Source organism: Gracilimonas sediminicola, from assembly GCF_024320785.1.
GTDB lineage: Bacteria > Bacteroidota > Rhodothermia > Balneolales > Balneolaceae > Gracilimonas > Gracilimonas sediminicola.
In genome coordinates, this window is sequence record NZ_JANDBC010000001.1 from 1,632,901 (window position 1) to 1,863,586 (window position 230,686).

General features: G+C 44.7%; 193 protein-coding genes, 4 tRNA genes, 1 pseudogene and 2 riboswitches (2 of these 200 running past the window's edge). Of the genes and pseudogenes, 105 read left to right on the top strand and 93 right to left on the bottom strand.

The window, feature by feature from the left end; all coding sequences use genetic code 11:
* Positions 1-102: the start of a restriction endonuclease gene (locus NM125_RS07440; RefSeq protein WP_255134277.1), read on the bottom strand. Its footprint begins 741 nt before the window's first position; the window shows 102 of its 843 coding nt (coding positions 1-102); it begins with the start codon at positions 100-102; the stop codon falls past the left edge of the window.
* Positions 103-234: 132 nt separating this feature from the next.
* Here NM125_RS07440 and NM125_RS07445 point away from each other — a divergent pair, with 132 nt between their 5' ends.
* From NM125_RS07445 to NM125_RS07455, 3 genes are all read left to right on the top strand, one after another.
* Positions 235-588, top strand: coding sequence for a VOC family protein (locus NM125_RS07445; RefSeq protein WP_255134278.1), 354 nt, complete (start codon positions 235-237; stop codon positions 586-588).
* A gap of 93 nt (positions 589-681) precedes the next feature.
* Positions 682-1,254, top strand: a complete 573-nt coding sequence (locus NM125_RS07450) for an AraC family transcriptional regulator (protein ID WP_255134279.1) — start codon at positions 682-684, stop codon at positions 1,252-1,254.
* A 7-nt stretch (positions 1,255-1,261) separates the two neighbouring features.
* Positions 1,262-1,723, top strand: a complete 462-nt coding sequence (locus tag NM125_RS07455; RefSeq protein WP_255134280.1) for a methyltransferase family protein — start codon at positions 1,262-1,264, stop codon at positions 1,721-1,723.
* Between the two features lie 136 nt (positions 1,724-1,859).
* Here the strand turns inward: NM125_RS07455 and NM125_RS07460 are convergent, their stop codons facing one another.
* The 4 genes from NM125_RS07460 to NM125_RS07475 all read right to left on the bottom strand — a co-directional run bounded on the left by NM125_RS07460 (position 1,860) and on the right by NM125_RS07475 (position 7,337).
* Complete coding sequence (locus NM125_RS07460) at positions 1,860-3,809, bottom strand: heavy metal translocating P-type ATPase (protein ID WP_255134281.1); 1,950 nt, start codon at positions 3,807-3,809, stop codon at positions 1,860-1,862.
* Positions 3,810-3,893: 84 nt separating this feature from the next.
* On the bottom strand, positions 3,894-4,460 hold the full coding sequence (locus NM125_RS07465; RefSeq protein WP_255134282.1) for an AraC family transcriptional regulator: 567 nt from the start codon (positions 4,458-4,460) through the stop codon (positions 3,894-3,896).
* Between the two features lie 72 nt (positions 4,461-4,532).
* The gene (locus tag NM125_RS07470; RefSeq protein ID WP_255134283.1) at positions 4,533-6,740 is read right to left on the bottom strand and encodes a serine/threonine-protein kinase; all 2,208 of its coding nucleotides are present in this window, start codon (positions 6,738-6,740) and stop codon (positions 4,533-4,535) included.
* Between the two features lie 33 nt (positions 6,741-6,773).
* Positions 6,774-7,337, bottom strand: coding sequence for an ECF-type sigma factor (locus NM125_RS07475; RefSeq protein ID WP_255134284.1), 564 nt, complete (start codon positions 7,335-7,337; stop codon positions 6,774-6,776).
* Positions 7,338-7,442: 105 nt separating this feature from the next.
* Between NM125_RS07475 and NM125_RS07480 the strand changes: the two genes are divergently transcribed.
* The 3 genes from NM125_RS07480 (at position 7,443) to NM125_RS07490 (ending at position 12,866) form a co-directional block, all read left to right on the top strand.
* Positions 7,443-11,684, top strand: a complete 4,242-nt coding sequence (locus NM125_RS07480) for a T9SS type A sorting domain-containing protein (RefSeq protein ID WP_255134285.1) — start codon at positions 7,443-7,445, stop codon at positions 11,682-11,684.
* A gap of 126 nt (positions 11,685-11,810) precedes the next feature.
* Positions 11,811-12,299, top strand: a complete 489-nt coding sequence (locus tag NM125_RS07485; RefSeq protein WP_255134286.1) for a metallophosphoesterase — start codon at positions 11,811-11,813, stop codon at positions 12,297-12,299.
* Positions 12,300-12,443: 144 nt separating this feature from the next.
* Complete coding sequence (locus NM125_RS07490) at positions 12,444-12,866, top strand: hypothetical protein (RefSeq protein WP_255134287.1); 423 nt, start codon at positions 12,444-12,446, stop codon at positions 12,864-12,866.
* 87 nt (positions 12,867-12,953) lie between these two features.
* On the opposite strand, the gene NM125_RS07495 is transcribed toward NM125_RS07490, so the two are convergent.
* The 4 genes from NM125_RS07495 to NM125_RS07510 all read right to left on the bottom strand — a co-directional run bounded on the left by NM125_RS07495 (position 12,954) and on the right by NM125_RS07510 (position 16,225).
* A complete protein-coding gene (locus tag NM125_RS07495; RefSeq protein ID WP_255134288.1) occupies positions 12,954-13,769 on the bottom strand; it encodes an NYN domain-containing protein in 816 nt (271 codons plus the stop codon).
* A 132-nt stretch (positions 13,770-13,901) separates the two neighbouring features.
* On the bottom strand, positions 13,902-15,365 hold the full coding sequence (locus tag NM125_RS07500; RefSeq protein WP_255134289.1) for a lipopolysaccharide biosynthesis protein: 1,464 nt from the start codon (positions 15,363-15,365) through the stop codon (positions 13,902-13,904).
* A 36-nt stretch (positions 15,366-15,401) separates the two neighbouring features.
* Positions 15,402-15,830, bottom strand: coding sequence for a type II 3-dehydroquinate dehydratase (gene aroQ, locus NM125_RS07505; protein ID WP_255134290.1), 429 nt, complete (start codon positions 15,828-15,830; stop codon positions 15,402-15,404).
* Positions 15,827-16,225, bottom strand: a complete 399-nt coding sequence (locus tag NM125_RS07510) for an HIT family protein (RefSeq protein ID WP_255134291.1) — start codon at positions 16,223-16,225, stop codon at positions 15,827-15,829. Before NM125_RS07510 ends, aroQ begins: the two co-directional genes overlap by 4 nt.
* Positions 16,226-16,233: 8 nt before the next feature.
* Here NM125_RS07510 and NM125_RS07515 point away from each other — a divergent pair, with 8 nt between their 5' ends.
* Both NM125_RS07515 and NM125_RS07520 read left to right on the top strand, forming a co-directional pair.
* Entirely contained in the window at positions 16,234-16,788 is a 555-nt protein-coding gene (locus NM125_RS07515) for a thioredoxin domain-containing protein (RefSeq protein ID WP_255134292.1), read from the top strand.
* A gap of 60 nt (positions 16,789-16,848) precedes the next feature.
* Positions 16,849-16,921, top strand: a tRNA-Lys gene (locus tag NM125_RS07520).
* Positions 16,922-17,313: 392 nt separating this feature from the next.
* Here NM125_RS07520 and NM125_RS07525 read toward each other — a convergent pair.
* Positions 17,314-19,239 carry a phospholipase D-like domain-containing protein gene (locus NM125_RS07525; RefSeq protein ID WP_255134293.1) on the bottom strand — a complete coding sequence of 642 codons (1,926 nt, stop codon included), beginning with the start codon at positions 19,237-19,239 and terminating at the stop codon, positions 17,314-17,316.
* A gap of 79 nt (positions 19,240-19,318) precedes the next feature.
* Here NM125_RS07525 and NM125_RS07530 point away from each other — a divergent pair, with 79 nt between their 5' ends.
* From NM125_RS07530 to NM125_RS07540, 3 genes are all read left to right on the top strand, one after another.
* The gene (locus NM125_RS07530) at positions 19,319-19,624 is read left to right on the top strand and encodes an FtsB family cell division protein (protein WP_255134294.1); all 306 of its coding nucleotides are present in this window, start codon (positions 19,319-19,321) and stop codon (positions 19,622-19,624) included.
* A 75-nt stretch (positions 19,625-19,699) separates the two neighbouring features.
* Entirely contained in the window at positions 19,700-20,644 is a 945-nt protein-coding gene (locus NM125_RS07535) for an ROK family protein (RefSeq protein WP_255134295.1), read from the top strand.
* 12 nt (positions 20,645-20,656) lie between these two features.
* A complete protein-coding gene (locus NM125_RS07540) occupies positions 20,657-23,329 on the top strand; it encodes a putative LPS assembly protein LptD (RefSeq protein WP_255134296.1) in 2,673 nt (890 codons plus the stop codon).
* Here the strand turns inward: NM125_RS07540 and NM125_RS07545 are convergent.
* From NM125_RS07545 to NM125_RS07570, 6 genes are all read right to left on the bottom strand, one after another.
* On the bottom strand, positions 23,326-23,931 hold the full coding sequence (locus NM125_RS07545) for a riboflavin synthase (RefSeq protein WP_255134297.1): 606 nt from the start codon (positions 23,929-23,931) through the stop codon (positions 23,326-23,328). The genes NM125_RS07540 and NM125_RS07545 overlap by 4 nt on opposite strands.
* Positions 23,932-23,935: 4 nt before the next feature.
* Complete coding sequence (ribD, locus tag NM125_RS07550) at positions 23,936-25,063, bottom strand: bifunctional diaminohydroxyphosphoribosylaminopyrimidine deaminase/5-amino-6-(5-phosphoribosylamino)uracil reductase RibD (RefSeq protein WP_255134298.1); 1,128 nt, start codon at positions 25,061-25,063, stop codon at positions 23,936-23,938.
* 96 nt (positions 25,064-25,159) lie between these two features.
* The gene (locus tag NM125_RS07555) at positions 25,160-26,917 is read right to left on the bottom strand and encodes a SurA N-terminal domain-containing protein (RefSeq protein WP_255134299.1); all 1,758 of its coding nucleotides are present in this window, start codon (positions 26,915-26,917) and stop codon (positions 25,160-25,162) included.
* Between the two features lie 154 nt (positions 26,918-27,071).
* On the bottom strand, positions 27,072-27,995 hold the full coding sequence (locus NM125_RS07560) for an MlaD family protein (protein WP_255134729.1): 924 nt from the start codon (positions 27,993-27,995) through the stop codon (positions 27,072-27,074).
* Between the two features lie 20 nt (positions 27,996-28,015).
* A complete protein-coding gene (locus tag NM125_RS07565; protein WP_255134300.1) occupies positions 28,016-28,765 on the bottom strand; it encodes an ABC transporter ATP-binding protein in 750 nt (249 codons plus the stop codon).
* 3 nt (positions 28,766-28,768) lie between these two features.
* Complete coding sequence (locus tag NM125_RS07570) at positions 28,769-29,527, bottom strand: MlaE family ABC transporter permease (protein WP_255134301.1); 759 nt, start codon at positions 29,525-29,527, stop codon at positions 28,769-28,771.
* A gap of 91 nt (positions 29,528-29,618) precedes the next feature.
* On the opposite strand from NM125_RS07570, the gene porQ reads away from it, so the two are divergent.
* The 7 genes from porQ to NM125_RS07605 all read left to right on the top strand — a co-directional run bounded on the left by porQ (position 29,619) and on the right by NM125_RS07605 (position 35,623).
* Positions 29,619-30,596: a type IX secretion system protein PorQ gene (gene porQ, locus NM125_RS07575; RefSeq protein ID WP_255134302.1), complete on the top strand. Its 978-nt coding sequence runs from the start codon at positions 29,619-29,621 to the stop codon at positions 30,594-30,596.
* A 7-nt stretch (positions 30,597-30,603) separates the two neighbouring features.
* On the top strand, positions 30,604-31,662 hold the full coding sequence (locus tag NM125_RS07580) for a potassium channel family protein (protein ID WP_255134303.1): 1,059 nt from the start codon (positions 30,604-30,606) through the stop codon (positions 31,660-31,662).
* A 17-nt stretch (positions 31,663-31,679) separates the two neighbouring features.
* Positions 31,680-32,861, top strand: a complete 1,182-nt coding sequence (gene aroC, locus NM125_RS07585) for a chorismate synthase (RefSeq protein WP_349294183.1) — start codon at positions 31,680-31,682, stop codon at positions 32,859-32,861.
* Positions 32,858-33,190 carry a tetratricopeptide repeat protein gene (locus NM125_RS07590; protein WP_255134305.1) on the top strand — a complete coding sequence of 111 codons (333 nt, stop codon included), beginning with the start codon at positions 32,858-32,860 and terminating at the stop codon, positions 33,188-33,190. The genes aroC and NM125_RS07590 overlap by 4 nt, the downstream gene beginning before the upstream one ends.
* A complete protein-coding gene (locus NM125_RS07595) occupies positions 33,187-34,182 on the top strand; it encodes a LysM peptidoglycan-binding domain-containing protein (RefSeq protein WP_255134306.1) in 996 nt (331 codons plus the stop codon). The genes NM125_RS07590 and NM125_RS07595 overlap by 4 nt, the downstream gene beginning before the upstream one ends.
* Positions 34,175-34,900: a CPBP family intramembrane glutamic endopeptidase gene (locus NM125_RS07600; RefSeq protein ID WP_255134307.1), complete on the top strand. Its 726-nt coding sequence runs from the start codon at positions 34,175-34,177 to the stop codon at positions 34,898-34,900. The genes NM125_RS07595 and NM125_RS07600 overlap by 8 nt, the downstream gene beginning before the upstream one ends.
* Before the next feature lie 147 nt (positions 34,901-35,047).
* Positions 35,048-35,623, top strand: coding sequence for a sigma-70 family RNA polymerase sigma factor (locus NM125_RS07605; protein WP_255134308.1), 576 nt, complete (start codon positions 35,048-35,050; stop codon positions 35,621-35,623).
* Here NM125_RS07605 and NM125_RS07610 read toward each other — a convergent pair.
* The 5 genes from NM125_RS07610 to NM125_RS07630 form a co-directional block, all read right to left on the bottom strand.
* Positions 35,608-36,945, bottom strand: coding sequence for a sensor histidine kinase (locus tag NM125_RS07610; RefSeq protein ID WP_255134309.1), 1,338 nt, complete (start codon positions 36,943-36,945; stop codon positions 35,608-35,610). The two genes, NM125_RS07605 and NM125_RS07610, sit on opposite strands and share 16 nt — an antisense overlap.
* A 78-nt stretch (positions 36,946-37,023) precedes the next feature.
* A complete protein-coding gene (gene clpX, locus NM125_RS07615) occupies positions 37,024-38,277 on the bottom strand; it encodes an ATP-dependent Clp protease ATP-binding subunit ClpX (RefSeq protein ID WP_255134310.1) in 1,254 nt (417 codons plus the stop codon).
* A 28-nt stretch (positions 38,278-38,305) separates the two neighbouring features.
* Positions 38,306-38,959, bottom strand: a complete 654-nt coding sequence (gene clpP / locus NM125_RS07620; protein WP_255134311.1) for an ATP-dependent Clp endopeptidase proteolytic subunit ClpP — start codon at positions 38,957-38,959, stop codon at positions 38,306-38,308.
* A gap of 18 nt (positions 38,960-38,977) precedes the next feature.
* Positions 38,978-40,261 (bottom strand): trigger factor, encoded by a 1,284-nt coding sequence (tig, locus tag NM125_RS07625; protein ID WP_255134312.1) that lies wholly within the window; start codon positions 40,259-40,261, stop codon positions 38,978-38,980.
* A 67-nt stretch (positions 40,262-40,328) separates the two neighbouring features.
* Positions 40,329-40,412: transfer RNA gene (locus tag NM125_RS07630), tRNA-Leu, on the bottom strand.
* 154 nt (positions 40,413-40,566) lie between these two features.
* Here NM125_RS07630 and cutA point away from each other — a divergent pair.
* Positions 40,567-40,908, top strand: coding sequence for a divalent-cation tolerance protein CutA (cutA, locus tag NM125_RS07635; protein ID WP_255134313.1), 342 nt, complete (start codon positions 40,567-40,569; stop codon positions 40,906-40,908).
* A 21-nt stretch (positions 40,909-40,929) separates the two neighbouring features.
* On the opposite strand, the gene NM125_RS07640 is transcribed toward cutA, so the two are convergent.
* Both NM125_RS07640 and NM125_RS07645 read right to left on the bottom strand, forming a co-directional pair.
* Positions 40,930-43,116 carry a T9SS type A sorting domain-containing protein gene (locus NM125_RS07640; RefSeq protein WP_255134314.1) on the bottom strand — a complete coding sequence of 729 codons (2,187 nt, stop codon included), beginning with the start codon at positions 43,114-43,116 and terminating at the stop codon, positions 40,930-40,932.
* A gap of 80 nt (positions 43,117-43,196) precedes the next feature.
* Positions 43,197-43,856 carry a phosphoadenylyl-sulfate reductase gene (locus tag NM125_RS07645; RefSeq protein ID WP_255134315.1) on the bottom strand — a complete coding sequence of 220 codons (660 nt, stop codon included), beginning with the start codon at positions 43,854-43,856 and terminating at the stop codon, positions 43,197-43,199.
* A 174-nt stretch (positions 43,857-44,030) separates the two neighbouring features.
* Between NM125_RS07645 and NM125_RS07650 the strand changes: the two genes are divergently transcribed.
* The 3 genes from NM125_RS07650 to NM125_RS07660 all read left to right on the top strand — a co-directional run bounded on the left by NM125_RS07650 (position 44,031) and on the right by NM125_RS07660 (position 46,555).
* On the top strand, positions 44,031-44,792 hold the full coding sequence (locus tag NM125_RS07650; protein WP_255134316.1) for an enoyl-CoA hydratase/isomerase family protein: 762 nt from the start codon (positions 44,031-44,033) through the stop codon (positions 44,790-44,792).
* 16 nt (positions 44,793-44,808) lie between these two features.
* Positions 44,809-45,174, top strand: a complete 366-nt coding sequence (locus tag NM125_RS07655) for a DUF2784 domain-containing protein (protein WP_255134317.1) — start codon at positions 44,809-44,811, stop codon at positions 45,172-45,174.
* A 145-nt stretch (positions 45,175-45,319) separates the two neighbouring features.
* Entirely contained in the window at positions 45,320-46,555 is a 1,236-nt protein-coding gene (locus NM125_RS07660; RefSeq protein WP_255134318.1) for a sensor histidine kinase, read from the top strand.
* Between the two features lie 94 nt (positions 46,556-46,649).
* On the opposite strand, the gene NM125_RS07665 is transcribed toward NM125_RS07660, so the two are convergent.
* The 6 genes from NM125_RS07665 to NM125_RS07690 form a co-directional block, all read right to left on the bottom strand.
* The gene (locus tag NM125_RS07665; RefSeq protein ID WP_255134319.1) at positions 46,650-47,786 is read right to left on the bottom strand and encodes a DUF2911 domain-containing protein; all 1,137 of its coding nucleotides are present in this window, start codon (positions 47,784-47,786) and stop codon (positions 46,650-46,652) included.
* A 177-nt stretch (positions 47,787-47,963) separates the two neighbouring features.
* Positions 47,964-48,602 (bottom strand): DsbA family oxidoreductase, encoded by a 639-nt coding sequence (locus tag NM125_RS07670; protein WP_255134320.1) that lies wholly within the window; start codon positions 48,600-48,602, stop codon positions 47,964-47,966.
* Between the two features lie 116 nt (positions 48,603-48,718).
* Entirely contained in the window at positions 48,719-49,117 is a 399-nt protein-coding gene (locus tag NM125_RS07675) for a response regulator (RefSeq protein ID WP_255134321.1), read from the bottom strand.
* Positions 49,114-51,357 (bottom strand): PAS domain-containing protein, encoded by a 2,244-nt coding sequence (locus NM125_RS07680; protein ID WP_255134322.1) that lies wholly within the window; start codon positions 51,355-51,357, stop codon positions 49,114-49,116. Before NM125_RS07680 ends, NM125_RS07675 begins: the two co-directional genes overlap by 4 nt.
* 225 nt (positions 51,358-51,582) lie before the next feature.
* Positions 51,583-53,238, bottom strand: a complete 1,656-nt coding sequence (locus tag NM125_RS07685) for a M28 family peptidase (RefSeq protein ID WP_255134323.1) — start codon at positions 53,236-53,238, stop codon at positions 51,583-51,585.
* A gap of 133 nt (positions 53,239-53,371) precedes the next feature.
* Positions 53,372-54,454, bottom strand: a complete 1,083-nt coding sequence (locus NM125_RS07690; RefSeq protein WP_255134324.1) for a Kelch repeat-containing protein — start codon at positions 54,452-54,454, stop codon at positions 53,372-53,374.
* Between the two features lie 117 nt (positions 54,455-54,571).
* Between NM125_RS07690 and NM125_RS07695 the strand changes: the two genes are divergently transcribed.
* Genes NM125_RS07695 through NM125_RS07705 form a run of 3 tightly spaced genes read left to right on the top strand, consistent with a single transcriptional unit; the run spans position 54,572 to position 57,764 of the window.
* Positions 54,572-55,393: an SDR family oxidoreductase gene (locus NM125_RS07695; RefSeq protein WP_255134325.1), complete on the top strand. Its 822-nt coding sequence runs from the start codon at positions 54,572-54,574 to the stop codon at positions 55,391-55,393.
* Positions 55,393-56,760 (top strand): aldehyde dehydrogenase, encoded by a 1,368-nt coding sequence (locus NM125_RS07700; RefSeq protein WP_255134326.1) that lies wholly within the window; start codon positions 55,393-55,395, stop codon positions 56,758-56,760. Before NM125_RS07695 ends, NM125_RS07700 begins: the two co-directional genes overlap by 1 nt.
* A complete protein-coding gene (locus NM125_RS07705) occupies positions 56,757-57,764 on the top strand; it encodes a YhdH/YhfP family quinone oxidoreductase (protein WP_255134327.1) in 1,008 nt (335 codons plus the stop codon). Before NM125_RS07700 ends, NM125_RS07705 begins: the two co-directional genes overlap by 4 nt.
* 102 nt (positions 57,765-57,866) lie before the next feature.
* On the opposite strand, the gene NM125_RS07710 is transcribed toward NM125_RS07705, so the two are convergent.
* A complete protein-coding gene (locus NM125_RS07710; protein WP_255134328.1) occupies positions 57,867-58,247 on the bottom strand; it encodes a response regulator in 381 nt (126 codons plus the stop codon).
* A gap of 168 nt (positions 58,248-58,415) precedes the next feature.
* On the opposite strand from NM125_RS07710, the gene NM125_RS07715 reads away from it, so the two are divergent.
* Positions 58,416-58,685, top strand: coding sequence for a hypothetical protein (locus NM125_RS07715; protein WP_255134329.1), 270 nt, complete (start codon positions 58,416-58,418; stop codon positions 58,683-58,685).
* Positions 58,686-58,699: 14 nt separating this feature from the next.
* Here NM125_RS07715 and NM125_RS07720 read toward each other — a convergent pair whose 3' ends face one another.
* From NM125_RS07720 to NM125_RS07740, 5 genes are read right to left on the bottom strand one after another with little or no spacing between them, the layout of a single operon-like run.
* Positions 58,700-59,080, bottom strand: coding sequence for a DUF1801 domain-containing protein (locus tag NM125_RS07720; protein ID WP_255134330.1), 381 nt, complete (start codon positions 59,078-59,080; stop codon positions 58,700-58,702).
* Positions 59,077-59,991 carry a carboxylesterase family protein gene (locus tag NM125_RS07725; protein WP_255134331.1) on the bottom strand — a complete coding sequence of 305 codons (915 nt, stop codon included), beginning with the start codon at positions 59,989-59,991 and terminating at the stop codon, positions 59,077-59,079. The genes NM125_RS07720 and NM125_RS07725 overlap by 4 nt, the downstream gene beginning before the upstream one ends.
* A 41-nt stretch (positions 59,992-60,032) precedes the next feature.
* Positions 60,033-60,773, bottom strand: a complete 741-nt coding sequence (locus NM125_RS07730; RefSeq protein WP_255134332.1) for a helical backbone metal receptor — start codon at positions 60,771-60,773, stop codon at positions 60,033-60,035.
* The gene (locus NM125_RS07735; RefSeq protein ID WP_255134333.1) at positions 60,766-61,620 is read right to left on the bottom strand and encodes a fructosamine kinase family protein; all 855 of its coding nucleotides are present in this window, start codon (positions 61,618-61,620) and stop codon (positions 60,766-60,768) included. The genes NM125_RS07730 and NM125_RS07735 overlap by 8 nt, the downstream gene beginning before the upstream one ends.
* Before the next feature lie 3 nt (positions 61,621-61,623).
* Positions 61,624-62,139 carry a low molecular weight protein-tyrosine-phosphatase gene (locus NM125_RS07740; protein WP_255134334.1) on the bottom strand — a complete coding sequence of 172 codons (516 nt, stop codon included), beginning with the start codon at positions 62,137-62,139 and terminating at the stop codon, positions 61,624-61,626.
* A 194-nt stretch (positions 62,140-62,333) separates the two neighbouring features.
* Between NM125_RS07740 and ileS the strand changes: the two genes are divergently transcribed.
* Genes ileS through NM125_RS07755 form a run of 3 tightly spaced genes read left to right on the top strand, consistent with a single transcriptional unit; the run spans position 62,334 to position 66,505 of the window.
* A complete protein-coding gene (gene ileS, locus NM125_RS07745; protein ID WP_255134335.1) occupies positions 62,334-65,492 on the top strand; it encodes an isoleucine--tRNA ligase in 3,159 nt (1,052 codons plus the stop codon).
* A gap of 10 nt (positions 65,493-65,502) precedes the next feature.
* Positions 65,503-65,904, top strand: coding sequence for a TraR/DksA family transcriptional regulator (locus NM125_RS07750; protein WP_255134336.1), 402 nt, complete (start codon positions 65,503-65,505; stop codon positions 65,902-65,904).
* Between the two features lie 10 nt (positions 65,905-65,914).
* A complete protein-coding gene (locus tag NM125_RS07755) occupies positions 65,915-66,505 on the top strand; it encodes a signal peptidase II (protein ID WP_255134337.1) in 591 nt (196 codons plus the stop codon).
* Positions 66,506-66,640: 135 nt separating this feature from the next.
* On the opposite strand, the gene NM125_RS07760 is transcribed toward NM125_RS07755, so the two are convergent.
* From NM125_RS07760 to NM125_RS07785, 6 genes are all read right to left on the bottom strand, one after another.
* Positions 66,641-67,216: a hypothetical protein gene (locus NM125_RS07760; protein ID WP_255134338.1), complete on the bottom strand. Its 576-nt coding sequence runs from the start codon at positions 67,214-67,216 to the stop codon at positions 66,641-66,643.
* A gap of 234 nt (positions 67,217-67,450) precedes the next feature.
* Positions 67,451-68,578, bottom strand: a complete 1,128-nt coding sequence (locus NM125_RS07765; RefSeq protein WP_255134339.1) for a M23 family metallopeptidase — start codon at positions 68,576-68,578, stop codon at positions 67,451-67,453.
* A gap of 336 nt (positions 68,579-68,914) precedes the next feature.
* Positions 68,915-70,114 (bottom strand): 3,4-dihydroxy-2-butanone-4-phosphate synthase, encoded by a 1,200-nt coding sequence (gene ribB / locus NM125_RS07770; RefSeq protein ID WP_255134340.1) that lies wholly within the window; start codon positions 70,112-70,114, stop codon positions 68,915-68,917.
* Between the two features lie 248 nt (positions 70,115-70,362).
* Entirely contained in the window at positions 70,363-70,683 is a 321-nt protein-coding gene (gene yajC / locus NM125_RS07775; RefSeq protein WP_255134341.1) for a preprotein translocase subunit YajC, read from the bottom strand.
* A 344-nt stretch (positions 70,684-71,027) separates the two neighbouring features.
* The gene (locus tag NM125_RS07780; protein WP_255134342.1) at positions 71,028-71,939 is read right to left on the bottom strand and encodes a universal stress protein; all 912 of its coding nucleotides are present in this window, start codon (positions 71,937-71,939) and stop codon (positions 71,028-71,030) included.
* A 12-nt stretch (positions 71,940-71,951) separates the two neighbouring features.
* Positions 71,952-73,571, bottom strand: a complete 1,620-nt coding sequence (locus tag NM125_RS07785) for a BCCT family transporter (RefSeq protein WP_255134343.1) — start codon at positions 73,569-73,571, stop codon at positions 71,952-71,954.
* 417 nt (positions 73,572-73,988) lie between these two features.
* Between NM125_RS07785 and NM125_RS07790 the strand changes: the two genes are divergently transcribed.
* The 6 genes from NM125_RS07790 (at position 73,989) to NM125_RS07815 (ending at position 88,934) form a co-directional block, all read left to right on the top strand.
* A complete protein-coding gene (locus NM125_RS07790) occupies positions 73,989-75,008 on the top strand; it encodes a hypothetical protein (protein ID WP_255134344.1) in 1,020 nt (339 codons plus the stop codon).
* Positions 75,009-75,055: 47 nt separating this feature from the next.
* A complete protein-coding gene (locus NM125_RS07795; RefSeq protein ID WP_255134345.1) occupies positions 75,056-75,820 on the top strand; it encodes a hypothetical protein in 765 nt (254 codons plus the stop codon).
* A gap of 559 nt (positions 75,821-76,379) precedes the next feature.
* A complete protein-coding gene (locus NM125_RS07800) occupies positions 76,380-78,572 on the top strand; it encodes a hypothetical protein (RefSeq protein ID WP_255134346.1) in 2,193 nt (730 codons plus the stop codon).
* A 16-nt stretch (positions 78,573-78,588) separates the two neighbouring features.
* Positions 78,589-81,498 (top strand): YCF48-related protein, encoded by a 2,910-nt coding sequence (locus tag NM125_RS07805; RefSeq protein WP_255134347.1) that lies wholly within the window; start codon positions 78,589-78,591, stop codon positions 81,496-81,498.
* Positions 81,499-81,505: 7 nt separating this feature from the next.
* Entirely contained in the window at positions 81,506-86,446 is a 4,941-nt protein-coding gene (locus NM125_RS07810; protein ID WP_255134348.1) for a T9SS type A sorting domain-containing protein, read from the top strand.
* A gap of 10 nt (positions 86,447-86,456) precedes the next feature.
* Complete coding sequence (locus NM125_RS07815) at positions 86,457-88,934, top strand: fibronectin type III domain-containing protein (protein WP_255134349.1); 2,478 nt, start codon at positions 86,457-86,459, stop codon at positions 88,932-88,934.
* A gap of 140 nt (positions 88,935-89,074) precedes the next feature.
* Here the strand turns inward: NM125_RS07815 and fadJ are convergent, their stop codons facing one another.
* The 3 genes from fadJ to NM125_RS07830 form a co-directional block, all read right to left on the bottom strand.
* Positions 89,075-91,192 carry a fatty acid oxidation complex subunit alpha FadJ gene (gene fadJ / locus NM125_RS07820; protein ID WP_255134350.1) on the bottom strand — a complete coding sequence of 706 codons (2,118 nt, stop codon included), beginning with the start codon at positions 91,190-91,192 and terminating at the stop codon, positions 89,075-89,077.
* 338 nt (positions 91,193-91,530) lie between these two features.
* On the bottom strand, positions 91,531-91,893 hold the full coding sequence (locus tag NM125_RS07825) for an endonuclease domain-containing protein (RefSeq protein ID WP_255134351.1): 363 nt from the start codon (positions 91,891-91,893) through the stop codon (positions 91,531-91,533).
* 650 nt (positions 91,894-92,543) lie between these two features.
* Positions 92,544-93,848 carry an acetyl-CoA C-acyltransferase gene (locus NM125_RS07830; protein ID WP_255134352.1) on the bottom strand — a complete coding sequence of 435 codons (1,305 nt, stop codon included), beginning with the start codon at positions 93,846-93,848 and terminating at the stop codon, positions 92,544-92,546.
* Between the two features lie 120 nt (positions 93,849-93,968).
* On the opposite strand from NM125_RS07830, the gene NM125_RS07835 reads away from it, so the two are divergent.
* From NM125_RS07835 to egtD, 5 genes are all read left to right on the top strand, one after another.
* Positions 93,969-94,043, top strand: a tRNA-Val gene (locus NM125_RS07835).
* A gap of 267 nt (positions 94,044-94,310) precedes the next feature.
* Positions 94,311-95,303: a hypothetical protein gene (locus NM125_RS07840; RefSeq protein ID WP_255134353.1), complete on the top strand. Its 993-nt coding sequence runs from the start codon at positions 94,311-94,313 to the stop codon at positions 95,301-95,303.
* Between the two features lie 268 nt (positions 95,304-95,571).
* A complete protein-coding gene (locus tag NM125_RS07845; protein ID WP_255134354.1) occupies positions 95,572-95,823 on the top strand; it encodes a hypothetical protein in 252 nt (83 codons plus the stop codon).
* Positions 95,824-95,893: 70 nt separating this feature from the next.
* The gene (gene egtB / locus NM125_RS07850; protein WP_255134355.1) at positions 95,894-97,186 is read left to right on the top strand and encodes an ergothioneine biosynthesis protein EgtB; all 1,293 of its coding nucleotides are present in this window, start codon (positions 95,894-95,896) and stop codon (positions 97,184-97,186) included.
* A gap of 73 nt (positions 97,187-97,259) precedes the next feature.
* Positions 97,260-98,195 (top strand): L-histidine N(alpha)-methyltransferase, encoded by a 936-nt coding sequence (gene egtD / locus NM125_RS07855; RefSeq protein ID WP_255134356.1) that lies wholly within the window; start codon positions 97,260-97,262, stop codon positions 98,193-98,195.
* On the opposite strand, the gene NM125_RS07860 is transcribed toward egtD, so the two are convergent.
* Positions 98,196-98,939 carry a lysophospholipid acyltransferase family protein gene (locus NM125_RS07860; protein ID WP_255134357.1) on the bottom strand — a complete coding sequence of 248 codons (744 nt, stop codon included), beginning with the start codon at positions 98,937-98,939 and terminating at the stop codon, positions 98,196-98,198.
* 104 nt (positions 98,940-99,043) lie between these two features.
* Here NM125_RS07860 and NM125_RS07865 point away from each other — a divergent pair, with 104 nt between their 5' ends.
* Positions 99,044-99,997 (top strand): YheT family hydrolase, encoded by a 954-nt coding sequence (locus NM125_RS07865; RefSeq protein WP_255134358.1) that lies wholly within the window; start codon positions 99,044-99,046, stop codon positions 99,995-99,997.
* Positions 99,998-100,522: 525 nt separating this feature from the next.
* Here NM125_RS07865 and NM125_RS07870 read toward each other — a convergent pair.
* The gene (locus tag NM125_RS07870; protein ID WP_255134359.1) at positions 100,523-101,296 is read right to left on the bottom strand and encodes a DUF481 domain-containing protein; all 774 of its coding nucleotides are present in this window, start codon (positions 101,294-101,296) and stop codon (positions 100,523-100,525) included.
* 171 nt (positions 101,297-101,467) lie between these two features.
* On the opposite strand from NM125_RS07870, the gene NM125_RS07875 reads away from it, so the two are divergent.
* Positions 101,468-102,421 carry a YpdA family putative bacillithiol disulfide reductase gene (locus NM125_RS07875; protein ID WP_255134360.1) on the top strand — a complete coding sequence of 318 codons (954 nt, stop codon included), beginning with the start codon at positions 101,468-101,470 and terminating at the stop codon, positions 102,419-102,421.
* Positions 102,422-102,482: 61 nt separating this feature from the next.
* Here the strand turns inward: NM125_RS07875 and NM125_RS07880 are convergent, their stop codons facing one another.
* From NM125_RS07880 to NM125_RS07895, 4 genes are all read right to left on the bottom strand, one after another.
* A complete protein-coding gene (locus tag NM125_RS07880; protein ID WP_255134361.1) occupies positions 102,483-103,727 on the bottom strand; it encodes a S8 family serine peptidase in 1,245 nt (414 codons plus the stop codon).
* Between the two features lie 195 nt (positions 103,728-103,922).
* Positions 103,923-105,245, bottom strand: a complete 1,323-nt coding sequence (locus tag NM125_RS07885; protein WP_255134362.1) for a TlpA family protein disulfide reductase — start codon at positions 105,243-105,245, stop codon at positions 103,923-103,925.
* Between the two features lie 112 nt (positions 105,246-105,357).
* A complete protein-coding gene (locus NM125_RS07890) occupies positions 105,358-105,849 on the bottom strand; it encodes a GNAT family N-acetyltransferase (protein WP_255134363.1) in 492 nt (163 codons plus the stop codon).
* 213 nt (positions 105,850-106,062) lie between these two features.
* Positions 106,063-107,355, bottom strand: coding sequence for a dipeptidase (locus NM125_RS07895; RefSeq protein ID WP_255134364.1), 1,293 nt, complete (start codon positions 107,353-107,355; stop codon positions 106,063-106,065).
* A 129-nt stretch (positions 107,356-107,484) separates the two neighbouring features.
* Here NM125_RS07895 and NM125_RS07900 point away from each other — a divergent pair, with 129 nt between their 5' ends.
* From NM125_RS07900 to NM125_RS07920, 5 genes are all read left to right on the top strand, one after another.
* Positions 107,485-107,751: a GlsB/YeaQ/YmgE family stress response membrane protein gene (locus NM125_RS07900; RefSeq protein ID WP_255134365.1), complete on the top strand. Its 267-nt coding sequence runs from the start codon at positions 107,485-107,487 to the stop codon at positions 107,749-107,751.
* A 92-nt stretch (positions 107,752-107,843) separates the two neighbouring features.
* Positions 107,844-108,242: a hypothetical protein gene (locus NM125_RS07905; protein ID WP_255134366.1), complete on the top strand. Its 399-nt coding sequence runs from the start codon at positions 107,844-107,846 to the stop codon at positions 108,240-108,242.
* A 30-nt stretch (positions 108,243-108,272) separates the two neighbouring features.
* On the top strand, positions 108,273-109,004 hold the full coding sequence (locus NM125_RS07910) for a hypothetical protein (protein ID WP_255134367.1): 732 nt from the start codon (positions 108,273-108,275) through the stop codon (positions 109,002-109,004).
* A 77-nt stretch (positions 109,005-109,081) separates the two neighbouring features.
* On the top strand, positions 109,082-110,488 hold the full coding sequence (locus tag NM125_RS07915) for a Glu/Leu/Phe/Val family dehydrogenase (RefSeq protein WP_255134368.1): 1,407 nt from the start codon (positions 109,082-109,084) through the stop codon (positions 110,486-110,488).
* A gap of 11 nt (positions 110,489-110,499) precedes the next feature.
* Complete coding sequence (locus NM125_RS07920) at positions 110,500-112,008, top strand: sodium/proline symporter (RefSeq protein ID WP_255134369.1); 1,509 nt, start codon at positions 110,500-110,502, stop codon at positions 112,006-112,008.
* 143 nt (positions 112,009-112,151) lie between these two features.
* On the opposite strand, the gene NM125_RS07925 is transcribed toward NM125_RS07920, so the two are convergent.
* The gene (locus NM125_RS07925; RefSeq protein WP_255134370.1) at positions 112,152-112,760 is read right to left on the bottom strand and encodes a trimeric intracellular cation channel family protein; all 609 of its coding nucleotides are present in this window, start codon (positions 112,758-112,760) and stop codon (positions 112,152-112,154) included.
* Between the two features lie 218 nt (positions 112,761-112,978).
* Between NM125_RS07925 and NM125_RS07930 the strand changes: the two genes are divergently transcribed.
* Positions 112,979-113,500, top strand: a complete 522-nt coding sequence (locus tag NM125_RS07930; protein ID WP_255134371.1) for a hypothetical protein — start codon at positions 112,979-112,981, stop codon at positions 113,498-113,500.
* Here NM125_RS07930 and NM125_RS07935 read toward each other — a convergent pair.
* Positions 113,497-114,621 (bottom strand): Mrp/NBP35 family ATP-binding protein, encoded by a 1,125-nt coding sequence (locus NM125_RS07935; protein WP_284700152.1) that lies wholly within the window; start codon positions 114,619-114,621, stop codon positions 113,497-113,499. The two genes, NM125_RS07930 and NM125_RS07935, sit on opposite strands and share 4 nt — an antisense overlap.
* 300 nt (positions 114,622-114,921) lie before the next feature.
* Between NM125_RS07935 and gcvT the strand changes: the two genes are divergently transcribed.
* The 5 genes from gcvT (at position 114,922) to NM125_RS07965 (ending at position 121,057) form a co-directional block, all read left to right on the top strand.
* Positions 114,922-116,022, top strand: coding sequence for a glycine cleavage system aminomethyltransferase GcvT (gcvT, locus tag NM125_RS07945; RefSeq protein WP_255134372.1), 1,101 nt, complete (start codon positions 114,922-114,924; stop codon positions 116,020-116,022).
* 12 nt (positions 116,023-116,034) lie between these two features.
* Complete coding sequence (locus NM125_RS07950) at positions 116,035-116,772, top strand: 2-phosphosulfolactate phosphatase (RefSeq protein WP_255134373.1); 738 nt, start codon at positions 116,035-116,037, stop codon at positions 116,770-116,772.
* Positions 116,765-119,314, top strand: coding sequence for a DNA translocase FtsK (locus NM125_RS07955; RefSeq protein WP_255134374.1), 2,550 nt, complete (start codon positions 116,765-116,767; stop codon positions 119,312-119,314). Before NM125_RS07950 ends, NM125_RS07955 begins: the two co-directional genes overlap by 8 nt.
* Positions 119,315-119,390: 76 nt before the next feature.
* Positions 119,391-120,029, top strand: a complete 639-nt coding sequence (locus NM125_RS07960) for a LolA family protein (RefSeq protein WP_255134375.1) — start codon at positions 119,391-119,393, stop codon at positions 120,027-120,029.
* On the top strand, positions 120,029-121,057 hold the full coding sequence (locus NM125_RS07965) for a lysylphosphatidylglycerol synthase transmembrane domain-containing protein (RefSeq protein WP_255134376.1): 1,029 nt from the start codon (positions 120,029-120,031) through the stop codon (positions 121,055-121,057). The genes NM125_RS07960 and NM125_RS07965 overlap by 1 nt, the downstream gene beginning before the upstream one ends.
* Positions 121,058-121,217: 160 nt before the next feature.
* Here NM125_RS07965 and NM125_RS07970 read toward each other — a convergent pair whose 3' ends face one another.
* Positions 121,218-123,641 carry a penicillin acylase family protein gene (locus tag NM125_RS07970; RefSeq protein ID WP_255134377.1) on the bottom strand — a complete coding sequence of 808 codons (2,424 nt, stop codon included), beginning with the start codon at positions 123,639-123,641 and terminating at the stop codon, positions 121,218-121,220.
* Positions 123,642-123,718: 77 nt separating this feature from the next.
* Positions 123,719-124,615 (bottom strand): dimethylarginine dimethylaminohydrolase family protein, encoded by an 897-nt coding sequence (locus NM125_RS07975; RefSeq protein ID WP_255134378.1) that lies wholly within the window; start codon positions 124,613-124,615, stop codon positions 123,719-123,721.
* Between the two features lie 216 nt (positions 124,616-124,831).
* Between NM125_RS07975 and NM125_RS07980 the strand changes: the two genes are divergently transcribed.
* The 7 genes from NM125_RS07980 (at position 124,832) to NM125_RS08010 (ending at position 132,165) form a co-directional block, all read left to right on the top strand.
* Positions 124,832-126,025, top strand: coding sequence for a D-alanine--D-alanine ligase family protein (locus NM125_RS07980; RefSeq protein ID WP_255134379.1), 1,194 nt, complete (start codon positions 124,832-124,834; stop codon positions 126,023-126,025).
* Positions 126,026-126,098: 73 nt separating this feature from the next.
* Entirely contained in the window at positions 126,099-127,535 is a 1,437-nt protein-coding gene (locus tag NM125_RS07985) for an ABC transporter substrate-binding protein (RefSeq protein WP_255134380.1), read from the top strand.
* Entirely contained in the window at positions 127,532-128,401 is an 870-nt protein-coding gene (locus tag NM125_RS07990) for an NAD(+)/NADH kinase (RefSeq protein ID WP_255134381.1), read from the top strand. Before NM125_RS07985 ends, NM125_RS07990 begins: the two co-directional genes overlap by 4 nt.
* Before the next feature lie 130 nt (positions 128,402-128,531).
* The gene (mdh, locus tag NM125_RS07995; protein WP_255134382.1) at positions 128,532-129,488 is read left to right on the top strand and encodes a malate dehydrogenase; all 957 of its coding nucleotides are present in this window, start codon (positions 128,532-128,534) and stop codon (positions 129,486-129,488) included.
* 116 nt (positions 129,489-129,604) lie between these two features.
* A complete protein-coding gene (locus NM125_RS08000; protein WP_255134383.1) occupies positions 129,605-129,997 on the top strand; it encodes a type II toxin-antitoxin system VapC family toxin in 393 nt (130 codons plus the stop codon).
* 2 nt (positions 129,998-129,999) lie between these two features.
* Entirely contained in the window at positions 130,000-130,233 is a 234-nt protein-coding gene (locus NM125_RS08005) for a type II toxin-antitoxin system Phd/YefM family antitoxin (protein ID WP_255134384.1), read from the top strand.
* A gap of 78 nt (positions 130,234-130,311) precedes the next feature.
* Positions 130,312-132,165 carry a Xaa-Pro dipeptidyl-peptidase gene (locus NM125_RS08010; RefSeq protein WP_255134385.1) on the top strand — a complete coding sequence of 618 codons (1,854 nt, stop codon included), beginning with the start codon at positions 130,312-130,314 and terminating at the stop codon, positions 132,163-132,165.
* Positions 132,166-132,227: 62 nt separating this feature from the next.
* Here NM125_RS08010 and NM125_RS08015 read toward each other — a convergent pair whose 3' ends face one another.
* The gene (locus NM125_RS08015) at positions 132,228-133,496 is read right to left on the bottom strand and encodes a M28 family peptidase (protein ID WP_255134386.1); all 1,269 of its coding nucleotides are present in this window, start codon (positions 133,494-133,496) and stop codon (positions 132,228-132,230) included.
* 165 nt (positions 133,497-133,661) lie between these two features.
* A riboswitch (TPP riboswitch) is annotated at positions 133,662-133,755 on the top strand.
* Between the two features lie 52 nt (positions 133,756-133,807).
* Here NM125_RS08015 and NM125_RS08020 point away from each other — a divergent pair.
* The gene (locus NM125_RS08020) at positions 133,808-136,315 is read left to right on the top strand and encodes a TonB-dependent receptor (RefSeq protein WP_255134387.1); all 2,508 of its coding nucleotides are present in this window, start codon (positions 133,808-133,810) and stop codon (positions 136,313-136,315) included.
* 81 nt (positions 136,316-136,396) lie between these two features.
* Here the strand turns inward: NM125_RS08020 and NM125_RS08025 are convergent, their stop codons facing one another.
* A complete protein-coding gene (locus NM125_RS08025; protein WP_255134388.1) occupies positions 136,397-137,170 on the bottom strand; it encodes a lytic murein transglycosylase in 774 nt (257 codons plus the stop codon).
* Between the two features lie 251 nt (positions 137,171-137,421).
* On the opposite strand from NM125_RS08025, the gene lpdA reads away from it, so the two are divergent.
* The 7 genes from lpdA to NM125_RS08060 all read left to right on the top strand — a co-directional run bounded on the left by lpdA (position 137,422) and on the right by NM125_RS08060 (position 143,798).
* Positions 137,422-138,843 (top strand): dihydrolipoyl dehydrogenase, encoded by a 1,422-nt coding sequence (lpdA, locus tag NM125_RS08030; protein WP_255134389.1) that lies wholly within the window; start codon positions 137,422-137,424, stop codon positions 138,841-138,843.
* Between the two features lie 89 nt (positions 138,844-138,932).
* The gene (lipB, locus tag NM125_RS08035) at positions 138,933-139,655 is read left to right on the top strand and encodes a lipoyl(octanoyl) transferase LipB (protein ID WP_255134390.1); all 723 of its coding nucleotides are present in this window, start codon (positions 138,933-138,935) and stop codon (positions 139,653-139,655) included.
* Between the two features lie 213 nt (positions 139,656-139,868).
* Positions 139,869-140,747, top strand: coding sequence for a lipoyl synthase (gene lipA, locus NM125_RS08040; protein ID WP_284700193.1), 879 nt, complete (start codon positions 139,869-139,871; stop codon positions 140,745-140,747).
* A gap of 105 nt (positions 140,748-140,852) precedes the next feature.
* Complete coding sequence (gene plsY, locus NM125_RS08045) at positions 140,853-141,563, top strand: glycerol-3-phosphate 1-O-acyltransferase PlsY (RefSeq protein WP_255134392.1); 711 nt, start codon at positions 140,853-140,855, stop codon at positions 141,561-141,563.
* Positions 141,560-142,576 (top strand): NAD(P)H-dependent glycerol-3-phosphate dehydrogenase, encoded by a 1,017-nt coding sequence (locus NM125_RS08050; protein ID WP_255134393.1) that lies wholly within the window; start codon positions 141,560-141,562, stop codon positions 142,574-142,576. The genes plsY and NM125_RS08050 overlap by 4 nt, the downstream gene beginning before the upstream one ends.
* A gap of 40 nt (positions 142,577-142,616) precedes the next feature.
* Positions 142,617-143,315 carry an AlbA family DNA-binding domain-containing protein gene (locus tag NM125_RS08055; RefSeq protein WP_255134394.1) on the top strand — a complete coding sequence of 233 codons (699 nt, stop codon included), beginning with the start codon at positions 142,617-142,619 and terminating at the stop codon, positions 143,313-143,315.
* 30 nt (positions 143,316-143,345) lie between these two features.
* A complete protein-coding gene (locus NM125_RS08060; protein ID WP_255134395.1) occupies positions 143,346-143,798 on the top strand; it encodes a HesB/IscA family protein in 453 nt (150 codons plus the stop codon).
* A 102-nt stretch (positions 143,799-143,900) separates the two neighbouring features.
* Here the strand turns inward: NM125_RS08060 and NM125_RS08065 are convergent, their stop codons facing one another.
* The 6 genes from NM125_RS08065 to hslO form a co-directional block, all read right to left on the bottom strand.
* Positions 143,901-146,240, bottom strand: coding sequence for an amino acid permease (locus tag NM125_RS08065; RefSeq protein WP_255134396.1), 2,340 nt, complete (start codon positions 146,238-146,240; stop codon positions 143,901-143,903).
* An 80-nt stretch (positions 146,241-146,320) separates the two neighbouring features.
* Positions 146,321-146,698 (bottom strand): type II toxin-antitoxin system VapC family toxin, encoded by a 378-nt coding sequence (locus tag NM125_RS08070; RefSeq protein WP_255134397.1) that lies wholly within the window; start codon positions 146,696-146,698, stop codon positions 146,321-146,323.
* Positions 146,676-146,948 (bottom strand): ribbon-helix-helix domain-containing protein, encoded by a 273-nt coding sequence (locus NM125_RS08075; RefSeq protein ID WP_255134398.1) that lies wholly within the window; start codon positions 146,946-146,948, stop codon positions 146,676-146,678. Before NM125_RS08075 ends, NM125_RS08070 begins: the two co-directional genes overlap by 23 nt.
* Before the next feature lie 67 nt (positions 146,949-147,015).
* A complete protein-coding gene (locus tag NM125_RS08080; protein WP_255134399.1) occupies positions 147,016-148,260 on the bottom strand; it encodes an NAD(P)/FAD-dependent oxidoreductase in 1,245 nt (414 codons plus the stop codon).
* Between the two features lie 24 nt (positions 148,261-148,284).
* A complete protein-coding gene (locus tag NM125_RS08085; RefSeq protein WP_255134400.1) occupies positions 148,285-149,118 on the bottom strand; it encodes a TMEM14 family protein in 834 nt (277 codons plus the stop codon).
* A 13-nt stretch (positions 149,119-149,131) separates the two neighbouring features.
* Positions 149,132-150,034: an Hsp33 family molecular chaperone HslO gene (hslO, locus tag NM125_RS08090; RefSeq protein WP_255134401.1), complete on the bottom strand. Its 903-nt coding sequence runs from the start codon at positions 150,032-150,034 to the stop codon at positions 149,132-149,134.
* A gap of 349 nt (positions 150,035-150,383) precedes the next feature.
* On the opposite strand from hslO, the gene NM125_RS08095 reads away from it, so the two are divergent.
* Positions 150,384-150,755: an endonuclease domain-containing protein gene (locus NM125_RS08095; RefSeq protein ID WP_255134402.1), complete on the top strand. Its 372-nt coding sequence runs from the start codon at positions 150,384-150,386 to the stop codon at positions 150,753-150,755.
* A gap of 296 nt (positions 150,756-151,051) precedes the next feature.
* Here NM125_RS08095 and NM125_RS08100 read toward each other — a convergent pair whose 3' ends face one another.
* Complete coding sequence (locus tag NM125_RS08100) at positions 151,052-152,227, bottom strand: Glu/Leu/Phe/Val family dehydrogenase (protein WP_255134731.1); 1,176 nt, start codon at positions 152,225-152,227, stop codon at positions 151,052-151,054.
* A 297-nt stretch (positions 152,228-152,524) separates the two neighbouring features.
* Here NM125_RS08100 and recJ point away from each other — a divergent pair, with 297 nt between their 5' ends.
* From recJ to NM125_RS08120, 4 genes are all read left to right on the top strand, one after another.
* Positions 152,525-154,234, top strand: coding sequence for a single-stranded-DNA-specific exonuclease RecJ (gene recJ / locus NM125_RS08105; protein ID WP_255134403.1), 1,710 nt, complete (start codon positions 152,525-152,527; stop codon positions 154,232-154,234).
* 222 nt (positions 154,235-154,456) lie between these two features.
* Positions 154,457-154,529: transfer RNA gene (locus tag NM125_RS08110), tRNA-Phe, on the top strand.
* Positions 154,530-154,756: 227 nt separating this feature from the next.
* The gene (locus NM125_RS08115) at positions 154,757-155,959 is read left to right on the top strand and encodes a CynX/NimT family MFS transporter (protein WP_255134404.1); all 1,203 of its coding nucleotides are present in this window, start codon (positions 154,757-154,759) and stop codon (positions 155,957-155,959) included.
* An 83-nt stretch (positions 155,960-156,042) separates the two neighbouring features.
* Entirely contained in the window at positions 156,043-156,414 is a 372-nt protein-coding gene (locus NM125_RS08120) for a DoxX family protein (RefSeq protein WP_255134405.1), read from the top strand.
* Here NM125_RS08120 and NM125_RS08125 read toward each other — a convergent pair.
* Positions 156,409-156,771: a DoxX family protein gene (locus tag NM125_RS08125; RefSeq protein ID WP_255134406.1), complete on the bottom strand. Its 363-nt coding sequence runs from the start codon at positions 156,769-156,771 to the stop codon at positions 156,409-156,411. The two genes, NM125_RS08120 and NM125_RS08125, sit on opposite strands and share 6 nt — an antisense overlap.
* Before the next feature lie 282 nt (positions 156,772-157,053).
* On the opposite strand from NM125_RS08125, the gene NM125_RS08130 reads away from it, so the two are divergent.
* On the top strand, positions 157,054-157,389 hold the full coding sequence (locus tag NM125_RS08130) for a cupin domain-containing protein (RefSeq protein ID WP_255134407.1): 336 nt from the start codon (positions 157,054-157,056) through the stop codon (positions 157,387-157,389).
* Between the two features lie 129 nt (positions 157,390-157,518).
* On the opposite strand, the gene NM125_RS08135 is transcribed toward NM125_RS08130, so the two are convergent.
* Both NM125_RS08135 and NM125_RS08140 read right to left on the bottom strand, forming a co-directional pair.
* Complete coding sequence (locus NM125_RS08135) at positions 157,519-160,761, bottom strand: lamin tail domain-containing protein (protein ID WP_255134408.1); 3,243 nt, start codon at positions 160,759-160,761, stop codon at positions 157,519-157,521.
* A gap of 21 nt (positions 160,762-160,782) precedes the next feature.
* Positions 160,783-160,886: riboswitch (purine riboswitch) on the bottom strand.
* Positions 160,887-161,065: 179 nt separating this feature from the next.
* Complete coding sequence (locus NM125_RS08140) at positions 161,066-162,022, bottom strand: NADP-dependent oxidoreductase (RefSeq protein WP_255134409.1); 957 nt, start codon at positions 162,020-162,022, stop codon at positions 161,066-161,068.
* A 159-nt stretch (positions 162,023-162,181) separates the two neighbouring features.
* Between NM125_RS08140 and NM125_RS08145 the strand changes: the two genes are divergently transcribed.
* Positions 162,182-163,720 carry an aryl-sulfate sulfotransferase gene (locus tag NM125_RS08145; protein WP_255134410.1) on the top strand — a complete coding sequence of 513 codons (1,539 nt, stop codon included), beginning with the start codon at positions 162,182-162,184 and terminating at the stop codon, positions 163,718-163,720.
* Between the two features lie 30 nt (positions 163,721-163,750).
* Here the strand turns inward: NM125_RS08145 and NM125_RS08150 are convergent, their stop codons facing one another.
* The 10 genes from NM125_RS08150 to NM125_RS08195 form a co-directional block, all read right to left on the bottom strand.
* A complete protein-coding gene (locus NM125_RS08150) occupies positions 163,751-164,290 on the bottom strand; it encodes a 2'-5' RNA ligase family protein (protein ID WP_255134411.1) in 540 nt (179 codons plus the stop codon).
* An 87-nt stretch (positions 164,291-164,377) separates the two neighbouring features.
* Entirely contained in the window at positions 164,378-165,673 is a 1,296-nt protein-coding gene (argH, locus tag NM125_RS08155; protein WP_255134412.1) for an argininosuccinate lyase, read from the bottom strand.
* Between the two features lie 127 nt (positions 165,674-165,800).
* Positions 165,801-166,868 carry a M20 family metallo-hydrolase gene (locus NM125_RS08160; RefSeq protein ID WP_255134413.1) on the bottom strand — a complete coding sequence of 356 codons (1,068 nt, stop codon included), beginning with the start codon at positions 166,866-166,868 and terminating at the stop codon, positions 165,801-165,803.
* A 413-nt stretch (positions 166,869-167,281) separates the two neighbouring features.
* A complete protein-coding gene (argB, locus tag NM125_RS08165) occupies positions 167,282-168,040 on the bottom strand; it encodes an acetylglutamate kinase (RefSeq protein ID WP_255134732.1) in 759 nt (252 codons plus the stop codon).
* Complete coding sequence (locus NM125_RS08170; protein ID WP_255134414.1) at positions 168,028-168,987, bottom strand: N-acetylornithine carbamoyltransferase; 960 nt, start codon at positions 168,985-168,987, stop codon at positions 168,028-168,030. Before NM125_RS08170 ends, argB begins: the two co-directional genes overlap by 13 nt.
* 238 nt (positions 168,988-169,225) lie before the next feature.
* Positions 169,226-170,353, bottom strand: coding sequence for an aspartate aminotransferase family protein (locus NM125_RS08175; protein ID WP_255134415.1), 1,128 nt, complete (start codon positions 170,351-170,353; stop codon positions 169,226-169,228).
* Positions 170,353-171,315 (bottom strand): N-acetyl-gamma-glutamyl-phosphate reductase, encoded by a 963-nt coding sequence (argC, locus tag NM125_RS08180; protein ID WP_255134416.1) that lies wholly within the window; start codon positions 171,313-171,315, stop codon positions 170,353-170,355. Before argC ends, NM125_RS08175 begins: the two co-directional genes overlap by 1 nt.
* Positions 171,308-172,504 (bottom strand): argininosuccinate synthase, encoded by a 1,197-nt coding sequence (gene argG / locus NM125_RS08185; RefSeq protein WP_255134417.1) that lies wholly within the window; start codon positions 172,502-172,504, stop codon positions 171,308-171,310. The genes argC and argG overlap by 8 nt, the downstream gene beginning before the upstream one ends.
* 192 nt (positions 172,505-172,696) lie before the next feature.
* Positions 172,697-173,344 carry a GNAT family N-acetyltransferase gene (locus NM125_RS08190; RefSeq protein ID WP_255134418.1) on the bottom strand — a complete coding sequence of 216 codons (648 nt, stop codon included), beginning with the start codon at positions 173,342-173,344 and terminating at the stop codon, positions 172,697-172,699.
* Positions 173,345-173,617: 273 nt separating this feature from the next.
* Positions 173,618-174,328, bottom strand: coding sequence for a spectrin repeat-containing protein (locus tag NM125_RS08195; protein ID WP_255134419.1), 711 nt, complete (start codon positions 174,326-174,328; stop codon positions 173,618-173,620).
* A 571-nt stretch (positions 174,329-174,899) separates the two neighbouring features.
* Here NM125_RS08195 and NM125_RS08200 point away from each other — a divergent pair.
* The 5 genes from NM125_RS08200 to NM125_RS08220 all read left to right on the top strand — a co-directional run bounded on the left by NM125_RS08200 (position 174,900) and on the right by NM125_RS08220 (position 180,636).
* Entirely contained in the window at positions 174,900-176,591 is a 1,692-nt protein-coding gene (locus NM125_RS08200) for a tetratricopeptide repeat protein (RefSeq protein WP_255134420.1), read from the top strand.
* A gap of 1 nt (position 176,592) precedes the next feature.
* Positions 176,593-177,354: a DUF4292 domain-containing protein gene (locus NM125_RS08205; protein WP_255134421.1), complete on the top strand. Its 762-nt coding sequence runs from the start codon at positions 176,593-176,595 to the stop codon at positions 177,352-177,354.
* Entirely contained in the window at positions 177,351-178,676 is a 1,326-nt protein-coding gene (locus NM125_RS08210) for a murein hydrolase activator EnvC family protein (RefSeq protein WP_255134422.1), read from the top strand. Before NM125_RS08205 ends, NM125_RS08210 begins: the two co-directional genes overlap by 4 nt.
* Before the next feature lie 114 nt (positions 178,677-178,790).
* The gene (locus NM125_RS08215; protein ID WP_255134423.1) at positions 178,791-179,258 is read left to right on the top strand and encodes a hypothetical protein; all 468 of its coding nucleotides are present in this window, start codon (positions 178,791-178,793) and stop codon (positions 179,256-179,258) included.
* 4 nt (positions 179,259-179,262) lie between these two features.
* Positions 179,263-180,636, top strand: a complete 1,374-nt coding sequence (locus NM125_RS08220; protein WP_255134424.1) for a M28 family metallopeptidase — start codon at positions 179,263-179,265, stop codon at positions 180,634-180,636.
* A 166-nt stretch (positions 180,637-180,802) separates the two neighbouring features.
* Here the strand turns inward: NM125_RS08220 and NM125_RS15975 are convergent, their stop codons facing one another.
* Positions 180,803-182,392 (bottom strand): Ppx/GppA phosphatase family protein, encoded by a 1,590-nt coding sequence (locus tag NM125_RS15975; RefSeq protein ID WP_255134425.1) that lies wholly within the window; start codon positions 182,390-182,392, stop codon positions 180,803-180,805.
* A gap of 325 nt (positions 182,393-182,717) precedes the next feature.
* Here NM125_RS15975 and NM125_RS08230 point away from each other — a divergent pair, with 325 nt between their 5' ends.
* The 4 genes from NM125_RS08230 to NM125_RS08245 all read left to right on the top strand — a co-directional run bounded on the left by NM125_RS08230 (position 182,718) and on the right by NM125_RS08245 (position 186,761).
* Positions 182,718-182,954 carry a helix-turn-helix domain-containing protein gene (locus NM125_RS08230; protein WP_255134426.1) on the top strand — a complete coding sequence of 79 codons (237 nt, stop codon included), beginning with the start codon at positions 182,718-182,720 and terminating at the stop codon, positions 182,952-182,954.
* On the top strand, positions 182,941-183,255 hold the full coding sequence (locus NM125_RS08235) for a HipA N-terminal domain-containing protein (protein ID WP_255134427.1): 315 nt from the start codon (positions 182,941-182,943) through the stop codon (positions 183,253-183,255). The genes NM125_RS08230 and NM125_RS08235 overlap by 14 nt, the downstream gene beginning before the upstream one ends.
* Positions 183,252-184,178 carry a HipA domain-containing protein gene (locus NM125_RS08240; RefSeq protein ID WP_255134428.1) on the top strand — a complete coding sequence of 309 codons (927 nt, stop codon included), beginning with the start codon at positions 183,252-183,254 and terminating at the stop codon, positions 184,176-184,178. Before NM125_RS08235 ends, NM125_RS08240 begins: the two co-directional genes overlap by 4 nt.
* An 81-nt stretch (positions 184,179-184,259) precedes the next feature.
* Complete coding sequence (locus NM125_RS08245; RefSeq protein ID WP_255134429.1) at positions 184,260-186,761, top strand: M14 family metallopeptidase; 2,502 nt, start codon at positions 184,260-184,262, stop codon at positions 186,759-186,761.
* A 96-nt stretch (positions 186,762-186,857) separates the two neighbouring features.
* Here the strand turns inward: NM125_RS08245 and NM125_RS08250 are convergent, their stop codons facing one another.
* The 5 genes from NM125_RS08250 to frr all read right to left on the bottom strand — a co-directional run bounded on the left by NM125_RS08250 (position 186,858) and on the right by frr (position 194,267).
* The gene (locus NM125_RS08250) at positions 186,858-188,567 is read right to left on the bottom strand and encodes an asparagine synthase-related protein (RefSeq protein WP_255134430.1); all 1,710 of its coding nucleotides are present in this window, start codon (positions 188,565-188,567) and stop codon (positions 186,858-186,860) included.
* On the bottom strand, positions 188,567-189,502 hold the full coding sequence (locus NM125_RS08255; protein WP_255134431.1) for a tetratricopeptide repeat protein: 936 nt from the start codon (positions 189,500-189,502) through the stop codon (positions 188,567-188,569). Before NM125_RS08255 ends, NM125_RS08250 begins: the two co-directional genes overlap by 1 nt.
* A gap of 218 nt (positions 189,503-189,720) precedes the next feature.
* Entirely contained in the window at positions 189,721-193,251 is a 3,531-nt protein-coding gene (gene smc, locus NM125_RS08260; protein WP_255134432.1) for a chromosome segregation protein SMC, read from the bottom strand.
* A gap of 44 nt (positions 193,252-193,295) precedes the next feature.
* Positions 193,296-193,661, bottom strand: coding sequence for a four helix bundle protein (locus NM125_RS08265; RefSeq protein ID WP_255134433.1), 366 nt, complete (start codon positions 193,659-193,661; stop codon positions 193,296-193,298).
* A 36-nt stretch (positions 193,662-193,697) separates the two neighbouring features.
* The gene (gene frr / locus NM125_RS08270) at positions 193,698-194,267 is read right to left on the bottom strand and encodes a ribosome recycling factor (RefSeq protein WP_255134434.1); all 570 of its coding nucleotides are present in this window, start codon (positions 194,265-194,267) and stop codon (positions 193,698-193,700) included.
* A gap of 226 nt (positions 194,268-194,493) precedes the next feature.
* Here frr and NM125_RS08275 point away from each other — a divergent pair, with 226 nt between their 5' ends.
* The 7 genes from NM125_RS08275 (at position 194,494) to NM125_RS08305 (ending at position 202,821) form a co-directional block, all read left to right on the top strand.
* Complete coding sequence (locus tag NM125_RS08275; protein ID WP_255134435.1) at positions 194,494-195,132, top strand: hypothetical protein; 639 nt, start codon at positions 194,494-194,496, stop codon at positions 195,130-195,132.
* 226 nt (positions 195,133-195,358) lie between these two features.
* Positions 195,359-197,128 carry a 2-oxoglutarate dehydrogenase, E2 component, dihydrolipoamide succinyltransferase gene (gene sucB / locus NM125_RS08280; protein ID WP_255134436.1) on the top strand — a complete coding sequence of 590 codons (1,770 nt, stop codon included), beginning with the start codon at positions 195,359-195,361 and terminating at the stop codon, positions 197,126-197,128.
* 63 nt (positions 197,129-197,191) lie between these two features.
* Positions 197,192-198,043, top strand: coding sequence for a pantoate--beta-alanine ligase (gene panC / locus NM125_RS08285; protein WP_255134437.1), 852 nt, complete (start codon positions 197,192-197,194; stop codon positions 198,041-198,043).
* A gap of 10 nt (positions 198,044-198,053) precedes the next feature.
* Entirely contained in the window at positions 198,054-198,479 is a 426-nt protein-coding gene (gene panD, locus NM125_RS08290; protein ID WP_255134438.1) for an aspartate 1-decarboxylase, read from the top strand.
* Positions 198,480-198,699: 220 nt separating this feature from the next.
* Positions 198,700-199,959 carry an efflux RND transporter periplasmic adaptor subunit gene (locus NM125_RS08295; RefSeq protein ID WP_255134439.1) on the top strand — a complete coding sequence of 420 codons (1,260 nt, stop codon included), beginning with the start codon at positions 198,700-198,702 and terminating at the stop codon, positions 199,957-199,959.
* 14 nt (positions 199,960-199,973) lie between these two features.
* Complete coding sequence (locus NM125_RS08300) at positions 199,974-201,344, top strand: ABC transporter permease (protein WP_255134440.1); 1,371 nt, start codon at positions 199,974-199,976, stop codon at positions 201,342-201,344.
* Positions 201,337-202,821, top strand: coding sequence for a TolC family protein (locus tag NM125_RS08305; protein ID WP_255134441.1), 1,485 nt, complete (start codon positions 201,337-201,339; stop codon positions 202,819-202,821). The genes NM125_RS08300 and NM125_RS08305 overlap by 8 nt, the downstream gene beginning before the upstream one ends.
* 496 nt (positions 202,822-203,317) lie before the next feature.
* Here the strand turns inward: NM125_RS08305 and NM125_RS08310 are convergent, their stop codons facing one another.
* From NM125_RS08310 to NM125_RS08335, 6 genes are all read right to left on the bottom strand, one after another.
* Positions 203,318-204,691: a dipeptidase gene (locus NM125_RS08310; protein WP_255134442.1), complete on the bottom strand. Its 1,374-nt coding sequence runs from the start codon at positions 204,689-204,691 to the stop codon at positions 203,318-203,320.
* Between the two features lie 103 nt (positions 204,692-204,794).
* Positions 204,795-205,562 (bottom strand): hypothetical protein, encoded by a 768-nt coding sequence (locus NM125_RS08315; RefSeq protein WP_255134443.1) that lies wholly within the window; start codon positions 205,560-205,562, stop codon positions 204,795-204,797.
* A complete protein-coding gene (locus NM125_RS08320; RefSeq protein ID WP_255134444.1) occupies positions 205,559-207,307 on the bottom strand; it encodes a BatD family protein in 1,749 nt (582 codons plus the stop codon). The genes NM125_RS08315 and NM125_RS08320 overlap by 4 nt, the downstream gene beginning before the upstream one ends.
* Positions 207,291-207,821, bottom strand: coding sequence for a hypothetical protein (locus NM125_RS08325; protein ID WP_255134445.1), 531 nt, complete (start codon positions 207,819-207,821; stop codon positions 207,291-207,293). The genes NM125_RS08320 and NM125_RS08325 overlap by 17 nt, the downstream gene beginning before the upstream one ends.
* A 2-nt stretch (positions 207,822-207,823) precedes the next feature.
* Complete coding sequence (locus NM125_RS08330; RefSeq protein ID WP_255134446.1) at positions 207,824-208,468, bottom strand: tetratricopeptide repeat protein; 645 nt, start codon at positions 208,466-208,468, stop codon at positions 207,824-207,826.
* A 6-nt stretch (positions 208,469-208,474) separates the two neighbouring features.
* A complete protein-coding gene (locus tag NM125_RS08335) occupies positions 208,475-209,230 on the bottom strand; it encodes a YebC/PmpR family DNA-binding transcriptional regulator (protein ID WP_255134447.1) in 756 nt (251 codons plus the stop codon).
* A 217-nt stretch (positions 209,231-209,447) separates the two neighbouring features.
* On the opposite strand from NM125_RS08335, the gene bshA reads away from it, so the two are divergent.
* Entirely contained in the window at positions 209,448-210,590 is a 1,143-nt protein-coding gene (gene bshA / locus NM125_RS08340; protein WP_255134448.1) for an N-acetyl-alpha-D-glucosaminyl L-malate synthase BshA, read from the top strand.
* 4 nt (positions 210,591-210,594) lie between these two features.
* Here bshA and NM125_RS08345 read toward each other — a convergent pair whose 3' ends face one another.
* Positions 210,595-210,966, bottom strand: coding sequence for a hypothetical protein (locus NM125_RS08345; RefSeq protein WP_255134449.1), 372 nt, complete (start codon positions 210,964-210,966; stop codon positions 210,595-210,597).
* 101 nt (positions 210,967-211,067) lie between these two features.
* The gene (gene sucC / locus NM125_RS08350) at positions 211,068-212,273 is read right to left on the bottom strand and encodes an ADP-forming succinate--CoA ligase subunit beta (RefSeq protein WP_255134450.1); all 1,206 of its coding nucleotides are present in this window, start codon (positions 212,271-212,273) and stop codon (positions 211,068-211,070) included.
* A 265-nt stretch (positions 212,274-212,538) separates the two neighbouring features.
* On the opposite strand from sucC, the gene pyrR reads away from it, so the two are divergent.
* From pyrR to NM125_RS08385, 7 genes and pseudogenes are all read left to right on the top strand, one after another.
* Positions 212,539-213,090, top strand: coding sequence for a bifunctional pyr operon transcriptional regulator/uracil phosphoribosyltransferase PyrR (pyrR, locus tag NM125_RS08355; RefSeq protein ID WP_255134451.1), 552 nt, complete (start codon positions 212,539-212,541; stop codon positions 213,088-213,090).
* Entirely contained in the window at positions 213,083-214,033 is a 951-nt protein-coding gene (locus NM125_RS08360) for an aspartate carbamoyltransferase catalytic subunit (protein ID WP_255134452.1), read from the top strand. Before pyrR ends, NM125_RS08360 begins: the two co-directional genes overlap by 8 nt.
* A 7-nt stretch (positions 214,034-214,040) precedes the next feature.
* The gene (locus NM125_RS08365; protein WP_255134453.1) at positions 214,041-215,249 is read left to right on the top strand and encodes a GNVR domain-containing protein; all 1,209 of its coding nucleotides are present in this window, start codon (positions 214,041-214,043) and stop codon (positions 215,247-215,249) included.
* The gene (locus NM125_RS08370; protein WP_255134454.1) at positions 215,236-216,519 is read left to right on the top strand and encodes an O-antigen ligase family protein; all 1,284 of its coding nucleotides are present in this window, start codon (positions 215,236-215,238) and stop codon (positions 216,517-216,519) included. Before NM125_RS08365 ends, NM125_RS08370 begins: the two co-directional genes overlap by 14 nt.
* A gap of 53 nt (positions 216,520-216,572) precedes the next feature.
* Entirely contained in the window at positions 216,573-217,628 is a 1,056-nt protein-coding gene (locus NM125_RS08375) for a glycosyltransferase family 2 protein (RefSeq protein WP_255134733.1), read from the top strand.
* A gap of 24 nt (positions 217,629-217,652) precedes the next feature.
* A pseudogene (locus NM125_RS08380) lies at positions 217,653-217,847 on the top strand (UDP-N-acetylglucosamine 2-epimerase); the annotation flags it as partial.
* A gap of 36 nt (positions 217,848-217,883) precedes the next feature.
* Positions 217,884-219,002, top strand: a complete 1,119-nt coding sequence (locus NM125_RS08385) for a glycosyltransferase family 4 protein (RefSeq protein WP_255134456.1) — start codon at positions 217,884-217,886, stop codon at positions 219,000-219,002.
* Here NM125_RS08385 and NM125_RS08390 read toward each other — a convergent pair.
* On the bottom strand, positions 218,991-220,163 hold the full coding sequence (locus NM125_RS08390) for a glycosyltransferase family 4 protein (RefSeq protein ID WP_255134457.1): 1,173 nt from the start codon (positions 220,161-220,163) through the stop codon (positions 218,991-218,993). The two genes, NM125_RS08385 and NM125_RS08390, sit on opposite strands and share 12 nt — an antisense overlap.
* A 75-nt stretch (positions 220,164-220,238) precedes the next feature.
* On the opposite strand from NM125_RS08390, the gene NM125_RS08395 reads away from it, so the two are divergent.
* Positions 220,239-221,510 carry a lipopolysaccharide biosynthesis protein gene (locus NM125_RS08395; protein ID WP_255134458.1) on the top strand — a complete coding sequence of 424 codons (1,272 nt, stop codon included), beginning with the start codon at positions 220,239-220,241 and terminating at the stop codon, positions 221,508-221,510.
* Between the two features lie 140 nt (positions 221,511-221,650).
* Positions 221,651-222,442: a D-glucuronyl C5-epimerase family protein gene (locus tag NM125_RS08400; RefSeq protein ID WP_255134459.1), complete on the top strand. Its 792-nt coding sequence runs from the start codon at positions 221,651-221,653 to the stop codon at positions 222,440-222,442.
* 35 nt (positions 222,443-222,477) lie between these two features.
* Here the strand turns inward: NM125_RS08400 and NM125_RS08405 are convergent, their stop codons facing one another.
* Together NM125_RS08405 and NM125_RS08410 are read right to left on the bottom strand one after the other, a co-directional pair.
* On the bottom strand, positions 222,478-224,202 hold the full coding sequence (locus tag NM125_RS08405; protein ID WP_255134460.1) for an SLBB domain-containing protein: 1,725 nt from the start codon (positions 224,200-224,202) through the stop codon (positions 222,478-222,480).
* Positions 224,203-224,210: 8 nt separating this feature from the next.
* Positions 224,211-225,122, bottom strand: coding sequence for a DMT family transporter (locus NM125_RS08410; RefSeq protein WP_255134461.1), 912 nt, complete (start codon positions 225,120-225,122; stop codon positions 224,211-224,213).
* A 207-nt stretch (positions 225,123-225,329) separates the two neighbouring features.
* Here NM125_RS08410 and NM125_RS08415 point away from each other — a divergent pair, with 207 nt between their 5' ends.
* The 4 genes from NM125_RS08415 to NM125_RS08430 form a co-directional block, all read left to right on the top strand.
* A complete protein-coding gene (locus tag NM125_RS08415; RefSeq protein WP_255134462.1) occupies positions 225,330-226,034 on the top strand; it encodes a TetR/AcrR family transcriptional regulator in 705 nt (234 codons plus the stop codon).
* Positions 226,035-226,138: 104 nt separating this feature from the next.
* The gene (locus NM125_RS08420; RefSeq protein WP_255134463.1) at positions 226,139-227,560 is read left to right on the top strand and encodes a TolC family protein; all 1,422 of its coding nucleotides are present in this window, start codon (positions 226,139-226,141) and stop codon (positions 227,558-227,560) included.
* Positions 227,561-227,592: 32 nt separating this feature from the next.
* Complete coding sequence (locus NM125_RS08425) at positions 227,593-228,675, top strand: efflux RND transporter periplasmic adaptor subunit (protein WP_255134464.1); 1,083 nt, start codon at positions 227,593-227,595, stop codon at positions 228,673-228,675.
* A 33-nt stretch (positions 228,676-228,708) separates the two neighbouring features.
* On the top strand, positions 228,709-230,686 hold the 5' portion of the coding sequence (locus NM125_RS08430; protein WP_255134465.1) for an efflux RND transporter permease subunit. It continues 1,520 nt past the right edge of the window; the window shows 1,978 of its 3,498 coding nt (coding positions 1-1,978); it begins with the start codon at positions 228,709-228,711; its stop codon lies off the right edge, out of view.

Genomic DNA, 230,686 nt, shown 5'->3' on the forward strand with positions numbered 1-230,686 from the left:
AACCGGCGGCTGAGCACCGGCGTTACCCAACGACTGCTTTAACTTGGACAACTTAAATTTTTCTCGCTCCCCGGTCGACTTTATAACATCAAATGATTTCATAGAAACAATTACTTAAGGTTTCTCTTTATTGTACCTAAAAAAAGCATCAATATTTGATACTTATCAGAGGTGGAATATATTAATGGAGACGGCTTAAATGCCCTCAACCACAATTGAATGAATCAAGATGATATGAGCAAACACGAGAAAATAGATTATGTAGAATTCCCATCAGCGGATCTTGAAGCTACTAAAACCTTTTTCAGGAATGCCTTTGGCTGGGAGTTCACGGATTATGGACCGGAGTACTGTGATTTTTCGAACGAGGGGATTAACGGAGGGTTTTATAAGTCAGAAATGAAATCAACAACCGAAACCGGCGCTGCCCTGGTTATTTTTTTCAGTGAGGATTTGGAAGCCACGTTGGAAAAAGTCAAAAATGCAGGAGCAGAAATTGTAAAAGACACCTTTTCCTTTCCCGGTGGCCGGCGCTTTCATTTCACCGAACCCAGTGGGAACGAATTTGCGGTGTGGTCAGATAAATAGGAATAATGACCTCGCACCAAATCTCAATGACCAATATCCTTGAGCTTGGAATTTGGTGCTTGGTACTTGAGGTTTTAAATTTACCTTGACGCTATGGAAAAAATGACGCTGCATATAAAAAACATGGTTTGCGACCGCTGCGAGATGGTCATAGAAACCGCGCTTACGGCGCTGGGGCTTAAAGTAGATCATGTTCAGCTTGGAAAGGCTGAAGTAACCCGCCAGGGGGATCATCCCACCCTTAAAGAGATTGAAAAAGAAATGGAGCGCTTCAACTTTGGGCTGATTAAGGATGAAGATTCTATTTTAGTGGAAAAGGTGAAAACAACACTGATTCAATGGGTAGATTCGGGAGAGCTGGAAACCGATGACACTTCCTTATCGGATTACCTGGCTAAGAAGCTTGCCAAAAGTTATGCTACGATATCCCGCATTTTTTCCCGGAAAGAAGAAATTACGATTGAAAAATATTTTATTCGTCTGAAGATTGAAAAGGCCAAAGAACGGGTGGAGTATGAGAATCTCAGCTTCAGCGAAATTGCGTATCAGTTAGGATATAAGAACCTTCAACACTTATCGCGACAGTTTAAAGAAATAACCGGGATGAGCATGAGTGAATACCAAAAGCTGCAAAACCCTGAGCGCAAATCGCTTGATAAAATTTAGAAGTACCATGAATGGATTGAAACTGAAAATTCCCCCGGCTCTTCTGTTCCTGCTGTGTGTGGTACTCATGTGGCTGACAGATCGTTGGCTTACTCTTGAGCCATTAGTTCTAAAAACGCCGGAATGGGTGTATGGCTTGCTCATTTCGACAGGTGGTTTGGTAGTTCTTTTGGGGGTGATTGAGTTTAGTAAAAAATCAACCACCGTAAACCCGCATAAACCACAGGATACTTCTGCATTTGTGAAGTCAGGGATCTATCGTCTTACAAGAAATCCCATGTATTTGGGGATGGTTCTTATTCTTTGTGCGGCTGTGTTTAAATTAGGGAATTTACTTACCGTGCTGTTCATTCCATGCTTCACCTGGTATATGAACGAGTTTCAGATAAAGCCTGAAGAAGAGGTAATGAAGCAAAAGTTTGGGGATGAGTTTCTGGATTACAAGAAGAAAGTTCGGCGCTGGGTGTGATGAAATCTGAAATTGTGCAAGCTTCATAAAATAGTGCAAGCGTCCGCTTGAACGATGTATGATTTTAAAGATGAGGTGTGGTTTCATTCTGGTCCAAGCGGACGCTTGAACCAGGCATGGTCGTTATAACCTGATTTTAGCAGGCATCACAACAGGAAGCTGCAGCCATCTTCGGCTTCGACACCTCATCGCTTTTCCGGAATAAATCTAAAATGGAACCTCCTTCAGAAAAAGTGTTTTGAACACGAATGGCATTTGCGATGGCAATAAGGGCCACACCCACATCAGCAAAAATGGCTTCCCACATAGAGGCCAGGCCAATGGCGGCAAGTCCCATCACCAGCACTTTAATGCCCAGCGCAAACCCGATGTTTTGCCACACCACCTTATGGGTGAACCGGGAGATGTCGATAGCTTTGGCAACTTTGGAAGGCTGATCGGTTTGAATAACGACATCGGCAGTGTCAACGGTTGCGTCTGATCCGATGCCTCCCATGGCAATACCTACATCAGCCAGGGTAATTACCGGCGCATCATTCACCCCGTCACCTATAAAGCCGACGGTATTCCCTTTGCCCAAAGCCTGCTCAACGAGGCTGTATTTTTCATCAGGAAGTAAGCCGCCGTGAGCCTCATCAAGCCCCAGCTCGTTAGCAACAAACGAAACAACATCGGGGTTATCACCGGATAGCATTATCATTCGCTGAATTCCCCTTTCCCTGAGCTCCTGAATAGTCTGTTTACTGTCCTCCTTAATTTTATCGGAAATACGGATGGTTCCCGCATGTTCTCCGTCCACCGCTACATGGACAAAGGTATAAGGCTCAGAAAGGTTGTCTTGAGTTACCTTTACTCCACGTTCTTTTAGCAATTCTGCATTTCCAACTAAAACTTCTTTGTGTTTAATAAATCCTTTAAGTCCCTTTCCGGAAACCTCTTGTTGCTGCTCAACTTCAAACAGTTCCTGCCCGTTTTTAAATGAGAGAATGGCCTTGCCAATCGGGTGTGTGGAATGTTGTTCAAGCGAGGCGGCGTAGGCAATGACCTCTGCTTCACTTAATCCGTTATGGGTGGTCACCGTTTGCACTTCAAAAGTTCCTTCAGTAAGTGTTCCGGTTTTATCCATAAACAGGATATTCATTTTTCGAAGTTGGTCCAGATAATCCGAGCCTTTCAGCAAAATACCGTTTCTGGAGGCGGCCCCGATTCCCCCGAAATAACCGAGCGGTATAGAGATTACGAGTCCACAAGGGCAAGAAACCACAAGAAAAACGAGGGCTTTATAGAACCACTCCTGAAATACATACTGCTCTACAAATAAATAGGGGACAAACGTAACGGCGACTGCCAGCCATACAACGATAGGGGTGTACACTTTAGCGAATTTTGTCATAAAGCGCTGAGTGGGGGCTTTTCGCTGGGCGGCCTCTTGTACCATTTCAAGAATATGGGAAAGCTTGGTGTCCTCAAATACACTGTTTACCCGGATGCGAACAAGCCTGTCCTGATTAATGGAGCCGGCCCAGACTTCTTCGCCGGAAGTTCGGTTTACAGGTTTGGATTCTCCGGTAAGGGCCGCGGTATTAAAGGATGCTTTCTCGGTGAGCAATTCACCATCCAGCGGTACTTTTTCTCCGGGCCGCACCTGAATGATATCCCCAACTTCAACCTGGCCGGGATGCACCATGATGGTTGCTCCATTCCGCTCTACCGTTGCAATATCAGGCTGCTGCTCAATCAGCTTTTGGATAGAGTGGCGGGCCTTGGTAACCGCTCCGTGTTGTGCATATTCTCCAATCATGTAAAAGAGCATGACCGCCACGCCTTCTGCGTATTCACCCAAAGCAAAAGCTCCAATGGTGGCAATACCCATCAGGAAAAACTCACTGAACAGGGTTCCTTTTTTTATGGACCGATAAGCTTTCATCCACACGGGCCCGCCTACAAACAGGTATGAAATGACAAAGAGGGAAATGAACACATATTCCTGTCCGGTAAAAGTAAAAGCGTGCCGGGCAATCAGTGCGGCAATAAGGAAAACGGAGGCAATAGCAACCTCCCGGTATTTTTTCAGGAACGAGATCATAGCATATCTGTTAATTTGATCTCAAGATAGCGGTATCTGCACCGGGTGGATTGCAGTATTGTGTAATTCTTGTGCAGGATTTTGTCAGAGCTTGTCGATGGAGATGCGCTTGTTCTCCTTCACGTCCTTAAAGTGAGAGGGTGACAGCCCGGTTTCTTTCTTAAACTGTCGGGAGAAATGCTGCTGACTGCTATATCCAAGCTCATAGGCGATTTCCGTGAGGCTTTGTTCGCCATAAACAATAAGCTCTTTGGCCCGCTCAATTTTCTGCAGGATGTAATACCGCTCAATGGATTTCCCCTCCACATTGGAAAACAACCGACTGAGCTGCTGATAATCTTTATTAATTTTTTTGGAAAGATAGGCAGACAGGTTGCCCTCCAGCTCCTTGTCGGTGCGGATCAACTGAATGATAAGCTGTTTAATCTGCTCTACAATCCGGCTGCCTTTATCGTTAATCAATTCAAACCCATTGTTGCGCACAACTTGAATCAGGCGTTCGTATTCATCTGCGGTAACCGGATTTGATAAGGTCAGCTGTCCGAGTTCGATTTTCTGAATCTCAAAATCGGCAGCCAGCAGCTTTTCTTCCAGAACTTCCGCGCAGTGACTGCACACCATGTTTTTTATGTGAAAGTGTTTTTCATCCATATGCCCTAAAATTAGTAAAGCCGTAAGATCGTTCAAAGGAAGAGAAAAGATTAAAATAGAAACTTATGGGAATCAATTAAGGTCCTGCTCAAAAAGCTTAAGGTTGTTTAAGCTTTGAATAGTGTGAGGATGTGATTCCCCCAACACCTCTTTTCGGATGGTATAGGCCTCTTGTAGAAGTTGCTCGGCTCTGCTTCTATTATTACGGGCTCGCTCTATCAATCCAAGATTATTGATGCTCCAGGCTGTTTCGAAGTGATTTCGACCCAATACCTCATCCCGAATTTCTATTGCTCGTTGGGTAAAATCAGCTGCCTCATCGAGATTGCCCTGCACAAAAGTTGCCCAGCCCAGGCTATGAAGCGTTTGGGCGATAGCTTTCCTTGTAGCATTTGGGGCATCCTGGTTGTAAAGTTGTTCTCGCAGATCCAGGGTGACTCTAAAAAGGCTGTCAGCTGTATGGCGGCTTCCTTGTGAAAAATATATCCAAGACAGGTTTTGAAGTATATTTGAGTAGAGCATGGTTTCGTTCATTTCAGCCGCCTCATAACCCGATTTGGCACTTAGTATAATGGAATCTGCTTTGGTGGTCTTTCCTTGTATAAACCAAATCCACCCTAAGCCCTCCATTGTATTTCCAAGAGAAGCTATTTCCGTGTCAGGATTGTTTTGTTTTTCTTCTAATGCCTGAATGTAATAGTACTCCGATTTGGAGTAGTCTCCTTTGTCCCGGTAAAAGTCACCCAGATTGTGATAACAGGAAGCCAATAGGTATTTATCCGGATGATCGGAGGGAAGAGACTCTCTGATATCCTTCACTTCTAAATACAACTCTTCGGCCTTATCCAGATTCCCGAGGTTTTGATGGACTCGGGCTACGGTTTCGAGCAGCTGTGCCTGTACATCAGGATAATGTCCCAAGTCCCGGTGAATGTATTCAACTCCGTCATCAAGAAATTGGTTAGATGTAATGGCCGATTCATCATCCCGGGTGTAGTCCGCATTCTCAAATACGCCCGACATAAAGGCACTCGTAATCCGGGCTTTTTCAGCTTCTTCAAGGGCCTTGTCCCGTTCATGCGAAACGGTTTGAATATGATAGAATAACAGTGTGGAAAGCGATAGAACAAAAACCACGGCTGCAACTACGAATTTTAGATTTCGGGTTACAAATCTGCGGGTTTTGTATCTGTAATTCCCGGGGACAGCTTTTACAGGCCTCTTTTGCTGAAAGTCTTCCAGATCCTGGTGGAATTCAAGCGCCGATGAATACCGGTCTTCAGGCTTTTTTTGAATAGCTTTCTGAAGTATAGCCTGCAGATCAGATGGGATGGTTTGTGAAAGTGTATTCGGAGGTTTATTCAGGATGATCTCCTCTGCTTCATTCCTGCTTATTCCCGAAAAATTAAGAGGCTTTTCGTTACAAATCAGCTCCCAACCCAGGAGTCCCAAGTTATAAATATCTGAGGCAGTCGTAATTTTCTTATTCTGAATTTGCTCCGGGGAAGCGTATTGCAGGCTCAACACCCGATGGGCGTTTTCTTCATATATATTCTCTTTCAAAAGCCGGGCAATCCCAAAGTCCAGAACTTTTAGTTCCCCCATCTCATTAACCAGAATATTGGAGGGCTTCAGGTCGCGGTGCACAATCAGGTTTTGATGAGCGTAATGAACGGTAAGGCAGAGTTTCTTCAGGAGCTCAATTCGCTCTGAGAGTGGCAAATGATGTTCAACCGAATACTCTGTGATTGAGGTGCCCTCTATTAATTCCATAATCAGATATGGACGCCCGTCTTCAAGGACTCCGCCATCGAAAAGAACGGCAATATTGGGGTGATTTAACCGGGCGAGAATTTGGCGTTCTCTTCGGAATCTCTCCATAGTGGAATCCGAAAGAAAGAACTCATTCACAACTTTAATGGCTGCAATCCGCTCAAACTCGCCATCAATTCTCCGGGCTTTGTACACCGTACCCATGCCGCCGCGGCCTATCAGCTCTGTGGCCTCATACTTGCCGATTTTGAAAGGGAGAAGCGTTTCGGACAGCTCTTTGTTAAGCACATTTTGGGAATAATCACGAAGCAGGGTTTCGCTGAGCTTCTTCTCGGCTTCCCAAAAAACATCGCTTTCAGGCAGTTCGCTTAACAGGGAAAGAATTTGGTCGGCAAGGTTGGTGTCTGTGCCACACGTTTCCCGCACATACTCATTACGTGTTTTTTCCTGAAGACCCAGAGCGGTGTCCAGTATTTGATTAATCGTATGCCAGCGTTGTTCATCCATTGTAAAGGTATGCGTATAAAAAGCGCGAACACCTCATTCTTTTTGTTCAGATATAAATTGATAAAGCCAAAGTTTGGCTTTTTTCCATTCCCGGTCGATGGTACTGGTGGAAACTCCGAGAACATCAGCAGTTTCGGGAATACTCAAGCCGCCAAAAAAGTGAAGTTCAGTAACTTTTGACATCCGCTCGTCCAGCCCGGCTAATTTATCCAAAGCCTCATCGATGCGAATAATATCAGTAGGCGAAGCGGATTCGCCGGCCAGGTTTTCATCCAGTGTAACGGCTTTTTGCCCCGACCCTCTTTTTTTGCTGTTCTTTTTGCGGGCATAATCCACCAAAATTTGCCTCATACAGCGGGAAGCAATACTGTAGAAATGATTTCGGTCAGAGGCTTCGATCCGGGTTTGATCTATCATTTTCAGAAAAACTTCATGCACTAAATCCGTTTTTTGAAAAGTCAGGTCGTTGCGTTCACGGATAATGTGGGCATGGGCAATCTCCTTCAGCCGGGCATATACCAACGGGAAAATAGCTTCGGAAGCCTTTTGGTCGCCGGCTTTCCAGTCTAAGAGCAATTCTGTTACCTCTCCCTTCACACCTGAAAAATTAAGTTGATGTGGCCGGCTTTTTTTTACGCAAACCACAGTAAGACACACCCAATAAGTAATCTAAAACAGGAATATCAATCAAGGGGAATTATTATGAGTAAAGGAATTGGATTTATTCTATTTATGGCACTTTTGCTGCCTTCGGAAGTTTTTGCTCAATTTGCAGGCGGTTCGGGAACCCCGGGCGATCCTTATCAGGTAGCCACGGCGGCTCAACTAAATGAAGTTCGCAATCACCTTAGCTCTCATTTTATACAAACCGCAGATATTGATCTTGGCGGGGATGATCCGGCCGGAGACTTTTATTACTCGGGATTGGGGTGGGTTCCCATCGGACAGTTTAACAGCGAGTTTGAGGGCAGCTACAACGGTGACGGATACAAGATTACTGGACTTTATATGCAACGGGTAGCAGCCGGGGTGCGGGCAGGTTTATTCGGATATATAGATACCGATGCTTCCCTGGTTAATGTGCACCTGGAGGATGTGGATGTAACCGGAAACAGCCCGGTTGGAGGGCTTCTCGGGGAAAACTCAAATGGGTCGGTGAGCAACTGCTCAGTAACAGGAACCGTGGCCGGTGTTTCGAATGTAGGAGGTTTGGTGGGTTTGAATGGATCAGGGGATGGGTCGGTAAGCCTAAGCTATGCAAATGTTGCAGTGTCGGGAACCAACTCCGGGGTGTTGGTCGGGAATAACTCATCGGGAAATGTAAATTCAAGCTTTACCGAAGGCTCGTCTCCCAACGCGAGTGGTGGACTAGTGGGCCGGAATAGTTTTGGGGTGGTCATCAATAGCTACAGTACGGTTGATGGGGCAAATGGAGGAGTTGTTGGTTATAACACAGGCACCATTTCAACAACGTATGCAGCTGGTACGTCAGATACAGGTGGATTATTGGCAGAAGACGGCGGGGGCTCTGAAGTCGCCAACTATTGGAATACCGCCAGCGGAAGTCCGGACAATGGGTTTGGGACCGGGCTTACGGAGGCAGAAATGAAGCAGCAGGCAAGTTTCAGTACCTGGAATTTTTCCACCATATGGGCAATCGATGAGGGGAATTCTTATCCCTACCTGAAAAATAATCCGCCCGTAATTCCTTTATCAGCTCCGGTTTTGGTTTCTCCGGCGGATGAAACTGCAGGAGTTGAAGATGCTGTGACGCTGGTTTGGAACACCGTTCAGAATGCAGACAGTTACACACTTGAAAAAGCAGCATCGGATGAGTTCATTGATTCAGGTGAGCCGTATGCTCTTGAAGAAGGCATAACAGATACCACATTTTTTATTTCGGATTTACCTCCTAACCAGACGCTGTACTGGAGGGTTAAAGCAGTGAATGGGGATCAGGAAAGTGAGTGGAGTCCAGCATTCAGCTTTACTTCTTCAGAAACAAGTTCAATGCCTGGGCCGATTACACTCAATTCTCCCTTTGATGGGGCCACAGGGGTATTAGCTAATGTTACCTTATCCTGGCAATCCGATGAATACGCAGATGAATATCAAATTCAACTCGATACGCTGGAAGGGTTTGTCTCGCCGATAAGTGATATGACCAAAGCCGGCACAAATACTACTACAGGTGTGCTTGATGACGGCACCAAATACTATTGGAGGGTTCGTGGTGTAAATGAGTATGGTGAGGGGAGCTGGTCGGATGTTTTCAGCTTCACCACAGAAGAAGCTCAGCCATCTGCACCCGAACTGCTGTTTCCGGTGAATAGCGCAACCGGTTTGGAAGATACCGTAACGGCGGTTTGGAGTTCTGTAGAAAATGCCGATAGCTATATCTTTGAAGGATCAGAGACTTCTGATTTCAGCGACCCGAATAACTTCTATATGGAAGGCATAACGGATACCACACTGTTTATCCCGGAGCTGCCACCGGACAGAGAACTTTTCTGGAGAGTAAAAACGCTATCCGGGGAACAGGAAAGTGAATGGAGTGAGGTATTTAGCTTCTTTACCACGGAAAACAGCCTGATGCCCGACCCCATTACCTTAATTTTTCCGCTTGATATGTCGCCGGATCAGCCCCTCGAAATGACTTTTGTGTGGCGCTCCGATGTATTTGCCGATGAATATCAAATCCAGATTGATGAGTCGGATGCTTTTACATCACCGGTTGCGGATAACACCGTGCAGGATACCCTCTTTGCTTCGGGTACATTAGAAGAATCCACCACCTATTTTTGGAGGGTGAGGGGAATTAACGAGTACGGAGCGGCTTCGTGGTCTCAAGTATTCAGCTTCACAACGCTGCAAACACTTCCTGATGCACCTCAATTACTCAGCCCGGCAAAAGGCACTACAGGAGTTGAAGATACTCTCACAATAAAATGGAGGTCGGTAGAAGGTGCCGACAGCTATACCCTTGAAGTTTCCGGTGTGGATGATTTCAACTCCGAAGACAATTTTTTGGCAGAGGGGATTGAGGACACTACTTATTTTGGGGATGGGTTACCTCCTTCAGTTACATTTTATTGGCGGGTAAAAACTGTTGTGGGCGAAGACGAAAGCGAGTGGAGTGAAGTGTTTAACTTCACCACCACAGAAAACAGCGCTAAACCCAAAAGTATTGCACTAATAGCACCTGCAGATGAGGTGCAGGACTTGCCCCTTGAAATATCCTTCCTCTGGCACTCTGATTCCTATGCAGAAGAATATCAGATCAAAGTGGCGGAGGATGCAGCTTTTTCTTCCATCATTTTCAATAACTCTGACGTTGATACCTCGATTACAATTACTGAAGGCTTAGCTGAGGGTAGCACCTATTACTGGCGGGTTCGGGGTACAAACGTTTATCATGAAGGCGATTGGTCAGATACCTATAGCTTTACCACAGCTGCAGAGCCGCTTGATCCCCCCGGACTGCTTTATCCGGCAGACGGGTCAACTGGACTCAAAGATACCGTTACGGCTGTCTGGAGTGCTGTAGAAAATGCTGTCAGTTACAATTTTGAAGGATCGGAAGTTGAGAACTTTGATAACGCCGACAACTATTTTATAGAGGGCATTACAGACACAACGCTTTTCATTCCTGAACTTCCGCCTGCGCGTCAGCTCTACTGGAGAGTAAAAGCTGTAGCTGAAGACATGGAAAGTGAGTGGAGTGAGGTGTTCAGCTTTGCAACTTCACCGCTGAGTTCATTTCCGGACAGCATCAAGCTCATTTCACCGGTTCATATGGCTGAAAATCAACCGACCGAACTCACGTTTACATGGCATTCCGATGTTCATGCTGATGAATATCAGTTTCAGCTGGATGACGAAGAGTCCTTCAATTCTCCGGCCATCGACAGTGTTAGTGCTGATACCGCGTTAACCTCCAAGCCTCTGGCAAAGGGAACGTCTTGGTTCTGGAGGGTGCGTGGACTCAACGAATACGGAGAAGCTGCCTGGTCAAAGGTGTATTCTTTTTCTGTGGAAGACGAGCAACCCTCTCCGGTTCCGGCTTTACTTTTACCTGCCAATGAAGCCACAGGCCTGGAAGACTCGGTCATATTTGTGTGGAAACCTCTTCCAGAAGCTCTCAATTACGAATTCCAGGGCTCTTACGTAGCTGATTTTTCAGAAGGAATTTTCTGGGCAGATACGATAGTAGACACCACATTGACCGTCCACATTTTTCCTCCGAGCACGGTCTTTTACTGGAGGGTAAGAGGGATATTTGAGGAAGGTCTGGGTGAATGGAGTAGCACCTGGTCATTCACAACCGGACCCACAAGTTCATTCCCCAAAATACCGATTTTACATCTTCCGGGAAACGAAGCGATGGATACAGATCTGATCCTGAACCTGAAATGGTTTCCTGATGATCAACAGAAAAAATATGGCCTGGCAGTAAACTACGATGTTGAAGTCTCCACCGATGCCGGCTTTGCGGAACTGCATACTCATTTTGAAGAAGTTGAGGATACAACCGTCACTATTCAGGATCTCGCTGAAAATACGCAGTACTATTGGCGGGTTCGGGGTAATAATGAATACGGAACGGGAGAATGGAGCGAGAGTTGGTCGTTTACCACCAAGCTGCTTACTTCTTCCGAAGTCGAAAGCGGAATTCCTGACGAGTTCGCACTTCGACAAAACTATCCCAACCCGTTTAACCCATCCACCATTATCAGGTATGATTTGCCAAAATCGGTCAGCATAGATTTACGGGTTTTCGATATGCTGGGTCGGGAAGTGGCCACTCTTGTTGATGAAAATAATAAGCCGGCGGGTAGTTACTCCGTGAACTTTAATGCAGCCAACCTATCATCAGGAATGTATATTTACCGATTGAAGGCGGGTTCAATAGTTCTGACCAAAAAACTGACACTGATTAAATAAAGCGAATCAGCGAAAAGTGGTGGGTAGATTATTCTGCCCGCTGCTTCTTTTCAGCTTTGGATATATTTTAGTTATTTGTAATGAGGTGTTACCAAACCAAATCAATGAATAACGAAAAACGAACCCATGCTGATTGGAATCATATCTGACACGCACGATCACATCCCTAACCTGAAAAAAGCCATCAGGATCTTCAAAGATCGGAATGCAGAACTCATATTGCATGCCGGAGACTATTGCAGTCCGTTTATGATTCCGCATTTTGAAGGTCTGAACCTGAAAGGGATTTTCGGCAATAACGATGGTGACAAATATCTTCTGATGTCGAAATTCAGGGAGATCGGAGCCGAGCTGGCCGGCGACTTTTTGAGAACGGAACAGGGAGGGTTAACCATTGCCGTATATCATGGCACCTATGCTGAAATTACAGACGCTCTGATCGAATCAGGCAGATATGACGTTGTGATCACCGGACACACTCACGAAATGGTGTATAAAGAATCCGGAAAAACCATCGTTATAAATCCAGGCACGGCAAACGGCTTTGATGGAAAAGCATCCATCGCTTTTCTGGATACTGAGAGCAGAAATGTAGAATTCGTGGAGCTTGATTAATGAAATTTGCCAAGGCTTCAATGTTATTGCGGAATGGTTTCAGAACCCTCCGTGCAATTAAAGAAAATTTAATAGACAATTATGTTTGAAAACTATCAGAATCGCTTACAAAATAAATCGCGGCAACGACAGGTATTTAACGCGATGCTCACATTAGCTACGGGCGTTTTAACGCTTGTTTTCCCAAACTTTCTCTACCTGATTGCCGGCGCCTATCTGCTTTCTCTGGGGCTGATGTTCCTGGCGTTCCGGTTGCCTTCCCCGATGATTGCACTTCCGATCGTTACCGGAGTCCTGATTTTTATCTTCCCCGAACTAATCCCAATTACCTTTGCTTCTTTTCTGGGGCTATTCGGCCTGCTGATGTTATTTGCTATGCAGCTCTCCATTCTTGGGGTGATTACTATCATCACCGCGGTGCTGATTATTATGAACCCCGATTCGGTAGCATATCTGATCGCCTTTTTTATGCTGACCTACTCGGTTTCAAATCTGGTGAGCTTCTACAAAGCCTGGAAAAGCAGCAAAGACGATGGCTTTGATGATGACAGTGTAACCATCGAATAAAAGTGTTTTGATTTTCGATTAACCTAGTGACCGAAAGACCGATTTGCGAGTATTGATAACCATTCAACGAAGCAACGAATAATGAAATCACGGAGCACTTACCAGTACGATATTTTCCGCTATCAACCCCTTATCATTTTCAGTTACATCAAACTCGAAAATGAGTTCGCGGCTGGGGAGGTAATGCGTGTCAAAGTCCTCCTCGAACTGTGATACATGAGCGAAGACGGTTTTATAGGGAGAGTTTTCATCGCGGGAATCTGTAATCCAGAGGCAATCATTTTTCCGGGTTAGGAAGCGGAGGAACCCATAGCCTTCATCTTGAGAAAAATCATAGCAAACCCCGCGAACACGAGACCCATTTTTCCCCCACTCATACGGAGATTCGATAGGCAATAATCCGGGAATCAGGTAACCGGATACCGATGAGTCCACGGCTCGTTTCAGGGATGAGGAAACATTGTCGAAACCGACCAACTCCACCCGGCAGCCTTTATTTTGAATGGCATTCACCACGCTTACATAACTCCCGCTGCTGCTGAGTAACACAATTTTATCGAGGTGATCGGCCTGAACCAACATATCCACGGCCATATCCATATCAATGGTGGATTTTGAGATCTTTTCGCCGGTCTCGTGATTGGTGTAGGTTTGAACCGGTTTTTCGGTCACTTTGTATTCGAAATCACGAAGGACCTCACAAAAGCGCTGGGTTTTCTGGCGATATTCATGGTCTTCTTTGAGGCGATCTGAATCATAACAAAGATACACATTCAGTCGTGAAGCAATTCCCCCGCCCCGGCAGGCAAACATTCGCAGGGTATCGTAGCGAAGCCCGTACCCTCCATTCATTGTTACGTTAACGGCATCTACATATATCCCGACTCGTTCTTTTGTATTCATAATAATATCCCGGTACGCTATCCAATTAATAATATCTGAAGCGGGAGCCGGAAACCGTTTTTGGTTAACTTCAACTCCACCAAAGAATTAACTCATTTTTTTAGGATAGAATCAAATGGAAAATATGTAGAGCTATTCGTCCGAAAAAACAGCGGTGTAAGTGATAAACCCAATGCTTAGTAACCCGGCAAGAAGTAACAGAAAAGAAGCTACAAGTTCTGAAAGCCCGATTGAAAGAATGCTTGGTTTCAGGTAAAGTAAGCCGACAGAGATGCCCATCACGGCAAAACCGCGCACCAATTTATAGGGCACTTCAAAGGCATTGGTTGAGTAGTAATAAATCAGCAACGCCATAACGGCATAGCTTGCAAGGGTAGCCAGGGCCGAGCCCATCATGCCGAAGAAGGGAATCATAATAAGATTGGCGATAATGGTTATTCCGGCACCGATCAGGGTGATCTGTGGAAGGCGTTTGGTGGATTCACTAATAAAAATTCCCGCCGAAAAATTGATGTACCACCCCTGAAACCAGTAAGCCAAAAGCAGGATCGGGACAATGGTAAGCCCCTCCCAGAACTTCTGGTCCACCAGGTAAAAATCCAGAATGGGTACTTTAATGGATACAATCTGTTCAGCAAACAAGGCCACAATCAGGAAAACGGAAGCGGCTGCCGCATTAAATAAGGTGAAGGTTTGGGAGAAAGTATGAGGGGCAGACTCTTCTTCCGACTGCCGCATAAAAAACGGCTGCCAGGCCATCCTGAACATCTGTACAATCAAAAGCATGAAAACCGCCAGCTTGTAACAGGCACTGTAAATCCCCACAATATCATCAGAGCTGTAATCGGCACCGTATAAAGCGTCTATGGTAGATTGGTCCATGGCTTTCAGGAAAAAACGGTCAACCAGTTCATTAATGGCATGCCCGAAACCAGCCGGGATAAAAGGAAGCCCAAACAGCAAGGCTTTTTTAAGTAAAGCGGTATTCCAGCTTCCCATGAACATAGGAATGGTAAACACCCAAATTGCCAATGCGGTTAGAAGCGAGGCCACTAGGTTACTGATAAATACAGCCTCGATGCCATAATCCAGTCCCAGGATGAGATAAAAGTTCAGCCCGAGGTTCACGATTACATTACCTGTTTTTAGTGCAGCAAACAATACCGATCGGCGAACGAGCCGGAGTTCAGCAAAAGGGACGACAGCCAGGGTATCAAAAAAGAGAATGCCCAGCATAATCCAGAGAATAGGATCGCCGGGCTCCAGTCCTATGATTGGGGCCACAACGGGTTCGGCTCCCCAAATAATAAATGCTAAAACCCCGGAGGTTACCAACAGGAAAAGCTGTACCGTTTTAAAAATATCCTTCGCTTTGTCGCGGTCTTTGGCGTATCGAATGTAGGCCGATTCCATCCCCATTGTAAAAACCACATTGAACAATGCAATGGCCGCAAAAATCAGGCTAATAATTCCGTACTGATCTTCACTGAATACACCTGTATGCAGTGGAACCAGCAGGTACCCGATAAACCGGGCAACCACACTGCTTATCCCGTAAACCAGCGTGTCGGAAAAGAGTTCTTTAAGTTTTGTCAATGCGAACGGTTAAGTTGAAAGAAAGTAGCGATAGGCTCATTCAGTCATTTTCTCTAAAGCCTGAATGCCAAGCACGTAGCTGTACTTTCCAAATCCTGTGATAATGCCATCCATTACGCCCCCGGTTATAGACTTCTCCCGAAATTCTTCGCGGGCATGAATGTTGGATATATGAACTTCTACTTTGGGAATATCCAGCGGTTCCAGTGCATCACGCAGGGCAACGGAGGTGTGAGAATATCCACCGGGATTGATCACGATTCCATGCAGCTCGCTTTCCATAGCTTGCTGAACCTGATCAATCAGTTCTCCTTCAATATTACTCTGGAAAAAATCCAGGTTGTGTTTTGGAAATTCATCAATCAGAAAGTATTCCAGGTCTTTCAAGCTTTTCGCTCCGTAGATACCGGGATTCCGCTTTCCGAGCAAGTTCAGGTTGGGGCCGTTTATAATCAGGATTTTCATAATGTAATCTTTTTGCTGATGATTTTAGCAAGCTCCATCATTCGGTCCTGGCTTATCCCAACTTGCATGCCCAGGCTAAATCGCTGCGTTTCTTTATAAATGGGAATCAGGTGGATGTGAGCATGCGGCACCTCCATGCCTTCCACGATAATTCCAGTTCGGATGGGCTGGAGAGCCTCATCAATTCCCCTGGCTACTTTTTGGGCAAAGAGGTTCAATTCCGAGAGGTCCGAAGGTTCCAGATCAAAAATATAGTCCACTTCTTTTTTAGGAATACACAAAGTATGGCCTTCTGCAGAAGGATTGATGTCCAGAAAAGCATAATGCTTGTCATCCTCTGCTATTTTATAACTTGGAATGTCTCCTTCAATAATTTTGGTGAAAATGCTTGGCATAATTGACTATGAAAGATGGTAATTTGACTGAAGATACTATCCAAAAAACAGAAATCCTTATGAACTCTGCAAGGAGGTTTGTATTTGCTGTAATCCTTGGCTTCGGGTTGATGTGGCCCGCTGCCTCAAAAGCACAGCAGCAAGATTTAACAGGTCCGGTTACAAAAGAAGAAATTCTGGCGAACGACCGAATCTATAAAATATATATCGACCGGTATGAACCGGACCGGGAGGCGGTTGAGTATCTTTCAGCTTACCGCGATTCGGTGCAATTGAGGGTATTTGTGGGGAGCTGGTGCCGTGAATCCAGGAAATACATCCCCGGACTTATGAAAACACTGGAAGTTGTGGGGAGTGATAACATCGATATTCAATACATTGCAGTGGACCATCAAAAAAAACTTCCCAAATCATTTTTAAATAAGTTTGATATCAAATATATTCCCAGCGTGTTGGTTTTAAAAGGCACTACGGAGGTAGGACGAATAGAAGAAAAACCACACCGACTGATCGAAACTGATTTGGTTCAGATTCTGGATGCAGGCAATGAAAAAAAGGAGTAGAAAATTCATTTTTTCCTTGTACTCTAATTGATAAATGCCTTATCTTTGGAATCTACTTGAGAATCGGTAGCTCAGTTGGTAGAGCAACGGCCTTTTAAGCCGTGGGTCGAGGGTTCGAGCCCCTCCCGATTCACACAATTTTATGGAATTTTTTTAATGACTCTCTCTTGACCAGCCCCATACGATTGATCTCGGATGGGGTTTTTTTATGGCTTTTCCTTTCTTGTTTGAGAACGATTACCAGCAGCAGTTTCAGACCGATTATTTAACTATTAGCACATCTTGTATTTAATCTCCAATATTTAGTTCTTAACTGCATAATTGGATGAAATTCGTCCGGTTATGCAGATGAAAACTAAAATGAGCAGCGGGAATACATATAAATATCTGAGTCGTTATTTAGATCGCCTTCGTGGTAAAGGACGATATACGTTCACTGGTGATGAAGTAATTTCAGAGTTTAATTTATCTGATGAGGCTTATCAGATAAAAAGTTTGAAGCTCTTTACTCCCGTTTTAAGTCAACTATTCCAGCGTAATAATAGGCCGTAGCTTCTGCAGTGTTTTGGGGCCGATGCCCCGAATGTTTGTAATCTCATCCACACTTTTAAAACTTCCATTCTCCAACCGGTACTGAACGATGCGTTTTGAATAAGCCGGTCCGATGCCGGGCAGCAGCTGCAGGGTTGCTTCATCAGCTGTGTTAATATTGATGGGATACATCACATTGGTCGGGCTTCCGGTATCAACTTCATCGGCTCGCAACGTTTTCGATCCTATTTTTTTAGGATGTTTCCAAAGGCCTTCATCTTTAGTCCGGGCTGATTCCTGGTAGCGTTTAAAAGCGGAAACAGAGTCTTCATTTTGGCGATAGTACACCGAGGTTGTTCCGAACCCTTTTTCCAGAAGCATTTTATTCAAACTGACCGGCCCATCATCGTATTGCATTTCTACATAGGCCTGAAAAGCATTATATCTGGCTTCGGGTTTTCCTCCATCAAACCCTTTAAGCCGCACCTTCCGCCCTTCCAGCAGATTGTGCAGGTAATCGGCTGCTGCCCCGGAATAAAACTCTGCCGAATCCTGCCCTGCATAGATGGTTGGTACATCCACACCAAGAAAGCGAACACCGTAACCAAAACCGGGAGCTATCTCAATTTCAAAACGACTGCCATCGGTAATGGAAAAGACTTCATACCAACGGTCGGTTTCCAGAGGAGGGGCCGGAGGGAAAGCCTCCTCTTTGGCTCGCTTCATCACGCCCATAAAATCCTGGTAAAACTGATTGGTGATTTTATCAGAAAAAATAATCACGGTATTTTCATCATTATTCATTTCTGCATTCATGGAAAAATTGTAGGAGCCGGCAACAGTAACACCGACGTCGGCAGAATCGGGGTGTTCAGCATCGATCAGAATGACTTTATGGTGAAGTTTTCGGAGCTCGTTGGCCGGTAAAATCATCCGGTTGTTCATGCGGGCGGAATCAATTCCCCATATCTCGCCGGCACTTTGATACCGGCTGTAAAAGCTGCGGTCTATGGCTCCGCGAAGCAGGACCTCTCCGGTGGATGACTGCTCCCACATTTGGCGGCTGATGGGAATGTCCGGGGTGATGGCGAAAGCCTGAAAGTTAATGTCGAGCTGGGCTTCATCCCGAATCAGGGAAACCAGACGTTCGCTTACACTGGGCTTAGAGCGATCCCGGTTCACCGGAGCAAAATATACTTCAACCCGAGTTCCGCCTACATCAAAAACATTCTGACTTACATTTCTTTTGTCTTTATGAAATACGGCCCGGTTGGCCTCCGGGGTTTCATCGGAATCACCCCACATTTGTTCAAACTCTTCGGTGTAGGCTTTAGCCACCTCCGTATCTTTTATAATAAGGGTATGATTAGTGTTGTACGCCCCGGTGAAAGTCATGTTGGTTGAACCTGTCCATACGTAATCATCATCCGGGGAAGGACTCAGGTAATCAATAACGGCAAACTTATTATGCATGTCAGACCCGTCATTCACCAAGTCATTGTCGATAATGGTTCCGTTGGGGTTATAGATATCGCCGTCATCATCCATCGAAAGGATGCCGCCGGTAGCAAGAATGGTCCAGATTTCAAGGTCGTAATCACCGCCATCGGTTCGGTTGTGATCGTCGGTAACCACGCGGATGCGAACTCCGCGGTTTTTGGCTCGAACCAGGGCATGAGCAATGCGCGGATGTTCAAAATCATAAATGCAGAAGTCGATGCTGGTTGAGGCTGAATCGATAAGTTGCTCAAGGGTTCCGATCAGGTCTTGGTTACTGTTGCTGAGGTTGTTGCCGGCAGCAACGGAGTGATCGGCGGGCATATTAAAGTACACCTGAATCCATTCCTCACTCTGGGCATAGGCCGAGAGGGTTGAAAACATCAACGTAAAGGTTGCAATCAGAACGGGCAGTTTTTTCATAGAATACAAAACACTGGATTGTACTTAATAGCCAAATTAATGTATTTTGACATGCCAACGAAAATCTACAGGCTTATTTATGAACCTACAATTTTTAAATCCATTACGCTGGAAAAAGTCCTTTCTCGCACTTTTGCTGACAGCGTTTGTAGTGGCTTGGTTTGCTTTTATTGATTCATACAGCCTGAAGACAAGGTGGGATTTATATACTGAAAAGCAAGAGCTAAAAGAACGAACGGCTGAACTGAACGAGCGATCTGAAGAGCTTAAAACCAAAATAGAAAATTTGGATAAAGATCCTGCCCTCCTCGAAAAAATTGCCCGGGAAGAATATGGGATGAGAAAGCCCGGAGAAACTGTCTATAAAGTGAAACGTGAGAAATAGTATCGTTTGGCTTAGGGAAGTCAGCCTATTATTTTCTCGAAAATACCAGAACCGTAAGATTCTAAACGTAATTGAATGAAAGCCATTGGTGTTGATCTGGGTGGTACCAACATTAAAGCCGCCGTTGTTGATAATGAAAAAGGAATTGTAGAACAAGTAACAACCCCCACGCAGGCAAAACTCGGAAAAGATCATATCCTGAACCGTATTGCAGAAACCATTGGGGACCTGAAAAAAAAGTATGAGATTATCGGGATTGGAATGGGTTTGCCCGGAATGGTTTCAAAAGATCAAACCACGGTTAAGTACCCACCGAATTTACCCGGATGGACAGTCGTAAATGCCGCTGAGGAAATCACACAGAGAACAGGCATTGTCTGCAGAATAGAGAACGATGCCAACATAGCTGCCATTGGTTCTTTACACTTTGGCGTTGGCAGAAACTTCGACAGCTTTATCATGATCACCCTCGGAACGGGGGTAGGCGGTGGAATTATCATCGACCGGAATATTTATAAAGGCACGCAAGGAATGGCCGGAGAACTTGGCCATGTAATTATCGATTATCATGGTCCGCTTTCCAACAGCGTTACCCGTGGCACGGTTGAAGCCTATCTTGGTCAGCGGTTTTTAAGCCGGTTTGCAACCGATTTGATCACTCAGAATCCTTCTAATGAGCTGTATGAAAAATTCTCCAACGATTTTGAAAAACTGGAACCGATAGACCTGACTAATGCCGCAAAAGAAGGCAATAAATTGGCGATAGAGATATTAGCCAAAAGTGGTCAGCGGCTGGGGTATGCCATCATCAACTACGTACATATGATGGACATTCGCAAAATCGTGGTGAGTGGCGGCGTATCCAAAGCAGGTGATTTTTTGTTTGAGCCTGCAAGAGACATTGTACGAAAACACATGATGGAGCCGTTCAAAGAAGGATTTGAGCTGGTTTATGAAGACCTTGGTAACGATAGTGCGTTACTTGGAGCTGCAGGGCTGGCTTTCGACTCTTTTTCCTAATCAAAGAAACACATGCTTACCGTCATTAAGACACTTATGGGCAAATACGCAACGGGTATTTGCCTGTTTTTTTTGATGACAGCTCCTCTGCTTGCTCAGCAGACAGATACGACATCTAAGGCTACAGATACCTCGCAGGTACAGCCGGCTTCCACAGCTCCCGGGGGAAGTGGCCCCGTTCCTGATGATGCCGTGCAGTTTCAATCGTCCGATTCTCTCATCATCGATTTTTCTAAAGGCAAGAAAGCTTTTTTGTTCGGGTCAGCTAAAGTAAAGCATACATCCGGGGAGCTGAATGCCGGCGAGATTAATATGGATATCGAAAACTCTACCGTAGAGGCAACCACGGAAACTCCGGAAGATACGCTTTCCCGCCCGGTATTAATCCGCGACGAAGATGAAATCAAAAGCACGCGCATTCTTTTTAACTACAAAACCAAGAAAGGGAAATTTGAAGCGGCGCAGGTGCAGGTTTCAGAGGGGCACTTAATAGGCTCCAAAATAAAAAATGTAAGTGAGAGTGAGGTTTTTATAGAAGACGGGATATACTCAACCTGCCCGCCCGAATATCTCTACTACTACATCAAAGCCAAAAAGATGAAAGTGGTAGATCAGGATGAGCTGTTTTTTAGCAATGCCCGGCTGTATATACTGGATATTCCCTATCCACTGATTTTTCCATTTGGCTACGTGCCTACAGATATTGAAAAGAAGCGGTCGGGATTGTTAACGCCAACCTATGCATTCCAGAATCAGAACAACCGCGGATTGGGACTTCAGAATGTGGGGTGGTTTCAGTATTTCAATGATTACCTGACCGGACAAGTGGATGGGGATATTTATACCTCAGGCACTTTTTATCTGAATGGGCGGATGCAGTACCGGAAAACCAACTGGTACAATGGCTCGTTAGATATCGGGTATTCAAAAGACCGGGGGCTGGAACCTACGGACCCTGATTTTGAACAACGGGTGCAAAAATCGATTGGCATTCAGCATAACCAAACAATTTCCCCGTATGCGTCGGTATCTGCAAACGTAAACCTTCGGACAGAAGACTATCTGAGAAGAAATTCTTATGACATTAATGACCGTGCCGAGACGAACTCCCGGTCCACAATGGCGTACAATTACAAGCATCCGGAGAACCTGTTTACCTTCAGCACTAACGCTCAGCTGAACCAAAACTTTAGCAATTACTCAACACAGTTAAGCGGTCCATCTGCCAATTTCAGGTTTCAAACATTTTCTCCTTTTCAAAACAGTTCATCCGGCAGCGGTCAGCAGCGATGGTATGAAACCATAAACATAAATTACGACAACACACTCCGATCACGGTTCAATTATAATCCTATTGACGCCGATAGTGCCGATGTTACATTTTTTGAAGCGCTGACCGACCGGGACTTGTACGAAGAGGCAACCGGCAATCAAAATTATATTCAAGCAGGGTTCCAGCAGTCGGCAAGCATACAAATCGGGCAACTCGTGCCCAGCCAGTTTTTAAATATATCTGCCGGCATAAGCGGAAATGAATACTGGTACCCTTCTTCCATCCGGAAATCATACAATGCTGATTCCAACCGGGTGGAAACGGATAAAATGTATGGTTTTGAAGCGGCCCGCGATTTCAGCACCAACCTGAATTTCAGCACTACGGTATATGGAATTTCCAACATGCGGATCGGGAACCTGCAGGGATTCAGACATACCGCACGACCAAGGATTGGTTTTAGCTACCGGCCCGATTTTAGTGCGGAAAGATGGGGTTATTACCGAACAGTACAGACCGATAGCCTGGGGAATACACAAAAGTATTCCATTTTTGAAGATGAAATTTTTTCCGGACCGGGCAGAGGAGAGCAGCGATCCATTAACTTCTCGCTCGGAAATGTATTTGAAACGAAAATCGTAAAACGTGACAGCACCGGAGAGGTCACCGAGAAGAATCTGCGCTTTATTGATAACCTATCACTAAGCACTTCCTATAACTTTGCGGCCGACAGTTTGAACCTGAGTCCGCTCAGTACATCCATCAGCTCGAATGCTATTTCGGGACTGAACCTGAGCGCGAACGCCAGCTTTTCATTTTATCAGACAGATTCTTTGGGCCGCGAAATAGACCGGTACTACATTGAAGACGGTGACAAACTTGCTCAGCTTCAGTCGTTTTCACTGAGTGCGAGTACCTCTTTTCGGGGAGGGAACGGGGTTGAAGTTTACACTCCGGAATATCGCCGCCGCTATGATCCTTATAACCAATCCATCTTCAACCCGGTCGATTCCCGGTTTGGGTTAGAGCCGGTTCCGGATTTCAGGTCGCCATGGAGTGTATCACTGAATTTCAGTTACAGCTGGAATTATCGTTTTAATCAAAGCCCCCGAAAAAGGGCAACCATACGTGCCAGCAGCATTTCGTTCAACTTAACGCCGAAATGGAAATTCAATACCAATGTGGGGTATGACTTTATAGCGAAGGAATTTACTCCGTCTCAGTTTTCTTTAACCCGAAACCTGGAGTGCTGGAACCTGTCCTTTCAGATCAATCCGTTTGGAGAATTTCAATACTACTTCTTCCGGTTGAGTGTAAACAGTTCGCAGATACAGAGCCTGTTCCAGAAGCTTCCGGTACTCAAGAATTTGGAAAGAAGTTCGAGCCCTACGGGCGCGGGATATGGACGTTAAAGAGAATCCCGGCCTATTTTAGCCAGGTATTTTACCACGTATTTCCCAATCACGTCAAACTCGAGGTTAACAGAATCGCCTGCAGATTTTTCTTTAAGGTTGGTGTGTTCCCAGGTGTAAGGGATAATGGCAACGGTGAACTTGTTATCCGATTCACGGGCAACGGTGAGGCTGATGCCCTCCATGGTGATGCTGCCACGCCCCACAATCATGTCGGTGAACTCATCGGGGTATTCTACAGTAATCAGCCAGCCGGTTTCTTCTTTCTCGATTTCGGTGATGGTGCCGGTGGTATCTACATGTCCCTGCACCAAATGCCCTTCGATGCCTTTTTGAAGTGTAAGTGATCGTTCCAAATTTACCGGGCTGCCTTTTCCCAGCTCACCGGTAGAAGTTTTTCGCAGGGTTTCTTCCACGGCCTGAACGGTGAAGGTATCCTCATCAAAAGCAGTGACCGTGAGGCAGACTCCATTCACAGCGATACTTTCATCCTCATGGCAGCTGCCCGCAAAAGAGCATGCAATTTTCAATTCTCTGCCACCGCCGTTCAGGGATTTGACGGCAGCAACTTTTCCAACTTCTTGTACGATTCCGGTAAACATGACTTTAAAAATATCCGGTTAATAATATATCATCGCCGACCCGGGTCCAGCTGACCTCCTTAAGTTCGGCAATTTCTTTCATTTTGTTGATGCCAATGTTAATTAGCGATCGGGTTCCGGCTCCCAACAACTTCGGGGCTATAAATAGTTCAAGTTTATCCACAAGGCCCTGCCGGATTAAGGCGGAAGAGAGCTGTTGACCACCTTCTACTAAAATCGAAGAAATGCCCTTTTCTCCAAGCAGCTTAAACGACTGCCGCAAATCCACATGTCCATCTACTTTGGAAACCTGCAGCACTTCTCCCCGAAAATAATTCTGCTGCATAACTTTCAGCATGGGGTCGGCATCGGTGGCAGAGGCTTCTTTATTCCAGGTGATGATGGTGGTCTTTTCCTCAAACTTATCCGAAAAAAGATTCAGATCTTTGGGCAGTTCATAGGGGCCGTCAATCACGATACGCTTGGGCTGACGACCGGAAACATGACGAACCGTTAGGCTTGGATTATCGACCATGGCTGTAGTTCTGCCAACCAAAACGGCATCATACTCGGAGCGCCACTTGTGAACCAACTTTCGGGATTGATCTCCGGTAATCCACTGCGATTCTCCATCGGCAGCGGCTATAAAACCATCGGCAGTCTGGGCTACTTTCAGCGTGATAAAAGGCCGGCCGAATGTTTGATGGTGGATAAAAAACTCATTCAGTTTTTCTGCCTCTTTTTTAAGCACACCGACCTCTACTTCAATTCCATTATTTCGAAGGTGCAAAATTCCTTTTCCGTCCACATCCGGATTCGGATCCTTCATGGCAATTACCACTTTTTTGATGGGAAGTTTAGCCAGCATTGGGGCGCAGGGAGGGGTTTTACCCTGGTGCGAACATGGTTCCAGTGTTACATAAACCGTAGCGTCTTTAAGCTGTTTCTTATCCTTAACCGACTCTACCGCATTTACTTCCGAATGAGCTTCCCCAAATTTTTTGTGATAGCCCTGCCCAACGGGTTTCCCATCCGACGATACAATTACGCACCCCACCAGTGGATTTGGGGCAACGTGTCCTTTAGCCTGTTTGGCCAAATCCAGGGCTTGCTGCATCCAGTATTCATCGCTATGTGGAGCTTGTTCGGGCATGTGGAAATGTAACAGATTTGTGTGAATCGAATATGGGCTAAACAAAAAAGGGTGAGAAGAAACTTCTCACCCCAAAAAATAAAAATGTGTTTAAGACTATTGCCGAAGCAGTCGGTCGCGGTTGTCCACGATGTTAGCGGCTTCACGAAGTTGCTCTAACCAAATAGAGGTGAACTCCTGAGTTTTTTGCTGCTCCAGACGCTGACGAATAGTTTGTCGCTGGTCGGGAGTTAAGTTGGCTAAATCAGCTTCCATTTTGCTGATCAACTCGACTACAAAAGCGGCGCTGTTTCCGGCAATAACTCCGGACGTTTCGCCTTCATCCAGGGCAAAAATGGCACCTACCACACGAGGCTCTCGTCCCGCTCCGGGAAGTACGGTTGCGCTGGCGCGAAGGTTGTCTTCATTGCGAATTTCTTTATCGGTGCTCTCAGCTAAAGCAGAAAGGGTTTGGTTCTGAGCTAAAAGATTTTCCACTTTCTCAACGGTCAATTCTTTGCGTCGCTCAACTTTTACCAGGGTTTCTACTTGTGACTTCACTTCCTCAAAAGGACGATAGCCTTCCGGGGTGATCTCTTCAACCCGAAGCACAACAAAATCGGAGCTTAGTTCCAATGTGTTGGAAATATCACCTTCATCAGCTGTTTCCAGGAAATTCATAATTTGCTTACTGCTTCCAAGGCCGGAAATAAAATCATTCCCCTTGGTTGCAAACGCTTCTTTCACTTCAAGCCCGCGGGTTTCAGCTTCTTCGTCGAATGAGGATTCCTCTGAGGCAAAGAACTCAAAGTCGGCGGCAGCCTCGTTTGCTTCATCTATGGTAGATGGCAGCGCCTGAATGTTATAGCTCATGATTTGAAACTTAACTTCATTACCCTGCTCGGCTGTTTTCTTAAGAATAGCGGCCTGGTTAGAAGTCAGGATTACGTCAGAAACTTCTCCAACTTCAAGATCAAGAACGGGAGTGTATTCTTCCCGGATGTCATCTTCAGACACAAAAGCATTTTGATACTGATTAGAGGAGCCTTGACGAGCCAGGAACAAAGAGTCGCTTTCAGAATTCTCAAAAGGAGTTATCAGTTCACGAACATCTTCCACAATTTGAGCCGTATCGCTGGCGGTTGGAAGCTTGCTGAATGTAACGTACTGAATACGATAGCTTTCGTCGCGGCTGTAGCGCTCTCTGTTTTTGTTGTAATATTCGCGAAGTTCTGCATCAGAAACTTCCAGCTGTTGCTCGGTTACTTCACTGTAAGGAAAGCGAATGTAATTTACGTTTGCCGTGCTGTTATTCTTCACAAACTCTCTTTCCACTTCTCCCTCAGTTACCTGAAGTCCGGCCGAAATATAGTTGTTCAGTTTTTGCTGACGGCGCTGCTCGCGGAGTTGCATTTCAAGGGCAACAGCTTGTTGAGAAAACTCACTGGAAGAAAGAACTTGCTGTACGGCTGCGCGGTCAATAGTACCGTCTTCGCGGGTAAAGTTTTGACGAATTACAGGGGCAGGATTCTCTCCATATACCATGTCCAGCACTTCCTGGTCGGAAACGGTGATGCCTAAGTCGTCCATTTTTTGGCGGAGCAAGCGGGAGTTAACCAACTCATTCCAGGCCTGAGTTTCATAATATGCACGCATTTCCGGTGTCATTGAATTTCCGGTTTGCTGGCTGTATGCATTAGAATAATACTGGATACGGCTTTGATATTCTTCATTGGAGATCTTATCACCATTCACACTACCTAATGAACTTGGTCCGGCCTGCATGGCTTCAAAAAAGTTTACATCAGACAAAACCCACAGAAGGCCAAAAGATCCAATCAGCACCCACAAGATGACACCGGTACTGTTTCTCATTTTTTCCATTACACCCATAAAAGGTTACCTCTAAAAAACATTAATTAAATTGCGATTTGAATACTGCAGGTGTCTTTTTAACCTCTGGCAGTAAGCTTGGAAATATAAGTGAATACCCAAGGAATTGAAAGCAAATTAAACAATAAGGTTGGGGTTAAAATACCTCAATGAGTCTCATATGCTTCAAATATTTTCCGGGCTCATCATTCATGTTTTTGATCAGCCGGTTTAAATTGAATGACAAGCTGTCCACATTATTGTATAGAGAAGGGTCGTTAACCATTTTTCCAAGGGTTCCTTCTCCGTTGTTAATCTTGGTTAGCACCTCATTCAGGGTAAGATTGGTCTCATTTAGGCCGGAGCTCAGCGTTTCCAATTCAGCACTGGTGGCTTCCAGGTTGGTGATGAGTGAGTTCAGCTTTTCTTTGTTTTCAGAGCTAAGATCGTCCATGTTTTGCATGGTTTGCTTTGCTGAAGTAATCATAGCATCCAGATCTGATTGCTTACTCTGGATCAGCTGATTTAACGATCCGGTGCTGGATTGAAGGTTTCGGATGATCCCGGTAATATTCTCTTTGTTTTCGTCATCCAGCGTTTCGTTGAGGCTGGTTACCAGCTTTTCCACTCCACGGATGGAGGCAGATATATCGGTACTGAGTTTTTCCCCTTCTTCAGCAAAGGTATCCATCATACCCTGTTCAAAAACGCCTTCTATGGATCCTTGATGCGGAACCATTTCAGTAGAGTCGGCTTTCTGAATTTCGATAAATTTCCCTCCGAGCACACCGCTGGATTTTAACACCGCAATAGAACCTTTGGGTATTTGGTAGCCTTCTTCAATATTCATAGTTACCAGGGTAGAGTCTGAAACCAACAGCTCCATTTGTTTCACACTTCCAATTTTGAAGCCTTTCACATTCACCACATTTCCGGGAATGAGCCCATATACCTGATCAAACTTCGTATAGATAGTGGTGGAAGTACGAAACAGGGGGATGTCTTTCATTACCCGGTAGCCGATAAAGGCTACAATAATAGCCACTACTACCGTAATCCCTATTTTTAGTTCGTTGGACACTTTTGCCAAAACAAGTTCTCCTATGCAGTTTTTTTAGTTATTTGATATTCACTTGCCGAAATGAAATCAATCAAATTTTTATTGTCGCTGTGTTTCATGTCTTCCGTTTTACCGAACCAGCTTAGTTTTTGTTCGTCCAGGAAAGCCACTTTTTCTGCCACTTCCAACACGCTGTGCATGTCGTGAGTGATAACAATGGAGGTGATGTCCAGGTTGTCGGCCATGGTATTAATCAGCTCGTTAATTTCTTCTGAAGTGCGCGGGTCGAGGCCGGAGGTTGGCTCGTCATACAGCAAATAATCCGGTTTCAGGATAATAGCACGGGCCAGGCCCACTCGTTTTCTCATCCCTCCGGAAAGCTCTGAGGTCGATTTTTCCCCGGCATGTTCCAGGTTCACCATTCCGAGTGCTTCCATTACATTATGCTCAATCTCTTCATCGGTTTGTTCAGTAAAATACCGCAGAGGGAAAGCCACATTCTCATAGGTACTTATAGAGTCGAATAAAGCGCCTCCCTGAAACAGAATCCCAAAACGCTGGCGTACTTTTCGGAGTTGAGAATAACTCAGCTCAAAAACGCACTTTCCGTCGATTAAAACCTCTCCCTCATCCGGGTATAAAAGGGCGTTCAGGTGTTTCAGTAATACCGACTTTCCACAGCCCGATTTCCCGATCACAGCCGTAGTTTCTCCATCCTCGATTTTGAATGAAACATCACTCCAAACCAGGTTGTCTCCGAAACTTTTTGTAAGATTTTTAATCTCAATCATGATCTACAATAATATTGCGGCCAGCGCAAAATCGGCCAGCAGTACAAAGATACAACTTAAAACCGTTGCTTGTGTAGTTGCGGTTCCCACCCCTTCGGCTCCGCCAAAAGCAAAATATCCTTTAAAACAGGAAATGGATGTAATCACAAAGCCAAAAACAACCGACTTCAATAGCCCGAAAATAATATCCGATTCAAAAAAGAAAGCGCGGGCGCCTTCCATAAATTCAGCTGCGGGCAGAATGCCATCCAACGCTCCGGCTGTCACACCCCCGATAATTCCAAAAACGGCAGCGGTAACATAAAGCACGGGAAACATCAGCAGTCCGGCTAAAATGCGCGGCACTACTAAAAAAGAGACGGAGTTAAAGCCCATCGATTCTAATGCATCTATCTGCTCGCTTACACGCATGGTTCCCAATTCCGTGGAAATTCGGGCGCCCACTTTTCCGGCCAAAACCAGCGCACTGATTACAGCCGCCAACTCAATAACAATAGACTGGGCCACAATAGAGCCAATGATGGAGCTGGGATAAATGTCGGTATCCAGCTGGTAAGCCGTTTGAAGGGTAAGTACGGCACCTGTAAAAATACCCACCAAAAAGATGATGGGGATAGACTCATAGCCAACCTTCACAAACTCCTGGAACAGGTTGTTGCGATAAGTACTAAACTCGGTGGATGAACGTAATGCCTGGTATAAAAGCTTGGCGTACTGGCCAAATTGTCTTAAACCGGCCGCGCCTGGGAAGTTGGAAATCATTTCTTAATCAATAATCTTGACGTATTGCCGAAGCATTTGATTATATTACAAAAGATTTTTGCCAATTGTGATTTATAAATAGTTAAATAACGTGCGATTCCTGTTAACCGTTTTGGTGTTTTTAGTTGGTGCCCAAGGTACGGTGGCACAGTCAAATACATCAAGTGTATTTCGTTTTTTGGATGTGCCTCCAACCGCCCGAACAGCCGCTCTTGGTGGAAATCATGCCGGATTATTCAACGCCGACTTCAGCCTGATCCACATAAATCCGGCGTACCTGAATAATGATGCATCCGGATCAATTTCAGCTTCCTATCTCAACTTCTTTTCGGATGCTAATATGGGCTTTACAAGTGGAGCTTACAAGTTTGAAAACATAGGGACTTTTGCGGCCGGAATTCGGTTTGTCGGTTACGGTGAATTTGACCGGCTGGATGAAGATGGTAATGACCTCGGTAATTTCAACGCGAACGATATAGCCCTTACCGGAGCATACAGTATGCCGATTGCTAAGAACATCACCGCCGGAGCGGGTATAGATTTTATTCACTCTTCCTATGCTTCCTATAAATCAAGTGCGGTGGCTTTTTCCGGCGGGTTTTTCTACCAGGATACCGCCAGCCATTTCAGTGCCGGGATCTCGATTCGCAATTTAGGAGGGCAGCTAACCGCATACGCAGATGATCGGGAGCCTTTACCGCTCGATGTGTCAGTGGGATTCACCAAAAAACCGGAAGCCTTCCCATTTCAGCTTAGCCTCACTTTTAAAAAATTGAACGATTGGGACTTACGAGTGTTCGGGGAAACGGGGCAACCCTCTTTTGTTGATAATGTATTCCGCCACGTGATTTTTGGTGGTGAAACCTACTTTGGAGAAAACGTGACTGTCAGGCTGGGGTACGATCATTATTTACACGAGCAGACCCAGACCGGGCAGGATTTTGACCTCGCGGGAATCGCTTTTGGAGTGGGAATCAATATTAAATCGATTGTAATTGACCTGAGCCGAAATTCCTATTCCCGGCTGGGCGGTGTAACAAGAATTAGTTTGAAGACCGACTTAGATTAGGCGAATTATGAAAGGCTTCTATTCATACAGTGTCGAAAATCCGGCTTTGTTTCGTATTGGTATCGCTTCGGTTATTATGATGATGATTTTTGTAATCGGTTCAACAGGCTATCATTACCTGGAGCAAATGAGCTGGTTCGATGGGTTCTATATGACCTTCATTACTATTTCTACCATTGGCTTCACGGAAATAAAAAACTTATCGGTTGATGGAAGGATATTTACCGTTGTAATTTTTGTGATGGGCATAGGTGTTATTTCTTACATTGCATCGCAGACAACACAGCTACTGTTTGAAAGTGAATTGTTCTTTGAGCGGGCAATGAAAAAACAATTACAGAAAATGGAGAATCATTACATCATTTGCGGATATGGAAGAATTGGCCATCGAATTGCCAAAGATTTAAGTGAAGCGGATTTACCGTTGGTAATTGTTGAAAACCGGAACTCCAGCATCGAAAAAATTAAAGAAGACCGGCTGACGTATGTAGAAGGTGATGCACAGGATGAGGAATCGTTGATAGAGGCAGGTATTATGAGAGCCAAAGGATTAATTTGCACACTTTCCAGCGACCAGGATAACGTATTTACTACTTTGCTGGCCCGGGAGCTGCGCCCTGATATTTTTATTTTGGTAAGAACCAATGAAAAGAAAAATCGCCGTAAAATTTTAAGAGCCGGTGCCGATAAAGTTATTTCCCCCTATGATATCGGTGCCGACCGGATGGCAAATGTGATTCTGCGACCCAATGTAGATCAGTTCATCGACAAAATGACGAGGGGAGACTTGCAGGATCACACTTTTGAAGAAGTACTGATTAGTGAGGATTCTGAGTTAGCCGGAAAATCATTGGTTGAGGTCAACGTTCGAAACAAATACGCTGTTTTGATTGTGGCCATCCTGTCGGAGGACGGAAGTATAAATTTTAATCCCGGAAGTGATTCTGTCATTAATTCCGGCGATTCTATGATTATCTTAGGGGATCCAGGTAAAATTCAAAAATTCAGAACGGAAGTATGTAAAGATAATCGCACGCTTTCGGAACGAGCAGAACAAATTCAATAGGTTACATAAAACGAATGATCAGATACATTACAGCCGGAGAATCACACGGGCCGTCACTAACGGGAATTGTAGAAGGGGTGCCGGCAGGATTGCCTCTCACCGAAGATGAAATTGCCACCCATCTGGTACGTCGTCAGCAGGGATACGGGCGCGGCGGACGAATGGCCTTTGAGAAAGATTTTGCCACGATCAGTTCAGGCCTCAGGTTCGGAAAAACCATGGGTGGCCCCATAGCTATGAGCATGCCCAATCGCGCTTTTGAAAAAGATGATGCCGGCTGGCCAACCGTGATGAACAAGAAGGAAGAGGCAGAGGGAATTGAGAAAATAACGCTTCCCCGCCCCGGGCATGCCGATTTGGTGGGCGCTCAGAAGTACAAGTTTGACGACATCCGTCCGGTAATTGAACGATCAAGTGCGCGGGAAACAGCTATGCGTGTGGCCTGCTGTAGTATTGCACGTGAGTTTTTAAAACACTTCGGTATCGAGATTGGAGGCCATGTGTTACGGATTGGTTCTGTGGGTTTTGAAGGATGGGATGAGGTTAGGTCTATAGCTGACCCACTGGCAGAACATGGAGCCGAGGCCATTTACAAAGCAGCCGATGAGTCGGATGTGCGCTGCCTCGATGAAGAGTTATCTGAACAAATGAGGGAAGAAATTAAAGTTCGCCGAAAAGAAGGCTCATCCCTTGGCGGGATTTATGAAATTGTGATTACCGGCTTGCCCGTTGGCTTGGGCAGTTACGTCCACTGGGATCGTAAGCTGGATGGTCAGCTTGCCCAGGCTATTATGTCAACCCAGGCCATGAAGGGCGTTGAAATCGGGCTTGGGTTTGAAGCCGGACATCGCCCCGGTCATGAAGTTCATGATGAAATTACGTACGAAGAAAATGACTTTAAGCGCCGCTCCAACCGAATGGGCGGTATCGAGGGCGGCATGAGTACCGGAATGCCGATTATTCTTCGTGGAGTGATGAAGCCCATTCCCACCATGCTGAACCCGTTGAGTACTGTGGACATGAAAACCAAAGAAGAAACAGAGACGCGTTACGAGCGGTCGGATGTATGTGCGCTGCCCAGAGCGGTTGTAGTTGCAGAGAGCGTACTTGCTCCCGTGCTTGCCAATGCATTCCTGGAAAAGTTTGGCGGCGATTCAATTGAAGACATCGAAGCAAATGTAAAGGCTGCTACACAATGAGTTCACGAATTTCCACGTTGGCACAAAAAGTAAAAGATCATCCGGATGACTCTTTCTACAAGTTTGCCCTGGCGCTGGAAATGCTGAAAATAGGAGAGACATCAAAAGCCAGAGTGTTGTTTGAGGCGATAAGAAACAGTGATCCAGACTATGTGGGTGTATATTACCATCTGGCAAAGTTGTACGAAGGATTGGATGAGAACAAAAAAGCGCTCGACACCTATAAAGAGGGTATAAAAGTAGCCGAGGCTCAAAATGACAATCACACAAAGTCTGAGCTGTCCGGGGCATTATTGAATCTTGAAATTGAAATGGACGAACAGTCATGAAGAATACACCTGGTTTTCTGAGAATACTATCTGCCCTTATTGTTTTTATGCTTTTTACCGGCGCGGGGCTGCTTGCCCAGGAAAGAGCAACCTACCAGGTTAAACAAGGAGATACTCTCTACGGAATTTCAAAGAAGCTGAATGTGACCATAGCTGAGCTAAAGCAGTGGAATGAGCTCACAGGAAATGAAATTGAACTTGGTCAGGAATTGGTTTATTTCATTTTAGAAGAGGAAGAAAACCAACCCGAGCCTCCGGCTGAAGAAGAAAATTCTGATCCGCTGGTTAACCAGTCTTCCGATTCAAAGAATGTTTTTTATATCGTGAAAAGCGGAGATACGCTGTATCAGATTGCCAGGGATCACAATATGACGGTTGCCCAACTCAGAGAGTTGAATAACATTTCCGGTTCAAACCTGAGTATTGGTCAGCGACTGGCGGTGAAAAAGAAAGTGAGCGCGGCTCCTTCGGTTTCTGAATTCTCCGAAGAGTCATCACCACAGGGCGTCTTTTCAATTTATGAAGTGCAGCAAGGCGAAGGTTTATCAGAGCTGCTTTCGAAATTCAAGATGACGGAACAGGAGTTTCAGTCCCTGAATCCCGAACTTCAACCCAACTTATTGGCTGAAGGACAAGAAGTAACGGTGTTGCTCCCCCCATCCCGCAAGTATGAGAACCCCTACTTGCAGAAGGCAAACCTGCAGGACCTTGGCGAGGTGAATGTGATGAAATATGAGGAGTCTGAGATTGGGGAAACTACCACAAATGGAGAGCTCTATGATCCGGAAGCCTTAACAGCTGCACATTCTAATATTGCATTGGGAAGCATTATTTTTGTGGAAAACACCCAAACGGGAAATGGATTGTATGTGCGCATTAACGATCGAATAACAGGGGCAGGACTGAAACTTTCCGGGAATGCATTTAGTACACTCAGGCTCGATGAATCCAGCCGGCCTGCTGTAACTATTTACACAGAAATAAATGACTAATCCTGTTAAATCATATTTCGAGAACACCAATACCTTACTGTATAGCTTTCTTGTAAGCTTGCCGCTGTTTCTTCTCTATGAGCTGCTGATTGTAATTTCACAGCCGGTGGGTGATTCCATAGTTCGTATAAGTGTGGATGTTTGGATTAAAAGCTTATTTACCTACCTCGGTGTAAATGCAGTCTCGTTTTCATTGTTGATTGTAGTTTTTATCGGGCTTTTTATCGTATATAAAGAGCGTGAACGTCTCAAAACCATTCGCTTTTCATACTTTCCGGTTTTGATTCTGGAATCGGCGGTTTATGCTATCGTTGTGGCATTTATCAGCCAGTCGCTGGTTTCTCTTATGCTGAATATGGCTGCTTCCGATCCGATTAGCAGTTTGTCTATCACGCAGCAGTTAGCGCTCTCATTAGGGGCGGGTTTGTATGAGGAGCTGTTCTTCAGGGTGATTCTCGTTACGTTGTTTATACTCCTTTTTACAAAAATTTTAGGGAAAAAATGGGCAGGGGTAACCGCAGCAGTCGTTCTTTCGGCGCTGTTATTCTCTGCGGTACATTATGTTGGCTCAATGGGCGATGCCTTTACATTAGGTTCTTTTTTATATCGCTTTTTATTTGGTTTAATACTGAATGGAATTTATGTTTGGAGAGGATTTGGTGTGGCAGCCTGGACCCATGCTATTTATGACATCATGGTAATAGCATTTTTGTCGTAAATAAGTAAATGATTAATGGGGCTATCAATACAATCTATTTAACATTAAAACATTCTTTAGGTAGTATTGGCAATCCGATGAGGATGAAGAGGCGTAATAATAATATTACAAGCGCTTATAGTTATTGAAATAATAAGGGATGGATGAATGTCTCAGTTGACGAGAGATGAAAAGCAAAAGCAGAAGGATTTCGATGAAGAGATTATACCTCACATGGATGCGTTGTATAATTTTGCCCTTCGACTGACTACTGACCCCAACGATGCTGAAGATCTCGTTCAGGATACTATTGTCAAAGCCTATCGCTTTTTTAGTAGTTACGAGAAAGGGACCAACGCCAAAGCATGGATGTTCCGCATTCTCAAAAACTCCTTCATCAATAATTATCGGAAAACCTCTAAAAAGCCCTCACAAGTAGATTACGATGAGGTTTCTTCTTACTACGAGTCCATCAGGGCCGAGCGTACAGATACTTCGGACTTAGAAAGCCTGATGTTCCGGGAAATGATGGACGATGATTTGTCTAATGCATTGAAAAGGCTGCCGGAAGATTTCCGAACGGTCGTGCTGCTCTGTGATGTAGACGGATATACCTACGAAGAAATTGCCAATATGCTGGATGTACCGATCGGTACTATTCGTTCAAGGCTGCATCGTGGTCGTAATTTGTTGAAAACAGAGTTGCTGGAATATGCTAAAACGCGCGGTTACACCGGCGACTGATCTAACAGCGGGTATACTTCTTCTTCACTTTTCTCGATATTCAATGTAACCCGCATGGTGGTTCCCTCATTAAGCTCTGAGCGTAGCACAAACACGCTTCCATTGTGATAATCTTCAATAATGCGCTTTGTGAGACTCAATCCTAATCCCCATCCTCTTTTCTTGGTGCTAAACCCGGGCTTGAAGATATTCTTCACATTCTGAATCTCGATACCGCTCCCTGAGTCTTCAATATCAATAATTACCTCTCCTTCCTGAACTTTGGAGGTAACGGATATATAGGCCTCTTTTTCAATTCCTTTCAATGAATCCATGGCATTCTTAACTAGGTTCTCAATGGCCCATTGTAGCAGTTCCGGATTCGTTTTCACATTGGCGGTGGCATTCAGTTCTTTTTTCACCTCAATGGCTTTCCCTAAACGGGGAAGGCGGCGCTCCATATATACCATCACCTGCTCCAGTATGGGCTGAATATCCATGGTTTTGAGCTCCGGCTCCGAGCCGATTTTTCCAAATCGTTCGGCTACACCCCGTAAACGCTGGATATCTTTTTCAATCTCGTTGGCGATATTAGTGGCTGTTTCTTCATAGCGGTATTCATCTTTCAGCAGTTGCAGCCAGCCATATAAACTGGATATGGGCGTTCCCAGCTGGTGAGCGGCTTCTTTAGCCATTCCCACCCATAAATTCGACTGCTCAGACCGGGTAATACTCCGGTAGGTTGTATAGCCGATTCCCAACAACAACCCAAGCAACAAAATCTGGATGTACGGGAAATACCTCAGCATTTGTACCGTCGGGCTTTCTCCGTAATACACAAACTGGGTCATTTGCCGTTTTTCATCACCAATCACAAAGTCGATGGGGTTATTCAGACTCTTGAACTCACGCACAAGCTCTTCCCGCTTTTGCTCGGAAGCCATGGTCAGGGAATCAATATTGCGCTGGTGAAGAATTACGTCCTGCGAATCGATTACAATGGTGGGAATTTTAAACCGGTCTTCGAGAATAATTTCTTCTGTAACAAAATCAGAGGAGTTCCGGGTGGTTTCCGCATCTTCAATCAGGCTGATGACACTGTCGGGAACCTCTTCAATGCCTTCCAGAATATTAATGGCTTTCAACAGCATGGTGCTTGCCTGTTCATCAACCGGCTGGCTGTTAAACTCAATAGCTCGCGTCCACAACTCCACACTGGCACGTTCCTGTTCCAGGATTTTGGTTACCAGGTATTGGTTATAAACCACAGATCCCACGCCCAGAAATATGAGCAGCAGCACAAGTATGAGCTTAATCCTGTTGGATGGAACAAAGAGTTTCATAGATGAAGAATAATTCTTTGGCTGAATATAGGAAAGGAGCCGAAACAAAAAAGCCTCTCTGAAAAGAGAGGCTGATGGTTAAGCGGAAGCTTTTTGTTTCTCGTAAACCGGAGGAGCCTGCTTTTCAATAGTCTCCTCTGTGATTACACACCGTGCTATATTCTTCATAGATGGAAGCGAAAACATGATATCCAGCATGGCTGCCTCCATGATAGAACGTAACCCACGGGCTCCTGTCTTGCGGGCTTTAGCCTTTTTGACGATAGCTTTGAGTGCTTCTTCTTCAATCTCCAGCTCAACGTCTTCCATGTTAAACAGTTTTTTATACTGCTTAACGAGCGCATTTTTTGGAGTTTGAAGGATGTCGAGCATGGCGTCATCAGAAAGTTCGTGCAATCCACAGATGACGGGCAATCGACCAATCAGCTCGGGAATGAGTCCAAAGTGCTGAAGGTCTTCCGGTTCAACATGCGTAAAAATCTCGGGATCTTCTTTGTTGAACTTAACCTGATCGGATGCATTAAAGCCCATCACGGTTGTAGAAAGGCGACGGGAGATGATTTCTTCCAGCCCTGAAAAAGCACCCCCGCAAATAAACAAAATATTAGCCGTATCCAGTTGAATAAAGCTTTGCTCAGGATGCTTTCTTCCACCTTTTGGTGGAATATTGGCGACTGTTCCTTCTAAAATCTTCAATAAAGCCTGCTGAACGCCCTCTCCGCTTACATCGCGGGTAATAGAGGGGTTATCACTCTTGCGGGCTACTTTGTCCACTTCATCGATATATACGATTCCACGCTTGGCGCGCTCTACGTCATAATCGGCGGCTTGTAGCAGGTTGCTTAAAATGCTTTCCACATCTTCGCCTACATAACCGGCTTCCGTTAATACGGTGGCATCGGCGATGGTGAAGGGAACATCGATAATGCGAGCCAGGGTGCGGGCCAAAAGAGTTTTACCGCTACCGGTAGGCCCAAGCAACATGATGTTAGACTTCTCAATCTGCGTATCATCAATTTCCGCTGTTTCAGCAGAAATACGCTTGTAGTGATTGTAAACCGCTACTGAAAGTGTCTTTTTGGCAAGCTCCTGACCGATTACGTAATCATCAAGTTTGTTCTTGATCTCGACCGGCTTAAGCATGGGCTTGTAGCTCTTTTCCCGTCGGCGGGCTAAAGAAGCCAAATCACTTTGGATGATGCTGGATGCATCTTCCACGCAACGGTCGCAAATATAAACGCCGGGACCGGCTACCATACTGTTCACTTCCAGGCTCGAACGGCTGCAAAATGAGCAGTGTACTATATCACTATTTTTCTCTTTATCGCTCATAACAAGCTAAATTTAATGAAAATGCCGCTTATTTGGAATCTTCAGACTTGGACAACACATTATCGACCAATCCGTAGTCTTTGGCTTCCTGAGCCGTCATCCACTTGTTACGGTCAGAATCTTCCATAACCTGCTCAACAGACTTTCCACTGTGGTCGGCAAGAATCTGGCTTAACTCCTTCTTAACACGGATAATTTCTTTGGCTTCAATCTCGATATCACTGGCCTGTCCGCGGGTTCCCCCTAAAGGCTGGTGAATCATAACTCGGGAATGAGGAAGGCAGCTTCTTTTTCCGCTGGTACCGGCAGTCAGCAATACGGCGCCCATACTTGCGGCCATTCCCATACAGGTAGTGGCAACATCACACTTGATGTGCTGAATGGTGTCGTAGATCGCCAATCCGGCAGAAACAACGCCACCCGGACTGTTGATATAAAAGTTGATGTCTTTTTCAGGATCTTCAGACTCAAGGAACAACAGCTGAGCCATGATTGAGCTGGCCACGGTGTCGTTAACCGGTGAACCCAGAATCACAATCCGGTCTTTAAGCAGCCGTGAATAAATATCATAAGCGCGTTCGCCACGGCTGGTGGTTTCCACAACCATAGGTACAAGGTTGTTCTGTACAGGTTGTACGGAATCTAAATTCGGGTCTTCAAATAGCGGTTGATCAGATATCATAATGTCCTGGATGATCGGTTATTTATTCTTCTTCTTGTCGTCTTTCTTTTCCTGCTGTTCGCGGTACTTCTCTTTGCTGATTTCTTTGGTTTTCACCTTGTCTTGCAAAATATCGAACACTTTTTCTTCGCGGATGCTGCTGCGAAGTTGCTCAAGCATCTGTGGTTGCTGTGCATAATACTGCTTCAGCTGATCTACAGGCATGCCGTACTGGGCTGCCTGACCTGCGAGATGCTCGTCGATATCTTCGGGTTTTATTTCGATATCTTCAAATGTTTCTTGCAGTTTTTGGCTGATGAACGACCACTTGGCTTCACGCACGGCACGGTCTTTCATGCCGGCCTTATATTCTTCTGCATCAAAGTGATCCGGTAACTCTCCGCCTTGCTGCTGCTTCAGTTGATCCACATAGGACCCCTGAATTTGAGCTACGAATGTTTCCGGTACTTCAAAGTCATGTGCTTCAACAAGTGCATCGGCTACATCATTCTTGAAAAGGTCATCGGATGTTTGATCGTAATACTGCTGCATGCGGCTCTTGATGTAACTCTTGAACTCATCCAGGTTTTCCGCCTCGCCGTTGCTTTGGTCTTTAATGATATCATCAGAAAGCTCAGCTTTGTGCATTTTCTGCACTTTCTTAAGGGTAATCTCAAGCTCATCTTCATGATCACCATGTGGGATAGTCATCTCAACAACATCACCGGCTTTTTTGCCTTTGAGCGCTTCAAGAAACTCGGAAGCATCATCTTTTCTGAGGTCGATGCGCTGATCTTTGTCTTCATCGCCGTGGGTTTTAGAAACAACATCTACCAACACCTGGGTTTCTTCCGAAGCGGCTTCATCCACTTCTTCCCAGTTTCCTTCCCGCTCCAGGGTTCTCTCAACTTCTTCCTCAACCTCTTCATCGGTTACATCGTGAACCATTTTGTTCACTTCAATTTTGGAAAGATCAGCTACTTCAATTTCCGGTTTTGAACCGATTTTGAATTTCACTTCCAGCTCATCATTCTCCCAGGTAAAATCAACCATCTCCGTTTCGCCAACCGGCTCATACTCAGGTACTACTTCTTTCTCAAATACCTTTTGGATGATGTTACTGATTTCCTCTTGTTCAATCTCTTTGCCAAACCGCTTTTTAACCAGTCCCATTGGCACTTTGCCCGGACGGAATCCCGGAAGCTGAATTTGGTCTTTATATTTTTTGTATGCTTTGTCGAAATCTTCCTGAAGGTCTTCTCTTTTTGCTTTCAGGGTGACTTCTTTATCTACAGATGTGAGCTCTTCTACAGAAATATCCACGTGTTCTCCGCTTTAATTACTTTTATTCAATAAATGAACAGGATTACAATTATGATTAGGAAGGAAGTACGAGAGGGGGGACTCGAACCCCCACATCGGTTAAGATACTAGATCCTAAATCTAGCGCGTCTACCAATTCCGCCACTCTCGCAAAATTCAGAGCTTGCAAAGATAAGGTTTTCAATTTCTGAATTCAACTTTTTACCCATATAAAGTGGTCATCGAACATACTTCGTAAGCTTTTACATGTTTAGCGTAAAAAAGCATTGGATATTGGAATTTGAAATACTGAATTTTGAATCACTATGTATAAAAACCTACGTCTCCTCTACATCACTACTCCAAATAAAGAAGAAGCTCAGAAAATAGGCCGATCCCTGGTTGAAGAAAACCTCGCGGCCTGTGCCAATATTTTTGATGGCATGAATTCCATCTACAAATGGAAGGGTAAAGTTCAGGAAGAAAATGAGTGTGTGCTGATTGTGAAAACGCATTATTCACGAGTTAAAAAAGTTACCCGCCGGGTGAAAGAAATGCACAGCTACGAAGTGCCGGCTGTCGTTTCCTTGACCATTACCGAAGATGAAGGTAATCAGGAATATTTGGAGTGGCTGGAAGAATGCTCCAAACAGCCTTTTGAGCTTTAATAATTTTTCAAATCTATTCTATTATTTAAGCAGCGTCATTTTTTTAACACGAACCTGCCCTCCCGCTTCCAGTCGATAAAAATAGATTCCGCTTGATAACTGACCGGCATCAAAGTCAATTTGATACGTTCCGGGAGATTGCTTTTTGTTAACCAGGGTCGAGATTTTTTGTCCCACCAGATTGTAAACGGTCAGGCGGACATCTTCCGCCTCGGGAATTGAATAACCGATAGTTGTAGTGGGGTTAAATGGGTTAGGGTAGGCATTCTTAAGTGTAAAAGAATACGGCAAAACATCGTCTTCTGTGGAAACATCGGTATTCTGTTGTGGGCGTTCAACAATAGTGAAATCGCTGAAAGAGGTAATTCCTGAAGCACAAATCGATTCCTGACTGTCCGTTAAAGAAGATGCTAATACACTCCACTCTGATTGATCAGATTCCCTTTTTGCGATAGATAATAGTGCCGTATCAAAGTTAGAGAGGTCTATTTGTTGCAGAGAAAAGCAGACCTCAGCATTAAACGCAGAGGTCGTTTCGGTATGGAAGTTCCACAGCTTATTTGAAACCAGAGAAAGCGTATCGGGGAGGTTAATTTGCTCAGCCTCAGCACCAAGGTTCAGGGTAGAGTTGATGGTAAACGGCTGGTTCATTTCATTAAAGTTCACTGTTGCACCAAAGTTTGGAAATTCAGCCAGCCTCAAAGTGTCTTCAATTTGAACCTGTCGTTGAGGGATGCCGTTGGTCATCCAGATTTCTCTTCCCAAAGAGTCACCTTCTGCGGTGAAGTATAGCTTTCCATTCAGTACACGTAAGTCTTCCGGGTCAGAGCCATCGGGTTCGCCGCGATCAATGCCGGTACGCAGGTTGGCTACATACATAGTACCCTCTTGTGTGCCGTCGGTCATCCAGAGTTCACGACCGGCTACATGGGCCTGACCGTAACCGTCATCCGATGCAGCAAAGTAGATGCGCCCGTTATATACCGTTGCAAAATCTGTGTGGTGGTAATGAAACAGGTTGAAGATAGATTCTACCGCTTTTTCAGTTCCGGCTTTGGTGCCATCGGTTTTCCAAAGGGTATAAGTGCTGAAAAAGTAAAGCTGATTATTAAGCTTGAAAATTTTTGGGCTAAGATCAGAGCCGTCCTCAATTACATAATTATCAACGGCCATATCAATAACAGCGGATGTTCCCTCCGGGGTGCCGTCACTTTTCCAAAGCTTGGTGTCTGATATAAAGTACCAGTTCCCATTATACTCAACGGGATCTTCCGTGATGTACACTTCTTCATCCAGGAATTTTTTGGTTCCTTCTTCCGTGCCATCCGTGGTGTATAAATAGTCTTTGTAGGAGGTGTCACTTTGAGCATTAAAAAGGACGGTTCCGTTTATAGAAGTAAAATTAGTAGGCGAGCTGTCATTTTTGTTGTCGTCGGAATCTTCATACAACCCCGGGAAAATGTCTTTTACCATATAAGTGCCGTCGGCGGTTCCATCCGTAGCCCACAGTTCTTCACCGTATTCATGATGGCGGGCTGAAAAATACATGGTATCATTGTGTGCAAAAAAGTGATCGGGTCGAGAGCTGTAGTTGGTCTCTTCATTACTCCAGGAATACTGAAGGTATTGGCCGGGATCTAAATCTTTAAGCATATAGGTGCCGGACGAAGTACCGTCTGTGACCCAGAGCTCTTCGCCGTTGTCGGCATCCGGGTAGCGTCCGTCTTCAGCCGGGAAGTAGGCTTTGCCGTTCATCACTCCAAAATGCTCGGCATCCGAAGAGTAATCGCCCGGGTAAATGTCTTTGAGCAGGTAGGTTCCTGCAGATGTACCGTCCGAAACATACACTTCATCGGCATGTTCTTCAGTCACTGCTGTGAAAATAAGTTTATTACCTAAGGGAGTGAGCTCTTCGATATCAGGATAATCATCGTCCGGAGCCAGGTCTGTAATTTTCTTGGTTCCTTCCGCCGTACCGTTTGTAATATACAGCTCGCCTTCATCTTCCTGATTGTCGGCCACAAAGTACATGGTGTCTCCGACCACAGTCATGTATTCAATATATCCATCACTGATGCCGGGGTTTATGTCTTTTAGCACGGTGGTTTGCGCAGATAGCTTTGCTGATGATAAAAACAGCAGGATGATGGCAGAATAAGCAGAAATTCTAAGGGCAGAACGATAAATGATTTTGGCGCTGGTACTCATTTCGTATTAGGTTGGTACTTTTAAGAGTTGTGTGCCATTACCTACGAGAGCTGAATGAAAATGAGCTCAAATACCCGTAACTATAAATGCAGTCCGCATTCTGTTTTGCCGGACTCACCCCAGCGGCCATCACGGCCTTCCCCTTTTTTTGTGCAATGGATGCATCCGATAGAGTCAAAGCCAAAGCGCTCTAATGGATGGCGGGGAATGCCATAACTTTCAAAATAGTCATCCACCATATCCCGCGTCCAGTCGATAAGCGGATAGTAGCGGTGGAGGTCATCCCGTTTCTGAAGAATTTCCAGCCCGCTTCGATAGCTGTTCTGATATCCAATCAAGCCGGAAATCCAAACTTCATGCCCTTCTTTAACCTCGTCCAGTGGCTCCACCTTATTATAGTGGCAGCATAAATCCGGGTTCGATTCCCACATACTGCCTTTCTGGGTAATACGGTGCTTTCGCTCATTGGGAACATGATCGATCACATTTACACCATATCGCTCAATAAGAGTATTCTTATATTCAATCGTTTCCGGGAATAAGTAGCCGGTATCTATAAAATGAATGGGGTGATTTGGCCGGATACGGCTTACCATATGAATGAGAAGTGCTGAGGTGGTTCCAAACGAAGTGGTTATAAGCACCTTCTCCCGGTACTTATTTAAAATATGGGCAATCCGCACATCATTATGAGCAGACGAAAGGGTCTTGTTTATTTTCTTGGTTTGGATGGAACCCATGGCCCCAATTATCCTACATTTAAAAGGAATTTTCAATCAGTTAGCCGCAAAAAATGAGGATAAATAATCTGTAAGCGCTTTTCTGAAGAGTCTGATGCAGAAAGGAGTCAAACTTTTTTAAATCCTTCCCTTACTAAACGGCAATAATTTCTATTTTGAAATAAAAATCAGGATATGAGCATTACCCAACAACGTATTTCTCCCCACATTTTATGGGCAACGATAAACCGCCCCGAAGCCAGAAATGCCATCGACTTTGATGTGATGGATGAACTGGAGCAACTGGTTGAATCTCTTGAAAAGGACGATGAGGTCAGGGTTTTTATTTTAAGCGGAGCCGGAAAGCAGTCGTTTGTAGCGGGGGGTGATCTCAAAAAATTTCACACCATACAATCCAAAGAAAAGGCAGTGGAGATGTCGAAGCGAATGCATGATATCTTTAACCGGATTGAACGGCTGCCCTGCTGGACGGTCGCCTGCATAAATGGAGATGCGTATGGAGGAGGCATTGAGCTGATGCTGGCTTTTGACTTTCGTGTGTCGATGCCTGATGCCAAATTCGGCTTTACACAGGGCCGATTTTACCTGGTTCCCGGCTGGGGAGGTTTGACAAGGCTTGTCGAAAAAATAGGTAAGGCCAAAGCATTGCAGTGGTGTGGAAAGGCCGAAGTGCTTTCTGCCAACAGCGTTTTGGCTCATGGTTTGATCGAACATATTTTAAAGGGGGAAGATTTAGAAAGTGAAGTACTTGATTGGATAGAAAAGCTCACCAAAAACGACCGGAAGTTTATACAAACGCTGAAAGGTGGGGCATCAAGATTTTCTCCCCAAAGAAAAGAATCGCTGGAAGCAGAAATAGAACCATTTGCAGAGCTTTGGATTGATGCTGAACATATACAACGTGTTGAAAAATTTATGAGTAGAAAGAAATCTTAATCGGGTTTTGGATGATATGTATCAATTCTTGGATGTGTTTTTTGTGGTTTTTCACTTTTCGTTGATTGCCTTTAATCTGACGGGGTGGATTTGGCGTAAAACCCGAAGGCTGCATTTGTATGTAATCTCAGCCACCATTTTTTCGTGGATCGGACTGGGCGCTGTTTACGGGTGGGGGTACTGCCCTTGTACCGACTGGCACTGGCAGGTAAAAAGAGCATTGGGTGAGGCCGACTTGCCGGCTTCTTACGTTAAATATTATCTTGATTCAATCTCCGGTTTCGCCTGGAGTGCTCCTCTTGTGGATTCAATAGTAGCAATATCCGGCGTTGGAGCACTGTTAATTTCAGGCTGGTTGAATTATAAGAACCGAGTAGAGTAATCATGAAATAATGCGCTTTATTTACATTATTCGGTAAAGAATAATACGATCCGGACGATAATTATGGGGTATAATTGTAGAATTCAGGATCAGTAATTCTTCATTAATTTTTGCTTTAGGGAATAAGTTAGGGTATTGGTTTAAAATGACAGTTACTAAGGAACAAAGAATTACCATAGAGTCGGTCAAGACAAAGTTAATTGACAGCTTTGTATTGTATGGGGCAATTATCGCTTTTATTGCTTTTTTGATTCCCCAGATTCCATTTAACCCGGGAAATCTCAACTTATTCAATTATATCGACCTGACCGTAATCATTTCCGTTTTTATCCTTTACTATAACAGGGCGAAGGTGTCTCTTTTCTTTAAAGGAGGCTTTATTCTCGTAGCCGTGTATTTATTCTTTGTAGCCGACTTGTATCAGCATGGCCTTAATTCTACGATAAGGACGGTATTTGTGCTTATTCCTTTTCTCGGGATATTGGTATTTGAAGTTCGGTGGGCTGCCTTATTCTTTTTCATATCTATTCTCACTTATTTCATTATTGCTTATGGGTATTTGGCCGGTTATCTATCGCCGGGCTTGTTGGGACCTGAGTTAAACACTCCAACAAAATGGATTATTCATGGGATCATACTTTCGCTGGTTAGTATGATCATCGCCATGTTTGTACACATCTTCAATAAGTCGTTAATCAAGATTATTAAACAACAGGACCAAAGTTATAAGGTACTTGAACAGCAAGACCTTGAACTGAAGCAGAATATTGAAGAGAAAAATGTACTTCTGCAGGAAATACATCATCGGGTAAAGAATAATCTGGCGGTAGTTTCCGGTTTGCTGGACTTGCAATCCGGTTTGGCAACGGATGAGTTTTCAAGGTCTGCACTCAAGTTGAGCACCAATCGTATTCTGTCCATTTCCAAAGTGCATGAATTAATTTATCAATCAGAGGATGTAAGCCGAATTCATCTTAAAAAATATATCAAAGAATTAGCGGATATTATTATCGAGAGCTTCAATAAAGCCGGACGAGAGATAGATTTAAGGTTAGATATCAATATTCAGTATCTAAATGTAAATCATGGTGTACCGGTTGGCATTATTTTAAATGAATTGATTACAAACAGCCTGAAGCATGGTTTTAATGAAGCTCAGGAGAGCTGCCAAATTCAAATTTCTGCTTTTGAAGAAGATGAGCACTACAAATTATTTTATCAGGATAACGGAAGTGGGTTTGTCGATCATAAACCAGAAAAATTAACCGGTTTGGGCATCACATTAGTAGATTCGCTGTTAACCCAAATTGAAGCAGAATCACAACTTAAAACAGACGGGCTGTATCAGCTTTCATTTCGTTTCCCAAAAGAATTATCCTGAAAAATTTTAAATAACCGCCTTCTGTTTATTGAGAGAAAATAAAAAAGGGCGCACCGTTAAAGATGCGCCCTTCTTAAAACAAGTATGCCTAAGCTTATTGAATCGTAAAGTCTGCTTTAAAAACGGTGTTACCCCAAGCCAGGTTCAACTCGCCGCCTTCTTCTGTTTCTTCAACCGAAATGGTGAATGCTTCAACGGTTTCTTCCGTGGTTGAAATCTCCATCGGTACGCGGCCTAAATCACGGCTTTCATCATAAGATCGTCCGTTCTGGCCGGTTTGCTTATTGATAATCAGCGTGCCGCCATCAGGCTGCGGGATTGTGAATAGCGTGTATTCTCCGGCAGGAACTTCAAGATCGCCGAACATCAAATCTTCAGAAGTATAGAAATGTGTGGCTCGGTTGGCTCCTGTTCTCCAGCGCTCACCCCAGGGGACGATATTTCCAAATAAGTCGCGCCCTCGTTTTTTGGGTGAACCGAAATCTACGCGGAAATTGGCGCCTTTAAATGAATACTCAGCACTTACAGCTCCGGAAAGCTCACCAACGGGATCGTTCCCAAATCGATTGGCCAGTGCGTTCATATCCAGCTGTCCGGTTCGGTGTACTTTAAGTTTTCGGGTGGTAAGTCCGGCATCCAGGTGTTGTATGTCTCCATCCCTATTTACCCGAACTCCCATCACTCCGCGGAAAGGGTGGCGAACGGTCATGGAATCACCCTCAATTTCAGCAATGGTGAAATCCATAATTCTGTTACCCGACAACAAAGGCTGAATGATCGTATCCTGATCTGCTTCAGCAGCTTTATTGAAGGCTAACTCATAAGGCCAGTGTACCATATCGATGAAAGGAAGCAGCCCTTCTTCAAAAGGTGCCCGATAGGTTATATAGTCTTCATCTCTTAATACGCGAACCGACAGGCTGTCTCCCACTTTCGTAATGTTGCGAACAGTGGCTCCATCTTCCTGGAAACCATTTACCGGAGAGTGATCGGTTTGTACCATACTTTCAATTCCGCCTAATTCGTCAAAATGCAGAATGTAGGTTGAGATTTGAACCTCAGGACTTCGAAGGATGACCTGAGCTGTAATGCTTGAATCGGTTTTAACAAACTGCTCTACGGCGAGGGTGTCATTCCCTAACAGGGTCACAAACGATCCTTCATTGGGGTCGTCCGTGCTGCACGACACAAACAAAGCAGCTGTTATAAATGTGATGAATAAATTTCTCATAGGTCCTTAAATTTTTTAATGGGTGCAAAAATCTATTTCAAAAAAAGTGTTCTGGCAACTGCGATAAATTAAACTTTGAAAAAGCTTACAAGTTTTATCGCACTCGCAAAGTCAACAACATAAAGTGCGGTGTAATCATTTGGTAGAAAGGAGTTTATGAGTTGAGCGCTGATTTCGCTAACTGACTTTCTCTTCCGCAATTTTCTGGAGAGCCTCGGTGAAGACTTCTACAGGTTGAGCTCCGGAAAGCCCGTACTTTTCGTTGATGTAAAAGAAGGGAACGCCCTGAACGCCAAGCCGGTGAGCTTCCTCCACGTCATTGACAACCTGGCTGGAGTACGTATTGTTCTGCAATACTTCTTTCGCCTCATTCTGGTCAAGCCCCACATTCGAAGCGATTTGAACCAGCGTTTCTGTGTCGCCCACATGCTTGCCTTCCACAAAGTAAGCAGACAATAGTGCTTCTTTCATCTCATCTTGTTTGCCGTGCTTACGAGCCAGGTGGATGAGCTGATGAGCGTTGAAAGAATTGGTGGGTTTTACCTCATCCATGTTAAAGTCTAACCCGGCGGCGGAGGCCATTTGAACCATGTTGGCATTCATTTGTTTGGCCCAGGCTCTGTCGCGACCGTATTTTTTGGCGAGAGTGTCATAGATATCAAGATCGGAATCGACAGAGGCATTGGGGTCGAGCTCAAAGCTTTTCCAGACGATATCAACATCCAGGTCCGGGAGTTTATGGAGGGCTTCTTCGAGATGTCTTTTACCGATATAACAAAACGGACAGGCAACGTCCGACCAAATTTCAATCTTCATGTGCAGGAATTAGTTAAGTGGTATTCTATTACTATTAACTTATCCTTTCAGAAGAAGGTTCACATCAACCCCAAAAACAAAACATCAGTACCGGAACCAAGAGTAAAAGGCTGGTTTCAGGCGAGAAGATCCTTAAGCGCTTCAACCTGAACCGGTTTTTGAATAAAGTCATCTACTTTTTGATCCCATTCCACACGGTATATTTCCTGATTTTTTTGGTCAATTCGGGAGCTGATTACGAAAATCTGAATCTCTTTATTCACCTTATCTCTTATTGACTGAAATTCATTCAGGAAGTCCCAGCCATTCATCTCCGGCATATCGATATCGAGCAGGATTAAGTCGGGCAGCTCATCATTGTTCTGCTCCATTTCTTTGATGGCAGACAGTGCCTTTTTCCCATTTTCGAATGACATGACGTCGTTTCCGGGAAGGTAGTTTTTTATGATTTTGGAAACCCCGTAAGTGTAAATTTTATCATCGTCAATAATGCAGATACTCTTCAATGAACTCATTTTAATTGTATTTTAAAGGTTGTTCCCTCTCCGGGAATACTGTCAACAGCTATGGACCCACCCATAGACTCAATTTGGTTTTTTGTGATGTACAGCCCGATGCCTTTGGCGTTATCATTTCCATGGAAAGTATTATACATGCCAAATAATCTATCCCCGAATTTTTCCATGTCGATGCCTAAACCGTTATCGGATATTTCAAGAAATACTTTATCACTTTCTTCCCATGCGTTTATGGAAATTTTGGGTTTTCGGTCGGGATGCCGGTATTTGATGGCATTAGAAAGCAGGTTGAGAATGATGCTTTCGAGATAAGCGGGGTTATACTCAAGGGAAAGGTCGGCAGGCACCTGTTCTTCAAATTTGACATTATTAGCAAGAATATCGGTTGTCAGAATTTCTTTGATTTTCGAAATCGTTTCCTGCAGGTTCAGCTCTTTAAGATCGTTGCCGGTTTTGTACTGCTGGTCAATAATCTCATTCAGGTCGGCAATAGATTCATTAAGGCGATGGGAAGCAGAGCTTAGGTGGCTTAATAGTTCTTCTTTCTCTTCCTGAGATTCTTCCATGTCATAAAGAGAAAGCAGCATGGAAATGTTACCAGCATGGTTGCGCAGGTTGTGGGAGACAATGTGAGCAAAGTTTTTTAGGCGCTTATTCTGTTCTCCAATAATATCGAGGCTGTTACGAAGCTCTATTTCATTTTGCTTTCGCTGGGTGATATCAGTTACAATGGAAAGCACAGCCGGTTTGCCCGAATCGGTATTCAAAAAAGGCACTTTTGTGGTTTGGTGCCACAATTCCCTGCCATCGGGTAGAATAGTTTTATCCTCAGGAATAAACATTTCCTCGTTATTCTCGATAACCTTTTGGTCTGCCTTTCGATATTTTTGAGCTTTTTCTTCCGACACGCCAATGTCAATATCACGTTTACCGATCATTTCTTTTCGTGGCAGTCCATAAAAATCGGCTGTCGATTTATTAGCCATCAGATACCTGCCCTCGAGATCTTTCACAAAAATAAGAGTTGGAGCAAAATCAATAACTTGCTGAAGCTGTTCCTGTAGCCGGGTAATTTGCTCATACTGCTCTTTTTCTTCAGTGATATCGGTTAGGTATCCATATCCTCTGGAAGTTCCATCGAGTAATTTTTCCGGCTTTGCCCGCCCACGCAGCCATCGCAGATTATTTTTTGATAACAGTACTCTGAATTCATGTTCCCATAACGTTAAGCCATTCAAGGACTTTTGTATGGAGGTAATAAACTGAATTCGATCATCCGGATGAACTCGTTCTATGATGGCATTAATATCATTCTTCACTTCATCAGGAGAAACCTCGAATAAGTCTTCAACGCCGCTGCTGGCAAATGGGATGTAAGATTGCCCTTCATTATTCCGTTCAAAAAGATAGAAGAAGCCCGGCACCTGCTCCGAAAGTCTGTTAAGGGTGGCCTCTGCTTGTTGTAGCTCCAGCTCTGCGTGATGTTGTCTTGTCACATCACGAGTAATCCCGAAGGTACCAACAACGTTTCCGTTATCTCCGTAAAGAGGTAGTTTTGTAGTAGAAGCCCAGGCCGATTTCTTCCCATGCCGGGAACCTTCTTTTTCCGTTTTGTTGATGATGGGTTGTTCAGATTTCATAACCTCAACTTCATCCTCCCGGGCTTGTCGGGCATGTTCGGCATCAAAAAAGTCGAAATCTGTTTTCCCATCGGCTTCCGCAGGATCTTCCAATCCCAACTTTTTTGCACAGGCATTGTTGATGGCTATAAACCGGCTTTCTTTATCTTTAAAGAAGATGCAGTCCGGCAGGTAGTTCATCATTTTTTTAAAGAGGGTAGCCTGCTCCTTAATGGAAAGCTCATTCTTAGCCGCGGATGGTTTTTGCCGAACCTGTCCTGCTATTAAAGCTGGTTTGCCGCAATCCCATTCAACTATTTCTCCCTTCCAAACCAAACTGAACCGTTGTTGTTCATTCGTGGTCTCATGGATAGTTTCGAAATCAAATCGCCCGGCTTCTTTGTGGCTTGGTTGGCACTTAACAATTTCGGTGAACTTATTAAGCTCGCCTTCTTCCAGAAAACCGGAAAGCTCGTCAAAAGTAGAAGGGACATCGTCATCGGAACACTCAAAAAAATCAGCAAAAGATGCACCAAAGGTCAGGCTGTCATTCTTGACATTCCAAGACCAATAGGCGGGTTTAAGGTCTCTCCTAACAAGTGATTTCAGTTGCTCCATGTTAATGATTCTAACGAGGGTTGCTGCTCAACGCTGTTGAGTAGTTTTCGGTATAAAATCAGGAAACTTTAGTCAGAAAAGTACAAAATAGTATCATGAATAAAAGAATAGGCGCTTGATTGTAAAGTACTGATTTGCAGCAGGTTGTTAGATTCAGGAGAACATTAGAAATAGGATTCTGTGATTCAGCCGAAACTAAATCACAGATAAAAACCGGTAGATTTCTTATTGACCTTCAACACGTTCAAGCATGCGAAGCCGGGTGGCTTCAAACTCATCGCCGGAATCCCAGCTTTGCAGGTTCTCAGAATTCAGAGCCCGGAAGCCGGTCATAAAAAACAGGCGAGTGTCAATTTCGGCACCGCTTAAATCCCAATATTCGTTGATTTCATCGTTTACGGTATGATAATTGGCATCAGCTACACTGTCGCGAACAGCCAGGAAGTTATCCCCTTTGTCAATGTATTCCGTTCCCGGATTCGGAAAAATTGCCGGGATTCCCACTTTGGCCATATTGAAGTGATCGGAGCGATAGAAGTAGCCACGCTCAGGATAGGGGTCCGGTTTTACGGTTCGGCCTTGCTGTCGGGCTTCTTCTTCCAGCAGATCACTAAGTGAGGTTCTCCCGTATCCCACTACCACAACATCACGGGTTTTGCCATACACATTCATCCCGTCCAGGTTAATGTTTGCGGTAACCTTACCGGGCTCTACGGTTGGGTTCTCTGCCCAGTATTGTGAACCCAGCAGCCCAACTTCTTCGGCACTTACAACCAGGGCCAGCACACTTCGTTTTAAGACAGGCTGTATTGATTTGTAGGCTTCCATCATTTCCAGCAGGGCACTAACTCCCGCAGCATTATCGGAAGCGCCGTTGTTGATTGAATCGCCTTCAACGGGAGTTGTTATTCCAAGGTGATCGAGGTGGGCGGTGAGGATCAGGTATTCATCCTTCAGCTCAGGGTCGCTTCCTTCCACTTTAGCGATTACGTTCTGAGATTCAATTTCCCGGTAATCAGCGTCCATACTCACATTCATACGAACACCGGAAAGCTCGACAGGTTCAAAGTCCCGGCTGTCGGCGGCATCCATCTGTTCGGCTAAATTCAATCCGGCTTCTTCAAACAACAGGCGACTTGCTTCCTGAGTAAGCCAGCCATTGAATTTGGTTGGAGAAGCAGAAGCATCGCCTTCACCTTTCAGATAAAAACGCTCTCGGCTCCATCCATTAGCAACTACATTCCAGCCATATCCGGCTGTTTCGGTAGTATGAATAATGATAGCGCCGAGTGCTCCCATCTCTTTTGCTTTTTCATACTTATAGGAATAGCGGCCATAGTAAAGCCGGGTTTTTCCGGCAAAAACATCAGGAGAAAATTCCGGGTCGTTGTTTTTCATGACTAAAATCTTGCCTTCTACATCAACGCCTTTAAAATCATCCCATTCTTCTTCCGGGGCCTGAATTCCATATCCCACATATACCAGTTCGGCATTGCGTACATCTACTTCCTCAGCCTGATTTGCCGGCCAGGCCATAAACTCATCATAATACTGAAGGGCGAAAGGAGTGCGCCCGTCTGTACGCACCGACATTTCCGCATTCGAGGTGCTTTGTCCCAAAAGCGGGAATTCCTGGGTATAACTGTTACCTCCGGCTGCAGGCTCAGCGCCCATGTCTTCAAATTCTGAAATCAGGTAATCTACGGTCATTTGCTCACCTTCCGTTCCGGTTGCTCGCCCCATAAAGTCATCCGAAGATAGCGTTTCAATATGTCTGAGTAAGGAATCTTTGGTTATGCTATTTGCGGCTTGGTCCGCCGGGGAAGAACTGCAGGCACCAAGCAGGGTCAGAGAAGCGATGAACAGATATAATGATTTCATAGTCATGTAAGGATATTTAATTCTTTCTTTTTGTACTGATGTGAATGCGTTAAGATACTTCAGAAATTTATTCAATAAAAAAGCGAAAGGCAGTTACGCCTTTCGCTTTGGCAAAGTAAAAATAAGATTCGGATCAGTTGGCTGATTCCAGCTCAACGGTGAATTTCTGAACCAGGTCGGTTACCCGTTGGTCGTTAACCATTCCGCCAACCAGGTAAAACTCGTCACCGGCTCTGGCGATGCTGCGGTGATCCATACTGGCCGTCGGCATTGCACCTAACTCAACCCACTCTTCGGTATCTAAACGATAGGCGAAAACGGTGCTTTCAGCGAAGGCCGGCTTGGCGTTGTAGCCAATTCCGTTATAGTTATAGGGGTTGGTTGATCCGCCCACAAACACAACCATTTCTACCGGAGATGAAACACCGACAGCCGCCATACGGTAGCGTGCCTGCCCCGGGTGCTGTTTGATGCGTGTCCAGTTAATTTCTTCCGGGTTCTCGGCGTTAATCTCACCTTTGATACTGCCGGGAGACATCATAAAAATCTGTTCACCTTCATCAACAACAGTTTGAACACCGTCGGAAAGAACCATCGTGTTGCCAACAATACCACCGGAATGCCCAAATACGGGAGGGCCGGGGTACGGTGTGGCGTGCGACCATGAATTTGTCTGGGTATCATACACCTGCACATTCGAAACGTTGTTGGTGTTATTCCATCCGCTAACCAGGTAGATGTAGCGGTCTTGGTAAACCAGGGAAACGGCGTCTTCAACAGGAAGCAGCATGTCGGCAACCTGCTCGTAAGAATTAGCATCAGGATCATACCTGAATACTTCTTGGGTGGATACTTCAGAACCATCTTCAGCTACGGTATATCCGCCAAAGATGTAAATCTGTCCGTTTACGGTTTCAGTGGTGCTGGCTAATCGGCCGGTTCCGTCAGGGACACCGGGAATTTGCTCCCAGATTCCTTTATTGACATCGAATCGGGCAGCGAAATCACTTACATCGGCATGTGTTTTGCCTTCTTCCAGTCCCAGAAAGGTGTACACAAACCAGTCGCCGTCAACCTGAGCAGCTGTTACTGCATTGTTGGAAATTCCCATCGGCAATGACTCGGCTTCCTCCCAGTTTAGCGCAACCTTTTGAGGTGCTTGCTGGCAAGAGGCCACCAGAATTGAAAGGGTGAAGAGTAATAATATTCTTTTCATTGTATGAATAATTGACTTATAGTCTGATTTTTAATTTTGCCTGAACACTTGCACATTGGCAACAACATTTGCGTTCAGTATTTGTTTAATTTCAAGCTTTAAAGATACGGTTTTTATATGTCTTCTTTTAAAAATAAAATTGTTTTAATAACCGGCGGAGCCAGTGGTATTGGCTATCTGATGGGGGAAAAATCGTTACAGAGAGAAGCCCGTAAATTGATCATTTGGGATATTAATGAAGACAAATTGCTTGATGCCGCAAAACGTCTTTCCAAACAAGGGTATACTGTGGAGACGGGCGTTGTGGATGTAAGTGACCCTGAGCAGGTTCAGCAAGAGGCAAAAAAAGTGTTAGATGAGCACGGGTCCATCGACATGTTATTCAACAACGCAGGAATTGTAGTTGGTAAAAAGTTCGAAGAGCACTCCATAGAGCACATCAAAAAAACCATGGATATTAACAGCCTTGGTTTGATGTATGTAGCACGGGCTTTCTTACCGGCTATGATTGAGAACGGATATGGATATATCATCAATATCGCTTCGGCCGCAGGACTCACCCCAAACCCCGGAATGACTGTATATGCAGCCAGTAAATGGGCGGCCGTGGGCTGGTCGGAATCGTTGAACCTGGAGCTTAAGAAAAATGGGGAGCCGGTGAATGTGCTTACAGTGATGCCCAGCTACATCAATACCGGAATGTTCGCCGGGGTTACAGCCCCGTTGCTTATGCCCCTGCTTGACCCGGATGACATTTCAACCAAAATACTGGATGCGGTAGAGCGGGAAAAAGAACGGCTTAGAGAGCCATTCATGGTAAAACTAACTCCTTTTATAAGGGGAATTCTTCCTGCTAAATTATACGATTTTGTAGCAGGCAAAATTTTTGGTGTTTATGATTCCATGAATACTTTTATTGGCAGAAAAACAGATCATTGATGGACGGAAAAGAATTGTTAGAGCGTCAGCGTACTTACTTTAAGTCCGGGGCTACGAAATCGGTAGAGTTTAGAATACATCAGCTTCAAACGCTGAAAAAACTCCTCACCCAGCACGAAGAAGAGTTTATGCAGGCCGTGCATAAAGATTTTAAAAAACCTGAGCTGGAAATGTATGCCACCGAGCTTGGTATTCTCCATAATGAGATCAGTTATGTGCTGAAAAACCTCAAAAAATGGACGAAGCCACAAAAGGTTTCAGGCGCTCTGGTCAATTTTCCATCCAAAAATTACACGGTTGCCGAACCTTACGGATCCGTTCTTATCATTGCGCCATGGAACTACCCGGTTCAATTGGCATTGCTGCCTTTGGTGGGTGCCATTGCGGCCGGTAATACGGCGGTAATAAAACCGTCTGAGTTGACGCCCCATACATCTGCGGCCATCAAAGAAATTCTCGGGAAATGGTTCAAAGAGGAGTTTGTAGCCGTGGTGGAAGGCGGAGTGGAAACAAATCAGGATTTACTCGCTCAAGATTTTGACTACATCTTTTTTACGGGCAGCACCCGGGTTGGGCAAATTGTGATGGAGGCGGCGGCAAAGAACCTGACGCCCGTTACGCTGGAGCTGGGGGGCAAAAGCCCTTGTATTGTGGACGAAACGGCCGACCTTGAAACGGCTGCCCGGCGCATTGCATGGGGGAAATTTGTGAATGCAGGTCAGACCTGTGTTGCCCCGGATTATGTACTCATTCAGTCAAAGGTAAAAGATCAGTTTCTGGAACATTTTAAAGAATCTGTTCGGGATTTTTATGGAGTGAACCCGAAGCTGAGCCCGGATTATCCGCGGGTAATAAATGAGTCGCATTTTGACCGGTTGGAAGGTTATCTGGATGATGGAAAGATCTTTTGTGGGGGCAAAACGGACCGGAATGAACTATACATTGAGCCGACGGTTTTAGTGGATGTCAATGAAGATGGAACCGTAATGAAGGAAGAAATTTTTGGCCCCATTCTGCCGGTATTGACTTTCGAAAAAATCCCTGACGCCATCAATGTGGTAAACTCAAAAAGCAAGCCGTTGTCGCTCTACCTGTTTTCAAAAGACAGCGATGCAGAATCGATGATCACAGAAAAATGCTCCTTTGGGGGCGGGGCAATTAATGATGTGCTTGCTCATCTTGGAAATCATCACCTGCCATTCGGGGGCGTGGGCAATAGCGGAATGGGTGCGTATCACGGAAAACAAAGCTTCGATATATTTTCGCATACCAAAAGTATCATGAAGAAACCATTTTGGCTGGATATCCCTTTCCGGTATGCCCCTTATAAAGGAAAGTTAAAGTGGATTAAACGAGTATTAAAATGAGTGAAGAGACATTCAGAGCATTTTATGTAGAAGAGAAATCGAAAGGAGAATTTGTATCATCAGTAACGGACGTGACACGCACCTTTTTGCCCGACCACGACGTGCTGATTCAAGTTCACTATTCATCACTCAATTATAAAGATGCCCTGTCAGCTTCGGGTAATAAAGGAGTGACCCGAGAATACCCACACATTCCCGGCATCGATGCTTCGGGGGTTGTTTTGGAAGATAGGTCCGGCGCGTTTTCCGAAGGACAAAAAGTAGTAGTTACCGGTCGTGATTTAGGCTCCAATACCTCCGGTGGATTTGGAGAGCTTATTCGCGTGCCCAAAGATTGGGTAGTGGAGCTTCCGGTCGCTTTAAATATGGAAATGGCTATGAAGTATGGAACAGCCGGCTTTACTGCTATGTATGGGGTGAAGCGGCTGCAGCGTGAGCTTATCAAGCCGGAAGACGGAAAAGTACTCGTGACCGGAGCAACGGGTGGTGTGGGTTCACTTGCCGTTTTCTTTCTTTCGGAATTGGGATATGAAGTAGTGGCAGCCACCGGTAAAACAGATAAAAAGGATTTTCTGAAAGAGCTTGGCGCGGTTGAAGTCATTCACCGGGATGTAGTTTCCGGGGTAAACGAGAACTTTTTACTGAGCCGTGAATGGAATGGAGTTATAGAGACGGTTGGTGGTGAAATGCTGGATGCGGTGATCCGTCAAACCAATCATGACGGAGCAGTAGCCTGCTGTGGGAATATTTTGGGGCATGAACTGAAGACAAATATTTACCCATTTATACTGAGGGGGGTAAGCCTGTTGGGCATCGACTCCGCCATATGCAAAATGCCGATGCGGTTAAAAATTTGGGATAGCATCGCTGGAATGAACCATGGGAAACTACCGGATGATTTTGCCCGAATAGTCGGTCTGGAAAATCTCAAGCCCGAAATTGAAGCTATCCTGGATGGCAAACAGGCCGGGCGTGTAGTGGTGCAGCATCAAACCACCGGATAAATAAAAAAGCCGACACAAAAAGGATGTGTCGGCTTCGGAAAACAATAAAGCAGCGGTCAAACTACTTTATGTGGGTTATGGGTATTTGTTTGATCTAAGTTCTTATGCTGCGTACTGAGATTTTGAATTAATCTTGTTCTCAGCTTTACCAAGTGAATTAGACAGGTCAGATTTGGTCACAGGCTTCAATAAAAAATCGATGTAATCAATATCCTTGGCTTGATTTAATACCATTGGGCTGTCATCGCCAGAAAGAAAAATTACCGGGATATCAATTTGGTCAGAACGCAATTGTTTTGCTGTTTCAATGCCGTCAAGATCACCGGAAAGCTGAATGTCCATCAAAAGTATAGAAGGATTAATGTCGGCGATGATCCCGAGGACTTCTTCTCCACTGCGGGCCGTGCCAACTACTTCATAGCCAAGCTTGGTAACCAGCTTCTCCTCTACTATAGATAGCAGCGGGTCGTCTTCAACAATCATTACCTTTCGCGAGATCACGGTGGCCCTACTCTGTTTGTATTAAAAACTTCTAATGTTAATATATTAGAATAATTTAATAGGGTCAATAAGCTTCCAAAACTTTTTTTACTGAGGAAGAATTAGCAGGTTTAACACAGATTGTAAGACACAGTTCACAACATTTGAGCCATGATAAAACTACACAGAAAGCGAGAGGATGCTGCATCTGACCGTCTGGAGCAGCAGCTGAACAACCTCGTGATTTCTTTCAAAAAGGTGAACTATGAGGAGGATGGGGAGCAGGTAAAGCTTCCATATATTGAAGAAGACGGAGAGGAGTTTCATACCGATGAGGAAATTGCCGGGTGGATGAGAGAGTTGGAATCACAATTAAACTGGCAGCGGTCATTGAGCGGTGACGGATGCTACATAGACCCGAAAAGTGGGAACGTATGCTGACCCTATTACCCGATTTATTCCTGAATGCGTTTTCCCAGTGGCTTGTAAGGGACCGTTTCATCAAGAAAAAGAGCCTCGTTGATGATTTCCCGGATGGTGTTTTTGGGAATTTCATCAACGCTGCCAAAATCTACACTCAGTACTTGTTTGCGTCCTTTGCTTTCCAGCAATCCTTGTTCGTTTGAAAGTTCATATCCCCGGATAAAACAGAGCGATACTTTGCCATTCTTTAGAGGATTCAGGTAGCAGACCCATGTATTCTGGTCGTAGAATGGTATTCGGTATTTTAGGGCCGGTGATACAGTTGGGAAAGAAGTCAGCAGGTTATGGAAGTACAGCATTACCTCTTTTTGATTTCCCTCATGCCGCAATATGAAATCCTCTGCCGCATTCATTGATCCAGAGAGTCTGCGTTAAGTCGATGAGTTAAAAACCAGGTGTACAAATCACCCCCACGATAAACGCGCTTCCAGGTGTCATGCCCGAGGTCTTCATGATTTGTGAACCGGACATTCGTGTGCCCTAACTCTTCCAGCTTGTTCAATCCTGGGTAAAAATGTGTTGCCCGTACTACCAGATCCCTTCCGCCGGCAAATGCCCAGACCGGTATTTCATATTCGGCGACAGGAACCATTAAATCCGGATGCCCCCAACCTACTACCGGAGCGATGGCAGCAAATCGTTCGGGATATGTGCTTGCTAAATGCCAGGTACCAAAGCCTCCGTAGCTCAGCCCGGTTAAATATACCCGGCTCGAATCTGCCCGATAATTTTCAATCACATAATCAATCATTCCGATGAGATCCTCCTCTACCCGCTCCCAGCCATTTGGTAAAGTGATATAATCGGGGAGCTCACTTTCATCTCCATTCATAGTCTCGGAAGTAGGTGCAATGGGTGTTCGTTCGGGAATTCCTTCCTCCAGCCTTTTTGGAATGGATGTGGTGTCACGGTTTTGCAGGTACGAAACGCTTTCATCCATCCCAAACATATGCAGTTGTGGAGAAATGATGATAAAAGGCAGGTCTCTTTTATGAATCCACGCTTCTTTTAATGGGCCGTGCATTAGTACAAAACCGAGCTCATCTTTGCCATTTCCCCGTTCTCCGTTTCCATGAAGGAACATCATAACCGGCCAGTTTTTGTCTGACACTTCATAACCGTTAGGAAGGTACAGGTAAAAGTCTCGTTCCTCACCGGCAACCTGACTGGTGTAAGAAATGCGTTCCAGTTTATCGGTCTGGCAGCCTGTAAGCATGAGGACAATAAATATGAATAGGGTGTGGGAGAAACGAATGGTAGTCATGGTAAACACAGTGTTCTTTCCCGAATATAGCAGAATAAGAACTAAAGAGAAGCCCGCCATTCATTTAGAAAAGAAAAGGCCTTTGTCATCCGGGACCCATACCAGCTGAACCACTCCCCATTAATGAGTTCCACTCTTGACTCAGGACACGCCGCTTTGATTTTATCAATGTGTTTTTCTTTAAAAGGATAAGGTTCGCTACTGAGCAAGATTAGTTCGGGAGCATGCTCTGAAAGTTCGTTGAGGGTGGTTTTGGGGTATCTTTTATGAAGCCCGTACACATTATCCAGCCCATATTTATGCAGCACATCATGAATATAGGTGTCATTTCCAACCGTCATCCAGGGGTCTTTCCAAATGAAATAGGCTACGGAAAGAGGAGGTTTTGCAGGGCGATCATTTAAAAGAGCCGTAATTTTCTTAACAAGTTTTCCGGCCTGTTCCTTAACCCCCAGCACTTCTCCCAGTGAGCTTATTTCCAGAATGGCATCCTGAATAGAATCAATTTCTGTAACCCGAACCGTAGCATACTTGTCGAGCAGTTCGATATCTTCTTTTCGGTTTTCCTCTTTGTTTGCAAGGATGAAATCCGGCTCAAGCTCCACAATTTTCTCAAGATTCGGATTCTTTGTCCCCCCGATAATATCAATATCCTTAATCTCCTTGGGGTGCACACAAAACCGGGTGCGACCAATCAGCTGATCTTTTAATCCCAGATCAACCAAGAGCTCGGTGAGGCTTGGAACCAGTGAAACAATGCGGGTGTAAGGTAAATCAGGCATAACGGTTGATGATGTTCTCTGCCTGGCGACAGTAACTTCCGCCAAACAAATTGGCATGGACTAAAATAGGGTACAGGTTGCAGATGGTGACCCGGCTGTCGAAGCCACCCTCCGGTGGAAATTCTTCATTGTATCCTTCGTAGAAATTAGCTGAAAATCCACCAAAAAGACGAGTCATAGCCAAGTCCATTTCCCGGTGACCGTAATAAACGGCGGGATCATAGATGCTTGCATGCCCACTTTTGGTGAACATGTAGTTTCCGCTCCAAAGGTCTCCGTGAAGCAGCGAAGGTTTTTCGGTAGGAAATATAGATCCGAGTTTTTTATACATCCCTTCCACATTTTTCAGAATAGACCGGGTGAGTTTGCCGGACTCAACGCCCTTACGCACCTGGGGCTCAATCCGCTCCAGGGCAAAGAAGTCGGGCCAGTTTGAATGACGGGCATTAGATTGGGGCAGCTTACCGATGTAATTATCATGACCCAGCCCGAACTGATCAGCGGTTTGTTTGTGAAGCTTCGCCAGCTCCTTGCCGAAATTATGAGCTGAGTGCTGTTTTCCGCCCCCCTCCTCAACCCAGTCAAGAACAAGAAAATCTTCTTTGATTAAAATCGGTGAAGGAATTTGAAGATTGGTGTCGGCTGAATTCAGTAATTGAAGCCCCTTTGCCTCGGCTTCAAACATATTTTGGGGAGCAGAATTATTCCACTTTACGAACAATTCTTTTCCATCACCTAACACAATTTTGGCAGCCTGATTAATGTCACCGCCATGAACTGACTGAAGGGATTGAATCTCCTTGTTCAGCTCTTTTCGGATTTGTTCTTTGATAGCTTCGGGAAGCATAAATTATTTTTCGATGAGGGGTTCTAATTCTTCAAGCAAAGCTTCGCAGCTTCGGTTCAACACCTGGAATACATTTTCGAATCCTTCCAGTCCGCCATAATAAGGGTCGGGTACTTCTCCATCTCCGGGATTGGGATCAAACTCGCGCATCATCTTTATTTTATCCGAAAATCGATTTTTTCGGTCTAAGGTTTTGATATTTTTGAAATTTTCGGAGTCCATAGCCAAAATGAGGTCGAACTCTTCCAGGTCGGCATATTCAAACTTTCGGGCTTTGGAGGGGAGGTGAATTCCATGCTTATTTGCGGTAGCCTGGCTCTTACTGTTGGCCGATTCACCTACATGGTAAGCGGCTGTCCCGGCCGAATCGATATAGAAATAATTTTCCAAACCGGCCTCCCTCACTTTATGAATAAAGACGCCTTCGGCGGTAGGACTTCGGCAGATATTACCCAGGCACACAAAAACGAGTTTATAAGGGTTTTCTTTTGAAATGGTTCGGTGATAGGTTTCAGTCACAATAATTGAATTAATTTTTTTCCAAAGGTATGTGTTGCTAAACAGCTTTTCATCCCTTTTCATTTAGCCTTCCTTAAAACCAATTGTGCCTTAGCTGCAAGTGTCAGATTTTTTTGAACGAACTGAATACATGGTTTTCTCTGATATTTTGTATATTTGAGGCTTATAAATGATTCGCCGGAACTAAGTTTTTTATGGCAAAAAAATTCGAAGAAATAAAGCAGTTAAGCTTTCCCAAATCAGAAGTTGAAACCCTGAATTGGTGGAAGGACCACAAGATTTTTAAAAAGAGCCTCAAGACGCGTGAGGATGGCATTCCCTATACCTTTTTTGAGGGGCCGCCCACAGCCAATGGCAAGCCGGGCATTCACCATGTTATGGCTCGCACGGTAAAGGATATGTTTTGCCGGTATAAAACATTGAAGGGCTTCAGAGTTGAGCGAAAAGCCGGCTGGGATACGCACGGTTTACCCGTTGAGATTGAAGTTGAAAAAGAATTAGGGCTCGAAGGCCGCGCACAAGTTGAGGAATATGGCATCGAAAAATACAATGCCAAGTGCCGCGAGAGTGTGCTCAAATACAAGGATCTTTGGGATGAATTAACCTCCCGTATGGCTTATTGGGTTGATCAGGATAACCCATACGTTACCTTCGAAAATAATTATATCGAGTCGGTTTGGTGGGCGTTTAATAAGCTCTTCGAAAAGAATTTGGTGTACAAAGGTTATAAAATTCAATGGTACTCTCCCGGCAGTGGAACTGTACTTTCTTCCCACGAAGTAAGCTTGGGCTATAAGGAAACGCAGGACCCTTCTATCTATGTGAAGTTTCCGGTTGAAGGAGAAGAGAACACGTATTTTCTGGCCTGGACCACTACTCCGTGGACCATCGTTTCCAACATGGCGCTTGCCGTGAACCCGAATCTGGACTATGTGAAAGTGGGGCATTTTGATGAGACTTTCATCATGGCCAAGGATTGTGTGGAAGAGGTTTTGGGTGAGGATTACATCATCCAGGAAGAAATGAAAGGTTCAATGCTGCTGCACCGCACTTATGAGCCTGTATTCGATTTTGCCTTCAAAGAATATGACAAGTCGCAGGCCTGGAGAGTGATTCCGGCTGAGTATGTGACAACCGAAGACGGCACCGGCGTGGTTCATACCGCACCTGCCTTTGGTGCTGATGACTTTGACTCGTGCCAGAAATCTGACATTCCGATGTTCAACCCGATTGACCGGGACGGTAAGTTCACCGAAAAAGCTCCTGACTTTCAGGGGCAGTGGTTCAAAGAAGCCGACAAAGATATTGCCCGGGCTATTAAGGAAAAGAACCTCATGTACAAGCATGAGACCATGGTCCACAACTATCCGTTCGACTGGAGAAAAGGGACGCCATTGATGTCGTACCCGGTAGAATCCTGGTTTATCGAAACCACCAAAGTAAAAGACCGGATGGTTGAGCTGAACAAGCAAATCAACTGGAAGCCGGAAAGTACCGGAACCGGTCGTTTCGGAACCTGGCTCGAAAATAACGTGGACTGGGCGGTTTCCCGTCAGCGATACTGGGGAACACCGATACCAATTTGGGTGAGTGATAAAGACCCGGAGTATGTGGAATGTATTGGCAGTATGGCCGAGCTCCGTGAAAAAGCCGGTTTGGATGAAGATGCCGAAATCGATCTGCACCGTCCCTATATAGATGAGTTAACCTGGGAAGGCCCCGACGGTGGAACTATGCGCCGCATCCCTGACCTGCTGGATGTTTGGTTCGACTCCGGCGCCATGCCTTTTGCCCAGTGGCACTATCCTTTTGATAATGACCATGAATTCAGCTACAACTATCCGGCCGATTTTATCGCGGAAGGCGTGGATCAAACCCGCGGCTGGTTCTATACTTTGCATGCATTGGGAACGATGCTGTTCAATGAACAGGCGTACAAGAATGTAGTATCCAATGGACTGGTTCTCGACGAAAACGGCGAGAAAATGAGTAAATCGAAAGGAAATACGGTAGATCCTTTTGAGGTTATTCAGGAATATGGAGCCGATACCGTACGCTGGTATATGATGAGTAACTCTTCCCCGTGGGAGAATCTGAAGTTCAGTGATGACGGACTGAAAGAAGTTCAGCGGAAGTTTTTCAACACCATCGTAAACACCTACTCTTTCTTTGCGATGTATGCGAATATTGATGGGTTTACCTTCTCAGGAACAGCTATTCCTATTGCTGATCGCCCCGAAATTGACAAGTGGGTGATATCGAAGCTGAACACAACCGTTAAGCTGGTTGAAGAATTTTATGAAGATTACGAGCCGACCAAGGCTGCCCGCGAACTGGAAAGCTTTGTGGAAGAGCTGAGTAACTGGTACGTACGCAGGAACCGGCGGCGCTTCTGGAAAGAAGGAAACACGCTGGATAAAACAGCTGCCTATCAAACTTTATATGAATGCCTGAGCAACCTCAGTAAGCTGATCAGCCCTATTGCTCCATTTATTGGCGAGTGGTTGTATCAGAAGCTGAATAGCGTGACTCAGCAGGATGAGGAGTCGGTTCATATTGCCTTCTTCCCGACCGTGGAAGAGACAGCGATCAACAAGGCGCTGGAGCATAAGATGGAGATGGCCCGGCTGATTTCCTATATCGTATTACGTGTACGTAACCAAATTGAGATGAATGTTCGTCAACCCCTCGCACGAATTATCCTTCCTATTAAGGATGAGAGTGAGCGGCAGGCCATTGAATCGGTTCGCGACATAATATTAGAAGAGGTGAACGTTAAAGATATTCAGTTTGTGGACGATGATTCCGGAATTGTTCGGAAATCGGCGAAACCAAACTACCCGGTTCTGGGTAAGAGGCTGGGGCCAAAAATGAAGCCTGTAGCCGCCCGGATTGGAGAACTGACCACGGAAGAAATCACCGATTTTGAGAAAAATGGCTGGATTGACCTGGACGTAGAAGGTGAAACCATCCGTATTGACTCAGAAGGATTAGAGATTATCCGCACCGGACTTGAGGGCTGGACGGTAGAAACCGAAGGCGGTTTAAGCGTGGCTGTGGATACGGATCTCAGTGAAGAACTTATTCAGGAAGGTATAGCCCGTGAATTCGTGAACCGTGTGCAAAATATGCGGAAAGAAGCGAACTTTGACGTGACTGATCGCATCGCGATTGGTTTTACCGGAGCGGACAATATTAAAGAAGCCGTTGTTTCTATGAGTGATTATATTAAGAAGGAAACACTGGCGGAAGAAATTCAAATCTCAGAGCTGGAAGTATCAGACTTCACCAAGAGCTGGGAAATTGGAGAGGAAGAGTGCACCATCTCCATCCGAAGAAATATTAATTCATAACCAAGCAGCTATGGCTAAAGAAGAATCAAAAAACGAAGAAAGAGTATCTCCCTACAGCGATAAAGAACTGGAGTACTTCCGCGAGATTATTATCAAGAAGATGGAAGAAGCTGAAGAAGAGCTGAATGCTCTGCAGCGAACCCTTCGCGAAAGCATGGAAAATGCTTCGGATGAATCGGCCTATTCTTACCACATGGCGGATGCCGGAACAGATGCTCAGGAGCGGGAAAAAACCTACATGCTCTTTAACCGAACCCGTAAGTTTGTAAAATATCTGGACGACGCCCTCAAGCGCATCGATAATAAAACATACGGCGTGTGTAAGGTAACCGGGAAAAAGATATCCAAAGGCCGGCTGGAAGCTGTGCCCCATACTCAGTTGAGTATCGAAGCAAAACTGAAACGCAGATAACCCTACCGGTTTGACCCGAAAAAAACTGCTCGCTTTATTAGTGCCGGCTGTCATTGTGCTGGCTATTGACCAGATTACGAAATGGCTGATCCGGACTACCCCTGAATTGCAGAATAAAGTCCTTATAGACGGATGGCTGCAATTCTATTTCACCAAGAATCCCGGGATGGCTCTGGGTATAGACGTACTCTCTACGCCCGTTATCAGTGTCATAGCAATTCTGGCCGTCACCGGAATTTTGATATATATCCTCCGTAACCTGGACCAGGCCGGTGTTGGTTATCTGGTTTGTATGGGGCTGATTATAGGGGGAGCTTTCGGCAATATCACCGATCGGCTCTTTATGGGGTTAATTATGGATTACGGCGGTGTGCTGGAAGGCCATGTGGTCGATTTTATCTATTTCTCACTTCAGATTGGTGACTGGACCGTTTTCCCTTACATCTTTAACGTGGCCGATATCGCCATTTCCTGTTCCATCATTCTGCTGCTGCTGTTCAACAAACGCTTCTTTATCACACAAAAAGCAGAAGAAGAGTCCTCCGAAGTACCGGAAGATGTTACCCCGGATGAGCCTACCAAACAGGAAGGGATTATTTAACTTTCTGTCTCTGAGCCTTCTTGTTTTGTCTTGTTCCGAACGCTCCATTCGGAATGGCCTCATGCCTGATTGGGTTTTCGGTCAAAATAATTAATCTATGAAGACAGGATGTTTCTCTTCTGAAAAAAATTTATGCTAAGGATTAACAAAGTATACGATTTCTACAACTTGGTTGGTGGTTGTGCTAAAATCAATTAGGAATCCATCACCATCATTTCCTGAACAACCAAATGACACTGAATAGTCAGCATCAATAGAAGGTTTGTAAATAATTTTAAGGTCATCCCCAAACTTTTGCTTCATTTCAGAAAAGCTGTCACCTACCCTAATGGTTTTTCCTAAAACGGTAATAGGCCAGTTGCTTTCTTTAATATCTACTCTTGTTAGCTTGCCCTCCCTAAATGCGACTCTATTTGTACCATACAAGTACACATATGCATGAATTATGGCGTTGTCATCATTAACAGAGCTTGGACTTCCATAAAGCTGGCTTAGATCACTGATGTTTCCTTCTGTAGCATCTATCTCGCTAACCGTATGGCCATTATAGTTGATGGCATCATACGAGCTGCAGGAAATCATATTTGTACCTCGTAACTGAGTTTGGAGCGGACTCTCTTCACCGTCACCTATTTGTCCTTGCGCATACAAACTTGGTGTTGTAAAAAGTAAGTAAATAAGTAGTGTTGATAAAATATTTAAAGTCTTCATAGTATCGTAATTTAGTTAAATTAACAGTCTGTTCCAGGGACAACGTTACCATTTGTATAGAATTTTGTATTTATATAGTTCTCAGGATCTTTAGCAGAACCACTCCAGCCTCCAATTCTTACTTCCATATGCACATGCTGATAGGCAAAATTTTTCTCGATAGCTCCTGCTAAATTCCCACTTATTCCTGCCGTCCCAATTACCGTCCCCTGAGGGATGGTTCCACTACCAACATTAACAGTATTTAAGTGTGCATACAGTATCCAAACATCTTCCCCCCCCAACATCGTAGTTAACAATGACATATTTCCCAAGCCCATCTTTATCATTACCAATGGCTTTTACTTCACCCTCTCTCATGGAAAAAAGAGGCTCTCCATGACCTACCAGCAAATCAAGACCTTTATGATCCCTATTTCCGCCATCTCTTACCGCATCATCTCCTACTGTAAATCTGCCTCCGTCTAAGCCTGAATTTTGTTTTTGTTCAGCAATTCTTGGGTTTTTAACTGGATTTCCCTGACAAGGAACTTCACCGTCTATACAATTTCCATTTCCGTCTTCTACCTGTCCTGCGGGACAACTGCTGTTATTAGGGTCACCTCCTGGACTACTCCCATCGTCATTCGGATTGGTATCTTCTTCACAGCCTTCGGGTTCGTAGTAGCAATTAGCTGGTCCGTCCCCAGTATCACCTCCCGGGTCCTCATCATCTATTTGCTGATCACATACTTCAACAGTACCAATACTAAAACAACCACACAAAGGCTCCCAAACTAGTCCCTCTTCATAGGTACATGCCATAGACTTATTACGATTGTTGGAAGAATCAATTCTGACGCTACTGTTACCATTAAGTTTGTCTCCCCATTCCTTAACAATTTTTATCTGTTCTTCTGTCTTAGGCACCAATACAGCCAATATTTGATAGATTTCGTGATTAGCAGGATCAACAAAAATATGAAAATAAAACGCCTTTTCTCCTTCAGATTTATCAATTGCTGTTTGATTTGGCTTTAGCTTGAAATATCTATATTTAAATTTCTTTTCTTTTTTCCCATCCTTATTATTCTTTTTTGAGCTTAAAAAAGCTACATATGGAGTGTTCTTTCTTTGGCTGTATTCATCTAAAACCTTATATAACTTACTTACCTGTTCGGTACTGAGGGTAGAAAGACTTGGTTTTGCCGATTTCGATTTACCTTCTCTTACTTCCCACCAAGAAATATTATTCTGGCTTGGCAATGGAGCATCCCCCTCCAGCAAAAAGATTGTTTGATCAGATGACACATTCACCCCGGAATCTGAACAACCCGTTAATATCAACAGCCCGGTAAACCCTATTAGTAGTAAATATTTCATGTGTTAGCACTCTATTTATCAATAATTTTGAGATAAGAGTCACACACACGATTTGTTACAAAAAGTTTTAAAAAAACTTATCTGGGAATTTCGCAAATTGCTCCTCGCCCGAGAAATCGGGAATCGTTCGTTTAATCACTATTCTCCTTGAAGTAGTGATTTTTACTCGTTCCTACCGTCCCGTTAGAAATGCCTGCCTGAACCTCTGGTTCAACATTTTTTAGTGTGATAGAATAGATTGACGGGCTGAAAATGGAATGGAACCAGTGGTTCCGTTATGCATCACGAACCGGAGGTTCGTGACGAGGAGAGGTCGAGAAGTAGTGGGAAAGTATTTTAGCTATCTGGGTTCCCTTCTTCTTTCTCGAAAGGATATTTTTGAGCTGAGAAATCAAAATTGTGCTCGATGGGGACCTGATCTACAATCTCGAGCCCAAAACTTTTGATTCCAATTCTTTTTACAGGATTATTCGTCATCAGCTTCAGTTTTCTGATGCCGAGTGAGCGAAGAATTTGAGCGCCGACACCGTAATCCCGGGCATCACTTCGTGGGGAAATGTCTTCTTCGTTGTCTTCCAGCTTACCCTGCTGCAAAGCTTTCAGAGTTTTCAACTGATTTACCAGCACAGAGCCCCGTTGGTTTCGGTTCATATATAAAACCACGCCTTTGCCTTCCCTTTCAACCTGAAGCATGGCCTGGTGAAGCTGTTCGCTGGTATCTTTATTGCGGGCACCGAAAATATCCCCAATCAAATCGGAAGAGTGAACACGGGTAAGTACCGGTTCTTCTTTCGTCCAGCTGCCTTTGGTTAATGCCAGGTGAATATCGCCGGTGAGCTTTTCTTTGAAAGCACGCAGGCTGAAATTGCCATACATGGTGGGCAGGTTCACATCCATCACCTCGTGGACCAGCGTTTCGTTTTCGTTACGATAAGCAATAAGATCTTTTATCGTGATGATCTTCATCTCAAACTCATCGGCCATTTTGATGAGATCCGGAACGCGGGCCATCTCCCCGTTTTCCTTCATAATTTCACAAATAATACCCACCGGTTTTAAGCCGGCAAGTCGGGCAAGGTCGATGGCTGCTTCGGTGTGGCCGGCTCTTCGCAGAACTCCGCCCTCTGCGGCAAGAAGCGGAAAAACATGTCCGGGGCGACGGAAGTCAACCGGTTTGGAATCATCGCTGGCAAGTTCCCGAATGGTATTGGCTCGATCGGCAGCAGAAATTCCGGTTGTGGTCTGCCGTTTGTGATCGATGGAAATGGTGAAATTGGCTTCGTCCGGATCGGCACCTTCCTGCACCATATGCCGTAAATGCAGCTTATCGGCTTTTTCTTTGGTGATGGGAGCACAAACCAGTCCACGGCCATGGGTTACCATCAGGTTGATGGCCTCGGTGGTAACCATTTCGGCCGCCATCAGGAAATCACCTTCGTTCTCCCGGTCTTCGTCATCTACAACGATGACCATTTTGCCATTTTTAATGTCTTCAATGGCTTCGGGGATGGTGTTAAAGTGAAATTCCTTATTCATGGTTTAATGATTGAAATTGGTTTGTGGGCAAATTATAACTTCGAAGCCTAAACTTCGACCTCACCTTCTCGAGAATCGGGACTCCTTCGCAAGGAGAGGACTTATTGGCGCTTGATCACAATTTCTATCTTAATTCACAATTTCAACTCTTTAACAACGAGTCTTTCTCCTTGATGATGGAGAAAACAAAAGAGGTCGGAATTGGTAGATTTAATATGTTGAGTTAATTGTGATTTAATAAGACAAAGTTAGTCTTTGTCTTTTTTATGAGGATTCACATCGGTTACGGCCGACTTCAACATGCGAAGTTTGGTGCCGCTGTCGATATCGAGCAAAAATTCATTTTCTTCGATTTTATCCACGATGCCGATGATGCCTGAAGAAGTAACAACTTTGTCGCCCTTTTTCATGCCCTCAACTTGCTCTTTAATTTCCTTTTGTCGTTTACTTTGCGGGCGAATGATGAATAGGTAAAATACCAGGAAAATAGCGCCAAGAAACACCAGGTTGATGATGCCGGCGTTTGGGTCGTCAGGATTACCCATTAAAAAAAGTGGTAAAAATTGCATAGTCGTTGATTAATGTGCGATTAAATTATTGCGGGACGAAGATACGAATTCCTGTATTCAATGACGATATTAAAACGGTTTGCCATTGTGCTGTCATTCCCGCGGGGTGCATTGTGAATATCATAAAAACAAACGAAGAGTTAGAGGCAGAGCCTCGCTATGGTATTGCGGAGCAGAGCACCTCAACGAGGATAAAATGGAGTCAGCGGTTCCGCTATGCGTCACGAGCCGGAGGTTCATGACGAGAAGTATGAGGACAAGTGTGTTACTTACAGCAACCTCAAAGCGTCCGCAGGTCCTTTGAGCGTTGCGCCCAGCACTGTTGACCCTGAACAGTCAGGTGCTTAACTAAACAATGTCTTCAAAAACTTCTGATGTTTTTCTTTGTTCTTGACGACCAACAGCGGAATCCCGAACGAGTAGTAGGTCATTTTATCGGTGAAGTCGTCCCGTAGAATACTGGTGATTTTCTTATCCGATTTAGACCCGACAATGATAAGGTCGGCCTGATTTCTCACGGCCTCATCATAAACCTCATCCCCGATACGCCCTTCTTTGTGTAAGGTGAGGGTGAAAGTAACATCCTCAGGGAGGTCATATTCTTCAATAAACTCCTTCTTCTGCTCTTCGATATGACCGCGGATTTTGTCTTTGTCATCCTCCGTGGGCATGTATGGGAAAAAGTGAGAGGGATATTTAAAGATGTGCTGTGCCTGAACAGTTCCATTCTGCGGTTCCACAAGATTCCGGGCCAGTTTAACAGCATTCGCTGATTGCCGGGAGAAATCGACCGGAGCAAGAATGGTATTCATAGCGTAACGGCTGTTTTCCGGTACAAACAGAATGGATGCCGGCACATATTTAACGATGCGGCGGGCAATCACCCCTTCTCCCACATACCCGGTTTTCTTACCCATCATAAGCAGGTCGGGATCCATGGTATTCATCAGCTCAATAATCTGATCGGTGGGGCGTCCTTCTTTTATGATCAGTCGTATTTCGATGTCATTCTCTCCAAAGTGTTCCTCAACCTTTTTGTTGAGTTCATCCCTGATGACGTCTTCGAAATCCTGATCGGTTTCAATATCAGGAAACAATTCCGCCATTTCCTTTGCCACATTTCCGGACTCAACCACGTGCAAAAAAGAGATGGTTTTAGGTTCAATGACAGAAGTTAGAAAATGGGTGTATCCAATCAGGATGTCGTCCATATTGGATAAGTCTAAGCAAACAAACCAGTGTTCGAAATTCTTCATAATTCTACTCTTTTAGTCCTCTTGTTTTTGATTCTTGATGGTATCTTTGACGAGGTCTTCGTACGAGTCGCGCTCTTTGTCTTTTACTTTCTGTTGATTCTCTTTGTACTCGCGTTTTAATCCCCTGTGCAGGCTGTAGCACATAATCAACAGTATGAGTGCGAACGGTAAACCGGTACTGATGGAAGCTGTTTGCAGGGCACTTAACCCTCCGCCAACCAATAAGATGGCAGCTACCAGTCCCTCGGTTTGAGCCCAGAAAATACGCTGACCTACCGGGGCATCCAGTTTACCACCGCTGGTTAGTCCGTCGATGACCAGTGAGCCCGAGTCGGAAGAAGTGACGAAGAAGCTCAAAATCAGCACGATAGCAATAATGGAGGTAACCATCTCAAGCGGGAACTGTTCAAGAAATACAAAAAGTGCGGTAGCTACATTTTCATTTACGGCATCACCGATGGCTCCGGTTCCGCTCATTTCCAGGCTGATGGCCGTTCCGCCAAACGCAGACATCCACAGGAAGGTGATGATGCTGGGAACAATCAGCACGCCCAGTACAAATTCTTTTACGGATCGTCCTTTCGAAATACGGGCAATAAACATTCCTACATATGGAGACCAGGAAATCCACCAGGCCCAGTAGAAGATGGTCCATGAACTCTGCCAGTTGGTTCCGGCATACGATTCCGTCCAGAAACTAAAGGTGGCAACAGAATTGAGGTAACCGCCAAAGTTTTGAATGAAGGAATCGAAGATGAATATCGTCGGACCAACCAAAATCACAAAAACCAGGAACAAGGCGGCGATTCTGACATTCATTTCACTGAGCACCCGAACACCCTTATCAATTCCAAGAACCACCGAAACTGTGGCAACCCCGGTAATGGCAACAATTATCCCGACCTGCAGGTAGATGTTATCCGGCAAGCCAAATACATGATCGAGCCCGGCGCTTACTTGTAGCACGCCTAACCCCAATGAAGTCGCCAATCCAAATAAAGTGGCCAATACGGCAAGGATGTCAATCACATCACCCATCCAGCCTTTGATGCGATCTCCAATCAGCGGATAAAATACCGATCGGAAGGAAAGGGGAAGTCCTCGGTTAAAGGCAAAAAAGCCAAGCGATAATCCCACTACCGCATAAATTCCCCAGGCGTGAAAGCCCCAGTGCAGATAAGTGAGGTTCATAGCCTGCTGGGCAGCTTCAACAGTTTCGCCGTCAGCCATAGGTGGGGACAGGTAATGAAAAATCGGTTCCGCTACACTCCAGAACATAATGCCGATCCCCATCCCGGCACTGAACAACATGGCAAACCAGGCAAGGGTGCTGAAGTCCGGCTCGGCGTCCTCCCCACCCAGCCGGATATTCCCAAATCGACTGAAGGCAATGAATAAAGAAAAGATAATGAACACGTTAACGGCGATCACAAAAAACCATCCGCCATTATCAGTGATTGTAGATTGAATGGTGCTGAATAATGATTCAGCCTGGTCGCCGAGTAAAAGTGTTGCGGCAATCATTGCGGTAATCAATATTACTGACGGCCAGAATACAGGTTTATGGATGTCAAAATATTTATTGATACCTGTTTTTTTAGCAGGCTGTTTTTCTTCTCCTCGAATTCCCATGATGTAGTTGTTACAAAGTTAAAATTGACTCGCTTTTTACATGAATTAAGCGGTTGTCAGGGCGGCACACATTGAAAGGCAAAGCAGTTAAAAATAAGATCTGCTTGAGTTGAAGTGCTCCCAAATTGCGAATTTCGATGACTTCATGTTCTCCGGATTCGGAGATTTATAACTTGCAGTTAACACCAGGCTACTGAAATAGCTGGCTCTACAAGAAAAAGCAATACGCTCAAAAGCTCACGAAAGGCTACCGAAAAAGCAGGGGATTATCAAGTTGGGGGAGGATGTCTAAACTCCATGGACGAAAAATGAGTGTCAGATCTTGATCCGGTGAATATCTCAAAGGGGCTACTTAAGATTAAAGTTGAATTTACACATGGAATAGTGTTAATTCTACACTAATTAAGGGGTTATAGTTTGAACATTAAAGATACGTTAATATCAGCCCTGCAAGGGGATAAGCATTCAATTAACAGGTTGTGCGATCATTTCAGGCGTATATCTGTTGCTTACCTGCGGACAAAAGCCAACCGTAATAACTTGCTGCTAAGTCATCTATACAAGAATATTGATGACCTTGCCCTTGACTGTATTGCGGATTTATTTGGTCAGGAGGGGGACTGTCTTTCGCAAATCGAAGGATATCTGGATGACACTGAAATTGAAAAATTAAAAGAAAGTGAAGTAGCTACGAAGCTTCGGAGACTAATTTTCAGCAAAGTGAACGAAGGGCTCTACAGAAACTACCGCAACTTCGATCCCTCCCTTTCAAAAATCATAAGGAACTTGAAACGGACCCTTGATGAAGGAAAAGTGGAGGGGGCTCGATACGATTCCAACACAGGTGATATTGAGTTTGAAGAAAAGGACAAGCCGCGAGCCAATATGCCGGAAGAAATCTTAGAGATAAAACTCTCCTCTGCCTTATCAAGAATTAGCAATACGGTCGATGCCGTTCAGGAGCTTAAAAACATCCTGATAGAAGAACGGGAATACTCCTCAAAAGTATCTCTGGTAAGCTTTGCGGTTATACTTCGAAAATCATTCGCCTATCGCCTGGAAATGGAAGAAAAGGATAAGCTCGGAAATAGCATGTCTCTTTATAAAGAGCGTGAGCTTCATACGTTCATAAAGAATTGTATAGCAACAGAAAGGGTACAGCTTTTTCAAACATATGTCAGCTCTGGAAAAATTAACGAAAAGCATTTTGAGAAATATCTGTTGGTTGTGAAGGATATACTCGTCGCCGATTTTATTAAGCATTCACCAAGAGAAGGATATTTCGAACATTTTGAGTTTTATTTTCCTGAAATTTCCTATGAAAGGTACCGTGATGAATACCGGAAAATCATCGAGTACATGGCAAAAGGCATCAGGCAACGGTTGCTTCTTGTTCTTAAAAATGAGGAAAATTTCAGCAAGTTTGATCTTTGGTGAGGATATGGAAAATAGAAACAGAGTTGTGCTCAGATAAATAATAAGCAGTGTCAAAAATAGACGAATATAAAATTGAACAGTATATCCGTTTTGCTGAAGAGCTGACCGAAGAAGAAAAGAACGAGGTTGAGCGCCTCATTGAAACGTCAGACGAGATGCAGGCCATATATCTGTTTCTTAAGCAATTTTATGAAGAGTTCGATAAGGCATCAAGGGTATCCAAGGCAGTAATTCCGTTAACATTATTACAGAAACACCAGCACTCCGGCCCGGTAGTATTAGCTGCTATGACCAAAGAATCTTCGGCTTCCGGTCTTGTTACAAAAGCTACCTTGGTATCGGAAGAACGAAAAACGGTGGTACGAATTCTGGAAGATGAACAAAGCCATAGCCTTCAATTTCATGTGATAGGAAACCAGAAACAACCCAATAGTTATGTGATTTTGTCTCTTTTAAACCCTCAGGTTGACTTGGTAACAAATGAAAAAGGAAAGTTAAAAGGGGTACAAGAGCTTTCTGATATTGACTGGAGCACTGTCTCTACCCTGCTTCGTATTCCCGTTTTTAAGACTACAGTCCATCCGGGCATCTCCAATAAATCTTTCAATGTGAAAAATGAATCAGGGCAAGAAGTGGAAATTCAGAAGTATGATGAGCATGTCCAGATTAAGGTAAAGAACGAAGGGTCGGTTTTATCAAGGGTGTTAGTTGTGCAAGATAAATCCTCAGATTTGATCAAGATGTCAGGCCAGCCTATCAATTTTGAGCTTACCGATCCGCACTCAAAAGCACATCTATATTTTTATGAGTGAGGTGACAGGGAGGTCGGGTTTAGGGCTTTGAGTTATGTACTTACCAAAATGAAATTTAGAAAAGAACAAGATGCGTTATACAGCTGAAACCTTAGCTATCGACCTCCTCTGTCTCCTCTTTGGTAAGGAGGAGGACGTGTTGGTAAGCATTTTAGTATGAATAGAAGTAAAAGTTATTACACACTTCGAATTAAGCCTCTCCTTGCGAAGGAGAGGTTCGGTGAGGTCGAAGTGTGGGGCTTTGAATTCCGAACCATACAAAATGAAATTTTAGAAACGAAAAAGATGCGTTATACAAATGAGCCCTTAGCTATCGACCTCTTCTGTCTTCTCCTTCAACAAGGAGAAGGACGCGTTTATGAAATTTAAAACCATGAAAAGGTATCAGATCTACTAACAACCCAGAACAAAGTCTCTCCTTGTGAAGGAGTCCCGATTCTCGGGAAGGTGAGCTCGGTAGTATAGGTTTGGGATTTTAGATAACAGCTAATTATCAAGCCATTGAAAGAACGATTACAATTCAACAGTTACTCGGAAACTTAAAATACCCAAAGCAACATTGGACCCCTTAAAGATAGAAAAAGCTTTTGGTCGGTTAACGACAGAAATTAAGCGCGCAGGTTCTGAACGTGTTCAGCTTTTTCTTATCTACGAGTTCATGAATGCCTTGAAAGGTGACTATCAGACCTTTGACAGCTACCTGATTCAATTATTCGCCCTATTTCCTGCTCTTGAGCATCCATTACTATTCACAGGATTGCACCCGGCTGAATTAGAGGAAATCATTTCAACCTGTGAAGAGGTGATTGGAGCCATTCCGGAACTGAAAGGCAATGAAATTGATCACAAGATTAACCTTTTAAAAACAGGGTTACACCACATTTATGACTGGCTTGGGGTTAGTCATATTGAAAAAGATAACAGGCTTCCTTCTCTTTCGGGTTTGTCAAAAAAAGGGAATGACAAGACTTACGGAGAAGTATTTATTCCGGTAGTTGAAACCTCAGGAATGGCTGAAGCAAAAGGACGTCTTAGAAAACTCAGGGTTGATGTGGTCGGAAAATCAAAGAAAAAGAAATTTGAGCTTCGTCCCGTGTTTGGTGTGATTGGGGCAAATGCAGGAAATTTAGGTGATAAGCCGGCGAAAGCAGCCGGTAAGCTGTTGGTCGAGAGTGTTAACACTAAAAACTATTGGAGCGGAACGGCCAGTTTTGAACTAAGTCACACCTGGCACGCAGGGAATTCAGCAAATCTGGCGTTGGGTGGATTATTCTATTGTGAGATGCTGAAAGCAGAAAACCGGCGGGAATATTTTCAGCTTAATCCGGGAATTGCCATAACCGGAGATATAAATGAGTTGGGGCAAGTATTGCCCGTTGATGAGGAATCCCTGAAACAAAAAGCCGAAGCTGCTTTTTTTTCGTGGGCCCAGGTACTGGTGGTTCCGGTACAGCAGCTGGAAACGGTACTGGAATTAGTGGACGATTTACAGAAAGAATATCCGAGCAGAGATGTGGTGGTGAAAGGAATCGGAGAGCTTAGGGAGCTTTTTTATGACCGAAGGGTCACACTTCATAAACAGATATCAATTATAGAACACACGGCTAAAAAGGTTTGGATGAAAAGAAATAGTACACTAGCCGTATTTGTGGTTCTGGTACTGCTTGGAGTGATTGGAAAGTTAATTTATGGTCCATTAGATAAGAACCCAACAGCCGTACAGTTTGATGGAAACGTAATGAAGATTATGAATGATGCCGGAGTTCAACTGATAGAAATAGAAATCGGCGATTACTCGGTTTACTTTGAACATTATCTGCCATCTGATCGGGAGAACATCGTGAGTCTGATTGATGCAAACGGGGATGGGCAGAATGAAATCCTGTGGACGAGTTATCACGGACCGGGATTTGGAAGACAAAAGTTAGTGCTGGGAACGGTTGATGGAGATACACTGTGGACTTTTGAACACTCTGAAACATTTGATTACGAATTTCACCCATACACAAATACGGGCAAGCAATTTATAGAATTAATTCAGGGTGAAGATTTAGATCAGGATGGTGTAGAAGAGGTTATTATTTCTACTCGCCATGTAGATTACTTCCCTTCTTTTTTGTTGGTTTTAGATTCAGAAACCGGAAGAATTAAAAAGAAATATTTGCATGCCGGATCCATCCATGAAGTGCTGGTGAAGAATGTTGATGAGGACATTGAACAAGAGCTTATTATTGGTGGGTTAAATAATTCACTCAAAAAAGCATTTGTCAGTATTTTGGACTACGATTACATATTTGGACAGGGAGCATCTACAGAGCGATATAAAACCAAAGGCTATAAAAACGCAGTGGAAATGCTGTATGTATTATTTCCTAAAACATTGCCTGTTGAAACCAGTGGAGGGCGAAGGGGGTTTGAGACGGATTTATACCATATATCTGAAACAGGTGATAATGGGTTGAGAGTCGCAATCGCTGAAACCCATCATTTGAATAATAAAAGAACAGAGAATAATGCGCAGGTATTCTATTTATTTGATGAATCTTTTAAAGTTAGTAGTGTTGGCAGCACTGATATTTATGATGCGTATGCCCGAGATATTTATGAAAGCGGACAAACGGATATCCTTGCTGATGGCAAGTACCTGGAATCCTTCAAAGACTCCCTTCTCTACTGGAACGGCGAAAGCTTCCAATATGAGCCTACTATAAATAAAGAATACCTGCGAGCGATCGGGGAATTAGAAGAGTAAGAACTGACTTTCTTTGATGCTTGAAGCCGAACTTTGTAAAAAGTTCGGCTTTTTTTCTGCGGGAGATTCAATAGGCAATGATGCACTAACTAATGTGGTAATTGGGGAAATTATGTCTATTAAATACTTTTTAAGCTTCTTTCTAGCATTATTGCTTTCATTTAGTGCTTACTCTCAATCTTTATATCAACTAGATCCAGAAACGGGAGTATACCTTCGGGAACTGACGTTGATAGATGAAACAACAGGATTTTTAGTCGGGAATAGCGGGACAATGAAAATAACAAAAGATGCAGGAAGTAACTGGGAGCCTGTAAATTCACCTACTTCAGGCACTATTTGGGGGTCTTATTTTATTAACGATCAGATAGGATGGATAACGGGTGATAATGGGTATTACGCTAAAACAAGCGATGGTGGGAACACTTGGTCTCAATTAATTATTACCAGTGACAGTAACGAGCGCATAACAGACATAAAGTTTTTTGATGAAAATAAAGGGTATGCTTCAGGGTCTGATGGGCATTTATTTTTCACAAATGATGGTGGGGAGACTTGGAACGAACGGTATTATGAAGCAAGCCTTTCGCCTATTTTTTTCAACTCTGTTTATATAAAATCGATCAACGAAGTATTTACAGGGGCTGCCAATTCAAGAATTTTTCGAACAACTGATGGGGGTGTTTCTTGGGCTGAGGTTAATTATGTGTCAGGAGGTGAAGGAATCAACAATTTCTATTTCATCGGGAATACCGGATATGCGGCCGGAGGTGAAGGACTAATACTTAAAACAACTAATGGTGGTAGTTCATGGTCCGACATTTCATATCCTACAGATTCTGATCTCAGAGGGGTTTATTTCACAGATGCAAATGTGGGATATATATCTGGAAACGATGGTATACTATTAAAAACAACAAATGGCGGTTCCAGTTGGTCAGTCATAGATTTGGGTACAACAAATACTCTATATTTTTTAACAGGAATTAATTCGAATATCTATACGGGTGGGGCTTCAGGCACCCTATTCTCTACAGTAGAGCCTGAGACTGTAGACATAACCTCAATTTCTGAAGCAAGATCATTGGCAGATAATTCTGTTGTTGGCACAGAAGGGGTGGTGACAAGGGTTCAGGGGAGCTATGCCAGAATTCAGGATGAAACAGCTGGAATTGCAATTTTCAATGAAAGCGGAGCTTTTCGTGATGCTATTACAAATGGACAAATTCAGAAGGGTGATTCACTAAGGATCATAGGGTTACTTCAAAACAACAAGGGACTGGCTGAAATAGCAGGAGAATTGGAGTTTGAAGTCTTATCAAGCGGAAATGATTTGCCTATTGCCCAAGAGGTCACTTTAAATGAGTTGGGGCAAAATAGTGAGGAACTTGAAAGCAAAGTTATTCGTCTTACAGGGATTGGAATTATAGAAACAGATGATCTCCTGTTTAACGAAAATGTATTCTATTCATCAACAGATAAATTTGGTGGAGTATCAGATGTTAAGATATATGTGGATGCCGAGGAATCCGTGGATATTATTGGTTCAACGATTCCTGATCATGCGTTTACCTATACGGGAATTTTGAGTCAGTACGATACAACAGACAATAATGTCGGAGGATACCGACTTATACCGATTGAAGGTTCAGATATAGTTGAAGATACAGAACCTGCAACGGTAACTATTTCTTTTCCAGAATCCATATCAGATACGGTTGGAGCTGACATTGAAATTCCGGTTACATTGGAGTTTGATAAAGCTGCCACATTCGAATCGTTCGAATTCAGCTTGTTATATAACCCTCAGGTCATGGATATATACGAACTCTCAATGGACAGCTCGGTGATTGCTGACTTTGATACGATGGGTAACCGAAATCAAACCGGGAGTATTTTTTTTACAGGAGCAGGTTCAGAAGAAGTCTTTAATCCAGGGAACTTATTAACCTTAAAAGTAAAGTTGTTAGAACCTGGAGCTTCTGACCTCAGCTGGAATAGCTTATTTTTTAACGAGGGAGAACCGGTAGCAAATCCGGTAAATGGTACCGTTGAAGTAATGGATATTCCAAGAAAATGCGGGGATGTTACCAACGACGGCCAGGTAACCAACGAAGATGCCACCTGGATTCTGCGGCATGGGGTGCGGTTGACGCCACAATTTCCTTTAGCTAATGAAGATTCCGTTTATGCTGATGTGACCGCTAATGGTTGGATTTCTTCCTATGATGCCGCCCAGATTTTGAAAGATGTGGTACAGCTGGACCGTATTTTCAATTGTGCCGGGATAGCTTCAAAACAAGCTGAACCACTGATTGCTGATTGGAACTGGCGCATAGTAGAACAGGAAAACGAGGTAACGATTCCACTTGAAATTGACATTTCAGCCGGTATGCTTGAGTCGGTAGACCTGGAAGTGAACATTCCACATGGATACACATTTGAAGGGTTTAAAAACAAACAATCCGGATGGATGAACGCCATCAATCAAAGAGCTGGAAAGTTATATATCTCTATGATTGGCCTGGGTGAAGAAGAGAGAGCACAGCTTGGTGAATTGATATTTTCGGGAGATGGTTCGGTGTCTGATTTTACCGCAACCAGTAATTTAAACGAAGTGATAGCTTCTCAAATAGCCCCAACTAGTAGTTCTGAATTACCGGCTGAGTTTAAACTCTATCAAAACTACCCGAATCCCTTTAATCCAAAAACAACCATTCGATATGCCTTACCTGAACAGGGATTAGTGCAGCTGACCATTTATAATGCTTTAGGGCAGGAAGTAGCGCAGCTCGTAAATGAGATGAAGCCAACGGGGACTTATTCTGTGGTTTGGAATGCCGGTGATATGGCTAGTGGGGTGTATGTCTATAAAATTACTCTTGGGAATGCAGAGTTAACAAGAAAATTAATGCTAATTAAGTGAGTTCAAAATGAAAAAGATAATAGGAATAATTCTATTCACACTTACATTTATTAGCCATTTATATGGATTTCAGAGCGATCCAGAAAAGCTGGTTGGAGAAAACCTTATTAAAGGTTTTACAGAGCTTGCAAACCTAAGGGGGGGGACAAGAAATGATTATAATGGTCTTCAAGAATCATATTTAAATAAAAAAAAGGATCTCATGAGAATGACTGCCTCAATCCCTGTAGAGTATGGAATAGGAGGTAGCATATCTATGTATATTGATCTGAATGACTATTACTCATCATATAACACTGAAAACCCATTAACTTTGGAGGGTTCATTAGGATGGATAACGGTATGGGTTGATGCAAGGGTAAGTTTATCCGTTGGTGTAGAGGTCCCCTTAGGAATTGGTCTATCGCAGGTAGAATTTGATGAAGGTAATGAAGATGCAAAAAGGCCAATGACAATAGGAACAATTTCAGGTACAATTCCCTTCTTACAAATTAATAGTTTTGATATTAATCTGAGAGAAAACTCGGCTGAGTTGTTCAATGTTGAGACTAATCCAGTAACTGAAATATCGCTTGAAGCGTTAAGTTTAAATGGAAATGTTCAAAGATTTGAAATTAAAAAGAATGTACTAGATGAGATAATTGGTACTGCAATTTTATCCTCTGCAAATAATCAAACTAATATCTTAAGTATTCTGCCAACCAATTCTCAACAAGTATTTTTTAACGTATTAAGTAGTTTTTTTGAGTTTGAAGGTTGGAAAATCAAAGTTAAAGATTCGGTATACGAGATTTTTGATCAAGGTAGTTATAGAGAAATAACAACTTCTGATAATGCAACATCACCAGCAGAATATGATGGTTTAATAAATCACGCAAAAGGTGGAATGGATCTTGATAACGATGGAGTACCTGATAATTATTATCCTATTATACCTTATGCTGAATTTCTTTATTGGTTTGGGGGAAACGGAGGATATAAATTTGATATAGATTTCAAGAATACAGGAAATAATACTACAGATTTTGTAGTAAAAGTTGAGTCATTCCCAGATGGTTGGAATGTTGGTGCTGATGATGGAGATAACGTTACATCAAACATTGATAGAAAATTTAAAGTAATAGATGTTCTACCAAATGAATTAGCTTCTGTATATTTTCATATTGTTGTTTTTGGAGGTGCAGCAGAGAGTGGTGAAGTTAAGTTCGGTTTATATAAAGACGATTTATTTAACGAATTATTAGATGAAATAACAATAAAGGTATTTAGAGTAAATACCGTAAATAATGAACAGCCAACAATTGTTTTAGAATCACCTGACCAAGATATTTATTTAAGTGATTCACAAGGAACTATTCCAATAACTTGGACTGATTTAGATAACGATGATAATGCTTTTGTTAACTTAGCATTAGACCCAGATATTGGAGATGATCCTTGGGAAGGAGAGGAAAATCATATTTGGATTGAAACGGGAATTGAAGAAAATAGTGAAATAGATAGTTTTGATTTTGAAACTCTAAACTTAGAAACAGGTGAATATAGCCTCTGGGGAGTGATTTTTGATGGTGTGAATGAGCCGGCATATTCTAAGGCACAAGGGATAGTTACCTTTGCTGACGAATTTGGCAAGTTTTCAATTCATCGCATTAACCAAGTTATAGGAGAATCGAATACTCCCTTCGATTTTGATATTAACTATAAATCATATGTAAATCATAATAGAGATTTACACGATATAAACGTAGTAATTGGTGATAATGCTTACGATCTGGAGTCCGATGAGACTGACATACAAAATGGGATTACATATTCAATTGATGGATTGACTTTCCCGCAGGGTGAATATGAATATTATTTCACTTCTGAATATATGGGTGAGACTATTCGCTATCCTAAGGTTCAAAATTATACTTTTTCAGTTGGACAAAGTGCAGAAGGATACGATGTTGCAATGAGTGGGGCTTCTGGTTTTTCTCCCAGTCTACCTGATTTTGGGAATAATATTAGTGTAGAAGCCTGGGTGAGTAATGAAGGGGTAGAGACCTACGACGAAGTGGAGGTGACAGTTCGGCTTGTAAACCCGAATGGCACCACCGAAGATACTGATGCAGGGACAATTAGTAATTTACAACCTACCTATAATGAAAGTATTGATTTAAGTCTTACCATGCCATCAAATGGGTCTGATGGAACCTACCGGATTATATATACCGCTGATGGTGGGCTTGATGAAAATATTGATAATAACGTTTTTACAAAATCTTTTTACCTGGGGGAACTTTTGGGAACAGAAAGTTACAGGGCAAAGAGTGATGAAGTTATCTATGATCAGGGGGATACATTTTCGATAAATGGGCATTCGTTTGAAATAACTTCAGTATCAGATGGCCAGGTGGTTTTTTTAAATAGTGGTGATCATGAAGATTTTTATAATGGGCAGATTGCGATTTATGATGACATTGACGTTGCCATTCATGTACAGGATGCATACTCATATTTTTATAATGGAGGATGGGTTGAGCAAGTAATACTAATACCCCTTGAATCGACTACAAGCGCTCCATCCTTTCCTGCTGAGAATTTATATTTCACTCAGGGCGAACAACACACAACAATTGTTCAACTACCTTCAGGTTATAATTATGATGAGTATCTGATTATAGATGAAGATGGTTATGAAGACGAAATTGATAGCTGGATAGGCTCCATAAATGAGGTGTCTGGAAATCGGTTGGAAATTGTATGGGACATACCTTCAAATGAACCTATTGACAGGCATGAAATTTATTTTCAAACAGAGTACACTAATGCGAACAACATGTACAACAATGTGTACTTAAATATTGTTGCCCCTTCCCCAAATATTGAATCATTATCGAAAAATCAATTTTCAGCCGATGATATCATTACTATTTCTGGTTCAAATTTTACATCAACACAAGGTACTGTAAAGTTTAATGAAGAAGAGGGTGATGTAAATTCTTGGAGTACTACTCAAATTTCCGTTACAGTTCCGGAAGGAATTACGGATGGTGCGCTTTTGGTAAGGAATGCTAATGGTCCTAGTAATGCAAAATCTTACCAAGTTATAAGCAGTACCGGAGATCCTATTGTCCAACAACGAATACCCAACCAAGTCATAAAAGCGGGGGATACTTTATATGTTGCCCAACTTGCTAATACCTTCAATGATCCCAATGATGATAATTTAACCTATTCAAGCGAAGTAGATTCAGGGGTTGTAGTTCTTTCTTCTGACCTGGAAAATGGTGACCTAAGAATTGCTGCAGATAGTGGTGCTGCGGGTCTCTATTCAGTAATCATTTCCGCCACCGATGCCGATGCTGCTGTGGTATCGGATACTTTTTCTGTGGATGTTGAGAAACTAATTGATCCTTCTTTAGTTCCCACTCTAATATATCCGGCAAATAACGCCGTTGATATTCCATTGACCTTTAATTTTGAGTGGAGTTCAGCACCCAATGTGCTTTCCTATGATTTTCAGGTGTCTGATACCTCTGATTTTTCAACCTATTTACTACTAGAAGAAAGTTTGACGGATACAACAATCACTTCCTCAGATCTTAGCTATAACGAGAACTACTATTGGAGAGTAAGAGCAAACTTTGATGGTGAAGTAGGCGATTGGTCAGGTGCCTTTCAATTCTCAACGGAAGAATTGATTATTGAGCCTATTACCGTCTATTTTGATTCTTTAAGTGGGTTTGTTAATTCAAATCTTCAGGTTCCTGTATACATTGGGGAAACCTCAAATCAATTTTTTGAGTCGTTTCATTTTGAGCTTGGCTTCGATCCGACCTTAATTGAATTTACTAGCCTGTTACAAGACTCAACCTTATCTGAAAGCTTTTCCGTCCAGCATAACATTTCAGAGCCGGGTCGTTTACTGGTTAATGGAGCTACTTCAGAAGCTGTGACGGGTTCCGGGAAATTGATTACACTTAACTTCCAACTCACTAATGAAGGATCATCTAGTCTGAATTGGATTAGTTTTCATTTCAATGAAGGAAGCCCGGAGTCAAATCCTGTAAATGGCGACGTAGGTATATCAATACCACCCATAAATTGTGGAGACGTATCAAATGATGGCACAGTCACTAATTTTGATGCCACAAAGGTTCTGCGCCATGTAGTAATGCTTGAGGAATTGGTTGGAGAAGACTCTGTGAGAGCGGATGTGACGGCAAATAGCTGGATCTCCTCCTATGATGCCTCACAAATACTAAAACATATTGTAGGGAAACCACACATCTTTAATTGTGGACAATCGAGTGCTAAATGGGCTTATACTCCTGTTGAGGTTTCCTACGACTGGTTTATTGATAGTGAAAATAAGGAATCAACTACTTATCAGGTTCCAATCAACGTTATGTCTGATCAAATAGTCGAGGCCGTTGATTTATCTATAGAGGTGTCTGAAGAAATTAAGTTCAAGGGCATAAGTAATACACAAGAAGGTTGGATGCTTTACACAAACAGAGTTGGGCAAGCGGTGTATGTTTCCCTTGTGGGTTCAGAAGCATTAGGAACGGATTTATTAGGAATAGCAGAGTTTGAAATTGAGCTGCCCGTTTCGCATACGGTTTATCTTACAGGCGAAATCAAGGCCAATGACAATGAGGCTATTAAGTTAGGCCGACTAATTCTGCATGAAGTTCCCAGCGAATTCGCTTTAGCTCAGAATTATCCAAATCCTTTTAATCCTGTCACAAGAATCAAATACTCAGTTCCAAAGAAATCTGATGTTAAAATCGTTGTTTACAACCTCCTGGGTCAGGAAGTAGCAGAGTTGGTTAATGAGTCAAAAGACCCCGGAAATTATTCGGTTAGTTGGGACGCGTCAGCAAATGCAAGTGGGTTATATGTGTATAGATTGATATCTGGGTCAAATGTAATTACCAATCGAATGATCCTTATTAAGTAAGAGGTTAAATATGCATATAGCAAAGATAACTGTGTTGATGGCATTTATATGTATGGTTATTCAGGGGCTTGCATTCTCGCAGGGAGTATTAGTTAGTGCACCGGATACTTTAATAACAGATGGTAGTGAAGTTATAGAATACCCGCTTGAGATCTCTAATTTATCACCTGATTCACTATTAGGTTTCACTTTTGTAGTACAGTATGATTCTGAAGTAGTCAGCATAGTTGATCACAAAAACACGGACCTGTCTAAAGGGTTCTTTATACAGCATAATCCAGATAATCATGGATTATACAGAATAACAGGAGCTAACTCCCATGCTATACATGAGGATGGTATTTTAATAAAATTAATAGTTGAAGTAATTGGCGAAGGCACTTCTTCAATTATTTTTGAACAGGCTTCTATAAATGAGGGGAATCCAGAGTTGTCAATTTCCAATGGTGAAATTTCAGTCTCCTCGTATCAAACGGCACCTAAACTTATTGCACCATTTGATGGTCAAGAAAATATTTCTGAAGATGCTCTTTTAAAATGGTCTTCAAATCCGCTTTATGCATCCTATGAAGTTCAATATTCAAGTAACTCTTCCTTAAATCCTGTGACATCCTACAATGATGTCCAAGACACGTCAATTATAATCCAAGATCTAGATTATAATACTCAATACTATTGGCGAGTTAGAGCAATAAATAAAGCGGGTTCAAGTAATTGGTCTGAGGTTCGGTCTTTTACGACAACCGTTCAGGAGCCAACTTTTCCAGAGCTTACTTCCCCTTTCAACGAATCTGAAAATATTAATCTATCTCCGGAATTAACCTGGTCAGAGTCTGAGAGAGCAGATACATATGTTGTTCAGCTTGATGAAAGCGATAATTTTTCTTCACTTATAAAAGAGGATACTACCAGTACGACATCCTTACAACTTGAAGATCTTGACTATCTGACTAAATATTATTGGCGGGTTAAAGCCTTAAATACTGGTGGGGAAAGTGATTGGTCAAATACCTTTTCATTTACAACCATTATTGAAGACCCGGATATGGCAAGTCTATTATTCCCGGAAAACCATGCGGCCGATATTGATACTCTAGTTACGATGGTGTGGTCGGAAGCTGATCGGGCAGAGTCTTTTAGAGTTCAGCTTTCTGAGTCAAACAGCTTTGCAAGCCTGGCTGAAGACAAGACGATATCAGATACTGTACTTAGTGTTGGAGGGTTGGATTTTTCAACGACCTATTATTGGCGTGTAAAATCCATAAATGCCGGAGGTGTAAGTGAATGGACTGCTGGAAATCAGTTTACTACGGGGAGTGCAGAGGCTGGGACTCCCTCTCTTCTGAGCCCTTCAAACAATAGTACGAACTTAGATACAGCCCTTACATTCACCTGGAGGAGTGCCGAACATGCAATAGAATATGAAATTCAGGTTTCTGAAAACATTAATTTTGGCTCTCTGGTTAAACAAAATGCTTCTGCTTCCGACACTTCGGTTACTTTTAAGGGATTTGATTTTGATACTCGTTATTACTGGAGGGTCAGAGCATTTGCGGAAAATACAACTTCGGGTTGGTCCAGCACCTTTAATTTTATTACAACTGAAAAACAAAACGAACCTCCTTTTATACAAAATGCAATTGGCCCTCTCACTTTATTTGAAGATTTTGGAGTGGAAAGCGTCGTGAATTTAGATAGTGTATTCGGTGATCATGAATCCGAAACACTAGTTTATGACATTCAAGGCGAACTAGAAGTTGTTGAAGTGTCCATATCTGATTCTGATCTAATTCTTTCTTCGATAGAGAATGTTTACGGGTCTGAAGAAATAATGATTACAGCCTCTGATGAAGGCGGAGAAACTATTAATAGTGTTGTTGAAGTTACAATTACTGCCGTAAATGACCTCCCATATTTTGTCGAAATTCCAGATACAGTACGCTTTAAAAGCGGAGAAGAATATGAATTTGTGTATGGTGATTTAGTAGGTGATGTGGAGGATAGGTTTTCTGATTTATCTTTTGATTACACGCTCAATCCAGAAGAAATTGATGTGCAGTTTTCTGCAACTGATAAGTCTTTAACCTTTACAGCTCCTGATTATACTGGAGAAGTATTATTTACTCTTAAAGTCACGGATTTAGATGGAGGGACTGCAGAAGCAAAAATCGTAATCGTTGTAGATGACATTATAACATCTTCAGAATCAATAGAGGAAATACCCACAGAATTTTCCCTATCCCAAAACTACCCTAATCCTTTTAACCCAACTACCCAAATTACATACCAGCTTCCTAATGCTGCTGCCGTAAGTTTTCGTGTTTATGATATGACAGGACGAGAAGTTTACTCAATAATTAATCAGCAGAAGTCCGCCGGAGAACATACGGTTAAGTTTGATGCCTCTAACCTTTCAAGCGGTATTTATATTTATCAATTGAAGGCGGGAAGTTTTATTGAAACCAAAAGAATGACGCTCATAAAATAATTTTCTGCAGCATGATCTTATGCAAAGGATATCAAAGTGGGTTTTTGGGTGAGCACTTACTAACCAGCATAACTTGATTTAGTTATGTCCTTCTGAAGGCCGGGTTTGAAATGCCCGGCTTTATTTTTTTTTGTTGCTTCTCACTCCCCATAAAACTTCTCCCCCTCTTTGGCATGATCCACCAAAATTTGGGCAGGTTTAAATCTTGGGCCGAATTTTTCGGTGAACTCATTGAGCTGATCTACCACTTTCTGGATACCGGTTTGGTCGATGTAGCGGAAAGGGCCGCCAAGGAAGGGCGGGAATCCAAGCCCGAGAATGGCACCGAGGTCACCGTCTTCCGGAGATTTCAGGATGTCTTCTTCGAGGCACCAGGCGGCTTCGTTGATCATGGTTAAAGCCATGCGCTGTTGGGCTGTTTCTTTGTCGGGATTGGTTCGGTTTGAGCCTCCGAAGTACTCATAAATCTCGGTGTTTACTTCTTTCTTTTTGCCAGAGTTGTATTTGTACATGCCACGCTTGTTTTTACGGCCGCGATACCCGGCGTCCAGGAGTTCATCTGCTTTGTTGGACGACTCGACGCCGCGCTCGGCAAACTTCGGTCCCATTGTTTCAGCTACATGGGCACCCACATCAAAGCCGACTTCGTCCAGCAGTGCCATCGGCCCGACCGGGTAGCCATAGTCTTTCATGATTTTGTCGAGGAACTCGATGGACGCTCCTTCTTCCAGCAGCACCAATGCCTCATTCATATACGGAGCCAGAATGCGTGTGGTATAAAAACCGGGGCCGTCATTTACGACAATTACATTTTTGCCCTGATTCACCCCAACCTGATAGGCGGTCTGCGTAACCCAATCGGCCGTTTGGTCGGTGGTTATGATTTCGAGCAGGGGCATTTTTTGAACCGGTGAGAAGTAATGCATCCCAATGATATTCTCCGGCCGTTGAGCCCCCTCGGCTATCTTTGAAATAGGCAGCGAAGAAGTGTTGGATGCAAAAATAGTATAGTCGGGACTACTCGACTCGATTTGCTGGACGATGTTCTGTTTGAGTTCCAGGTCTTCGAATACCGCCTCAATCACTAAGTCAACAGAGCTGAATCCATCGTAGGAATCCACACCGGTGACACGGCTGGCGGTTTTGTCCCGCTCAAATTCAGAGATGATTTTCTTCTGAGCTTTTTCATTTAAGGATTTCCAGATTTCCTTCTCGCCTTCAACGGCGTTTTCTATAGTTTGGTCTTTCAGGAGTACGCGATAATCGCCTTTGTCGATGCTCACTTCAGCAATCCCGGAACCCATGAGTCCTGCCCCAAGAACCCCGATTTTTTTGACTTCCCGGACCAAATCTGGATTCGGTACTTTCTTGGATGCGTTCATTCCAAAAAAGAGGTTCACCAGGTTTCGGGATTCCTGCGTTGCGCCCAATTCACCAAATAAAACGGTCTCGTTTTCCAGTCCTTTTTTGAGGCCATGCTTGTATCCATATTCAACGGCATCAATGATCTTAGGAGGGGCCGGGTAGTTCCCTTTGGTTTGCCCTGCCGTTTTCTTTCGGGCCTGGGAAAAGATGATTTTTCGACCCAGCGGATTTCCCTCCAAAAGTTTATGCAGAAACGGCCGTTTATCTTTTCGGTCAAACTTGCCGTCCGATATTTTATGCACGCCCTTAATCGCAGCTTTTTCGATGGCGTCTTTATGAGTCATTTCATCCACCAACCCCATGCGCTTAGCCTGACGGGTATATATATTTTTCCCGGTCAGCATATAGGGAAGAGCATTTTGTATGCCGATTAAGCGGGGCAGCCTTTGCGTTCCTCCGGTACCGGGAAGAATGCCGAGCTTAACTTCAGGCAGGGCAAAAACCGTTTTTGAGCTATCCGAACATACCCGGTAATGGCAAGCGAGAGAGAGCTCCAGTCCGCCCCCCATGCAGCTTCCATGAACAGCCACGGCTATGGGCTTGGAAAAACCGGCAATACGATTGAGGATCTTATGCCCGTCTTTGCTGAGCTGCTCAATCTCTTCGGCCGTATCCCGGGCCTGAAACATGTCGATATCTGCACCGGCGATGAAATTATCATTCTTCCCGGAAATAAGAACCGCTCCCTTCAGGTCATCATTTTGTTCAAGCTCATCAAGGAATTCCGAGAACTCGTCCATCATCGACTCGTTGAGTTTATTCACTTTTTCGCCGGGTAAATCCAGCGTGATGATGGCAACGGAATCTTTATGTGTTATGTGTAGGTAGCTCATGGCGTCGGTTTATAAAGGGTTTCTTCCTTATTCAATTTACAGTAAAATCAATAGCTAACGAGTCCTCCTCCTTATTGAGGAGGAGACAGAGGGGGTCGTAAGCTAAAGCTTAAGTTGTATAATTCATCTACATCGTTTCTTAAAATTCAATTACGGATAGTTCAGATCTCAAAGCCCCACACTCCGACCTCACCTAAATCCTCTCCTTCGCAAGGAGAGGACTTTGTTCGGGGTTGATAATGGTTTTGATGCTTTTTCATAGTTTAGAATTTTATCAACGCGTCTTTCTCCTTACCAAGGAGAAAACAAAAGAGGTCGGGAATGTTAACTACAGTTTCTTATCCTGATTTATCCTCTATCCTTTTTTTAAGTTCTGAAATAACCTCTTCAATATTATCTAACACTGTTTCATTTTTAAACCTTATAACTTCAATTCCATTTCTTTTCAAAAAAGCATCTCTGTTTATATCCTTTTCTTTCACTTCCTGATTTAAGTGAATCTTCCCGTCCACCTCTATTGCCAGGTTAAATTTTGGGATATAAAAGTCCAAAACATAAGGCCCGATTCCATACTGTCGCCTTGCCCGAATTCCAAGTTTCTTTCCGCGCAGTCTTTCCCAGAGAATTGCTTCAGCCTCAGTCATATTCTTGCGAAGGCTCCGCCGAAGGTCTTTGGTGTTTCTGGGATTCTTAAGGCTCATGAGTTAATTGATTCAATTTTGGACAGTCCGAAACTCAAACCCTTGTACTTCGACCTCTCTAAATCTCTCCTTCGCAAGGAGAGACTTTTTCCGGGCTTTATAATTGCTTCGATATCTATTCATAATTCTAAGTTTCATCAACGAGTCCTCATCCTTGTTAAGGAGGAGACAGAGGTGGTCGGTAGCTAAGGTTTGAGTTGTGTAATTCAGTTACTTCGTTCTTAAAATTCAATTACGGATAGTTCAGAACTCAAAGCCCCATACTTCGACCACACCAAACCTCTCCTTCGCAAGGAGAGGCTTATCCGGGGTGTATAATAATCTTGATACTTATTCATGGTTTTTAGATTTATCAACGAGTCCTCCTCCTTATGAAGGAGGAGACAGAGGAGGTCGATAGCTAAGGCTTCCATTGTATAATTCATTTACATCGTTCTTAAAATTCAATTACGGATAGTTCAGAACTCAAAGCCCCATACTTCGACCTCACCAAACCTCTCCTTCGCAAGGAGAGGCTTATTCGGGGTGTATAATAATCTTGATACTCATTCATGGTTATTTGGTTTATTAACGCGTCTTTCTCCTTGCCAAGGAGAAAACAAAAGAGGTCATAAATGCCTGCCTGAACTTTGAAGTTTGGAGCTTGAGATTTAATCAGCATACCTCTCCAACACCACCGCATGCCCTTGTCCGCCGGCGGCACAGGCTGAGACCAGTGCAAAAGTCCCGTCTTCACGAATCAGGCGGTTGGCGGCGGTTGTTACAAGCCGCACGCCGGTGGCTCCAAACGGATGCCCTAAAGAAAGGGAGCCTCCCAGCGTGTTTAGCTTGTCCATAGGAATTTCACCTACTTTTTGATTCCGGTTCAGAGATTCTTTGGCGAAGGTGTCTGAGTTCAGCGCGGTGAGGACGGATAGAACCTGTCCGGCAAAAGCCTCATGAAGTTCGATGACATCCATGTCGCCAAGTTCAAGTTTCATTGCATCCAGCACTTTGGGGATGGCATAGGCCGGACCGAGCAGCAGTTCTTCACCCGGATCCTGGGAAACAAAATTATACTCACGGATATACGCTTTTGGTTTCAGGCCAAGCTCGAGAGCGGTCTGCTCCTCCATAATAAAGCTGGCGGAAGCGCCATCCGTTAAGAAAGAAGAATTTCCTGCAGTAACGGTACCATGAGGTTTAATGAAAGCCGGCCGAAGTTTACCGAGCTTTTCCATCGAGGTGTCATTGCGGAACCCGTTGTCATGTTCTACCACATTAAATTTTGGTGGGACTTTGGCTGGAATCAGCTCTTCATCCAGTAAGCCTTCCCGGGTTGCTTTGGCTGCGAGTTGGTGAGATCGTAAAGCATATTCATCCTGATCCTCACGGCTCACTCCAAAACGGGCAGCCATGCGATCGGCACTTTCGCCCATCACTTCTCCGGTTGAAAACTCGGCAATAGCAGGAAGTTCAGGCAAAAAATCTTTGAAGCCCAGTCCTTTGAAGAACTTCAGGAAATCCAGTGGCGACTTATACTTTCGCGCCTCCAGTACTTTTTGGCGAAATTTCTTTTTGAACCGAACCGGGATGTCGGACATGGTTTCGGTTCCGCTGGCAAGAATAATCTTTGCCTGTCCCGATCGTATCAAATCGACGCCGCTGGTGATGGCCTGGTTTGATGAGATACATGCCATCGTTGTAGTGAAAGCCGGCACCGAATTCGGGATGCCGGCCCCGAGGGCACTTTCGCGGGCCACGTTGCTTGTCTTCACTTCCTGTATAACCGTTCCCATAATCACCCGGTCTATTACAGAAGGGTCTACGGCGTTTCGTGCGAGCAGCCCTTCGATGGCCATGCGACCGAGATCGTAAGCCATCAGGTCATTATAGTTGGTTCCTGAGCGTTGAAAAGGGATTCGGCAGCCATCTACAAGAACGGCAACCGATGAATGTTTTGTGTTATTTTGCATAAAATCAGCCTCTGATTGAACCCATAAGTTAACAGTGTTAACTAATAAATCAAGATAGGGTGTATTTTTTCTTTGTCAGAGATTGAAATGTTCTTATATTTGTCGCCCTTCGAACAAGTCGGGCGATTAGCTCAGTTGGTTCAGAGCACCTCGTTTACACCGAGGGGGTCGGGGGTTCGAGTCCCTCATCGCCCACATCAAAAAGCTTCTCAATATTGAGAGGCTTTTTTTGTTTTAGCCATTCTTCTCATCCTCAAATATTACGAAATGGCATAGAGCCCATACTTCTAAGTCTTCCTCCTCCCCGGATTTGTGATTGTTTGTAGCTTTAAGCAAACATTAGAATTTAGGGCCACCATTGACTATAAGAGGTAAGCGATTAAATTGGTCCTACTGTAGTCTTCATGATTTGAAAATCAAATTAGTGATGGGTTTAAAAAAAATAACCTAACGGGGATTAATATGAAAAGATCGATCAATTTACTTGCAGTGGCCCTAATTATGTCTATGATATTTGTAGGGTGTGAAAATCAGGTCACTGAAACAAATAACTCGCTGGATGAACCAGCCATAACTTATAAGGGAAAAGCCCTCAACAATCCGGGGCAAACGTTAAGTGATGAAGTCAGCCTTGCTGATATCATGGATTCAATGAATGATTATATGGCCATAAAGGAGCAGAACTACCGTGTACTTATGGCTGAGTATATAACAGCAGAGGGTAGCGGTGAAGTTGGAAATACTGTTATCGCCAAAGATGTTGGTAACAAACAGCTTGGTGCAGATTTTGTGCCTAATGACGCAAGAAGAACTTGGAGCAATAACGGCCCGATTCCGTTAGCGAATGATGATATCACATACGCAATTGACCAAACCGGAGATGCGGTACCATTCTTTGGCGGGTTAACTGCTGCGGCTGCCACTAATTCCATTCAAAGTGCAATGGGAACATGGGATTCGCAGTCATGCTCTGACCTTTCACTTTCGCAAAATGCTGATTTTGGCCTTGATATAGGTTACATCGCCTTTCTGAATGGGTTAGGGGGTAGTCCATTTGTGTTTGCAGATGTACAGCATGCCGGCTTCAGAGACATTAATTTTGGGGGAGGTATTTTAGGAGTTGCATTTACTTTAGTATTTGTTGGACCTGACGGCCCTACTGATATAGATAACAATGGAAAAAGTGATGTGGCCTTCAGAGAGATCTATTACGATCCAAATTATGCATGGACTAATGATGGTTCTGGTGTTGACCTTGAAACAGTTGCTCTTCATGAAGCAGGTCATGGATTAAGTCAGGCCCATTTTGGTAAATTGTTTATCACAAAAAACGGCAAGTTTAAAGCTGCTCCATTAGCCGTAATGAACGCAGGTTATACCGGACCTCAAAGAGAACTGAAAGGAACAGATAAAGGAGGACACTGCAGTAACTGGGCTGAGTGGCCGAATAACTAATCTTCATAAAATTATAATATAAAAGGAGGCCCAAAGAGGCCTCCTTTTTTTTGGATGTAAGAATCATTTAAACATCTTAACAGAATTGCCTGAACCGAATTAAAAAAGATAAGATTCTGAATTGTTTTTTAAGTAGAAAGTGAAGTGCACCAAAAAATAATTTCAAAAAACAGGTGAAATTTACAAGGATGTGAAAAGTGGAATTCTATCTATCCGAATAAATCATTATAATTATTTGTATAGATATTTTTAAAAAAGCGGATCACTCATGGATATTAAATTTGTAAAACGGTCGAATGTAAAGTCGTCTAAGAAAAGAACCTCGAAATTCAAGCCCCTGCTGGATGCCATTGAAAAGCTGAAGCCCGGCGGACAGGCGGTAGAAGTCAGCTATACGAACGAGAAGAACATCAACTCCATGAGGACGGCCGTTTATCAATTTGGAAAGAAGAATGATTTTAAGGTGAAAAGCCGAAGGGACGCAGACAATAAGAAGATTTATTTTTATCGCGATAAGTAATAAAACTAAAATTTTGGCTTTCATTTTCATTCGCTACATTCTGTAAAGCCGAACAGAACACGTATTAGCGATGACCACAACTACCCAGGAATCTATATCAGAGAGCACTGATTCCCGCCTTTCCAAAGCCCACCTTCTACAGCATTTTAAAACCGTCCGGTCTTTTAGCCTGTACCTCTGCGAGCCACTGGAAGTAGAGGATTTTGTGATTCAGGCTTCGGAGTTTGCCAGCCCCACCAAATGGCATCTGGCCCACACCAGCTGGTTTTTCGAAACCTTTGTACTCGAAAAGTTTGATGAGGATTTTGAAAGCCTTCACCCCCAATACGCCTATTTCTTTAACTCCTATTATCTCCAAACCGGGGTTCCGTTTACGCGGGCGAAACGAGGAGTATTGTCACGCCCAACCGTTAAGGAAGTGTTTGAATACCGGCAATATGTGAATGAACAGCTGGAAGAGTTTATTGAGTCGGCTACAGAAAAAACCTGGAAGGAAGCGGCTAAAGTTATTGAAATTGGTATTCATCACGAGCAGCAGCATCAGGAACTTATACTGACGGATCTGAAGTATATGCTCGGGCAGAATCCGCTGTTGCCGAAGTACCGGGAAGGAGATCATAAGTCGCTGCCGGAAGCCGAACCCATCAACTGGGTTCCGTTCGAAGAACAAATTACCGAGATCGGTAACGCCGGCGGAGAATTTACCTATGATAATGAACACCCGCGGCACCGAACGCTGGTACAGGATTTTGAGCTGGCCGACCGGCTCATCACCAACGGCGAGTATCTGGAGTTTATGAACGACGGTGGTTATTCACGGTCTGAGTTATGGCTGGATGAGGGATGGTCGGCCGTGAAAAATAACGAGTGGAAGGCTCCGCTTTACTGGTTTCAGCGGGAGGGCAAATGGATGCAGTTTACCTTAACCGGAGCCCGGGAGGTTGACCCGAATGAGCCGGTTACCCATATCAGCTACTACGAAGCAGATGCTTTTGCCCGCTGGAAGGGAGTGCGCCTTCCCACCGAACAGGAATGGGAACATGCTTGCGGTGATTTGCCGGTAAAAGGCAACTTTGTGGAAGACGGAAACTTTCATCCCACAGCTCCGGAAAACTCCCCTGAAAAGCTGAAGCAGATGTATGGAGATGTATGGGAATGGACGATGAGTGCGTATGCTCCCTATCCCAACTACAAACCACTGCCGGGTGCCCTTGGGGAATACAACGGGAAATTCATGGCCAATCAATATGTGTTAAGAGGCGGATCTTGTGCCACTTCTCAAACCCATATCCGTAAGACCTACCGAAATTTTTTCCATGCGGATGCCCGCTGGCAGTTTAGTGGAATCCGGCTTGCAAAATAAATTGCTCCGTAATAAATGATTGGATTGAGACATCTGTTAGAGGAATGTATCAGAGAAATAGCTACAGAAATAAATGACCAAAGTTAAAGAGCGGAAATCTATGCGGGATGAAGTGCTGTATGGATTGACCGGGCCTCAGAAATCACTGCCCAGTAAATATTTTTATGATGAAAGAGGCTCAAAAATATTTGATGAGATTACGGAGCTGGAGGAATATTATCCAACGCGGACAGAACGGGATATCCTGAAGCAGAACGTAGAGGAAATCGGGTGCCATTTGGGCGATGAAGTTATTTTGATTGAGCCGGGCAGCGGAAGCAGTGATAAAACCCGGATCTTGCTGAAAGGCCTGAACAACATAGCCGGCTACATTCCCATCGATATTTCCGGGGAATATCTGTTTAGCGTAGCATCCGAGTTGCAAAAAGCATTTCCGGAAATCACCATCGAGCCCCTGCAGGCAGATTACACCCATTCTATAAACTTACCCGATTCATTACCTGAGGGCAGAAAGGTGGTGTTTTTCCCGGGATCGACCATTGGGAATTTTAAGAGAGACACTGTAGATCGATTTCTCGCTGTGGTTGCTGATATTGTTGGCCGGGAAGGAGCTTTTCTGATTGGAGTTGATCTTAAAAAAGAAGTAGAGGTATTGCTTGCCGCTTATAACGATTCGAAAGGGGTTACGGCTGCATTCAACAGGAATATACTCCGTCATATAAACCGGGAATTAGGCACAGATTTTGACCCGGACCTGTTCGATCACAAAGCGATTTGGAATGAAGAAGAAAGCCGCATCGAAATGCATTTGGTTTGCAAGGAAGATCATGAGGTGGTAGTCAACGGAACGTGTATATCTTTCAGGAAAGGTGAATGCATTCACACCGAAAACTCTCATAAATACACCCTGGAGGAGTTTGGTGAAATCGTATCTCCCTGGTTTGAAGTGAAGAAAGTATGGACCGATGAAAAAGATTGGTTCAGCCTTCAGTACCTGGAGCCGAAATAGCTACTCTTCCACTCCGGCCCATTCAAGGTACATATTTCTGACTTCGTCAATATGCTCATCCAGTGTTTCCCGCTTCCAGTCAGAAGTATCCACCGGTTTGTGAATGTGGGCATTTATGGTTCCGCTTTTAGACAGCAAAGAACCGCCGAGACTCAGCTCCTGATTTCCGTCAAAGTAGATGGGGACAATGGGAAAGCCGAGGTCGATAGCCATGTGAAAAGCTCCCTTTTTAAACGGACCTATAATACCGGGATGTTTTCGTGAACCTTCAGGGGCAACCATAATGGAAAGTTTATCCCTTTTAAGCCGATCGTAGGCACTTTGAATGCGCTTGATGGCTTTATCACTTTTTTTACGCTGAATGAATACCTGTCCGGTTAGCCTTCCCACAATAAAAAACAGCGGATTGTACTGTAGCTCCCATTTTGCCACAAAACGGATGTGTGGAAGTCCGAGCGCAATCATGGTCACCAGGTCAAGGGTGGAGCTGTGGTTAATGGTGTAAATCACCGGTGGTTCAACCGGCTCCCCATGCTGGACGACATTGAACTTGATGCCGAGTGTCCATAGAACCGGGTAAGCGATAAAGGGGCCGAAGTTTTCTACCACAAAATTCGTTGCCTTCCCGAAAGAGAGCAGCAGCAAAAGGGTAATCAATGGCGTGGAAATGGCAAACATGATAAAGAATACCACAATGGCCAAAACGCTTCGTATGTATTCTATTGGTGTGAGGGATGTTGCCATAGGAATAAATTTGAGTCCGAATATAGGGTAAGCTGGGGTTGACTGAAAATCGGAAATGGAATCCGTCCTCATTTCTGTATAGTTTTGCCCGGAAATCATTCATCATGCCTGAACAAAAAAAGAAGAGCATCTCCCTTGAGCCGTTTAAGCCTGCCTGGTGGGCGTGGAATGTTCATGTGCATACCATTGTAGCTTCACAGTTTTCGAAAGTTAAAAAGCCATCGCATCAGCGAATGGAGATCGACACTCCCGATGGGGATTTTCTGGAAGTGGATACCTGCATTCAGGATACAGACAAACCGGTAGTGGCGCTGTTTCACGGACTGGAAGGATCTACCGACCGCTACTACATCGCCAACCTGATGGCAGAGTTAAAAAAAGCGGGGTTTTCATCAGTAGCATTGAATTTTCGGGGATGCGGGAGCCGAATGAATAACCGCCCGAGATTCTATCATTCCGGTGAAACCGAAGATTACCGAACGTTTTTTAAATGGATTTCGGATAACTTTCCCAATAAAGATATTTATGCGGTGGGTTTCTCGCTGGGTGGAAATGCGCTGGTCAAATACCTGGGTGAAGAGGGTGATCAAAGCCGGGTTGAGCGGGCAGCTGCCGTCTCTCCTCCCTACGATTTGAAGGAGGGGTCGCTGAGGCTGAACCAGGGATTTAATCGACTTTACGAAATTAATTTTTTGAACACGTTGGTGCAGAAGCTGGAAAAGAAACGGCAAAAAATGGAGATGCCGGAATTCAACGGTTCCTCAGTTTATGAATTTGATGATCAGGTAACTGCCAAACTGCACGGGTTTAAGGATGCCGACGACTATTACCATCAATGTTCGAGCAAGCATTTTTATGGTGATGTGAAAACCGACCTGCTGGTTATTCACAGTAAAGAAGATACGCTTTGTCCGTTCGAGTTTGCTCCTTTTGGCGTGATGGAGGCTAATTCCTATATCCGAACCTGCTTTACGGATGAAGGCGGTCATGTCGGTTTTTTAAGCTCTCCCAAGGACTGGCTGTTCCGGGTGATTTTGCAATGGCTGGATCATTCCTGAAGAGCCTTTTTATCAACTAACATGTCATGTTAAAACCAGGCTCAATCGGAGCAATCTTCCAGCGACTGCAGGTCCTGGAAGCGTTGCGGGGATGTGCCCCTTTAATTATAGCGAACGCTCCAAGGTCTTTCGGACGCTTGGAGGTTCTTCTCGATGTTTTAGTCCGCTCAGCTCTTTCATAAATTTTCAGATTCTATTCGAATCAGAAATATATAGCTCCGCCCTTCAGGGCGGGGTAGAATAAGAGAAAGAACCAAGCTTCGCCCCATTATTGATAAAAGCTAAAGCTGTTTCCGAAGCTTTGGCAAATCGTTCTGTAAAGAGATGGTGAGCCCAACCCTGCGGAAACAACAGGCCTTTTAACCTACTGATACTTGGGTTTTCTCTTTTTGATTTCAATACCCCGCCCTGAAGGGCGGAGCTATTTTGCGTCATCCTTTAAGAATTTTTGATTCCTTCATTTTATGCTCCTGTGTAATCACTTTCCATTGGGGAAAAAGACCAAGAACCAGAAGGAGAAAGCCGTCAAAGTTTTATGATCAGGCCGTTGCTTAGTTCATATGTCCAGTTGGGGATATCGATGACCGGGTCGGCATCATAAGCAGCTGAGAACTGCACACTCAGCGAAATACGCTGAGTGATTTTGACCTGAAGCTGCGTTTCCAGAATAGAGCGGGCCTGAAAAAACTGATTGGGACGGGCCTGGTAATAACCGATCAGCAGGAAAGTGGTTTGGGAGTTGAGATTTCCCCGAAGGGATAGATTACTGGTGCTTTTGATGAACCTGTTGTCGATAGCCGGCGCACGGTCCTCCTGCCATTGTTCGTACTCAGCCATCAGTCCGGTTGAAAAGCTCCCTGTCCAGTTGTCCCCATCAAACAGCGTGTATCGAAATCCGGTTCCGCCCAAAAAACGATTCTGAAGTCCCAGGTTATTGTTGTACTGATATTGGAAAAACACTTCAGGTGAAAAACGGTTCTCGCGATTAAACGTAGAGCGCAGGTGACTGTACCCGCTGCTTATGACGGAAGCGCCATCCAGGTTAACCAGCTTCAGATTGTTCAAAAACAGGTATGCATGATGGTCAGAAAAATAGGACAGGTTAGCTTTGTTGGTAAACTGAAGCACGCGGTCGTTATACTGGCTCAGCGATAAGTTAAAATTCAGCTGCCCGTACCAGCCGGCAGAATCGGCATCAGAGCGAACGCTTTCCACATTTAGTAATTGAGCCTGAAGAGCCGAAGGTGAAATCATGATCAGAAAAAGAGACAGAAGGGAGAATTGGAAAAATCGAAGCATTAATCAGGTTGAATTTTAGAGAGTTCAGTGAATCAAAGATACTTCATCCGGGAAAGTTCCTGCAATTATAATTTGAAAAACGGCAGCCTATCTAAGAGTTAAACGATTCGTATCTTTGGGCTGTTTGGAACATTCACTTACTTACTCAAACTTATAACTACAAAAACGGATATGGTTATCATAATAGGTGCGGGCCCGATTGGGCTTGCAACCGGAATTGCACTTCAGGAAAAAAACATACCTTTTAAAATAATTGAACGCGGTTGCCTGGTTAACTCACTGTACCACTACCCGACCAACATGACGTTCTTTTCCACATCGGATAAGTTGGAAATCGGGAACGTGCCGTTTATTTCTCACGGATCAAAACCTACCCGAGCTGAAGCCCTTGAATATTACCGCCGGGTAGCCGAGCACTATGAACTGCCCGTCAACCTGTACGAAACAGTAACATCGATGGAAGGGGAAGACGGAAACTTCACCGTAAAAACAGATAAAGATGAGTATAAAGCGGAGAAAGTAATTGTAGCTTCCGGCTTTTATGGTCAGGCCAATATGATGGGCGTGCCGGGCGAAGATCTCCCTAAAGTGAAGCATTATTATGATGAACCTCATCCCTATGCCTGGCAAAAAGTGCTGGTGATTGGCGGTGGTAATTCCGGTGCCGACGTAGCCCTGGAATGCTGGAGAAGCGGTGCCGATGTAACCATGCTGTTGAAGTACGACCAAATCAAACCTTCAGTAAAATATTGGGTAAAACCGGACATCGAAAACCGGATTAAGAATGAGGAGATCCCTTGTTTCTTTAACTCAGAGGTGAAGGAAATCCGGGAGAAAGAAGTCGTCATCACCACACCGGATGGTGAGGTCACCATCGAAAATGATTTTGTGCTTGCGATGACCGGCTATCACCCCAACTATGAGCTGATGGAAAGTTTGGGAGTTGAGCTTACTGATGATGAAAAATGCATGCCTGTTCACGATGAGGACAGCCTGGAAACCAGCCGGAAAGGTGTTTACGTGGCCGGCGTTGTTTGCGGAGGAATGGATACCAGCCGCTTATTCATTGAAAACTCGCGCGTGCATGCCGAGCAGATTGCGAGTCATATTGAAAAGAGTATATAGAAAAAGCCCCGCACATAGTTTATGCGCGGGGCTTTCGTATGTTTAGGAGCTACTATTGCTCTTAATGAGTTGCGATTGGGTCGGGTGTTCCGTCAGGATCGCCGTTGGCTGTTCCATCAGCAACAGGGTTGCCTCCGGTTACCAGTAATACACCGGCCACATGAGGGGTTGCCATAGACGTACCGCTGATGGTATTCACACCGCCGTCTCTCCAAAGGGATTCAACATCCACACCGGGTGCGGCATATTCAATCGGTGGGTTTCCGTAGTTAGAGAAAGAGGCGAAATTATCGTTGCTGTCGATGGCAGAAACGGTCCATACATTGTTGTACTCAACCCGGGCCGGAGAAGAATTATTGGCATCGGCGCCGTCGTTACCGGCAGCAAGGGCAAACATGATTCCGTTATCCGCTGCGTTTCTTACCGCATCATCCACAGCCTGAGAAGTTCCTCCTCCTAAACTCATGTTGGCTACATCACCGGATGATCCGTTAGCGGCCACATAATCGATTCCGTCAATTACACCGGAATAAGCTCCGCTTCCGTTGCTATCTAATACTTTTACGGCAACAACGCTTGCACCTGCAGCTACACCTACCACATCAATGTCATTATCTAAAGCCGCAATGGTTCCGGCTACGTGGGTTCCGTGTCCGTTACCGTCATCAGCAGAGCTTTCCGTAGTTACAAAAGAAGTACTCATTTGCGTGTTTACATTCAGGTCGTTATGGTCCAGATCCACGCCGGAATCAAGAACCCAGGCCGTTAAACCGGATCCGTCAACAGAACCACCTACACGGTTGATGCCGTAAGGGGTAACCTGAGGATCTCCGCCGCCATAATCACAGCCGATTCCGAAATAAATGCACCAAAATGACTGTGTAGCTTTAGGAGGAGACAAGATCACAATTCTATCCTGCTCGATGTAATCAACGCGTTCATCATTTCTCAACGCATTAAGTTGGTCATCGTCCAGTTCGGCAGTGAAACCACTGACAGAATATTTATAGGTGCTTCTGATCTTTTCCTGAGGGATATTGTTATCGGTGGAAACGGCGTCAATTTTCCGCTGAACCTGCTGCGCCCGCTGAGCCTTGGCCATCCTTCTTTCATTGCCTTCTTCTTTAAAAACCACAATGTATTGGCCATCGATAGGCTGATTCTGTTTAGCCAGAATTTGTTCGGCTTTCTCTTCCTTGGTGAGTTCGTCTTGTTTATTTACACTTGTTGTTTGGTCACATCCTGTGACGACTAAAGCCCCGATAATTAATAAAGAGCTTAGCTTTTTTAACATAGTACTTGACATAGATTACCTCTGTTAATTGGTGTTCTTTTTATAACACAGCAATTAAGAGTTAGCTAACTATCTATGACCGGTCATTTATTAACTGCTTGCATACACAAGAGTAAAAAAATGATAAATGTTACAAATTAGTGTTGATTTAACTGTTTTTAGGGGTAAAAGACGTAAAAATAATACTCAGTCATAACGGTAGCCTGATCAGTTCAAATACCTTCCCAACGTTTCCAAGAGGTTTTCTTCAGACAGCGCCATCCCGTACTCCACGATTTCACCTTCCGGATCAATCAGGTAGTAGGTTGGGTAGGCGTTGACCGAATACAGTTCCTGAACGGTGTTGTTCTCTTCATAGATCTCCAGAATCTGTGGCCAGGTTATGTTTTCCTGATCCAGGAAGTCCTCAAACGGATCGGCCCTTACTTCATTGGCTATTCCTATAATCTCGAAATCAGATCCGCCGAATTTCTCATAGGCTTGCTTTAAAACAGGCAGGGCATCAATACAGGGACCGCACCAGGTTCCCCAGAAATCAAGCATCACGTATTTACCACGAAGATCCTTCAGGCTAATCTCTCTTCCACTTACCGTTTGGGCGGTGAAATCAGGAGCTTCTGTTCCGGGACGAAGTGCGACTTTGGGATCTACTTTTTCTTCGGATACATCAATGGTTACAGAACTTCCATCGATGGCAATATCAGTGATCTTCCAGCTCTCGCCGGCTATGTTAAAAGGTTCGGTAACGGGATAAGCTTCCATGCCGTCCGGCATCACGTCAAATTTTCCGTCTTCATCCAGGTCTATATACAAATAAGTGTATAATTCTTTTCTGTAGGGAGGAGCACTATCTTTGGAAAGAAGGACATCGAAAGTTTGATCATTTACGGTCCACGTGCCCATCCTGATTTTGTGGTAAAAAAGCTGCAGGCTTTCGGATGGTGAGGAATCAGAAAGGTACATGAGGCTGGCCTTTCCCTCATGCCATACCGTTTCTTCTCCGTTAAAATATTCAAAGGGAGCAGGAACTACAGCCTCCATAACGTTAAAAACCTGATCCTGAAACTCAACCGTTGTGGGTTCAAAATAAATCGGCTCATCCAAAAAGTTTCCATCTTTGCCTTCAACATATACCACAGGTTTACCCTGTTCGTCTTCGCCAACAGCTACGGTAATAATAACGTCGACCCATTCATCCGTAATGGCCACAGAATCTATCAGCGCACTATTTCTCTGAAAAATGGAATTGTTGATAAAACCGGCTGCATGTCCCTGGCTCACATATTGATACAGATCAATGATGCCATGAAAGATCTCCCCATTTTGAAGTCCTTCGGGAATATCGGCAGGCTCTCCCGGGTATTCAGGTTCAAAAATAAATCCCCCTCCCATTGATATGGCTAGCAACGGGGGAACCTGCCCGGTGTTTTCCTTCAAATTCAACTCTACCTTAAAAGGATGGCCGGTATGTTCTTTGGCGCAGGATGCCAACAACAGGCTTCCGGCAATCAGTATCAGTAATCTTTTCATTCGTTTAAGTGCAAGTGAATACAATGGCGAATGAATATGGGAAAAACCTTCAAACAAAAAAAGCCTCTTCCGCTAAGAAGAGGCTTTGAAGTTTTAGGCTGATATCAGAATATCAGTTCAAATTCTTCGTCATGAAGTACCACTTTGGATCGCCATACTCAAAATCTTGTTTCTCGTACAGGCGTCGTGCCGGATTGTCTTCCCGCACTTCGAGGGTAATTTTGGAGCAGCCCATTTCCTGAGCTTCTTCCTCAATGTTTTCCAGCATCATGGTTCCGATTCCCATCCCGCGTGCATCGGGGTGAACGGCAACATCATGAATTTTGAATACCTTGCTGGCCGTAAAGGTTGAAAATCCTACAAAACAGGTTACAATGCCCAACGCCTTATCGCTGGCATAGGCGATGTAGGTCATGGTGGTGGGTACTTTTTTCATCTCTGCGATCATATCAACGCGGACTTCCTCGTCCAGCGGTTCATCCTGCCCCATAGGATCTCTCGCAAAGAGGTCTACAATCTTGACTATATCTGAGGCGTGTTTAGGGTTGTTTAAGTCAGCTTTTAAAATCTTGACGTCGGTTGAAACGTCTGCTTCTGCAATCACTCTTTTATGATTTTGTTTAAATGAATTTTATGAAGCGTAAAGTTAAAAAGATTAGGCGGATGTTTAAAGGAATTAACCTTTTTCTAACTTTTCTTTGCAAAAAGATAATTTGGCTTTAATGTTTTCACCACAGTTGAACATCCAATAAGGAACTCCCAACGTTAAAAGAAAAAATTAAACTTTGGGAGTTCAATGTTCCTTGTTGGTTGTTCGCTACTCTTCTTCGGCTTGAATTTTTGCGGCAACTGCTTCGGCTTCATCCAGCACGCGCAGTAAATTTCCGCTCCACAGCATTGCGATTTCTTCTTCACTATACCCGCGTTTTACCAGCTCATGCGTCACATTGAAGGTTTCGGAGGCATCCATCCAGTTGTAAACGCCACCACCGCCATCAAAATCAGAGCTGATTCCCACATGCTCAATCCCAATTAAGTCGACCATATAATCCACATGGTCAACCAGGTCGGCAACATTAACCGGCGGGTACATATTGTTGACTTCTTCCACAATTCGGGGCTCGGCATTATCCTGAGCGGTGCGATACATTTCCATATATTCGTCACGTTCTTCTTCGCTCATTTCGCGAATATCACCCCAATTTAAAAGCTCAAAACCCAATTTTCCGGCTTCTTCTTCCAGAACTGTGCGCGAGGCATCCTGCCAGGCGGCGTGTTTTTCGGAATCCAGGTAGCTGCGAAAAGCCACGGTTTGAACCACTCCGCCATTCTCTTTCAGCAGCATCAGTTCTTCATCGCTCAGGTTACGGCTTACATCATTCATCGCTCTGGCTGAAGAGTGCGAAGCAATGACCGGCGCCTTGGATAACTTCATCGTTTCGATGTTTGCTTTTTTGGAGGGATGAGAGATATCAATCAGCATTCCCAGCCGGTTCATCTCGGCAATAGCTTCTCTTCCCAAATCACTCAGGCCGTCATGCATCCATTCGTCATTGCGCTCGCCGGTGTTGGAGTCGCTGAACTGACTGTGACCATTATGAGAAAGGGACATATATCGGGCCCCGCGCTCGTAAAACTCTTCTATCCTGGAGAGATCGGTTCCAACCGGATAGGCATTCTCCACTCCAATCATGGCTACTTTCTTTCCGTCAGCAACTATACGTCTCACATCCTCAGAAGTAGTTGCGAGTTCGATTTTGTCAGGCGCAATTTCTTCTGTTAACCGATGGATGGCTTCAAACTTGCTGTCTGCATTATCATAGGCATCGGCATAGCCTTCTTCCGTCAGTGTATCCTGGCCGGTGTACACAACCAGCCAAACCACATCCAGGCCGCCTTCTTCCATTTTAATCAAATCTACCTGGGTATCTAACCGCTGGGTGTAATTGGTTTCTTCGGTGAAGTTATTCACGTTTATATCCACGTGGGTATCCAGGGTGATGACCCTTTCATGGATATCCATGGCTTTGTCAAAAATTTCTTTTTCGCTTGGGGCGCATCCCACTAACAATAGTAAAGCAAGAATGGAAGAGCTAAGTAGTTTTTTCATAGAGGTTCTTTTTTTAGGGATTTCAGGTGAAGAATCTATACTAATTTTTGGAAAGTTGTGAAGCGTCAAGGAACGCATACCCCCTGCATCCCATTTATTTAATAGATATTAACAAATAAAGGAGCGCATATGACCCTCATGTATTTACTAAGTTATATCACCATTGGATTAGTAATTGGATGGCTGAGCCGCGTTATCACTCGGGATCGGGGAGTGACCATGCTGCCCAGTCTCGCCTTTGGAGTGCTCGGAGCATTAGCCGACACCTTTATCGTACAAGCAGTAGGATTAGCCGGGACAGCTTTCTATGCGGTAGTTGGTGCGGTTGGTGTTTTATTTACGGTGAATGTCTTTCGTCAGGATGATCCCATTTTTGTGGAGACCGAAAAGGCTTAATAGTTCAGAAATCTGAATTCTGCAGGAACAATTTTTGGGGTTTGGAATTAGGGTATAGTAAGAGCCCTGTCTAACCCTAAATTTACTTTCGAATGACCCTTAAAGACCGCAGAATTCACCTGTTCCTGCAACTCTTTTTCCTGCTTGTAGGCCTGTACCAGTTTGTGGAACTAATAGGTTCTCTGCAGAGCGGTCAGTTTTCCGGGAATCTTTTTGAGTTTCAATATAATGACTTACCCGCCCTCACCCTCGGCACATCTATTATTGTAGGGGTTGCATCACTGGTAAGTAGCTTCTCTCTTTGGACTCGCGCAAGCTGGGCTTACGGTTTTTCCCTGTTTACCTCCGGCATTTTGTTTTCTTATCACCTGATGAACCTGAGCAGCGCCATCCATCAGAACTCGTATGAGATTATTCCGATTGTCCTCGTATTGGTCGTTATTCTGCAGAGCTTTCCCTTTCTTTTGCGCCGATCGTACCGCAGCATGTAACACCGGCGTATTTAATTCGTTCAAGCAGCCATGGACAAGATTTCCCAAAAAGATATCGACTGGCTGCTGAATATGGATAAAAGCGGCACGGCTCCCGCGGCTTCTCCAACCGGTTCACCCCCAAAAAAGAAAAACACCGGCTTCCGTATTATGTTCGGACTTTTGATGATCATCGGTCTGGTTATCCTTCCATTTTTTCTGCTTGTCCGAACCTCTGTTTTGCTGAATCTCTCGTACGGCTGGAACGGCTGGCTGTCCCTGGGCGGCGGGGTTTTTGTTACTGTACTGCTGCTTCTCTTTTACATCCTCTTTTTGTTCAGGCGGATTGAGAATAAAAAAATGCTGTTGAAATTCAGCTTGGGCGGTGTTGGAGCGCTCGTTTTTGCTTTCTGTTTTTATGGGGTGATGTACCTCTCGTCCGTTAACGCGAAAAGTAATGACATCCGCGAGGTGTACCGGTCGATGCACCCTATTTTGCGGGTAGCGATAGCCACCACCACCCTGGCCGATAATGATCTGGTAATCACCGACATTCAGCGGCAGCCCGAAGATTATGCGGCTATGGGACTGCCGCTCAACCAGCGCTCTCTACATTATACACAGGAAACCGGGTACGTGCATGCCATCGACCTGAGAACTATTGGGCGTAATGAATTCAGGAACATTTTGCTCCGCGGCTCCCTCGAAATTATGGGGCTCAACACCATTCGGCACACCGGCACTGCCGATCATCTTCATGTATCCCTGCCACTTACCGAATAGAGTGGGCTTATCCTTGTTTCTCTGTGATATAATTACGACCATCAGGTACTTCAAAATTAGCTAAGGAGACACGGAACATGTCCACGTATAAATTTTATGAACAGGTTAACAAGAACTTTGATAAAGCTGCCAAATACACCCGTTTCGACAAAGGTATTTTGGCCCAGATCAAAATCTGCAATACCGTCTATCATGTTACTTTCCCCGTTCGGCGAGATGACGGCTCCATCGAAGTTGTTGAGGGCTGGAGGGTAGAACACAGCCACCATAAACTGCCAACCAAAGGCGGCATCCGTTACAGCCATAAAGTGGACGAAGATGAAACCATGGCCCTTGCTGCTTTAATGACGTACAAGTGTGCTATTGTTGACGTGCCTTTCGGAGGAGCCAAAGGCGGTATCAAAATCAGTACCCGTGAGTATTCGGAAGACGAGCTGGAAAGAATCACACGCCGCTACACCTACGAGCTGATTAAGAAAGGATTTATTGGTCCGGGAGTGGATGTGCCCGCACCGGATTACGGTACCGGCGCCCGTGAAATGGGGTGGATTTTGGACACGTATCGCCAAATGAAAGACGACTTAAATGCTGAGGCTTGTGTAACCGGGAAGCCGATCCAGCAGGGTGGTATCCGCGGACGAACGGAAGCTACCGGCCGGGGTGTTTATTTCGGGATTCGCGAAGCCTGTAATAACAAAGAGGACATGGAGAAAATAGGCCTCGACACCGGGGTTGAAGGAAAAACCTTTGTGGTGCAGGGTCTGGGTAACGTAGGGTATCACGCATCCAAGTACATGACCGAAGCCGGCGCCAAGTTGGTAGGTGTTGCCGAAATTGAAGGATCTATTTACGATGAAAACGGCATCGACATTGAAAAACTGATGGAATTCCGTAAAGACACAGGGTCTATCATCGGCTTTGAAAATACCAAAGAGCTCAAAGATCGTGACAATGCATTAACTGCTGAATGTGATATTCTTATTCCTGCGGCTCTGGAAAGCCAGATTACAGGAGATAACGCTGCGGATGTGAAGGCGAAGATCATTGCCGAGGCCGCCAACGGTCCAACCACCGCCGATGCGCACGACATCCTGAAAGAACGTGGTGCCTTAATCTTACCTGATACCTACCTGAATGCGGGTGGTGTGGTTGTTTCTTACTTCGAATGGCTGAAGGATATCCAGCATGTGCGGTATGGACGACTAAGCAAGCGCTTTGATGAAACCAGCCTGAAGAAGATTCTGCGGGTCATTGAAAATATTTCAGACCGTGACTTTACCGACGCCGAACTGGCCGATCTGGCTAAAGGTGCCGGTGAGTATGACCTGGTGGATTCCGGCCTGGAAGAAACCATGATCACCGCTTACGAGCAGATTGCCGAAGTTCGGGATAAGCATAATCTGGATGATCTGAGAACGGCCGCTTTTGTGGGTGCCATTGATAAGATTGGCATCATGTACGAACAAATGGGCATTTTCCCGTGATACATTGAATTTTGGAGTTTCTTCTTGTGGATGAACTGAATACCATATCGATTGACGGAGGCGGCTACGTATTAGCTGCTTTCATCGGCTACCTGATTATCCTGTTTGGGATTGGAATATATTCGGCTCGCTTTTCATCTGAAGGAATTTCCGAATTCTTTATTGGCGGACGGAAAATGAACCGGCTGGTTGTGGCTCTTTCCGCTGTAGTATCCGGTCGGAGTGCCTGGCTTTTACTCGGGGTCACGGGGATGGCTTATGCTCAGGGTGCTTCCGCTCTGTGGGCGGCCGTTGGGTACATCGTGGTAGAATGGTTTCTGTTCATGTACTACGCCAAACGGCTCCGGCAATTTTCAGAACGCTACGATTGTATCACCGTCCCTGACTTTTTCGCCGAACGCTTTGATGATAAATCCGGCAGCTTACGGGTCATTCTCGTCATCATCTTCCTGGTTTTTATGGTGAGCTACGTCTCCTCCCAGTTTGTGGCCGGGGGAAAAGCTTTTGCTTCCAGCTTTGGTATTACCCAAAACATGGGCGTGATTCTTTCTGCCGCCATTATTCTGTTGTACACCGTAGTAGGAGGCTTTATGGCAGTAAGCCTGACCGACACCATCCAGGCGTTTTTCATGATTATCGCCCTTGTATTTCTGCCCATCATCGCGATTTATGATATGGGTGGGTGGAGCGTTGTTTCCGCAGAGCTGAACCTGTATGACGCCGCATTTGTCGATCCCACAGCACTCGGCTTCGGGGCTTTTATCGGGTTCATCGGTATCGGACTGGGTTCCCCGGGAAATCCCCACATCCTCTCCCGATACATGTCGATTGATGATGCCAAACAGCTTAAATATGCAGCGGTAGTTGGAACTATCTGGAATGTGTTGATGGCCGGCGGTGCCATTTTAATTGGCCTTGTTGGGCGGGCTTACTTCCCCGAAGTGGATATGCTACCGGCATCCGATACCGAAAACTTATACCCGCTTTTAGCCCAGAATCAACTTCACCCCGTATTGTTTGGTGTGGTGATAGCCTCCATTTTTGCAGCCATTATGTCCACCGCCGACTCACAGCTTTTAGTGGCTGCTTCCAGTGTAGTCCGGGATATTTATGATAAGCTGCTTAAGAAAGACGAAGAGATTCCGCAAAAAACACTGGTTCTCTATAGCCGCATTGTAGTTGTCTTGCTGGTTGTTGTTTCTCTGATTTTCGGGCTGGTTGCACAGAATATTGTGTTCTGGCTGGTGCTTTTTGCCTGGGCGGGATTGGGGGCTTCCATCGGTCCGACCTCTATTCTGGCTCTTTACTGGAAAAAGACCACTAAGGCAGGCGTCATAGCCGGACTTTTGACCGGAACAACCGTTACCATCGTATGGTATTTTGTGCCGGTTTTGAAGAATAACCTCTACGAACTCATTCCGGCTTTCTTCCTGAGTCTGTTGGCAACCTGGGCTGTTAGTAAGTTCACCCAAACACCCGATAAGCTGGAAGAACATTTTGAAGAGATGACGAAAGAGTAGGGTTTTAAATTCCAAGTTCCAAGCTCCAAGCTCCAAGCTCCAAGTCCCAAGCACCAAGCACCAAATCCCAAACTCGATCTATGTTTACTGGTCACTCGTCACTCGTCATTGGTCATTAAGATTTGAAGCTTTGAATTTAAAATTCAGACCTTTTTCATCTTAGGAAGGGATAGATTCCATTTTATAGATACAGTGCGGATGGTGATAATGACGGCCGTTGTAAACAGGTAATTCAGGTTTTCGGGGAGACTCAGTTCCAGTCCAAGATAAAAGATGATGGCTCCGGCCAGGCAGGCGGTTGCATAAATTTCTTTCCGGAAAATGAGCGGGACTTCCCGGCAGAGCACATCCCGTGTTACCCCGCCAACCACCGCTGATATCATCCCCATCATCCCGGCAATGAAAGGGTTAAATCCAAAGGAAAGAGCTTTCTCCATCCCGATGATGGTGAAGAGAGCAATCCCGATGGTATCAAAAATGAAGATGGTTTTGCTGTAGTTATTCAGTCTTTTGCCCATCAGGAAAGTGAAGGGTACGGCGGCCAGTATAACCAGCGGATACGTCATGTCGGCCATCCAGGTAATGGGGTGACTGTCGAGCAGTAAATCCCGGACGGTTCCTCCTCCAATCGCAGTTACAAAGCCCACCACCGAAGCGCCAAATACATCCATATTGATTCGGGAAGCAATCCTGATACCGCTAATGGCAAAGACGAACGTACCAATAAGGTCTAAGAGGTAGATAAGGTCCATAGGTGGTGTGGTAGATTAAGGGCGAGGAAGTTACAAGCTGCAAATTCCAAATTCCAAATCACAATAACCAATGACCAATGACCAATGACCAACGAATTGGGATTTTGAATTTAACATCTAAATAACTAAAATGGATCAAACTTAAATCAAGCACTGTCTATTACTTAAGGCTACCATTTCTTTCTTAAACCTTAAACTCTAATCAAATAGACAGAGCTATGAATAAGTTCATTTTTAACCCTTTCCGCCTTCTTGTTCTTTTCGGTTTGGCCTTAGTGCCCAATCTTATTTTTGGACAAGCATCAACTGATATAAAGTTCAGCGTCAGCTATAAGGTTACTGATTCAGCAGACAACGAACGGCTACAATATGCAAAGAAGCAGTTAACGAAAGCCTTTGTTGCCAAGGGCGGTACCTATAATGAGAAAGAAGGTTTTCTTTTCTTTATAGATCTTACCGAACCGGATGCCAATAATAACATTGCCCTCTCCATCTCTACCTTTTTAAAGGTGCCTGAAGAAGTGGTGAAGGCCGGGGTAAAAGAAGAAGTATTTCACAAAGCTGTAGCCTCCGACAGTCCAAAACCTGCCAGTGACGACGGCAGAGAAATACGGGCGTACATAAACGAAGAATACATGCGCCAGTTTACCATGATTCAAGACAGTCATCTCGAAATTATTAATCGAGACCAATTGCCAGAGGCTATTCAACGCTTCGTGGACGGCTTTAAGCCACTTTAAGGCCTGAACTTAATATCCACCTTTTTAGTCGGTGACTGCTCTTTATTCCGGAGCGCCAGCTGTTGCTGCATATTCCCGGTGGCTTCCATCAATGCGGTTGCCGCTGGGGATTCACTGTCTTCCAGCACAATGGGTTTTCCGGAGTCGCCACCTTCGCGCAAGGTTTGCTGTAGTGGTACTTCAGCCAGCACGGGTACGTTCATTTCCTGGGCCAGATGGGCAGCACCGCCTTTTCCAAAGATGTAATACTTCTTGTCCGGCATATCCGGCGGGGTGAAATAGGCCATGTTTTCGACCATCCCAAGAACGGGTACATTCACTTTCTTGAACATTGCCACCCCTTTGCGGGCATCGTCAAGGGCTACCGTTTGAGGGGTTGAAACTATCACGGCTCCGGTCAGCGGTACGGTTTGCACAATGGTAAGCTGGATATCGCCGGTTCCCGGAGGCAAGTCCAGAATCAGGTAATCAAGTTCGCCCCATTCCACATCGGTCATAAATTGTTTAACGGCACTGGTTGCCATCGGCCCGCGCCAAACCATCGCCTGGTCAACATCTACCAAAAAGCCCATGGAAACCAGCTTGATCCCAAACTTCTCATGCGGAACCAATTTCTTCTGCGTGGTGATGTTAGGCCGCTCATGGATGTTGAACATAGTAGGAATGCTGGGGCCATAAATATCGGTATCCATCAGTCCGACTTTCTCTCCTTTTTTAGCCAGTGCGGCAGCAATATTCACAGCTACTGTAGATTTTCCTACCCCGCCTTTTCCGGAAGCCACGGCAATAATGTTTTTGACGCCCGGCAGAATTTCCTGCTGTTGTTCTTGCTGCTGTCCGGGTTTGGAAGCTTCCATTTCCCGCTTTTTGGAGAGATTTACGGCTGCCTGAATATCAACAATGGCCTCCTTGTCAACGAACTTCTGAATGGCTTCTTCACATTTCTGTGACAATTGCTTTTCCAGTCCTTCATTTTTTTCAGGAAATTCCAGCGTAAATGAAATGTATTTATCCTGAACAATCACGTCCTGAACCATATCCAGGGAAATGAGGTCGCGTTGTTCTTCGGGGTGTAAAATCTGGCTGAGTGCCGATTTAACCTGCTCTTTATTGATAGACATGTATTGCTATGTGTCTGACTTAAATATTCGTTGTTTTCTTGTATGGATGATTCGGTAATCGTAAAACATTGATTGATGAATAATGATTAACAAATCATCCCTCAAAGATAAGGAACTTAACAGAGGGATATGAGAAACAGTTGCCGGGAAAAAATAAATCCTGATAATCTTTAAAATCTCCTATTTACAATGATGTTTGCCAATAAATCAGTAAGTTTGGCACAACGAAAATAAGCGGTACCGAAGGCTATAGCATATATCCAACAGGGTAATACGAACAAAACTATTTCAGCTGAATTCATGTCCAAAAAGACACCATTCTATTCCATTCATGAAAAAGCCGGCGCCAAGCTGGTAGATTTTGCCGGATATCAGATGCCGGTTCAATACGCAGGAATTAAAACAGAGCATGCGGCCGTTCGCGAAGCCGTCGGAATATTTGACGTTTCCCACATGGGTGAGTTCTACATCAGCGGACCCGAAGCGCTGGATTTAATTCAGAAAGTGACCGTGAACGATGCTTCCAAACTGGTGGAAGGTAAAGCGCAGTACACCTGCATGTGCTATGAAGATGGCGGTATTGTGGACGACTTGATTGTATACAAGCTTTTTGATGATGCCGGGTTTATCGTGGTTGTAAATGCATCCAATATTGAAAAGGACCTTGAGTGGATCAACCAAAACAACACTTTTGATGCGAAAGTCCACAACCAATCGGATGATACCTGCTTGTTAGCCGTTCAGGGATCAAAATCTGTAGAGACGCTCCAAAAGCTAACGGATTTGAATTTGAGTGACATCGGATTCTATTCCTACAAAATGGGAAGCCTTGCCGGCATGGAAAACGTTGTGTACTCCGCCACAGGTTACACCGGCGAAAAGGGGTTTGAGTTGTATTTTGATAAAAGTCATGCCGACCCCGAAAAAGTATGGAACGCCATTATGGAAGCCGGCGAAGAATTCGGCATTGAGCCCTGTGGGTTAGGTGCCCGCGATACCCTCCGCCTGGAAATGGGGTATGCGCTTTATGGTAACGACATCACCAAAGACACGCATCCACTGGAAGCCCGATTAGGCTGGGTTACGAAATTTGAGAAGGGTGATTTCAATGGAAAAGAAGCCCTTTTGAAGAAAAAAGAAGAAGGCTTAAACCGCCGGCTTGTGGGCTTTGTGGTTGAAGGTGAACGCAATATTCCACGTCAGGGCTATGAGATCCAAAACGATGCGGGAGAAGCCATTGGAGAAGTAACCAGCGGAACAATGTCGATTACATTGGGTAAAGGTATAGGGATGGGATACGTTGCTACTGACTACGCGGGAGAAGGAACAGAAATAGAGATCAGCATCCGCAGGAAGACGGCTAAAGCAACCGTTACCCGCCCACCATTCATTAAAAAATAATAAAGAGAGAATATGCCAGAGATTAATTATATCGACGTTTTCTTTTCCGTTCATGCTTTTCAGGAAGAAGAGCTGCGTGGGAAAACAGCGGTTATTATAGATGTGTTAAGAGCATCATCATCCATTACCACAGCGCTGAGTAACGGGGCCAAAAAAATCATCCCCGTAGCAGATATGAGTGATGCCATGAAGATCGCCAATACGATGGATCAAAAAGATTTTTTACTGTGTGGTGAAAAAAACGGAACCAAAATTGAAGGGTATCACCTTGGCAATTCCCCGGCCGAGTATGAGCCGGAAGTTGTAAAAGGCAAAACGCTGATTTTCAACACCACAAACGGCACCAAGGCCATCAAAAAATCATCCCTTGCCAACCAGATTTATGTAGGCACCTTCCTGAACCAGGATAGTATTTTAAATGCCCTGAAAGATCATGACGATGAAGTGGTGTTGGTCTGCTCCGGGTGGCAGGGACGGTTATCTATTGAAGATACTTTATTCGCCGGCTCTCTGCTGCATGCCATTTCCGGAGGAGAGCTGCCTGACTCGGCTAAAGACGGGGCTAAAGTAGCATTTGGTCTTTTCCAAAAATTTGGGGATGATTTAGAAGGAGCCATCAGCAAGAGCGATCATGCAAAAAGATTGGCTGAACTGGTTCCAAATGGCGATATTGAATTCTGTTGCAAAGTAAATGAATTTGATGTGCTTCCCGGCATGCGGGATGGCATCCTGACCAATTTGAATGGCTAAAAATAACCTAAATACATCTACAACTACGGGGCTGGATTCGAACCGTAAGGTCGAAATTATCGGTATCATTGTGATGTCGATTGCGATTTTGCTCGGGCTGAGCATCATTTCTTACAACCCGGAAGACTACCAATACGCGAAAAGCATTTCCTTCCTCGATTTATTTAACCCCGACGCTTCATCACGGCTGGTGAAAAACTGGCTGGGACCGGTAGGCGCTTATCTTTCCCATTACCTGGTGCATAGTTTGTTCGGATATACCAGTATCATCCTGGCGCTCATAACCGGTTATCACGGCTGGCATACCTTTCGCCGTCGGGATTTCAAAGAGCTGAGCTGGCTAACCGTACTATCCATTTGGGGCATGGTGTTGCTTTCCACTTTTATTGGCTGGTTAAACACCAATGCCGATTTCCCTTCCGACTCTATCTGGAGCGGTTCAGCAGGTATTGCCATTTCACAGGTACTGCAGAATATCACAGGTATAGGGTCCATTTTTATACTTTCAGTTTTGATGATCGTGACCTTGCTCATGTTTGTGGATCGTGACCTTCAGAAAACCATTGACAGCGTGAAGATCTGGATGGATAACCTGCGGGATAAAATGGAAGATTGGCGGGCTGAACGTCAGCTTCGTAAAGAGCAAAAAGCCAAAGAGCGGGAAGAACGCATAGCTGCCAAAAAAGCTGCGAAGGAAGAGCAAAAAGCTGAGCAACAAGCGAAGAAAGAAGAAAGCAGTTCTTCGGATAACGAAGAGGAAGAGCTTCAGAAAAAAGAAATTGCCGAACCGCAGGACGAGAAAGAACCCGTGAAGCCGGCCCCATCTATCGATGAATTGGTGGAGAAGTCGGAAGCGGAAGAGCGCAAACAGCGTGAAAAAGAGCAGAAGGAAGTTAAGACGTTAGATACCCGTCAGCGGGCTTCGCTTGAAAAAGAGGAAGTGGTTGATGAGGAAGAAGACGACCTGGAAGTTTCCGTTTATGTAGGGAAGGGCGAAGAAGAAGCTGATGAGAAAGATCTCGATAAGCAGAACCGGGAAAAGGCTAAGGAAGTCCCGGTCATCAAGTACAAGTTCCCGAAAGTAGATCTGCTGGATTCACCGCCCAATGAGGGCAACGAAGTGGATCTTGAAGAGATTAAGGAGAACAAGCGGATCATCCTTGATAAGCTGAAGCGCCACAAAATTGAGATTGTAGGCATTAATGCGATCGTTGGACCTACCGTTACGCTTTATGAACTGGAGCCGGCTCCCGATGTGAAAATCTCCAAGATCGAGAGCTACTCCAACGACCTGAAGATGGCTACGGCCTCCAAAGGTTTGCGTATGCTTTCGCCCATTCCGGGTAAGTCGGCAGTGGGTATTGAAGTACCGAACAGTACGCGTGAAACGGTGTACATCAAGCAGGTTATCAACACCAAGAAATTCGTGGAAACCGACTTCGTGCTTCCGGTGGCCTTTGGGAAAACCATTGAGAACGAAGTGTTCATGATCGACCTCACCAAAATGCCTCACTTGTTGATTGCAGGTGCTACCGGGTCAGGTAAGTCGGTTGGGATTAATACGATCATTACCTGCCTGCTGTACAAGTGCCACCCGGATAACCTGAAGTTCGTGATGATTGATCCGAAGAAGATCGAGCTTTCATTGTATCGCAATATTCAGAATCACTTCCTGGCTATGCTGCCGGATGCGGATGAGCCTATCGTCACGGATACTACCAAAGCCCAGGAAACGTTGGAAAGTTTGTGTAAGGAAATGGATGACCGCTACGACCTGCTGAAGATGGCGATGGTTCGCGACATCAAATCTTACAACGAAAAATATGCAACCGGCGAACTGGATGAAGAGCTGGGACACAGGCACCTGCCTTATATAGTAGTAATTATTGATGAGCTTGCAGACCTGATGATGACGGCCGGAAAGCAGATTGAGGAACCCATTGCCCGTTTGGCCCAGCTGGCACGTGCCATTGGAATTCACCTGGTGGTGGCTACGCAGCGACCATCAGTGAATGTGATTACCGGTACCATTAAGGCAAACTTCCCGGCACGAATTGCCTATCAGGTAGCTTCCAAAGTTGATTCAAGAACGATTCTGGATCAGGGCGGAGCCGATCAGCTGATTGGAATGGGTGATATGCTGTTTAATAATGGAACCGGGTTGGTCCGAATCCAAAACGCCTTTGTTTCTACCGAAGAGGTAGATGAAATAAACTCTTTTATTGGCCAACAGGCGGGATATAAGGAACCTTTCCATTTGCCCATCATTAAAGAAGATGTAGCAGACATTCCGGACCCGCTGGATGATATTGACGAGTACTTCGAAGCCGCAGCCAAGCTGGTGATTCTACATCAACAAGGGTCGGTTTCTCTGTTGCAACGGAAATTGAAAATCGGCTATAACCGCGCCGGTCGAATTATAGATCAGTTATTTAATGCAGGAATTGTTGGACCATATCAGGGCAGTACCGCTCGGGACGTTCTCATTCAGGATGAAGATGAACTTCAGGAACTATTGGACAATCTTGATGAGTATGATTAGGAAGAGCTTTCAGCTGTCAGGCTTTAGCTCTCAGCTAACCGGGCGACTCGTTCTCATTCCGAACCTCTGGTTCGGAATGCCTGTCAGAACCTCCGGTTCAAAAAAATTACTTAGGGTTCTGTCTGGGCTATTTATTTTCAGCCTGATATTCAGTGTAACCGCGGTTGCCCAAACCCCAAACTTTGATCAGCTCAAAGAAAAGTTTGATGAGGGCCTGGTGTTTCGTGCCATGTTCAACCAAACGTTTACTGATTCCTACACGGGAGAAGTAACCCGGAGTGAAGGACAAATCTGGCTCGATAAAGTCCGCTATAAGCTGGAAGCCGACGGACAAGTGGTTGTGGTAGATGGAGAAACTTCAAAGGTCTATGATCCATCCAGAAACCGCGTCATCATTGACCTGTACAACGCCGATGAAGACGATTTTGCCCCTTCCCGCATGCTCAGTGGCATTGACACCACCTATACTGTCAGTGAAGAAAAGATGGATAATCAGACTAAAATAACGCTGATATCCAATGACGATTTTGCGGTTTTTGTGGAGGTGGAAATTATTATTGACGATCAGTTTCGGCCGACTGAAATCACAGCATGGGATATTTCGGACAATGAAATCGTAACTACTTTTTCTGACGGCGCTTTTCTTAAACCGGAAGCCGGCCTTTTCCAGCTCGATTATCCCGATGATGCCGAAGTTGTAGATATGAGATATTAATGCAGACAAAAAAGATTCTGAAAATTGCTGCAAGTGTTCTGTTAGGAATACTTTTTCTTTGGCTGGCTTTCCGTGAAGTTGAGTTTTCTGAAGTTGTTGATTCAGCCCGGGGCATGTCCTGGTCGTGGATTCTTCCCTTTGCCGCAACCACACTTTTTGCCCATTTCATAAGGGCACTGCGTTGGGAAATGCTTTTTACCAATAAAGATAAGGTCCCCTCCAAAACCACGTTGTTTACCGGGGTAATGTTCGGGTATCTCGTCAACATTCCACTTCCCAGGGTGGGCGAAGTAGCCCGTCCGGTTTATGTGGCACGTCAGGTTGATGAGAGCAACAGCAAGATCATCGGAACCATTGTGCTGGAGCGTGTGGTCGATTTACTGGGCATGTTACTGCTGATGGCATTCGTGGTTGTTTTTTTGGTTGCCGACCCACAGGTGCTTTCCCGTTTATTCGGCGTTGATATCACCAGCTCTGAGACGCAAATCAATTTTATCCTGACGCTTGGTAAATATGGCCTGTTTGTTGCTGCCGGGTTGGGACTACTTCTTTGGCTTTTCAAAAAAGCAGAAGAAAAGACCGAAGGAAAAATCGCCGATTTTGCCCACAAGATTCAGAAAATCATCAGAACTTTTGTGGACGGATTGCTGGCCATCAAAGAGCTTAAAAATTGGCCGCTGTTCATTTTTTATTCCCTTCTGATTTGGGTGTTCTACATCACCATGACCTACATTGGTTTTTGGATGTTTGATATGCAGAATGTGTATGATCTGGGAATCACGGAAGCGGTTGTACTTACGGTTGTGAGTGCGGTTGGTATTTCGATTCCCACACCGGGCGGGGTTGGTACCTATCATCTGTTTATTACAAAGACACTCCTGATTTTGTATGCGGTTCCCGAAGCAACCGGACTTGCCTACGCTACCATTGCCCACGCTGCCACCCTTGTTATCATCATTACCAGTACGCCGGTTATGCTGGCTATTGATAAGTACCTGCTGATGAGGAAAGAAGCGGAAGAACATTGAACAAGGAACATTCAACATTGAATGTTGAAGTGATATGGTTTGGTTTTTATAGAAGAAGAGCTTCACTTAGATAAAGCATCATTCCTGTATAGGCGTCTTTATTCTTGCTAAGGAGAAAACAAAAGAGGTCGAACTATTCGGCGCGATTATAGATATAGAATTAATCAGAGCCCGGGTTTTTAAGGCTGATCTTATAATTGAATTCGGAGGGATCTTCCTGGAAGAAATTCAGTTCGAAAAGGCCGCCGGTTCTCCAGGTTTCAATCATGGAGTCGTAATTCGGTGAGCCGGGATTCCCGGAAGCACCACCCGGATACACGCCCCAGCCTTTTACTTCAGGTCCCAATTCAACCACCATTCTCCAGGATGGTCCGTTACCGCCCCGTGTCGCATTTATAGCATCTGATGAGCCGCTGCTATATACATTTTGCTTCCCCATTCCGGGGATATTAGCCAGGTGATCGATATCGTTATTTATGGCAACTCCCCATTTCCATCGGTCCCCAGGTTCACCCCAGGCATTCGTCAATTCAGAGACAGACTCTTTAAGAGTTGCCGTGGCAATATCTTCTCTTGTTTCCCTGGCTTCGGTTTCAATATTGTCGATAAATGAAAATTCGGGATCATTTTTTACCACCTCCACGAATATATCTCTGGAAGGATATCTAAGGAGCGCGTCTGTAGTTTCATACTCATCATACATCACGGCCCGGTAGAAATTTCCCGCCCACTGCCGGAATATGGCGGGCGCCATTTCTTCAGCATCCATGTAGTAATTCCATTGGGTCATCAGGTCGTAGATGGTTTGCTCTTTTTCCGTCAGGCTATCCGTGTCAGTCCATGCCAGCAAGCTCGGTAAAAAGGTAGATGCATAATAGCTATAATCATCCATCTGCATATCCTGCATGTCTTTTGGGGTGATGTTTTCCATAGCCTCCAGCAGGTCATTGATTCTCCGTCCGCGCTCAAAAGGAGCGAAGTCATCATCCAGATAATAGGGATAATCGGGAGCAGCCGATTCCTGATTGGCCGAGCTCACAAACCCCCGTTCCGGATTTTTTATGTGGGGGACCTGATCCCTTGGGATCCAGCCCTGCCAGTCATAGTTCGGGTCTGTACCGTCACTAACCGTTCGTCCCTGGTGTTCCCATTTTTTGGGGAGTTTTCCATTCACCCATAAAGCGATATCCCCTTCGTTACTGGCAAATACAAAGTTTTGAGCCGGTGCGGTGTATTCCTTTAAGGCAGCCACATAATCATCGTAATTTTCAGCGCGGTTCAATCCATAAAATGTCTTGAGATCATTGGAGGGTTCATGGGCAATCCAGCGCATGGCATGGTAAGCCGGAGCCCGCTCTTCATTCACACGGGACTCTACCTTGGTAACCGGTCCGTGATGGGTGTAAATCACCGTATCCATCACCGTTTCTTCCCCTCGTACTTTTATTTCTTCAATGCGGGTTGATGTGGGTTTCCACTGCCCATCGTGGCGGTATTCCTGCATGGTTTCATCGCGGAACTCAATCTCGTACCAGTCCAGCACATCGGTGCCTACATTCGTCACGCCCCAGGCTACATCTTCGTTAAAGCCAATAATCACTCCGGGTGAGCCCTGCAAACTCACACCATAGGTATTAACGCCGGGAGCATGCAGTTGCACCTCATACCAGATGGAAGGCAGGGTAAGTGAAAGGTGGGGATCGTTTGCCAAAATGGGATATCCGGAGGCCGTTTTTGATCCGCTCACCGCCCAGTTATTGCTTCCTATTCCTTCTTCGGTTGTAAAAGCCTCAAGTTCTTTAGCCGAAGCCGGCACGTATAAACTGTCCGGTGCTTCAGGGATGTCAGCCTCAAAATCCCATTCTCTGCTGGGGGGGATAATCGGGTCGTTGAGTTCTGGGTCTTGGGTGAAAAAACGGTTCACAAAGTCATCGCCGAAATAAGCCAGGGTGTTGCTGGTTCGGTCATCGCTGTTTCCGGCAGCCAGTGTCCGGGTCATGTTCTTAAGCAGTAAGGCCGTTTTGATAGGCTCCCATGGCTCGGGGGCAAAATCCAGTACTTTATATTCCAGGGGATATTCATCGGGTGAAAGCTCGTCAATGTAGGCATTTACCCCATCGGCATAAGCCTCGATGACGGCCAGCATATCCGGGTCGTTTTGGATTTGCTGCCAGGCTCTTTCGGCGCCATAGGGCATTCCCCAACGGCGGGTTTGCTTGTCTCTGTTCAGCAGAGATGGCCCCACGATTTCGGCTAATCTTCCGGCTGCATCGTAGGTCTGCATTTCCATCTGGAAAAGCCGATCGCGTGCAACGATATATCCCTGAGCCAAATAAAGGTCATGCTCATTTTGAGCAAAGATATGGGGAACGCGACGGTCGTCGTAATACACGGACACCTCGTCCTTCAATCCCGGAACATCCAGTTCTTGTGATTGCGGAGCATTTGTTTCGGCATTGGCCCAAAACCCGGCATCAGGATCAAAAAACTTACCCAGCGGCGGAACCGATCCAAATTTTGTATTCAAAGAAATGATAACAGCGAGAAGTACTATTCCCGAAAGAGACGTTTTAATCCAGTTCATGTTTAATATGTGCTTGGTACTTTTGAAGAGAATAGGTTCCAATTAATAATTTTAAATTCAAAATTTAAAATTATTAATTACCAAAGCAGCATCTTCATGCAGAAAACAGAGCCGCCACTTTTCAGGAACTGGTAGGTGCTGAACTCATGCACTTTAAATCCGGATTCTTTCAGTTTATGATTTACATCCACACAGCCCTGCTGTATAAAAACATTCTTTCCATCCGGACAGGTAGCATTACAGGCAAACAGCTTCTCCGCCTCATACTTTGATGCTTCAATCACATTCGTAAATAAGGTGTGAATCAGCTCCAGTCCTTCATCGGTAAAAGCTTTGGGGTAGATGAGTGCGGTATCGGAATCAAGGATGCACAAGCAGGTGTCAAGATGATAAAAGCGCTCATCAATAAGCTCCAGGGCAATAACCGGAGTGTTGAACGTCTCTGAAATCACATCATATACTTCTTTGGAAGAGCGATAACCATATCCTCCCCAAAGCAGCCTTTTTTTGAAATGCCAAATGGCATCACCCATTCCCTCAAAACTGGAGAAACGGTTTCCATCAAGGTGCACAATTTCGTAGCTGCTGTCCTCATATACTTTTTGAATAGTAGGCACTTCCCCCTTCCTCTGATCTGAGTTCATTACGCTCATAATCACTTCCTTTTTGCCATCTTTAGTGATATTTGGCAGGCTTTGATTGGCGCAAAAAACCATATCCGGGTAACCGCGCTGGCCCTCTATCACATGCACGTATAATCCAAGTTCCTCATAAGCCGCTCTCAGGTGCTCCCATTCATTTTGGGCAGCCAGTTTATCCACATCCCCGATGTTACCTTCCATGTGCGGGTTAATCACATATTCCACCGAAAAGTAGGTGGGCTTCACCAACAGAACTTTTTCCGGTGCCGGCATCGATTCCAGCTCCGAAAGCTTAAAATTCAATTGATTTACAGATGTGATTACCGTACTCATAAGCGATTGATTTAAAGATTCCACAGAACAGCAAATATTGAAAATATCAGATTGAGGAACAAGATCAAGTTTTAAAAGATAGGTATTAGTTGGAAGGTTTTAGGTGTTAGGTAATAGCAGAAAGCTAAAACCTAACACCTTGTCACTAAAACCTTTCAATCTATTAACAATTAAGCGGAAACAATCCTATTTTCGGCTTCAACTATACACTCAGCTATGACTCAAAAAAACCTTATTGTCGCTTTTGGAGGCGTTTCTCCGGAACATGAAGTTTCTGTATTAACAGCCATTCAGGCTATCTCTGCACTTGAAGACAGTTCCTATAATTGCATTCCCCTGTACGTCACAAAATCAGGGCGCTGGCTGACCGGAGAAAAGCTGCTGGATCTCAGTAACTTCAAAGACCTTCCCACCCTTGAAGAAGACAGTGTATCCTGCGCCTTTGTAAAAGATGAAACCGGTAAGACTCATCTTAAAGAACAGGATGGTGGCGGAATATTCTCAAAGCCCAAAAGCTATCCGGTGTATGCCGTGTTGTGTGCCTTTCATGGAAGTGAAGGGGAGAACGGTGCTTTTCAGGGAGTATGCGAAATGATGAACGTGCCCTATTCGGGAAGCGGAGTGTTGGGCTCTTCGTTAGGGATGAATAAAGTGAAGGCAAAGCTGGTTGCAGCCGCAAACGGAATTCCGGTGACTAAAGCAGTCAACTTTTATGAAACTGACTGGGAAAAAGAGCAGGACGATATCATCACTATTGCCGAAGGGTACGATTACCCGCTAATCGTGAAGCCGGTGAGCCTTGGGAGCAGCATTGGTGTGGCCATAGCAAACTCCCGCAGTGAACTGATTGACGCCGTTGAAACGGCCTTCCGCTATGATGAACATTTGCTGATTGAGGAAGCCGTAAATCCACTTATGGAAATTAACTGCTCGGTAATGGGCACCCCGGATGATTGCCGACCTAGTGTGTGTGAAAAACCGCTGGGTCAAACCGAAACGCTCTCTTTTGAGGATAAATACCAGAGCGGAGACGGAGCAGATAAAGGCATGGCCTCGGCAGACCGGGTTATACCGGCCGATATTTCCGATGAACTCACAAAAAAAATTCAGAACCTCGCCACCAAAACTTTTTCAGCTTTGGATGCTTCCGGCTTGGCACGATTAGATTTTCTGGTGAATGCGAACACCGAAGAAGTGTACTTTAATGAAATCAATACAATTCCGGGTTCCTTCTCATTTTATCTGTGGGATAAGTCGGGGCTTAACTTTACCCAACTGCTCAATGAACTTATAGAAATCGGGTTGAAGCAGCATCGTGCAAAAAATGGAAGAGTTCGCAGTTATGAGACTAACTTACTTAATGAAAAAGCCATTAAAGGCATTAAAGGGTTAAAAGGCAGTAAAAATTGATTTCAGATTACTAATAAGGGAATGATTTCCATCGTTCATATTTTGTTTTACTAAAACAGACAGACACAACTCAATGAAAAAACTTGTCCTCCTTATAATTTCAGTATTTGTTTTTATTTCCTGTGGCAAGGAACTTGAAACGGTTACCGTTAAGTCAGACACTTCTGAACTGCTGAATGCCCCGGCAGATTCCGTTTATACCGAAATTGATCCCGCCCAGGACGATTTTGTTCATATTCGGTTTGGTGAAATTGCTGCCATCGAGTCCCTTGACCCTCTTTTTGCATCCTCAAACAGCGAGTGGCGGGTAATGAATCTTATATACGAAGGACTCACCGGCTTGAACAGCTCCGGCAATCCTTCACCCGCGCTGGCCAAAAGATGGGAGGTAAATACCGATTCTACTCAGTTCACTTTCCACCTGAGAACCGATGTGTATTTTCATGATTCTCCCGCCTTCGAAAATGGTTCCGGCCGAAGATTCGTGGCAAGTGACGTGCGCTATGCATTTGAGCGTATGGCGGATAATGATGTACCTGATTTCACCGCGAATCACTTTGGTGATATCAGAGGATTTGTGGCTTACCACAGTGAGCAGACCCTGGTTAAAAATCCCGATAAAAGAGCCTTTAATACCATTGAAGGGCTGAAAATTCGAAATGACTCAACCGTCGTTTTCTTTCTGAACAAACCTTCCTCCGATTTTCTTGAAAGGCTTGCACACCCCATGGCTTCCATCTATGCCAAAGAAAGTGTACCGGCTGGGAATGGGCTTATACAGAAAGCAGCAGGAACCGGACGATTCGCCTTTATTAAAAAGGAAGGGAATGCTCATTTATTAACGCAGAATAAGGCGTACAGAGGGTTCACTCCAAAAATAAACCGGCTGGATATTGTTTCGGGATTAGAGGAAAAGGATTTGTACCAGGAACTCGCCAGGAAAAATTTAGATGCACTCATTGAGGTTGGAAGTTCCACGTTGATGTCTGTTACAGACTCCACAGGTACACTTCTGGATAGTTTTACCAAAACATTTCAACTCAACCAAACATCCACCCATTCTGACTATTCGTTCTTTTACAATCAGAATTCCGGCCAACGTGCTTCTGTGAATGAGTTAATCTCAAATGCTGATCTTGAAAATCTGTTGCCACTTTCTGTCATGGGAACCGTTACCACCAATATGGTAGGATCAGCAGATGGAGCAGAGCCTGATTCGAGCCGGCAGTTGGTGATCACTCAAACCGTGCATCCGTTTGAAGTGTTTTTCCTGGATAGGCTTGCGACCCGGGCAACAAGCATGGATTTCTCCTTTTCGATGAATGCTTCCTTTGCTCTTTATGACGACATCAGTCTAACCACCCGGCCCTATCCCGAAACTGAAAAATTCCTTAGCTGGAAATCCCCGGTTTATATTTTAAGCAGCCCGGCGATTTCCGGAATCAGTATTACCCATGAGCCGTGGAACATTAGCCTGGTATCGGTCAATAAAACAGGGGGAAGTGAATGAAGCTTGGAATTGTTGCAAACCCGCAGAAGTACGAGGTCAGGGAAGTCCTTTCCGAAACCATAAAATGGGCGGAACGGAAGAACATATCCCTTTTTGTCAACAAAGAAGTTTGTACGGAAACCGGACTTAACAACACGGAAGTTCTCCAAAAAACCAATTCTGATATTGATTCCATCAAAGCCTGCGACATCGTTTTGGTGATGGGTGGAGATGGAACCATTCTTTACACGGCCCGCATTTCAAAAGATATCAATAAACCCATTCTGGGGATTAACAGCGGTCGACTTGGCTTCATGGCGAACACACAGATTGAAGACCTGGAACGAGCACTCGACTGCCTGCTGAATAACGATTACACCCTTGACAAGCGCTCGTTTTTGTTGGCAACCGACACGAATGGAAATCAATATCACGCACTGAATGAGTTTTTATTTACCCGGAAAGACTCCATTTCCATGGTAAATGTGACGGCAGAATATGATGGAAGCCTGATTAACACATACTGGGCCGATGGATTGATTGTAGCCTCCCCGACCGGTTCCACGGCTTATAACCTGGCGTCTGGTGGACCGATAGTGGCTCCCGGAACGGAAGTTTTTTTGGTAACTCCCATTAATCCCCACACACTCACAACCCGGCCACTGGTATTAAACTCAGCAAAACCGCTGAGGGTTGTTATTGAAAAACAGCAGAGTGAGGTACAATTCTCGTATGACGGTCAGGTTCATGAAATTGAGAACTTCCCTTTTGAAGTGGAAATTTTGAAATCCGATTTAACTTTTGATCTCGTGCACCTGCCGGGCCAGGATTACTTTGAAACCCTGCGCAATAAATTGATGTGGGGAATGGACAAAAGAAGAAGTTAGAATTGAAAACACAGAACTCAGGAGTCAGATACAATTCTGACTCCTGAGTTCTGATTTCTTATCTTCTACATAAGAGGTTCACATTAGGATATTATTTTAATCGAAAACTGAACACTAAAAACCAAGTATAATGAAAGTAACAGTAGTTGGAGCTGGAGGTAACGTTGGCTCAACCGTAGTTGACGTACTCGCACAACGAGACATTTGCAAAGAAATCGTCGCCGTAGATATTGAGAAAAAAGACGGAGATAAAACTTTTTACCCATCCAAAGGCCGTGGTTTGGATCAGTGGGAATCAGCGCCTGTCCACCTTTTCGATACACGCATAAAAGGCACCGTTGATTATGCCGATACCGCCGGATCTGATGTGTGTGTGATCACCGCCGGTGTACCGCGCCGACCGGGAATGAGCCGCGACGACCTGCTCGAAATTAATGCCAATATCGTAAGTGGTGTTTCTAAAGAGCTCGCCAAGCATTCTCCTGATACCATCATTATTGTGGTTTCCAATCCATTGGATGTAATGGTACAGGTTGCCAAAGAAGCCAGCGGACTTCCATACGATAAAGTAATGGGAATGGCAGGAATTCTGGACACTGCTCGCTACCGCGCTTTTATTGCAGACGAGCTGGATGTATCTCCAAAAGACATTCAGGCGCTGTTGATGGGTGGCCATGGAGACACGATGGTGCCATTACCACGGTTCACCACTCTTTCCGGAATGCCTATCACACACTTCATTGATGAAGGTCGGCTGAATGAGATCGTAGAACGCGCCAAGAAAGGCGGAGGAGAGATCGTAGGCCTGATGGGAACCTCAGCCTGGTATGCTCCCGGAGCTGCTGCTGCCCAAATGGTTGAAGCCATTCTTCTGGATCAAAACCGAATTTTCCCGGTTTGTGCACACATCGACGGACAATACGGAATTGATGACCTGTACATCGGCGTACCTGTGAAGCTGGGAACCGGTGGCGTAAAAGAAGTGATAGAGGTTGACTTAAACAAAAAAGAACAAGACCTTTTAGAGGAATCAGCTAAAGCAGTGCGCAGTACTTTAGATGATTTCCGAAAACTAATGAACAAGTAAACTAAACAACGAGGACTAAGGTCTTCACTACTTGCATTAATCCCTCACGTGAATTCGTTCGCGTGAGGGATTTTTTTTGGCAGAGAATTACACTTGTACAATTGTTATATTCAGCCATGGATATTGTAATTGACACATCAGCCGTATTGGCTGTTCTATTAAATGAAGCCTCAAGAAATTCAATCCTTTCGAACAGCAAGGGAATGGATCTCATTGCACCGATAAGTATTGATGCCGAAATCGGCAATGCGATATCTTCAATGTTTAAAAGAAATCGTTTGGTATTTGATGAAGCTCTAAAAGTTTTGAGTCAGTACCATCTTATTCCAATCAGAAAAACGAGTTTGGACTTAAAGGAGTCTATATCGTTAAGTAAAGAATTGAATATTTATGCATACGATGCGTACATGCTTTATTGTTGTATTAAATACAATTCCCCACTTTTGAGTTTAGACACAACACTCCTCAATCACGCAAAAAATAAAGGGATAAAAACAATAGAGGTTTAGCCATGAAAGTATATACCTACTCACAAGCCCGGCAAAACCTTGCCCAACTTCTGGATGAGGTAAAAAAAGATGGTGAAATTCGTATTAAGCGAAGAGATGGGAGAACCTATGTTGTAAAGCAACTTGAAGAGGAAAAGTCTCCATTAGATGTAGAAGGTGTAAACACCAACTTTACCAGAGGCGAACTAAATGATATTGTCAGGGAAGGCCGGCAACGCTATGATCTGAATAAATAATAGCCGCCTACATTTTTCGACAATTACTTACAGATATTCCATTACATTCCTTCATTACATCAGCTCAGATTTAAAATTATGAATACACTTAAAAAACACTTTTTTACCCTCACTGTCCTGGCCTTTATTTTTCTATCGGGCAGCCAGCTCATCGCGCAGGATGTCCAAATTCCGGTGATCGAAAATGGCCGGGCACAGGTAATTCCCGAACTTGAAAATCCCGAAAACTGGATTCGGGAAGATCTTTGGGTTGAAACCGAATTTGATTCAGACCGGGACGGAAAACCGGACCGCGTGCATGTGGATGTAACCCGTCCAAAACAAACAGAAAATGGATTGAAACTACCTGTTGTTTATGAAACCAGCCCCTATTATGCAGGAACTGCTGGTATGGTTGATGGTTTGTTCTGGAATGTGCGCCATGAGTTGGGAGAGCTTGGATCTAATGAAGTGGGTGAAGGGAAAAGTCGCCGGGCACACCCGGAAGTTATTCGACGGGGAGAACGCCCCATTATTTCAAATTCACAGATAAAAACATGGGTTCCAAGAGGGTATATTGTGGTTCACTCATCCTCTCCGGGAACCGGACTTTCGGATGGAGCTCCAACCGTTGGTGGCGACAATGAATCCCTTGCTCCTAAAGCCGTTATTGAATGGCTGGCCGGCAAGGATAATGGATATACCACCAGGGATGGAAATGAAAAAGTGATGGCCAGCTGGTCGACCGGCAAAGTGGGAATGACCGGAACTTCATACAACGGGACCCTTCCATTGGCAGCTGCAACCACCGGTGTAGATGGTCTGGAAGTCATCATCCCGGTTGCTCCGAATACATCATACTATCACTATTATCGTTCCAATGGATTAGTTCGCAGTCCCGGGGGCTATTTAGGTGAAGATATTGATGTGCTTTATGATTTCATCCATAGTGGGAGAGAATCGCTGCGGGAGCGAAATAATCTGCGAATCCGGGATACGGAAATGGCAGAAAACATGGATCGCCGGACCGGAGATTACAACGAATTTTGGGCCGGCCGTGATTACCTCAACGACATGCCCGCCATGAAGGCTGCCATGTTGATGAGCCATGGCTTTAACGACTGGAACGTGATGCCCGAACACAGTTATCGAATTTACGAGGAGGCTAAAGAAATGGGGCTTCACACTCAGATCTACTATCATCAGTTTGGCCATGGCGGACCGCCACCGGTGGAAATGATGAACCGCTGGTTTACACACTATTTGTTTGGAGTGGATAATGGAATCAGTGATGAGACCGGAGCCTGGATCGTGCGTGAATATGACGATCCCGCAAATCCTACCTTCTACCCGGACTACCCTAACCCGGCTTCCGAACCGGTTACCTTATACCTGAACAGCGGAGCTCCGCAGAAAGGAAGCCTGAGTCTGAACAAGCCCGGAAAACAGGGAACAGAAACCTTAGTGGATAATTTTTCTTTTGATGGGGAATCCCTTGCACGGGCTGAGATTACGGATCACCGGTTGCTGTACGTTACGCCACCTTTAAAAGACTCTCTCCACATTTCAGGATTGCCAACTATCAACATAAAACTGGCCAGCAGTAAGCCCGCGGCAAACCTCTCGGTTTGGTTGGTTTCTCTGCCTTGGAATGAACGCAGAAATGGACGAATTACGGATAATATCATCACTCGGGGCTGGGCTGACCCACAAAATCATGAATCCTTAACCGAAAGTGAGCCGCTTAAACCCGGTAAATTCTATGAGCTGACTTTTGAGCTTCAGCCTGATGATCAGATTATACGTCCGGGCCAGCAGATCGGGTTGATGATCTTCGGGAGCGATAAGGAATTCACCATTCATCCTGATCCGGGCACAGAATTGACCGTTGATTTGGATGCAACCACATTAACACTGCCGGTTGTTGGTGGAAAAGCAGCCTTTAGCTGGTAGAAAATACATGTAGAGACACAAGATTTTGTGTCTCTACATGTATTTTGGTGGTGGACTATTAATTACAGCTGCAAATCAAAGCTCAGTTCTTCGCCATCGCGGAGAACGGTTACGGTTGTTTGCTGTCCGGCCTTGAGCTCATTCAAAGCTTCCATGTATTTGTAGATATCGGCAATATCCATACCACCGATATTTATGATAATATCACCGCCCTGCAGGCCGGCATTATCGGCAGCACGGCCTTCACTCACACCTGTAATTCTAAATCCCTCTCCGTCATAGCCATAATCAGGCAGAACTCCGAGGGTGGGGCCGTCCATCGTCATGTTTCGTTGCTGTTCGCCGGGGGCTTCGGTAAATGCCATATCTTCTTTATCCAGTTCATCCAGGCGTTCAATTACCCGCTTTACATGTGTAAGAAGCTGTTCCTGCCCTTCTGCATTAATCCATTCTGTATCATCAGAAGGTCGGTGGTAGTCGGCATGGGTATCTGTGAAGTAATGCAAAACCGGAATATCCTGATAGTAAAAACTGGTGTGATCGCTGGCTCCGGTTCCATCGGGAACCAGGTCTAACTGAAGTGAATCCGTGTTGGCTTCAGTAAGAATTGATTCCCAGCTATCCGTGGTAGCTACGCCGAAAACCATCAGGCGGCCGTTGCTCATTCGTCCCACCATATCCATATTGATCATAGCAAGAGCATTTTCCAGTTCAACGGTCGGGTTCTCCACATAATACTGAGAGCCCAGCAGGCCCATTTCTTCCCCGGAAAAAGCGAGGAAGAGAAGATCTGTTTCCGGGCGATTAGCTGAAAAATATTCGGCCAGCTCTAACACGCCGGCGGTTCCGGAGGCGTTGTCATCGGCTCCATTGTGTATGCGCGGCTCCTCACTGCTGCTCAGCGAGCCAAAGCTTCCCATTCCCAAATGGTCATAATGTGCTCCCACAATTATTACTTCATCCGAATCTCCGGTTCCCTGTAATAATCCGGCAACGTTCTTGCTCAACCTCTTTTCACCTGAAGTATCCGATTCACTCGCATGTGGATTATTCAACACCGCCGTGTTGATGGTGAATTCCTGAAAATAGGTTCCTTCCTCGCCGGCAGGATCAAGACCATAGCTTCGGAATAAATCGGCGATATAATTAGCCGCTGCAGCTTCTTCCGCCGTACCTGCTTCCCGGCCCCGCATTTCATCGGCAGCCAAAAAGGTGATATGTGATAAAACATCCTGATCAGAAATTTCGGGAGTTGTTGATCGCTCCTTTTCGGAAGAGGAACAGGAAACAAACGCTACAGCCAGCAGTAAAATTGATAAATATTTGGTCATGATGATGGATCAATATGTGGATTAATAAGCTTAGCCAAGATAACATTTGGAACGGGTTTTTAGAATGATAAATCGTGTATCCAGAATAGGAGGGTCTGTTTTTCCACACTCAATGTTGAATGTTCCTTGTTGAATGTTCAAAACCCTCGTATCTTTGAAGCTCACAACCAAGGTTGGGGGTGCTTGCATAGCGGGCTGAGATTACACCCTAATACCTGAACCGGATAATACCGGCGTAGGGAAACCTGTTTACCGCACAGTTACGCAAGTTAACCTCCTCCATTAATCAAAGAAGTATCAAATGGAGGATTATGTTTAATCTATTCTTTAAGAAGTCGTTGATAACGGCTTTTCTGTTAACAATACCACTACTCTTTTCTCAGGAAGTTCAGGCGCAAACCATTACCGGGAAGGTGCTTGATGCCCAATCCAAAGAACCGCTTCAGGGAGCTGCTGTACGCCAGCAAGGCACATCCCGGGGCGTAGTTACTCAGGATGACGGCTCTTTCGAAATCCGGCTTTCTGAAAACGGAGAAGAAGCTTTACTGATCACCTATCTCGGGTATAAAGACGAAGAAGTTGATGTATCTGATGACAAGAAAGACCTCGAAATCTATCTCTATCCGGAAACGTATATCGGGGATGATGTTTTTGTAAGTGCCACCCGGGCAGACGAAACATCGCCCATTACCTACACCAATATTGATGCGGAGGAGATTGAAAGGCGCAATCTCGGGCAAGATGTGCCTTACCTGCTGCAAAGTGCCCCATCGGTCACCACCACCTCTGATGCCGGTGCCGGAATTGGCTATACGGGCATTCGAATTCGTGGTGTTGACCCGGCGCGGATCAATGTAACTATTAACGGAATTCCGGTGAATGATGCAGAGTCTCATGGCGTATTCTGGGTGAATTTACCGGACCTTTCTTCCTCTACAGAGAATATTCAAATTCAGCGTGGAGTGGGAACATCTACAAATGGTGCCGGTGCATTTGGAGCTACGGTGAACTTGCAAACCAGCTCTTCACAAGCCGATCCTTTTGGGGAGGTTAATACCGGGTTCGGTTCCTTCAATACCCAAAAATACAACGTTAAATTAGGCTCCGGATTGATGGAAAACGGCTGGCAATTTGAAGGCCGCTTGTCCAAAATTGATTCCGATGGTTTTATAGACCGTGCCAGCTCAGACCTTGATTCTTATTTTCTTTCCGCTTCACACCACGGAGACCGCAGCTTGTTACGTGCAGATGTTTTTTCCGGGCGGGAGCGTACCTACCAGGCATGGAATGGTGTGCCTGAGCCGATTCTTGAAGGGGATCAACAGGAGCTGGAGCGCTATATTTCAAACCTCGTTTTCAATCCAGGCGAACAGGAACACTGGAGAGAAAATCTTGGAAACCGGCAATTCAATCAGTTCCGGTACGAAAACCAGGTAGATAACTACCAGCAGAACTATTACCAACTGCACTATTCATACCAGATTCAGGATAACTGGAATGCCAATGTCTCCGCCTTTTACACCAAAGGGTTTGGATATTTTGAGGAATATGAACGGGGTGAAGATCTCTCAGACTACGGGATCGAGCCGTTTGATTCCGGCGACCCGACGGAATCAGATCTCGTCCGCCGACGATGGTTAGACAATGATTTCTATGGCACCATATTCTCTACCCAATACACTCACTCCGAAACCTGGGATGTTACCTTTGGCGGTGGCTACAGCTACTACGACGGAGCTCACTTTGGCGAAGTGATTTGGGCACGATATGCAGGCGACAGTGAAATCGAAGAGCGCTACTACGACAATGACGGAATCAAAAATGATTATAACCTGTACTCCAAACTTCAGTACAAACTCACTGAAAACCTGAATTCGTATGTTGATCTTCAGGTGCGCGGAGTGGAATATGAATTCCTTGGGAACGGGTTTGTCCGCAGTGCCGGCAGCAATGTTCGCGATAGCCTGGTTGCTCTTCAGCAAACCGACAACCTGTTGTTCTTCAATCCGAAATTCGGTTTTGTGTATAGCTTGCCGGAAGACCAACGGGTGTATGCTTCATTCGCCGTTGGCAGCAAAGAGCCCACACGGGATGAGTATGTAGATTCAACCCCTGAAAGCCGGCCCAACCCTGAGAAACTCTACAATGTAGAGCTTGGGTATCGGGGCGATTTCAACCGCTTTTTTACCGGGGTGAATGTGTATGGGATGTTCTACCGCGATCAATTAGTGCCTACCGGACAGATCAATGATGTGGGGGAAATCGTGAGGGAAAACGTTCCTGAAAGCTATCGTGCCGGTATAGAATTGCAGGGTGGTTATAGCTTGACGAACAACCTGAGCATTTCTGCGAATGCCACGTTCAGCCAAAACAAGATTGTTGAATACACTCAGTACACTGATCTTTATGACGCAAGTTTCAGCTACGAGGGGCAACAGGAAACGGTGTATGAAGATACCGATATCGCTTTTTCGCCTTCTGTTATTACCAATGGAATCATTAGCTATCAAAACAAGGGGTTAACAGCCGAAATCATATCGAAATATGTGTCCCGGCAGTACCTCGATAATACTCAAACGCAGAGCAGGTCCATCGATCCATACTTTGTGAATGATGTTCGCTTAAGTTATGGATTCGGTGATGTACCGCTATTGGAAGATATCACCGCTACGCTGCAGGTGAACAACATCTTCAATCACAAGTACGTGACTAACGGCTATACCTTCGGGTGGATTTATGATGGGGCCCCGGCTCATTTCAACTATTACTACCCACAGGCGGGAACCAACTTTCTGTTTCAGGTGAAGTGGGAGTTTTAATCTAAAAGTTTAAACAAGAAGTTTGTCCTTCCAGAGCCTTCAGCTTGAGCGCTGAAGGCTTTTATATTTTAAAAGAATTCATTACCTCGTTCTCTCAAGCTTCCGCGCCTCTTCAGCAAGCTCGAGTACTACCTTGGTGTACATGGTGCTTGGGTTATAGCGCATAACCGCCTTCTCCATGCTTCCCGTAATTTCGTAAAAGTGAGACAGGTAATTGGCAACAGAGAAAATATTATTAGGCATGTAATACAGATCAGAGCCCACCCACCAGCGATTCAGTGAATAGGGAATAAACTGGGCGTAAGACATAGCCCCGGCATAACTGGATTCCAGCGATAGTATGTCGAGCTTATTCTTTTTAGCAAAGATAAGGAGCTCTTCCAGCTGAGCCTTTGACCATTCACTTCTATAGCCTTCCGCATACATTGAAACGTAAGCATTAAATGGATTGTAGCTTCCTTTATACTTCCCAAACTCAGATTCAATCCCGATAATCCCTGCAATCACATGCTTGGGGATGCCGTATTTTTCCTGGGCGGCGTCTAATTCCGGGGCGTATTTAACAAGAAAGTCTTCCAGCTTTTGCTTTTTAACATCGTACTTAATAATGCCCTGGTAATCCTCAAAACTCTCAATTTTAATTTCGACCGCTCGTGTAAACTTCCCGGTAATGTCTTCAATCAGTTTAAAGCGGGAGTCTTCCAAAAGCTGATTAAATGCATAGCCTTTATTTTCAAAGTATTCGGCAAGTTCATCGATATTGGCTTTCATTTTATCCGGATCGGAAGGGTCAGCTGATGCCGTAAATGGAATTGTTAGCAGGAATAACAGGAATGTGATGATGGTCTTTTTCATAATAGTTGCGGTTCGTTTCGCCTCTCTGAGCTCTATTATAACAAATTCAGACAGCTTTGAGTATTAAAGATTGTAGAGTTGTTAAGAAATTTATGTGTGCTGAGCTCAAATCTATCCAAAATTCAACATTCCTTGTTCAATATTCGAAGTTCAAATCAAAAACCCTTACCTTTTAGGGCTTTAAAAAGTCCGCTTCACGGTTTTGTTTGAAATGAAGCGATTAACTTCAAAAACTATTATCAAAAAGTACCATGGCAAAAGAATTTGATGTATGTGTAATCGGGTCAGGCCCCGGCGGATATGTAGCCGCAATTCGTGCTTCTCAGCTTGGCTTTAAAACGGCAATTGTTGAAAAAAGACATCTTGGTGGTGTTTGTTTGAATATCGGTTGTATTCCAACCAAAGCCCTGCTTCGTTCGGCTGAAGTGTATGAATCTATTGAGCACGCCTCTGATTACGGAATTAACGTGAAGGACTACTCTGCCGACTTCGACGGTATAGTGAAGCGTAGCCGTGGTGTTGCCAACAAAATGAGCAAAGGCGTTCAGTTCCTGATGAAAGCTAATAAGATTGAAGTATTCATGGGAACGGGCGTTTTCAAATCCAAGTCTGAATTGTCGGTGAATGATGACAAAGGCAAAGAGCAGGAAAGTATCAAAGCGAAGCACTTTATTGTAGCTACCGGAGCACGTCCTCGTCAGCTTCCAAACCTGGAAATTGATGGCGACATGATCATCGATTCTGAAAAGGCCATGCAGCTCGACAAGCAGCCTAAGAAAATGGTGATTGTCGGAGCCGGTGCTATCGGAGTTGAGTTTGCGTACTTCTACAATGCCATCGGAACAGAAGTAACCATCGTAGAGCTTCAGGACACACTGGTGCCTGTTGAAGACAAAGACGTTGGTAAAGAACTTGGCAAGATCTACAAGAAGAAGGGCATGAACGTGATGACCGGAAGCACGGTCGAAAACGTGAAGAAGAAAGGTAAAGGTGTTGAAGTAACCGTTAAAACCAAGAAAGGCGAAGAGAAAATCGAAGCCGATGTGGTTCTTTCTGCGGTAGGTGTAACCGGAAACGTAGAAAATCTTGGATTGGATAAAGCCGGTGTTAAAACCGAAAAAGGTGCCATCGTTGTTGACAAGAAAACCTACAAAACCAATGTGGATGGAATTTACGCCATCGGTGATGTAATCGGTGCTCCGTGGCTGGCTCACAAAGCCTCGCATGAAGCTGTTGTGCTTGCCGAACAACTGGCCGGCGAAAACCCACACCCGGTGAATTACAATAACATTCCGGGTTGTACATACTGCGAACCACAGATTGCTTCTGTCGGGTTGACAGAACAAGCGGCCAAAGATGAAGGTTATGATGTGAAAGTCGGAAAATTCCCACTTTCAGCATCCGGTAAGGCGACCGCTCTTGGCCATGAAGAAGGCTTTGTAAAAGTTGTATTCGATGCCAAATACGGCGAGTGGTTAGGTTGCCACATGATTGGATTCGGCGTGACGGAAATGATTGCCGAAGCCGTTGTAGCCCGTGACCTTGAAACAACCGGACACGAAATTATCAGTGCAGTTCACCCACACCCAACCCTCTCTGAGGCGGTTATGGAAGCTGCAGCTGAAGCCTATAATGAAGGTGTTCACTTAGGAACTCCCGTTAAGAAAAAATAAGATCACAGATTACGCTGATTTATTGATTGGCACAGATTTGTGATGAATGATTTTGGCTCCTTCGGGAGCCATTTTTATCTGTGAATGTGATGAGCAAAAAAGTTGAACTGTACGATTTGGGTTCTGCCTCATATCAGCCGACATGGGATTTACAGCATGCCGTGCAGCAGCGCATCATAGATGAAAAGCGCGCCGAACAAAAGGGGGAGTTCGAAGGAAAACGTCTGGATGATATCCTCCTGTTTGTGGAACACCCACATGTGTACACGCTGGGCAAAAGCGGCAATGAAGAGCATATGCTCCGGTCCATGATGGAGCTTCAGCAATTAGAAGCGGAGTTCATTAAGATCGATCGTGGCGGTGACATTACCTATCACGGTCCTGGGCAAATTGTAGGCTACCCGATTTTAGATTTGGATCGCCATTTCACTGACGTACACAAGTACCTTCGCTTCCTCGAAGAAGTCATAATCCGCGTCTGTGCCGACTATGGATTTGAGGCCGGGCGTATTGAGGGCGCTACCGGTGTTTGGGTTGACGAAGCCAAAATTTGCGCCATGGGCATTCGATGCTCCCGGTGGGTAACCATGCATGGTTTTGCGCTCAATGTGAATACTGATCTCAGATATTTTAATAACATCGTTCCCTGCGGGATTGATGATAAAGCCGTTACCAGTTTACAGAAGCTGACCGGCCGGGAAATTGACCCCGAAGAAGTGAAAAAACGGATTGTTTCTCACTTCGAAAACGTTTTCGATGTATCCATTTCCCCCAAGGGTTCCTTGCAGGAAGTGGAGCATAATATTTTGTAACTTTGCATATAATTTGTCATCGCGAGGAGCTGAAATAGTTAGAGTGATTGCATAACTCTTTCGACGAAGTCCGCCTTCCTTATTATTAAGTACGGTGGACAGGCGATCTCTCTAAAATGGCAATGAAATTGAATAGTGGAGATTGCCACGGGAATAGCTTCCATCGGTCGCCAAATTCCCCGCAATGACATGCTGAAATCACAAAGAAGCACCATGATTAAAGAACTTCAGGTAGTAGATAAGCCATCCGAAAATCGCAGACCCGATTGGCTGCGTGTTAAACTTCCATCAGGAGAGAAATTCAAGGAAGTTTCGGAGAATATCCGGAAACATAATTTGAATACAGTGTGTGCTGAAGCCCGCTGCCCGAATATGGGCGAATGCTGGGGAGCAGGAACAGCCACCTTCATGATATTGGGAGACGTTTGTACCCGATCGTGTGCTTTTTGCGCTATTAAGACAGGACGCCCTCCGCAAGACCTCGACTGGGATGAGCCCAAAAGAGTGGCTGATGCCGCTGCCAAAATGGGACTAAAGCACGTGGTGCTGACCTCGGTAAACCGGGATGAACGTAAAGATGGCGGCGCCCCAATTTTTGCCGAATGTCATAAAGAAATCAGAAAAGCTATTCCGGGTGTGACTATTGAGTCTCTCATTCCTGATTTTCGTGGTGAATGGGATGCAGCCCTTCAAATTGTTTTTGATACCCCGCCGGATGTACTTAGCCACAACCTGGAAACTGTGCCAAGTAAGTACCGAAGAGTTCGCCCTCAGGCTCGTTACGAGCGCTCGCTGGAACTCCTTCAGCGTACCAAAAATGCCGGACTCCGTACCAAAACCGGGATCATGGTTGGCCTGGGCGAAACCCGGGAAGAAGTCATCGAACTGATGCAGGATTGCGTGGATCACGGAGTGGATGTACTCACTATTGGTCAATACATGCAGCCAACGAAGATGCACCATCCTGTAATGGATTGGGTGCACCCTGATCAATTTGCAGAATACAAGGAAATCGGTGAGAAATTAGGAATCGAGCATGTGGAAAGCGGCCCTTTGGTTCGTTCTTCCTATCACGCCGAGCGCCACGTTTAATAGCCGGCGTTAGTTATTCCGTTTTGTTGAGTGGTCAGTTAATTTCAGCCAAAAACCGTTAACTAATTTGCCACGGTTGTAGTAACTTGGAGCAAAGAAATAGCTATGGTTTCATTACTTGTTGTTTTATCAGTCAGTTTCCTGTTGGGATCGATCCCATCCTCGCTGTGGGTGGGTCAAATATTTCACAAAACGGATATTCGAACTCAGGGAAGCGGCAACCTTGGAACCACCAACGCATTTCGAATTTTAGGCTGGAAATCAGGAGTATCGGTACTGGTACTCGATTTTATGAAAGGTTTCGCAGCCTCTTTCTGGGTCAGCCTTTATGCTTTTGAAATTGGAAACGGCCCCATTGCTCCTCCCGGCTGGGAAGCCGATGCTTTTCTGAAAATCACCTGTGGGTTGATGGCTGTGGTAGGTCACATGTTCCCCATCTTCGCCAATTTCAAAGGTGGAAAAGGAGCCGCGACCGCCTGCGGTATGCTCTTTGGTATTGAACCAATTTCTATCAGTATTTCTTCTGTTGTATTTATCGCTATTACCTTTTCTACCCGTTACGTTTCCCTGGCTTCCATCACCGCCAGTTTTATTTACCCCATCAGCTTGGTGATTATGCGGTACGGTTTCGGATATTATGTGGATGGAAGCATCATCATTTTTGCCACTTTTATTGCAGCCGGCATTATTTACAAGCATAAATCAAATATTCGGCGTTTATTGGATGGAAATGAAAACCGTGTAAATCTTTACGGAAAGAAGAATAAAGAAGAAGAGGAACAGGCTGCTGAGAAGTTGGCGGAGGCAGAAGCATGAGTAAACGAAATGTTACTATAGTTGGAGCGGGAAGTTTTGGAACGGCCCTCGCCCTTGTGTTGGACACGGCCGGGAATAACGTTCAAATGTGGGCCCGCGAGGAAAACATCGCCAACCAGATTAATGAAAAGCACATTAATCCTTCTTACCTGAATGATATTGACCTGCCGGAAGGGATAAAAGCATACAACGATTTAGAACAGTGCCTGAAATCTCAGGATATGGTCGTTTTTGCAACGCCTTCACACACCTTAAGAGAATTAGCCGGAAAACTGAAGCCCTGCCTCGACGGGCATGAAATTTTGGTTACCGTAGCTAAAGGGATTGAAAACGACACCTTCAAAACCATGTCGCAGATACTGGTGGAGGTGATGGAGGGAACTACCTACGAGGATAACATCGGCGTGCTGTATGGACCGAGCCATGCTGAAGAAGTGGGTAAGCTGAAGCCAACCACCGTGGTGGCAGCCGCCTATTCAACCCGCACGGCACGGATTATACAGGAGACATTTCTCACCCCAATGTTCCGGGTGTATATCAATAATGATGTGATAGGCGTGGAAATTGGCGGTTCGGTAAAAAACATTATGGCGATTGCTGCCGGAATTGTGGACGGAGCCGAATTGGGAGACAATGCCAAGGCCGCACTCATCACTCGCGGACTCCATGAAATGAAACGTATGGGACTCATGATGGGAGCTCATTCCGATACCTTCTCCGGGTTAACCGGTATGGGAGACCTGATCGTTACCTGCACAAGTACTCACAGCCGGAACCGTTCGGTAGGATTTCGCATTGGTAAAGGTGAAAAGCTGGACGATATTATCGACAGTATGAATATGGTAGCTGAAGGTGTGAAAACAACAAAATCGGTGAGGGACTGGGCCATCAAGAATAATGTTGAGATGCCTATAACTCACGCCATCTACAGCGTTTTATTTGAGAATGTTGACCCGCGGGATGCGTTGTATGAACTCATGACCCGCGACCCTAAAGATGAAATCGTGATGTAGTTGGTTTCATCCAGAGTTCAACCTAAAATCATCTACAGTCATGGAAGACGAACTCGAGTTTTACTTACAGTACACCGACAGCGTTCAGGTTTCGAAGCTTACCCCGGGTGACCTGAAAAGCCTGATCCAAACCGGTGAAAGCAGCTTTTTGGAATTCAAGCATAGCGTAGCATCTCCCGAAAAAATTGCCCGGGAAATTGCGGCATTTGCTAATACAAAAGGCGGCACTATCCTGATAGGTGTGGAAGACAACGGCGAAATGATTGGTGTGGAAGGGTACCACGAGGAGGAGTTTTGGCTGAATCAGGCTGCTTCTGAAGAATGCATTCCTGAGGTGCCAATCAGTATAGAACTGGTAAACCTTGGCGAGCGTGATGTGCTGATTGTAAAAGTACCGGAGGCCGAAGAAAAGCCGGTGTATGTGAAAGGAAAGAAAGTTCGGCAGGTGTATGTCCGCCTGGAGGATGAAAGCGTGGTTGCCAGTGATGAATATATTGAGGTGCTGAAGCAGAACTACTCTGAAGAAGGCTTCACGTTTGAGTATGGGGAAAAAGAACAGCAATTGTTTCGTTTTCTGAATGAATACGGAGACATCACGGTTAAGAGGTTCTCGCTGCTGATAAGTGTGACCACCTATCGAGCGGCTAAGATTTTGGTGAATTTAGTGAGTGCCGGCGTTCTTGATTTGTTTGAGAAAGACGGGGTTACGCATTATACATTTTCCAAAAAAAGTTCGTAATTTTGACTCGTTCTAAATAAAGGGAGCGACATGAGTGTTCAAGAAGAAAATTTAGATGATGTAATTTCCTCATTGATTGATGTGGATGAAGAAGAGGAAACGGCTACACCTCAGCCTATCACCGAAAAAGACTACCAAAAAGAAGAGCTGACCGGCGAACCTGTAGTGCTTACCGAACGGGCCGCCCGGCAGCTAGAGAAAATCAAACAGCAGGAAGAGATGGATGATAACCTGTATCTGCGGGTTGCTGTTGATGGAGGAGGCTGCTCTGGTTTAAGCTATAAACTTGGCCTCGACTACCGCACCGATGAGGATAATGTGTATGAAAGTCATGGAGTGGAAATTATCGTAGCTCCGAAACACCTTATGTACTTAGAGGGAATGCAGATCGACTATCCCGATGGATTAGACGCGCGCGGTTTCACCTTCGACAATCCCAATGCCGTTGAAAACTGTGGCTGCGGTACTTCTTTCGCTATCTAAAGATGAAGGTCATTCCTTCGAAAGCAGGAATCCGAATCTTATAAAAGACCCGCAGTAAAAAATCATACCACAACAAGATTCAGGGCTTTCGTCGCGGAACGACTAATTACTATTTTCCGGCGAGGATGTCATTCCCAATTGCTCTTTCACCCGCTTGATGCCTTCTGTTGCTTTCAGCTTCCAGTCTTCTGTAACGTAGCGACGCACCATTAATACTGAACATGGGGCTCGGTCAGCAATGATGTCAGGAATAGTTCCAAACAATACATTTCGAATACCCCACTCATGAGAGGCGCCGATGATAATCAGGTCATCCTGATGTTCTTCCAGCTCTTCCAGAATACCACCGGTAACATCCGTGGACTCTTTAATGGTGAATACCACTTTATCAAAACCCTCCAGCAGTGGATTCACACGTTCCCGGAGTTCCTGTTCTTCTTCCTCAATATCGATGCCCGGCTTAACAAGTCGAAGCACCCGAAGTTCAGCATCAATGGCTTGGGCAATTCGGATACCTATTTCCATTCCAAGGCGGGCATGCAATCCACCGCCCCAGGGAACAACTACAGATTCAATATGCTCAAGTTCACGATCCTTCAGCACCGCGAGATCAGCCTTCAGGTTTTTAATGATGGGTTGAATAGGGGTGTTGTAAATCCGACCAAGACTAAATCCACCCTGCCAACCCATAACCAGCATGTCGGCTTCCCGGTTTTCCGTTTCGTTGATCAGTCCTTTAAATATATCGTGAGAAGCAGCCGAAGCAGAATCAAAGGTAGTGGAGGCAAGTACTTCCTTATTTCGGTAATCGAGGTTTTCAACTCTGGAGGCTTCACTTATTTTCTGGATACTTTCCCGAACCGGTTCCTGCTGCTGAATCATTCGTTCAACAGTTGAAATCGGGGTTTGAAAAGGAACCTTGAGCATGTTTAATCCCGTCACAGAACCACCCTCTTCTTTACCGGTGGCGATGAGTTGAGAGACTTTTAGTAAAGCCTGCTCGTGAATGGGATTTGCCAGCGCTGTAATAACTTTGCGACCTTGTTTGATATCAAGTGCACGAATAGCCGGCGCCCATTCCTCAAATTCAGAATCGTGACGTTCCGGAGCTTCGAGAAGGACTTTAATTCCTTTCTCTTTCCAGTTTTGTTTGAATTGAGGAACCGCATGTTCGAACTCAACGCGAGAGCGTCCCCAAATCATGTACCAGGCCAGGCTCACCACAATAAGTACAACTACAGCAACCTGCGCAAAAGTACCTGAAGAAATGATAATGGATAAACAGCCGATGGCAGCAAAAACCTGCAACCAGGGGGAGCCGGGTGTACGATAAGTGGGTTTGTACCAATCCGGGTTGGAAACCCTAAGTACCACACAGCCAATATTGAGGGCCGCATAGCTGTAAAGTTGAAGTACACTGGCAATTTTAGCCAGGTTTTCAAGGCTGTCGAGTAGCAGGAACAGCAGCGCCAAAATGCCTGTAAGCACAATAGCCCGGTATGGAGTCAATAGTTTGTTGTGGATAGCGCTCAGCCAGTTAGGCACCATACGGTCGCGCGCCATGGCAAGGTTTATCCGCGATGAAGCCATGATACTTGCATTGGCCGAAGATAAGGTAGCTAACAGTCCCGCAACGATAATAGCGATGGCTCCGGGATTGCCGAGGATGGTACGCGCAGCAGTGGTAAGGGGATCACGAACATCGGCGATGGTGGATTGAGGAAACATCCCGCCAATCACCAACACAATGATTACATACAAAAGAGTAACCAGCGCCACAGATCCGATTAAGGCACGGGGCAGGTTTTTGGAGGGGTTTTTGATTTCCTCGGCTACGGCTGCAATCTTCACAAAACCTAAAAAGGAAACGAAGACAAGAGCGGTGGTTGCAGAAATGGAATCAAAACCGAAGGGCATGAACGGGTCGTAGTAGTCAGCCTCGATATGAAACAGCCCGAGAATGCTGAAACCACCCAGTATTACAAACAGGATGAGAACCACAACCACCTGTGTACGGCCGGATTCCTTAGCGCCTATCACATTCAATATGGTAAGTAAAACACCACCAATTACGGCTCCCCAAAAAGCGGAAAGTGGTAAGAACTGAGACATATACTCTCCCAGTCCATACAGGTAAAAGGCAATGGCAAAAGTAAGGCTCAACCATATTCCCACACCTGATATAGCTCCGAAAGCCGGGCCTAAAGAACGGGAAACGAAAAAATAATCGCCGCCCGATTTAGGCATTCCGGTGGCGAGTTCGGCAGCGCTGGAAGCCGTAATCATACAAACCAAACCTGCTGATAAGTAAGCGAAAATTGCGGCCGGGCCGGACATTTCCAAAGCGATTCCTGCCAATAAGAAAATACCTGCGCCTATCATGGTACCAGCTCCGATGGTTAAGGCGTCCCAAAATCCGAGCTCACGTTTTAAATCTGCCATAAAAAATCTTAAATGAATTGAGGGACTAAGCTACTATCTATTCGAGAGAAGTAAAATCCCAATCAGCCAGTTTTTGAGTTTTAATATGGGATAATCAGGTTGTTAGTTAAAACTGAGAAATGCTTTTTATCGAGTGTAGCGATTGGCACACCCTGTTGTTCAGCTGTAGCTGCAATAATCGCATCCGGTATTTTAATTCCGTGGCTTTTGTGGTATTTGCGTCTCAGGAATCCTGCTTTTCTGGCAATACCCTCAGTTACATCAATTTTGTTTACAAAGGATAAAAATGAGCTCAATTCATTCATTTCAGCCTTAGTCTTCACTCCGGAGTATAATTCTGAAACAACAACTACTGATGTAGAAACAGGCTGATTCTTTTGGATAAAGTGTACCGCATCTTTATTTCCCTTCAGGAAATCAATAAAAATATTGGTATCAACGATCATCTTTGTCTGCATCTAAGCGTTTTACTCGCTCTTCCCAGTCTTCTCTGAGTACATCAACCCGGGGAATATCTTTCTTGTGTTTCCAAATACCGGCATAATCCATGATCGACTTTCTCTCTTTTCCGGATTCCATTTTCTTTTTAGCTACATACTCATCAATGGCTTCCCGGATAATATTACTCTGAGTTGTTTTGCGCTCACCGGAAAGCTGTTCGATAGCCTCTTTTTCTTTTTTGGTAAGATATATTTGTGTTCGAATCATGAGTCTCTCCTCAAATATGATGTATGTAAATATACATCATTTCGGTTGTTTGCTCAAAATTTCTGTATCAGGGAATGTCGTCTTTTTTGGCAATCAGGCGCACACCGCGTTTAAAGGTGATGTAGTGCCAAGTCCACTCAGCAAACACTCTGAATCGGTTTCGGAAACCAATGAGAAAAAAAATGTGGATGAGCCCCCACAGCAGCCATGCAAAGAAGCCGCTGAATTTAAACCCACGTATATCCGCCACAGCCTTGGCACGACCAATGGTTGCCATGGTCCCTTTATCCACATAGCGAAATGGAGTTCGGGTGGAAGAATTCATTTTAATCAAATTTCCCAAATACTTGCCCTGCTGAAGGGCTACGGGTGCCAGGCCGGGAAGCGGCTTTCCTTTGTCGTCTTTAACATGAGCTGCATCACCGGCTACAAATATATTTGGAGATCCGGCAATGGAAAGATCCTGCTCTACCTTTGCCCTTCCGATCCGGTCTGTATCAACGCCGATATTCTGAATAAGAGGTGATGCTTTTACCCCGGCTCCCCAAATGATATTCGGAGTTTCAATAAACTGCCCGTCCACTTTTACGCCATCTTTTTGCACTTCTTGTACGGGAGTATTCAGCATCACTTCCACTCCCATATTCTCCAGGGTTTGCAGGCCCTTTTCCGGGAGCGGTTCATCAAAACCATTCAAGATACCATTCGCAGCCTCTACCAGATATATCTTGGTTTCGTCAGGTTTAATATTTCGAAAGTCCCTCATCATACTGCGCTTGGCAATTTCAGCTATGGACCCCGCCATTTCCACTCCGGTTGGTCCGCCACCAATAACCACGTAGGTCAAAAAAGGTTTTCTCTTTTCAGGGTCAATAATTTGTTCGGCTTTTTCGAGCGAGAGCAGAATGCGTTCCCGGATTTCAAGGGCATCAGAAAGAGATTTTAAGCCCGGAGCGTGTTGTTCCCAGTCTTCATTACCGAAGTAGTTGTACTGTGCACCGGGAGCTAAAATCAGGTAATGAAAAGGGAGGCTGGATCCGTTTTTCAGATGAATACGATTGCTGGTTTTATCAACCTCGGTTACTTCACCCAGAATGACCTGTACATTATTTTGCTTGCTGAAAATAGCCCGAATGGGCATGGCAATATCTCCAGGAGAAAGAGCCGCCGTAGCAACCTGATAGAGCAGAGGCTGAAACAGATGGTGATTAGTCTTGTCAACAATGGTGACATTGAATGAAGTGCCTGCCAGTTTTTTAGCAACCGAAATACCGACAAAGCCCCCGCCTACTATTACTACGTTTTTACCCATATTAAAGTAAAGTGAAAGTGGTTGTTATTTAATTCGTGATCGTGAATCTTTCTCAACACCTTCTTCTTCATATTCATTTTCAGGAATGTCGATTTGTCCTTTTTCTTCTTCCTGTTCCATCTGGGTAGAGTGCATGGTAGATTTAAGGTGGCGTTCGATTTTGCCCAACAAGGTCTCTGAAAATTCCTGAAGGTCTTTTTTCCGTTTCTTTTTGCGGCTGTTTATGAACCGGGCATAAAACACGGAAGCGGTAAGAATAAGCAGTGAAACAATGAGAGGAGGAGCGACTTCATTGCCTGTTTGACCAAATATGGTACCGGCAAACAGCATAAATCCACCAAAGGCAACGGCAATTCCCGGGAGATACAGTTTGTTGAGGGTTTTCAGGCTTTGGGAAACCGTTACTTTTGTATTTCCATCAATTTGTTCAAACTCAATTTCCGGAGAATTAGCAGAGGCAATGAATTTCGAGGGCCCCACAGGCTTGGCTTTCCAAAGGTACTTATTTCTTCGCCGGGTCACCTTCCCTAAGGTATTAAAGTGATACTCTGCCTGACCTTTTAACTCATCGAAAAGCTCCTTATCTACCGTGCCTCTGGCATATCCTACAACCGAAGTACTGTTAAAATCATGGTTGTCGATTACCATCGGTTCCTGAACCGGGATTCCGCCCAGTTCCATATAAGCTTCGTATGCAAACTTGCGGGGGATTCCTATCTCGTCGCTGATCTCATACAAAGATTGGATTTCCTCGTTGGTGTCAGCGTGTTTACCGGAAGAGCTTTGTTCTCCATACTTCTGTAGGAGTGTGGCTTTTTGGACAATTTGCCGGATTTCGTCGTCGGAGAGCTTTCCCATAAGATCAGATTATTTAGTTCATTTTAGCCTGAGCATCCATCACAATTTTCTCGATCTCTTCTTTCGAAATAAACTCTCTATTGTTGCAATACTGGCAAACCATTTCCTGCCCTTCCCCGTCCATTTCTTTCAGGTCTTCGAAGTTGAGCATAGCCAGTGCATTCAAAAAACGCTTGCGTGAACAGCGACAGAAAAAGTCCACCGGCTGGCGGTTCAGCTCTTTTGCTTTCAGCGGTGATACAGCCTTATTCATGATTTCATCGATATACTGATCATCAGCCAATAGTTCATCGATGGGCGGGAATGAACCCAATCGCTCCTGCAGCATATCAATTTGACCATCAGGGGCGCCGGGCAGTCGCTGTATCATCAGTCCGCCTGCTTCGGTAACGTTACCATCTTCATCAATGCCCACATCAGTAAGCAGTGCGGAAGGAATTTGCTCCGACTGCGCCAGGTAATGAGCTACATCACTATTCACATCTCCTTTGATGAGCTCAATGGTACTGGTTTTAGGTTCGGCTTCGTTGTAAAGCACCTTTGAAAAAGTCATGATGCCTAAGCCGATGCCATCTCCAAGTTCTGTTTCAGGATTGGAGTAATCCAGTTCGGCGACCGGATTTTTAACGTACCCACGGATCTCGCCCACTGAATTTGCTTCAGCAACTATGAACCCAATCGGGCCGTCCCCATCCATACGCATTCGGATGCGCTCTTCCCCTTTAAGTTCAGAGGCCAGGAGCATGGTAGCTGTTAGCGCTCTCCCTAAGATGACGGTATTTAATAATGAAAGCTGGTGATTATCTCGTGCCGTTTTTACGACTTCAGTGGTTTTTACGACAGATATTTTAAAATGACCGTCCGTTGTGATTCCCTTGATAAGGCGGTCTTTGAAATTAAATTCTTCGATGTTCATAGGAGTAAAAAAAATCTCTTTTATAGAAAAATGTATCCCCAAAGATACGCAGAAAATTACGTTTTATTTGGGTGGATAGGGGCGAAAAATGTGGCGTTATATATGTGTTGGCTCATCGCGGGCATTGACCCACCCCACAATCCCCGCCCGAGCGGGGAGGCTCGTTGGTTGGTTACTGAATTGGAAAAAGATTATACCCACCGGCAATAGCTTTAAAGAAACTGCAATTATAACCAAGGAGTCTTCCTCTCCGCGGGAGAGGAAACAAAGGAGAGGGCCAATGCCCGCGAAGGCCCCAATACTTGCCATTACCTCATTTTTTATAGTATTTAAAATAAAAGAGGGTACAATGAAAAAGAGAATACCAATCATTCCATACAGGGAAGATCTTATAGCCAAAGCTCGCTGGCTTCGAAAAAACTCGACTCCAGGCGAAATCGAAATCTGGAAAGCAATTAAGAATAAGAAACTGCTCGGTTATAAATTCCGGAGGCAGCGTCCAATCCATCGTTTCATCGTTGATTTCTATTGCCGTGAACTCAGGTTAGCGATAGAGATTGATGGAAGAAGTCATGACTATAAAATTGAATATGATAAACAACGACAGGAAATAATTGAGCAATTGGGAGTCAGTTTTCTGCGGTTTAGTGAATCTGATGCTAAGCATTATACGGAGTCGGTAGTGATGGAAATTGAGAGGTGGATACTGGAGCATAAGTGAGCTTTATAAAAGTGCAAAGCCCTTCGCCGGCATTAACCCACCCCACAATCCCCGCCCGAGCGGGGAGGCTCGTTGGTTGGCTACTGAGTTCGGTAAAAGAATATACCCACTGGCAAGAGTCTTGCAATAAGCTGAAATATCACTAAGGAGTCTTCCTCTCCACGGGAGAGGAAACAAAGGAGAGGGTCAATGCCCGCGAAGGCTCCCAAACTTAGCACCACTCAAAAACCGAAACAAAAAAAGGGGCGCCTCAAACCGAAGCACCCCTTTCACTCACTCAAAATTCAGCAGCTGAATCAATCGATAAAGCGCTTGTAAACTTCACCCAGCCTTCCGGATACATTGGCCTTGGATGAATATTTATTCTTGATATGCCCTATGGTTTTGATACGCTTTTCAGCCAGATCATTGGAAGCTACATGAGCAGGAATCCCATGGTCTTCCGAGTAATTCAGGATGTCGGTGATCGTGTTATAGATATTACCGGCATTTTGGAGAGCGCGGTCTTCGTTGTACCCTTCCAGTTCGCTGGCAATATTGATGAGTCCACCCGCATTAATCACGTAATCAGGAGCGTAGATAATGCCTTTGTCGAGCAGCTGCTGGCCGTGCTTGTCTTCATCATCCAACACGTTATTAGCTCCTCCGGCAATGATATCACACTTAAACTGATCCATGGTGTCGTCATTGATCACACCGCCTAAAGCACAAGGGGTATAGATGTCCACATCCAACCCATAAATGTCATCAGGGTCAACAAGTTCACCCCCCACTTCCTCAGCAAGTTCTTTAGCTTTGTCTTCGTAAATATCGCAGATGTAGAGCTTGGCTCCTTCTTTAGCTGCGTGACGTGCAAAAAAGGAAGCTACATTTCCGGCTCCCTGTAAGGCAATCTTCTTGCCCTCGAGTGAGTCGCTTCCATAAGCTTTTTGAGCACAGGCTTTAACTCCCATATACACTCCATAAGCTGTTACCGGAGATGGGTTTCCACTTCCGCCCAGTGCTTTAGGGATGCCGGTTACATATTTCGTTTCAGAATAAATCCATTCCATTTCGCGCTCAGTCATTCCCACGTCTTCTGCAGTGATGTACCGTCCGCCAAGTCCATCCACGAACCGGCCAAAAGAGCGGAATAAAGCTTCGGTTTTCTCGGTATGAGGGTCGCCGATGATCACAGCTTTTCCACCACCCAGGTTCAGTCCGGAAATAGCCGCTTTATAGGACATCCCGCGCGAAAGGCGCAGCACATCTTTGATGGCGGCTTCTTCGGATTCATAATTCCACATACGGGTTCCGCCCAAAGCCGGGCCCAGCGTGGTATTGTGGATAGCGATGATAGCCTTCAGCCCAACTTCAGGGTCAGAGCAAATGACCACCTGCTCATGTTCGTAGTTGGCAAGCTGATTAAAAAGGGAAAAATTCGGGTTTTCTTCAGTCAATTTCTTGGAGTTTTTAACAGGTGCGTCAATCATTTTAACTTGGGTAAATTGTACAGATGGTCCGTTGTGGAACCGCTTCCAAAGTTCGGGATTTATTTGGCGGTTCTCAACCAAATAAATTGGCTCAATCATAAATACTTGTAATTATTTTTTGGGAAGTTGGGGCGAATTTGAACGATCAGAGAGGTTTAGATTTTTTATGTAAACAAAGATGCTGATTTTCTCTTGTTTAATAGTATTTTATATAAGCAATAAGAACGCGATTTGCGTTGGCATCCCGGCCTGACCGCCGATCTGCCTTTATGTATAAAAATAAAGCACAAAACAATCATGTCATTCCGCTGGGTATACGCGCAGCCGGAGGAGCCAAAGTACGTCTCCAAATTAGGGGACATGCTGGGAATTCCGGACAAAATAGCCCAACTACTGGCTATACGCGGCATAAAAACATTCGATGATGCAGAATACTTTTTCAGGCCAAAGATAGAAAACCTCCACGATCCTTTTTTAATGAAGGATATGGAAGCCGGTGCAGAACGTTTAGCTCTGGCCATACGTAAAAGTGAGAAAGTACTCGTTTACGGCGATTACGACGTTGACGGGACTACAGCAACTTCCTGTGTCTATACATTTTTGAAAGAATTTGGCGTAGATGCCGACTACTACATTCCCCATCGCTTCAAAGAGGGATACGGGATTAACCCCGATGGCATTAAATATGCCGAAGAGGTTAAGGCCTCCCTGATTGTATCGGTTGATTGCGGCATTACCGCTATTGAAGAAGCCAAAGTGGCCCGCGAAAAAGGCATCGACCTGATTGTGTGCGACCACCATACCGTAGGTAATGAAATTCCGGATGCCGTAGCGGTGCTTGATCCCAAACGCCCGGATTGTAATTATCCTTTTGATGGTCTTTCGGGAGCCGGGGTTGGCTTTAAGCTCATTCAGGGAACCATAGAAAAGTTGGGATTGCCAGATACTATTTCCTATAAATTTCTGGATTTAGTTGCCATTTCGATTGCTTCCGATATCGTGCCCATCATTGATGAAAACCGTGTGCTTATGAAGGCCGGACTACAGATGATTCAACGAAGTCCGAGGGTGGGTATTAAGGCACTGCTTGAGCTAATCAAAGTTTCCAAAGAAGATGTAAATACCTCTAAGATTGTGTTTTCCATCGGACCGAGAATTAACGCGGCCGGAAGAATGGGGGATGCGAGCACCGCCGTAAAGCTCATGATTTCCGAGACGCTGGGAGAAGCCAAATCTCATGCTTATGAGCTGGAGTCAGTAAACCTGAAGCGAAGAGATACCGACTCCAAGACGATGAAAGAGGCGATGGAGCAAATTGAGAAGGATTTTGACATGGAGGAGACGTCCACAATTGTGCTATATAGTGAAAACTGGCACCTTGGGGTGATAGGGATTGTGGCTTCCCGGCTGGTGGATTTATATCACCGTCCGGCTATAATGCTCAGCAATGTGGATGGGAAGATCAAAGGGTCGGCAAGGAGCATTAAAGGGTTTAATATTTACAATGCCATCAAAAAATGTGATGACTTGCTCGAACAGTTTGGTGGGCATGAGTTTGCCGCCGGCCTCACCCTGCCGGAAGGAAATCTTTCCGAATTCCGCCGCCGCATGAACGAGCTGGCCTATACTGATTTGTCGGAGAATTCTTTTGAACCTGAACTCACCGTAGATGCCAAACTGGAATTGGGTGAGGTGGATATGAAATTCTGGAAACTGCTCAGTCAGTTTGAGCCCTTTGGGCCGGGCAACCTGCGGCCGGTGTTTGTAAGTGAGGAAGTTAAAGTAGTTGGGGTTCCAACCATTGTAGGAAATGGCCACTTGAAGATGAGAGTCAGTCAAAATGGGTCGGGTGTTTTTGATACCATCGGTTTTAATATGCACGAATACCTGCCCGATGTTCGAAAAGGAGATCCCTTTAAAATAGCCTATGTGCTGGAAGAAAATAACTGGAACGGCCGGCGTACGCTTCAGCTGAGATTAAAGGACATTCACATTCCGGGGAAATAGGTTTTTTAGGTGTTAGGTTTTAGGGGTAAGGTGTTAGGTAGTTGTTCTGAGCGAAAGCGAAGAATCTTCGCATTAGTTAGTTACCAAGCATTTAGTGCAAAGATCTTTCGCTTCCGCTCAAGATGGCCCTAAAACCTAACACCTAAAACCTTATACTATTTTTCCCCAATTTATTATTGTATAAAGATTACAAACCCTGTATCTTTGCCGTCCTTGTTGAAAGGGACTGTAGCTCAGTAGGTAGAGCAACGGACTGAAAATCCGTGTGTCGGCGGTTCAAATCCGCCCGGTCCCACATCAAGTAAAGCCTCGTACACTTTTTAGATGTACGGGGCTTTTTTTTGTTTATGATTTTTGACCTTTTATCTGGTCATTTTGTTTCGTCTATCTAAAATCTGATCGAAAATGCTACTGCGCTTGTTGTTGGGAAGCCATTATAGATCCGATACCTGAAATCCCTAAACCGTACATTGAAAGCTTATTATGATAGACGAATTCACATCGATTTTCGAGAGTTAAGGCATGCCACCAATTGAAAAAGATGGTTCACGAAGAAACCGCTTGCAAACCGGCTTATTAATCTCAGGCATTATACTGATTGCTCTCAATCTGAGGCCGGCCCTGGCATCCGTCGGGCCTTTGATTGCTGAAATACGGGAGAGTACCGGCCTTTCCAACTCTTTGCTGGGCTTGCTTACGACTCTCCCGTTGATTGCATTTGGCTTGGTTTCGATGCTTACTACTTTATTTACACGGCGTTTTGGTATAGAAAAAACATTATTCGGGGCGTTAATTTTACTTACCATCGGGATTTTAGCCCGATTGATCCAGTCACCGGTGGCCTTATTCGGAGGCACCTTGATGTTAGGTATCGCCATTGCTTTGGGCAATGTGTTGTTGCCTTCTTTGGTTAAGCGCGATTTCCCGGATAAATCGGGCCCACTCACCAGCCTTTATTCCAGTATGATGGGAATCGGAGCCTCGCTTGCAGCGGGGCTCAGCGTTCCTATATCAAAGGGAATGGGACTTGGCTGGAGGTACACCCTGGCATTGTGGTCTCTTCCTGCTTTTATCGCATTATTAATTTGGATCCCTCAGTTGCGATACAATACTAATAGTAGTCGGCTAAGTAGCTTTCGAAAAGCCCTGAAAAAAATGGCCGGCTCAGCTACAGCATGGCAAGTGGCTGTATTCATGGGATTACAGTCTTTAGCCTTTTACGTGATTTTGGCCTGGTTGCCTGATATCCTGCAAAGCAGGGGGCTATCGGAATCCTATTCCGGATGGATGCTTTCATTGTCACAGGGGACCGGAGTGCTGGGTACACTACTTATCCCATACTTTGCAGGAAAAAAGTCCAATCAGCAAAGTATTGTATGGATGTTAATCCTCATGGAAGGTGTTTGTCTTGCAGCCCTGATGCTGACGGATACGTTCGGGGTGGCCGTATGGGTGTCTGTGTTGGGTTTTGCACTCGGAGGGTCTTTTGGGTTGGCACTGCTATTTATCGTACTTCGCTCGCACGACACGCAGGAGGCAACCGAATTAAGTGGAATGGCTCAATCTGCAGGGTATATTCTCGCGGCTATCGGTCCCATTTTAATCGGGGCTCTATATGATTTGACCGGTAACTGGAATGTTCCCTTGGGGTTTCTGTTAGGGGTTTTAGTGATCAAAGCCGGCTTTGGACATTTTGCCGGTAAACCCAAAAAAGTGGAATTATAAGAGTGTAGTACGGCTTATGATTGTATTACTAAAAGTTTAATTAGATTACGACTCACGTCCACATCAAAAAAAGGTAAGAAATCATGGAATATCTAATCATAGCCATAAAACTGATAGTTGGGCTGAGTATCCTGAATGTCTGGTTATTACGATCCGGTAAAGAAACCCAATGGCGGGGTGGAGATGCAGGAAGTCTGGAAGAAGAATTTAAAGCCTACGGGCTTCCCATTTGGTTTATGTGGACTGTAGGCGGGCTCAAAATTCTGTTTGCATTGGGGCTTCTGGCTTCCATTTGGTTTACAGGCTACCCGGAATTAGAAACTTATTCTGCTTACGGCATAGCCGTGTTGATGCTGGGTGCTGTGAGTATGCACATAAAGGTTAAAGATCCGTTAAAAAAATCTCTCCCGGCTTTTACCTTTCTGGTTCTGTCGCTTTTGATTGCTTTTCTATAGATCATAAAGCATCAGCAACAGGAATTTGTAGGCCAAAAAACCGTTTACCAACATAAAGAAAAAAGAAGGTAGCGTTTGGTTCAGAGAATCCCGGACCTTTATGCGCGTGCCAAAGGCTACCGCCATCATCACTGTCAATCCGGTGGTCGCGAGAAGACCCAACAGGCTAATGTATAAACCGGCAAGCAGCCCGGCGGCACCTGCCAGCTGAGCCGTGCCGGTGAGTATTCGTAAGCCATCACCCATTCCGTATCGAATAAATTCCTCCTTCATAAAAGGGGAGCGAAGGCATTGTATGCCGTAGATTAAAAAAAATACGGCAACAATTATCGAAAGAAATAAAATGGGATTAGTCAAGAGGCTCCCGGGTTCTTTTAAAAGAACGATGTTAGTTGATGAGTACTCAAAAACATTGGCATCATAAACATTCGTTCATTTTATACAGAATATGTCATTTTAAAACCGGTCGGTGTCTGAATTTTTGTTTACCAAAAATTAATCTCTCTTTCATTCCACAAAGAACCGGCATCTTCAAATAAATAAAGTTCAGCTTAAATTCAATGAAACCCCACCACCCGCTCGTCTGTTGTAGCTTTTGATGAATTAAGACAAATGAATCAAAAAGAGGACGCGATTATTATGAGTACCGAAACGATGACAGCCGAAGAAGTAGCAGAAGGTAAATTAAATGAGGCCGAAGACGTGAAAGAAATCATGGCTTCCGGCGAAGATGTAGGGCTCAGAATCTGGAGAGAGGAAGAGCCGGATGCGGACAAAGAATTTCACACTAATTCTTATGAAACGGTAGGTTATGTACTAAAAGGTAAAGCCGAGCTTCATTTGGAAAATGATCAGGTTGTTGAGTTGACGGAAGGGAATTCATACCTGGTTCCAAAAGAAACAGAGCATACCTATAAAATCATCGAAACCTTTTCGGCTGTGGAAGCCACTTCACCTCCGGCACATCTGCAGTAAATTATTTCTGAATTTCTCAGAGGTTAAAGCCCGGTGATTTCATCGGGCCTTTTTTATTTATGCATAAAAAACCCCGACTTGTTTTAACCAAATCGGGGTTATAAAGTTGTTCAACAGGTTGAAATGAAGCTATTTAATCAGCATCATTTTTTTGGTGATGACTGTTGAGCGTGTTTGTATAGAATACAGGTAAAGCCCACTCGACATTGCCGAGGCATCAAATACAACCTGATGCGCACCGGCTTCAGTAAATCCATCAACCAAAGTGGCTACCTGCTGCCCCAGCATGTTGAAGACGGTAACTTTCACGCGCTGCGCTTCCGGCAGGGTGTAGGCAATCTGAGTTGTCGGGTTAAACGGATTAGGGAAGTTGCCCAGGGTAACTTGTGCTGGAAGCTCTTCGCCGGGTCCTTCTTCAACTCGGCTTTCTGTATTGTCATTTACAGAAGCGAAAAAGGTTCCATCGGACTGGGTCATGGGTGAACCGAGATCGGAAGAGGTTGTCCAATCGTTATAGGTATCGGTATCTGTTCCCAGGTCACTTCTATAGATACTGTTGCCTTCTCCGGCTGATGGTAACGAGGAACTTCCCCATCCTGAGACTAAGCTATTGGCGCCTCCTTCCCAGGCCACGGCGTCAATTACATTTCCGGAAGCATCTTTAAGAACTAATACATCTCCGCCGTTATTAAGCGGAGGCAGATTCACGAAGTCATCTGCATTTTTATTATACAGTGCTTTGAAATCCTTGCGATCGAGTGCGAGTGTCATAAAAGTATTCCCGCCGATCTTATGTTTGTTCGCAAAAGTAAATGACTGGCCGTTTCCATTATCATCAACCAAAGTCCATCCGTTAAGTTGGATTTCTTGTCCGGTCGTGTTGTAGATCTCTACCCACTCTTCCTTGGATTCATTACCAGGCGTATCATAGAAAATCTCACTGATAAGAATGTCCGGAGTGGAAGAAGCAGGCGGACTGGCCGTTGTAAATGAGTAAGTTTCATCTACAGAGGTATTTCCGGCTTCATCGGTAGAAACTACCTGGTAGAAATAATCGGTTCCGGCTGTAAGCCCGGTCAGGGTTTGGGAGTGTGAAGTCACATAACTTCCGCTACCCGCTGATGACCCATAACTGGTAGTAGTGCCATAATTCACCTGTGAATTTGCAGGCTCGTCCGTTGTCCATGTAATCGAAGCTTCGGTTTCAGTGATATTGGAAGAAGCAACAGAAGAGATAACCGGGGCAGTGGTATCAGTTGCTTCGATGGTGGCCGGATCTCCATTATTGGTAGCAGTAGTCCAGTCGGTTTCATCATCGTTATCCACATCAAAGGAGCTGCGAACCAGGCTTTCTCCGGTAGAAGCGGTGGGCCCGGCTCCCCAGCCGGATGGAACGCCGGATGAAGCACCACCCTCCCATGCCACCTGATCGATGGTGGAGCCGGAAGCATTGTTCAGGAGTAAGGCATCTCCGCCATTATTAAGGGCGGGAATCCCTCCATATTGATAGGCATCATTCGTATAAAGTGCGTTAAATCCCGCTTGGTTTGATGCAACGGTAAAGTAGGAACTGGCTTCAATCACTGTTCCTGAAGGGAAGGTGTAAGATGAACCGGTTCCATTGTTATCTATGATAGTATAACCGGTCAGGTCAATTTGTTGTGAAGTGGGGTTGTACAGTTCAATCCATTCTTCATCAGCATCGGTTCCGGGGGTGTCATAGAATATTTCTGAAAAGAGGACATAATCTACAACAGGAGCCGAAGCTTGTGTTTGGGGGTCGCCATTGTTAACAGCTACCGCCCAATCAGTATATGAATCAGAATCTGATCCAGGAGAACTTCGGTAGATTGATTCCCCGGTTGCAGCAGATGGGTCACTACTGCTTCCCCAGCCTGAAGGAAGTCCTGCAGAAGCACCTCCTTCCCAGGCTACAATATCTACTTCATTGCTCTGCCCATCGGTTAAAATGAGCACATCTCCTCCATTATTCAAAGCAGGGATAGAGCCATACTGGTCGGCATCAAACCCATACAGCGACTGGAATCCGGCTGAATTTGAAGCTACCGTAAAATAAGAACTTGGTGCAATGGTGCTGCCTGAGGGAAAAGTATAGGACGAACCGGTTCCATTGTTATCTGTGACGGTGTAACCACTTAAATCTATCGTAGATGAGGTGCCGTTATAGATCTCGATCCATTCTTCGTCGCTGTCGGTTCCGGGGGTATCATAAAAAATCTCGGAAAAGACGATAGAACCGGCACTGGTGCCTTCTTCAGCCGTTGTAAATGTGAAGTTGCCGGAACTGGAAGAATTACCAGAGCCATCGGTGCTACTAACCTGGTAATTGTAGGTAGTATTTGCAGTGAGCCCTGTTAAAGTGAGGGAATGGGAGGTAGTAAAACTTCCGCTGCTTTGGGTAGAACCATAGGATGTTGTGGCTCCATAGTTGACCTGTGAGGTAGCCAGCTCATCTGTACCCCAGGTGATAGTAGCAGAATTAGCTCCGATATTGGAGCTTTGGACTGAACTTATAACAGGGGGAGTAGTATCGCTGCCACCGGTATTTCCATCCGGAAAGAAAGCTCTGCGAACTAGAGAAGTGTCGAGTATAAATGGGTTTTCGTTACCCTGATACCCGGCAATGGCACTGCTTCTGTTTAGTTCGTTGGCATCCACTTCATCCAAATAATGCCACTGATATAAATCGTTCTTTTGTTGATCAAAGAAGTTTTGATCGGCTTGGGCTTGGTAGATTGCTACAAAATAGAATACGGCCCGGGCGGCATTTCCCTTATGTTGTTCTCGGGGTTCAAAGGTGGTGCTTCCGTAATTCTCGGCATATAAATCAATATTGCTGGACGGGATGGATGATTGTGATTGATCGAGGTAATACCAGGTATCGGTCAGGTTGTCGTCAATTTCACCTAAAGGGTCATTATTCCTGGCACTGTTTACATTCGATTTTGTCGGGAACAGATGGTGAATATCAGATTTCGCCGGTTCATTCCCTGCGCCCATGCTTTGAGGCCACGTGTGCTCGGCATTAACGCCTTTATAAAAAGCATCAGTACTTGGGTCTTCATTAGGATCTAAAGTGATCGTGTATCCTGTATAAACACCGGTGAGGTTCCCATTGTCGTTGTCAATAACTGCATACATGGTATCTCGGGCAGTGTCATATCCCAGCGTTTGGGCAGGGGAGTAGTTTTGCTGCAGGTAATCGATCAAGGCCTGACCTTCCAGTCCGGCACCAATGGTTTGATTCTGAGCAATTGCAGGTTGTATTGAGAAGATGAGAGCAAAAAGGAATGCTGTGAAACAGCCGTACACATTCCTGGGCATTTTATTGCCTTGGGTTAATCCTTCCATAATAGATGATGGGGTTTGATTATGTGTTACCGACTTCAGGGTGGTGACAGCAAATTTACGGTTCGCTGGTGGATGCTCCCTGACCATATTTCAGGGATTACACATAATAGCCGTTTGTCGAGTGTAATAAATATTGATCAGCTTTGCGTTACCTCAGTATTAAAAATCCCGGATTCTAATATTGATACGATCATGGGAGCCTCTTGCACACAACTTATCATCATGTTTTTACTTTATATGCCATTAAAAAACCCCGGCCTGTTCAATCAAGCCGGGGTACAATGAATCTAATAAGGGAACTTATTCAGGGAGTAATCACCAGTTTACCCCTCGTGTGCAGCGACTCAATTTTCTGAAGTGCTTCACTGGCTTCTTCTAAAGAAAAAGTATCGGTGACCGGTACGGAAATTTTACCGCTGTCGGCAAGCACGGTGATATGCTCCAGCTGCTCGGCATTGGGTTCTACAAACACGTATTTAAACTCAATGTCGTCGCTGATCTCAGGATTGCTGTTGGTAATGGAAGCTACTTTTCCGCCCTCTTTCAGCACGCCGGTTTCCATAACCTGGCTGAAGGAATCGCCCCGTGAGCAATGAAAAATCAAATCCACTCCATCGGGCCGGGCTTCTTTCACGGCTTCTCCTACATGATTGTCGTTATAATCTATGGTGATGTCGGCACCGAGTTCCTTCATATATTCATGGTTGGATTCACTCGCTACTCCAATCACTTGTGCACCTACCGATTTTGCCAGCTGGATGGCCAGTGTTCCCACTCCGCCGGAGGCTCCTAATATGAGCAGGGTTTGCCCTTCTTTCAGTTCTCCGAAATCAAAGATAGATTGGTAAGCGGTTAACCCCACTAACGGAATTCCGCCGGAGGCCTCCATGGAAATATTGGTCGGTCGTTCTGCAAGGTAGGACTCCGGCAAGCTTATATACTCAGCATATGTGCCGTGCTGAATTTTCGGTCGGCGGGCATAAGCATACACTTCATCCCCGGTGCTGAAACGGCTTACGGAGTGACCGATTTCTTCCACAACTCCTGCCACATCCCAGCCGGGCACAAGGGGAAATTCACCGGGGATGGCATCTTTCAGCATGCCCCGTACAACAGCGGCATCCACCGGGTTTACACCGGCCGATTTCACCCGTACTAAAACTTCACCTTCACCCGCTTCGGGCTTGGGTAATTCTCCGGTGGTTACATTGGTTAGCTCTCCATACTCCTCTATAAAAGCAGCGTTCATTTGTTCGCTCATAATCTCTTTTTGATGAATGTTCTTCAATTGGACCTCCAAAACGTGAGAGAGGAGAAATGCATTCCTGTTTTAACAGCAGCTTTTGGAGGGCGGATAATACTTGCAAGCCATGCCCCATGCCCTTACTATAAGATAGGTTTAACAGCTAAATACCTTGTCATGAAGCAATGCCTGCCCCTCTTAGTCATAGTCTCTTTGTTCTTTGTTGATTGTTCTAAAAACAGCACCGGACCTGATATACCGGTGTTGTCGGATATACTGCTGGAAGAGAATGTGACGGTAAATCCTTCGGGATATGCTCCTTTAACGGCTATGATAAATATTGAAACCCAGGTATCTGTAACAATCAGGATTGAAGTGATGGGCAAGGACGAGCATTCCGGAATCTATCATGCCATAGAAGGTCATCGGACAATGCATGAAATACCAGTTTTGGGTTTATATGCAAACTCCAAAAATATAGTGAGGCTGACGTTTTATAGTAATAATTGGAAGGAAATTGGCTCAAAAGAATACTCTGTAGAAACGGAAGCACTCTCACCAGATATGCCTCAGGTAGAGATTGATGTTGCAAACCTTTCTCAGATGGCTGAGGGGTGGACATTTGTGAGCTATTTTGGGTTTGAGAAAGGCGGTACGGCAAATCCTCAGCGACCTTTTATTTTTGATGTAAATGGTGATATAAGGTGGTATTTGGATTTCTCAAATCACCCGGTACTGGGATCTTTATTTTATGATGACGGTATGGAGCGGCTTCAAAATGGGAACCTGTATTTTGGAGATGGAAGTTCCGATAAAATTTATGAGATTAATATGTTCGGAGATATTCTTAACAGCTGGGACATGCCCGGGTATGGATTTCACCATGAGGTTACTGAAAAGCCGGATGGTAATTTCATTGCCACGGTTAATAAATTGGGGGCGGATACCATTGAGGATTATTTGATAGAGATAGACCGGGAGAGTAATGAAATTACCACCGTCTGGGACCTGAATGTGTCTCTGCAGTACTCCCGCCGCACCTTCACCAACAACGACGAGGATTGGTTTCATGCCAATGCCGTAGAATATAGCGAAGACGACGACTGTATAATTGTATCAGGGCGTACTCAGGGAGTAGTAAAGCTTACAAGGGAGAATGAGGTGGTGTGGATTATGAGTCCACATCGTGGGTGGGCAACATCGGGGCGTGGTGAAGACCTGAACCAATACCTGTTGCAGCCACTGGATTCAGAAGGGAACCTCATTAAAAGTATAAACGTGATGGACGGTTTCTATAATCATACTGATTTTGAATGGAATTGGTATCAGCATGCCCCTCAGCTTATGCCCAACGGAAATATCATGCTGTTCGACAATGGCGATAATCGAAATTATAGAAACACCGGGCCTTACAGTCGGGCAGTTGAGTACGAAGTTAATGAGTCGGATATGACCATACAGCAGATCTGGCAATATGGCAAAGAACGGGGAGGTGAAACGTACTCACGAATTGTATCAGATGTGGACTATGATCCGGGTTCCGGCCATGTTTTCTTTTCGCCCGGTGCTGTCCATAACTCCAGTACGTACGGTAAGGTAGTAGAAGTTGATTACCTCAGTGGAGATGTTTTATTTGAGGCAACGATTACGCCCCCTGCTCCTCTGTTTATAATCACATTTCACCGAACAGAAAGGATGAAGATTTATGCCAACTAAGAGGTTGCTGCTGAAAACTAACAGTTATCATTAAAGGGAATAGGAGGTTGCGACTTTCCACCGTTGTCCATCATGCTTAAGCAGATAAAGAGCATCGGCCGTAAACGAATTTTCAAAAGTCCGGTTCTCAAACTCCTTCCATGCCTTGTAGAAATTCTTTTTGGTGAGATCTTTGAAGGCTAAGGTGAGATGCGGATGATAGGGACGCTCGTCATAGTTGTAGTTGAAAAGCCCGGTATTTGAGCGGGCCAGCTCTTCCAGTTGTTCCTGCATATCCATGAGGGCAGCCGATTCCTCAACATCAATAAAAATAACGCGGGGCGGAAAGGTTGAAAAGTTGTTGAGACGGATTTCAAACGGTTTAAACGACTGGGTAAATACTTCGAGCAGGGAATCCAGTTTATCTTCGTTTTGATCTTCCAGCCGAAAAGGACTCAGCAGGGTGATATGCGGCGGTGCATTCAGGGAATGCGAGCTGTCGAATTTCTCCTTTACTTCCAGCTTCAGCTCCTGAATTTCATCCTTCAGCGGACCTGGAGGAATGAGTGCTATGAAGTAGAGTTGGTTCATGATGGATGATAGATGTTAGATTTGAGACATAAGACATAAGATATAAGATATAAGATCAGTGGTGAGGTACGTCTTAAATCTTATGTCTTACATCTTAATACTATTAAATCTCTCCTTTAACACATCATTCCCCAAATTCCCGATACTTCCTTCATGGGTGTGATTCAGCTCCGTAGGGGGTTCAAAGCTTCCGTCTTTAATTTGCTGTGCTACTTTTTGATAGGCATCTCTGAATGGCACTCCTTGTTTAACGAGCTCGTTTACCGCTTCCACAGAAAAGATCAGTTTATATTTCGGGTCATCAAGAATGTTATGATTTACCTCCATCTGTCCGGCCGCATATTCGGTGATGAACAAACAGCTCTTCAGTTCTTCGATAGCCGGGAAAAGCTGCTCCTTTAAAATCTGGAAATCACGATGATAGCCGGATGTCAGGTTAGTGGTAGCCATCATAATTTGATTGGGCAGTGCTTTCAGCGCATTGGTTTTGGCGCGGATCAGTTCAAACACATCCGGGTTCTTTTTATGTGGCATGATGCTGGACCCGGTCGTGAGTTTGTCGGGCAGCTTCAGAAACTGAAAATTCTGACTGTTGTACAGGCATACATCGGCAGCAAGTTTGTTGAGGGTTCCCGCCAGTCCGGCCATGGCAAAAGACAGGGTCTGTTCTGTTTTACCACGACCCATTTGCGCATACACGGAGTTCACGTTCAACCCTTCGAAACCAAGCAGTTCGGCCGTCATTGTTCGATCCAGTGGAAAGGATGAGCCGTAACCGGCAGCCGAGCCGAGCGGGTTCCTGTTGATGATATGATAAACGGATTCAAGCAAGGCCAAGTCATCAACCAGGCTTTCGGCATAGGCGCCAAACCACATCCCAAAGCTGGAGGGCATCGCTGCCTGGGTGTGCGTATAACCCGGCAGCAGAACTTCTTTGGTGGCTTCACTTTGCTTAATGAGGGTGTGAAACAACCTTCCGGAAAGCCCGGCAATTTCTTTTATTTGATCACGGAGGTACAGGCGGATATCCACCAACACCTGATCATTTCGGGAACGGCCGGCGTGTACTTTCTTGCCGACATCTCCAAGCGTGCGCGTCAGCATCAATTCAATTTGTGAATGAACATCTTCCACGCCATCCTCGATTTCAAACCGGCCGGCTTCGATCACTTCATCCAAAATCCGGTTCAGTTCTTTCGTCAGTGATTTCAGCTCACCCTTTTCCAGCAGCCCTACCGACTCCAGCATGGCGATGTGAGCGAGGGTTCCCTGCACATCATACCTTGCAAGTTCGAGATCCAGATCCCGGTCTTTCCCCACCGTAAATTTCTCGATGAACGCATCGGTTTGAATTCCTTTTTCCCAAAGTTTCTTGTCAGGCATTTTTCCGTTTTTATAGTTCAGCGTAAATATTAATCAGCGCAAATAAGTTAATATGTAAATATGCAAAAGCATTTTTTTTGTTTAGGACGTCTGGAAGTCGATTTTATCATATAATCCGGTATAGAAACTACCGTATGTTCCACTGGTCTAAAAGGGTTATGTACGTGTTGATTCCATTACTGATTTCTTCCAGCTTAATATATTCATCTGCAGTATGAGATCGGCGGGTATCTCCGGGGCCGATTTTCACACTGTCAAACGCCATGTGAACCTGGTCCGACATTGTCTTTGATCCATAGGTTTTGAGTCCCAATTCTTTTGCCCTTTGAATTACCGGATGATCAGGCTCCACGCCCGAAGCATTCAGATTGGTGGACCGGGGAGTTACTTCGCAATCCAAATGTTCGCGGATCAGCTGCACAACTTCTTCGTTCGTGTAAAATTCATTAGGACGAACATCCACTACAAACCGGCATTCATCAGGCACCACATTATGCTGACTTCCAGCCTCGATCATGGTCACGGTCATGTTTATAGGACCCAATACTTCCGATACTTTTTCAAACTGGTAAGAACGAAACCAATCAATATCTTTCATGGCTTTATACAGCGAATTTTCACCTTCATTTCGCGCAGCATGACCGCTTTGGCCATGACTCACACAATCCAGAACAATTAATCCGCGCTCGGCAATGGCAAGGTTCATAGAGGTCGGTTCACCCACCACGGCGAAATCAATATTTGGCAATTCAGGAAGCACAATGGGAACGCCGTTCTTTCCGGAAGTTTCTTCCTCCGCCGAGGCCAGAAAAATCAAATTATATGGCTGTACTTTTTGGGAGAGAAGAACTAAGGTTGCGAGTAAACTCACCAAAGGCCCGCCGGCATCATTGCTTCCCAACCCGAAGAGCTTGCCGTCTTCCAAGGTGGGAGTAAAAGGATCTTTAGTCCATTTCGAAGTAGCCCTCACCGTATCATGATGCGAGTTCAGCATGACCGTCGGTTTCCGGGGATCAAAATCAGCCGACCAACTCCAGATGTTATTCCCTTTTCGGTGGGGATCAAACCCAAAGTCCGAAAGTACATTGGAAAGTAAATCAGCTGTCTGGTTTTCCTGTCCGCTGTAGGATTGAATGGAAATCAGCTCTTTAAGCAGCTCGATGGCCTCTTCCGTAAGTTCTTGTATGTTGTTCATGTTTCGACCTTTGTTATCATACTGTTTCAAAAGGAGGAGGACGCTTGAATTATAATGTGCTCCTTAAATACACCTGCGATCATCTGCATTATCCTGTTATCCGTGTTCCATCATCAATCTCAATAAAGTTCATGTCATTCTGGTCAAACGGAAAGAAGAAACGGAATCTCCCTGACTAACACCTGAGTTACTCCCAGGAGATCCCGGATGACTTAACTTTTATATATCTGCGAAAATCCGTCAAATTTGTGTCATCCGTGTTCAAACAATTATTGTACTTGTATGGGTTGAAGCTAATTCCAACATTTCGACCTCCTCTGTCTCCTCCTTCAAAAGGAGGAGGACGCTTGAATTGTAATGTGCTCAATAAATAAACCTGCGATCATCTGCATCATCCTGTCATCTGTGTTCAATCATTTAACTAATCTTGTTCCTGATTCCGTCTTGGCCACATCTTCAAAGCTACGAATGCTCACCTTGACTCCTTTCCGAAGTGCTGAAAATCCGAGATCCAGCTTTGGAATCATGCCATCGGTAATAATACCCCCATCTTTCAGGTATCGGTAAAGCAGCAGGTTCATTTTCGTGATCAGTTTTCCATCGTTCATCACACCGGGCTGTTCAAAGCAAAACAAGAGTTCCGTCTCGAAGTCCTTGCTCAGAGCCGTTGCCACCGATGATGCAATGGTGTCCGCATTGGTATTGAGTATATGGCCATTTTGGTCGTGTGTAAGTGGAGCCAGCACGGGGACCACTTCGTTATCCAAAAATTGGGAAAGCCATTCGGTGTGAATGGTTTCCACATCACCGACCCAGCCAAAATCTACCGGTTTGGGATTACGCTTTTTGGCAGGGATGATGTTCAGGTCGGCCCCGGAAAGACCCACCGCTTTTGCTCCCAACGAGTGAAGCTTGGCAACAATATTCTTGTTAACCAGTCCGCCATAAACCATAGTGATTACCTCCAGTGTTTCCGCATCGGTAATTCGCCTTCCGTCAATCATATTCGGTTTGATGCCGAGCCGTTCTCCCATTTTGGTGGCAATGGATCCGCCTCCATGAATCAAGATTTTCGGACCTTTAACAGAAGCAAAATCATTCAGAAAGTGATCCAGCTTTTGATCATCGTCAATTACCTTCCCACCAATCTTAATTACTTTCAGTGACTTGATTTCAGTTCCTCCAGAATGTGTTTCAGAACAACCTGCATGGAGTAAATCCGGTTAGTGGCTTCAGGAATCACCAGGCTGTTATTGCTGTCAATGACAGCATCTTCTACGATTACATTTCTGCGAACGGGCAGACAATGCATAAACCTGGCATTGTTGGTGCGCTTCATCTTTTCGGCCATTACCATCCAGTTTGGATCTTTGGAGAGTACTTGCCCATATTGTGAATAGCTGCTCCAGTTTTTTGCATAAATGAAATCAGCTCCTTCAAAAGCTTTTTGTTGATCGTACTCAACCGTGGCATTACCAACGGCTTCATCCACCAGTTCATAGCCTTTGGGGTGAGTGATTGTCAGATCAAAATCAGCAGCCTGCATCCATCGGGAAAAGGAATTGGCTACGGCCTGGGGCAATGCTTTTAGATGTGGCGCCCACGTTAAAACCACTTTGGGCTTTTCGACGGTTTTATGTTCTTCTATGGTGATGAGGTCGGCCAGCGCCTGCAGCGGATGTCCGGTTCCCGACTCCATATTAATAACCGGAGCCGGGCAGAATTTTTTGAACGATTCCATCACCTGCTCGCTGTAATCTTCTTCGCGGTTTTCAAGCTTGGCAAAAGCACGAATGGCAACGACATCAAAGTAGGAGCCGATTACGGCTGCCGCTTCACGGATGTGTTCGGCTTTATCTGAATCCATTTTGACTCCATCCGCAAACTCCAGCTGCCAACCCTGACTTCCAACATCCAGTACGGCCGTTTGCAGGCCAAGGTTGAAGGCTGCTTTTTGAGAACTTAATCGCGTTCGCAGGCTGGGGTTCAGAAATATCAGGCACATGGATTTATTTCGTCCGAGATCTTTATACACATGCGGGTTCTTTTTTATTTCCAGCGCATCTTTAACCAGTGCCGGAAGGTTTTCTACATCGTTAAGGGACAGGAATGATTTCATTTTTAAAAAATTGACGTTAGTGAGAGATCACTGGTCAGGCCAGAGATGATGGGTGGTCCTATAATAAGTAGGGTACAGGTCATCGCGAGGAATCTCGTTTTATGAGTTAGGTTTATGATGTCTTTCGACACGGCGATCTCCCTGAAAAACCTGCTATCTCTAAACCGGGAGATTGCTTCGTCGATATAATTCTGTAATTGATATTCGGGATTTTCGGCTCCTCGCAATGACTCTTCTTTCATTTCAAAACCTCCTTCAAAGCGGTAATTAACTGGTCGCATTCTTCTTTGCCGATACTAAGCGGTGGCAGCAAACGTAGAACCTTTTTATTGGATGAAGAGCCGGTGAATATGCGATGCGTGTACAACAACTCTTTTCGCCATTCGGCAACCGGCTGATCAAACTCCACACCTATCATCAGCCCAAATCCACGTACGTCTTGAACTTTTAAAAGCTTTGCCAATTCCTGTTTCAGGTAAGTGCCCAGTTGTTCTGCGTTCCTCATCAGGTTCTCCTTCTCCAGCACTTCCAACACAGCAAGGCAAGCGGTACAGGCAAGGTGATTCCCGCCAAAAGTGGTGCCCAGCATCCCGAAAGAAGCTTCAAACTTAGGGTGAATCATCACCCCACCAACCGGAAACCCATTGCCCATGCCTTTCGCCATGGAAATGATATCCGGTTCAACCCCAAAGAGCTGATGGGCGAAAAACTTCCCGGTGCGCCCAAATCCGGATTGGACTTCATCGAGAATGAGAACCGTTCCGGTTTCATTACAAAGGGTACGCAGGTGGTGCAAGAATTCCGGAGACGGACTTTCAATACCTCCAACACCCTGTAAGGGCTCAATAATTACCGAGCTAATGTCTTCTTGTTGCATGGCTTTTTCAACGCCCTCGAAATCATTGAATTCAAAACGCACAACTTCCGCTCCTTCATTTACCGGGAAAACAATATTCGGGTTGTCGGTAACGGCTACTGCCAGTGAGGTTCTTCCGTGAAAAGCTCCTTTGAAAGCCATGATTTTCTTTCTTCCGTTGTGAGCCGAGGCTACTTTCAGCGCATTCTCATTGGCTTCAGCCCCTGTATTGCACAGGAATAAATTCCAGTTTTCATAGCCCGAAAGTTTGCCCAACTTTTGAGCCAGCTCCTGCTGAATGCCAATGGGCACAGAGTTGGAATAGAAGCCAATTTCATTCAGCTGAGCAGTTACCCGATTCACATAGTGCGGGTGTGAATGGCCGATGGAAATCACGGCATGACCGCCATAGAAATCGAGATATTTTTGTCCGGCGGTATCATACACATAGCTGCCTTTTGCTTTTACCGGCTCAACATCAAACAGGGGATATACTTGAAACAGGTTCATCAGAATGCGATGGCTTTGAGGTTAAGTCCGAGCGTCTCATCCAGCCCGAACATCAGGTTCATATTTTGCACAGCCTGTCCGGAGGCCCCCTTCAGTAAATTATCGATCACACCGGAAATCAAAATCTGCCCGTCTTCTTTTTGAACATGAATCAGGGCTTTGTTGGTGCTTACCACACGCTTCACGTCTGGTGAGGAATCCGAAACAGTTACAAATGGATGGCCGGCGTAGTATTCTTTGAAGAGTTTTTTGATCGTATCAGCTGATTCATCCAGCTCCAAATAGCAGGTAGCGAGGATTCCCCGGGTAAAGGCTCCTCGCATCGGGATGAAATGAACCGGTTGTTGAAATCCTTCCTGAATCTGTTCCAGGCTCTGTTTTATTTCTCCCAGGTGCTGGTGTTTCAGTGGTTTGTAGATGGACGCATTGTTATTTCGCCAGCTGAAATGGGTGGTATCGGTAGGGTTTTGTCCGGCGCCCGTGCTCCCTGTGATGGCCGATACATGAACCGGTTTGTTGAGTAAGTTCTTGCTTGCCAGAGGGAGCAGGCACAGCTGAATGCAAGTTGCAAAACAACCGGGGTTAGCAATGTAGCTGGCCGTTTTGATGACATCACGATTCAGCTCAGGCAGCCCGTACATAAAATCATGTTCGCCTTTGATGCGATAGTCTGAACTTAGGTCAATAATTTTGGCGGACTCAGGCAGGATATTTCCTTCAACAATCGCTTTGGATTTTCCATGGCCGGAGCAAAGGAAAACCACATCTGCATGCTGAGATAATTCGGAATCAAATTTCAGATTTGTATCCCCTTCCAGGTCAGGGTGTGCTGTATAGAGAAATTCCCCGCTATGACTTCGGCTCACTACACTCAGTAATTCCACTTCCGGATGGAGAAGTAAAATTCGGATCAGTTCTCCGGCTGTATATCCGGCTCCGCCAATAATGCCTGCTTTAATCATGGTTTTGTATTTTTTGTTGGATGAGCATGGAGTTGGCCAGGATTTTGGTGAACCCTTTTACATCTTCACCACTCCAGGCGTTGTTCATTTCTCCGTACTGCCCGGCCTTGCTGCCCATAAGATCATTTTCAGATTCAATGCCTTCCAGCTCAAATCGCTTGGGCTCCAGTTTTACAAAAACGTTACCGGAAACGGTTTTTTGGGTGTCTTCGAGAAAAGTCTCGATGTTGCGCATCACCGGGTCCAGGTATTGCCCTTCGTGCATCAGCATCCCGTACCATTCCGCCAGCTGGTCTTTCCAGTACAGCTGCCATTTTCCCAGCGTATGCTTTTCCAAAAGCTGGTGCGCCTTGATGATGATTATCGGAGCGGCGGCCTCAAACCCCACGCGTCCTTTAATCCCAATAATGGTATCACCAACGTGAATGTCTCTCCCGATACCGTAAGGTGCAGCGAGTTCGTTCAGTTTTTTAATTACTTCGACCGGGGTTAATCGTTCACCATTAATCGTTACTGGTTCACCTTGTTCAAAACCGAGCTCAACCACTAACGGATCAGGATTCACGAACTCCGTTGGCCAGGCATCTTCGGGTAGTCCCTTGTGGGAGCTCAGCGTTTCGGCTCCTCCCACCGAAGTTCCCCAAAGTCCTTTGTTGATGGAATATTTAGCCTTTGCCCATTCCTGTTCAATACCGTGTGATTTCAGGTATTCCACTTCTTCTTCACGGCTCAGTTTCTGATCGCGGATGGGAGTGATGATCTCGAGATCGGGAGCCATAACCTGGAAAACGAGGTCGAATCGAACCTGATCATTCCCGGCGCCTGTGCTGCCGTGAGCGATGGCATCGGCCCCGATTTCTTTGGCATATTCAGCGAGAGCCACCGCCTGGAAAACGCGTTCTGCACTCACCGAAAGCGGATAGGTATGATTCTTCAGCACATTACCGAAAATGAGGTACCTGATGCCTTTTTGATAGAATTCATCTTCCACGTTCAGCATCACATGATTTTTGATGCCCAGGTTGTCGGCCTTTTCAGCCAGGGCTTGTTCTTCTGATTCATCAAAACCACCGGTGTTTATGGCAGCAGTATGAACTTCATAGCCCTGATCTTTCGCCAGCCAAATAGCACAATAGCTGGTGTCGAGTCCGCCACTGAAGGCAAGTAAAACTTTTTTCTTTTTATTCATGATTGAACCGTATTTGAGTTAACAATGTCATCGCGAGGAGTACAGATGTCGAAATGATTTCACCATAGCCTTTCGACGTGGCGATCTCCAAGCCATACCTGGAATCTTGTTTCCGGAAGATTTCCGCATCGTTATACTTCTTTATTGTGTAATCAAAGTCCGGGCTTCTCATAATGATAGCTTTGGATGAGTTCATATAAAAAACTTCAAAGGGTTAATGATTTTTTTAAGGAAAGATGCGGTCTTTAACCTCACCCAGCGATGAAATTTCTGAATATTCTGAGCTCGTTCTTCTTTTGGTTTGTCATTAGGGTGTTCGGGATCAAACATCATCCCCGTGCACAGGCAATTCTTGCGCTCATTGCGAGTCAGGATGTCGTAGTTCGGGCAGCTTTGGCATCCGCTCCAGAAGGTCTCATCCTGGGTCAGCTCCGAGAACGTAACCGGCTTGTAGCCCAGGTCGGAGTTGATCTTCATTACCGGCAGGCTGGTGGTTATTCCGAATAATTTTGATTCCGGGTATTTCTTTCCGGAAAGCTCAAATGCTTTAGCCTTTATCTTTTTGGCGATTCCCTGTCCGCGGTAGTCCGGGTTTACAATCAGCCCGGAATTGGCCACATACTTTTTGTTCTCCCAGATTTCGATGTAGCAAAAGCCGACCAGAGTTTCCCCGTCCAGGGCTATCACCGAGTTTCCATTTCTGATTTTCATGGTAATGTACTCGGGTTTACGCTTGGCAATACCAGTGCCGCGCTGACGGGCAGCCACTTCGATCATGGCACAAATATCACCGGCATAAGCAGTATGAGGGTCTGAAGCGATATGAATCTTTACGGACATGTTGGTAAATAAATAAAGTGAATTAGGGAATGAATAGACTTCTGTCGGGTAGAAGAAGTTATAGGTTAGGATCTCGCGGTTGTAAGATGAGAGCTGCTATGAAGCAGCTATAAAAATATGATTACCGCCGTCGGAGGGGCCGCCGGAGTGTGGTAAAATTGATCCTATGTGCGCATAAAATTTGCATGGCTCTAATGTAATCAATACAGCAGCTTTAAAACAACCCCTGAGATAGATTTTAACATTTGGGAAGAGTTCTGCTGATTTCTTCCTTTAATCCATCTCTCCAATCCGTTGCTGAAGGTACTCCGCATTATAGTACAGCAGGGCATAGCCTTCTTCGGTGATGTGTTTTCCCCGCTGGGCACTTAACTCATTGAGAAAAGCATTCAGCACGTTACCTGCCTGCTTGGGCTTATTCCTTTCAAGATGGCGTTCTACATTTCGTAGTTTAACATCCAGGCTGTTGCAAATCCCCTTGTTGGTAATCCATCCCAGTTCTTCACAAGAACGCCGGCGAAAGGTTTGGAGGGTGTCGGTGAAGTCTTGGATATTAGTAATATCTGAATTAGGACGAGGAAATATTGTCAAACCTTGCTTAGCCACATCAAAAAAAGATTCGTTTTCTACTGAATCTGGTTCATTTCCAGGGTCTAAAATAATCTGTTCCCAGCCTTCCATAAAATATTGCTGAATTGTAGGTAATGAATGACTCATAAAAGAAAAATTCTTTAAAGTACTATCAGGTGCTATCCTATATTCCCGACTTGTTGATGAGTAAGAATACCTATTTGGATTAATCCCTGTATAATTTTTCCAGCCAACAGGTGATGATATGTCAAATATTTCTGCTTCTGAAAAAACCAACCAATACCAAATACTTTGATCGCTGGTACTATCATTATTAAGTTCATAATTGTACATGAAAGTGGAGTCTTGCTGTACTATATTTACTGAAATGCTAACATCAAATTTATCTTTCATTGGGTGAGTAAAGATAAGAATGGTATCTCCGTCAACTACTTCATGTCTGAGTTGGGCTTGTGAACAGAATGGTACTACATAAAGCAGGCAAAAAAGTAAGTACTTATTTTTTCTATTTGATGCGAACATGATAGTAAAAACTATAAGTTGTGGTGTTTAATCCTCGTTGTCCACATTCCGTAGCTCCTGTTGCCAATACAATCCCAAGCCAAGCTATTGGATAATGAGCATTTTTTGTTCATCGATATAGGAAAGACTGCCGAAAAAACATGAGTCATAAATTCATCTTTTTCAGGTACCCATCTAAAGAAAGTAAAAACAACCGTCTTTGTTACAATTTTAGTTAATCTTTTTTGTTCCGGAATGATATGTCGGCTAAAAAATAATCCTGAATGGTTACTCTTACGGGAACGAAAACCTGCTAAACTTTCATTTTACATGCACTATTCATTAAGAGAGCAACCGCTTTTTAACAGAAAAAGCAGATGAGCCGGACATCCCATCCGGCTCTTTTTTTGTTGAGCAAGCAAGTGAGCATAAATCACACTTTCCTGTTATACTTACCGTTGATATGAATGCCATGAAATTTTTCCAGACCACCTTATTCTTTCTTTTGCTTTTGGGATGTGCTCCGGCTCTTGCCCAGATCCAGTCTGATACCCAGCTTACCGGCAAGGCGGCCTACATTCAGGGGATGGAAGCATTTGAAAACGAGGAGTTTGAAACGGCCAGGGAGTTATTCCTGGAGGCGCGTCGTAATCTGGAAGCACCTTCGGGTGTAAATTACGCACTGGCTGATACCTATCTGCAGCTGGATGACCTCCCGAAGGCTGCTCTTTATGGAAAGCAGGCCGTTGAAACCGAGCCGGAAAATAAATGGTACCGCCTGAAGCTGGCCCAGATTTACCGGGCTGCCGGTCGTAACCAGGCTACGCTGGATGAGCTGACCACCCTGCTGGACTTTCACCCCGATGATTTCGACGCCCTGTACATGCTCGCCGACACCTATAACGACTATGGCGAGTTTCTGAAATCAAATGAGACACTGGATCAGGTCCTGAAGCTGACCGGGCCCGATATACAGGTGCTGCTGATGAAGTTTAGAAATTTTGAAGCGCTGGCGGTTCCGGATTCGGCAGTGGCTCAGCTGGAAAAAGTGCGTGACATTGACCCGGATAATCTGGAAATGCTGAATATGCTGGGCGAATATTATGTGAGAAACGGTGAGCGCGACTCAGCCAAAAAAGTATTGTCTGATGCGCTGAACAGAAATGCCCGTGATCCGCAATCACTCATAAACCTGGCCGGCATTTACCTCGACGAACAACGATGGGACAGTGCCGGCACCCTGTTAACGGATTTTATCGGTGACCCACTTATTGAGCCGGTGGACAAAATGAACATCGCCCGGTTTCTGTATTCAAGAGTTCAGCAGGATTCCCAGAACATTCAGCTTAGAATTGAAACCGAGCGCGTCTTAGACACCCTTACCGAAAGTGAATCTGGTTACGGTCCGGCTTTCACCCTTGCCGGAGAGTTTTATGCCCAAACAGCTCAACCCGAAAAAGCTCTTGAGAATCTCGAGCGGGCAAACGAGTTGCTCCCTGAAGATGACATCGCGTGGAGGCAGCGCCTGCAGTTGTTGATGAGTCAGGAGAGGTACGAAGAAGCCATTAAAGTAGGTGAAAAAGCAGACGAGTCGGTTCCGGATGATGCCTTTATTCAATTTTTTGTGGGTAGTGCCTATATGCTCACCGACCAAAATCAAAAAGCAGAAGAGTGGCTGGAGAATGCAACCCGCGCCCCGGCTCGCCGCCCATTCAAATCGATTGTGTACAGTACGCTGGGAGATGTGAGGGCGAATCTCGAACATCATGAAGCATCAGATGAAGCCTACGAACTGGCCCTGCGCTACGACCCCGAGAACGACAATGCGATGAATAATTACGCGTATAATTTATCGGTTCGGGGAGAGAACCTGGAACGAGCCAAGGAATTAGCACTAAAAGCCATTGAAGTAGCTCCGGAAAATGCTGCTTACCTGGATACTGTAGGCTGGGTGTATTTCAAGCTGGGCGATTACGACCGGGCTAAAAGATTCATTGACGCCTCCATTAAAACCGGGGCGGCCAGCGCGGAAGTATTGGAACATATGGGCGATGTGGAAGAGCAGCTCGGCAATATGGATGAAGCCCGGGACTGGTGGCAGCAAGCATTGGAAAAAGATTCAACCCGAACACATTTGCAGGATAAAATAAATTAGCGTGAAGTTTAGATCCCGTCTTTCACTTTTAGCAGTCATGGGCCTTGGGTTTATCATCAGCTCGTGTACTTCAACCCGAACGGTTACCGAAGGGGATTTTACCCGTGTTGATATCCCCAAAGAAGAAGTGGTATCCCAAATACCAAACTATGCAACCGAACTGGATGCCATAAAAGGCAAGGGAAGAGCTTTGGTGAGTGAACCAGGGAACAGCGACCGGGTGACCATCGATTTTGAAGCCAATCGGGAACTGAGTCTGCTGACGTTCCAAAACCGGATCGGGATTGAAGGCGGACAGATGCTGGTGGACAGCGATTCTATACTGATCTACAATAAGCTCGACAAAATCGCTCAAAAGATATCTATTTATGACGGGCGGATGACCACCCTGAATGAACTCGCTTCCATTAACATTCTGGATCTGCTGAATTTTAAGGTGGATGCGGGGGATGTGCAGTCTGTTTGGGAAAGCAATAATTCCTATCAGCTGCGGTTAAAAAACGGAGCCCGGGTTTTTGTGAATAAGGAAAAAGGCTGGGTTCAGCAGGTGGATCAAACCCGAAGAGGCCTGGCTCCCTATTCCCGAATTATTTACGAAAGTTACGGCGAGCTGAATGGATTCACTTTACCAAGAAAAATAACGATCTTTAGCGCAGACGGAGATTCACGGGTCGTGTTTTTGGTGAGAAGCCTCGAAGTAAATCCGGGTAAACTAAATCTGGAAATTGATATTCCTAACGACATTAACATTCAAAGGATATGAAAGCGAAAAGCTGCATCCGCATTATTGGAATTCTGACTTTGGTCCTGCTGACGGGTGCTGAGTCTTTCGCTCAAACGTATCAGGAGAAAAGAGAGGAGCTGCTGAAACGTCAGGAAAACACCCGTGCCGAAATTAATGTACTGGAAGCCCGAATTAAGAACTATCAGCAACGGGTTAGCCAAGCCGAAGAACGATTTGACAAGTCCTTTGAGCAATTTCAGTCATTGAATAACCTGATAGCCCTTCAGGATGATAAAATCCAAAGCCTGCAGCAAGAACAAAGTCAGATTGAAGCCGAAATTGAGCTGACGGAAAAGGAGATTGAGCTCAGAGAACAGGAACTGGAACAGCTGATCGATAATTATAAGCAGATTATTCTATATGCCTATAAGAACGGCCGGGCAGGAAATCTGGAGCTGCTACTGACCTCAGAATCCATTAACCAAATGGTGGTGCGGTCGAATTACCTGCAGCGATTTGAGGAGCAGAAGACCAAGCAGGCCGGGCTGATCAGAAAAAATAAGAAGGAGCTGGATCAGGTAAAAGATGATTTGCAGGACAGTTATAAGAAAAATCAGGAAGTGATTGGAGAAATTCGGGAAGAAAAAGAAGAGTTGGGTGATCAGCGCCAGCAGCAGCAGCAGACGGTAGAGAAAATTAAACAGGAACGAAGTACCTGGCTTGAGGAGCTTCGCAAAACCCGGCAGGAAAAAGAGAACCTGGAAAGCACATTCACCAACCTGATTGCTGAAGAAGAAAACCTGAGGGAAGCAGAGAACGAACGTTTACGCCGGCTGGAAGAGGCTCGAAATATTGCAGATGCTGCCCGCCGTGCCGATGAAGTAGAGAAATACTCCCGCCCGATTGTGCGTGAAAACTTTGTGAGCGATGAAGTGTTATTGACCTATGAAAATTCCTTTGCTCAGGCAAAGGGAGATCTTCCGTGGCCGGTAAACAGCAAGACGGTAGCCAAGAAATTCGGCCGTGTACGGAACCCGCTTTATGGCACGGTTACCGAACACCCCGGTATTGATATCGTAGCTGATGCCGCCTCACCTGTAAAGTCTGTATCTGATGGGTATGTATTCCGTATTCAGCCCTTACCCGGTTATGGGGACGTGGTATTTGTAAAGCACGGTTCTTACTACACCGCCTACGGAAACCTAAGCCGCATCGATGTGGAAGTGGGGTCTATTCTTGAGCGCGGGCAGCAACTGGGTTTGTCCGGAACCAGTCAGTCTGAATTAGGTGAAGTTATATTTTTCCTCGTACGCCGTGGTAACGAGAATTTGAATCCTGAAAATTGGTTGACTGCCAAGTAGTTTTACTTTCCGTTAATTCAGGCGTTAAAAGATATGTTAGCATTGGAATTTGGGGTGCGTTTTTAGGAATTTCAGCTTATCTCAAAAACCCCAATTCAACCACTGCAAAACGTTTTGGATAATTTACCACGGTTTATTTTTTACGCTTCCGGCATTTTAATGATTTCAGCTGCCTTCACGCTCATCTCTTCTGAGTTTTTAAGCATGATCAGTAATCCTACCTATGTAGGCCTGCTTGTACTTTTAGGCTTTGGGCTGGTTTATATGAATTTAGTCTTTCTCTCAGGCCGCCGGTTTATGAGGCGTTTACAGGGACCGAATCCCGCCCCTTATGTTTTCGCTCTTTTGGTTGCCGTGGCTCCGTTGGTATGGGTTCAGATTTATGATGCCGGACTGGGAGATTCCAGGCTTACTTTTATGTTTACAGTGATTGTAGCCTGTGGATCGGGGGCTTTTTTCGGCCACCGTGCCGGACTAAAGGCCCAGGCCAAGTTCCAGGAAAACCTGAAAGAATATTTAAATCAGGACGAAAAAACTCCGGACGATTTAAAGCGTTCGCATGATAACCTCAACAAAAATTAAATTTATGAAACCATTTAAAGCTACTGCTCTTTCTCTTCTTTTTATTATTGCTTTTTCAGGATTTGCCCACGCCCAAACACCCGAAATGGAAGTGCTTAGGGAAATCGGAGCGGCTCCATCTGCCGACCGGATTGAAGCCGATATCACGAAACTGGTTAGTTTTGGAACCCGACACACCCTTTCCGACACAACCTCAGAAACTCGCGGCATCGGTGCGGCCCGGCGCTGGATTAAGGCTGAATTTGAACGGATCTCCGAAAATTGCGGAGGTTGCCTCGAAGTTTTTTATGTGAGTGATGTTATTGAAGGAACGCGTCGTATCCCGGAGCCTACCAATGTTGTTAACGTGATAGCCATTCAGCGTGGTACTGCTGATCCTAACCGGTTTGTGGTGATGAGCGGTGATATTGATTCCCGCGTATCCGATGCGTTGGATGGAGAGTCAGAATCTCCCGGCGCCAACGATAATGCTTCCGGAGTGGCCGGGGTGCTGGAGTCTGCCCGGGTTTTGACGAATTATGAGTTTGAAGGATCTATCATGTATGCAGCTCTTTCTGGTGAAGAGCAGGGCTTGTTTGGAGGTCAGATTCTCGCGGCTCATGCCAAAGAAAAAGGCTGGGATATTAAAGGTGTTTTAAACAACGATATGATTGGAAATATCCAGGGTATTAACCAGGTGATTGATAATACCACCGCCAGGGTTTTTTCTGAAGGAACCCGCTATGTGGAAACAGAGCGAGAGGCAACCATTCGCCGCTATACCGGCGGTGAAGTGGATTCACCATCACGAAATCTGGCCCGTTATGTAGATAAAATGGCCGATTTGTACATCCGTAATTTAGATGTAATGATGATTTACCGGCTTGATCGTTTTGGGCGCGGAGGACATCACCGTCCGTTTAATGAAGCCGGCTTCCCGGGAGTACGAATCATGGAAACCAATGAAGATTACAACCGCCAGCACCAGGATTTACGAACCGAAGATGGTGTAGAATATGGCGACGTACTGGGCGAAGTGGAATTTGATTTTGCAGCCAAACTGACCGGACTGAATGCGGTGGTAATGGCAGCGATGAGTTGGGCACCAAGTCCACCGGCAGAAGTAGAAATTGAGGGAGCTGTTCGCCCAAGTACCACCCTTAAATGGAAAGCATTGGACCCTGAGCAAAACCCTCAGCTGGCCGGATATAAAATTTACTGGCGACTCACCGATGCTAACCAATGGCAGAAAAGTGTGTTCGTACCCGCAAATAAAACCGAGCACACGCTGGAGAATGTAGTTATCGACAACTACTACTTTGGGGTAGCCAGTGTATCAGAAGACGGTTTTGAGAGTCCGGTTGTGTTTCCGGGTCCTGCCGGCTCTTTTGGTGATTAAGCCATTGTAATTAATGAGAAAAGCTGCAGAAAATTAGCGCAAGCGTCCGCTTGTGCGGTTTTCCATTGGGATGATGTCTCAAAAAACGTAGGTCGGACAGCCTGTCCGACCTACGTTTTTTATAAACTTGATGTAGCTCCAACGTTCAGCGTTGGAGCTTTTTTTATTAACCGATATAAGCCGGTTCAATCACCCGCTCAATATTAATCTTCTTGCCCGTCACTTCTTTAAGCAGGTCAGATTTACGTTCGGCTCCCCAAATTTCCAGATAAGGCTCTCCCTCAGTACGGATATTCAACTTGATCTGATCCTTTTCAGAATAAACCTGCAGGTCTTTCACATTCTGATAGTGACTTCGGTCCAGCCCATCTGCCACGCGAAGAATGCCCGAAAGCTTTTTGATTCGCTTGCGAATAGCCGGGGGCATTTTCCAGTACTCACCATGTCGTTTTTTTGGGGTTGAACGCCGGTGGTAACGGGCCACATTAGCGATGATCTCAATCTCGTCTTCCTTAAAGCCCTTCAAATCAGAGTGACGGATGATATACAGGGCATGTTTGTGGTGTTTGGAGTGAGAAATATAGTATCCGATGTCATGGAGATAGCTGGCATATTCCAGCAGTTCACGGTCGTTCAAAGTCAGCTCAAGTTCATCTTCCAGCGCATCAAAAATAGTGAGGGCCATATTTGCTACATGGCGGGAATGCGCTTCATGCCAGTTTGTTTTTCTAAGGAGCTCAAAAACACTACGTCGCCTTGGGTCTGCAAAAGCTCCCGACCACTGCAGCCCAATCATGTCTTTCTTCAGGTAGCGGATTACAATCCCTTCGCGCAGTGCCTGGGAAGAAATTTTTACCGTTTTAATGCCAAACTTCCGGATCAGAAAGTCCAGCAACACCACCCCGGTATTGATAAAGCCTACCCGCTTGGTATCCAGTCCGTCAACTTTTTTGCGCTCTTTCTTGCTGAGTTTAATAAACCAATCATAGAACTTTTTGAATTCTTCAGCCGAAAACTCCATCTCGTTCAGCGTAACATCGATGGACTTATCCTTGCGGGCGGCAATCATCTGAGCAATGTTTTCCATGGTACCCGAAGACCCGATAATGGTATCGGTGCGGTGCTGGGCAAATGCCTGGGCTACATCCCGGAGTTGTTCTTCGTAGTGGGTTTCCAGCTTTTTAATGTCTTCATCGGTAATAGGGTCGGCGGGTTTGAAGATTTCCGTCATCCGGGAAACCCCGATTTTCTTGCTGGCGGTATAAAAGAATTCCTTTTCATTTCCGATCAGAAACTCCACGCTTCCACCCCCAACATCAGCCATCAGGACTGGTTCTTCTGTGAGCTTCACTCCATGTCGGACCGCAAGTCCGATCAGCTCGGCTTCAACACGGCCGGGAATGGCATTCATTTTAATGCCAATATCATCAATGCTTTTTTGAATGAACTCCCCGCCGTTTTCTGCTTCCCGAATAGCACTGGTTGCGTAGGCCAGAATTTCTTCACACTCGTAGCTGTCAGCCAGTCGCTTGATATTTCTTAGCGCCGTTAACCCTCGTTTAAATGCCCCGTCAGAAAGGCGTTTGCCCATTCCGCCCTTGGCAAGCTGAACCATTTCCTTGAGTTTGTCGAGCGTTCGGAAGCTGCCGTCGGAGTAAACATCAACTATAATGGCGTGGAAGGAGTTGGTGCCAATGTCGATGGCGGCGATGCGTTTGATGGGGGCAACCTGGTTGTTACTACTGCTGATGATCACGCTGGATAATTGATTTGGAGCTTTGGATTAATCATACACAAAAGATAACCATTTTGATAATGGGGAATGACTGCCATTCTGTAGAAAAAACGGGCAAACACATTGCATGAGTGTTGAAGAATTTACTATTTGCTCACTTTTAACATGCAATTATTTACTGCTTTAGCAGTGATAAAGTCTTTTTTAAGGGATTGTTCAGGGCAAATTGCTGTTCAAGTTGTAAAATTACTGTTTAAGCGGTAATTATTTTTATTTTGCATTGTTTTTAGGATGTTCGAGTTGTATAATAAGATTAATAACTGCTATAACGGTAAATAAAATTATTATGAATTATTTTGGAAAACTTATTCGCTGTCATAGAAAACAGAGTAATTTAACACAAGTACAATTAGCTGATTTAGCCGGTGTAGGTAAGACGGTAGTATTCGATATCGAGCATGGCAAAGAAACAGTTCAATTTGAGAGCTTTCAAAAAGTATGCAGTGTACTCAATATTGATATAAAATTAGAGAGCCCGTTGATGGATTACTGTTTGAAGGAGGTATCAAATGAGAAAGGCTAAGGTTTATATGCATAATGAAGAAGCCGGTTGGCTAATTGAGGATGAGCTAAACCAAAAATATCGATTCATTTACGATGATTCATACAAAGGGAAAGCTATATCAGTAACGATGCCTGTTGAAGACAAAGAGTTTAAATTTGAACACTTCCCGCCTTTTTTTGAGGGACTGCTTCCGGAAGGCGTAAACCTGGAGGCTCTTTTAAGAACTAAAAAAATTGACAGAAACGATCGGTTTGCACAATTGATGGCGGTAGGTGAGGATACCGTTGGGGCAGTAACTGTTAAGGAGATTAAAGCATGACCCGATGTCCGATAACCTACGAGAGAATCGCCTCGGGACGGTACAGTAAAACCGGTCTTAATAAGCTCAACCCTGCACTAAAGGAGTTAAAACCTTTGCCTTTTGACCGAAAGGAGCAGGTTCAGGAAGCCCAAAAGAGAATGACGAAAATGTCGATAGCCGGAGTACAGCCCAAACTAAGTGCACAATTAAGTATTAAGAACGAATCGTTTAAAATTGTGGACAGGCAGGGAAGTTACATACTGAAGCCTCAGTTATCAGACTATGATGAAGTTCCTGAAAATGAAGATGTAACGATGAAAATGGCTAAGGCAGCAGGTATTGAAGTGCCATTACATGGATTGATCTATGCGAAAGACCAGTCGCTGCTTTACTTCATTAAGCGGTTCGACAGATTCGGGCAAGCAGGTAAAGTTCATGTTGAAGATTTTGCTCAGGTAGCAGGAATGAGCCGGGAAACAAAATACAATTACTCGATGGAGAAAGTAATTTCACTAATTGATAAGTACTGTACTTTTCCCATGGTGGAGAAAATGAAGCTATTTCGAAGGACCTTGTTTTGTTTCTTATGCGGAAACGAAGACATGCACTTAAAAAACTTCTCCTTTATATACAGAGATCAAAAAACAGAGCTTTCTCCGGCTTATGACCTTTTAAATACAACGATCGTAATGTCAAACCCCGTGGAAGAGATGGCACTTCCACTGAAGGGGAAGAAGTCCAACTTCACTCAGGCTATTTTTTTCAAGTATTTTGGTGAAGAGCGAATGGAGTTGAATAATAAAGTGCTCACAACTATTAAAAAAGACCTTTGGGATGCACGCCAGGAATGGGAAAGGCTAATTAAAATCAGTTTTTTAAGCGACGAAAAAAAAGAAGCCTACTTTGAAATCCTGGAACAACGGTTTCAGGCTCTAAACTGACTTACCAAAATTTACTTGTGCACTCGCTTTTGAATACCTACCATTAACCAACTTTTAAAAAGGAATAATTACCTCGTAAGTATGAAGAAATTTGTTTTAACAGCTGTTGCAGCTTGTTTATTAGTAACCGGAAGCGCGCTTGCCCAGCTTCAGTCACCGGCTGAATTTTTAGGGTATGAATTGGGTGAAAAGTGGACTCCTCACTATAAAGTGATGAATTATTTCCGGCACGTAGCTGATGAGTCCCCGATGGTTTCCCTTACCCAATACGGAACCACCAATGAAGGTCGCGAGCTGATGTATGCGGTTGTTACAACCGAGGCTAATCACCAAAATCTGGATGAAATTCGTACGAATAATTTAAAACTGGCCGACCTTGAAGCCGGTACTCCGAGTCCCAATCAAAAGGCGATTGTATGGATGAGTTATAACGTACACGGAAATGAAACTTCATCCAGTGAAGCTGCCCTGAATACCGTTTATAAACTGGTTACAGAAAATGCTAATTGGCTGGAGAATACCGTGGTAATTATGGACCCGATGGTAAATCCGGACGGACGTGATCGTTATGTGAATTGGTACAGAAGCGTGGTTGGGGAGAATAAGAATGTACATCCTGAAACGCGTGAACACCATGAACCGTGGCCGGGCGGCAGAACCAATCACTATTATTTTGATCTGAACCGGGATTGGGCATGGCAAACGCAAGTGGAGAGTCAGCAACGAATCCGCGTTTATAACGAGTGGATGCCTCATGTGCATGTCGACTTCCATGAGCAGGGATACAATTCACCGTATTATTTCGCTCCGGCAGCCGAGCCGTTCCATATGGCGATCACAGACTGGCAGCGGCAGTTTCAGACCATGATTGGTAAAAACCACACCAAATACTTTGACGAAGAAAACTGGCTGTACTTTACCCGCGAGGTTTTTGACCTGTTCTATCCAAGCTACGGGGATACCTGGCCTACATTCAATGGGGCTATCGGGATGACTTATGAGCAGGCCGGCCACAGTTCTGCCGGGCGCGGAGTAATCACCGCCGAAGGGGATACCCTTACTTTACTCGATCGGCTTACTCATCACACCGTAAGCGGTCTTTCGACGGTGGAAATTACCGCTCAAAATTCGAAGCGGGTGATTCAGGAGTTTTCGGATTATTTCACCAATACAAACCGAAATGGAGCCGGCGAATACAAAACCTTTGTAGTGAAAAAGAGCAGCAACCCGGATAAAGTATCCCGGCTGCTGAGATACTTGGTAAATCAGCGCATCGATTTTGGAGTGGCAAGCCGTTCTTCCAATGCAAACGGATACGATTACAGCACGGGTGAAACGGGTCGGGTTTCCATCGAGGAAGGTGATTATGTGATTAGCACGTATCAACCCAAGGGGACGCTGGTTCGGGTGTTGTTTGAGCCAAAGCCCGAGCTTGCAGATTCACTCACTTATGATATCACCGCCTGGGAAATGCACTATGCCTATGGAGTGGATGGCTATGCAATCAAAGGTCAGCTGGATACCGAGCCCCTTTCCATGAGTATGGAAGATGAGCTCACTCCGGTTCTCGACAAGCCGTATGCTTATCTCGCAAAATGGAATTCTATTGAAGACTTGAGATACCTGGCACGACTGCTGGATGAAGGTGTTGCGGTCCGGTATGCTGAAAAGGCTTTCACCCTGAACGGAAAAGAATATGCTCCTGGCACCTTAATCATCACGCGCAACGGAAATGAAAAACTGGGGGATAAGTTTGATGGAATTGTGAAGGATGAAGCGAATTTGCTGAACCGGATTGTCACTCCTGTTGCTACAGGATTTGTGGATTCCGGCAAAGATTTCGGCTCATCTTCGGTCCGCTATATTGAGAAGCCTAAAGTGGCTTTGCTCTCCGGTGAAGGAACCAACTCTAACATGGTGGGGCATATCTGGAACTACTTCGATCAGCAAATCAACTACCCGGTAAATCTGATTAATGCAGATGATGTGAGTTCTGTAAACTGGGATGATTATCACGTGCTAATTCTGCCGGATACCTATGGCAGTGCTGTCGGAAGTGGAGAACTGGATGCTATAAAAGGATGGGTAAGTTCGGGCGGAACCCTGATTGCCGTTGGGAGTGCCAATAATGACTTAGCCGGAAAGGATGGTTTCAGCCTGAAAAGAAAAGAGCGGGAAAATGAGGAAAGTGAAGATCCTGAAGATAAGCTTCAAAAGTATGGGGAAGCTTCACGCGAACGGGCACAGTTCTTTAATCCCGGCAGCATATTCCTGATTTCGATGGATACCTCACACCCTTTAGCTTTCGGGTATGATGAAGAATACATGTCACTGAAACTGGGGTCTTCTGCTTTTGATTATCTTGCAAACGGGTGGAATGTTGGAGCGGCCAAACCGGGAGCGCATCGCAGCGGTTTTGTGGGAAATAAAGCGAAGGAATCTCTGGAGCACACGCTTGCTTTCGGTGTTCAGGATATGGGGGCAGGTCACGTAGTGTATATGGTTGACAATCCCCTGTTCCGCGGTTTCTGGCACAACGGTAAACTGCTGTTTGGGAATGCTGTTTTCTTTGTGGGGAATTAGAATAACGTCTTAAAGTGCGAAGGTGTTAACGTGAAGTACTGTATGATTTACGTTAACACCTAAACACGTTCACACTTTAAGGGCATGAAGGGAGTTCTAAATTTGGCGAAAAACCTCAAATGCCAGCCACCAATTCAGCTGATGGGCTAAGTCTTTATTGTTGTCATCATAAAAGCCGGTAATTAATTGATCGATTTTTCTATGGTCATAGGCTGAAAACTCTTTAGCTGATTGAGAGTTATGAAGGTCGCGGATGTATTCTTCCATAGTCATCAGGAAGTCAATGGTTTGTGGGCTTTCGTGCTTCATCCCAAGTTTTTGTTTTATTCTCATCCATATCGCCGAGGTGTAGTCTTTCATCCAATATGGATAGGAGTAATCTCCTTTTATGAGAGGGGCGCTCTGGAGTTTGGAGGCGTTTCTTTTAATAAAAGATCGAAAAACCCGAGCATTCTTACGGTCCTTAACGGGTAAATTGAGAGCGAACTCGATTAAATCGGGCTGTAAAAAAGGCATGTAATTGAGCAGCTCATTATCAGAGCGAGCTTGCTCGGGGCCTGCCGCATTTGGTACTCGAGTCCTAACAGTAAATAAGTCCAGCCAGTTTTCTATACCGATTTCAGTGATATCCGGCATGGCATCGATTTCTTCCTGAAGTTCCTCTTTTAAACCTGAAATCATCGAGTTATTGCATTCTTCAGTAAAGATGTCGGACCGATCCAGCCGCAAAAAGGGAATCAAAGCCGGAATGTCTTTTTTTAGTAAGGCGGTTTTGGCTCTTAAGAGTATGTTGTTCATGAAGCGGCGCCTGGCTATCTCTCCAAAACCTCCATCTATTACTGAAAAACCTAAATCCTGAATTTTCTTATATGCTTGAAATCCTACAAAATGTGAAGGGGTTGATGTTAACATAGTTTGCCCGATAAAATCAGGAAGTAGGTCTTCGATTTCTTTGGCTTCAGGAATCCTTTCCTCAAAAACGTAATGTTCTTTGTTATAAAAACTGTTTAATAAAGTTGCGGTTTTTAAATCCGGGTGTCTTGCTTCGCCAAAGGTATGTGTGGTCCAATTTGAATTTGATTGCTGAAGAAGGATAGCAAAAAGGGTTCGTGAGTCCAGCCCACCTGAGAGTCCTAAAGAGAGAGGTTGTCCTTGTTTTAAAGGCAGAGTGCTGAAATTCGACAAAGCATTTATGAAGCTTTGAGGGTTGACTTCTCTATGGCTATGACTCCATCTGTTATTTGAAATCGATACTCTTTCTGGATTTATAGTGGCATGACCACCCTGAGAAATACGTTCAACACCCTCTATAAAACTACCGTTAGAAAACTGGTTAATGGCCAGCCAGCGACTACCAAATTTTTCACAATTGATGGCGGTATGTGGAATGAGTTTTTTAATCCAGTCGAGCCTGGTAGAAAAAAGAACAAAATCTTTTGCCTGGTGAATAAACACATTCCGGATTCCCAGCTGGTCGGTGATCAATTCGGTCGTCTGATCATTCCACCGGCAGACCGAAAAATGACCATTAATTTGATGAAGATGATTAACTCCTTTCCCAATGGCCTGATCCCAATCATCTAAATCGTATAACTTAGGCTTTTCATCGTTCGAAATGCCGATACCGGATGCTACCCACCCGGCCTGCTGATCTTCATCCAATTGGTAATGAGTGGTTTGATGATGACCTCCGGCAAGCAAGAAAAAGGACTCAGTCTCTACATTAAAGTCATTGCTTGAAGTAAGCGAAAGAATTGAATTCTTTAGTGATTGGTCACGACCTGCTATGCCAATAAACCAACCCATTAACTTTGCGCCAACTCAGCCTCGCTGGCAATGTACCCGAAGGCTGCCCAGTTGCCGGCTTCATACACTCCCTGCCAGATTTCTTTGGCTCTTTCTCCCCTGCCGTTGATGTGGTGCCAGAAACCAAGCCCGTAACCTAATGTAGCATTGTCAAGTTCGGAGTTCTCTTCGGTGATGATTTCATCCGGAGAAAACACACCTTTGAATACCATCAACAACTCATGGTAGCTGGTGTTTTCAATCAGTTCCATATCCGGTGAAACTTGCTCGAGTAATGCCCCGGCTTTCGCATCCCGGCCTAATTTTCGCAGGGTCATATATTTCCAGTATAAAAAAGCCACGCGCATGTCTGTATTATCGGAAACCTGAAGTCCATTTTCGTAAGCCAGGTTAGCCTGATCGTATTCTCCTTTAAGATAATGAGCCAATCCTAAGTGATACCAGGTATTGGTTTGGAGAGAGCTGAGCGGAATGTTTTGCTCATTGGGTAAGCCATCTTTTTCAGTGATATCGGGCTGACCTTCAAAAAGCTTTGCAGCTTGCTGAAAATCATCGATGGCTAAATCAAAAGCCCGGAGAGTGATGTATCTGTGCCCGCGGTGCCGGTACAATCTCGGTTTATCAGGAAACTGATTAATGGCATCGGTAAAAAGCTGAACAGCCTGGCGGTAATCTCCGGCATAGGCAGTTTTCCGGGCTTCCCAAATCATGTGATCCACCATCCGGTCTTCCTGATAAGTCAACTTACTCAGCGAATCAATCCGAATTAAATATCGCTGGGGAATCGCCTGAATGTCGGTCTTCAGCGTATCGCCCAACAAAGAAATGGATTGAACTGAAATTGGGAGAGACTCAAAATCCGGTTGCTTTTTTTCGGGCTGACAGGAAATTAGAAGAAATGATAAAATCAGGAAAACCGGAATGAGAGACTTCATAACTATTGGGTTAATTCAGGAATGATGATGACGGGAATATATTGTTTTGGAAGCATTTTTAAAGAACCTGGCGAAAATTCGCTCCGACGCAGAGCGATCAGAGCGAGGCGTGGAGTTAGGATTAGTGATCGGAGTTAGGGTTGGAATTAGGATTAGTGATCTGCTGCAAACCAACTAAACTTCAACATTCAATATTGAATGTTCATTATTCAATATTCTCAGAGCACGTCTTCCACTTCGTCCAGCTTTACGCCCACCAAGCGACTAACACCTGTAGTTGGCATCGTAACCCCGTACATCATTTCGGCTTTGCTCATGGTCTTTTTGTTGTGGGTGATGATGATAAACTGAGTGTCTTCACTGAATTCTTTGATCATTTTGGCAAAGCGTTCGATGTTGGCGTCATCAAGCGGAGCGTCCACCTCATCCAATACACAAAACGGAGAAGGCTTCACCAGGTAAATGGCAAATAGAAGGGCGATGGCGGTCAGCGTTTTCTCCCCACCGGAGAGCTGTGAAATGCCGGATGGTCGCTTACCGCGCGGCTGTGCCTTAATTTCGATACGGGCTTCCAGCGGGTCTTCCACATCCTGCTCAATTAAAAGATCACAATAATCATCGGCTTCAAACAGGGTTTTGAAAACTTTCTGAAAGTTTACCCGAATTCTCTCAAAGGTCTTATTGAAGCGCTCGGTAGCCGTTTCGTTAATCTCATCGATGGTTTCGAGCAGCTGTTCTTCGGCTTCTTCCAAGTCCTGGATTTGTTCTTCGTAGAAATCCAGCCGCTCTTTCTCCTCTTTATATTCTTCGATGGCCAGAGGGTTCACTTCGCCGATACTATTCAGCTTCTGCTTCAACCAGCTGATACGCTCCTTCACTTCCTCGGGGGTCTTGTCTTCCGGCATTTCAGCGCCTTCAATCTGCTTCATCAGGATGCCATAGGTTTCCCAGATATGGTCTGATAAAGCCTGGCTTTGCATCTCCATTTTTTCCCGGGCCATATCCAGATGATGCACCAGCTCCATGTTCACCTCTTTGCGGCGTCGGACTTCCTTCAGCTCTTTCTCAATCTCGTTGATTTTTCCGCGCTGTTTGGCGGCGGCCTCTTCCTCTTTTTCCAGCTCTTCATCGGCTTTTTTCTTAGCCTCGGCATTCTTTTCAATGTTGGATTGCAGCTCTTTAATGCGGGCACTCAGCGTATCGATTTCCTCCTTACTCTCTTCGGTCATAGAGGTTCGGTTTTTGATCCGCTTCTCTACATTCTCAATTCCGGTCTCTGCCCGCTGAACTTCTTTTTCCAGGTTCTCCACTTTGTTGCGAAGGTCCTGATGTTTCAGCTGAGTATCGTTATAGCGGCTTTGAGCAATAGACCGTTCGTCTTCCAAAGTCTCGAGCAGGTCTTTCTTTTCCTGCTGTTGTTCATCCAGCTCCAGCATTTTCTGCTGCAGTTCCTTTTGCTTGGGCTGAATGGAATCGAGTTCTTCCTGGGCGGTGCCTTCGCTGCTTTTCAGGTTGTCTTTACGGTTAACAAGTTCCCCGATATTCTTCTGATATACCTGAATTTTTGAGCTCAGGCTGTGTTGCTGCTGTTCCAGCCGGCGGACTTCCTGCTCTTTTTCCTTCAATGATTTGCTGAGCTCGCCTATATCCAGCTTCTCGTATTTCTCAACAATCTGTTGCAGGTAATCTTCCAGCTTGGAGATTTCTTTAGTGGTCTTGGTCTCTTCTTTTTCGAGCTTCTCAATTTTGTCTTTCAGCCCAACACGGATTCCGGCATTCTTGCTCTTACTTCCACTCTGGAAAAAACGGGAATTGGTAACCACTTCACCATCAAAAGTAACACCCACCAGTTCAGTATCTTTTTTGGTGGCGGAATAAGCGTCTTCTACCGAATCAAAAACCTTGGCATTACCCAACAGTAGTTGCTTCAGCGCCGAATATTCCCGTTTAGACTTCACCTCATCAAATAAGCTGCCATCTTTAACGGGGTAAGTGGCTGAAAGCTGGTCGAGCGGAATGAAGGTGGCGCGACCTTTATCATTTTCTTTCAGAATTTTAGCCGCTCGCTTGGCTTCATCCAAGGTTTTGACAACCACGAAATTCAGCACATCACCCAAAACGGCTTCAAGTGCTACCGCATGCTTTTCATCGGTATTGAAAATCTCAGAGACCGTGGTCATATCCTTAAAGTCGAACCGGTGATTTTCAATCAGGAACTTTACACTTCCCGGGAAGGCTTCGTTCGAGCTGGCAAGGTCGTTCATCAGCCGGATCTCAGACTCCAGCGACTCTTTTTTACTCTGAAGGGTACGGAGCTCGTCTTTAATCTCATTCTGTTTTTCGGCAAATTGCTCACGTTTCTCACGGGCCGACTCTAACTCTTCTTCCAGCTCATCCCGTTCAACAACCAACGTCTCAAGCTTTTTCTCAATCAGCCCCTGCTCGCCGTTCATATTGTCGATCTCATCATTCAGATCCACAATCTCATCGTTGATGCGCTCCAGGTCACCTTCGGTATTTTCCAGGCGGCTTTCAATTTTGATGCGCTTGGTTTGAAGCTGATTCAGCTCATTATTTGTGGCGCTGATCTGAACCTCAATTTCATACAACTCAGACCGTTCGCGGTTGTACTGCTGCTGAATCTGTCCGTATTTCTTTTTGGAATCCTCGAGGGCCTTCTCCGACTTCTCCAGGTCATCATCAAACGATTCCAGCTTCTTCCGGCTCGAATCAAGCAGCTCATTCAGTTCCTTTAAGTCCTTTTTGCCCTGCTCAATGTCTTTGGCATATTCCGCAATCACCTTCTTTTCGTTCTCAATCTTCTCTTTGGTGATGCGAAGGTTGGTATCAGCCTCGCGAATGGCATTGTGCAACTGACTTACCCGGCGCTGAGCTTCAGCTTGCTGTTTTTCCTTTTCGATGAGTTCTGCCCGGGCTTTTTCATCAGCCTCTTCCAGCTCCTCCATCGACTTATTGATATCCTTCTTTTCCTTATCCGCATTGGTAATGCGTTCCTGCAGAGGCTCCAGCTCAGATTTAATTTTGTTGAACTCGTGCAGCGTTACCGCTTTGTCTTTAATTTCGAGTTCATCCTTATAAACCTTGGCTTTCTCTGCCTTTTCGGCCTGAATTTCGAGCGAACGGGCTTTCTTGCGGAGCTCAACCAGCAGGTCATCAACCCGTTGCAAATCCTTTCTGGTCGATTCCAGCTTTCGAATCGTTTTCTTACGCTGATCTTTGTATTTGGTAACTCCGGCGGCCTCCTCAAACAAGCGGCGGCGGTCGTTGTTCTTGTCGTTCAGGATTTCCTCAACCATCTTCAACTCAATCACCGAATAGGCATCTGAGCCCATCCCGGTATCCATGAACAACTCCATAATATCCTTAAGCCGGCAGGAGGTATTGTTGATCAGGTACTCACTGTCTCCAGAGCGGTACAACCTACGGGTAATGGTCACCTCACTGTATTCGATAGGGAGAATGCCTTTGTCATTCACAAAAGTCAGCGAAACCTCAGCCATCCCCAGAGCTTTCTTTTGAGCGGTTCCGTTAAAAATCACATTCGCCATGGCCGAAGAGCGCAGCAAAGAAGGGCGCTGTTCACCCAGAACCCATCTCAGGGCATCTACAATATTGGATTTACCACAGCCATTGGGGCCTACGATAGAGGTAATCCCGCTGTCAAACTTCACTTTTGTTTTGTGAGCAAAGCTTTTAAATCCCTGAAGATCAAGTTCGGATATATACATTTATGGGTTGCGGGCTGTGTGTTGCGAGTTGCGGATTGTATGTTTTAAGTTTGCCAGCTTGTTTCAACGTATTTGATAAAGCTGTTCAATTTTCGGCCTAAAGTATCATATTTATTAATCAAACCAGTCAATGGTTCTTTAGAAAAGTGTATGTCACTGATCATGTTTAATTGTGAAATGGTTTCATCGCAGGAAGAATGAGCAAAAATCAGGAATCGAACAAATTCATCTTTATAACGCCTTCTTCCGAAACCTTCAGCTATGTTGTCTTTTATGCTTTTTGATGATCTTCTTATTTGGCTTCCCTGTTCGTAAAGCTCGTACTTAGGTAACTTCATAGACATCTTATGAATTTCAATAGCTAATTCATAAGCAAGCTGATAAACCTCTAAGTCTGTATAACTTTTCATAAATCCCGCAACGCGAAACTCGCATCCCGAGTCTCGTTAAACCGTCATTATTTCTTTTTCTTTTTTCTCGAGGAGTTCGTCAACTTTGGCGGTGTATTTATCGGTGAGGCTTTGCACTTCATCTTCGGCCTCGTACTTGGAGTCTTCGGAAAGGGATTCGCTCTCTACTTTTTTCTTGATGGCGTCGTTGGCGTCCCGGCGGGTGTTACGGATACTGATTTTCGCTTTTTCAGCAATATCCTTAGAGTGCTTAACCAGTTCTTTACGTCGTTCTTCAGTGAGTACCGGAAGGGGAATCAAAATGCGTTCGCCGTCATTATTGGGATTCAGCCCAAGTCCGGCCGACATAATGGCTTTTTCGATGTCTTCCATACTGGATTTATCATAAGGCTGAACAACCAGAAGTCGGGCTTCCGGGGCGCTTACATTGGCCAGCTGCTGCAGGGGTGTTTGTGAACCGTAGTATTCAACTTTAATACCCTCAAGTAGAGCAGGATTGGCTTTTCCGGCACGTACGTGAGAAAGTTCCTTTTTGAAGTAAGCGGTGGCTTCATCCATGTTGATTTCAGCTTCATCGATGATTTCCTGTAATTCTTCCGATATCATAAGGCCAAGACTTTTATTTATGCTGATTGACTAACTTTGCGAAGTTAATAAAATCAGAACTGAGGACAAACCCCGAAGAACATTGAGTATCGAATAGTAAGAGTTAAGTGGCAGAGTGCGAAAGTGATATAAAGTTTTCTGTAAGGAATTGGTTTTGTCTTGCTCTTACTTAGTAGGAAATTTTTTTGAGCCAGACCTAATAGGTCTAAATAGTAACGAATCACTCATGTCAGCAAAATCAATTTTATTACAATCGGGGAGAACCTATCACATTTGGACTCACGCCAATGGGGATGATAACTTTTTCCGCTGCAAAGATAATTACCATTATTTCTTAAAAAAGTATCGCCTCCACGTGCATCCCGTTGTTGATACCTTTGCTTATTGCTTGATGCCAAACCACTTTCATTTTATGGTGCGTGTCAAAAGCGAGGATGAGATCCTGGATTTTGTAAGAAAGAAGAAAAAGAAGCCAAACTTTCAAGGTTTCCAAAACCTTGAAGGTTTGAGTAAAGCTATCAGTCAGCAGTTCTCTAACCTTTTTAACGCCTATACAAAAGCCTACAACAAAAAATACGATCGAAAGGGAAGTCTATTTATGTCAAACTTCAGGCGTAAGCTTATTGAATCAGACGAGTACTTCGTTCGACTCTTCGTCTATATCCACAACAACCCCATTCATCACGGGTTCACCGATGACCTAAACGACTGGCCCTTTAGCAGCTGGCATGCATATATAAGCAAGAAACGAACGGGCATCCGGACGGAAGAAGCCTTGGAATGGTTTGGGGATATAGACAGTCTTAAAGCTATTCACCGTAAATGCGGATATTTGAAAAGAGGAGTTTTACTTGAGGAGGGTTAAAAAGCTGCTGCAGCAAAATTTGGAGCAATATGGGTAGAAATGTTCTCAACTCAAATCGTTCTTTAGCAGGTATAAAATAATCAAGATGTATGCAGCTGCTGAAAAAGCGCTTTTCTCATTTTTAAATGAACGATACTTATTTTGAACTAATTGGAATTATCCTGAACTTTAGTGTCCGTTTAATTTTCCTTAAAACCGCCTTACAGGCAGTAAAACAAAAGAATTTATGGCGAAGGTAGAAGTGGTTATGCCCCAAATGGGCGAATCGGTAATGGAAGGCACAGTTATAGAGTGGGCCAAAAGCGTTGGCGACACGGTTGAAGTGGACGAAACTCTGCTGGAAGTAGCCACCGATAAGGTGGATACAGAAGTGCCCTCACCCGAAGCAGGCGTACTTGTGGAAGTACTTGCTGAAGAAGGAGATGTAATTGAAGTAGGTAAACCGATCGCCATTATTGAAACGGATAAAGATGCTGCCGGCGACGTATCCTCCGGTGGATCTGATGAAGCCGAAGAAACGGCACAGGAAGAAACGCAGGAAGCCGAAGCCCAACAAGAAACGGAAACTCAGGAAGAAGCACCCGCTGCTTCATCCGGCGGTGGTGACGAAGGTGAGCGTATCGAAGTACAGATGCCTCAAATGGGAGAGTCGGTTGTAGAGGCTACTGTAATCGGATGGTCTAAGCAGGTTGGAGATAAAGTTGAGGAAGATGAAACCCTGCTTGAGATTTCTACCGACAAAGTTGACAGTGAAGTACCTTCCCCGGCAGCAGGTACCCTCGTCGAAATTTTCGCTGAAGAAAATGAAACGATTGAAGTGGGGCAGACAATAGCAGTTATCGCAACCGGAGAAGGAGCATCCGCAAGTTCCGGTTCAGGTAAGCCCGCTCCTAAGAAAGAAGAGAAAAAAGAAACTAAAGCTGAACAGAAGCAGGAAGTTCAGCCGGCAGCGGCAACAAATGGTACTTCCGGCGGCTCCGAGCCACAGCGTGTGGGCAGTGACGGGCGTTTTTATTCTCCACTGGTTCGCTCCATCGCCAAAGAAGAAGGAATCAGCCAGGAAGAGCTGGAAAACATCGATGGTTCCGGACAGGGCGGACGCGTTTCCAAGAAAGATATTCTCGCATATGTTGAAGACCGAAAAGCCGGCAAAGTGTCTGCTCCGGCTCAGCAGAAACAGGCTGCTTCTGCAGGACTCAGCAAGCCTTCATCAGGTTCAAAAACTTCCGATGGATCTATTTCAGCCGGTCAGCTGGATGTGAAGCATTCTCCATCCGGTGATGTGGAAGTGATTAAGATGGATCGTATGCGCAAGATGATTGCCGAACATATGGTTCGATCCAAGCAAACTTCTGCACATGTTACCACCTTTGCTGAAGTGGATGTAACCAAGATGGTAAAATGGAGAAATGCGAATAAGGTTAAGTTCCAGGAGAAAACAGGAACCAAGCTTACATTCACTCCTCTATTTGTTGAGTCTATTATTAACGCCATGCTGGAGTTCCCGCTTATTAACAGCTCGGTTGTAGATGACGAAATTCACCTGAAGAAAGACATTAACTTTGGGCTGGCGGTTGCGCTTGGAACCGGCGGCGAAGGCGGGTTGATTGTACCAGTCATCAAAAAAGCACAGGAGAAGAACCTGGTTGGTTTGGCCAACTCCGTAAGTGAGGTAGCTGAAAAAGCCCGAAGCAAGAAATTAAGTCCGGACGATTTAGTGGGCGGAACCATCACCCTGACTAACTACGGAAGTGTGGGTAACCTGATGGGAACGCCCATTATTAACCAGCCTCAGGTAGCCATTATCGGAACGGGAGCTATTGAAAAGCGACCGGTTGTAATGGAAACAGATGCCGGTGATGTGATCGCAATCCGCCATATGATGTACCTCTCTATGAGTTACGATCACCGTATAATTGACGGTGCCCATGGCGGTGCTTTCCTGAATCGTATTAAAGAGATTCTGGAAGACTTCGATACCGATCGTACGGTATAGCATGTATTTTTCATTTCCTAAATTCGGAGGCGCCCCCACAAAGGCGTCTCTTTTTATTTGAATATGAAACAAGTTTCCACCATATCAGATATCCGTTCCGGCGTAGCTGAATTGAGAGCTGCCGGAAAAACCATAGCCTTTGTTCCTACCATGGGTGCGCTGCATGAAGGGCATCTGTCCTTAATGCGCCTCGCTAAGCAAAAAGCCGATGAAGTAGTCGTTTCAATTTATGTGAACCCGACTCAGTTTGGTCCGAATGAGGATTTTGACAGCTATCCGCGGCAGATGGAGAAAGACCTGAAAGCATGTGAAGAGGAAGGAGTTTCAGTGGTCTTCACCCCTAACGACAAAATCATGTACGGCTCCGGAGAACGGTATTTTGGAATCAGCATTGACGAGCTGAATGAAGATATGGACGGCGGAAGTCGCCCCAGTTTTTTTGAAGGAATTGCACTGGTGGTAAATAAACTCTTCAACATCATTGAACCGGATGTTGCTGTTTTTGGCCAAAAGGATATTCAGCAATTCCAAATTCTATCACGAATGGTGGAAGAGTTCAATCATGATATTGAATTGGTGGCTGCCCCCATTGCACGTGCAAACGACGGGCTCGCACTCAGCAGCCGAAACGCTTACCTGAGCGATAAGGAACGGAAAATTGCTCCGGGCTTATATCGTGCATTACAATATGTGGAAAAGCAAATCCGTGATGGAGTGGATGAGCCAAAGTTATTGTTAAAACATCAACAGGATGAACTGGAAGCGAAAGGCTTCAAAAATGATTATCTTAATGTGTTTTCCATGGATAATATGCAGCCGGTTCAAAAATTGGAGCCGGGCACAACATATATCCTTGCCGGCGCTGCATATTTAGGTAAAACGCGCCTGATTGATAATATAATTTTAGATCTCTGACTGAAGTACGATGAAAATCACGATGTTTAAATCAAAATTGCACCAAATGGCGGTAACCGAAGCCAACCTGATGTACGAGGGTAGCATTACCATCGATCAGGATTTATTGGATGCAGCCAACCTGTTGCCTTACGAAAAGGTGCAGGTGTTGAATATCACCAACGGTTCGCGCCTGGAGACTTACACCATTCCCGGCGAAAGAGGAAGCCGTGTTTGCTGCCTGAATGGAGCTGCCGCAAGAATGACCCAAGTTGGAGATCGCATCATCGTAATCAGCTATGCGGAAATGACACCCGAAGAAGCCAAAGATCATAAGCCGCGGGTGGTTATCGTAGATGAGAATAATGACCCTAAAGAGATTTTAGATAACACCCAGCCCGGAAAAAGCTATGACCTGGAAACAGGTTTGGTTGATAACACCCTGGTTGAAGAATAGCTTCTGCTCACCTTTAGCTGTTCAAGAGAGCCATTCCCCAAAAGCGTCTCCTTCCCATTTCTTTGATGCTTTATGAAGCTTGAGAGTCGGATTATTGATTTTATTTAGGAAATAGGATAATAAAATCAATACATTAGCGTACTTGTAAAACTATTTACATAGTATATTCGTCCATAGGTAAAAAGGGTATATTCGTACTCATTTCTAAATTAGTTATCACATGAAGAAAAAGTATTTGATTCCGGGTATCATCATTGGGCTTTCCATGATCGCCTGGTTTGTTTTTGGAGGAGAATCATCCGAAACCGTAGAGCTTACCACCACCCCGAAGAAAGGGGAATTTGTAGTAGATGTTACCACTACCGGGGAATTGCGAGCCAAGCAATCCGTTGAAATTAAGGGGCCACAGGGTGTACGTGAGATTCGTTTATTTAATATGAAAATTCAGCGCCTGATACCCGAAGGCACCATCGTGAAGGAGGGAGATTTTGTGGCCGAGCTGGACCGATCCGAAATTACAGGTCGCTTGCAGGACGCCATGCTGGAACTTCAGCAGGCTCAGTCTCAGGTTACCCAGGTATCTCTGGACAGTACGCTCACCCTTTCGCAAGCTCGTGATAATCTCATTAACCTGGAATATGCACTGGAAGAGCGACAGATTGCTGTGGATCAATCCAAATATGAATCCCCGGCTGTTCAGCGTCAGGCTGAAATTGACCTGGATAAAGCCCGCCGACAGCTGGCTCAGGAAAAGAAGAATTACATCACCAAAGTAAAACAAGCGGAAGCCCAGATGAGTGAAGTGGAAGCTGATTTACAGGAAGAGCAAAACGAAGTGAACAAAATCAGATCGCTTCTTCAGCAGTTTACGGTGAAGGCCCCGGCCCAGGGAATGGTGATCTACAAACGAAACTATGATGGCAGCAAAGTGACCGAAGGAAGCGATATTAGTGCCTGGAACCCAACAGTTGCTGAACTCCCAGATTTTTCCGTGATGGAGTCAATTACCTATGTGAACGAAGTAGATGTTCAGAAAATAGCGAAAGACCAGAACGTGGAAATAGGCCTGGATGCCATTCCCGATAAAAACCTTTATGGAACCGTAACCAGCGTTGCCAACATCGGTGAACAACGACCCAATTCGGACTCGAAAGTGTATGAGGTTATCATCGAAATTGCAGAAACCGACAGTGTTTTGCGCCCGGCTATGACCACAAGCAACCGGGTAATTGTAAACCGCGTGCCTGATGCCATGTATATCCCGCTGGAAACTATTCACGTGCAGGATTCAACCAGTTTTGTCTTCAAAAAAGACGGATTGTCTCCGGTAATGCAGGAAGTTGAGCTCGGACTTATGAACGAAAATGAAGTGATTGTTCATCGCGGGCTTTCCATAGATGATGTGATTTACTTGTCGGTTCCCCAGGATACAGCCGGCATTGAGCGATTATACCTGGAAGAAGAAATCACATCCAACTAAAGAAGGACTGAGCGGTGCTGCAGAAAATACTCTACAATCTTGATATTGCCCTTGAGGCCATTCAACGCAATAAACTGCGGGCTTTTCTAACTTCATTAGGAATTATATTTGGCGTTTCGTCGGTCATAGCCATGCTCGCCATCGGTACCGGAGCTCAGCAGGAAGTGCTTAAGCAAATGGAGCTTTTGGGTACTAATAACGTCATCGTTCAACCGGTGGTAGAGCAGCGCGAAGGAAATGTGGGGGATGAAAATTCAGCCAAACAAGAGAAGAAAAAATTCTCTCCGGGCTTAAACCTGGAAGACCTTGAAAGCATTAAGCAGCTGGTCCCCCAGGTTGAAAAGCTCAGCCCGGAAATCATGTACGAGACTACATTTATCCGCGATGCTCGTATTCGGACGGGAAAACTCATTGGGGTGAATAAAGATTATTTTGGCATCTCGAACCTGGGCATTGTTGAGGGAAGCAACTTCAGCGATCTTCAAATCAAGAATGCAGACCCGGTTTGTGTGATTGGCTACGATGTGAAAACCCGATTTTTTGCCGGTGAAAGTCCGATTGGGAAGAAAATAAAGGTGGGGCATTTATGGCTCACCGTGGTTGGGGTTATCGAAAAGAAAGAGGTATCCACGGAGAACATCGAGAACCTGGGCATCCGAAATTTCAACCTGGATATTTATTCTCCGGCAACAACAGTTCTGCTGAGGTTTAAAAACCGGGCTGTACTCACCGGTAAAGACCTGCAGAGCAGTGGCGGAAGGTCGGTAATATTTATGGGCGGTGCCATGATCAGCAGCTCAGGAGGAGGGAATAATAACTCCGGCGATGGAAATTACAATCAGCTGGATAAACTCATTGTTAAGGTTACGGATACGAAGTACAGTGCTACCATTGCTGATGTAATTTCACGAATGCTGCAGCGTCGGCACAATGATGTGGTCGATTTCGAAATTATTGTTCCCGAGCAGCTATTGCAGCAGGAGCAGCGAACCAAACGTATTTTTAACATTGTGCTTTCCTCCATTGCTTCCATTTCACTGATTGTAGGAGGTATTGGCATTATGAATATCATGCTCGCTTCGGTGGTGGAGCGATACCGTGAGATCGGAGTGCGCATGGCCGTTGGAGCTCAGAAGAAAGACATTGAACTTCAGTTTCTCACCGAGGCTCTGACGATAAGTATTACCGGTGGTTTTATCGGGATTATTCTGGGGATGGCTTTCAGTTATGCCATCGAAGCAACCGCAGATATCGCCACTATTGTAACCCCAATTTCCATTTTCATCTCATTCGGCGTAGCACTCGTCATCGGTGTGGTCTTCGGATACTACCCCGCCAAACGAGCCGCTCAACACGACCCTGTACACGCATTACGACATGAATAAACGTTTTTTCGGATTTCTGATTATTACCCTCGCTTTCTTTTCTTCGGAACTGGAAGCTCAATCTCAGCGAACATTAACCCTTGAAGAAAGCATTGAAATTGCCAAGCAAAATAGTCCGCTGGCACGTGCGGCAACGTTTGAGCTGGTTTCGGCCAAATGGAGATATAAATCCTTTCGGGCTGATTTACTTCCCAGTCTCGATTTAGATGGAGACATCCCAAGCTATAGCCGGGCAATTACCGCGAACAGATTGGATGACGGTTCCACGACCTATCAGGAAGAAAGCCAGTCACAGTCTTCGGTGAATCTTTCCATCAACCAAAACATCATGCCTACCGGGGGACGCTTATCACTGTCGAGTGGTATCAACCGGCTTATTTTGTTTGATGGGGGAATTAACGGAGAGAATATTTATCGCTGGCAAAGTACTCCGCTGGTAGCAACCTACTTCCAGCCATTATTTCAGTTCAACAGCCTGAAATGGAGAAATAAGATTGAACCGCTTCGGTATCAAATTGCGCAGAAGCAGTATGTGGAAGACATGGAAGACCTCGCCTTCAATGTAACACAAAGCTTCTTCGATTTTCTGCTGGCAAAAATTAATGTTGAGGTGGCCGAGTTCAACGTTACCGTCAACGACTCTATTTATAATATTTCGCAAGGCCGTTACCAGGTGGGCAGTATTGCAGAAAACGATCTTCTTCAAAGTGAACTTGCCCTTCGAAATGCCGAGACCTCCCTTACCACGGCCAACCTGAACTTTCAGCGAGCGGAAGAAAACTTTAAAGCATTGCTGGGAATCCCGGATGAAACGGAAGTGGAAGTAATTATCCCGGAAGAAGCCCCCGACCTGAATATTGATGTAGACAAGGCTCTGGAGCTGGCCCGGGAAAATAACAGTACGTCGTTGGAGTTTGAGCTTAGTGAAATTCAGGCCAATCAATCATACGACCAGGCCCGCAAAGAAGCCGGGTTCTCAGCTTCTTTACAGGCAAGTTATGGGTTGAACCAAACGGCGGAAGATTTCAGTGAGGTGTACAGCGACCCGCAAAACCGCCAATTTTTTACCGTCGGATTTCAGATTCCCATTTTTAACTGGGGAAAGAATACGGCCGAGATTCAGGCGGCCCGAAATCAGCAGGCAGCAACGGCTAATACCATTGCCTACCAAAAGCTGCAGTTTGACCTGAGTGTTCGCAGTACGGTCCGGGAATTTTCACAGCTTCGCAGTCAGGTTGAGCTGGCAGAAACTTCGGATGTAATTGCAGACCGGCGATATGAAGTAGCCAAAAATCGCTACCTGATTGGTAAGATTGACGTAACGAACCTGTTCATTGCCCAAAATGAAAAGGACAGTGCCCGACGAAGCTACATTCAGGCCCTGCGAAACTACTGGACAGGCTACTACAACCTTCGCCGACTCACCCTCTATAACTTCGAGCAAGGTCGGCCTATCGTATTAGATACGGATATTTAAGGCATAATAATGTTGGTTCCCCAATTCTTCTTTACCTAAAAAGAAATTGGAATAGAACACGGATGATAGGGATAGTTCAGATAATCACGGATATGAAGTGACTGAATAACATAAGTTTGGCATAATGATCCTGCATAATAGTCTGTGTATCCCGGTCAGGCGGCTTTCAGTCTGTCTGACCGCTGTAAATTCAGCTTACCAGGCGCATTCAGACCAACCATCAGGCGGGTGATCCGTCAGGTGGATCTCATAGCCTGATATACTTACAGTTAGAAGCAATATTTATCTCAAACTCAGATTAAACATCTTAATCCGTTACATCTGCGTTATCCGCGTGCTAAATTTATGCTGAATTTGAAAAAGAAATTGGAATAGAACACGGATGACAGGGATGGGTTAGATAATCACGGATATAAAGTGATTGATTGCCTTAATCCGTTATATCCATGTTATCCGCGTTCCATTGAAAATCTAAATGCTACCAAGAACTTCTTATTTACGAAGCGTAATCAGGCAGCAATTCTAAAAATCTGGCTGAGGTTTTGATTCCCCGGTGGAAGTCTTTCAGCGAGAAATTCTCATTAGGAGAATGAATAGCATTGCTGGTAAGCCCGAAGCCCATCAGGATAGATTCAACCCCAAGAACACGTTTGAAGTCGGCTACAATAGGAATGGAACCGCCTTCTCGTGAAAACAGGGCTTCGGTTTCATATACATCTTCAAAAGCCTGCGCCCCGGCTTTGAGGCCATAGAAGTCAAGATCGGTGACGGAGGCAAACCCACCGTGGTGCTCATTAACGGTAACTTTAACGGTATCGGGTGCAAGCGACTCCACATGCTTTTTGAATAACTGGGCAATTTTATGCGGGTTCTGATCCGGCACAAGACGCATACTTACTTTGGCGTTCGCTTTGGAGGGAAGCACCGTTTTAGCGCCTTCTTTGGTGTAGCCGCCCCAGATTCCGTTTACATCCAGAGTTGGGCGGGCTGAAGATCGTTCAAGCGTTGTATACCCCTTCTCGCCGTGAAGGGCTTCTACATCCAGCGTTTTCTTGTACTCTTCTTCATCGAAGGGGAGCTGGGCAAAAGCCTCACGGTCCGCTTCCGTCAGAGGAACAACGTCATCATAAAAACCGGGAATCTGGATTACTCCATCCTCATCCTTCAGTTTGGCAATAATTTCACACAATACATTCGCCGGGTTTTCAACGGCACCGCCATATACGCCGGAGTGAAGATCGCGATTAGGTCCAACCACTTCAATTTCCATGTATGCCAGTCCGCGCAGACCATAGGTAATGGAAGGCTGATCTTCCCCAAACATGGCCGTATCAGAAATAAGGACCATGTCGCAGGCCAGTAACTCCTGGTGCTCTTCCAGAAAAGGAACAAGGTTGGGAGAACCGATTTCTTCTTCGCCTTCCAGAATAAATTTCACATTTACAGGAAGTTCCTGTCCGGTTTTTATAAAAGATTCTACTGCTTTTACGTGCGTAAAAGCCTGGCCTTTATCATCGCTGGCTCCGCGGGCGTAAATCAGTCCGTCTTTAATGGTTGGTTCAAAAGGTGGAGTATCCCAGAGCTCTTCAGGATCAGAAGGCTGAACATCGTAATGACCATAAATTAACACGGTGGGCCGATCATCATGAGGGCAGTGCTCAGCATATACAATCGGGTTGCCGGGAGTCTCATAGGTCTTTACCGTGTCAAGGTTCAGATTATTGAGCTGGCTGACTAAAAATCCGGCCGCTTTCTTAATCTCCTCTTTTCTGCTGGAGTCGGTGCTGACGCTGGGTATTCTCAGTAAATCAAATAACTCTTCAACAAATTTGTCTTTGTTCTGATCTATATACTCTTGAGTAGTACTCATTAATAAATGGAAATTATTTTATGTTTTGTCTGTATTAATTTTCAGGCACCTATATACGCAAAAATAATCAAGCTTTGTATAAACTTCTGCGAGGACCGAAGGCTTATAATATTTTTACTCCGTTATCCTGAATCCAGCCGAACTGGCCGTTGCCGAGCCGTACATAAAGCCAGTCAGGTTGTTCTTCGCTTTTCCAGTGATCGACGGTCAGGTCGTACCCCTCGTAAGCGATACTTTCCAGCGTTGCATCTGGGTTTGGGGCCTGCAATACGCGTTGGGAGTTGGAAATCAAAACGGCGGCATCGTACCGCTGATTAACGTAATCGGCATAGAAAGCCAACCCGGCTAAAGCTGATCCCGCTATAACCAATGCGATGACGTAGCTTGAAATATTCTGAAAGCTCAATTTGTTGAACCAGGTGAGGTATAGCAAGATCAACCCGGCGGTTGTAATAATAAATCCTATGAGAAATAACCCGGCAGCGGTAGGCACCTCATTGATCCACTGTACCGCGCGATCCCAGGGTAACTTAGGCAGCATAGCCGATTGCCTGCTGAACTGACTGTCCACATAATCCAGGGCGGTTTCTGCCCGTGATGCCGTGGTATTGTAATCAGTTGCTTTCAGGAAATAGAATTTGGCAAGGCCAAGGGAGTCGAGTTGTACGGCTGCAATCCCCATATTCAAGTAAAGGGCTCCTGAAACATGTCCCGATTGTTCGATGGATCGATAAAGTGTTAAGGCCTCAGTGAGATCCCCGTTTTCGAAAAGGGTATTGGCCTCATCGAAAGTGGCTTGTGGCGATTGCTGTGCAACCGACACCGTAAAGGAAAGCAAAAGCCAAACCGAGCAGAGCAAAAGCTTTTTCATGCCAGCTTACCTATTTTTTTGATTAATGCTTTTGTCTTTTCAATGTCAGAGTCGAGGGTTTCCTGAGTGGCATTGGGAGCGTAGGCAATGGTTTCGCACTTGGTAAGTAGCCGCTTCAGTTCCGCGGTGATTTCTGAATCAGCAATCTGCTCTGTTTCCCGGATGATATCCTTATGTGAAAGCCCGGCGGGGGGCAGATTCAGTTTATCGGTTATAAATTGGACCAGTGCTTTTTCAATCAGGTGATACCCGTCTTTGATGTCTGCTGCTTGCTCAGCCCTGGTTAAGGTTTTTGCGGCTGTATCAGAAGCCGTTCGGGACCTGGCAAACGCAGTGTCCGTGTTCATGCGGGTGTGATATTGCTTGTATCCATAAGCTGCTGCCGTTAGCAAAATCGGGAAGAATATGAGCGTCCACACCCAGCCCTTCTCATGCAGTGGGACGCCGGATGCCGATGTCCATTGGGCCAATCCGGTGATGGGTTGAATGTCTAACCGCAAATCATTTTGAGCAACCGTGCTTGCATTGGGATCGCGCTTGGCGGTGAAGGTTAATGCGGGCAGGCGGGTAATTTCGTAACGGTTGGAGTTGGGGTTGAAATGGGCAATTCGCGTTTCGGGGATAGTGAAGGTGCCTTCATTCCGTGCAATAATGATATCCGTAAAGGTTCGTGTGCCGGAAATTTGGCGGTTTCTTCGGTCTATGGTAGAACCTTCCTGCGGATTATACTTTTCAAGTTCTTCGGGAAATGCATATTCAGGCTTATTTACGAGGGGTACATTCCCGGCTCCGCTGATGCGGGTAGTGATTTCAATGGTTTCTCCGACAAAGGCGTTTTTTGGAGAGATTTCCCGGCTGATTTCAAAATCACCCACAGCCCCGATAAATTCAGCATTTTGAGCTTCCGGAAGAGGTTGCACATCAAGAGTTACCGGGATGGATTCAATGTTAAGCCGCTCCTGACCAAAGCCCAGTCCAAAAGGATCGGAGTTGCGCTGTTTACGAACCGAAACGGAAATCTCAAACGGACTCAAAGTCAGTTCTCCCGATTTTGTAGGGAAAAGAGCATACTGAATTAAACGGGCCCGCTGATAGCGAACACCATTAACAATGGTTGATGTGGTTTGAGCTCGCTGTGGGTATTCAAGTTCTTCTTTCCAGAATCCTTCTGCCTTCCAGCCCGGTGTTGGTTGATAGGAAGAAACCTCAATATCATTTTTGAAGTACAGCACCACATCGGCAATCACCTGCTGCCCCACAACGGGGTTCATGGTGCTCGGTTCCAGTCGCACATAAATATTGGGAGCCCGCTCTGCATCACCGGAGTTGATGGTAGAAGGATCCAGTACTTTAAAATCAATTGGAGACGTTTGAAAGGTCTCATTATTTACGTTTACCGTTATGGCCGGAACGGTATAGCTGCCGGCTGTTTGGGCAATCAGGGCATATCCGAACGTGTAGGTAACGGTGGGACTTCCATTAACGAGAGAATATTTTTGACCACGGGAAGTACTGCCTCTGAGCCAGCGAAGTCCGTCAATTTCAGGAAGTACCGGTTGCTCTACCGATCCCATGCTGGTACCAGAAATGGTAACCTGTAATCTGACCTGTTCACCGGAATAGATGTTTACCTCAGAGAGTGAAGCTTCAACATCTACATCCTGCGCCTGACTTGTGGCAAAACAAGCCAGGGCAAAAATCATCAATAAGGATTGAAGAAGAGTTCGTTTACCAATCTTTGTCATGCTTGGCGCTTCCGTCCGATTTTTTCTTCTTGAATTCTTTCAGTAATTCTTTCTCTTTCTGGGCCAGGGCCTGCAGTATTTTTTCCGCATCTTCTTTGCTGATCTGCTGCGAGTTCAGGTCTTCCGGGTTTATTTCCTGAGGATCTTGTTCCTGCTGTTCTTCCCCTTCACTTTGCTCTTGCTCCTGATTTTCCTGTTCCTGCTGCTCTTCCTCATTTTGCTGCTCTTGTTCTTGTTGTTGTTGATTCTGCTGGTTTTGTTGTTGCTGCTGATCCTGGTTCTGCTGTTGTTGCTGCTTTTTCTGTTCTTCCTGAAGCTTTTGCATCAGGGCATTCAGCTTTGGGTTATTCGGGAATTGATTAAGCCCGGTTTGAACCTGATCGATTGCAGCTTGCAAATCAGACTGTATGAACGACTGAGCACCGCCGTGGAAGTAATCCTCCGCCGTTTGAGATTGTGCAAAAACAGCGGTTGTAACCAAAAGGGAAAAAATAAAAGCCATCAGTTTCTTCATGGTCAATTCGAGTCTATGTCTGAAACGTTTTTAATTCGTTCGATGAAATCGTTAAAAGCCCGAACGGTATCATCAGCATCGAGGGCGCGTTGCATTAAATTATACGCCTCGGCATACTTGCGCTGTGCTACCAGTTTTTCGGCTTGTTCTTTCATGGCTAAGGCATATTCGCTGGGTTCCGGCGGTGGCTGGTTTTGTTGATTCTGATCCTGCCCTTCCTGTTCCTCTTCCTGCTCTTGTTGTTTGGCAAGAGCTTGTTCATAATTATGCTTTGCATCTAAATCATTCGGATTCAGCTTCAGGGCATTTTTGAAATGAGCAGCAGCAGGCTTCCATTTTTGTCCTTGAGTGAGCAGGGTGCCAATGTTATACTCTGCTTTGGCTTTATCTTCGGGCGATTCCGCCAAACCTCTGAATTCCATATAAGATTGAATGGCATCTTCCACTTTTCCTTGTTTTGCCTGAGCATTCCCAAGGTTGAAATACAACTTTGCGTTATCAGGGTCTTGTTCAATCGCAGAAAGATAAAGTTGTTCCGCCTGCTTATAATCACCGCTCTCATAGGCTTTATTGGCTTCCCGGCCATCTGTTATCGCAGAGGCTGTCAGCAGAAATAAAAGTGCTATGTATGAAAACGTTCGGATCATTCTACATTACAGATTTTCAGCGAGAGCAACGGTTTCATCATCCATCAACATATTGGTGAATACGTTGTTGACGTCGTCATTCTCTTCAAATTTTTCCATCATTTTTAAGTTCGAGATGGCCGTGTCTTCATCTACTTTAGTTTCGGTTACGGCTTCCCGTATTAACGAAGCATTTTCTATTTCAAACCCGGACTCTTCAAGACGATTACGCACCTCAAAAAGTTCTTCACGGGTGGTGTAAACCACAAACATTTCGTCGTCGGTATCAACATCGGTGGCACCGGCGTCAATGGCTTCAAGCATAAACTCCTCATCATCGAGACCTTCTGAAGGTACCTGAATCATGCCTTTTTGTTCAAACATATAACCAACGGAACCATTGGTGCCCATATTACCTCCGTGCTTGGTAAAAATGTGCCGGATGTCGCTTACCGTTCGGTTGTTATTGTCGGTAGTGACTTCGATAAAATAGGCAATGCCTCCGGGGCCGTATCCCTCAAAAGTGGTTTCTTCATAGCTGGCTCCGCCGGTATCCTCACCGGTACCGCGTTTAATGGCTCTTTCAATATTGTCTTTGGGTACGTTATCAGCTTTGGCATTTTCGATGGCAAGGGATAAGCGGGGGTTGCCATCCACGTCACCGCCGCCTTCGCGGGCAGCTACGGTAATTTCCTTGATGTGCTTGGTAAAAATCTTAGAACGCTTAGCGTCTTCTTTAGCTTTTTTGTGGCGAATGTTCGCCCATTTCGAATGTCCTGCCATAGGAATTATATACCGTTTTTTATGCTGTTACAATCCATAAATATACAAAAATGAATGCTTGTATAAGAAATGCTTGCGTAGTTTTTTCTTTTGGACAACAGGGAAATCAATTTGTTTGAAACCAAACTGTTAAACCTTGTGTTGAGCTGCTAATCACTGCAATAGTTTATGTATTTTTGAGTTCAATACATCTAACCCAGTAACCTTAATTGTTGGAATGAATATAGGAATTGTCTGTTATCCTACTTTTGGCGGAAGTGGTGTTGTAGCTACTGAATTGGCGAAAACACTGGCTAAAAAAGGCCATAATATCCATATGATGAGTTATGCCAAGCCGGCCCGACTCGATACCCTCGAAACCGGTATTACCTACCACGAGGTGTCCATCAATTCTTATCCGTTATTTGAATACCCTCCTTACGATCTTGCCCTGGCAACGCAAATGGTAAACCTGATTGAGTACCAGGATCTGGACTTATTGCATGTTCATTATGCATTACCTCACGCAACCAGCGCATATTTAGCCAAGCAAATCATGGCCGAAAAAGCCCGTCATGTTCCGGTGATTACCACTCTTCACGGAACGGATATCACATTGGTTGGCAGCGATCCGAGTTACAAACACGTAGTAGAGTTCTCGATTGATAAAAGTGATGGAGTGACGGCCGTTTCGGAATATCTGAAAAAAGAAACCTATGAACGGTTCAACATAAAGCAGGACATAAAAGTGATTCCCAACTTTATTGATCTGGATCGCTTCAAGAAATCGAATAAAAGTCACTTTAAGAAAGCGATTTGTCCGAATGACGAAAAAGTGATCGTTCATGTTTCCAATTTCAGAAAAGTGAAACGGGTACCGGAGGTAATCACGGTTTTTGCCAAGATTTTAGAATCCGGTATTGAATCCAAATTATTACTCGTTGGAGACGGACCAGACCGGCAAAAAGCCGAGCAACAATGTCGTGACCTGGGAATTTGTGAACATGTTCGCTTTCTCGGGAAGCTGGAGCAAGTGGAAGATGTGCTGTCTATCGCTGACCTGTTTTTGATTCCATCCGGCTCGGAAACCTTTGGGCTTGCTGCACTGGAAGCGATGAGCTGCAGCGTACCTGTAATCAGTTCTAATATAGGCGGACTACCGGAAGTAAATATTCATGGAGAAACCGGATATCTGTGTGACCTGGATGATGTGGAATGTATGGCCGAATATGGTGTCAAAATTCTTTCGGATGCAGACCTTCACGCTAAGATGGCTGCCAACGCCAGAAAGCAGGCGGAGAGATATAATCAGGATGTGGTGGTTGAGGAGTACGAGAGGTTTTACGAAGACGTAAGCGCAAAACTATTGCATAGCGTGTAAGTAATCAGAAGAGCCCCCACTTTTTGGTGGCAGAGCAAGTGCCATCCGCTACATATTTTATCTTTTGAAGATTTAAGGTCTTATCTGAGGTAACCGAATCATCCAGAACGTAGGCAATGGCAATGATTACCTCTTTCATATCCTTCTCTATAAACTGGCTCTTTTTCTTTGTACAGATTACAATATGACTGATTTCCGTGTTGATGTCTTTCTTCTTATCAACCCAAAATACATTGTTCTCCAATTCGGCTATAAAATAATCGGAGCGGTTTTTAGCGGGTACCTGCTTCTGAACGGTAGCATTTATCGGAAGCTGATAGGTAAGCTCTTCAGGTCCTTTTGAAATGGATGTTATTTCTATATCAAATGGTTTCATAGGCGGTGTATGAGATGATAGTTAATCCATTATAAATAAAAAAAGCCTGATCTTTTTACAGATCAGGCTTAGAATTGTTTAATTCTTGACGGCTGCTACAGTTAAGCCAGCACTTTCGAAACTTCTTCAGCAGCTTCCTTAAGCAATACCGCAGAAATCACATTCAAATCACTGTTGTCGATGATTTCTTTGGCTTCTTTTGCATTGGTTCCCTGAAGACGTACAATAATCGGCACATTTTTCACTTTTTCAGCAATCTCAGGGTCTTTCACCGCTTCGATAACACCGTTAGCAACACGATCGCAACGTACAATTCCGCCAAAAATATTAATCAGAATAGCCTTCACGTTTTGATCTTCAAGGATAATGCGAAATCCATTTTTTACGGTTTCAACATTAGCTCCGCCACCTACATCCAGGAAGTTGGCAGGTTCGCCGCCGGAAAGCTTGATAATATCCATGGTAGCCATCGCAAGTCCGGCGCCGTTTACCATACACCCAACATTTCCATCCAGTTTGATGTAGTTGAGGTTGTACTTTTGGGCTTCCAGTTCCAGTGGGTTTTCTTCTGACTCATCTTTGAGTTCAGCCAGATCTTTGTGACGATACAGTGCATTGTCATCAAAAGTTACTTTGGCATCCAATGCATAAACATCATTGTCTGGAGTGACGATCAGCGGGTTAATCTCGAACATGTTGGCATCGGTTTCTTCATAAGCTTTGTACAATGCCTGTACAAACTTAATGCCTTTTTTGAGCGCGTCTCCTTCAAGTCCTAACGCAAAAGCAATACGACGTGCCTGGTTTGGCTGGAGATCCATTCCCGGCTCAACCCATTCCTTAACAATTTTTTCTGGTGTTTCTTCGGCTACCTTTTCAATTTCAACGCCACCCTCGGTTGAGGCCATGATTACGTTTTTGCTCACTGCGCGATCCATCAAAATACCCAGGTAGAACTCGGATTTGATATCAACACCATCGGTTACGTACAGGCGCTGCACCAGCTGCCCTTCTTCACCGGTTTGGATAGTCACGAGCACATCACCCAGTAAAGATTCGGCTGCTTCTTTAACCTCATCAATAGATTTGCAGAGGACAACTCCTTTGGCGTTATTCTTTTTGGTTCGGCCTTTGCCTCGTCCACCGGCATGGATCTGAGCCTTCACAACAAAAAGGGAGGCTCCGTCTTCTTTCAGTTTTTTGGCAGCCTCAACCGTTTCTTCTACGGTAGTTGTTGCAATTCCGGCCGGAACCGCGACATTGTATTTTTCAAGAATTTCTTTGGCCTGATACTCGTGTATTTTCATGGATACATTTTTAAGTATTAAAAGCGATTTTTCGGGTGCCAATAATACCGAGATTAGGAGCTAAAAGAAAGGTGACTTTAGTCGACTGGTATTATTAGATATCCTTTTACATTACACTTTATTTCAAAATTGTTAAATCATAACGCTGTAGCCGATTGAAAGCGTTTCATTGCGAATATTCCTATTTCAGCTTTCTATACTTTCCTTTGGCATTTACAGCATACAAACGCTAACTTTAGCGTTCAAAAAAAGAAGGTATTCCCGCTTGAAGAAAGCACAAATCATGACGGCCGAAGATCTGGATCGCATTTACCTGCGGTTTGCCCATCAATTTTTGGAAGGCTATGATGATGTTGGCCGCCTTGCCATAGTAGGAATGCAGACGCGCGGTGTTCACATGGGGAAACGCATCGTGGAAGAAATCAGGAAATCCTTCAATACAACCATCGATTTTGGGGTGCTGGATGTAACCTTTTACCGGGATGATTATCGCTCCAAACTGAAAATGCCCGAGGTTAAAGTCACCGAAATTCCCTTCGATTTATACGACCGTGATATTGTGTTGGTAGATGATGTGCTATACACCGGACGAACGGTACGATCGGCAATGGATGCCCTTATGGCCTACGGCCGACCGAGAAGCATTAAGTTTTGCTGTATGATTGACCGCGGACATCGGGAGCTGCCGGTAGCCGCAGACTATATGGGAATGTACGTTCCCACCTATGAAAATGAAGAAGTGCGGGTAAAAGTAAATGAGTTAGACGGCGAAGATGCCGTGTATGTAGTAGAGGTGGAGGTAGCAGAGAATGGATAAACCTTCCGGAGAATATCCCTTCAAACAAAAGCACTTGCTGGGGCTTACCGACTACTCAGCAGATGACATCCGTTATGTATTGGAACAGGCCAAATATTTCAGAGAAATTTTAGATCGCCCGGTGCCTAAAGTGCCAACCCTTCGGGATAAGACTATTGTAAACCTGTTTTATGAAAACAGTACCCGAACCCGGCTTTCTTTTGAGCTTGCCCAAAAACGAATGGGTGCAGATGTGGTGAACTTCTCAACAAGCTCGTCCAGCACCAAAAAGGGGGAGTCGCTAAAAGATACCATTCGCAACATCAGCTCTATGAAGATAGATATGGTTGTGGTTCGGCATGAGAGTCCGGGAGTACCTCACTTTCTTACCAAATGTGTGGATGCAGCAATATTGAATGCCGGGGACGGAGCTCACGAACATCCCACTCAGGCCTTGCTGGATATGTTCACCATGCAAACCATTCACCCCGATCTGACAGGCAAGAAAATTGCTATAATCGGGGATATCGCCCACAGCCGGGTGGTGAGGTCAAATATCATCGGACTGAAAAAATTGGGAGCCGATGTAGTTTTATGCGGGCCGAAAACACTGATGCCGGTATTTGTGAAAGACATGGGCGTTGAGGTTTCTTACGACCTGGAAGAAGCCCTGGCCTGGTGTGATATCGCAATGGCCTTGCGCATACAGCTGGAAAGACAGGAATCGGGCACGGAGTTTTTCCCGTCCACAAGAGAGTACCATGAGCGGTTTGGAATTAAACTTTCTCATCTGGAAAAATATCCCGAGTTTAAAATCATGCACCCCGGTCCTGTTAACCGCGGAGTGGAAATGGAAAGTGAAGTCGCCGACAGCGACCGTGCGGTTATACTGGATCAGGTAACCAACGGAGTAGCGGTGCGGATGGCAATTTTATATTTATTAAGTGGTGGGAACCGAGTTTAATCAAACAATGAGCGAAGACAGAAAAGTAGATATTTTAGATGTAGCCACAACGTTGGCTTTAAGAAAGAAGACGATAGCGATAATCGTGCTAACGGCGACCGTTATCGGCACTATTTTAGCTTTTGCCTGGCCGAAGACCTATCGATCGGAAGTGTCGTTTGTTGTTACAGACGGGAATTCGATTAACCTCTCAGGCGGTGGTTTACTCAGCGGTTTGGCAGATATTCAGATGGGTGGAAGCAGTATTTCTGCAGAGCAAGTTCTGGTTTTGCTGAGAAGCACGGAAATTCAGGATCAACTGATTGATGAGTTTAACCTCGGGGAAGTTTATGGAAATGACATCCCCGAAGCCCAGCGAAAAATGTTTGATAACAGCATTGAAATTGAAGACATCCGTGAGGGCGGTATTGGTTTTAATTCCATTATTGCTTTGAAATTAGCCCACCTCGGGGATGATCCAGAACGCGTTTATAATCTGGTTAAAAGGTACTATGAAGTGGTTGATTCCACGGTTCAAAAGCTCAACAAAAAGAATGTTGAAGACGGGTACCTGCTGATCAAAAACCGGCTGGAGCAAAACCTGGCCGACATGGAAGAAGCTGAAGACAGTCTGGTTGCTTTTCAAAGCCGGTATGGAATTCTGGAAGTGGAAGAACAGGCGGCAGCTCAGATTGGTGCGATCGCAGAAGTAAGAACCGAGCTGGTGAAGTTGGAAATTCAAATCAACTACCTGCAGGATGTTCTGGGTGAAAACAGTTCAAAGCTTACCGATTTAAGAACTCAGAAAAGAGCCCTTGAACGACGCTATAATAACCTCATTAAAGGCTCGGGTGAAGGATTGGAAACGACCGACGGGCAATTTGATATTTTCCAGCCCGTGGAAAAAATGCCGGCCCTATTTGTGGAGTACTTAAGGAGATATCGTGAGGTAATGGTTCAGGAAGAGATTTACAAAGTGCTTTATCCGCAGTACGAGCAGCAAAAGCTCAGTTTTGAAGAAGCCACATCCGGACTGATGGTGATTGATAATGCCGTTAAGCCAACCTATAAGCACAGCCCCAAGCGAGCATATATCATGATTGCGGCTTTCCTATTTGGCTGTATAGTAGCATTCATAAAAGTTTATTTTGATAAATGGAAAGAAGAGAATCCCGAAGATTATGAGCGGTACCAAAAATTTACTTCGGCTTTAAGTTTTAGAAATGCTGACCATTGATCGGTTATTTAACGGGGTGGTACTTGTAGCGCCGCTTGTTGTAGGAGCTTTATTTACCGGCGTTTTTCTTGTGGCAGAGGACGGTAGTTCTGTGTTACCCATTACGTTTTTTCAAATTGCTCTCATCTTTTCGTTGGTAATTTTTTTGGCAAAAAAGCTTATTCAAGGAGACGTTACTATAGATGTTTATGGTCTTGAGGTTCTGTATGCGCTTTTTGTCGGTCTGATTTTTTTATCTATAGTTTATACCCCTGATCGGGAAGAAGCACTGTTTTATGTTTTCAGGTTTATTGCGTTGATAATAATGACGTACATAGTTTATGGAAGCATCAACTCTTTTGAACAGCTTAAGAAAATATGCTTCATAATTATAGGAGCGGCTTTATTGGTTGGAGCCTATAATCTATTACAAGTCTATATAAACCCTGAAATAGCGGCCTTTAATTATGCCGGTCAGGGGCAGAAATTAATGCGTTCTTCGGGCGGTGCACTGGACCCTAATATTTTTGCAAGCAACTACTTCCTGCCGATAATGATTTTGATGGGCTTTTTTAGTAAAGAAAAATCATTTTTTAAACGATTGGTTCTATTCGGTTTCATAGGTTTATTGATAGGCTCTGTATTACTAACCTATTCAAGAAGTTCTTGGGTAGCCATTGCTATCGGGACGTTTGTGATAATTTATTACACAAAGAACTACCGCATTATAGTGTATATGATGGTAGCGTTTTTAATTGCAATAGCATTAAGCGAGACAGTGCGACAGTTGGCTTTCAGTTTTTTAGAAAGATTTATAAATATTTTTGCCGGTTCTTCTGAAGACTCTTCAAAATACAGGATCTTACTTGGTGTAACAGCGATTTATATGATTTTGGACAGTTATTTAATGGGGGTTGGTTTTCAGGGATTTTCAACCGTTTTCAAAACTTATCATCCGCCAGAAACAACATTAGGTATTTATCAGCCACATAATCAATTTTATTCAGTTTTTGCAGAACTTGGGATCATTGGATTTATACTATTTATTGGCATTCTTTATGTGATATGGAAGACATCGACTCAAACAATAAATGATATGCCAAAAGGGTCAAGTAAAAGGATTATATCAGTTTCACTTTTTGCTACTTTCATTGCTTATCTTGTCTTTTACAACTTTTTGGGGGGTATGTATTATAACAGTATCCTTTTTATAGTAATTGGATTAATATTTGTATCAAATAAATTCATCGAAACTTCGGCAAGCACACAAACGAATTTAGAAACAACTTAGAAGGATCAGAGGCCCTTATCGAAGAAGAAAAGAATCATACTGAAGATTACACAATCTCTGGTGAGCTACCATCGGTAACGGTAGGAATACCGGTACTGAATGAAGAAGATCATATCGAGAGAGTTATATCAGGTTTCCAATCAACCGAATATCCTAATTTGATTGAAATATTAGTCGCCGATGGAGGGAGTACCGACCGAACACAGGAAATTGTTAATAAAATGTCGGAAGGCGACAGCAGAATAAAATTGATGCAGAATCCAGAAAAGTATCAATCTTTTGCTCTTAATAGAATGATTGAGGAAGCAAAAGGAGATATTTTTGTTCGTGCTGATGGTCACTGTTTATATCAGGAAGATTATCTTGAAAAAAACATCAAGGTATTTCTAACTACCAAGTCAAAAAATGTGGGGGGCTCCCAACGATATGTAGCTTCCAATAGAGCACAGGCCGGTACTACGCTGGCAGTGAAAAGTTTTTTGGGGAATGGTGGGGCAAAGTATATGAATGAAAATTATACAGGATATGCTGATACTGTTTTTCTTGGATGTTTTTGGACAAAAGACCTCAGGCAAATTGGTGGGTTTAGCACTAAAAACATTACCAATCAGGACTCGGAGCTTAATCTTCGGTTTATTGAAAAGTATGGAGAAGAGAGTATCTATATAAGTCCGGAAATAAAAAGCTGGTATTATCCGAGAAGTACATATTTGGGTTTATTTAAACAATACTTTAGGTATGGAAGGGGGCGACTACTTACAAAGCTGTTACATCCTAAGAGCTCTCCTATCCGTGGATTGATCCCCTTTATGTTTATCTGTGGTTTGATGATTTATGGTTTGTTAGACTTTTTTTTAGAACAAGATCTATATTTTTTCATTTTCCTTTTGTTTCTCATCGTTGTTCTGTTGGGAGAGTCAATGAGAGTGGTTACTAAGCACAAAGACAATTTTATTGAGGAAAATTGGACCGGAGAATCCCCCTCGCCGGGACTGCTGTCTTTATGGTTACACTCTATGGGCAGCATATTAGTAATGCAGGTAGGTCATTTTAGCGGGTTTCTATATCAATTGATCCGCAAATTCTTATTTCGAGTCAAGGGTTGGTAAACTACAATCACTAATCAGGAATCGTTGAAGAAAATCATTTCCATAGTTGGAGCTCGTCCGCAGTTTATCAAGCTTTCGGCTTTATCCAAAGAGCTGAACAAAAAGTATAATGAAGTCATAGTCCATACAGGTCAGCACTATGACAACAACATGTCTGAAGTATTTTTTGAAGAATTAGGTATTCAGGTGCCTAAGTATAATCTGAATAGCGGTTCTGGATGGCAAGAGAAATTGAAAACATACTATCTTAGATAAATGGATAGTTCGTTTCCTAAAATCGTGCAGTTAAGTTCGGTTCATACCCTGTATGACACTCGGATATTTTATAAGATCTGCCGTTCTTTGGTAGATGCCGGGTATAACGTGGATCTGTTAGTACAGAATCCCGGAAATGAAGTGTTGGATGGTATAAAGGTTATAGGGCTTCCTGTTGCTAAAAAGAAATGGGATCGATTTCTGAAAACAATACCGGCTTTATTCAGAAAGGTTATTCAGTATCCTCAGGGCACAATTTTTCATTTCCATGATCCGGAACTTATTCCAATCGGGCTTTTCTTGAAAAGTTGTGGTTACAGGGTAATTTATGATGTGCATGAAGATGTACCGGCCAGTATACTCGATAAAGAATGGATTTATAAGCCTCTCCGTAACCTTTTTTCCAGAATTGCAGATAAATTAGAAAAGCTTGCTAACTCCAAGTTAGATGCTACAGTCGTAGTTACGAAATCAATAAGAGACCGATTTAATAAATCCACTTATTTGATTCAGAACTTTCCACAGTTATCTGAGCTTGAAATGACATCACAACGAGAAGCCCGGTTAGAATCAGCTCAGGTATTTTATGTTGGCCGGATTTCAAAACAGCGATGTATTGTTGAAATGATTGAGGCGATTGAAAGAGCTAATGCCGAAAAAGAGATTACTTTTCTGATGGCCGGAGCATTTGATGACAATGAGTTGAGAGAATCAATAGAGAATAGAAAGGGCTGGAAGTTCACTGATTTTAAAGGCCGGATTAACCGAAAAGAACTTTCTAAATATGCGCAAAACTCATTTGCGGGCCTGGTTCTTTTTAAACCGGTCGCCAATCACATAAACGCTCAGCCTAACAAGCTATTCGAATATATGGCTCAGGGGTTGCCGATTATAGGCTCGGACTTTCCTCTTTGGCGAGAAATAGTGACGGAAAACCATTGTGGTCTTTTAGTTGACCCGGAAAAAGCCGAAGAAATATCTAAGGCTATATTATGGTTAGAAAGTCATCCTGAAGAGGCGAATAAGATGGGAGAAAATGGAAAGAAAATGGTGCTTAAAAAGTATAATTGGTCGATTGAGGAAAAGAAGTTGTTAAACTTATACAGTTCAATCTGCTAATACTTCAGTAAAGTTGTCAAGTAATCTTTTTTTGAATGCTTCACGTCCATATTTAGATGTTACTTTACTATGGATGACATTTCTATCGTAAGATTTATATTGTTCAGCCATTTTCCGGAGTTCATCGCTGAGCTTTCCGGAAGTGCCATTTTTGATTAATAGGCCGGTTTGGTCGTCAATGAGAAATCTGTTGCCTCCAACATCAGTGCAGATCACAGGAAGTCCACAAGCCATTGCCTCTAATATGGCCACGCTAAAACCCTCTCGCCGGCTTGGCTGGGTAAAGAAATCTGCAGCATGATAATACTTAATAAGCTGGCCTGGAAGAACAGGTTGATGAATGGTGATATTGTCAAATGAATTGGCTTTAAGAAGCGAATGGATTTCGGTCATATAACTTTCCGGCCCTGCCGCTCCAATAATATGGAAGTGGGTATTTTTTAATCCCATTTCTTCATTTATGGATTTGAGTAAGAGGTCAATCCCTTTTTCATGACGAATATTTGCTACTGTTAAGCTATGGGTTTTTTCTGTGTCCCAGTTCAACTCCTTTTTTGCAGAATCCTTTTCTTCTACAGCCGGGACATCATATAGATGTTCATCCACCATATTGTAAACGATTTCAGATTTTCGAGACAGAAATGGAAAGTGAGATTCCATGTCTTCTTTAAGCTTTGGGCCAGAATATAAAACCCTATCTACGTGATGAAGAACCTCCCCAAACAGCTTGCTCAACGTTCTATTATTTTTACTTTGATACCAATCACTTCCATGTACAGTAAGTACTGTTTTAAAGCCCAACTGCTTCAGTTCAGGTATACACAGTGCATCCGGATAAATCCAGTGGACATTAATGACATCATAAGTTTGATTCTTAAAGTAATTCCCAACGGCTTTAGAAAGGCTTGCTGAAATGAGTGTCGGGAATCTTTTACGTGGAAATGATAAATATCGAAGGCGATTAGCTTCACAGTTAACAAGTAAATCAGAATGGTTCTTCCTTTTTCGCTTGGTAAATGGAATGGAAAAAGGGGTTGGTACAATTAAATCCGCCTCAATTCCCGGCTCACTATTGAGCATGGTCAATTGGTCTTTTATGAACTTTCCTGAAAAAGGGTGAAGTTCTGTTGGGAAAAGGTGACTAATTAAAGCTATTTTCAAGAATTATTTGGTCTAAGTGAGAATGAGGACAAAAGTTTATACGATTCGATTAAAAATGAAATTTCTTTTCAACATATGAAAAAGCTTTATAAAAAAATCCCCAGTGAGTTGAGGGATATTTTTACTTTGGTTGTTGGAAATGGTTTTGCGCTATTTGTCCCTGTGATAGTTTCTCCGATAATAAGCAGGATGTATGATGCTACTGATTTTGGAGTATTTACTATTTATTTGGCCATGCTTTCTCTAATTAGTTCTTTTGCAACCGGGAGGTATGACTTTGCGATTTTAATAACCAAGAGTCGCTATAATGCGCAGCATTTGTTTAAAGTTGCTATGCTATTAACCATTGGCGTTGCAATGGTTGTAATGTTGATTACTTTGGTATTTTGGAAAGAGATTCTCCCGATATTCAATATTCCCTCTATGGGGGCATATTTATTTTTAGTACCTATAAACATTCTTTTATTTGCTGTTATAAAAGCTTCACAGAATGGGCTAAACAGAGAAAAAGAGTATAGCCCTATATCAGTTAGCAAAACGATCAGGTCAGTTTTAGTGGGTGGCTTCCAGGTAATTCTTGGGGCAATGGGGTTTTTAAGTGGAGGGTTAATTATTGGCAAGCTATCCGGGGATCTATTTTCTTCAGGATACCTTTTAAGAAAATTGAATAAAGTAGATAATTATTTAACCTCTTCTTTTTCATTAAAAAGGGCTTCTTATTTGATGAAAAAGTATGAGAAGTTTTTGAAAGTAAATGCTCCCCATGCATTTGTAAACGCCCTCTCATTAAGTGTAATACCAATACTTCTGAGTTATTTTTTTAATGAAAAAACGGTTGGTTATTACGGTCTGGCCTATATGGTCTGTATTGTACCTGTACAATTAATAGCCAGTGCTTTTTATCAGGTATTCAGTCAAAAAGTATCTGAAATGTATAACGATAAAATTAGTTTAAGAGGTTATACCAAAAAAACACTTAAACAACTTTTTATGTTATCAGTGATTCCATTCGGTATTCTTACTTTTTTCGGGCCGGAAATTTTTCAGTTTGTTTTTGGGGTAGAATGGTTAGTGTCAGGTGAGTTGGTTCAATTATTGGCGCCTTTTTTATTTATTGTCTTCCTAATTTCTCCAGTAACCTATATTCCTTTGATATATAACGAGCATAATAAATCGTTTTATTTTGAGATAGCTCTCTTCATTATAAGAGTGGTAGCTATAATTGTAGGAGCAAATATGGATGGCATTTACCTTGCTATTGGGTTATTCAGTGGAGTCAGCATATTAATACAGGTAATAAACTTAATTTGGATAATTAGTTTAACAAAAAAATATAAGATTGAGTGATGTTTAGATGGCAGTATATAATACCCATTATCTTGATTATTTCAGGGTGTAACCTACTTTCTGAGAAATCTGAAAAAGTAAAAGATTTGTCGGAGGTAAACCTAAAAGCTTATTCAATTCAAGAGCTCCCCTATCATGAAATGCCATATATAAGAGAATATGTTCGCTCCATGACAATGGATGCTTTTGACCAGGATTCAGTACCGATGTATGTGTACGATGGTACGCCCTATTACCACCCGGTATATATATCTGCTTTAGGAATTAGCTTTGTAGACGGATATGTACGAACCGGTGATCCGGATTACCTCAAACTCTCCAAGCGCATCGCAAATAGGCTGGTCGAAAATGCTAATCAAGCAAACGATAAGTTCCTTTTCCCTTATAACTTTGATTACACCTATTCGAGCGGAGATTTCCTAAAAAGCCCATGGTATTCAGGGATGGCACAGGGCCGGATTTTAACTTTTTTTACCCGCCTATATAATGTAACCGGTGATCCTAAATATTCAGAGTGGGCTTCTAAAACTTTTGAATCTCTTAAGCTGCTTAAAAGCCAGGAAGAGCAATGGATTTCGCTTATTGATGTTGAAGGTTATTTTTGGATTGAGGAATACATAATAGAAAAACCTGTACATGTACTAAATGGATTTATCTTTGCAACATTTGGGCTTTATGATTACTACCTAATGACGGGGGATGAAGAAGTATTAAAGCTGCTTCAGGCTTCTATTACAACTATAGAGCGGTACATAAGTGATTACCGTAATCCTGGTGGGATTAGCTTTTATGATTTAAATAATAAGCCTACAAAAGAGTTCTACCATGGAGTGCACATTTCACAACTTAATACTCTACACAAGATTACAGGGGAGCAATATTTTAAAACGATGGCTGACTCGTTGGAAAATGACTACCCAGCCCCTGATTAAAAATCTATTCAAAGGGAAAACAACCTAACTCGGTCTTAATTCCTAATATTCTGAATAGCTACATACGTAGTTATAATTCCGGTAATGGTGGTGATACCGGTCATGATCAGCTGTATGCGGGTGTTTTTGATGCTCTCTTTCTGAATTTGATAGCTTCTTAAGGCATTTAGTTCTTCTACCGGCTGGCGGTCAACAAATATGCGGTCGCCGGACTGGATTTCCGTTTCACCCGGGCGGTACCAGGTGGCGTTGCCTGCCTTGATCACGAATACACGGTCTTTGTCGGCCGACAAGGCAAACCCGCCGGCGCGGCTCACATAATCCATGGCATTGGCTCCCGGCGTGTAAGGGAAGTAACCGGGATTATTAACCTGTCCAAATACGAAAAGTGTATTTTCGTCTCTGGGGATGTACAAACGGTCACCATCAAAAATCTTCAGGCCTGCAAGCTGACTTTCATCTTTCAGGTCGATATACACTTTGTTTTGGCTGAGCTTGGTTTCCGCTTCCAGGTATTCCAAGCCTTGAATTACCTGATCGGAAGTGCGGCGCATCAGGTCTGCGTTGAACTTATTCGGAATTTCATTTCTGAAGCCGCCACTTCTCATCAGGTAGGCTGCTTGAGGCAAGGCATTGTTCGTCAACCCTCCTGAAAGTTCCAGCAGTTCAAGTGCGGTAGTTTCTCCGGAATAGACCGGAAAGTTGCCGGGAATTTCAACTTCACCATATACCCAGGCCGAAGCGGAAGTATTCTTCTCGTCACTAAATGGAGCTACTACCCGGTCATTGGGCTGTAGTTTGAAAGTGTCCCAGTTTTCAGGTTCAACGATAATTTTCTCAGCTCCGGTATCCGTTCTTCGGAATATCATCAGGTAGCTGGTGTCGGCAATCACTTCAAAACCGCCGCCTATTTGTAACAGTTTTTCCGGAGTGTCCCCTTTAATAAACTGAAACTCATAATCTGCTTTCACGGCGCCGGAAATACTGACTTTCGGGGTTTCAATATTCTGTTTTTTCAGGGTGATGATGTCCCCGTCTTTAACTTTGGGATTAAATTCAGCATCCCCGATCCTGAAATAGGATACTAAATCGGCATACTCAACAGAACCGTCTTCCCGTTCGATTTTGATGTTCCGGTAGGCATAATTACCCTTTGTTAAAAAATCACTGGAATTGGAAAGGGAGGCATTTCTCAGGTCGCGGCTTCCGTCCGTCACGGATGAATAAATGGCTTGATCAACCCGCGATTGGGAAGGAATCATATACTTCCCCGGGTATGGTACACCACCGGTAACCTGGATGTAAATCGGTCGGGGACTTTCAAGCGTGATAACCACGGAGGCATTTTTCACATAATCTTCTGATTCCTTTTTAATCTTTTGCTCGGCTTCAGAGATAGTCAATCCATCCACGTTAACAGGTCCAATAGATGGTATAATTAAATCTCCGGCGGGGTTTACCATCACGCCACGGATAAAAAAGTTTTTAGAAGCTTCTACTCTAATCGAAAGCAGGTCATTTACTCCCAGCTCATAAGTGCTTTTGTCGATGGTGCCATCATATGGAAGTTGCCGTGCAGCCAGTTGAATGCCAAGCGGATCTGAGTAATAACTTCCGTCAAAAATATCGAAGTTTAAATTTAGTCCCGTACCGCTTTGACTGTTGCTTTGATTGTTTTGCCCAATGGCAGGATGCATCGCGCCCAGTATTAAACTTAGAAAAAGAAGAGCGCTGAACAGTCGTTTTGTAATCGATTTCAAATTGGTTCTCACTTTGTTTTTACAGATTTCTTAAAGGAAGTTACAGTTAATCGTGCTAACACTATTCCGGTAATAACTAATCCGGCCCCAATATATTGAAGAACGGAGAGTTCTTCACCTAATAAAACCAGTCCGAATATCAGCCCTAATACCGGTACCAGGTTTTGGTAAGCGGCTGTGCGTACTGCACCGATCATTTTCACTCCGTTATTCCAGATGATGTAAGCCAAGCCAATCGATAAGGCCCCGCTATAGAAAATCCCGCCATAGCCAATGTATGAAATTCCACTCCACTCCAGTTTTATCAGGAAGGGCAGACCGACGATCAATAAGGCAATCAGCCCGACAACCGACATAAATGCCGAATATTGTATAGGGCTGTAAATAGCCAGGTATTTTCGGGAAAGGATAGTGTAGGTTGCCCAGCACACGGCGGCTACAAGGGTAATGATATTTCCAAGGAAAGTCTCGGATTCAAAAGAAAGGGTATCCTGCCCACCCATTATGATGAGTGTAACTCCGGCAAAAGCAAATAAAACGCCGAGACCTTTCAGCAGTGTAAGTTTCTCATCCGTAAAAAACTGAGAAAGCAATGCTACCCAAATGGGAATGGTGCCCAGCATCACGGCGGCATTTGCAGCATAGGTGTAATTCACCCCGATAATGAAAAACAGCTGGTAAAAAAGATTGCCAACTATCCCGATGCCCACCAATTTCCAAAAATGGTCTTTCTTTACTTTTAGAGAATGTCCTCTTTTGCGGGCTACATACCATAACAAAGCGGTGGCGAAGATAAACCGAAGTGCATTGAAGCTGTAGGGGTCCATCTCGCGCAGAGATACTTTTACAATGCTGAAGTTCAATGCCCAGATAATGGCTACAAGGATCAGGCTGAGGTCAATTAAATACGGTCGCTTCAAAGACTGATTTTTTTGGTGAGGCAAAAGGTAAGGGTTAAGCAGTTTTAAACCGAACTTTTTATTGAACCCCAACACTGCTACACCCAATGAATTGGGATCTGAGTAACGAATTCGTGGTCATAATTTTTTACCCGAAAAAGTTAGGAACTATTTCAGAATGTCTGTAGTTTTGTGACCTCAATTCAAAAAATGACTTGAAGTCAATATATGGGAACATCGGAGCGCAAAGAGCGCGAGAAAGAACAAAAAAAGGTGCTGATCCTGGAGTCGGCCGAGGAGTTGATTCTCGAGAAGGGACTTGATCACCTTAATATGGATGAAGTGGCTGAGCGGGCAGAGGTTAGTAAAGGGTCGTTATACCATTATTTCAAAAATAAGTCTGACCTGGTGCTGGGCATATGTAATAAAGCCACCAATATGCTTTCTAAGCAGATTTCGGATGTTTTAACCCGAGACCTTCCCGGTATTGAGATGGTATATACCATCGGGGCAACCTTTCTGAACTTTGTGCGATCTCATCCGGAGTTTTTCCGTTCCATGCGCTTTTTTGATAACCTGAAAGACACTGATCAGCTTGGTGAGAGTGAATACATCGAAATGTGCCAATCTAATATGGATACTTCTTTTACAAGCATGGTTCGTGCTATTCAGATTGGCATGCAAGACGGATCCATCAACGATTCATATGATGCAAAAGAGCTGGCCATTCTTCTGTGGAGCACCTCCCACGGAATGGTGAACCTGGCTTATTTACATCAGAACACCCCGCACTTTCATCTTTTGGAAAAGAACAAAGTAGAGATGAATTCTTTGTTCGAAGGCTATATGAAACTCATAGGTTGTGGAATTGCAACGGATGAGAGTAAAAAAGACATTGACTCAAAGTCAATTTTTGAAACAGAATCTAAATAGAACCGTAGAAGCTCCCGCTTTTTTTGAACCCATTTTCAGAACCACTTAAACTAATGACAACTCACTCACCCATGAGATTTACTTTCCTTGTAACAGGATTGCTTTTGCTCTTACAATCAACGGCATTTGGACAGGTAAAAGGCGACTCACTATTTGCTGACGCAGAACTAACACTGGAAGATGCCATCAAAGTGGCCGTTGCCAACAATCCACAGGTTAACCGGGCGCTGCTTTCCGTAAAAGATGCGGATGAACTCGTTGATATTGCGTACAGCGAAGTGTATCCGAATATCTCTTCAAGCATGAGCTACACCCGGAACTTTGAAGTGCCTGTAAACTTTATTCCGGCCATCATATTTGATCAAAATGCAGATCCCGATGAATTGGTGCCTGTAGCATTCGGAACGGATAATAACTGGCAGGGTGGATTTACGGTTACCCAAAACATTTTCCGGGGCGAGGTTTTTGTAGGACTTTCCACTTCCGAAATTTTCAAGACTGTACAACAGGAGAACCTTCGGGCCACAACTCAGCAGATTATAACACAAGCCCGGGTAGCTTACTACCAGGTGTTGGTGGCTAAAGAGCAGCTGAGGCTGCAGGAAGCTCAGATCAGGCGAATTGAGCAGAACCTGAAAGAGAATCGCGCACGACAGCAGGCCGGTTTGGTTGACGAATACGCCGTGCTTCAGCTGGAAGTGCAGCTGAGCAATCAGCGTCCGCAGTTAATCGAAGCCCAGTATGCGGTTGATGAAGCTTACCGGGGGCTGAAGGTGGCTTTGGGATTACCGCTACAGGTTGATTTTGAAGTGAAGGGAAATTTAAACGCGTTTGATATTGTATCGGAAGATGCCGGTGCGGAGGAGAATGCCCAGATTAAGAGAATCGATCAGATGAATCCCTTTATCTACCAGAGGGAAGAAGAAACCATGAACTCGTTTATGGATGAGCGCGGCGATCTTCGTATTCTGGATGCACGACTAAACCTGAATGAAAAAGAAATTCAGGCGGTGAAGAGCCGGTTTCTGCCAACCATCACAGCATCCTATAACTTGCAATGGAGCGCAGCCGAACCGGGCAGTCCCACCTTCTTCGAAAACAACACAAGATTTCAAACACTCGGGATTAATGTAAGCCTGCCCATATTTGAAGGCTTTAAAAGAATGGCAGATGTTCAGCGTGCCCAAATTTCCCGGAAGGATATCGAAGAGCAAATTCGCGCAGCTGAATTATCAGCTGAAAATGAGGTTGCATCTGCAGCCGAAGAGCTGAATAAAAGTTTTGAAACAGCAGAAGCTCGCAAACAAGCTCTTGAGCAAGCCGAGGAAGGATACCAGCGGGCGCTTGCAAGACTGGAGAATGGTATCGGTTCACAATTAGAAGTTACTGATGCCGAAGTTCAGGTCCGTCAGGCGGAAGTAAACTATGCGCTGATGGTGTTTGAATATCTGAGTGCCAAAGCACAGTACGACCTGGCAACCGGTCACGTACCTTTTGTTGATACTATGGAAATGGAAGTAGAATGATTTTTAACAATAAAGACACGAACTCAATCGAAATGAAAAAATTTAATCTGATTTTAATAACTGTTTTTGCAGCCATTATTGCTGCCTGTTCGGGAGAAGCCCCGGAAATTGCCAATGATGAAGTTGTGGGAAAAACGGTGAACGTAGAAACAAGAACGCTTCAGCCGGAGACATTCAGAAGTCAGCTTCGGGTAGTGGGAAATGTGGAAACCAAAAACGACATCATGATTTCCGCTGAAGTGGCCGGACGTATTATGGAGCAGTCAGTTCCGGAAGGTGCTAAAGTTAAAAAAGGCCAAACCATCCTGAGGATTGATGATGCCAAGCTGAGACAGGAAAAAGCCCGACTTGAGGCAGCAACCGAACAAGCCCGTGAAAATTATGAGCGACTGCAGCGGGTGTATGAGGAAAGTGAAATCGGCTCAGAAATTGATGTGCTGAACGCCAAGTTCAATTATCAGCAGAACAAATCCGCGCTGGAGTCGATTAAAGTTGACCTGGAAAACACAACTATTTCAGCTCCTTTTGCCGGTACGGTAGAGCAGTACATGCTGGAGGAGGGCGAAATGGCAAGTCCCGGAATGCCTGTGGTCAGGCTGATCGGAACCAACACGTACATCGTAACGGCCGGCGTACCTGCCCGCTATGCAGATGTGGTGCAGTCAGGTGACGATGTTGAAGTATGGTTCGATACTCAGAATGCAGATACCCTTCAGGGAGAAATTTCTTTTGTTGGAAACAGTATTGACCCGCAAAGCCGCACATTCCGAATCGAGGTTCTGCTTCCGGTTCAGCAAAAAAGCTATAAGGTGGATATGATTGCCAACCTGCGCCTGAATACACTGATGGAAGAAAACGTGCTGATTGTAAGCGAAGAATTTATCTATAAAGAAGACGACGAGTTCATCACATATGTAAAAACAGAGAATGAGTCCGGCGCTCCGGTTGCAGAAAGGAGAGTTGTGGAATTAGGGCCGTCTTACCGGTCGGATGTAATTATAAGAAGCGGAATTGCTCCCGGTGAAGAGTTGATTACCATTGGGTCGGCCTTTCTTAATGATGGTGTGAGACTCAATATTGTGGAATCTCGTGAGAGCGATCTTGCATCCAATTAATGATTTTAAAAACGATTTTGGAGAAATAGTACGATGAGTACCGACGATATAACAAATGGTGCCGGCGCAAAACGATCTATTCCGGACAGTTCAAACCGGAAAGAATTTTGGCTTTCCTCATTTTCGATAAACAACCGCATCAGCGTGTTGGTTTTGATTATGTTGGTAGCTGTTTTGGGGATTGTGTCTTATATCACCATTCCCAAAGAGTCTTTCCCGAACATTACAGTTCCGAATATTTTTGTGGTAACGATCTATCCCGGAGTATCTCCCGAGGATATGGAAAGCCTGATTACCCGTAAGCTGGAGGATGAACTGAGTAACATCAGTGATGTTAAAACCATGACCTCCACCTCTTCGGAAGGGTATTCGAACATCAACCTGGAGTTCAACACCGGGATTGATATCGATGAAGCCCTGCAGAAAGTGCGGGAGAAAGTTGACCTGGCAAAACCGGAGCTTCCGGAAGATGCCGAAGACCCGACTATTCAGGAGGTAAACCTCTCCGAGTTCCCCATTATGCAGGTAAACCTGTCGGGCGATTACAGCCTCGACATCCTTAAAGAAATTGCTGAGGATTTACAGGAAGATATTGAAGCCGTTCCTTCCGTTTTAGGGGTTGATTTAACCGGTGGTTTGGAGCGCGAGGTTCAGGTAGATGTGGATCTGCCCAAGATGAAGTACTACAACCTCAGCTTCACTGACATCATCGCGGCCATTCAGCAGGAAAACGTAACGGTACCCGGTGGCGATATTACCGTAGGCACAAAGAACTTCCTGTTACGGGTGCCCGGGCAGTACGAAACAACGGCTCCGCTTGAAGATATTGTGGTTAATGCGGATGATGACAAACCGGTTTACATCCGGGATGTTGCTACCGTTACTTTTGGATATAAAGAGCGGGAAACCTATTCCACCCTCGATGGATCGCCGGTAATCACACTCGGGATCAAGAAAAGAACCGGGCAAAATATTCTGGATACTTCCACCGAAGTGAAGTCTATTCTCGAAGAGGCATTGCCTGCTCTGCCGCCGAGTACGGTTTATAAAATAACCAACGATCAGAGTAAAGACGTGGTAAGTATGGTAGCTAACCTGGAGAATAACATCATCTCAGGTCTGATCCTGGTAGTAGGTGTATTACTCTTTTTTCTTGGGGTGAGGAATGCCTCATTTGTAGGTGTCTCTATTCCGCTTTCCATGTTTTTATCGTTTATTATACTGAGCGCGTTGGGAATCACCATGAATATGATTGTGCTGTTTTCCCTGATACTGGCACTGGGGATGTTGGTGGATAATGCCATTGTAGTGGTGGAAAATATTTACCGCTACCTGGAGGAAGGTTTTGATAACTTTGAGGCCGCCAAGAAAGGAACCGGTGAGGTAGCATTGCCCATTATTTCTGGAACAGCAACGACTCTTGCTGCCTTCGCCCCCATGATTTTTTGGCCGGGTATTGTCGGGGAGTTTATGGGATACTTGCCGAAAACTCTAATTATTACCCTGAGTAGTTCCCTGTTTGTTGGGTTGATTATCAACCCGGTAATCTGTGCATTATTTATGCGGGTTGATACTGAGCAGGGTAAAGCAGTGATGACAAAAGCAGGAAAAATCACTCTTTATGTTTTTTTGAGTCTCATTGGATTAGTTTTACTTATTTCAAGTTTTATAACTTGGACCATGCTGATCACACTTGGGGTGATACTTTGGGTATCCAATAAATATGTTCTTGAGCCTATTGGTAATTGGTGGCAGCGAGAGGGTCTTAATAAGGTGCTGGATCGATATGAAAGAATATTAGCTTGGACTTTAAATGGTGTTGTGGGCCCATTAATTACTTTCGTTATAGCTGGAATTGTATTTATTGGCAGTTTCCTTTCATTGTATTTTTTCTTTCCGGGATCAGAATTCTTCCCGGAAGACATCCCGCCAAGAGACATCTACGTTCAAATTGAAACACCTGTTGGTTCGGATGTGGAGTTCACAAAAAGCGTAGTGGATAAAGTAGCCG

Bases quoted from the DNA above. Each gene is read 5' to 3' on its own strand.
- NM125_RS07860 (WP_255134357.1), bottom strand. From the start codon at position 98,939: ATGGCAACATCCCTCACACCAATAGAATACATACGAAGCGTTTTGGCC.
- NM125_RS08305 (WP_255134441.1), top strand. From the start codon at position 201,337: ATGAATAAACGTTTTTTCGGATTTCTGATTATTACCCTCGCTTTCTTT.
- NM125_RS08005 (WP_255134384.1), top strand. From the start codon at position 130,000: ATGAAAGTATATACCTACTCACAAGCCCGGCAAAACCTTGCCCAACTT.
- frr (WP_255134434.1), bottom strand. From the start codon at position 194,267: ATGATATCGGAAGAATTACAGGAAATCATCGATGAAGCTGAAATCAAC.
- NM125_RS08140 (WP_255134409.1), bottom strand. From the start codon at position 162,022: ATGAGCGAACAAATGAACGCTGCTTTTATAGAGGAGTATGGAGAGCTA.
- NM125_RS07710 (WP_255134328.1), bottom strand. From the start codon at position 58,247: ATGATTGTTGAAGACGACCCGCTGCTATCTATAGTAGAGGAGAAGCTG.
- NM125_RS08255 (WP_255134431.1), bottom strand. From the start codon at position 189,502: ATGAAGTCTCTCATTCCGGTTTTCCTGATTTTATCATTTCTTCTAATT.
- sucC (WP_255134450.1), bottom strand. From the start codon at position 212,273: ATGAAAATACACGAGTATCAGGCCAAAGAAATTCTTGAAAAATACAAT.
- NM125_RS07735 (WP_255134333.1), bottom strand. From the start codon at position 61,620: ATGCTTCCCGAAGCTATCAAAGAACAAATCCGAAAAGAGCTGAACAAG.
- NM125_RS08295 (WP_255134439.1), top strand. From the start codon at position 198,700: ATGAAGAAAAAGTATTTGATTCCGGGTATCATCATTGGGCTTTCCATG.
- NM125_RS08080 (WP_255134399.1), bottom strand. From the start codon at position 148,260: ATGGGTAAAAACGTAGTAATAGTAGGCGGGGGCTTTGTCGGTATTTCG.
- NM125_RS08315 (WP_255134443.1), bottom strand. From the start codon at position 205,562: ATGAAAAAGCTTTTGCTCTGCTCGGTTTGGCTTTTGCTTTCCTTTACG.
- NM125_RS08055 (WP_255134394.1), top strand. From the start codon at position 142,617: ATGGAAGACGAACTCGAGTTTTACTTACAGTACACCGACAGCGTTCAG.
- clpX (WP_255134310.1), bottom strand. From the start codon at position 38,277: ATGAGCGATAAAGAGAAAAATAGTGATATAGTACACTGCTCATTTTGC.
- NM125_RS08275 (WP_255134435.1), top strand. From the start codon at position 194,494: ATGTCAGCAAAATCAATTTTATTACAATCGGGGAGAACCTATCACATT.
- NM125_RS07570 (WP_255134301.1), bottom strand. From the start codon at position 29,527: ATGATTTCCAACTTCCCAGGCGCGGCCGGTTTAAGACAATTTGGCCAG.
- NM125_RS07455 (WP_255134280.1), top strand. From the start codon at position 1,262: ATGAATGGATTGAAACTGAAAATTCCCCCGGCTCTTCTGTTCCTGCTG.
- NM125_RS07600 (WP_255134307.1), top strand. From the start codon at position 34,175: ATGACTAATCCTGTTAAATCATATTTCGAGAACACCAATACCTTACTG.
- NM125_RS07590 (WP_255134305.1), top strand. From the start codon at position 32,858: ATGAGTTCACGAATTTCCACGTTGGCACAAAAAGTAAAAGATCATCCG.
- NM125_RS08425 (WP_255134464.1), top strand. From the start codon at position 227,593: ATGAAAAAATTTAATCTGATTTTAATAACTGTTTTTGCAGCCATTATT.
- NM125_RS07865 (WP_255134358.1), top strand. From the start codon at position 99,044: ATGCCTGAACAAAAAAAGAAGAGCATCTCCCTTGAGCCGTTTAAGCCT.
- NM125_RS08065 (WP_255134396.1), bottom strand. From the start codon at position 146,240: ATGGCAGATTTAAAACGTGAGCTCGGATTTTGGGACGCCTTAACCATC.
- NM125_RS07465 (WP_255134282.1), bottom strand. From the start codon at position 4,460: ATGGATGAAAAACACTTTCACATAAAAAACATGGTGTGCAGTCACTGC.
- NM125_RS07535 (WP_255134295.1), top strand. From the start codon at position 19,700: ATGAAAGCCATTGGTGTTGATCTGGGTGGTACCAACATTAAAGCCGCC.
- NM125_RS07595 (WP_255134306.1), top strand. From the start codon at position 33,187: ATGAAGAATACACCTGGTTTTCTGAGAATACTATCTGCCCTTATTGTT.
- NM125_RS08120 (WP_255134405.1), top strand. From the start codon at position 156,043: ATGGAATATCTAATCATAGCCATAAAACTGATAGTTGGGCTGAGTATC.
- NM125_RS07785 (WP_255134343.1), bottom strand. From the start codon at position 73,571: ATGGGAATTCGAGGAGAAGAAAAACAGCCTGCTAAAAAAACAGGTATC.
- NM125_RS07915 (WP_255134368.1), top strand. From the start codon at position 109,082: ATGTCCACGTATAAATTTTATGAACAGGTTAACAAGAACTTTGATAAA.
- fadJ (WP_255134350.1), bottom strand. From the start codon at position 91,192: ATGAGCTACCTACACATAACACATAAAGATTCCGTTGCCATCATCACG.
- NM125_RS08060 (WP_255134395.1), top strand. From the start codon at position 143,346: ATGAGTGTTCAAGAAGAAAATTTAGATGATGTAATTTCCTCATTGATT.
- NM125_RS07680 (WP_255134322.1), bottom strand. From the start codon at position 51,357: ATGGAGCAACTGAAATCACTTGTTAGGAGAGACCTTAAACCCGCCTAT.
- NM125_RS07815 (WP_255134349.1), top strand. From the start codon at position 86,457: ATGCATATAGCAAAGATAACTGTGTTGATGGCATTTATATGTATGGTT.
- lipA (WP_284700193.1), top strand. From the start codon at position 139,869: ATGATTAAAGAACTTCAGGTAGTAGATAAGCCATCCGAAAATCGCAGA.
- panC (WP_255134437.1), top strand. From the start codon at position 197,192: ATGAAACAAGTTTCCACCATATCAGATATCCGTTCCGGCGTAGCTGAA.
- NM125_RS08050 (WP_255134393.1), top strand. From the start codon at position 141,560: ATGAGTAAACGAAATGTTACTATAGTTGGAGCGGGAAGTTTTGGAACG.
- NM125_RS07470 (WP_255134283.1), bottom strand. From the start codon at position 6,740: ATGGATGAACAACGCTGGCATACGATTAATCAAATACTGGACACCGCT.
- NM125_RS08335 (WP_255134447.1), bottom strand. From the start codon at position 209,230: ATGGCAGGACATTCGAAATGGGCGAACATTCGCCACAAAAAAGCTAAA.
- NM125_RS08025 (WP_255134388.1), bottom strand. From the start codon at position 137,170: ATGAAAAAGACCATCATCACATTCCTGTTATTCCTGCTAACAATTCCA.
- NM125_RS08085 (WP_255134400.1), bottom strand. From the start codon at position 149,118: ATGGGAAAGCTCTCCGACGACGAAATCCGGCAAATTGTCCAAAAAGCC.
- NM125_RS07985 (WP_255134380.1), top strand. From the start codon at position 126,099: ATGAAAAAACTTGTCCTCCTTATAATTTCAGTATTTGTTTTTATTTCC.
- NM125_RS07580 (WP_255134303.1), top strand. From the start codon at position 30,604: ATGAAAGGCTTCTATTCATACAGTGTCGAAAATCCGGCTTTGTTTCGT.
- NM125_RS08210 (WP_255134422.1), top strand. From the start codon at position 177,351: ATGAAAGCGAAAAGCTGCATCCGCATTATTGGAATTCTGACTTTGGTC.
- NM125_RS07935 (WP_284700152.1), bottom strand. From the start codon at position 114,621: ATGTCTATCAATAAAGAGCAGGTTAAATCGGCACTCAGCCAGATTTTA.
- NM125_RS07650 (WP_255134316.1), top strand. From the start codon at position 44,031: ATGAGCATTACCCAACAACGTATTTCTCCCCACATTTTATGGGCAACG.
- NM125_RS08100 (WP_255134731.1), bottom strand. From the start codon at position 152,227: ATGATTGACGCACCTGTTAAAAACTCCAAGAAATTGACTGAAGAAAAC.
- NM125_RS07810 (WP_255134348.1), top strand. From the start codon at position 81,506: ATGAAAAAGATAATAGGAATAATTCTATTCACACTTACATTTATTAGC.
- NM125_RS08195 (WP_255134419.1), bottom strand. From the start codon at position 174,328: ATGAAAGATAAATTTGATGTTAGCATTTCAGTAAATATAGTACAGCAA.
- recJ (WP_255134403.1), top strand. From the start codon at position 152,525: ATGTCATTCCGCTGGGTATACGCGCAGCCGGAGGAGCCAAAGTACGTC.
- argG (WP_255134417.1), bottom strand. From the start codon at position 172,504: ATGAATAAAAAGAAAAAAGTTTTACTTGCCTTCAGTGGCGGACTCGAC.
- NM125_RS07870 (WP_255134359.1), bottom strand. From the start codon at position 101,296: ATGCTTCGATTTTTCCAATTCTCCCTTCTGTCTCTTTTTCTGATCATG.
- NM125_RS07675 (WP_255134321.1), bottom strand. From the start codon at position 49,117: ATGAGTTCATTGAAGAGTATCTGCATTATTGACGATGATAAAATTTAC.
- NM125_RS07970 (WP_255134377.1), bottom strand. From the start codon at position 123,641: ATGAACTGGATTAAAACGTCTCTTTCGGGAATAGTACTTCTCGCTGTT.
- NM125_RS08135 (WP_255134408.1), bottom strand. From the start codon at position 160,761: ATGGAAGGATTAACCCAAGGCAATAAAATGCCCAGGAATGTGTACGGC.
- NM125_RS07655 (WP_255134317.1), top strand. From the start codon at position 44,809: ATGTATCAATTCTTGGATGTGTTTTTTGTGGTTTTTCACTTTTCGTTG.
- NM125_RS08190 (WP_255134418.1), bottom strand. From the start codon at position 173,344: ATGTCCGTAAAGATTCATATCGCTTCAGACCCTCATACTGCTTATGCC.
- NM125_RS07980 (WP_255134379.1), top strand. From the start codon at position 124,832: ATGACTCAAAAAAACCTTATTGTCGCTTTTGGAGGCGTTTCTCCGGAA.
- bshA (WP_255134448.1), top strand. From the start codon at position 209,448: ATGAATATAGGAATTGTCTGTTATCCTACTTTTGGCGGAAGTGGTGTT.
- NM125_RS08220 (WP_255134424.1), top strand. From the start codon at position 179,263: ATGAAACCATTTAAAGCTACTGCTCTTTCTCTTCTTTTTATTATTGCT.
- NM125_RS08345 (WP_255134449.1), bottom strand. From the start codon at position 210,966: ATGAAACCATTTGATATAGAAATAACATCCATTTCAAAAGGACCTGAA.
- NM125_RS07930 (WP_255134371.1), top strand. From the start codon at position 112,979: ATGAATAAGTTCATTTTTAACCCTTTCCGCCTTCTTGTTCTTTTCGGT.
- NM125_RS08145 (WP_255134410.1), top strand. From the start codon at position 162,182: ATGAAGCAATGCCTGCCCCTCTTAGTCATAGTCTCTTTGTTCTTTGTT.
- yajC (WP_255134341.1), bottom strand. From the start codon at position 70,683: ATGCAATTTTTACCACTTTTTTTAATGGGTAATCCTGACGACCCAAAC.
- NM125_RS07530 (WP_255134294.1), top strand. From the start codon at position 19,319: ATGAACCTACAATTTTTAAATCCATTACGCTGGAAAAAGTCCTTTCTC.
- NM125_RS08095 (WP_255134402.1), top strand. From the start codon at position 150,384: ATGAAAAAGAGAATACCAATCATTCCATACAGGGAAGATCTTATAGCC.
- smc (WP_255134432.1), bottom strand. From the start codon at position 193,251: ATGTATATATCCGAACTTGATCTTCAGGGATTTAAAAGCTTTGCTCAC.
- NM125_RS07895 (WP_255134364.1), bottom strand. From the start codon at position 107,355: ATGAAAAAACTACTTAGCTCTTCCATTCTTGCTTTACTATTGTTAGTG.
- NM125_RS07640 (WP_255134314.1), bottom strand. From the start codon at position 43,116: ATGAGTACCAGCGCCAAAATCATTTATCGTTCTGCCCTTAGAATTTCT.
- NM125_RS07825 (WP_255134351.1), bottom strand. From the start codon at position 91,893: ATGAGCCTTAAGAATCCCAGAAACACCAAAGACCTTCGGCGGAGCCTT.
- lpdA (WP_255134389.1), top strand. From the start codon at position 137,422: ATGGCAAAAGAATTTGATGTATGTGTAATCGGGTCAGGCCCCGGCGGA.
- NM125_RS08160 (WP_255134413.1), bottom strand. From the start codon at position 166,868: ATGAACAACATACAAGAACTTACGGAAGAGGCCATCGAGCTGCTTAAA.
- NM125_RS07565 (WP_255134300.1), bottom strand. From the start codon at position 28,765: ATGATTGAGATTAAAAATCTTACAAAAAGTTTCGGAGACAACCTGGTT.
- NM125_RS08400 (WP_255134459.1), top strand. From the start codon at position 221,651: ATGCCATATATAAGAGAATATGTTCGCTCCATGACAATGGATGCTTTT.
- NM125_RS07490 (WP_255134287.1), top strand. From the start codon at position 12,444: ATGCTCACATTAGCTACGGGCGTTTTAACGCTTGTTTTCCCAAACTTT.
- NM125_RS07960 (WP_255134375.1), top strand. From the start codon at position 119,391: ATGCCTGTCAGAACCTCCGGTTCAAAAAAATTACTTAGGGTTCTGTCT.
- NM125_RS08265 (WP_255134433.1), bottom strand. From the start codon at position 193,661: ATGAAAAGTTATACAGACTTAGAGGTTTATCAGCTTGCTTATGAATTA.
- NM125_RS08365 (WP_255134453.1), top strand. From the start codon at position 214,041: ATGAGCGAAGACAGAAAAGTAGATATTTTAGATGTAGCCACAACGTTG.
- NM125_RS07950 (WP_255134373.1), top strand. From the start codon at position 116,035: ATGCCAGAGATTAATTATATCGACGTTTTCTTTTCCGTTCATGCTTTT.
- NM125_RS07780 (WP_255134342.1), bottom strand. From the start codon at position 71,939: ATGAAGAATTTCGAACACTGGTTTGTTTGCTTAGACTTATCCAATATG.
- NM125_RS07700 (WP_255134326.1), top strand. From the start codon at position 55,393: ATGGACGGAAAAGAATTGTTAGAGCGTCAGCGTACTTACTTTAAGTCC.
- NM125_RS07905 (WP_255134366.1), top strand. From the start codon at position 107,844: ATGACCCTTAAAGACCGCAGAATTCACCTGTTCCTGCAACTCTTTTTC.
- egtB (WP_255134355.1), top strand. From the start codon at position 95,894: ATGACCACAACTACCCAGGAATCTATATCAGAGAGCACTGATTCCCGC.
- NM125_RS07525 (WP_255134293.1), bottom strand. From the start codon at position 19,239: ATGAAAAAACTGCCCGTTCTGATTGCAACCTTTACGTTGATGTTTTCA.
- ribB (WP_255134340.1), bottom strand. From the start codon at position 70,114: ATGAATAAGGAATTTCACTTTAACACCATCCCCGAAGCCATTGAAGAC.
- NM125_RS07510 (WP_255134291.1), bottom strand. From the start codon at position 16,225: ATGCCAAGCATTTTCACCAAAATTATTGAAGGAGACATTCCAAGTTAT.
- NM125_RS07975 (WP_255134378.1), bottom strand. From the start codon at position 124,615: ATGAGTACGGTAATCACATCTGTAAATCAATTGAATTTTAAGCTTTCG.
- NM125_RS08310 (WP_255134442.1), bottom strand. From the start codon at position 204,691: ATGAGTACTACTCAAGAGTATATAGATCAGAACAAAGACAAATTTGTT.
- NM125_RS07965 (WP_255134376.1), top strand. From the start codon at position 120,029: ATGCAGACAAAAAAGATTCTGAAAATTGCTGCAAGTGTTCTGTTAGGA.
- NM125_RS07515 (WP_255134292.1), top strand. From the start codon at position 16,234: ATGAAAGATGGTAATTTGACTGAAGATACTATCCAAAAAACAGAAATC.
- NM125_RS08170 (WP_255134414.1), bottom strand. From the start codon at position 168,987: ATGAAATCATTCCTGTCCCTTAACGATGTAGAAAACCTTCCGGCACTG.
- NM125_RS08150 (WP_255134411.1), bottom strand. From the start codon at position 164,290: ATGAACCAACTCTACTTCATAGCACTCATTCCTCCAGGTCCGCTGAAG.
- lipB (WP_255134390.1), top strand. From the start codon at position 138,933: ATGAGCAAAAAAGTTGAACTGTACGATTTGGGTTCTGCCTCATATCAG.
- plsY (WP_255134392.1), top strand. From the start codon at position 140,853: ATGGTTTCATTACTTGTTGTTTTATCAGTCAGTTTCCTGTTGGGATCG.
- ileS (WP_255134335.1), top strand. From the start codon at position 62,334: ATGGCAAAAAAATTCGAAGAAATAAAGCAGTTAAGCTTTCCCAAATCA.
- NM125_RS07540 (WP_255134296.1), top strand. From the start codon at position 20,657: ATGCTTACCGTCATTAAGACACTTATGGGCAAATACGCAACGGGTATT.
- NM125_RS08395 (WP_255134458.1), top strand. From the start codon at position 220,239: ATGAAAAAGCTTTATAAAAAAATCCCCAGTGAGTTGAGGGATATTTTT.
- NM125_RS08250 (WP_255134430.1), bottom strand. From the start codon at position 188,567: ATGGGTTGGTTTATTGGCATAGCAGGTCGTGACCAATCACTAAAGAAT.
- NM125_RS07725 (WP_255134331.1), bottom strand. From the start codon at position 59,991: ATGACTACCATTCGTTTCTCCCACACCCTATTCATATTTATTGTCCTC.
- NM125_RS08020 (WP_255134387.1), top strand. From the start codon at position 133,808: ATGTTTAATCTATTCTTTAAGAAGTCGTTGATAACGGCTTTTCTGTTA.
- NM125_RS08360 (WP_255134452.1), top strand. From the start codon at position 213,083: ATGGATAAACCTTCCGGAGAATATCCCTTCAAACAAAAGCACTTGCTG.
- NM125_RS07760 (WP_255134338.1), bottom strand. From the start codon at position 67,216: ATGAAGACTTTAAATATTTTATCAACACTACTTATTTACTTACTTTTT.
- egtD (WP_255134356.1), top strand. From the start codon at position 97,260: ATGACCAAAGTTAAAGAGCGGAAATCTATGCGGGATGAAGTGCTGTAT.
- cutA (WP_255134313.1), top strand. From the start codon at position 40,567: ATGTATAAAAACCTACGTCTCCTCTACATCACTACTCCAAATAAAGAA.
- NM125_RS07705 (WP_255134327.1), top strand. From the start codon at position 56,757: ATGAGTGAAGAGACATTCAGAGCATTTTATGTAGAAGAGAAATCGAAA.
- NM125_RS07670 (WP_255134320.1), bottom strand. From the start codon at position 48,602: ATGAAGATTGAAATTTGGTCGGACGTTGCCTGTCCGTTTTGTTATATC.
- NM125_RS08010 (WP_255134385.1), top strand. From the start codon at position 130,312: ATGAATACACTTAAAAAACACTTTTTTACCCTCACTGTCCTGGCCTTT.
- NM125_RS08240 (WP_255134428.1), top strand. From the start codon at position 183,252: ATGACCCGATGTCCGATAACCTACGAGAGAATCGCCTCGGGACGGTAC.
- NM125_RS07845 (WP_255134354.1), top strand. From the start codon at position 95,572: ATGGATATTAAATTTGTAAAACGGTCGAATGTAAAGTCGTCTAAGAAA.
- NM125_RS08325 (WP_255134445.1), bottom strand. From the start codon at position 207,821: ATGAAGAAACTGATGGCTTTTATTTTTTCCCTTTTGGTTACAACCGCT.
- gcvT (WP_255134372.1), top strand. From the start codon at position 114,922: ATGTCCAAAAAGACACCATTCTATTCCATTCATGAAAAAGCCGGCGCC.
- panD (WP_255134438.1), top strand. From the start codon at position 198,054: ATGAAAATCACGATGTTTAAATCAAAATTGCACCAAATGGCGGTAACC.
- NM125_RS08075 (WP_255134398.1), bottom strand. From the start codon at position 146,948: ATGATTCGAACACAAATATATCTTACCAAAAAAGAAAAAGAGGCTATC.
- NM125_RS07990 (WP_255134381.1), top strand. From the start codon at position 127,532: ATGAAGCTTGGAATTGTTGCAAACCCGCAGAAGTACGAGGTCAGGGAA.
- hslO (WP_255134401.1), bottom strand. From the start codon at position 150,034: ATGAACATCGAAGAATTTAATTTCAAAGACCGCCTTATCAAGGGAATC.
- NM125_RS07695 (WP_255134325.1), top strand. From the start codon at position 54,572: ATGTCTTCTTTTAAAAATAAAATTGTTTTAATAACCGGCGGAGCCAGT.
- NM125_RS07750 (WP_255134336.1), top strand. From the start codon at position 65,503: ATGGCTAAAGAAGAATCAAAAAACGAAGAAAGAGTATCTCCCTACAGC.
- NM125_RS07450 (WP_255134279.1), top strand. From the start codon at position 682: ATGGAAAAAATGACGCTGCATATAAAAAACATGGTTTGCGACCGCTGC.
- NM125_RS08130 (WP_255134407.1), top strand. From the start codon at position 157,054: ATGAGTACCGAAACGATGACAGCCGAAGAAGTAGCAGAAGGTAAATTA.
- NM125_RS08320 (WP_255134444.1), bottom strand. From the start codon at position 207,307: ATGACAAAGATTGGTAAACGAACTCTTCTTCAATCCTTATTGATGATT.
- NM125_RS07830 (WP_255134352.1), bottom strand. From the start codon at position 93,848: ATGCAAAATAACACAAAACATTCATCGGTTGCCGTTCTTGTAGATGGC.
- ribD (WP_255134298.1), bottom strand. From the start codon at position 25,063: ATGCCCGAACAAGCTCCACATAGCGATGAATACTGGATGCAGCAAGCC.
- NM125_RS07685 (WP_255134323.1), bottom strand. From the start codon at position 53,238: ATGAAATCATTATATCTGTTCATCGCTTCTCTGACCCTGCTTGGTGCC.
- argH (WP_255134412.1), bottom strand. From the start codon at position 165,673: ATGCCTGACAAGAAACTTTGGGAAAAAGGAATTCAAACCGATGCGTTC.
- NM125_RS07445 (WP_255134278.1), top strand. From the start codon at position 235: ATGAGCAAACACGAGAAAATAGATTATGTAGAATTCCCATCAGCGGAT.
- NM125_RS08015 (WP_255134386.1), bottom strand. From the start codon at position 133,496: ATGACCAAATATTTATCAATTTTACTGCTGGCTGTAGCGTTTGTTTCC.
- NM125_RS07910 (WP_255134367.1), top strand. From the start codon at position 108,273: ATGGACAAGATTTCCCAAAAAGATATCGACTGGCTGCTGAATATGGAT.
- NM125_RS07900 (WP_255134365.1), top strand. From the start codon at position 107,485: ATGACCCTCATGTATTTACTAAGTTATATCACCATTGGATTAGTAATT.
- NM125_RS07545 (WP_255134297.1), bottom strand. From the start codon at position 23,931: ATGTTTACCGGAATCGTACAAGAAGTTGGAAAAGTTGCTGCCGTCAAA.
- NM125_RS08330 (WP_255134446.1), bottom strand. From the start codon at position 208,468: ATGATCCGAACGTTTTCATACATAGCACTTTTATTTCTGCTGACAGCC.
- NM125_RS07555 (WP_255134299.1), bottom strand. From the start codon at position 26,917: ATGAGAAACAGTACCGGTGTCATCTTGTGGGTGCTGATTGGATCTTTT.
- NM125_RS07495 (WP_255134288.1), bottom strand. From the start codon at position 13,769: ATGAATACAAAAGAACGAGTCGGGATATATGTAGATGCCGTTAACGTA.
- NM125_RS07645 (WP_255134315.1), bottom strand. From the start codon at position 43,856: ATGGGTTCCATCCAAACCAAGAAAATAAACAAGACCCTTTCGTCTGCT.
- NM125_RS07460 (WP_255134281.1), bottom strand. From the start codon at position 3,809: ATGATCTCGTTCCTGAAAAAATACCGGGAGGTTGCTATTGCCTCCGTT.
- NM125_RS08200 (WP_255134420.1), top strand. From the start codon at position 174,900: ATGAATGCCATGAAATTTTTCCAGACCACCTTATTCTTTCTTTTGCTT.
- NM125_RS07765 (WP_255134339.1), bottom strand. From the start codon at position 68,578: ATGAAATATTTACTACTAATAGGGTTTACCGGGCTGTTGATATTAACG.
- NM125_RS08175 (WP_255134415.1), bottom strand. From the start codon at position 170,353: ATGAACCTGTTTCAAGTATATCCCCTGTTTGATGTTGAGCCGGTAAAA.
- NM125_RS08415 (WP_255134462.1), top strand. From the start codon at position 225,330: ATGGGAACATCGGAGCGCAAAGAGCGCGAGAAAGAACAAAAAAAGGTG.
- mdh (WP_255134382.1), top strand. From the start codon at position 128,532: ATGAAAGTAACAGTAGTTGGAGCTGGAGGTAACGTTGGCTCAACCGTA.
- aroQ (WP_255134290.1), bottom strand. From the start codon at position 15,830: ATGAAAATCCTGATTATAAACGGCCCCAACCTGAACTTGCTCGGAAAG.
- NM125_RS08370 (WP_255134454.1), top strand. From the start codon at position 215,236: ATGCTGACCATTGATCGGTTATTTAACGGGGTGGTACTTGTAGCGCCG.
- NM125_RS07805 (WP_255134347.1), top strand. From the start codon at position 78,589: ATGCTTGAAGCCGAACTTTGTAAAAAGTTCGGCTTTTTTTCTGCGGGA.
- NM125_RS08230 (WP_255134426.1), top strand. From the start codon at position 182,718: ATGAATTATTTTGGAAAACTTATTCGCTGTCATAGAAAACAGAGTAAT.
- NM125_RS08385 (WP_255134456.1), top strand. From the start codon at position 217,884: ATGGATAGTTCGTTTCCTAAAATCGTGCAGTTAAGTTCGGTTCATACC.
- NM125_RS07955 (WP_255134374.1), top strand. From the start codon at position 116,765: ATGGCTAAAAATAACCTAAATACATCTACAACTACGGGGCTGGATTCG.
- NM125_RS07605 (WP_255134308.1), top strand. From the start codon at position 35,048: ATGTCTCAGTTGACGAGAGATGAAAAGCAAAAGCAGAAGGATTTCGAT.
- NM125_RS07730 (WP_255134332.1), bottom strand. From the start codon at position 60,773: ATGCCTGATTTACCTTACACCCGCATTGTTTCACTGGTTCCAAGCCTC.
- NM125_RS07715 (WP_255134329.1), top strand. From the start codon at position 58,416: ATGATAAAACTACACAGAAAGCGAGAGGATGCTGCATCTGACCGTCTG.
- NM125_RS07610 (WP_255134309.1), bottom strand. From the start codon at position 36,945: ATGAAACTCTTTGTTCCATCCAACAGGATTAAGCTCATACTTGTGCTG.
- sucB (WP_255134436.1), top strand. From the start codon at position 195,359: ATGGCGAAGGTAGAAGTGGTTATGCCCCAAATGGGCGAATCGGTAATG.
- NM125_RS07840 (WP_255134353.1), top strand. From the start codon at position 94,311: ATGAAAAGATCGATCAATTTACTTGCAGTGGCCCTAATTATGTCTATG.
- NM125_RS07925 (WP_255134370.1), bottom strand. From the start codon at position 112,760: ATGGACCTTATCTACCTCTTAGACCTTATTGGTACGTTCGTCTTTGCC.
- NM125_RS07665 (WP_255134319.1), bottom strand. From the start codon at position 47,786: ATGAGAAATTTATTCATCACATTTATAACAGCTGCTTTGTTTGTGTCG.
- NM125_RS07880 (WP_255134361.1), bottom strand. From the start codon at position 103,727: ATGTCAAGTACTATGTTAAAAAAGCTAAGCTCTTTATTAATTATCGGG.
- NM125_RS07875 (WP_255134360.1), top strand. From the start codon at position 101,468: ATGGTTATCATAATAGGTGCGGGCCCGATTGGGCTTGCAACCGGAATT.
- NM125_RS07660 (WP_255134318.1), top strand. From the start codon at position 45,320: ATGACAGTTACTAAGGAACAAAGAATTACCATAGAGTCGGTCAAGACA.
- clpP (WP_255134311.1), bottom strand. From the start codon at position 38,959: ATGATATCTGATCAACCGCTATTTGAAGACCCGAATTTAGATTCCGTA.
- argC (WP_255134416.1), bottom strand. From the start codon at position 171,315: ATGATTAAAGCAGGCATTATTGGCGGAGCCGGATATACAGCCGGAGAA.
- NM125_RS07480 (WP_255134285.1), top strand. From the start codon at position 7,443: ATGAGTAAAGGAATTGGATTTATTCTATTTATGGCACTTTTGCTGCCT.
- NM125_RS08070 (WP_255134397.1), bottom strand. From the start codon at position 146,698: ATGCAGACAAAGATGATCGTTGATACCAATATTTTTATTGATTTCCTG.
- NM125_RS08115 (WP_255134404.1), top strand. From the start codon at position 154,757: ATGCCACCAATTGAAAAAGATGGTTCACGAAGAAACCGCTTGCAAACC.
- NM125_RS08245 (WP_255134429.1), top strand. From the start codon at position 184,260: ATGAAGAAATTTGTTTTAACAGCTGTTGCAGCTTGTTTATTAGTAACC.
- NM125_RS08235 (WP_255134427.1), top strand. From the start codon at position 182,941: ATGAGAAAGGCTAAGGTTTATATGCATAATGAAGAAGCCGGTTGGCTA.
- NM125_RS07885 (WP_255134362.1), bottom strand. From the start codon at position 105,245: ATGAAAAGATTACTGATACTGATTGCCGGAAGCCTGTTGTTGGCATCC.
- NM125_RS07485 (WP_255134286.1), top strand. From the start codon at position 11,811: ATGCTGATTGGAATCATATCTGACACGCACGATCACATCCCTAACCTG.
- NM125_RS07720 (WP_255134330.1), bottom strand. From the start codon at position 59,080: ATGAATGCGGCAGAGGATTTCATATTGCGGCATGAGGGAAATCAAAAA.
- NM125_RS07690 (WP_255134324.1), bottom strand. From the start codon at position 54,454: ATGAAAAGAATATTATTACTCTTCACCCTTTCAATTCTGGTGGCCTCT.
- NM125_RS08000 (WP_255134383.1), top strand. From the start codon at position 129,605: ATGGATATTGTAATTGACACATCAGCCGTATTGGCTGTTCTATTAAAT.